Genomic DNA, 198,283 nt, shown 5'->3' with positions numbered 1-198,283 from the left:
GCCGGCGCCGTCACGGCCAGGCCCGCCTCCGTCCCCCCGGTCCGGGGGGGGGGGGGGGGGGGGGGGGGCGGGCCCCGCGGCGCCCCGGCGCCGGCGCGGGGGGGGCGCGCCGCGGGCGGGGGGGCCGCCCCCGGCCCCCCCCCCCCCCCCCCCCCCCCCCGCCCCCCCCCCCCCCCCGCGGCGGGCCCCCCCCCCCGCCCCCCGCGCGCCCCCCCCCCCCCGGCCGCCCCCCCCCCCCCCGCCCCCCGCCCCGCCCCCCCCCCCCCCCCCCCCCCCCCCCCCCCCCCGCCCGCCGCCACTCCTCCCACAGCTCCGGCCCCACCGCGAGGAACTCCGTGACGCCCAGCGCACCTCGGTGCACCCGCGCGTCGACGAGACGCGGGTCCTCGGCCTCGGCGAGGCGGGCCAGCTCGGCCCCGCTCCAGCGACAGGTCAGTTCGACCCTGGGCGCCCCGCTCAGGACACGGGCCGACGGCCCGTCCCCGAAGCGGTGCGCGTCGTACGCCTCGTCGCGCATGGTGGCCAGGACGAGCACGCCCTCGTGGACGCACTCCGCGAGCAGGCCCGCCGTCAGTCCGTGTGCGCCGAGGTGCCCTGCGAGGTCGTCCAACCAGACGACGTGGTGCCCGGAGCCGTCGCGGCCGCGCAGGGCGGCGGGCAGGCCGCGCAGGTCCGTGCCCGGCTGGGCGTTGTGGACGCGCTGACGCCGCCGCCCACCCGGCGCAAGGCCGCCCAGGCCGTCCGCGACTTGCCCGACAGCGGCTCCCCCGTGACCACCACCAGTCCGCCGGCGCCCAGCCGCTCCCCGACGATCCGGTCGAGTGCGGCGTCGGCGTCGCGGCGCACGTACGGCGGCAGGGGGGACTCGTCACCCAAGCGGCGGACGGGGCGGATGCCCAGGGAGAGCCGGCGGACCGCGCGCAGCCGGGGCCAGGTGTCGGCGGGGGCGACGGGGGTGGGGACGGATCCGTAGGTGTACTGGGCTCCGATCACGGGCGCGTGGAAGGTGCCGCGGCTCAGGTCGATGTGATCACCGGCGGGCCCGGCCACCCGTCCGGCCGCCGGCTCCCCCGACTCCCGCTCCATACCGGCCCCCCTGCGCGCCACCGTCGACTCAGGAACCCACCGTACTAACCCCCCACTCCCTCCACACCCCTGATCGCGTCCCGGTAGGCCCGGGCCGCCGCCCTGAGCGCCGCCTCCGGGTCCACGCCCTCCGACTCGGCCCGGGCCGCCAGCGCCAGCAGTTCGTAGCCGATGCCCTCGGCCGGGGGGAGGGGGACGTCGAGGCCCGCCGTGCGGACGCGTGAGCTGAGCTTCGCCGCCAGGGCCAGTCCCGGCTGGTGCAGGGGGATGCCGTCGGTCACGGACTCGCGCCGCTTCTCGGCCGCCTTGGTGCGCAGCCAGTGCTCCTTGACCTCCTCCGGCGTCGTCGCGGTCGCGTCGCCGAAGACGTGGGGGTGGCGGTGGATGAGCTTGGTGACGATCGTGCCCGCGACGTCGTCGACGGAGAAGGGGGACTCCTCGTCCTCCTCGGCGATACGGGCGTGGAAGACGACCTGGAGGAGGACGTCGCCCAGCTCCTCGCGGAGTTCGTCGCGGTCACCGTCCTCGATGGCCTCGACGAGTTCGTAGGCCTCCTCGATGCCGTACTTCGCCAGGCCCTGGTGGGTCTGCCGGGAGGACCAGGGGCACTCGGCGCGGATGCGGTCCATGACCTGGACGAGGTCGAGGAGGCGGGCACCGGGGAGGTCGTAGGAGGCGGGGAGCAGCTCGAGCTCCGGCATGGAGACGCGTCCGGAGCCCGCCAGGCGGGCGAGGCCGTCCGTCAGGGCCGGCTCGCCCTCGCCGGTCGCCACGACGACGACCGTGCGGCCACCGGCGCACGCGGCGACCAGGTCCTCGGCGGTCGGGGAGGCCTCCTCGACCCGTATGCCGGCCTCCCGCAGATACGGCAGCTGCGGGTGGGCGCCGTCCGCGCACAGCACGCGGTCGGCCGTGCGCAGGGCCTGCCAGGCGGGCCAGGACAGCAGGCCGGGGGCGACGCGGTGGCTGGTGGTGAGCAGGACTACTCGGCCGGGGGTGCTCTCCCGGAAGGCGTCCGCGGAGCTGCTGGTGGCGTTCACACCTCGAACGTAACCCACGCCGCCGACAGCCCGGCCGGTTGTCCACAGGCAGGCCCGGCCGGTTGTCCACAGGCAGGCCGGCGGGGCCGGCCGTCACGTCGTCTGCCGGCTCCCCGCCGCCGTCACGTCCCGTACCCACGGGGTCTTCGCGTCGACGCGGCTGACCTTCTGCACGTCCCAGTCGCCGTAGCGCGGGTTGAGGTCGACGTCGAGTTCCTGGGACGCCTTCGACAGGGCGTTCCAGAAGGCGGGCTGGCTGGTGTCGGTGCCGAGCTCGGAGGCGAGTTTCTGGGCCTCGAGCTGGAGGCGGAGGTTCTCGTCGAGGCGCTGCGGCGGGATGCCGTACTGCTGGAGCCAGGTCGTCTCCAGGCCCTTCGCGCCGCCCGCCTGCTGTTCCAGGCCGGCCCGCATCGCCTGGACCTCCTTGCGGCTGACGGTGACGCCGGCGTCCTCGGCGGCGCGGTGCAGCACCCGGTCGAGGACCATGCCGTGCAGGGTGTCGCGGGTGAGGGTGCCGGTCTGGGCGACGGCCTGTGCGTACTGCGCGTCGTCGGTGACCGCCGCGCGCTGGGCGGCACGGACCTCGTCGACCCGGTCCTCCAGTTGGGAGACGGTGATCCGCTGGCCGCCGACGACGGCCGCCGCGCCGGGATGCGCCTCGTTTCCGCAGGCGGTGAGGAGAGGGCCCGCCGCGACGATCGCGGCGGACAGCAGGAGCGCGGTACGACGACGGCGGCTGTGCAAGGAAGCCTCCCGAGGAGATTGTGCGACGGTGCACAAAGTCTTGCGGTGATCGATGGTAGGCAGTGGTACGGCTGTGGCCAACCCATTCGACCAACGATTCACCGGGAGTTGCGGCACCGCCGCGCCCTGGAGGACGGGTCCGCTCCTCCCGCCCCTCCCTCACCCGGCCCGGTTCAGCCGACGAGGGCGACCGGCGCGTCCCACGCGTTGCGGTCCACGGTGATCGTGTAGCCGCCGCGCGACTCCTTGCTGTTGACCATGTACTGGTGGCCGCGGCTGTGGTGCGTGTACTGGGTGGGGCCCCAGGGCCAGTCGGCGGTGGTGGTGTTCTGCCTGTCCCACAGCGCGTACCAGAGGTTGCCCGGCAGGTCCGTCTTGTCGGTCGCGTTGGCGATGGCCTTGGCGCTGGAGCTGCTGAAGCCGTAGAAGCCGGCGCGGTAGACCTTGGCGCGCAGCGTCTTGGTGAAGGCGCGCACGTACGTCAGCACGGCGTCGTTGCACGCCTTGTCGGTGATGTCGTACGGCTCCATGTCGAGGTAGACCGGGCTGCCGGGCTTCATGCCGAGCGCGGAGGCCTGGGCGACGGCGTCCGCCGCGTCCGTCGCGCCGAGCGAGGCGGCCGTGGAGGCGGTGAGCCGCTCGGGGTTGGAGCTGGTCTGGCAGGGCGGCTGGGCGCCGACGTAGACCGGGATGAGCTTCCAGCCGACCGAGCTGACCGACTTCACCCAGGACGCGGTGAGGTTGAGCTGGGAGCAGCCGCGGTTCTTGCCGCCGACGTAGACGGCGGCGGCACCGTAGAAGCCGGTGTTCCAGGCCCTCATCGCGGCGAGGGAGGGGGCGGCGCAGGTGTCGAAGGCGCGGCCGGTGAAGGTCTTCTGGGCGGGCCAGGTGGTGGCCGCCGTGGACTGCTGCGCCGCGATCCCGGCACCGGCGACGACGGCCGCCGCGGCCACGCCCCAGGTGATGTGTCTGCGCTTCCCGGACTGCCGGTGCTCGGCCATCCCCACCCCATCGTCGATGTTCACGGTTGTCGTCGGACCCCCGTGGTCGGAGGGCACCGTAGCCTGCGGCGGCCCCGTGATCGGGAAACACAGGCTCTTCACAGTGCCAAGATCGGCTCATGCCGCGGTCAAGAAGGGGAGGTCCGCCGCTGCGGGGACGTGCCCTACCCTTGCTCCCTGGCTACTTGGGGGGCGGTTATGACGACGATGACGACGGGCGCGGAGAAGCGGCTCGAGGGCGGCTGGTTCCAGCGGCTGGCCTGGGTGGTCCTGGCGTGGGGCTCGCTGGGCATGCTGGTGTGGGTGCCGTTCCTGTACGTGGCGATCCGGCGCGGCCGGGGCTCGGACTGGGGCGCCTTCGCGGCGTTCGCGCTGTACGAGGTCATCACGCTGCCGTGGGCGGTGGCGGACGAGACCGACGGTGACGCGTTCCTGGGCATCGCCGTGCTGGTGACGCTGGCGACGGCGACGTGGATGCTGCTGCTCGCGGTCTTCGACAAGCGGGTCCGGACGGCGCCGGCGATGGCGTACGGGACGGCCCCGGCCCCTCAGGGGCACCCCTACCAGCAGGGGTACCCGTACGGGAGGTGAGGGCGGCTCCCGCCACGTCCTCGTCGGTGTTCGGCGCGGGTGGGGACCCGGCTCAGAGAGGGTGTCTCATCCACACGTTGGGCTCGACGTACACCGCGTGGTCGCGCTCCGGTTCGCAGCGCACCGGCACCAGCGCGCCGGGCACCTCGACGTCCCCCCGCGTGTCGAAGGGCAGCCCCGTCCAGCGGCGCCACTCCGCCAGCGAGGCGGCCACCGTCATCGACGCCGGCGCCACCCGGTCGATGGTCGCCCCCGCCCGCGCGTGCACCCGCAGCCACGGGTCGTACGGCAGCCCGTCCTCCCGCACCCGGTGCGCGTACTCCTCGATGGGGGTGCGTGGTTCACGGTGCTTGGCGTTCGGGCGGACCGGGGCGACGACCTCGGTGAAGCCCCGCGCACGGGCGTTGTCCCGCATCGCCGTGAGCATCCTCCCGGACAGGCCGAGGCCCTGGACGCGCGGGGCCACCACGATGGAGACGGCGCTCACGGTGTCCGGCCGCACCCCGCGGCGCAGGTCGGCGAAGGCCCATACGAGGACCTGGTCCCAGCCTCGCGCGGGCAGCTCACCGCGGCCCTCGGCATGGAGGGCGAAGGGCACGCTGTAGGCGTGCGCGAGGACCTCGCCCCGCTCGTCCTGCGCGAACAGCACGTACTCCGGGAGCTCGACGGGGATCCGGCCGTAGTGGGCGTTGCCCACGGGATCCTGCGTGGTGAACTCCGGCCAGCTGTCCGGCATGTCGAGCACCGGCCCGAGCATCTCGGGCCGCTCGGCGAGAGAGAACACCTTCCCTTCCCTACGGTCCATACAGCCACCGTAGGCGGGGCGGCGGGACGGGAGGAAACGGTTTTGCGGTGCCTGCCCGCCTGTCTTCGTGCGCGCCGGCCCTTCGTGTTCGCCTGCCTTCGCGCTTGCCTGCCCGCCCGCCCGTCTTCGTGCCGGCCCGCCTGACCGAGCGCCGCGGGCCGCTCGTTCCTCGTCAGTCCGCGTGGAACCGTTCCGGTGCCTTCGTCGGGTTGCCGCCGGTGGGGAGCCTCTGGTCGGGGCAGCCGGAGAGGACCTTCTCCATCGCGGACTTCTCCGCCGCCGTGACCCACAGTTCGTACTTCTTCTTCACGGCGACCTGCGCCGCGACGTACGCGCACCGGTACGCCTTGTTGGGTGGCAGCCACGTCGCCGTGTCGCCGTCCCCCTTGGAGCGGTTGGTGCTCGCGTCCACGGCCAGCAGGTTGAGGGGGTCGTTGGCGAGGGCGATGCGCTTGCCGGCGTCCCAGTACTTGGCGCCCTTCTGCCAGGCGTCGGACAGGGCGACGACGTGGTCGATGTCGACCTGGCTGCTGCCGCGCCGGTAGGTCACCTCCTTGCCGGAGTACGGGTCCGACGCCAGCACGCCGTAGGAGACCTTGCAGGTCCCGTCGGTGAACCGCACCTTTTCCAAGTCGCGTTTGAGGATGTCGTCCCGGGTGCCGCAGTCGTTGGAGTCGGTGTCCGCCCAGGGGCTGCCGAACCTGTCGCGGTCGTATCCGGTCCTGGGGGCCCGGCCCTTCACCGGCAGCGACTCGGCGGCGGCGAGGGCCGCTCCCCCGCTCGCGGTCCGCCCCGGTCCGGCGGTTCCGGTGCCGTCGGTCTCGACGGTGCAGCCGGCCACGGCCCCCACCAGCACGACGGCGACCGCCGCCCCGCCCCTCAGACGCCTCATGCGCGCCCCTCCCCTTGCCCGACCGCTGCCGCCCTCACAGGGCGGCTTCCCCTGTCGGGCTCCGGTACACCGTAGGCGGGGGGCGCGCGGGGGGCGACGGGAGGTCCTGCAGCGGGCAACCGGCGGCCGGCCGCGGGCGGCTCCGCGTCGGCGACGCGTGGGCAACCGTCCGCGCGCGGATCCGCGTCCACGACACACCGCCGGTCGCCCCGCGGACGGTCCCGCGTCCACGACACACGGCCAACCGCCCGCGCGCGCCTTCGCGTTCACGCGGGCGGGGGCAAGGAGGCCACCGGCGGGCAAGGCCGGCCGGTGCCCCGCCGGAGCCGGCACCGCCCGGCTCCGGCGGCCGGTCCGGCTCCCTGGTCCTACGACCCCAGCACCGACGTCAGGAACTCGCCGACCCAGCCCAGCAGGTCCCGCCCGACCAACGGCTTGCCGCCGACCTTCGCGGTCTTCGGGCGGGGAACGAGGATCTGATGGGCGGCCGGCTTGATGACAGTGCCGGGGTAGAGCCGCTTCAGCCGCAGCTCCTGCGACTCGCGCAACTCGACCGGCGCGAAGCGGATGTTGGTGCCCTGCAGGACGATCTCGCCGACGCCGCAGGCGCGCGCGAGCATCCGCAGGCCGGCCACCAGCAGCAGGTTCTCCACCGGCTCGGGCAGCTTGCCGTAGCGGTCGACGAGCTCCTCGCGTACGGCCTTGACGTCCTCCTCGGAGTTGGCCGAGGCGATGGCGCGGTAGGCCTGCAGGCGCAGCCGCTCGCCGGGGGCGTAGTCGTGCGGGACGTGCGCGTCGACGGGCAGCTCGATCTTGACCTCGAGGGGCGGTTCCTCCTCGATCCCGCCGGTCTCCAGCTGGCGCCGGTAGTCGGCGACGGCCTCGCCGACCATGCGTACGTACAGGTCGAAGCCGACGCCCGCGATGTGGCCGGACTGCTCGCCGCCGAGCAGGTTGCCCGCGCCGCGGATCTCCAGGTCCTTCATCGCCACGTACATGCCCGCGCCCATCTCGGTGTGCTGGGCGATGGTGGCGAGACGCTCGTGGGCGGTCTCCGTCAGCGGCTTCTCCGGCGGGTACAGGAAGTACGCGTAGCCCCGCTCGCGGCCACGGCCGACGCGGCCGCGCAGCTGGTGCAGCTGGGAGAGGCCGAAGGTGTCGCCGCGCTCCACGACCAGGGTGTTGGCGTTGGAGATGTCGATGCCGGACTCGACGATGGTCGTCGAGACCAGCACGTCGAACCGCTTCTCCCAGAAGTCGACGACGACCTGCTCCAGCGCCGCCTCCGACATCTGGCCGTGGGCGGTCGCGATCCGCGCCTCGGGGACGATCTCCCGCAGGCGGGCCGCCGCGCGGTCGATCGACTCGACCCGGTTGTGGATGTAGAAGACCTGGCCCTCACGCAGCAGTTCGCGGCGGATGGCGGCGCCGATCTGCTTCTCCTCGTACGGGCCGACGAAGGTGAGCACCGGGTGGCGCTCCTCGGGCGGGGTGGTGATCGTCGACATCTCGCGGATGCCGGTGACCGCCATCTCCAGGGTGCGCGGGATCGGCGTGGCGGACATCGTCAGCACGTCGACGTTGGCGCGCAGCTTCTTCAGCTGCTCCTTGTGCTCGACGCCGAAGCGCTGCTCCTCGTCGACGATGACCAGGCCCAGGTCCTTGAACTTGGTCTCCGAGGAGAACAGGCGGTGGGTGCCGATGACGACGTCCACGGAGCCCTCGCGCAGGCCCTCCAGGACCGCCTTCGCCTCCGTGTCGGTCTGGAAGCGCGACAGGGCCCTCACGTTCACCGGGAACTGCGCGTACCGCTCGCTGAACGTGCCGAAGTGCTGCTGCACCAGCAGCGTGGTGGGCACCAGCACCGCGACCTGCTTGCCGTCCTGGACGGCCTTGAAGGCGGCGCGGACCGCGATCTCCGTCTTGCCGTAGCCCACGTCGCCGCAGATCAGCCGGTCCATGGGGACCGACTTCTCCATGTCGTCCTTGACCTCGGCGATGGTGGTGAGCTGGTCGGGGGTCTCCGCGTAGGGGAAGGCGTCCTCCAGCTCCCGCTGCCAGGGGGTGTCGGCGCCGAACGCGTGTCCGGGGGCCGCCATCCGGGCGCTGTACAGCTTGATCAGGTCGGCCGCGATCTCCTTGACGGCCTTCTTCGCGCGCGCCTTGGTCTTCGTCCAGTCCGCGCCGCCCAGCCGGTGCAGGGTGGGTGCCTCGCCGCCGACGTACTTGGTGATCTGCTCCAGCTGGTCGGTGGGGATGTAGAGGCGGTCGCCGGGCTGGCCGCGCTTGGCGGGCGCGTACTCCACGACGAGGTACTCGCGGGTGGCGCCCTGCACGGTCCGCTGCACCATCTCGATGTAGCGGCCCACGCCGTGCTGCTCGTGGACGATGTAGTCGCCCGCCTCCAGGGTGAGCGGGTCGATGGTCTTCCTGCGGCGCGCGGGCATGCGGGCGCCGTCCTTGCCGGCCGCCTTCTGCCCGGACAGGTCGGTCTCCGTCAGGACGGCGAGCTTGAGCGCCGGGTCGACGAAGCCGTAGTCGATCGAGCCGCAGGAGACGTGGACGATCGAGGGGGACAGCTCGGCCAGGTCGGCGTCCAGGCGGGCCGCGACGCCCTCGCCGCCCAGCACCTCGACGGTGCGGGCCGCCGTGCCGTGGCCCTCGGTGACGAAGACGACACGCCAGCCGTCGGCCAGCCAGCCCTTGGTGTCGGCGAGCGCCTTCGCCGTGTCGCCGCGGTACGTCTCGGGCGCGCGCATGCCGAGCTGGAGGGTGTCCGCCTCCAGTTCCAGGTCGGCGGCGAACGGCGACACCGACCACCACATCATGTCCAGCTCGCGGGCGCGGTCCCGCACGTCCGCGATGGACCACAGGGAGGCCGCGCCGACGTCGATGGGCGCCTCGCCGCCGCCCGCCGTGGCCGCCCAGGACGCCTGGAGGAACTCCTGGCTCGTGGCGACGAGGTCGGCGGCACGGGTGCGGACCCGTTCCGGATCGCAGACGACGGCCATCGCGCCCTTGGGCAGCACGTCGAGCAGCAGCTCCATGTCGTCCACCAGCACCGGTGCCAGCGACTCCATGCCCTCCACGGCGATGCCCTCGGCGATCCTCCCGAGCAGCTCGCCCAGTTCGGGGTGCTGCTCGGCGAGGTCACGCGCGCGTGCCCGGACGTCGTCCGTGAGGAGGAGTTCGCGGCAGGGGGGTGCCCACAGGCCGTGTTCGGCGACTTCGAGGGAGCGCTGGTCGGCGACCTTGAAGTAGCGGATCTCCTCGACGTCGTCGCCCCAGAACTCGATGCGCAGGGGGTGTTCCTCGGTGGGCGGGAACACGTCCAGGATGCCGCCGCGCACGGCGAACTCGCCGCGCTTCTCGACCAGTTCCACGCGCGCGTACGCGGCGGCGGCGAGGGCTTCGACGATCTCGTTCAGGTCGGCGGTCTGGCCGGATCGCAGGGCCACCGGCTCCAGGTCGCCGAGGCCCTTGACCTGCGGTTGCAGGACGGAGCGCACGGGGGCCACGACGACGGAGACCGGGCCGGTCTCGGGGTCGTCGGGGCTGGGGTGGGCCAGGCGGCGCAGGACCGCGAGACGGCGGCCGACGGTGTCACTGCGGGGGCTGAGGCGCTCGTGCGGGAGGGTCTCCCAGGAGGGGTACTCCACGACGCCGTCCGGGGGCAGCAGGGAGCGCAGGCCCGCGGCCAGGTCCTCGGCCTCGCGGCCGGTCGCCGTCACCGCCAGGACCGGGCGGCCGGTCCCGCGGGCCAGGGCGGCGATCGAGAAGGCGCGGGCCGCCGGGGGGCCGACCAGGTCGACGTGCATGCGGTTGCCGTCCGCGGCGGCCGGGATCGCTTCCGCGAGGGCGGTGTCCTTGACTACGGCGTCGAGCAGACCGTGCAGGCTCATGGAGGGGGTTTTCCGTCCGGGGGTCCGAGGGGGTGCGGGCTGGGGGGTTCGGGCTGTGGGGTGGGTGGGCAACGCGAAGGGCCCGACGCGTGTCACGGGCCGGGGGTGTCCAGGGTACGACGGGGCGGGGCGGTCTGCTGGGGGCTGTGGACAACGTGGGGTGTTCTCGTCCCCGGCGCCCCTTCCCGTCCCGAACCCGGGGCCCACCGCCCCGCCAACCCCCTGCCCCTCCCGAACTTGGGGGTTGCGCCCCCCGGACCCCCGCTGTCCCGTCCCGAACCTGAGGGCTGCGCCCCGGGCCCCCGCTGTCGGCCCTGAACGGGACCCCCGCTGTCGGCCATGAACGGGGCTCGTCCTCGAACGCCGGACGGGCTGCGACTGCCCGGGCTCACACGGAAGCCGGCGCCGAGGAGCCCCCCGTGGCTCCTCGGCGCCGGCTTGCCCGACCGGAGGTCAGTCCGTGGCGATCGCGTTCAGGACGTTCATCCGGCCCGCCCGGAACGCCGGCACCAGGGCCGCGAACAGGCCCACGAAGGCCGAGGCGATGAACACGCCCACGATCGTCGGCCAGGGGATGTCGAGGACCTTCAGTCCCTCCATGGCGAGGAGCTGCTGGGCGGTCGCACCCCAGCCCATGCCCAGGCCGAGGCCGAGGAGGGCGCCGAACAGGGCGATGACGACCGACTCCATGCGGATCATGCGGCGCAGCTGGCGGCGCGAGAGGCCGATGGCCCGCATCAGGCCGATCTCCCGGGTGCGCTCCACCACCGACAGGGCCAGGGTGTTCACCACGCCCAGGACCGCGACGATGATCGCGAGTGCCAGCAGGCCGTAGATGAGGTTGAGCATCTGGCCGATCTGGTCCTTCAGCGCCTGCTTGTAGTCGGTCTGGTCGCGGACGGTGTACTGCGGGTAGTCGTGCAGCGCGGACTTCAGCGACGTGTAGGCGGCGTCCTGCTGCCCCTCCTTCGCCGCGGCCAGCACCATCGCGTCCAGCGGCATCTTCTCCGCCGGCACGTACCTGGCGACGGTCGCGATCGACACGTACATCGCGCCCTTGTCGATGACCACGTCGTCGCTGGTGATGGCGCGGACGGTGAGGGAGGCCGTCCTGCCGTCCTTGAGGGCGACGTCGACCTTCGAGCCGACCTTCAGGCCGTGCTCCTTGGCGAAGCCCTCGAAGACGGACATCGAGTCGGGCCGGTAGGCGTCGGCCAGGTCGCCGGCGACCGTCTCGGTGCGCAGGTCCTTCACGTACGTGGCGTCGGTGGCGTTGAGCGTCTCGCCCTTGGACGTCTTGCCGTCGGGGGTGGTCAGGTCCGCGTCGAGGAGCTTGTACTCGGTGACCCGCTCCAGGCCCGGCGTCTTCTTCACCGCCTGGACGGCCTGCGGGGTCAGCGGCTGTCCGTTGTCGTTCTGCACGATGAAGTCGGTGCCGACGGACTTGTCGAGCTGGTCGGTCGCCGAGGCCACCATGGAGGAGCCGACCACCGACAGGCAGGCCACCAGGGCGAGGCCGATCATCAGGGCGGCACCCGTGGCGCCCGTACGGCGGGGGTTGCGCAGGGCGTTGCGCTCCGCCATCCGGCCGACCGGGCCGAAGGCCCGCAGCAGGACGGCGCCCAGGACGCGGACCACGCCGCCGGCGAGCACCGGGCCGATGACGACGAAGCCGATCAGGGTGAGCACCACGCCCAGGCCCAGCCAGAGGGAACCCTCGCTCGCCTTGTCGGCGGCGGTGGCCAGGTAGAGGCCGTAGACGCCGGCGGCGGTGAGGACCGAGCCGAGCAGGGCGCGGAGCCGGCCGGCCCTGGCGTCGGCGGGGGCCCCGGCATCGCGCAGGGCGGCCATCGGGGAGACCTTGCCGGCGCGGCGGGCGGGCAGGTAGGCGGCGAGGACGGTGACGACCACGCCGAGGACCATGCCGATCACCGGTGTCGTCCAGGCCACCGTGAGGTCGTCGGTGGAGAGCTTCATGCCGGTCATGCCCATGAGCTTCATCAGGCCGACGGCGATGCCGACGCCGGCGCCGATACCGAGGAGCGAGCCGACGACGCCGAGGAGCAGCGCCTCGGCCAGGACCGAGCGGTTGACCTGCCTGCGGCTGGAGCCGATGGCCCGCATCAGGCCGATCTCGCGGGTGCGCTGCGCGACCAGCATGGAGAAGGTGTTGATGATCAGGAAGATGCCGACGAGGAAGGCGATCCCGGCGAAGCCGAGCATCGCGTACTTCATCACGTTCAGGAACTCGCCGACCTCCTTCTGGTTGGCGTCGGCGGTCTCCTTGGCGGTCTGCACCTTGTAGTCACCGCCGAGGGCGGCCACGACGTTCTTCTTCAGCTGCGCTTCGCTCACCCCGGCCGCGGCCATGACGTTGACGTTCGTGTAGACGTCCGCCTCGCCGACCAGGGTCTGCTGCGCTGTCCGCGTGTCGAGGTAGAAGATGGCGGCGCCGGGGTTGGTGACCTGGAAGGCGGCGACGCCGGAGACCTTGGCGGTGTGCGTGCCGACCGCGCTGATCACGGAGATCTCGTCGCCGAGCTTCAGGTGGTGCTTGTCGGCGGTGTCCGCGTCGACCATGACCTGGTCGGCGTTCTTGGGCGCCGCGCCTTCGGTGATCTTCATGGTGCGGGCGTCGTTGGCGTTCCAGCTGCCGACGATGGTCGGGGCGCCGCTGGAGGGCGAGAGGTTGTCCTTGTCGGCGTCGACGACGGTCACCGAGGTCGAGAAGACGGTCCCCTCCGCCGACTTCACGCCGTCGGCCTCACGGACCGTGCCGAGCACACCGGCCGGCATGACCGGCGGCTTGCCGTTGCCGGAGGTGGTCTCCCCGGTGTCCGAGGCGCCCTTCGCGCTCACCGTCACATCGGAGGAGGTGGCCGCGAACAGCTTGTCGAAGGTGGTGTTCATCGTGTCGGTGAACACCAGCGTCCCGCAGACGAAGGCCACCGACAGCAGGACCGCCACGGCCGACAGGGCCATGCGTCCCTTGTGCGCGAAGAAGTTGCGCATCGACGTCTTCATGACGCTCATGACGTCCGCCCCCGCGCGTCGAAGTCCTTCATGCGGTCCAGGACGGTCTCGGCGGTCGGCTTGAACATCTCGTCGACGATCCGGCCGTCGGCGAGGTAGAGCACGCGGTCGGCGTAGGAGGCCGCCACCGGGTCGTGGGTGACCATGACGATCGTCTGGCCCAGCTCGTCCACGGAGCGGCGCAGGAAGCCCAGCACCTCGGCACCCGCGCGCGAGTCGAGGTTTCCGGTCGGCTCGTCACCGAAAATGATCTCGGGGCGGGCGGCGAGGGCGCGCGCCACGGCCACGCGCTGCTGCTGGCCGCCGGAGAGCTGAGTGGGGCGGTGCTTGAGCCGCCCGGCGAGCCCGACGGTCTCCACGACCCGGTCCAGCCACGCCTTGTCCGGCTTCCGTCCGGCGATGTCCATGGGCAGGGTGATGTTCTCGAGCGCGTTCAGCGTCGGCAGCAGGTTGAACGCCTGAAAGATGAAGCCGATCCGGTCCCGGCGCAGCTGGGTGAGCTTCTTGTCCTTCAGCCCGGTGATCTCGGTCTCGTCCAGGTAGATCTGCCCGGACGTGACGGTGTCGAGCCCGGCGAGGCAGTGCATCAGCGTGGACTTGCCGGACCCCGAGGGGCCCATGATCGCGGTGAACTGACCGCGGGCGATGTCCACGTCGACGTGGTCCAGGGCGACGACGCGGGTCTCCCCGGACCCGTACGCCTTGACGACCTGCCGCGCCCGCGCGGCAACGGCCGTACGCCCTCCAGTGCCCCCGTGCCTGGGAATGGTTACAGCCGAAGTCACGGTGATTCTCCTAAGTCGGTCAACAGTCGAGATGCACTCGTCCCTGGTGCGGGTGTGCCAAGTGCGGGTGGTTCCGTGCCGGTGTTCCTGGTGACGACGCTCAGTCTGTCGGCGGGACCAGGTCGGGCGCGCTGGTGCTCGGGCCCGTCTTGGCCGGGGGTTAACCCCACCCCCCGGCCGTGGGGTTGGCCGCCCCCCGACGGCATAAAGCCAGGCTAAGGACAGGACCGCGCCCGTCTCCTCCTCCGGCGGTACGAACCCTCCCCCCGCCGTAGTACGTAGGTACCCCTAGGGGCTGTCCACCGCCGGGGGGAGCGGGTCTCGGGGTCGGCTCGCCCCTCCCGCCCCTTCAGGCTCCACCCTGCCGCCGCGTCAGGGTCAAGTGGGAAGCTGTGCACGGCAGATAGCTGCAAGGGGCACGGGAACCGCGGGGAGGACCTCGGGTGGGCGACGCGCGACCGGCGACACGGCACACCGCACCGGGCACGGCCACCAGGAGGCGGGGGGCGGTCGTGGCCGCGCTCATGCTGTCCATGGCGCTGGCCGCCCTCGACTCCACCATCGTCTCCACGGCCGTCCCGCAGATCGTCGGCGACCTCGGCGGGTTCTCCGTCTTCTCCTGGCTGTTCTCCGGTTATCTGCTCGCCGTGACGGTCACCCTGCCCGTCTACGGCAAGCTCTCCGACACCTTCGGCCGCAAGCCGGTCCTGGTGGCCGGCACGGTCGTGTTCCTGCTCGGCTCGCTGCTGTGCGCCCTCGCCTGGAACATGGGCGCGCTGATCGCGTTCCGCATCGTGCAGGGCCTGGGCGGCGGGGCGCTGCAGGGCACCGTGCAGACGCTCGCCGCCGACCTCTACCCGCTGCGGGAGCGCCCGAAGATCCAGTCGAAGCTGTCGACGGTGTGGGCGGTGTCCGCGGTGGCGGGCCCGGGTGTGGGCGGTGTGCTGGCGGCGTACGCGGACTGGCGCTGGATCTTCCTGGTCAACCTGCCCATAGGGGCGGTGGCGCTGTGGCTGATCGTACGTCACCTGCACGAGCCGGAAAGGGAGTCGACGAAACGGGAGTCGGCGGAACGGGAGTCGGCCGGCGCGTCGCCGGCCCGCGCGGGTGCCGGTGTCGACTGGGCGGGCGCGCTGGCGGTGTTCGCGTGCGGTGGGGTGCTGCTGACCGCGCTGGTGCAGGGCGGGGTGGCCTGGCCGTGGCGGTCGGCGCCGTCGCTCGCCCTGTTCGCGGCGGGTCTCGCCCTGGCCGCCCTCGTCGTCGTCATCGAACGCCGGGCCGCGCAGCCCATCATCCCGGGCTGGGTCTGGCGGCGCCGTACGATCGCGGCGGTCAACCTCGCGCTGGGCGCGCTGGGGCTGGTGATGGTGGCCCCCACGGTGTTCCTGCCGACGTACGCGCAGGCGGTGCTGGGGCTGGATCCGGTGACCGCCGGGTTCGTCCTGTCGGTGTGGACGCTGAGCTGGCCGTTGTCGGCAGCCCTGAGTCAGCACGTCTACCGGCGCATCGGCTTCCGCGACACCGCGCTGCTCGGCATCGGCGCGGCCACGCTGGTGCTGCTGGCGTTCCCGTTCCTGCCGTATCCCGGGCAGGCCTGGCAACCGACGGTGCTGATGCTTGTGCTCGGCGCGACGCTGGGCCTGTTCCAGCTGCCGCTGCTCGTGGGCGTGCAGTCCACGGTGGGCTGGTCGGAGCGCGGCACCACGACGGCGTCCGTCCTCTTCTGCCGTCAGACGGGCCAGACGGTGGGCGCCTCCGTCTTCGGCGCCGTCGCCAACGGTGTCCTGGCCGCCCGCCTGGGCGGCGCGGGCGACCTCGACTCCGTCACCCGCGCCCTCGACGCCGGGCCGGCGCCCGAAGCGACCCGGCACGCCGTCGCGGACGCCGTGCACGCCGTCTACCTGGGCGCGTCCTGCGCCGCCGCGCTGGCCTTCCTGGTCCTGCTCTGCGTGGCCCCGCGCCGCTTCCCGGTACTGGGGAATCCGGACGACTGAGAAGGAACGGGGTCACGGACTCCGGGCACGGCAGGCGAGTGCGGCCAGGGTGGGTGCCACGAACGGGGTTACGGGTCTCAGGGCCGGTCAGCGAGCGGGGGGTACGGACTCGAGGCCGGTCAGGCGAACGGAAACCACGGACTCACGACCGAACAGGAGCAGGGGCAGGGGGCACGCCGAGACGGGGCGCGCAGGCGGGGGCGCGCGAAGACGGGGCACACGGGAACGGGGACGCGCGGTAACAAGGCGCACCGGCGGACTCGCCGCACAGCGGCGGGACACGAGGGTTAACGCGGGTAACAGCCCAGGTCAGTAACGGTTCCGCGCGGAAAGCGTGAACCGACCGATCAGTTCGGTGAAACCCTCGCGCAATGACGTACTCCCCGGTAACGTGCGTGGCTCGCACCCCCCACCTCCCTGCGGTCCGCCGCCATGGACCCGAGCCACGCAAGGAGCCGGGATGTTCCACGACCCGCCCCCGCCCCACCCGACGTACCCCTGGCAGCCGCCGCCCGCGGCGCCCGAGCCGGCCCGCCGGCCACCGTCCCCCCACCCGCCGTCGGGCCACCACAGCGACCTGCGGATCCTGCGCGGCGCCTACCGCCGCCAGCGACGCGTCGCCACGCTCACCGCGCTCGGCTACTTCGTCCTCTTCCTGGTGCTGTCCGCCTTCGCCCCGTCCCTGATGACCCACCGGGTCGCCGTCGGCCTCCCCGTCGGCCTGCTCCTCGCCCTGGTCCAACTCCCCGTCACCTGGCTGGCCATCACCTTGTACGAGCACACCGCCCGCCGCCATGTCGATCCGCTCGCCGGCCGCATCCGCAAGCAGTCCGAACTCGACGCCAGGCGCGCGGCCCGGCACGAGGGGGCGGCGCGATGACGACCGACACGATCGTGCGGGCGGCCGCACCCCTCACCGAACTCAGCGGCGACGCCCAGACGATGTCCCTCGTCGCGTTCACCGCGGCCGTCACCATCACCCTGCTGCTGTGTGTGATGACGGGCCCCGACCGCGACGACCTCGACGAGTTCTACACCGGCTACCGCTCCCTGTCGCCGCTGCGCAACGGTCTCGCCGTCGCCGGCGACTACATCTCCGCGGCCACCGTCCTGGGCACCGGCGGCGTGATCGCCCTGTACGGCCACGACGGCGTCGTCCTCGCCCTGAGCACGGCCCTGTCGCTGATGCTGCTGATGTTCCTGCTGGCCGAACCCCTGCGCAACGCGGGCCGGTTCACCATGGGCGACGCCCTCGCCCGGCGCATGCCCGGGCGCGCGGTGCGCATCACGTCGTGCGCGGTGACGATCGCCGCGCTCCTGCCGATGATGCTGGTCCAGCTCGCGGGCACCGGCCAGCTCCTGGCGTTCCTGCTGGGGTTCTCCGGTGACTCGCTCAAGACGGCCTGCATGGTCGGCATGGGCGTGCTGATGATCAGCTACGCGGCCATCGGCGGCATGAAGGGCACCGCCCTCATCCAGATTTTGAAGATCGTGATGCTGCTCGGCTCCGGCGCCGTCGTCGCCGTCCTGGTCCTGCACCGCTTCGACTGGAACCCGGGCGCCCTCTTCGACGCGGCGGCCGAGGGCAGCGGGGTCGGCGACGCCTTCCTCCACTCGGGCCTGCAGTTCTCCTCCGGTCCGTACCCCGGCCTCGACATGATCAGCTCCCAGCTCGCGGTGGTGCTCGGCGGCGCGTGCCTGCCGCACATCACCATGCGCATGTACACCGCGTCCTCCGCCCGCCAGGTGCGCCGCTCGATGTCCTGGGCGGTGTCGGGCGTGGCCCTGTTCGTGCTGGTGATGACGGTCGTCGGGTTCGGTGCCACGGCCCTGATCGGCCGCGCGGTGATCGCCGGGGCCGACCCGCAGGGCAACACCGCCTATCTGCTCGGCTCCCGGGCCGCGTTCGGCCCCGACATCTCCACGGCCGAGACGCTGCTGTTCACCACCGTCACGACGGCGGTCTTCCTCACCGTCCTGGCCTCGGTCGCCGGCATGATCCTCGCCTGCGCCAACTCCCTCGCCCACGACGTCTTCGCCACCCGCGCGCGCGAGACGTCCCCGCGCCGCGAGATGCTGCTGGCCCGCCTGTCCGCCCTGGCCGTCGGCGTCCCGACGATCCTGCTGGCCGTCCAGGTCCAGCACCGCAGCCTCCAGCCGCTGGTCACCCTCTCCTTCTGCCTCGGCGCCTCGGCACTGGCCCCCGCCCTCGTCTACAGCCTCTTCTGGCGTCGCTACACCCGAACGGGCCTGCTCAGCACCCTCATCGGCGGCACCCTGTCCGTGCTCCTGCTCATGCCGGGCACCAACCTGGTCTCCGGCTCGCCCGCCGCCGCGTTCCCCGACGCCGACTTCAACTGGTTCCCGTTCACCACCACCGGCCTCGTCACGATCCCCCTCGGATTCGCCCTCGGCTGGCTGGGGACGGTCGCCTCCGGCCGCCGCAAGGCGGAGGAACAACGGCGCCGGTACGAGGCGGTGGAGGGGTGGATCCTGGCGGGGGCGGTACGGAGGGAGAGCTGAGAAAAGGGACGGGGGGCGGTACGGAGGGAGAGCTCAGCAAGGGACCGGGCGGTACCGGGGGAGAGCTGAGGAGGGGGCGGGGCCGGCGCAAGGACGGTGACGCGTCGGAGCCGAGGACGCGGCGGCCCGCTACTCGACCACACGCCGCCCGGTGAGCGCGCTCAGGTTGCTGCGTACGGAGTCCATGTGCGCCTGCACCTGGTCCCACCGCTCGCCGTGCTCGCGCAGCACCCGCTCGGTCTCGCGCTCGACGCGGTCCTTGCGCAGACGGGCCTCGGCGAGGATCTCGGTGGCACGCGCGTTCGCCTCCTCCTGACGGCGGCGGGAGGCCTCCTCGGCCTCGGCGAACTCCCGCTGCGCCTCGGCGAGCGCCTCCTCGGCGCGGGCGACCGCCCGGGCGTGCTGCGCGTCGAAGGCGGCGGCCCGTTCGGCGGCCTCGCGCTCCTGCGCGGCCAGCCGCTCGGCGTACTCCTTCTTCGGTTCGACGAGCATGGCCGCGGTGCGCTGCCGCACCTCGCGCAGCGCCGTGAGCGCCTCGCCGCGGAACTCCTTCACCTTGCGCCGGGCACCGACCCGGATCCCGTGCGCCTCGGCACGCGCGGCCAGCAGCCGCAACCGGGTCTGCTCCTTGGCCTGCGCACGGAGGGCGTCCGCCTGTTCCTGCGCTCCCCGGCGCACGACAAGAGCGCACGCCTCGGCCTGCGCAACATGCTCCTGAGCTTCACGCCGGGCGTTCTCGACCACCTCCGCCGCCTCTTCCTGCACGAGCTGGAAGACGCTGCGCGCACGCTCCCCGAGGCTGTCGTACGTCTGCGGTGCGAGCCCGGTCATGGCCTCCCGCAGCCGCTCGGCCTCCACCATCATCTCCTTGACGAGCACGGTGAGCCGGGCGACCCGCTCCCAGGCCGCGTCGCGCTCGGCGGAGAGCGCGGAGGTGTACGCCTCGACTTCTTTGGGCCGGTAGCCGCGCCCGCGCACGGTCTCGAATCCCTGCGGTGACACCTTTGCGCTGCTCATCCTGCAACCCCTCTCCACCAGACAGACGCGAAATAATGATTTCCCGCATATCTTGATGTATCGGGCTTAACTGTTCATAACGCGACACTCCGGACAAAAAGCGCGGCAGTTCCGCACACAAAAGGGCCGGGCCCGGTCACACGACCGGGCCCGGCCCCCACCCCACGGCGTCAGCGACGCGGACGCCTCACAGCAGGCCGTCCCACATCTGCTCCAGCAGCACCGACCACCAGCTCTCCGGCGAACCGAGCGCCGCCGGGTCCAACGCGGCCAACTGCGCCTGGAAGTCGACCGTCCACCGGCCGGCCTGCTCCTGGTTCAGTCCGAACCTCAGCCGCCACATCCGCCCGAGCAGCGCCAGGCAGCGCGCGAACTCCGGCAGACCGGTGTTCACGAACTGCGGCGGCACGGACACACCACCCGGTCCCGCCTCGACCGGCACGGCGACGATGTTCGCCGACCCGTACTGCACACAGATCGCCTTGCCGAAGTCGCTGCCCATGACGAGGTACGAGCCCGCGTCCGGCGCCGGCTGCACACCCCGCTCGGCCGCCAGCTCCGCCAGCGTCGGCACCGGCCGCCCCGGCTGGGCCTGCGCCCAGAAGAACGGCCCCATGTCCATCGGCAGACCCGCCACCACCAGCGTGTGCGCCACGACCGGCGGCACACCCTGCCGGGACACCGCCGCCTGCTCGAACCGGAACAGGCCCGGCCCGAACGCCGCCGCCAGCTCCTGCCCGATCGCCTCCGGCGGAACCGGCGGCGCCGACTGCACCGGCGGCAACGGCGCCCGCACCGGCGCGGGGCGCGCCGGGCCGTCGGCGACCTGGTGCAACTCACCCTGGTGCGCCAGCAGTTGCTGCATCCCCTGCTGCCGGCTCGCGTGATCCGTGCCGTACGGCGCGATGCTCGTGATGCGCGCCTGCGGCCACTGCTCCCGGATCATCCGCGCACAGTAGGCACCCGGCAGCTCGCACGACTCCAGCTCGGTGTGCAGCTCCAGCACCTGGTCCGGCGGCACGTTCATCGCCCGCAGCTCGTGGAAGATCTGCCACTCCGGATGCGGCGTCCCCGGCGCCGACCGCCGGATCAGCTGCTGCTCCGAACCGTCCTGCGCGCGGTAGCGCAGGACCGCCTGGTAACCGGGGCCGACCGTCGGCTGCCCCTGCTGCGGATACCCGTACGCCTGCGGCTGCCCCGGGACGGGCGCGCCCGGCGGCGGCACCGCACCCGGAGGCATCCCGCCCGGGGGCATCCCTCCGGGCGGCATCCCACCCGGAGGCATCGGCTGCGGCGCGCCCGGAGGCATCCCCGGGGCTCCCGGAGGCATCCCAGGAACGCCCGGGGCGCGCGGCGGCGGGGGCGTGCCGGGGCCGGCCAGCATCGTGGCGGCGTGATGGACCCCACCCGGCGGCGTACCGGCGGGAGCGTGCGGCGGGGCGGGCGCGTTCGGCACACCCGGAGCACCGGGGGCACCCGGCACGCCAGGCGCGTGCGGCACACTTGGGGCGGCCGGCGGCTGCGGCGGCGCGCCGCCCCCCGGGCCCATCCGTCCGGGGTCGGCCAGCATGGTGGCGGCGTGGTGGACCCCACCCGGCGGCGTGCCACCGGGAGCGTTCGGCGGGGCGGGCGGGTTGGTCCCACCCGGAGCACCCGGAGCGCCGGGAGCACCCGGCCCCGCCAGGCCCTCGGGATCGAGCGCCGACACGAGTTGCGTGGGCACATAGCCGCCCGCCGGGATACCCGAGCCGGAGGGCGCGGACGGCGGCGGAGGCGTGGCACCCGGCCGCGCGCCCGGCGCACCCGGCGCACCCGGCGGAGGCGGCGGAGTCGCTCCACCACCCCGCGCACGACGCGGAGGCGGCGCCGCCTTGCTGGTCGCGGCGTCGGCGATGTCACCGGCGTTCGCCGCGAGCGGCCGCGCCGGGGCACCCGGAGCACCGGGCGCCGGGGCCTGCGGCGCGCCCGGCCCCTGCGGAGAGCCGTACGAGGACGCCCCGGGCGCGGGAGTGCCGTGCGGAGGCGGGGTGCCGTGCGGGCCGCCCGGGGGCGGAGTCCCCGGGCCACCCGGCGCACCGGGCCCCTGCGGGTAGCCGTAGGACGGCGCGGCCGGCGGAGGCGGCGGCGTGTGCCCCGGCGCACCCGCACCCTGCGAACCCGGCGCAGCACCCGGCGCGTTCGGGTCGGCGAGTGCCGGTGAGACCGCCGTCGGCGGCAGTTGACTGCCGCCCGCGATCAGAGCCGTCTTGGCGTCGGACGGGGCGGAGCGCGGCACGTCGTCGTCGGAGCCGCTCAACGGCGGCGCGAACACCGTCGCCGGCAGCGGCACCGAACGGTCCTCACCGGCATCGGCGTTGGTGTCCGTGCCCGCCCAGGGCGTGGCCCCGGCGGGCGTCACCGGAGCCGACGCACCCGCGCCCGCACCGTCCACAGGCACCCCGGCCTGCGTCCGAGGCAGCGAGGGATCAGGCGCCACGGAGCCGCCGACACCGGCCGGCCCACCGGAGGAAGCCGGACGGCCCCCCGGAACCGCGTCCGACACAGCACCCGAACCGGGCACGGCGTCCGACACAGCACCCGGACCCGACTCGGAACCCGCACCCGCCCCGGCCCCCGCGGCCGCCTCCTCCCCCCGCTGCTCCCCGATCCCCAACTTGTCCGCCGCCTCCTGCAACCACTCCGGCGGAGTCAACAGGAACGACGTCTGATTCAGATCCACCCGAGCCGCGGGCGCCGGCACGGGCTCCGCCGCCTCACCCTCCGGACGCCCGTACTCCTCCTCGTACCGCCGGATCACCTCACCCACCGGCAGCGAAGGCCACAACGAGACCTCCCCGCCGTCCCGGGCCAGCACCAGCCGCTGCGCACCCCCGTCCGAACGCGGCCCCTCCGCCCGGTCCTCCGCCCACACCACGAACCCGAGCCCGAACTCCCGCACCCGCACCTCACGATGCTGGTACGCCGGAACGTCCCCATTGATCCACTCTTCACCGCGCTCCTGCGCCTGCGCGAACGTCACCATCACCCGATCACTCCCCCACGCCCACGGACGACACGGACACAGCCCGCGCGAACCCACCGTCCACCATCAGATTCGCCACCGTCTCCAACTCCGGGGGCCGGCCCGCCAGACGCGACAGGAACACGTCGAAATCGTCACCGCACGGCAGCAACAAACGCTCCACCCGCTCCGCCGGCGACCACGCCGGATCCACGTCCCGCGCGTCGTCGTACGCACAGAACCACACCGAACCGAGCCGCTCGCCCTTCACCTTCACGGCCAGCAGACCCCCCTGCACGAACCCGACACCCAGATAGTCCTTGGTCAGATGGTCCCGCAGACACTTGTTCACGTACACCAGGTCGTTGACCGCCGCCTCGTCCCGCACCGTGAAGAACGGCTGGTCCACCAGCAGCCCCAACTCCGCGTCCAGCGCCGCGCCCACCGGCGCACACCCACCCGCCGCCTTCAAAAACGACCGGTACGCGCCCGGCAACCGGTACCCGAGATCCTCCTCCACCCCCTGCACCTGCGACTCCGTCACCGCCACACCCGACTTCGGCAACCCGAAATGCGCCGGACGCGTCTCCTGCAGCGGACGCGTCCCCCGCTTCGACTGATCCACCGCCGCCGTCGCGATCCCACCGTGATGCCGCAACAACGCCTTCACCTCGACCGGCACCAACTCCAGCCGCCGCGAACCCACCACGTGATGCCACGTCCAGCCGTGCGGAGTCGCCACCTGGCCCACCGTGTCCCACAACGCGTGCCCCGACGCCGCGAGCGCCGCGTTCGCCGACACATAGTCCGTCAGCCGCAACTCGTCGACACCGAAACCCTCCGGCGGCTCCGCGATCTCCGCCGCCGCCCGCGCGTACGGCGAGAAGTCGGGGTAACCCCGCTCGTCGACCCGTACCCCCCTCGGGTGACGCGCCGCCCGGACCGGATCCGGGAAATGCACGACCTGCCCGGCGTAGGCCGCGTTCGGCGGCGCGGCTTGCTGCCCGAGCCGACCTGTCGTCATGGCGGTTGCCCCCTGCGGCACTCTGTACGGACCCCGGCCACCGGCCCCGCTTCCGGTTCCGGCCACCACGTCCCGTATGCGACTGTCTCCAACGGTCTCCCACGCGCGTCAACCGCGCGCCAGGCGGTGCCGACAGCCTATGCGGTACGACGACACCGGTCACCGGCCCTCCACTTCGGTGACCAGCCGTCACCCCACCGTGACAGCCCGCCCCGACCCGGGCGTGTCGCACCGCCCCAGCTTCCGCACCCGCCACGCCGTTTGGCACCCTGTGACGGCCGGGGGATGCACGGAGGGGAAAGACGATCATGAACGCCACCCAAACGGGACCACACACCACCAGCCGCTCCGGCGACCCCCGCATCGGCTGGAGCCACGACGACACCCCCCACGCACCCACCCTCCGCCACCGCCGCGACGGCATCCTCCCCACCGTCGCCGCCGCCCTCTCCGTCCGCGGCGCCACCCTCACCGGCACCGCCGCCCGCGCCGACCAGCCCCCCACACTCCACCCCCTCGTCCAGGACTTCCTCGACACCCTCACCAGCGCCCAACGCGACCGCTTCACCGGCCGCTGCGCCGAAGCACTTCTGATCTCCCGCCACATCGCCGCCGTCGACGCCGCCCGCAGCAAACGCGCCGCCCGCAGACCCATGACCAACGGCGAAGCCCGCAAAGCCCTCAAACAGGCCAAACTCACCGCCCGACGCATCCGCGAGGACGGCGACCCCCTCCACGGCAGCTTCGCCGCCCCCTGCCGCGCCTGCACCGCCCTCAGCGCCCACTTCGGCGTCCGCATCGTCGACCCCACGGCGACAGACGGCTGAGCCGGCCCGCCCCAAGCCCCACCCAGACCCCCCACACCCACCCACAAGACGGCCCCCGCCGGCCCAAGACCTCGACGAACGAAGCGCAGATGCACCCCGACCGCACCTCCACCACCCGCTTCCCCGTACCCGTCGACGCCGCCCTGCGCGCCGCCGGCTGGCAACCCGGACGCTGGGACATCAAACAAGCCGAGATCTGGGCCGACACCCTGCGCGACCACACCTCCCCCGCCGGTCACCGACACGCCGTCTTCCCCGCCGCCGTCGAAGCCTGGGCCGAATTCGGCGGCCTGCGCATCACCCCCACCGGACCCGGCCGCCAGATCGCCCCCGTCGCCATCGAACTCGACCCCCTGCACGGCCTCCACATGGCCCGCACCCTCGGCGACCTCGGCCGCGCCCTCGACACCGACGTCAGCCCCCTCGGCGGCGAGACCGACAGCCAGGCCCTCCTCGCCATCGACGCCGCAGGCCGCGTCTACGCCCTCGACCACACCGGCGACTGGTACCTCGGCCCCGACATCGACCAAGCCCTCGGCGCCCTCGTCTCCGGCATCCAACCCGTCCGCCTCACCGCCGGCTGATCAGCGCCGGTCCGCCCCACCCCCGACTCAACACCGGCCGACCCCACCGCCGACCGAACCGGACCCGGGCCCCTACGCCGCCGGAATCACCGCCGACACCCGAAAACCACCCGCATCCGTCGGCCCCGACACGAACACCCCACCCAGAGCCACCACCCGCTCCTTCATCCCCAGCAACCCATTACCCCCCGACGGCAACCCGGCCGACGACGCCGACCCCACCTCCGGCGGCGGCTCGTTCTCCACCTGCATCGCGATCTCCGCCACCCGATGCGCCAACCGCACATGCGTCTTCGCCCCCGCCGCATGTTTGTGCACATTGGTCAACGCCTCCTGCACCACCCGGTACGCCGTCTGCTCGATCTCCGGCGCATACCCCCGCACCTCCCCCTCCACCGACAGATCCACCACCATCCCCGCAGCCGCCGACTGCCCGATCAACTCGTCCAACTCCGACAGACACGGCCCCTCACCCTCCTCCACGGCCCGCGCCACCACCTCCGTCACCGCCACCGACGACACCGACGCCCGCCGCTCACCGTCCCCACTCCGCAACACCCCCAACATCTCCCGCAGCTCCGTCAACGCCTGCCGCCCCATGTCCCCCACCAGCGCGGCATTCCTCACCGCCTTCTCCGGATCCTTCCGCGCCACCGCCTGCAACGCGGCCGCATGCACCACCATCAGGCTCACCCGGTGCGCCACCACGTCATGCATCTCCCGCGCGATCCGCGTCCGCTCCTCGTTACGCGCCCACTCGGCCCGCTCCTCCGCCCGCTCCGCCAACAGCTGCAACTCCCGCTCCAAGCTGTCGGCCCGCTCCCGCAGACTCTCCATGAGCCGCCGCCGCGCCCCCACATACAGCCCGAGCAGCACCGGCGGCGCCGTCAGCCCCAACGAGGTCGCGATCGACGCGAACGGCACGAACCAGTCCCCCAGATCCAGATCCCCCCGCACCATGTCCTGCCGCACCCGCACGAACGTCACGATCAACGTCCCCACCAGCTGCATCCCCGCCAGCGCCCCGATGATCCGGCGCGGCAACTCGGACGCCGCCAGCGTGTACAGCCCCACGATGCCCATGAGGAAACCCATCTGCGCCGGCGTGATCGCGATCGACACCAGCACCACGGCGACGGGCCACTGCCTGCGCACCACCAGCACCGACCCCGCGAGCAGCCCGAAGACCACCCCCGCCGGCACCGGAATCCCCGCGTCCCGCGCGAACGGAACCCCCTCCACCGCACACTCCGCGGCGGACACCACCGCGAGACTCCAGTCGAGCACCGCGCTGCGGCGCCTGCCCCACCACAACGGCCCTCCCCGAGCCGTCGCGTGCTCTTCCCCCGTCGTGGTCATGCCTCCAGCCTACGGGCGCCCGCCCCGGCTTTTCCGGCGAGTTTCCACGACCGGCCCACACCACACCCCGTAACCGAACAACACCGAAACCCACCGGTATCCCTCGAACTGCTGAACCAAGTCCGTTCGACTCCGGAGCCACCGATTCCGGCCGGACGGGATGCCCATGGCACATTCCCACGGCAAGTACGCCGACTTCGAGAGCCTCAGGAAACAGGCCATCGCCCTCAGGAGGGCCGGCCACAGCCTCCGACAGATCCGCGACGAGCTTCAGGTACACAACAAGGAGACCCTTCAGCGGCTCGTCGAGGGCGAGCCGCCCCCGGAATGGGCGAAGCGGCCACGAGCGAAGGACGAGCTGCGCGAGAGGGCACGGGAGCTGCGGCAGCAGGGCTGGACGTACAAGCAGATCCAGGCAGAGCTGGGATGCTCGAAGAGTTCGGTGTCGCTTTGGGTGCGTGACCTACCGGCGCCCGGACGGCCACGCTCCGATACGGGAACAGCACGACGCGACGTGCAGCGTGCAGTCGAGAGCCGCGACGCCACCCGAGCAACGATGCAAACCACCGCGGGCATCGAGGTGGGGCCCGTCAGCCCGCCCCAAGACCAACCGAACCAATGTCGGCGAGGGCTACTACGGTTGCCTCCGGGTCGCCATCCTCCGAAGCGCCGACCTACACCGTCGCATCGAAGGCTGGTGGTACGGCATAGTAGGGGCTGTCCGTCCGGATGATCTATCGAACCGGACATAAGGGCGATCCCGGGTCGTCTAAGGGCAGGACAAACGGTTTTGGTCCGTTGAATGAGGGTTCGAATCCTTCCCCGGGAGCCAGTGGGCGTGGGCCCTGACAGCAACGTCAGGGCCCGCTCTCATGTCCTCCAAGAAACGCCCCGGTATCCTTCGGGTGTCTCCACCCCTACACAGCCGAAGGGCAACTCCGTGAGCGCCATTCGCCCGGCAGCCGTCGTCGTTCTCGCAGCGGGTGAGGGCACCCGTATGAAGTCGGCCACACCCAAGGTCCTGCACGAGATCTGTGGCCGCAGTCTCGTGGGTCATGTGCTGGCGGCGGCCCGTGAGTTGGATCCCGAGAACCTGGTCGTCGTGGTCGGGCACGCACGGGAGCAGGTCACCGCGCACCTCACCGGGATCGACCCGGAGGTACGCACCGCCGTCCAGGCGGAGCAGAACGGCACCGGGCACGCCGTCCGGATGGGCTTGGAGCAGCTCGGGGGTGGGGTCGACGGCACGGTCGTGGTCGTCTGTGGTGACACTCCGCTGCTGACCGGTGCGACGCTCGCGCAGCTCGCCGCGACGCATCACGCCGATGGCAATGCGGTGACGGTGCTGACGGCGGAGGTGCCGGATGCGACGGGGTACGGGCGGATCGTGCGGGACGAGGTCTCGGGTGCGGTGACCGCGATCGTGGAGCACAAGGACGCGAGCGAGGTGCAGCGGGAGATCCGTGAGATCAATTCGGGTGTTTTCGCGTTCGACGGGCAGTTGCTGGCGCAGGCGCTGAAGCAGGTGCGTACGGACAACAGTCAGGGTGAGGAGTACCTGACGGATGTCCTGGGGATTCTGCGTGAGGCGGGTCATCGGGTGGGTGCGTCGGTGGCGGCGGATCATCGTGAGATCGCCGGGATCAACAATCGGGTGCAGTTGGCGGAGGCCCGTCGGATTCTGAACGAGCGGTTGTTGACCGCCGCGATGTTGTCGGGTGTGACGGTGGTGGATCCGGCCAGTACGTGGGTGGATGTCACGGTGACGTTCGAGCAGGATGCGGTGGTTCATCCGGGGACGCAGTTGCTCGGTGCGACGCATGTGGGTGAGGGGGCCGAGGTGGGTCCGAACAGTCGGCTGAGGGACACCGCTGTGGGGGCGGGGGCGCGGGTGGACAACACGGTGTCGGACGGTGCGCAGATCGGTCCGCAGGCGTCGGTCGGTCCGTACGCGTATCTGCGGCCGGGTACTCGTTTGGGCTTGAAGTCCAAGGTGGGTACGTATGTGGAGACGAAGAACGCGTCGATCGGTGAGGGTACGAAGGTGCCGCATCTGTCGTATGTGGGTGACGCGACGATCGGTGAGTACACGAACATCGGTGCTGCCAGTGTGTTCGTGAACTATGACGGGCAGGACAAGCACCACACGACGGTCGGGTCGCATTGTCGTACGGGTTCGGACAACATGTTTGTGGCTCCTGTCACGGTCGGGGACGGCGCGTACACCGCTGCGGGGTCTGTGATCACGAAGGATGTGCCGCCGGGTTCGTTGGCTGTGGCCCGTGGTCAGCAGCGGAATATCGAGGGTTGGGTGGCTCGTAAGCGTCCGGGCAGCGCGGCGGCGAAGGCGGCTGAGGCGGCCTCCCGGCAGGGTGGCGGCGAGGACTGACCGGAAACGGTCGCGTCGGACACGGCGTACCGTGATAGGTGCACACCCGCACCCCCACCAGCTGAGACGGCCCCGTCGCGCCCAGCGGCGAGGTCTTTGGACAGCCGGCTGAGACACCTCTGAGGAGACAGTGCTGTGACCGGGATCAAGACGACCGGCGAGAAGAAGTTGATGTTCTTCTCCGGCCGCGCCCACCCCGAGCTTGCCGAGGAGGTCGCCCACCAGCTGGGTGTCGGGGTCGTCCCGACGAAGGCCTTCGACTTCGCCAATGGTGAGATCTACGTCCGTTACCAGGAGTCGGCTCGTGGTGCGGACTGCTTCCTGATCCAGAGCCACACGGCTCCGATCAACAAGTGGATCATGGAGCAGTTGATCATGATCGATGCTCTGAAGCGGGCGTCCGCGCGGAGTATCACGGTGATCGTGCCGTTCTACGGTTATGCGCGGCAGGACAAGAAGCACCGTGGGCGTGAGCCGATTTCGGCGCGTCTGATCGCGGACATGATGAAGACGGCGGGTGCGGACCGGATCCTCACCGTCGATCTGCACACGGACCAGATCCAGGGTTTCTTCGACGGTCCGGTGGATCATCTGTTCGCGTTGCCGCTGTTGGCGGACTATGTGGGCAGCAAGGTGGACAGGACGAAGCTGACCGTGGTCTCGCCGGACGCGGGTCGTGTGCGGGTGGCGGACCGTTGGTGTGACCGTCTGGGTGCTCCGCTGGCGATCGTGCACAAGCGGCGTGACAAGGACGTGGCGAACCAGGTGACGGTCCACGAGGTCGTGGGTGAGGTCAAGGGCCGGGTGTGTGTCCTGGTCGACGACATGATCGACACGGGTGGCACGATCTGTGCGGCGGCGGACGCGTTGTTCGCGCATGGTGCGGAGGACGTCATCGTGACGGCGACGCACGGTGTGCTGTCCGGGCCGGCCGCTGATCGTCTGAAGAACTCGAAGGTGAGTGAGTTCGTGTTCACGAACACGTTGCCGACTCCGGGTGAGCTGGAGTTGGACAAGATCACGGTCCTGTCGATCGCGCCGACGATCGCGAGCGCTGTGCGTGAGGTGTTCGAGGACGGTTCGGTGACGAGCCTGTTCGACGAGCAGTAGGCCGTTCGGGCTTCTGGTTGATCGATTTTTCTGCGGCCTCCCTTGCCGAGTAGACTGGTTCAGTTGCTCGGCGAGGGAGGCCGTTCCCGTGTGGGTTCGGCGGTCCGTTATCGACGCGCTCTTCGTAGCAGGCCGTTCGTGGCCGGGTGACCACGTCCGTTCCGATTTTCTACGAGGAGTGATTCACATGTCCGAGGTGAAGCTCGCCGCTGAGACGCGCACCGAGTTCGGCAAGGGTGCCGCGCGTCGTATCCGCCGCGACAACAAGGTTCCGGGTGTTCTGTACGGTCACGGTTCCGACCCGCTGCACCTGACCCTGCCGGGCCACGAGCTGCTGCTGGCGCTGCGTACGCCGAACGTTCTGATCTCCCTGGACATCGACGGCAAGAGCACCGAGCTGGCGATCCCGAAGGCCGTGCAGCGCGACCCGCTGAAGGGTTTCCTGGAGCACGTCGACCTGCAGCTGGTGCAGCGCGGCGAGACGGTCACGGTCGAGATCCCGGTTCAGACCGAGGGTGAGCTGGCCGCGGGTGGCAACCTGCTCGAGCACGTCCTGAACGCGCTGCCGGTCGAGGCCGAGGCGACGCACATCCCGGAGGCCGTGACGGTGTCCGTGGAGGGTCTGTCGGCCGGTGCGTCGATCCACGCCAAGGACATCACCCTGCCGAAGGGTGTCACCCTGGCCGTCGACGAGGACGCGGTCGTTCTGCAGGTTCTGGCCGCGCAGGCGGAGGAGGCCCCGGAGGGCGGGGAGGCCGCCGGCGAAGAGGCCGCGGAGGCCTGATCCTCGGCTTCGTCGTTCGTTCGTCAGCCGCTGTTCCCGTGCGTTTCGTACGGGGCAGCGGCTGGCGCGTATCAAGGAGACACAGACGTGACGAGCGACCCGAATGCTCCCTGGCTGATCGTGGGGCTGGGTAATCCGGGGGCGGAGTACGCGATGAACCGGCACAACGTGGGGTTCATGGTGGCCGATCTGCTGGCCGAGCGGATCGGGGGCAGGTTCAAGCGGGCGGGCAGGGCGCAGGCGCAGGTGGTGGAGGGGCGGATCGGTCCGCCGGGGCCGGCGAACCGGCGGGTGGTTCTGGCGAAGCCGATGTCGTACATGAATCTGTCGGGTGGTCCGGTGAACGCGTTGCGGGACTTCTACAAGGTGCCGGTGGCGCAGGTGGTGGCGGTGCATGACGAGTTGGACATCGACTACGGGACGTTGCGGCTGAAGCTGGGGGGCGGGGACAACGGGCACAACGGGCTGAAGTCGATGACGAAGGCGTTCGGTGCGGACTATCACCGGGTGCGGTTCGGGATCGGGCGGCCGCCGGGGCGGATGCAGGTGGCGGACTTCGTGCTGAAGGACTTCTCGCCGGCGGAGCGCAAGGAGCTGGACTACTTCGTGGACCGGGCGGCGGACGCGGTGGAGTGCCTGGTGATCGACGGGTTGGAGCGGGCGCAGGGGACGTACAACTCCTGAGGCCGGGTGTCGGCCGGGGAAAAGGTGCGGAACTCCCGACTTGTCTCCCGCCGAGGTTGACGGGTCGTTCGGGCATGGCCAATGATCCCCGCCATGCCTGCCACAGCCGTGTCCTCCCGTCGGGCGTCGTCGCACAGGGCGTCGTCACGTAGAGGCCGGGGGTCCGTCCGTCCGGCCTCGGTCGCCGCGCTGCGGTATGGCCGGTTGGCGGCGATGGGTGTGGTCGCCGTGCTCATCCTGATCGCGGGGGTGTGGGGGTCCTGGGGGTCGGCGCAGCACGTGATGCTGACGAAGGGGCGGGAGCAGGGCACGGTCGAGGTGGCCGGGTGTGGGGCGGAGACGTGCTGGGGGCCGTACGCGCCGTTGTCGGCGGGGTCGACGGCGCGGGCGCGGGTGGTGATCGAGCGGTCGGTGGCGGTGCGGGCCGGGCAGACGTACACGGTGGTGGTGAAGCCGGACGGTGACGAGGTGGTGCGGTCGGGTCCGGCGGGGGTGTTGTACGCGTGGATCCCGATGGGTGGTGCGTTGTTGCTGGCGTCGGTGGTGGTGGCCGGCGGGTTGGGGCGTACGCGGTGGGGGTGGGTGTTGGCGGGGTCGGGCGTGGCGTTGTGGACGGCGGTGTTCGTGACGATCTGAGGGTGGGGCCGTTCTTCCCGGTGTGGAGTGTCGGTTCGTTGCCGGTTCGTGCCTTGACCGTGGGTCAGCGGCGGCTGGATGCTGAACCGCCCCCTCCACATCTTCCCCTTTCGTCACTCGAAGATGGACTGCCCCATGCGTACCTTCGCTCGCGCCGGTTTTTTCCTGGCCGTTTCCTCGGCCGTCGTCCTGCTGGCTCCTGCCGCCCATGCCACGGGTGATGACACGTACACCGTGGAGCTGCGGCAGGAGTTGCCGCGGACCGCGACCACTGATGACGGGGGTGCCCCGCGGGAGTCGCGGGAGGAGTGCCCCGGTGTCCCCGACGGCAAGGACGGCTGGCATTTCGTGGTGCCGGGGAAGGAGCCGGAGTTCGTGAAGCTGACGGTGACCTTCGAGCCGGGCGGGCAGCAGGTGCTGACGAGCTTCGGCCCGCCGAGCGACCAGCACGCGTATGTGTGGTCGCTGCCGGGGGCGGAGCTGACGTCGGCGGTCGCCGAGGTGCGCGGTGGTGAGCTGGAGCTGTTCAATCTCTCGCACACCTGCCCGGTGAGGAGCACGCCGAGCGGTTCCGCGGAGCCGTCGACGGGCACGAGCGCGGAGCCGTCGTCGAGCACGAGTGCCAGCACCGAGCCGTCCTCGGGCACGAGCGCGGAGCCGTCGACGGGTACGAGCACGAGCGCGGAGCCGTCGGCCGGTACGAGCACGGGGCCGGCCGAGTCGCCCGGCGAGGTGACGCCCGGTGACGGCGGTGCCGCCGCCCCGTCCGCGTCCACGGGGGCCGGCGGTGGTGATCTCGCCGAGACGGGCAACGGTGCCCCGGTGGGTGCGCTGTCCGCGGTGGCGGCGGTGCTGGTCGCCGCGGGCGGTTTCCTGGTGGTCCGCCGTCGCAGGGGTGCGCGTCAGGGCTGACGCACGTTCCGCGCGTCAGGGCCGACGTACGGAACGAGGGTGCCCCCGAGCCGGTACGGGCTCGGGGGCACCCTTGTGTGCGGCCGGCGGTCAGCCGGTGTTGCGCAGGCCCGCCGCCACGCCGTTGACGGTCAGGAGCAGGGCGCGGGCGAGGAGGGGGTCGGGTTCCTCGCCGGCGGCCGCGGCGTCACGCTGGCGCTTGAGCAGGGTGACCTGGAGGTAGGAGATGGGGTCCAGGTAGGCGTCGCGGATGGCGAAGGTCTGCTTGAGGACGGGCTGGGCGTCGAGCAGTTCGCGCTCGCCGGTGATCTTGAGGACTTCGGCGACGGTGAGCTCGTGTTCGGCCTGGATGCGCTCGAAGACGTGCTTGAGCTCGTCGGGGACGAGGGTGTCGACGTAGTGCCGGGCGATCCGAAGGTCGGTCTTGGCGAGGGTCATCTCGACGTTGGAGATGAAGTTGCGGAAGAAGTGCCACTGCTGGTGCATCTCGTCGAGGACCGTGTCGAGGCCGGCCTCGCGCAGCGCCTTGAGGCCGGAGCCGACGCCGAACCAGCCGGGGACGATCTGCCGGGACTGGGTCCAGCCGAAGACCCACGGGATGGCGCGCAGGCCGTCGAGCGAGACGCCGGAGCCGGGGCGGCGGGAGGGCCGGGAGCCCAGGTGCAGGTCGGCGAGCTGGTCCACCGGCGTCGACGCGAGGAAGTACGTCGGCAGGTCGGGGTCCTCGACGAGGCGGCGGTAGGCGGCGTGGGCGGCGTCGCTGACGACGTCCATGGCCGCGTCCCAGCGGGCGAGGGCCTCGTCGGACTGGCGGGGGGCGGTGTGCAGGGCGGAGGCCTGGAGGGTGGCCGCGACGGTCAGTTCCAGGTTCTCCCTGGCCAGCGACGGGATGAGGTACTTGTCGGAGATGACCTCGCCCTGTTCGGTGACCTTGATCTCGCCTTCGAGGGTGCCCCACGGCTGGGCGAGGATCGCGTCGTGGGAGGGGCCGCCGCCGCGGCCGACGGTGCCGCCGCGGCCGTGGAAGAGCCGGAGGCGGACGCCGTAGCGGTGGGCGACGTCGCGCAGGCGGCGCTGGGCGCGGTGGATCTCCCACTGGGAGGTGGTGATGCCGCCGAACTTGGAGGAGTCGGAGTAGCCGAGCATGACCTCCTGGACGTCGCCGCGCAGGGCGACGAGACGCCGGTAGGAGGGGTCGGAGAGCATGTCCTCCAGGATGGTGTCGGCGGCCTTGAGCTCGTCGGTGGTCTCCAGAAGCGGCACGATGCCGATCTTGGCCCAGCCGGCGTGCAGGTCGATCAGGCCGGCCTCGCGGGCGAGGACGGCGGCGGCGAAGACGTCGTCGGCGCCCTGGCACATGGAGATGATGTACGACTCGATGACCTCGGGTCCGAAGACCTCGAGGGCGCGCTTGACGGTGAGGAAGACGCCGAGGGTCTTCTCGCCGGCCGCGTCGACGGGCGCGGGGGTGGGCGCGAGGGGCCTTCTGGAGCGCAGTTCCTTGGCGAGCAGCTTCGTGCGGTACTCGCGGGGCATGTCCGCGTACCGCCAGGACTCCTCGCCGAGGCGGTCGAAGAGCTGGCCGAGGGCGTGGTGGTGGGCGTCGGCGTGTTCGCGGACGTCCATGGTGGCGAGCTGGAGGCCGAAGGCGGCCAGGGTGCGGATGGTGCGGTTCATGCGGCCGTCGGCGAAGAGGGCGCCGCGGTGCTCGCGCAGGGAGGTCTGGACGAGGGTGAGGTCCTGGAGGAGCTCGCTGGTGCCGAGGTAGTCGCGGCCGGGCTCGTGGGGGGTGCCCTTGGCGAGGCGCTGCTTGGTGTTCTCCAGCTTCTGCCGGATGCAGGTGGCCTTGAGGCGGTAGGGCTCCTCGGCGTTGAGCCGCTTGTAGCGGGGGCTGATCTCGGGCAGCCGCTCGAGGTCGGTCTGGAGGGATGCCAGGAGTTCCTCGGTGGCTCCGGTGTAGCGGATGGAGTTGGAGAGGAAGCCGCGCAGCTCGTCGATCGTCTCCAGGGCGTCGTTGATGCCGTGTTCGTGCTGGAGGATGAGGATGTCCCAGGTGACCTGGGGGGTGACGTTGGGGTTGCCGTCGCGGTCGCCGCCGATCCAGGTGCCGAACGTCAGGGGGCGGGTGTTGTCCGGGAGGGTGACGCCGACGCGCTCCAGTTCGGCGGTGAGGTCCTCCAGGACGTCACCGACGGCGTTCGCGTGGAGTTCGTCCAGGTAGTAGATGGCGTTGCGGGCTTCGTCGGCGGGCTCGGGGCGTACGACGCGCAGTTCGTCCGTCTGCCATACGAGGTCGATGTTCTCGGCCAGACGGGTGTCGTGGCGGCGGCGGTCGGACTCGATGACCGGGGTCTCCAGCAGCGCGGCGATGCGGCGGAGCTTGTTCAGTACCGACCGGCGTGCGGCCTCGGTGGGGTGGGCCGTGAAGACGGGGCGGACGTTGAGGTTGCGGACGGTCTCGCGGACGTGGTCGGGGTCGGCGTCCTTGAGCCGGTCGGCGGTGCGGGCCAGCAGGCCGCCCTCGGCGGCGCGCTTGGCGCGCAGTTCGCGGCCGCGGTGCACCTGCTCGGTGACGTTGGCCAGGTGGAAGTAGGTGGAGAAGGCGCGGACCAGCTTGGCCGCTGTCTCCAGTTCGATGCCGCGCAGCAGTTCGGCGGCTGCCTCTCCGTCCTCGCGGGTGAGGCGGCGGACCTTCTCGACCAGGTCCAGGAGCTCGGGGCCCTCCTGGCGGACGAGGGTCTCCCCGAGGAGGTCACCCAGTCGGCGGATGTCGGCGCGCAGCTCGGTGCTGGTCGTCGTCTGGTCGTCGGCACTGCTCACAGGTGCGGCTCCTTGCAGTGTTGAAGCTCGTCCGGGAGGGGAACTCGTCAGGCCGGACCTGGCGGCGGCTGCCGCATACGGGCCGGACCTGAGGGAAGAAATTCAGAGCGGACCGCGCTGTCCGACCGTCTCCAAGGATAGGTGTCCGTGTGGACGTGCAGACTTTCGGGCTCTTGCCGCCGGACAACGCGCTGCCATACTTACGACGCCGTAGGTTACGGAACCGTAGGAAACTGTCCGCGGTGACCGCCCCCAGGCTTCTTTCTCAACCCACGACCCCACAGGGGACGCGCATGACCACACGCTCCGACGTGATCGAAGACCCCTCGAAGGCGCCCGACGGCTCCTCCACACCCTCGGCCACCCTGGGTGGCGAGCAGAAGCGCTCGATCGAGCAGATCACGCTGCTGCTCTTCATCACCGTCCCGTTCCTCGCGCTCCTGGCGGCCGTGCCGCTGGCGTGGGGCTGGGGGGTGAGCTGGCTGGACCTCGGTCTGCTGGTCTTCTTCTACTTCCTCGGATGCCACGGCATCACCATCGGCTTCCACCGCTACTTCACGCACGGCTCCTTCAAGGCCAAGCGGCCCCTGCGGATCGCGCTCGCGATCATGGGGTCGATGGCCGTGGAGGGCCCGCTGGTGCGCTGGGTGGCCGACCACCGCAAGCACCACAGGTTCTCCGACGCCGAGGGCGACCCGCACTCGCCGTGGCGGTTCGGGGAGACGGTCCCGGCGCTGATAAAGGGCCTGTGGTGGGCCCACATCGGCTGGATGTTCGACGAGGAGCAGACGCCGCAGGACAAGTACGCGCCCGACCTGATCAAGGACAGGGCGATCCGGACGATCTCCCGCCAGTTCGTGCTGTGGACGATCGTGTCGCTGGGGCTGCCGGCGCTGATCGGCGGGCTCGTGACGATGTCCTGGTGGGGCGCGTTCACCGGGTTCTTCTGGGGCTCGCTGGTGCGGGTGGCGCTGCTGCACCACGTGACCTGGTCGATCAACTCGATCTGTCACGCGGTGGGCAAGCGCCCCTTCAAGTCGCGTGACCGCTCGGGCAACGTGTGGTGGCTGGCGATCCTGTCGTGCGGCGAGTCCTGGCACAACCTGCACCACGCCGACCCGACGTCCGCGCGGCACGGTGTGGAGCGCTGGCAGCTGGACTCCTCGGCACGGTTCATCCGTATCTTCGAGAAGTTCGGCTGGGCGTACGACGTGCGCTGGCCGTCACGCTCGCGTATCGATTCGCGCCGGAACGCGGGTGGGGACGACTCCCGGCGCCGGAAGGTGACCGCTGACGCGGCATGATGGACGGTGTGGCGACCGACTCCAGCAGTACCCCGAGCAATGACAAGCCGCGGCGAGCGCGTCGCACCCGGATGACCGGTGCCGAGCGCCGCCAGCAGCTGCTGGAGATCGGTCGCACGCTGTTCGCGGCGAAAGGATTCGAGGGCACGTCGGTGGAGGAGATCGCGGCGAAGGCCGGGGTGTCCAAGCCGGTGGTGTACGAGCACTTCGGCGGCAAGGAGGGCCTGTACGCGGTGGTGGTGGACCGGGAGATGCGGCGCCTGCTGGACATGGTGACCAGTTCCCTGACCGCCGGCCACCCGCGTGAGCTGTGCGAGCAGGCCGCGTTCGCCCTGCTGGACTACATCGAGGAGTACACGGACGGTTTCCGCATTCTCGTCCGTGACTCCCCCATCCCGCAGTCGACGGGTTCCTTCGCGTCCCTCATCTCCGACATCGCCACGCAGGTGGAGGACATCCTGGGCCGCGAGTTCAAGAGCCGTGGCTTCGATCCGAAGCTGGCGCCGCTGTACGCGCAGGCGCTGGTGGGGATGGTCGCGCTGACCGGGCAGTGGTGGCTGGACGTGCGCCGCCCGAAGAAGGCGGAGGTCGCGGCCCATCTGGTGAACCTGGCGTGGCACGGCCTGGACGGGCTGGAGCAGAAGCCGCGGCTGATCGGGCACCGCAAGAGCTGACGGGCGGGGGCCGCCGTTCGGGAGCCGACGCCTTCAGGCCCCCTTCACGGGCCGAGCCGAGGGGCACGGCACGGGACTGAGGGGGGCGGGCCGCCGTCCGACTGCCGACGGGCCCGGCCCGGGCGCGGTCCACGAGCCGTCCAGGAGCCGACATGCCGCGGGTCCCCGTTCACGGACGGGGACCCGCGGGGCTTACCCGCTCATCAATGCTTGAAGATGTCCTTCATCTTCTCCTTGGCCTGGCGTGCGTCGCCCTTCGACTGGCCGGCGCGCCCCTTGGTCTCCGTCCTCGCGTCTTTCCCCGCGCGGCCGAGGACCTCCTTGACCTTGCCCTTGATCTGTTCCGTCTTCGCCTTGGCCTTCTGCTCTCGTGCCACCGTCGATCACTCCAGTCAGGTCTGACTACGGTGTCGTCCCCCGGGTCACCTTCGCCGCGCCGCTCAAACACCGGCCACGGCTCCAGGAGCTCCAGCCGGTCGCCGACTGCCGGGGGCCTCGCCGCGGAGGGGGCGCAGCGGGTCTCGGCGCCGGGCGGGCGGCGAGCTGGACGTGGTCGGCGGCGGTGAGCGCGCTCAGGCCGTCTTCCGGGCCACCACGAACAGCCGGCGGAAGGGCAGGACCGTGCCGTGGTCGTGGCGTGGGTAGGCCTCCCGCAGCAGGTCGCGGTACTCGGTCACGAAGGCGTCGCGCGCGTCGGGGTCGTCGGCGAGGGCGTCGAGGGCGGGGCGCAGTCCGGTGCCCTTGACCCAGTCGAGGACGGGGTCGGCGCCCTGGAGGACGTGGTGGTACGTCGTCGTCCACACGTCGGTCTGGCAGCCGAGGCGGGCGAGCCGGTCGAGGTAGACGCCGGGGGCGTGGACGGAATCCTCGGGGCGCAGGACGTGACCGACGCGGCCCCTCCAGCGGGGTGTGTTGCCGAGGTCGCGCATGAGGGCGTGCAGGGGCGCGTCGATGTTGTGGGGGACCTGGAAGGCGAGGGTGCCGCCGGGGGCGAGGCCGTCGAGCCAGGCGGGGAAGGCGTCGAGGTGGCCGGGGACCCAGTGCAGGGCCGCGTTGGAGACGATCAGGTCGTACGTCTCGGTGGGCGCCCAGGTGGTGAGGTCGGCGTGGGCGAAGTCGAGGTGGGCGCCGGCGTACGCCCGGGCCCGGTCGAGCATCTCCTCGGAGTTGTCGTATCCGGTGATGCGGGCGGTGGGCCAGCGGTCGGCGAGGACGGTGGTGACGTTGCCGGGGCCGCAGCCGAGGTCGGCGATGCGGGGCGGGTCGCCGGGCAGGTCGGGGACGCGGGCGAGGAGGTCGGCGAAGGGGCGGGCGCGGTGGCCGGCGTGGCGCAGGTACTGGGCGGGGTCCCAGGTGGGGTTGGGCATCGGGCCTCCTCGGCGTGGCCGTGTGCGGCGGTTCCAGGGGTGCGTTGGTTCCAGGGTGCGGCGGCTCCAAGGTGCGGCGGCTCCAGGGTGACGGCACACATACCTTGACGTCAAGACACTCGACATCAAGAGACTTCACATCGACACAACCACTACACTGATCGTCATGGAGGACGAGGTCGATCGGCTGGTCGCAGCGTGGCGCCGGGAGCGCCCGGACCTCGACGTGGAGCCGCTGGAAGTGCTCAGCCGGGTGAGCAGACTGGCCCGGCATCTGGACCGTGCGCGCCGGCTGGCGTTCTCCGAGCACCAGCTGGAGCCCTGGGAGTTCGACGTCCTGACCGCGCTCAGGCGCGCCGGGTCGCCGTATCAGCTGTCGCCGGGCCAGCTGCTGACGCAGACCCTGGTCACCTCGGGCACGATGACGAACCGCATCGACCGGCTGGCGAAGAAGGGCCTGGTGGAGCGGCTGCCGGATCCGAGCGACCGGCGCGGGGTGCTGGTGCGCCTCACGGACGACGGCAAGGACCGCGCCGACCAGGCGCTCGCCGGGCTGCTCGACCAGGAGCGGGCGATCCTGGCCGAGCTGTCCCACGCCCAGCGCGGGGAACTGGCGGGACTGCTCCGGCAGTTGACCGCCCCGTTCGACAACATCCCCGGCTGAGGGCCTGCTCGGCGGGTCACGCGCCGGTCAGGCGCTGTTGGTCTCCTCCGGCCTGATCCGGCCGGCGGGCCCCAGGTCGACGGGTCCCACGCCCGCCCGGCGGGCCAGGGCGACGGCGGCCAGGGTGGAGTGGACGCCCAGCTTGCCGAGGACGTTCTGCATGTGGGTGCGGACGGTGTGCGGGGAGAGGAACAGCCGCTCGGCGACCGCCTTGCGCCCCAGGCCCGCGACCATGCAGCGCAGCACCTCCCGTTCCCTCGGCGTGAGGGACTCCACGAGCCGTTCACTCTCGGTGCGGTGCTTGCGTGCGGCCGTCAGCTCCTTGAGGACGCCCGTGAGCAGGGCGGGCGGCAGGTGCGTCTCCTCGCGCAGCACCCCGCGGACGACGGTGAGCAGCCGGGACAGCGAGCAGTCCTTGGCGACCCAGCCGGACGCCCCGGCCTGCAGGGCTAGGGCCGCGCGCCGCGGGTCGTCCTTCTCGGCGAGGACGACGACCCGGACGTGCGGATGGGCGCCGCGGACCCCGGTGACGAGGGATATCCCGTCGACGAGCCCGTCCTCGCCCACCTCCTGCACGGGCACCGCCGGCCGTACGCCCGGCAGATGGCCGCCCAGATCGGCGTCGACGAGCAGCACGTCGTACCGGCGTCCCTCGGCGGCCGCGCGCTCCAGGCAGCGCAGGGCCGCCGGGCCGCTGCCGGCCGCGGAGACGTCGACGTCGGGCTCGGCGGCCAGGGCGGCGGCGAGCGACTCGGCGAAGATACGGTGGTCGTCGACGACCAGGACTCGGATGCGAACCACGAAACCCCCTTCCCCAGGCTCCTTCACGGAGCAGGGGATACCCAGGTCCGGAGAACGACGACCGGCGCGGGCACGACGCCCGCGGGGTGGTGCGCATCGCACGGCCGCCGCCGTGCAGACATCGATACCCCCACCGCGGGCGTCGTACCCGACTGTCTCGCCCCCTGATCAGCACCGGCCCCCACCGGCGCTGTTCACAGGGTAGGGCTGTGGGCGGGGAGCGGAAGGCAATTTGCAGAACTGTCTGTCCAGCGCGTTTATGGTGAGCCGCATGTTTCGTCTTGAGACAGAAGTCGACAGGACCCGGCGCGAACTGCTCCGTTCACGGCTCCTCGACACCAACACGGCCGCCTCCCCCGTCCTGCGCGCGCTGCGCGGCACCCCCGCCGAACGCGAGGCCCCGCTGCACGTCTGGGCGACGGACAGCGCCGGCGACCTGGCCGGCGGCCTCGTCGGCCACACCTGGACCACCTGGCTGCACGTCACCTACCTCTGGGTCGACGAACGCCACCGCGGCTCGGGCCTCGGTACCCGCCTGCTGACCGAGGCGGAACGCCTCGCACGGGAGGAACGCGGCTGCCGCCGGGTGCGGCTGGAGACCTGGGACTTCCAGGCACCGGACTTCTACAGGAAGCTCGGGTACGAGGTGGTGTGCGTGATCGAGGACTATCCGCCGGGGCTCACGGAGTACACGCTGACGAAACGGCTGGACTGAGCCGCGCGGCCGACGACGCCCCGGCTCCCGCGCTCAGGTCCCCGGAGGGACCGGAGGCGGCGGTGGGGGCGACGGCGGGTGAGGCGGCCGGGGTGGCACCCTCGGCCGGGCCGGCCCCGCGACGGGCGGCGGCGGAGGCGGACCGTCGGGCACCCGGAACCGCGGCCGGGGCCCGGGCGGGGGCCCTGCCGGGGGCGGCGGAGCGGGCGGCGGGGGCGGCGCCTCCGCGATCTCCGGCAGCACCGGGCCGCCCGCACGCAGCCGCTCGATGGCCTGCTCGGCCCGGCGGCGGGCCTGGGGGGCGTCGTCGCGTTCACAGCGGATCCGGATGCCGGCGAGACCCAGGTTCTCGACGGCGAGCAGCCGGTAGCCGAGCTCGTGGATGATCGCTTCGATCCGCCGCCTGCGCGCCGCGTCGAGGCGGCCGGGCAGCAACTCCACCCGACCGCGGCCGTCGAAGTGCCTGACGATCTCCTCGTCTCTCACAGTCCGTCCCTACTCAGTCGTCCTCGTAGCGGGGCAGTTCTACGGGGAAACCGCGAGCTTCCTTGCATTCGGCCAGTTCGTAGCTGCGCTCGGTGATGCGGTAGGCGATGTCGGTCAGAGTCTGTCGCAGTGCCGTGCCGGTGGCCTCGGTGTCTCCGTCGACACCCACCTCGGTGATGACCGCGTAGGTCTCGGGGGCGTTGAAGTCGGCAGCGACGGGTGGGGCACACGGCACGTACACGCCCGCGACAGCGTTGCGGTCATCGAGTCGGGCCAGAGCCTCTATCCCGTCGACGGAGACACTGACAATCCGGTTTCGGTCCCCGCTTCCTCGATAACTTTCGAGCCATTTCTCCCTGGTGACGGGTTCGACATCGGCTCGACCCCACAGGGACGAATCGTTGCTCGTGTGGACGTAGCAGGAGAAACTGAAGCTTTCTCCAGCGCCTCGGCGATCGGAGCCGTCCTCCGCCGACCGGGCCTTCGGCAGCACCTGCGTCACCACACTGCGCTCAAGCGTTCCCTCGCACATCTTCTCCGGCAGCAGGTAGAGGCCTTTGATGAGGAAAAGCCAAGCAACGCTCCCCAGGACAAGCAGGACTGTGAGGCATAGCAGGAAGCCTTTCCCGCTTTCCCAAGTGGCAATTCTTTCTCGACTCCACGTCGACTTGTCCACTAGGGGCGCTCCTTCGTTCTGCTCAGCAGCTCGCCACTGGCGTCATAGCCCTCGTTCACAGCGTTACGGATGAGATCCTTGGTGCCCTGCTCGGGGAGGTCGAGGTGGTTCCGTTCGATGGTGTCACCAGCCGCCCACTGCGCCTGCTGACTCACCGAATCCCGTGAGTCGTAGAAGTCCTTGGCGCTGGAGTAGAGGGCCTCATCCCTGGCGCCCTCGAGTTTCTGCCCCTCGAGCACACGGTCCACGGCCAACCCGGCGACGGCTCCGAGAATTCCTCCACCCACGGCATCCACGGCCGGTCCTCCGTATGCCCCGGGGACCGACATATTGGCCAGACCGATAGCGATCCAGGTCTTGGCGAAATCGCCTTTCGCCTTGAGAGCGTCGTTGTAAGCCGTCTCACCCTTGACGGCTGCTCGCACTTCGTCATCCGCCAGGGAGTGAGCGACGATGCCCTCAATGGTCCCCGCGTTCTTGCCGATGTTCTCGATGACTTGTTTCTCTGAGCCGTCGAACAAGGAGGGGTCGGTGAGGTGTGTTTCCAGAAGCGTGCTGGTGTAGATGCTCTCTCCGAGGATGATCCCCGCCCTCCCGTCGGGATCGGTGGACACCGCGGAGAGAAACCTGACGACGTCCCGGACCTCTTCCAAGCCGTCGGGGGCTTCACTGTTCGTGAGGAAGACGGCCTCTGAGCCATGGCCGGCGAGCGTCTGGCTGATCTCCGGCATGTAGGAGGCCGCCATGTTGCCGAAGCTGTCCCCCAGCCCCTTGCTCACGAGGTCCGCGCCCCCATCGGGCTGCGCCACGGCCGCCATGATGTTGTTCATGATCCGCACTTGCGTCTCGCTGTGCGGCAGGGCCGGTCGGCTCGTGTCGCCCGCGGCCGCGCCGGTCGTGGCAGCCTCCAGTGCCCGCCCCAGCGACTCTCCCCGTTCCGTGTACACGGTCGTCCCGAGCATGTGGTCGAGGTCCGACTTGGACTCGAACGCGTTCGTCGCCGCCTCGGGGTTGTGGGAGAGTGCTTCGAACAGGCCCTCCAGGGGATCCCGGCCGTCACCGTCACCGAAGACAAGGTCGAGGCCGTCGTACCCCTTCCTCCACAGGTCGTCGGTGCCCGCGTCACCCGCAACCTTGTCCGCCTTGAACACCTTTTCCCGGTAGTCGTCCAGGAACTCGGTGTCGTATTGGCCCTGGCGCATCAGGCTGCTGATGACCTGGGAGCCGAGGGCTCCGGCGGGATTCGTCGAGTCGGCCGCGCGGAAATTCGTGTTGCGTTCCGCGATGAGGTCCTTCTTCCAGTCCTGCATGGCGTCGGAGTCGGAGAAGGAGGCCGTGGCCAGGGTCAGGCTCAGGTTCCTCTGGAGGCTCTCCAATGTGTCCAGTTCGGAGTCCCTGGCGCCGGCGTGGACGGAGGTCGTTTCGGTCCAGAACTGGAGCGTCCCCTTGGGCCCCAGCCTCGTCGCGAACTGCTCCGCGAACAGGGAGTCGCCGCTGTACTTCTCCATCGTGCGGTTGAAGTCGGCGATTTCCTCCAGGGACATGTCGGCCGGGTTCTTGGCCATCTTGGCCAGCTTCTCCGCCGCGGCGACGGCCTCGGCCGCGGAGTCCCGGTCGGAATAGGACGCGTTGGTGAAGCCGTACTTGGCCTGGTCGACGAGCAGCCGCAGGACCTTCGCCGCACTGTTGTCGCTCTCGGTGGCCTTGCTCAGAATGCCCTGGATCTCGTCCCGGAGGGTTTCAACCGCCTTCTGGTCCGTCGCGCCGGTCCTTCCGCTGGGGTCGGACGCCCAGTCGGGCCGAGTGCTCGCGGTGACAGTGAACGTGCCCTCGCCGGTGTCGATCACGGTGAGATTCTGCTGTGCACCCCGGGCGATGGCGTCGTTCAGTTGGGTGCGGTAGCCGATGAGCTCGCCACGGGTGTCGCTGAGGATCTTGGCGATGGAGCCGGCCTGGGCGTGCGCGTCGGCGAACTCGGCCGCGGTCTTGGTGATGAACTCCCGGCTGACGGTGGCGTTGACCCCTGCCCACTTGGCCTTGTCAGCCTTGGCCTTGAGGTTGTTCTCGGCGTCCTTCCGGAGTGTCGCGAGCTGCTCCGTCATCTGTTCCCAGTCGGTGACCGCTTCACCGAGCTTTGAGAAGTCGCCGTAGCGCAGTGCGTCGAGGTCCATCGGCGTCAGTGCCCGTTCCTGTCGTCGAAGCCCTCGTCGAGGGTGGCGATGCTGCTGACCACGCCGGCGATGTACGAGTCGTCAGCGGCGTGCTGGTTCTTGGTGAACCGCAGGTGGTTGGAGATGTGGGCGCAGGCGTCCAACAGGGTCTTCGTCTGTTCGCTCCAGCGCTCCGTCACATACTCCAGGGCGGCGCCGAGGGCAAATCCCTCGCCCTTGAGTCCGCCCGCGGCGGCCGAGGAGGCCACCCGCGCGTGTCCGCTGTAGGTCGTGAAGTCGTCGAAGAGATCATGGGCAGCCTTGCCCACCGCCACCAGGTCCTTCTGGCTGGCCACGAGGTCGCCCTGGGTACCGTCCCCGCCCTGGTCGGCCGGATACTGGTTGAGCTGCATCCGCGTGCCGTGCTGCTCGGCCGCCGAGGTTTTGAGCTCTTCCCATTCGGCCCATGCCATCGCGTGGCCCTCCCCCTGTCCGCTCTGAGCCGCTGACCGGATCGCCCGGCCGTTGCGCATGAGCGAACGCAACGACGCGGTGATCACCGGGTACATTATGGCCGCCTCGCCAAGTCCCCGAGGGTTAAAGGAACTTCGCAGGCCGACGACAGCGGCCCCGCACGCGTCGTTCACATGCGGGGCCGGTGTGCGCCGTTTCCGGCGACGGCTGACGTCAGTCCACCCGCCGTGCCCCCGCCGCGGGCACCGCCTCGAACACGCGCGGGGCCGTGAAGCCGGCGGTGGCGAAGGCTTCCGTGACCGCCTTGGTGATGGTGTCGACGTCGGTCGCCTCGGCGAGGACGATGGCGGAGCCGCCGAAGCCGCCGCCGGTCATCCGGGCGCCGAGGGCGCCGGAGGTGAGGGCGGTGTCCACGACGAGGTCCAGCTCGGGGCAGGAGACGCGGAAGTCGTCGCGGAGCGAGGCGTGGCCCTCGGTGAGGACCGGGCCGATGGCGCGGGTGTCGCCCGACTCCAGGAGGGAGACGACCCGCTCGACGCGCTCGTCCTCGGTCACCACGTGGCGGACCAGACGGCGGACCTCCTCCTCGTCGCCCAGGCGGGCCAGCGCCGCGTCGAGGTCGGCGTACGGGACGTCCCGCAGGGCGTCGACGCCCAGCAGGGCCGCGCCCTTCTCGCAGCCGGCGCGGCGTTTGCCGTACTCGCCGTCGCTGTGGGCGTGCTTGACCTGGGTGTCGACGACCAGGAGGCGCATGCCCTCCGCCGCCAGGTCGAGGGGGATCTGCTTCTGGGAGAGGTCGCGGGTGTCGAGGAACAGGGCGTGGCCGGCCTCGCAGCAGGCGGACGCGGTCTGGTCCATGATCCCGGTGGGGGCGCCGACGTAGACGTTCTCGGCGCGCTGGCACAGGCGGGCCAGCTGCCAGCGCTGGAGGCCGAGGTCGTACAGGTCGTTCAGGGCCAGCGCCACGACGACCTCCAGGGCCGCCGACGAGGACAGGCCCGCGCCGGAGGGGACCGTCGAGGTGAGGTGGATGTCGGCGCCGGTGACCGGGTGGCCGGCCTCGCGCAGCGCCCAGACCACCCCGGCCGGGTACGCCGTCCAGTCCCGGTCGGTCTCCGGGGCCAGCTCGTCCAGCCGCAGCTCGGTGACCCCGGCCTCGATGTCCGCCGAGTGCAGGCGCAGTACGCCGTCCTCGCGGCGGGACACCGCGGCGACCGCCATGTGCGGCAGCGCGAAGGGCATGACGAAGCCGTCGTTGTAGTCGGTGTGCTCACCGATGAGGTTGACGCGGCCGGGCGCCGCCCAGACGCCCTCGGGCTCGGCTCCGTACAGCTCGACGAAGGCGTCCCTGACCTGCTGCTGTGCCCCCACTTACCGCTCCTTTGCGATCTTCTGCGTGAACTCCCACGCGTCCGCGACGATACCCGCGAGGTCCGCGCGGGACGGGTTCCAGCCGAGCCGCTCGCGGGCGGTGGCCGCCGAGGCGACCAGGACCGCCGGGTCGCCGCCGCGGCGGGGGGCCACGACCTCGGGGATCGGGTGGCCGGTGACCGCGCGGACGGTCTCGATGACCTCGCGGACGGAGAAGCCGTTGCCGTTGCCGAGGTTGCAGATGAGGTGCTCGCCCGGGGTGGCGGCCTCGACGGCGAGCAGGTGGGCCTCGGCCAGGTCAGCGACGTGGATGTAGTCGCGGATGCAGGTGCCGTCCGGGGTCGGGTAGTCGTCGCCGAAGACGGAGATGGCGTCCCGGCTGCCCTGCGCGACCTGGAGGACGAGCGGGATGAGGTGCGACTCGGGGTCGTGGCGCTCGCCGTACGCGCCGTACGCGCCGGCCACGTTGAAGTAGCGCAGCGACACGGCGCCGAGCCCGTGGGCGGTGGCCTCACCGGTGATCATGTGGTCGACGGCGAGCTTGGAGGCGCCGTACGGGGAGGTGGGGGCGGTGGGGTCGGTCTCGGTGATCGGGGTGCTGACCGGCTCGCCGTAGGTCGCGGCCGTGGAGGAGAAGACGAGCCTGCGCACGCCCGCCTCGCGCATGGCGGCGAGCAGGGCCATGGTGCCGCCGACGTTGTTGTCCCAGTACTTCTCCGGCTTCACCACCGACTCGCCGACCTGCGAGAACGCGGCGAAGTGGAGGACGGCGTCGAAGGAGGGGTCGAGCCACTTGGCGGCGTCGCGGATGTCGCCCTCGATGAACGACGCTCCGGCCGGGACGCCCTCGCGGAAGCCGGTGGAGAGGTTGTCGAGGACGACGACCTCGTGACCCGCTTCCAGCAGGTGCTGGGCGACCACGCTGCCGACGTACCCCGCGCCACCGGTGACCAGATACTTGCCGCTCATGAACTCGCTACCTCTCGCAGTCGCTCGGCCGCGCGCTCCGGCGGCACGTCGTTGATGAACACGTTCATGCCGGATTCGGAACCCGCGAGGAACTTCAGCTTGCCGGACGTACGGCGGATGGTGAAAAGCTCGAGGTGCAGCGCGAAGTCGTCGCGGTTGACGCCCTCGAACTCCTCCAGCCCGCCGAACGGCGCCTGGTGCCAGGCGGAGATGTACGGCGTCGGAGGCTCGTTCTCCCCGAAGATCCGGTCGAAGCGCCTCAACAGTTCCAGATAGACCTTGGGGAACTCTGTGCGCGCCGCCTCGTCGAGGCCGAGCAGGTCGGGTACGCGGCGCTTGGGGTAGAGGTGCACCTCGTACGGCCAGTGCGCGGCGTACGGCACGAAGGCGACCCAGTGTTCACCCTCCAGGACGACCCGCTCGTCGCCGAGTTCGCGTTCCAGGACGGCGTCGAAGAGGTTGTCGCCGCCGGTGGCGTCCTTGTGGGCGGCGACGGAGCGCAGCATGAGGGCGGTGCGCGGGGTGGTGAACGGGTAGGCGTAGATCTGCCCGTGCGGGTGACCCAGCGTCACACCGATCTCGGCACCGCGGTTCTCGAAGCAGAACACCTGTTCCACGGAGGGCAGATGCGACAGCTCGGACGTCCGGTCCGTCCACGCGTCGAGCACCAGTCGCGCCTGCTCCTCGGTGAGGTCGGCGAAGGAGGCGTTGTGGTCGGAGGTGAAGCAGACCACCTCGCAGCGCCCGGAGTCGCCGGCCAGGGAGGGGAAGCGGTTCTCGAAGACGACGACGTCGTACGACGAGTCCGGGATCTCGCTGAGCCGGTCGCCCTGCGACGGGCACAGGGGGCACTCGTCGGCCGGCGGGTGGTAGGTGCGCCCCTGCCGGTGCGAGGCGATCGCGACGGAATCGCCGAGGAGCGGGTCGCGGCGTACCTCCGAAGTGGTGACGGTTCGGTCCAGGGGGCGCCGGTCCACCGCGTCGCGCAGCGAGTCGTCCTTCAGGTCGTAGTAGATCAGCTCACGACCGTCGGCCAGCCGGGTCGAAGTCTTCTTCACGCCGGACTCCCCATCCATACACCACTCAGAGCACTCAACAGAACCAAACACATCAAACCACAAACCCCCACGCCCGTCACGCTCACAATCAAACAAAGAACACCAAACGAAGCGAGCAGTGCATGCGAACCCCCACTTATCTCGCTGCGGAGCTACGGCTCCCCACGAACTGGCTCGACTACTCGATCCTCGGGATCTACTTCGTGGTCGTCCTCGGCATCGGCTTCGCCGCCCGTCGCTCGGTGAAGACCAGCCTCGACTTCTTCCTCTCGGGCCGCTCCCTGCCCGCCTGGATCACCGGCCTCGCGTTCATCTCGGCCAACCTGGCGGCCACGGAGATCCTGGGCATGGCCGCCAACAGCGCGCAGTACGGCGCGTACACCGTCCACTGGTACTGGATCGGCGCCATCCCCGCCATGGTCTTCCTCGGCCTGGTGATGATGCCGTTCTACTACGGCTCCAAGGTCCGCTCGGTCCCCGAGTTCCTGCTGCTGCGCTTCGACAGGGGAGCGCACCTGCTGAGTTCCCTGCTGTTCGCGTTCGCCGCCATCCTGATCTCCGGCGTGAACCTCTACGCGCTCGCGATCGTCGTCGAGGCCCTGCTGGGCTGGCCGCAGTGGGTGGCGATCGTGGTCGCGGGCTTCTTCGTCCTGGCGTACATCACGCTGGGCGGCCTGTCCTCCGCGATCTACAACGAGGTGCTCCAGTTCTTCGTGATCCTGGCGGCCCTGATCCCGCTGACGGTGCTGGGCCTGAAGTCGGTGGGCGGCTGGGACGGCCTGACGGACTCACTGACGAAGACCAAGGGGGCGGACTTCACCACGGCGTGGGGCGGCACCGGCATCGGCAGTGACAACCCGCTGGGCGCGAACTGGCTGACGATCGTCCTCGGCCTCGGTTTCGTGCTGTCCTTCGGCTACTGGACGACGAACTTCGCGGAGGTCCAGCGCGCCCTGTCCGCGAGGAACCTCTCCGCGGCCCAGCGCACCCCGCTGATCGCCGCGTTCCCGAAGATCTTCATCGTCTTCCTCGTGATGATCCCGGGTCTGGTGGCGGCGGTCCTGGTCCCGACCATCGGCACCGCGGACTCCGACCTGCAGTACAACGACGCCATCCCGTACCTGATGGAACAACTGCTGCCCAACGGCGTCCTGGGCATCGCGGTCACCGGTCTGCTCGCCGCCTTCATGGCCGGCATGGCGGCCAACGTCTCGTCCTTCAACACGGTGTTCACCAACGACATCTGGGCGAGGTACGTGGTGAAGGGCCGGGAGGACGGGTACTACGTCCGCTTCGGCCGCCTGATCACCGCGATCGGCGTGGTGGCGTCGATCGGCACGGCGTTCCTGGCCTCGTCGTTCTCGAACATCATGAGCTACCTCCAGACGCTGTTCTCCTTCTTCAACGTGCCGATGTTCGTCGTCTTCATCGTCGGCATGTTCTGGAAGCGGGCGTCGATGAAGTCGGGCTTCTGGGGCCTGCTGGCCGGCACGACGGCCGCGATGGTGAACTACTTCGTCCTCTACAAGCAGGACATCATCGGCATCCCCACCGACCAGGGCGCCAACTTCGTCTCGGCGATCGCGGGCTTCGTGGCGGGCGCGGTGGTCATGGTCGCGGTCTCCCTCTTCACCGCCCCCAAGCCGGCGGAGGAGCTCCAGGGCCTGGTCTACGGCACCGTCTCCCCCGGCATGGCCGAGCCGCCGGCGGCGGGCGACGACGCCTGGTACCGCAAGCCGGCCCTGCTGGGCTGGGGCGCGGTGATCCTGGCGGCCGCCTGCTACATCCCGTTCTCGTTCTGAGCCCGTCGACGCCGATCGCGGGAGGATGGAAACACCATGTCCGAGCAATTCGAACCCGACCACCGCGCCGAGGCAGCCGAGCGGCTGCGGCGGGCGGGCTACTCCGACGCCGACGTCCAGCGGGAAGTCACCGAGCTGGAGCACAAGTCCGCGACCGCGGCCCGCATCTTCGACCTGCGCCGCATCATCGGCGGCCTCTTCGTCGTCTACGGCGTCATCGTCACGATCGTCGGCCTGACGGACGGCGACGCGGCGATCGACAAGGCCCAGGGGATCAACATCAACCTGTGGACGGGTCTGGCGATGCTGCTGCTGGGGATCTTCTTCCTGGTGTGGCTGAAGCTGAGGCCGATGGCGCCGCCCGCGCTGCCGCTGCCGCCGGAGTCGGAGGCCCCGCGGAAGGAGTAGCCCCGCGTCAGGGGCGCGCGCGGGGCGTTGCGGCCCCTGGCGCACGCAGGACGGCCCCGGGATCCGACGCTTCGGATCCCGGGGCCGCTCCGCTCTCAGACCTACAGGGGCAGGAGCTCCAGGAGGCCGTCCGACGTCTGGTTCGTCTCCACACCGGAGAGAGCCCCGACGAGGCTGTCGTCCCCGTTGTTGCACACCTGCTGGATCACGGTCGTCTCCGAGACGTTGCCGAGCAGGGCGAGGTTCACGTCCGGGAGGCCGAGCAGGCCGTCGCCGCTCGTGGAGGCGCTGGCGTCAGCCGCCTGGACGCACTGCCTGTCCCCGTTCCCGTCCTTCTTGGCCGTGCCGTAGCCGTCGTCGGTGCCGTGGGCGGAGGCGACGCCCGCCGTGGCCAGGCCGAGGCTTCCGACCATGACGGCCACAAGAGCGGCCTTACGAAGGTTGCGCATTACATCCCCTTTTCTCTGGGCAGCCCGTTTCGTCGCGTTACGAAACGTTACGGTTACGCACCGTATGTAACGGTTATACCTTTTGAGCAGCGCCACGCCGAGTCGACGGCGGCAACTGCTGACACGTCACCCGAAGGGACTCAGGCGGTGCCGGTCCGGGCCTGGGCGAGGGCGGGGCGAGTGGCCTCGGCGGGCGTGCCCAGCTCACGCAGATACCAGGGGGTCGCTGTACACGTGCAGCAGGGTGGACGCGAGGAGGACGTCCGGGTCCAAGAGGGGGCCGTGCGGCATGGCGAGCCGGACGACCGGCTCGGGATCACCGCGGGTGATGAGGGGTCCGACGCCGACGGCGTCGTACACCCGGTCACCGATCATGGCGGGCTCGACGTCGAACGGGCCGGAGGAACAGTGCGTGGCGGCGCGACGAGGAGGCGCTGCCGCATGCCCTCGGCGTGCAGGAGCGAGGCGCCGTGGGAGTCCCCGGCCGGGGCCGCCGGGTTCTACGAGTCCGGCCCGGGGCCGCCGGGTTCTACGAGTCCGGTCCCGGGGCCATGTCCCGCGGGCCGTGCGGGAGTGGTCCCGCTCGGTCCAGGAGGCCCGTCCTCGCCGCCAGGGCCGCCGCTTCCAGGCGGGAGCCGACGCCGAGTTTCATCAGGACGCGTTGGACGTGGGTGCGGGCCGTGGACGGGGCGATGCCCATGCCGGCCGCGATCAGGCGGGTGTCCTGGCCGTCGGCGACGCGGACGAGGACCTCGACCTCGCGCGGGGTGAGCATCCGGAGCAGGCGCTGGCCCTCGTCGTCGGGCTGGGCGGCGGGGTTGAGGAGTTCGCTGAAGGCGCCCTGGAGGAGCTGCGGGGCGACCGCCGCCTCACCCGCCCGCGCCTTGATGATCGCCCGCTCGACGCCCTCGATGCGCTCGTCGTGCCGTACGTACCCGGAGGCGCCGGCCGCGAAGGCCGCCGCGATGCCGCGCGGGCTCGGGACCGGGCCGAGGACCAGGACGGCCACCTGCGGCCGTTCCCGCTTGATCCGGACCACGGGATCGAAGATGCCCGGCTCGGCCGGGGCCGCCGTCCCCAGCAGGCACACCTCCGGCGCCCGGGTGATCACGAGGTCCGCCGCGCCCGCGGCGGGCGCCGTCGCGGCGAGCACCCGGTGCCCCCGCAGTTTCAGCGCCGAGGCCAACGCCTCGGCGAGCAGTCGGTGGTCGTCGACCACCATGAGCCGCACTCCCATCGAGCAACCCCCCAGTCCCCCCATGGATGCCCACGCGGACGAACAGGCATCGCCGGACACAAGACCCAGACAGACAAAAGGTGCCCCCCGGCACCCCGTCCTTCATGCCCCCGGAAGCTACACGCTTGTTCGACGTTGCGCTCCCCCTACCGGCGAGAACTGCCCCGGATCACCGAAATTCCTCGTAGGCGGGGGTGCGGAGCGGTACGTGAACGGCCCCGCCCCTGAGCAGAGGCGGGGCCGTCGGCGGCACTGGTGGGATGATCAGCCGCTGGTGCCGAAGGCGAGTGCCAGGTACTCCTGGTCGCCCGAAGTGGAGTCGTCGGCGTACACCTCGGACATGTACAGGCGCCCCTGGGAGTAGAGGATCTCGGAGTACTCGGGGGACATGTTGGACTCCGCGTCCACCACCGACTCCGTGTCCGGGTTCTTCAGGAGCGTCGTCTGCTTGAACGAGCCACCGTGGATGCTGACGATCTGCCCGCCCTCGTCGTACGGCGCCGACTTGTACGCGATCACGTTGCTGCCGTCCATGCGCAGCGGAACGAGCTCGTAGCCGTCGCCGGCGTCGGCGCGCTGGCCGGTCTGCTTGCCCGTGGTCAGGTCGAAGGCGACGATCTCGTTGGTCTGGCTGTACTCGCCGGTGCCGTCGTGCTCCTCCGTCGGGATGTACAGCCGGTTCGCGCCGACCGCCAGACCCGAGCACTGCTCGATCTTGGTGATGCCGTCGCAGCGGGCCGCGAACTGCTTGCCGGGAGCGGAGATGCGGGTCTTGAGCTGGCCGGTCTTGTTGTCGATGGAGAAGAAGTCCGAGATGCCGCTGCCGTCCTGGGCGCTGTCGCCGACGTCGGCGGCCACGACCAGCGGGTCCGTCGACACGATGCTCGCGTACTCGATGCCGGTGGCCATCTTGTACTCGGAGAGCACCTTCCCGGAGGCCGGGTCGATGGTCTGGATCTGCAGCTGCCGCGCGTCGTAGTCCCCGCACTTGCGCACCGCGACCAGCTTGGCGCCACCGCCGTATCCGGCGTCGTAGCAGGTGTCGGCCGGCTTGGGCGCCCACAGCTGCTTGCCGCTGTCGATGTCGAAGGCCGCGCCGCCCTCGGTCGCGCCGAGGGCCACCGTGCGCGCGCTGACGGTGACGTTGTCGAAGGTGACCGGGTAGTCGCCCGACGAGACGGTCTTCGTCCACAGCTGCTTGCCCGCGGCGAGGTCGAGCGCCGCGACCTGCGTGCAGCCGGCCGAGGAGTCCTTCGCGGGCATCTTCGGCTGGAAGACGATCGCCGTCTTGTCGTCGTCGGTGGCGTACTCGCTGGCCGTGCAGACCGGGCCGGGCAGCTTGATCGTCCACAGCTTCGTGCCCTTGACCGGGTCGTAGCCGACGACCTCGGCGACGCCCGACTTCACGTACGCCTTCTCGGTCAGCCAGGAACCGGTCACGACGACGCTGTCGTCCTTGGCGACCGCGGGCGACGGGATCTGGAAGAGGACCTTGGCGTCGGGGTCGGCGGGCACCTTCTCGGTGCCGCCGGAGGACGTGCCGCCGGAGCCGCCCTTGTCGTCGCCCCCGCCGGTCGTGCCGCCGGAGCTCGCGGTGTCGTCCTTCTTGCCGCTGTCACCCGAGTTCGCGTACCAGACGCCGCCGCCGATGATCAGCGCGATCGCGACCACCGCGGCGACGATGATGGCGACCTGGGCGTTGATCCCGCGTCCGGCACCGGGCTGCCCGCCGGGCCGGGGGTGCATGGGCATGGTGGGCGGCTGGCCCGCGTAGCCACCCGGGTACCCCGGCTGACCGGGCTGGCCCGGGTAGCCGTAGCCGGGCTGCTGGCCGTACGGGGCCGGCTGACCGTACGCCGTCTGCTGGCCGTACGCGGGTTGCTGGCCGTACGCGGGCTGCTGGCCGTAGGGGTTCGGCCGGCCCGGCTGGGCCGGGTAGCCGTAGCCCGGGCCGGTGGGGGGCTGGGGCGGCTGGGCGGGCGGGGCCGCCTGCGGGTAGCCGTAGCCCGGCTGGGGCTGCGGGGGCTGGGGCGGGGTGGGGGCCGGGGGCCCCTGCGCGGGCTGTCCGGGCGCCGGGGGCTGACCTGGCTGGGCGGGCTGCGGGGGCTGTCCGGGCTGCGGGGGCTGAGCCGCCGCCTGGGCCTCCTGGGCTGCCTGGGCCTCCTGGGCCGCCTTCGCCGCCGCGAAGTTCTGGAGCACCCGGTCGGCGTTGGCCGCCTGGTGCGGCATGGGGCCGCTCGGCGACTTGCTGAGCTGCGGGCCCTCGGGCGGAGGCTGGGGCGCCGCGGGCGGGGCCGGCGGCGGGGACTGCGGGGCGCCGGGACCGCCCTGCGGCGGGGCGTCCTGGGGCTGCGCGTCCTGGGGAGCCGGAGCCGGAGCCGGCGGCTGCTGCTGCTGGGGTGCGCCGAAGGCGCCCTGCTGAGGCTGCTGCGGGGGCTGGTCCTGGGGTGTGCCCTGCGGGGGCTGGTTGGGCGGCGGAGGTGGCGGCTGGGTCATGGTGTGGGTACCTCGGGAGAACGCTCGGGAAGACGGGGCACGGGGCCGGGACGACAGGACCGGGGAGACCGGGAAGACCGGGAAGACCGGGGCGGCCCGGCGGCGGGGGTGTCGGCGTGAGCCGACGGTGCTGCCGCCGCCGCGGCCGCAACAGCCCGCCTCACTTGCCGTAGGCGAGCATCAGCTTCTCCTTCGTGTCGTCGTTGCCCGTCAGCCGGGTGGAGGAGAGGTAGAAGCGCCCGTCGGCCCAGGCGGTGTCCCGCGAGTAGAAGCCGTCCTCGAGGTCGATCGTGCTCTCGGGCAGCTGCAGCAGTGTCGTCGGCGTGTGCGCGGAACCGGCCGTCGGGATCGACACGACCCGGCCGGCCGCGTCGTACGACGGCTCGACGTACGCGACGAGGTTCCCGCCGTCCATCCGCACCGGCATCATCGACTCGTCCGCCGGGGACTTCACGCGCCACTTCTCCTTGCCGGTGGCGAGGTCGATCGCGACGATCTCGTTGGGGCCGCTGGTCGCCTCGGTCGGCAGGTACAGGGTGTTGGCGTCGGCGGCGGTGCCCTCACAGCCGGTCAGGTTGCGCTGCAGGACGGCCCAGCCGCACTCGGGCAGGAAGTCCTCGTCGAAGGCGACCTGCGAACGGAACGTGCCGTCCGCCTTGAACGCCGAGATGTTCCAGGCGTTCTCGTCCTTGTTGGTGCTGTAGATGACCAGCGGGTCGACGGAGTACGTGCGGGAGACCGTCCAGCCCTTGTCGAACCTCTGGGTCCACTTGACCTTGCCGGTCGCCGGGTCCAGCTCCTGGACCTCGTCGTGCTCGTCGGCGCCGGTCGCGTCGCAGGACGCCACCGAGATCAGCTTGGTGCCGCCCGCGAAGGCGGTGGGGAAGCAGGACTCACCGTACTTCTTCTTCTCCCACAGCGTCTTGCCGGTACGGACGTCGTACGCCGTGCCGGACTGCGAACGGCCCACCATCAGCGTGTTGCCCGCGAGCGACAGCTCGATGGTGATCGCACTGTCGAACAGCGCGCCGTCCGCGACGACCGCCTTCCAGCCCTGGGCACCGGTGTTGAGGTCGATCTGCTGGAGCTGGTTGCACTTGGCGCGGTCGCTGGTGCCGCTCATGTACGCCACGACGATCTTGTCGTCCGCCGTCTTCTGCGGGGTGACCGCGCATATCTTCTGCGGGAACGTGATGGTGTCCCAGGTCGGCTTGCCGTCACCGACGTTGTAGGCGACGACCTCCTTGTAGGCCGCCTTCACCGCCGTCTTGGAGGTGACCCACATGCCGGGGGCGTCGGCGCCGGAGGCGGGCGCGTCGGGCGCCTCCTTGTACCAGAGCACCTTGGCCTCGCCGGACTTGCGGCCCGCGTTGAAGTCCTCCGGATCCTCGCCGCCGTCGCCGTCGCCGTCACCGGGGTTGACCGGGCTTCCGCTCGCGGTCGCCTTCCCGTCGTCGCTCGGCCCGGCGACCGGCTTCTTGTTCTCGCCGTCGTCGCCGCCCGTGACCGCGAACACCGCCCCGCCGATCACCAGCAGCGCCGCGACCGCCGCGCCGACGACCAGGGCGGGCTTCCCCTTGAAGGGGCCGCGCGAGCCGGGCGGCGGGGTGCCGGGGGCTCCGGGGAACTGGGCTCCGGGCGGGGGCGGGTAGCCGTAACCGGGCTGCTGCCCGTAGGGCCCGGCGGGCTGGCCGTACGGTCCCGGCTGCTGCGGCCCGCCGTACGGGCCACCGGGCTGCTGCGGCTGACCGTACGGGCCACCGGGCTGCTGCGGCTGACCGTACGGACCCGGCGCGGCCGGGGCGCCGTAGGGGCCGGGCTGCGCGGGCGGTTGCTGCGGGTAGCCGTAACCGGGCTGCGGGGCCTGCGGCTGCTGGGCCGGCATCTGCGGTGCGCCGAAGCCGCCCTGGGCGGGCTGCGAAGGCGGTGGAGCCTGCGGCGGCTGGTCCTGGGGCTGTTGCTGCGGTGCTCCGAAACCGCCCTGCTGCGGCGGCTGGTTGGGCGGCTGAGCCATCAGCGTGTTCCCCCTCGTCACTGATTTTTAGCCACGCCCTGAGGTTCGTGACGGACCCAGAGTCGTATTCAAAAAAGTTGTCAGACGGCTCTTTCTATCACCCGGGACCGACAACACACCGGGCCGGATCCGCGCCTGTTCCCAAGGGCGCACCGCCCCGTGATGCCGTCGTTACGCGCCTTCACTCCCCCTTCACGCAGCGCACGCGCTGGTACCGCGCGCGGGGACGTGGGGGTGAGGGGCGGCGCGCGGGGAACGGTTCGCGCCGGATGTGGAGGGCGCGCGAGGTTCACTTCACGCCGGGCGGGCGGTGGCTGGTGTGCGGTGCCGAGTGCCGTGGAAAGCGGGCGCGCGGGACGGTCGCGCACGCCGTACCGTCACGGCGTGCGCGCCCCCGTTCGCGCCTCGTCGCTATCTGTCCCCCGTTCGCGCCTCGTCGCTATCTGTCCCCCGTTCGCGCCTCGTCGCTACGCGTCCTCCGCCAGCTCCAGCCAGCGCAGCTCCAGTTCCTCACGCTCGCCCGCCAGCTCGCGCAGTTCGGCGTCGAGCCGGGCGACCTTCTCGAAGTCGGTGGCGTTGTCGGCGATCTGGGTGTGCAGCTTGCTCTCCTTGTCGGAGATGCGGTCCAGCTGGCGCTCGATCTTCTGGAGTTCCTTCTTGGTGGCGCGCTGGTCGGCGGAGCTCTTCTCGGGGGCGGGCCTCTGGGCGGCCGGGACGGGGGCCGCGGCGGCGGCCGCCTCCTCCATCCGGTGGCGCCGCTCCAGGTACTCGTCGATGCCGCGCGGGAGCATGCGCAGGGTGGCGTCGCCGAGGAGGGCGTACACCTTGTCGGTGGTGCGCTCGACGAAGAAGCGGTCGTGGGAGATGACGATCATCGAGCCGGGCCAGCCGTCGAGGACGTCCTCGAGCTGGGTGAGGGTCTCGATGTCGAGGTCGTTGGTGGGCTCGTCGAGGAAGAGGACGTTGGGCTCGTCCATGAGGAGGCGCAGGAGCTGCAGGCGGCGGCGCTCACCACCCGACAGGTCCCCCACCGGCGTCCACTGCTTCTCCTTGCCGAAGCCGAACGTCTCGCACAGCTGCCCGGCGGTCATCTCGCGCCCCTTGCCGAGGTCGACGCGCTCCCGCACCCGCTGGACGGCTTCCAGGACCCGCCAGTCGGGGTCGAGTTCGGCGACCTCCTGGGAGAGGTAGGCGAGCTTGACGGTCCGGCCGACGGCGATCCGGCCGCCGGCCGGCTGGACCTCGCCCTGGGTGCGGGCGGCCTCGGCCATGGCGCGCAGCAGGGAGGTCTTGCCGGCGCCGTTCACGCCGACGAGGCCGATGCGGTCGCCGGGGCCGAGCTGCCAGGTGACGTGCTTGAGCAGCACCTTCGGGCCGGCCTGCACGGTGACGTCCTCGAGGTCGAAGACGGTCTTGCCGAGCCGGGAGGACGCGAACTTCATCAGCTCGCTGCTGTCCCGGGGCGGCGGCACGTCCGCGATGAGCTCGTTGGCGGCCTCGACGCGGAAGCGGGGCTTGGAGGTGCGCGCGGGGGCGCCCCGGCGGAGCCAGGCGAGTTCCTTGCGGACGAGGTTCTGCCGCTTGGTCTCCTCCGTGGCCGCGATGCGCTCGCGCTCGGCGCGGGCGAAGACGTAGTCGGAGTAGCCGCCCTCGTACTCGTGGACGACACCGCGCTGGACGTCCCACATGCGGGTGCAGACCTGGTCGAGAAACCAGCGGTCGTGGGTGACGCAGACGAGCGCGGACCGCCGCTCGCGCAGGTGCTGCGCGAGCCAGGCGATGCCCTCGACGTCGAGGTGGTTGGTGGGCTCGTCGAGGACGATCAGGTCCTGGTCCTCGATGAGCAGCTTGGCGAGCGCGATCCGGCGGCGCTCACCGCCGGAGAGGGGGCCGATGACGGTGTCGAGGCCCTGGGGGAAGCCGGGCAGGTCGAGACCGCCGAAGAGACCGGTGAGCACGTCCCTGATCTTGGCGTTGCCCGCCCACTCGTGGTCGGCGAGGTCGCGGATGACCTCGTGCCGGACGGTGGCCGTCGGGTCGAGGGAGTCGTGCTGGGTCAGCACGCCCAGTCGCAGGCCGCCGGAGTGGGTGACGCGCCCGGTGTCGGCCTCCTCCAGCTTGGCGAGCATCCGGATCAGCGTCGTCTTGCCGTCGCCGTTGCGGCCGACCACGCCGATGCGGTCCCCCTCGGAGACGCCGAGGGAGACGCCGTCGAGCAGGGCACGCGTGCCGTACACCTTGCTGACGTTCTCGACATTGACCAGGTTGACGGCCATTTTTCTCCTGCCCGGGGGGATCGGTCAGCCTCCCAGCGTAATGCGCGCGGGTCGGTGGCCGGTCCACCGCGGTCAGCCGAGCACGGTCGCCCCCCGCGCCGGCCCCGACGCGGTGCGCACGCTCCGGCAGGTGCCGGACGCGCGCAGCTCCTCGGCGACCCGCGCCGCGGAGGCGGTGTCGCGGGCGAGGAACGCGGTGGTGGGGCCCGATCCCGAGACGAGCGCGGCGAGCGCGCCCGCCGCGCGTCCGGCGGCGAGGGTGTCGGCGAGTTCGGAGAAGAGCGACAGGGCGGCGGGCTGGAGGTCGTTGTGGACGGTGGCGGCGAGCGCGTCGGGGTCCCCCTGGGCGAGGGCGTCGAGGAGGTGCTCGGAGGCGACGGGTCCGGGGACGTCGAGGCCCTCGGTGAGCCGGTCGAACTCCCGGAAGACGGCCGGTGTCGACAGCCCGCGCTCGGCCATCGCGAACACCCAGTGGAAGGTGCCGCCGACCTCCAGGGGGGTCAGCTTCTCGCCCCTCCCGGTGCCGAGCGCGGCGCCGCCGACCAGGCTGAAGGGGACGTCGCTGCCCAGTTCGGCGCAGATCTCCAGCAGTTCGTCGCGGGACGCGCGCGTGCCCCACAGCGCGTCGCAGGCGAGGAGCGCGGCGGCACCGTCCGCGCTGCCGCCCGCCATGCCTCCGGCGACGGGGATGTCCTTGGCGATGTGCAGATGCACGTCGGGGGTGCGGCCGTACCGCTCGGCGAGCGCGACGGCGGCCCGCGCGGCCAGGTTGGTCCGGTCCAGGGGGACCTGGCCGGCGTCCGGGCCCTCGCAGGTCACGCGCAGCTCGTCGGCCGGCTCCACCGTGACCTCGTCGTACAGGCCGACCGCGAGGAAGACGTTCGCCAGGTCGTGGAAGCCGTCGGGGCGGGCGGCGCCGACGGCGAGCTGGACGTTGACCTTGGCGGGCACGCGCACGGTGATGCTCACTCGGAATCCTTCCCCCGGTGCTCGGCGATGCGGGCGAACTCCTCGACGGTCAGCGACTCGCCGCGCGCCTGCGGGGACACGCCGGCCGCGACGAGGGCCGCCTCCGCGGCCGGGGCGGATCCCGCCCAGCCGGCGAGCGCGGCCCGCAGCGTCTTGCGGCGCTGGGCGAACGCCGCGTCGACGACCGCGAAGACCTCTCTCTTCGATGCGGTGGTCTTCACCGGCTCGGTCCGGCGGACCAGGGAGACCAGCCCGCTGTCGACGTTCGGCGCGGGCCAGAAGACGTTGCGTCCGATGGCGCCGGAGCGCTTGACCTCGGCGTACCAGTTGGCCTTGACGGACGGCACGCCGTAGACCTTCGAGCCGGGCGCGGCGGCGAGGCGGTCGGCGACCTCCGACTGGACCATGACGAGGGTGCGCTCGATGCTCGGGAAGGTGTCGAGCATGTGCAGCAGCACGGGAACGGCGACGTTGTACGGCAGGTTCGCCACCAGCGCGGTCGGGGCGGGGCCGGGCAGCTCGGTCACGTGCATCGCGTCGGAGTGCACCAGCGCGAACCGCTCCGCGCGCTCCGGCATCCGCGCCGCGATCGTCGCGGGCAGCGCGGCGGCCAGGACGGCGTCGATCTCGACGGCCGTGACCCGGTCGGCGACCTCCAGCAGCGCCAGCGTCAGGGAGCCGAGCCCCGGCCCGACCTCGACGACCACGTCGTCCGGGCGCACCTCCGCGGTACGGACGATACGGCGGACCGTGTTCGCGTCGATCACGAAGTTCTGACCGCGCTGCTTGGTGGGGCGCACACCGAGGGCTGCCGCCAGTTCGCGGATGTCGGCGGGGCCCAGGAGGGCGTCGGGGGTGGGGCTGCTCACGGGACAAGGGTACGGGCCTGCGGGTCGCCGGTTGCCCGGCCGGCTGCCGGGTGGGCTTGGCGGCTGCCGGGAGCCGTGAGTTTGCCTGCCCGGCGGCGGGTGAGGTTGCCGGGTGCCCGGCACCGGGGCCGGGCCGGCCCGGTTGCCCGGCGACGGTGCGTGGGAGTCTCAGGCACCCGGCGACCGTGCGTGGGGCCGGGTCGCGCAACCCGGTGTCGGCGGGTCGGCAGGGGTGGCGTCGGTCAGCTGTGCAGGTGGGTGCCGCAGTGGGGCCAAGGGGTGGCGCCTCGGCGTTTGTAGAGCTTCTTCGCCCGGAGGGTCTGTTCGGCCGCCGGGGCGTCCTGGGGGCGGCCGCTGCCGCCGAGGCTCTGCCAGGTGCGGGTGTCGAACTGGTACAGGCCGCCGTAGGTCCCCGACGGGTCCACCGCGTCGGGGCGGCCGCCGGACTCGCAGGCCGCGAGGCCCTGCCAGTTCAGGCCGTCGGACCCCCGCGCGGAGACCGGCCGCGGCTTGGTGCCCACCTTCACCACCTGCGCGCGCGGCTCGCGCACGATCTCGGTCCTGATCCGCTTCGGCCTCTGCCGGACGCCGTTGACGGTGCGCAGCAGGTACGTCTCCCGCCGCAGCCCCGGCTGCCCGGCCCGCTCCACCACTTCCGTGCCCTTGAACAGCGAGGGGTCCTCGGTCCGCCGCACCTCGAACGGGATCGCCTCCTCCCGCGCCTCCCGGGTGCCGGTGATCCGCAGCACGGTGACCGTCTGCCCGTCGCGCGGGAAGCTGCCCGGCGGGACGGAGGTGGTGTCCTGGCCGCGCAGGGTGATCCCGGCCTCCTCGACGGCCTCGCGCACGGTCGCCGCGTTGGTGCGGACGGTGCGGGCGCGGCCGTCGGCCATGATCGTCAGCGCGCGCTCGGTGCGCACGTCCAGCGCGAGCCCCGCCCGTCCGATGCGCCGGGAGCGCGAGGTGGAGAGATACGCGCCCTCGGCACGCACGCCCAGCTGTTCGAGCGCCTCCTCCACCGTGTGCGCCGTCGTCCACACCTCGCGCCGGTGACCGTCCAGGATGAGCCGCACGGGACGCCCGTACCGCACCGCGATCTCGTCGCCGCTGGCGAGCGCCGTGCCGGGGGCGGGCGCCACCACGTCGTGCGCCCCCACCCGCACGCCCTCCTCCGCGAGCAGCTCGGTCACGTCGTCGGCGAAGGTGTGCAGGGTGCGCGACCTGCCGTCGACGGTCAGTTCGACCGCCTTGTCCTGCGCGACGAACGCGGTGGTGCCGCCCGCCAGGAAGACGACGACCAGCGCCTGCGGGAGCAGCCGGCGGATGGCGGAGTCCGGGCGCTCGGCGGAGCGCGCCCTGCGCCGGCGCCCCGCCCGCCGCCCGGTCCCCGCGGGTGCGACGGGCGCGACGAGCGTCGGCGCGACCGGCGCGGGCGCCACGGGCGCGGGCGCGCCGGTACCGGGCGCGGCGTCCGTCCGACGCGACAGTGCCGGCTCGGGGGACTCGTACGAGGGCGGTGGGGACGGGCGCGGTGCGTACGGAGGCGTCTCGTACGGAGGCGCTCCGCACGGACGCGGCTCGTGCCCCGACGCCTCGTACGCGGGCCGGTACGTGTCGTCGTACGGCGTGGGTGCCGGGTACACCCCGTAGGTCAGCGTCTCGGCGCTGTGCAGATCGGGGGGCGGGTCGTACGCCGACGGCTCGGGGGCCGGATCCGCGCCGTACGGCTCGCCCGGGCCGTGCGGCTCGAACGTCTGGTACTGGGAGTTGCTCACGCCGACACGCTCCAGGGGCCGGAGGGGGTCCAGAGGGGTCCGGATCGGGCCCCCAGAACCTAGCGGAGCGATCGTCACTCTCCAAAGCGACGCGGCTACCCACAGTTGTGTTCGGGTGAGTCCCGTACCGGTCTGCGGTCGGCGTTCGGCACTCGTATGAGCCGTACGGGTCAGTAGTCGAAGGCGCGGGCCGTGTTGGCGGCGAGGGCGGTCGCCATGGCGTCCTCGTCGATGCCGCGGACGGCGGCCATGGCACGGACGGTGACCGGCACGAGGTACGGCGCGTTGGGCCGGCCGCGGTAGGGCGCCGGGGTCAGGAAGGGCGCGTCGGTCTCCACGAGGACCAGCTCCAGGGGGGCGACGGCGAGGGCGTCGCGCAGGTTCTGGGCGTTCTTGAAGGTGACGTTGCCGGCGAAGGACAGGAAGTATCCGGCGCGGGCGCAGATCTCCGCCATCTCGGCGTCGCCGGAGTAGCAGTGGAAGACGGTGCGCTCGGGGGCGCCCTCCTCCTTCAGGACGCGCAGGACGTCGGCATGGGCGTCGCGGTCGTGGATGACGAGGGCCTTGCCGCGCCGCTTGGCGATCTCGATGTGGGCGCGGAAGGAGCGCTCCTGCGCCTCCTTGCCCTCGGGGCCGGTGCGGAAGTAGTCCAGTCCCGTCTCGCCCACGCCCTTCACCTGGGGCAGCGCGGCCAGGCGGTCGATCTCGGCGAGCGCCTCGTCGAGCGCCGGCGCGCCTCCCGGCTCGCGCGCGCCCTGCCGGGACCAGCCGTCGGGGTCACCGTGCACGATGCGCGGGGCCTCGTTCGGGTGCAGGGCGACGGCGGCGTGGACGTTCGCGTGGGCGGCCGCCGTCTCGGCCGCCCACCGGGAGCCGCGGATGTCGCAGCCGACCTGGACGACGGTCGTCACCCCGACCGACGCGGCTTTCGCGAGGCCCTCCTCCACCGTGCCGGACTGCATGTCGAGGTGGGTGTGGGAGTCGGCGACCGGCACCCGGAGGGGGACCGGGAGCGGCGGCGCCGCGTTCTTGTCGGCGTTCGAAGGCATGCCCCGATCCTACGAAAGGGGCGGACCCGCGCCGGGCGCCGCCTGCCGGTCGCCGACCGGCTCAGCCCGCCTTGCGGTGGAAGGGGTGCAGGAGGTCGGACAGGTGCCAGTGGTGGGACTCCCGCGGCCGCTCACCGTGCCCGTCGGGTCCCTCGTTCCGCTCGGCGGCGGTCACCGGCGCCCGCGTCGGCCCGGCCGGCGGCGCCTGGCGCGGCCGGACCGCGCTGAGCACCGACGAGACCTGCCCCGCCCGCATGATGCGCACCAGGCGTCCGTCGCAGTTCTGGCAGCTCGGGTGGCTCAGCGGGGACGGCACGATCCGGCCGTCGGCCACGTAGACGACGAACTCGTGGCCGTCGGCGTCCGTGTGGTGCTCGATCTCGTACGACTGCTCCCAGCCGTGCCCGCAGCGCATGCAGGCGAAGGAGTACGACTCGTGCACGACGGGGATCGCCGCGGCGCGCAGGCCGGTGTGCCCTGTGATCTCGCTCATGCCGGCTCCTGATGTCCGCTGGACAGTCGCCCTCGGCGAGGGGGTTCCCCACCGTGAGGGCGAGGGACGGGTGCGTCCCCGCGTCCAGTGGACTGCGCCGCCGGGGCGAGCGCAGCCGACCTGTCGAGTGTTGGGCCCGATTTGGGCGTTCCTTGCCGCAGCGGTACGGGGGAGGGCAGCTGAGCTTTGCACTCGGGGACGGTTCTTTACCGCCCGGTGGGACAGCGCCCCGGGGGGCGCGGGGAACCGCGCGGCCGGTCACGGGCGGCCCGCGGCCCGCATCCCGCGTCAGCCCCCGGCGCTCTTCCGTACCCGGCGCCAGCCCGCGGCCGGCAGGGACGGCGGCCGGCCGGCCGCGCGGCGCCGCCGTCGCTGTTCGGCGTGGCGGCCGGCGCTCACCCCGCGGAGTGCTTCGCCGCGACCACCGCGTCGAACACCTCCCGCTTCGGCAGTCCGGCCTCCGCCGCCACCGCCGCGATCGCCTCCTTGCGACGCTCGCCGGCCTCCTCGCGCACCCGCACCCGCCGCACCAGTTCCTCCGCGCCGAGTTCCTCGGGCCCGCGCTCGGGCGCGCCGGAGACGACGACGGTGATCTCGCCGCGCACGCCCTGCGCCGCCCACTCGGCCAGCTCGGCCAGCGGACCGCGCCGGACCTCCTCGTACGTCTTCGTCAGCTCACGGCAGACGGCGGCCCGCCGCTCCCCGCCGAACACCTCGGCCATCGCGGCGAGGGTGTCGTCCAGCCGGTGCGGGGCCTCGAAGTAAACGAGGGTGCGCCGCTCCCGCTCGACCTCCCGCAGCCGCGACAGCCGCTCCCCCGCCTTCCGCGGCAGGAACCCCTCGAAGCAGAAGCGGTCGACGGGCAGCCCGGACAGGGCGAGGGCGGTGAGGACCGCGGACGGGCCGGGCACGGCGGTGACCCGGACGTCCTTCTCGACGGCCGCGGCGACCAGCCGGTACCCGGGGTCGGAGACGGACGGCATCCCCGCGTCGGTGACGAGCAGCACACGCGCCCCGCCGAGCAGCTCCTCGACCAGTTCGGGCGTACGGGCGGACTCGTTGCCCTCGAAGTACGACACCACGCGCCCCTTGGGCGTCACGCCCAGCGCCTGCGTCAGCCGGCGCAGCCGGCGGGTGTCCTCGGCGGCGACGACGTCGGCGGCGGCCAACTCCTCGGCGAGCCGGGGCGGGGCGTCCGCGATGTCCCCGATGGGGGTGCCTGCAAGGACCAGGGTTCCGGGTGCGACTGTCACGTTTCCAGTCTCGCAGGGGGTGAGGCACGGGAATCCCACAGAAGGGTTCCCTACGATGGCGCGGTGACCAGTACCGCGTCCTCCACGGACTCCACGGACTCCACGGACCACCGGCAGCAGGACCAGACGCCGCAGGACCAGCGGCCGTCGTGGCGGCAGCGGCTGCGCCGTTTCGGCTACACGGCGGAGCCGGCCCGCGACGTCCGGGAGCGGCTGGTGCCGCCGTTCGCCGAGCCGAGCCCGCGCCTGTGGCATGTGCTCGGCGTGCCGCCGACCCTGGCCGAGCGCCTCACCCGCTGGTCGGGCTGGGGCGGTCCGCTGCTGGTCACGCTGGTGGCGGGCGTGCTGCGGTTCTGGAACCTGGGCAGCCCGAAGGCGGTGATATTCGACGAGACGTACTACGCCAAGGACGCCTGGGCGCTGGTCCACCGCGGTTTCGAGGTCAACTGGGACAAGAACGCCAACGACCTCATCCTCTCCTCGGGTGGTCACGTCGCCATCCCGACGGACGCGGCGTACGTGGTGCACCCGCCGGTCGGCAAGTACGTCATCGGGCTGGGTGAGCTGCTCTTCGGGTTCGACCCGTTCGGCTGGCGGTTCATGACCGCCGTGCTCGGGACCCTGTCCGTGCTGATGCTGTGCCGCATCGGCCGCCGCCTCTTCCGCTCGACGTTCCTGGGGTGTCTCGCGGGCGCCCTGATGGCGGTCGACGGGCTGCACTTCGTGATGAGCCGCACCTCGCTGCTCGACGGGGTGCTGATGTTCTTCGTGCTGGCGACGTTCGGCTGTCTGGTGATCGACCGGGACAAGGCGCGGGAGCGGCTCGCCGCCGCGCTGCCGCCGGACGCGGACGGACGCCACCGCCCGGACGCGCACGTCGCCGAGACGACGCGCCTGGGGTGGCGCCCCTGGCGCTGGGCGGCCGGTGTGATGCTGGGCCTGGCCATCGGCACCAAGTGGAACGGCCTGTACATCATGGTCGCGTTCTGCCTGATGACGGTGGTGTGGGACGTCGCCTCGCGCCGGGTGGCCGGTGCCCGCCGCCCGTACCTGACGGTCCTCAGGCGCGACACGGGCCTGGCGTTCCTGGCCACCGTCCCGGTCGCGCTCGTCACCTACCTCGTGTCCTGGACCGGCTGGATCCTCTCCGCCGACGACGGCTCCGGCGGCTACTACCGCGACTGGGCGGCCACCGACGGCAGGGGCGGCAGCTGGACGTGGCTGTTCCCGGACTGGTGGCGCAGCCTGTGGCACTACGAGCACGAGGTGTACGAGTTCCACACCCACCTGACGTCTCCGCACACGTACCAGTCGAACCCGTGGAGCTGGATCGTCCTGGGCCGTCCGGTGTCGTACTTCTACGAGTCGCCGGCGCCCGGCCAGGACGGCTGTCCGGTGGACGCGGGCGAGAAGTGCGCGCGCGAGGTCCTGGCGATCGGTACGCCGGTGCTGTGGTGGGCGGCCTGTTTCGCGGTCCTGTTCGTGCTGTGGCGCTGGCTCTTCCGCCGCGACTGGCGCGCGGGCGCGATCGCCTGCGGCGTCGTGGCCGGCTACCTGCCGTGGTTCCTGTACCAGGAGCGCACGATCTTCCTGTTCTACGCGGTCGTCTTCCTGCCGTTCCTGTGTCTGGCGGTGGCGATGATGATCGGGGCGATCGTCGGGCGGCCGGGGTCGAGCGACACACGGCGGGTGGTCGGGGCGACGGGCGCGGGCGTGCTGGTGCTGCTGATCGCGTGGAACTTCATCTACTTCTGGCCGCTCTACACGGGCCAGGCGATCCCGATCGACTCCTGGCGTTCACGTATGTGGCTGGATACCTGGGTCTGAGTCAGCCCCCTGATCGCCCCTTTGTCCCCAGGATCCGATCTCCGTTCGGACAACTTCCGGAAACTCCCCCCACGGGAAACCCCGCCTCCGCATACAGTGCGAACATGACCGGCCTTTCTGAACACGTTCAGAAAACGCTCGGAGAGGCGCACGAGGCCCACGGGGAGAAACCCCGGGGGCCGACGGGGAGGAACGGGGAGGGTTCGGACCATGCGCAAGGGGGCCAAGGCGGCGATCGTCGGCTCGGTGTTCGCCGTGATGGTGGGCGGCGCCGGGTACGGCATGTACAACGTCGTGAACGCGCTGAACGGGGGCGGCGACGGGGCCGCGGGGACGAGCGGGCCGGCGACCGTGAAGAAGAGCGGGCCGCCGAGCGCGTCCGAGGTGAAGGACACCACCACCCGGTTCCTCGCGGCCTGGGCGAAGGGCGAGGCGGCGAAGGCGGCGGCGCTCACCAACAACGCGGAGAAGGCGGAGCCGCTGCTGACCTCGTACGGTCAGGCCGCGCACATCACCGGCGTGAAGATCACTCCGGGGGCGGCGGCCGGGGACACCGTGCCGTTCACCGTCCGGGCGACGGTGTCGTACGAGGGGAAGTCCAAGCCGCTGACGTACCGGAGCCGGTTGACGGTGGTGCGCGGGGTGACCACCGGGCGCGCGCTGGTGGACTGGCAGCCGTCGGTCGTCCATCCCCAGCTGAAGAGCATGGACGACACGCTCGTCACGGGCGAGTCGGCGGCGCCGGCGATCGAGGCCGTGGACCGCGACGGCAAGGTCCTGACGAAGGATAAGTACCCCTCGCTCGGGCCGGTCCTGGACGAACTGCGCGCCAAGTACGGCGACCGGGCGGGCGGCACCGCCGGCATCGAACTGGCGATCCGGCACGCCACCGCGGACGCCGGTGACACGCCGCTGCTGACCCTCGCCGAGGGCAAGCCGGGCAAGCTGCCCACCACGCTCAGCGCGGGAGTGCAGGCGGCCGCCGAGAAGGCCGTGCAGAAGTACGGCGAGTCCTCGGTGGTGGCCGTGCAGCCGAGCACCGGCGAGGTGCTGGCCGTCGCCAACCACCGCAACGACAACTGGAACGCCGCCTTCCTGGGGGAGGTGGCGCCCGGATCCACCATGAAGATCGTCAGTGCCGCCGCCCTCATCGACAACGGCCTCACCACGGCGAACGGGCCGGCGCCCTGTCCGCCGGAGGCCGTCTCGGAGAGCCAGACCTTCCACAACATCAAGGGCCTGGAGCCGAACGAGAACGCGACGCTCTCCGAGAGTTTCGCCCTCTCCTGCAACACGGCCTTCGTGAAGTTCGCCGACGAGGTCCAGGTCGACTCGCTCACCGACGAGGCGAGGGACCGGTTCGGCATAGGCCTGGACTGGAAGACCGGCATCCCCTCCTTCGACGGCTCCGTCCCGGCCTCCGGCGGCCCGGACACCGCGGCCAACCTGATCGGCCAGGGCCAGGTCCAGATGAACCCGCTGAACATGGCGTCGATCACCGCGACCGCGGTGACGGGCAGCTTCCGGCAGCCGGTGATCGTGCCGCTGAGCCTCGACGACCGGGAGCCGGCCCGCGCGCGGGGACTGTCCTCCAGCACGGTGCAGCAGTTGCGCTCGATGATGAACCGCACCGCGACCAGCGGCACCGCGGCCGACGTGATGGCCGGGCTGACCGGCCGGATCGGCGCGAAGACGGGCTCCGCGGAGGTCGACGGCAACGCGACCTCCGACAGCTGGTTCACCGGCTACCGCAACGACGTCGCGGCCGCGGCCCTGGTCCAGGGGGGCGGGCACGGCGTCGACGCGGCCGGCCCGATCGTCGCGGGCGTGCTACGGGCCGGCGGTTGATCCCTCACGGTGAGAAACAGCTCCCAGGCGGGTGGCTGACGTCACACGTGACGTCACTCCACAGGAGGGGACTCTAGGCTGGTCGCCGTCGTTGGGGTCGATGAGGGCAACGGCAACCAGCGGGGACGGTGGGGCGAGGTGTCCCCGGGGATCGCGGAGGAACGCAGGCAGTGGGCAAGAGAAGGCGCGTCGCCGAGCGACGGAACAAGCGGCCCGCGGTGGTCGCCGGCATGATCGCCGTCGTCGTCGGCGGCGCCGGCCTCGGCGCCTACGCGCTGTACGGCGGCGGGGCCGCGGCCGAGGACGGCTCGGCCACCGCCGAGAGGAAGCCGGCAGTGAGAACCGGCCCGCTGTCGGCCACCGAGGTCACCACCGCGGCCCGCGCCTTCCTCACCGCCTGGCAGCAGGGCAGGGTCGCTCAGGCGGCCGCCGCCACCGACGACCCCACGGCCGCCACCGCCCTGCTCACCGGCTACACCAAGGACGCCCGCATCACCGGCGTGACCCTCACCGCCGGCACGCGCGCGGGGGACAAGGTCCCGTTCTCCGTGAAGGGCACGGTCACCTACAGGAAGACCGCCGCGCCGCTGACGTACAACAGCGCGCTGACCGTCGTACGGCGCGCGAAGGACGGCAAGCCGCTGGTGGACTGGCACGCGTCCGTGGTCCACCCCGACCTCGCCGACGGGGACACCCTGGTGACCGGCGAGTCCGGCACCCCGCCGGTCAAGGCGCTCGACAAGGACGGCGGCGAGCTGACCGCCAAGAAGTACCCGTCGCTGGCCACCGTGCTGGACGGGCTGCGCGAGAGGTACGGCAAGAAGGCCGGCGGCACGGCCGGCGTCGAACTGCGCGTGGTGCGCGGCAAGGCGTCCCAGGCGAAGAAGTCCTCCGACAAGACGCTCCTGGAGCTCAGCAAGGGCACACCGGGCACCGTGAGGACGACGCTGAGCGCGGCCCTGCAGGCCGAGGCGGAGCGGCAGGTGGCGAGCCGCTCGCGCGCCTCGGTGGTCCTCATGCGGGCCTCGACGGGCGAGATCCTCGCGGTGGCCAACAGCAACCACGGCTTCAACACGGCCTTCCAGGGCTCCCTGGCGCCCGGCTCCACGATGAAGGTCATCACGTCCTCGCTGCTGATCGAGAAGGGCCTGGCGTCGGCGGACAAGGCGCATCCGTGCCCGAAGTACTTCCCGTACGGCGGCTGGAAGTTCCAGAACGACGACGAGTTCGAGATCGAGAACGGCACCTTCAAGGCGAGCTTCGCCCGCTCCTGCAACACCGCCTTCATCAGCCAGGCCGGCAAGCTGGACAACGACAGCCTCACCAAGCAGGCGCAGCAGGTCTTCGGCCTGTCGCTGAACAACTGGTCGGTCGGGGTGCCGACCTTCGACGGCTCGGTGCCGGTGCAGTCGGCGGCCCAGATGGCCGCGTCGCTGATCGGGCAGGGCGGGGTGCGGATGAACCCGCTGAACATGGCGTCGGTCTCGGCGACGGTGAAGTCGGGCTCCTTCCACCAGCCGTACCTGGTCGACCCGTCGGTCGACGACCGCACGCTCGCCACCGCCGCGCGCACCATGTCGTCGTCGACGCTGTCACAGCTGCGGGAGCTGATGAACTACACCGCCGCCTACGGCACGGCCGCCGAGGCGATGTCCGGGCTCGGCCCCGACTACGGCGCGAAGACCGGCTCGGCCGAGGTGGACGGCCAGGAGAAGCCCAACGGCTGGTTCACCGCCTACCGCGGCGACCTCGCGGCGGCGGGCGTCGTCCAGGCGGCCGGCCACGGCGGTGACACGGCCGGGCCGATCGTGGCGGCGCTGCTCGAGGCGGCCGGCTGAGCGGCCGTCAGTGCATGACGTGGGAGACGGGCTGCGCCGCCGCCGTGTAGGTACGGCGCAGGAAGCGCATGAGCGTCTTGGACTCGAACTGCACCACCGAGACGCCCTGCGCGGAGTGGAACTCGACGATGACCTGCACGCGCCCGCACGGCCAGACGCGCACCGCCCCGCTGCCGACGGGGGAGCGCAGGCCCTGTTCGAGCAGGGCGCGGGCGATGGTCCTCTCGCGCCGGCCGGGCAGGCCGACCCGGACCGAGCGGGGGTCGTCCTCGGGGTCGTAGCGCAGGACGACGGGGACGGCCGCCTGCTCCTCCGCGACGAGGTCGGCGTCGGTGACGATGTGGGCTCGCGCGTACTGCTCGACTACGGACATCGACCGACCCCTTCACACTGGGTGACCTGTGCGGAAGTTGTGCGTCCACCCCCTTCCAATGTCGCACATTTTCCCGGAGCCGCTTCCTGGGGCCGGTTTATCTCACATGTGCGATATACGGACGCAACACAAGAGGCAATCGCTCTTGCAACCAGTTCGCATTAAGCCACTATCATCGAACGGTGCACGTACCTGACGGATTCATCGACGCCCCCACCTCCGCCCTGACCGGAGTCGTCGCCGCGGGCGCCGTCGCCGTGAGCCTGCGCGGCGCGCGCCGCGAACTCGACGAGCGGACGGCGCCGTTGGCAGGCCTGGTGGCCGCCTTCATCTTCGCCGTGCAGATGCTGAACTTCCCGGTGGCCGCGGGGACCAGCGGGCATCTGCTCGGCGGCGCGCTCGCCGCGATACTCGTGGGCCCCTTCACCGGAGTCCTGTGCGTGTCCGTGGTCCTGCTGATGCAGGGCATCCTCTTCGCCGACGGAGGGCTGACCGCGCTCGGCGTGAACATCACCGACATGGCGGTCGTGACGACGGTGGTGGCCTACGCCGTCTTCCGCGGGCTGGTGAAGGTGCTGCCGCGCGGCCGCCGGTCCGTCACCGCCGCCTCCTTCGTCGCCGCGCTGCTGTCCGTGCCGGCGGCGGCCCTCGCCTTCACGCTGCTGTACTGGATCGGCGGCACCACCGACGTCTCGATCGGCAAGGTGGCCACCGCCATGGTCGGCGTGCACGTGCTGATCGGCATCGGCGAGGCCGCGATCACGGCGCTGACCGTGGGCGCCGTCGTCGCCGTACGGCCGGATCTGGTGTACGGGGCGCGGGGGCTGCAGCAGAAGCTGCGGTTGCGGGTGAACGGCGAACTCGTGGACGTGCCCGCGGCCGAGGGGGCGCGCACGGCGCCCGTCGCGGCGCGCACCTCGCGGCGCGCCCTGTGGGTGACCGGCCTGGTCACCTCCCTCGCCCTGGCCGGCTTCGTCAGCTTCTACGCCTCCGCGGACCCGGACGGTCTGGAGAAGGTCGCGGCCGACCAGGGCATCGACCGGAAGACCGAGGAGCACGCCACCGCCGACTCCCCGCTCGCCGACTACGGAGTCAAGGACGTCGAGGACGCCCGCCTGTCCGGGGGGCTGGCGGGCGTCATCGGCGTCGGGGTGACCGTCGTCGCGGGCAGCACCGTCTTCTGGGTGGTGCGCCGGCGCCGCACCGCGGACGTGTCGCCGTCCGCGGTGGAGAACGTCTGAGATGGGCGCCGGGCACGCGCACAAGCTGTACCGGCACGGGCACTCGTCGGTGCACACCCTGCCGCCGCACACCAAGCTCGCCGCCACGTTCGCCTTCGTGGTGGTCGTGGTGTCGACGCCGCGGGAGGCCATGTGGGCGTTCGGCCTGTACGCGGCCCTGCTCGCCGTCGTCGCGCTCCGCTCGCGCGTGCCGGCCGGTTTCCTGCTGAAGCGGCTGCTGATCGAGGTGCCGTTCGTCGCGTTCGCGGTGCTCATGCCGTTCGTGGCGGAGGGCGAGCGGGTGGACGTCCTGGGGATGTCGCTCAGCGTCAGCGGGTTGTGGGGCGCCTGGAACGTGCTCGCCAAGGGCACCCTCGGCGTCGCCGCGTCGGTGCTGCTGGCCGCCACCACCGAACTGCGCGAACTCCTCCTCGGTCTGCAACGGCTCCGGCTCCCGCCGCTGCTCGTGCAGATCGCCTCCTTCATGATCCGCTACGGCGACGTCATCACGGACGAGATGCGGCGCATGCGGATCGCGCGCGAGTCGCGCGGGTTCGAGGCGCGGGGCGTGCGGCACTGGGGAGTGCTCGCGAAGTCCGCGGGCGCCCTCTTCATCCGTTCCTACGAGCGCGGGGAACGGGTGCACCTGGCGATGATCAGCCGCGGGTACGCCGGGAGCATGCCGGTGATCGACGAGGTCACCGCCTCGCGCGCGCAGTGGTCGTACGCGCTGACCCTGCCGTTGGCCGCGCTGGTCGTGTGCGTGTTGGGATGGACCCTGTGACCGATGTGACCGCCTCCCTGGAAGTGGCCGGACTGGCCTTCGCGTACCCCGACGGCCATCAGGCGCTGTTCGGGGTGGACCTCTCGATCGCTCGCGGGGAGCGGGTGGCGCTGCTCGGGCCGAACGGCGCCGGCAAGACCACCCTCGTGCTGCACCTCAACGGCATCCTCACCGGCGGCGCCGGCACGGTGACGGTCGCCGGGCTGCCCGTGGACAGGCGGCACATGGCCGAGATCCGGCGCAAGGTCGGCATCGTCTTCCAGGACCCTGACGACCAGTTGTTCATGCCGACGGTCCGGGAGGACGTCGCGTTCGGGCCGGCGGCGGCCGGGCTGAAGGGCGCCGACCTGGAGGAGCGCGTGGACCGCGCGCTGGAGCGGGTCGGCATGGCGGCGTTCAAGGACCGCCCGCCGCACCACCTCTCCTTCGGCCAGCGCCGCCGGGTCGCCGTCGCGACCGTGCTGGCGATGGAGCCGGAGATCCTCGTCCTGGACGAGCCCTCCTCCAACCTCGACCCCGCCTCGCGCCGCGAACTCGCCGACATCCTGCGCTCGTTGGACGTCACCGTGCTGATGGTCACGCACGACCTGCCGTACGCGCTCGAACTGTGCCCGCGCTCCCTCATCCTGAGCGAGGGCGTGATCGCGGCGGACGGCCCGACCGGTGCGCTGCTCTCCGACGAGGAGCTGATGCGCGCCCACCGGCTGGAGCTGCCCTTCGGGTTCGACCCGCGGTCCGTGACAATGGGCGCGTGACGAACCAGGAGACCGAGGGCTCGCTGCTCCTCGACGACCAGCTGTGCTTCGCGCTGTACGCGGCACAGCGCGCGGTGACGTCCGCCTACCGCCCGCTCCTCGACGAGCTCGGCCTCACCTACCCGCAGTACCTCGTGCTGCTCGTCCTGTGGGAGCGCGGCGAGACCACGGTCAAGGAACTGGCCACCGCGCTCCGGCTCGACTACGGGACGGTGTCGCCGCTGCTGAAGCGGCTGGAGAGCGCGGGGTTCGTACGCCGGGAGCGCGCGGCGCACGACGAGCGCTCGGTGCTGGTCACCTGCTCCGGGCGCGGGGAGGAACTGCGCGAGCGCGCGGCGCGCGTGCCGGGCGCCCTGCTCGCGGCGACGGGACTGCGGGGGGCGGACCTCTCCCGTCTGCGCGAGGAGCTGTGGCGGCTCGCGCAGCGGGCGGAGGCCGCCGCGGACCGCACCCGCTGATCCCGGGGCATCCACCGCGGACCGCACCCGCCCGTCGCGAGCCCACCACCGCGAACCGCACCCGCCGATCCGGGTCACCCACCAGGACCGCACACGCCGGTCCCGGGTTACCCGCGGTTGCCACCCCCTGGCCGCCGCTCCTTACCTACCAGCCAGTACCTTGTGCGCGATGCATTTGTGCGCACCTGTTTCCGGGGGAGGCCGGCCATGACTGACGGCACCGCAGTCGACACCCGTCCGACGAAGATCATGTACGTGGCCGAAGCCACCGCCCACGGCGGCCGCGAGGGCTACGTCACCAGCCAGGACGGGCAGCTCGACCTGAAGGTGGCGATGCCGCCGGAGCTCGGCGGGGACGGCAACGGCACCAACCCGGAGCAGCTCTTCGCGGCCGGCTACAGCTCCTGCTTCCACAACGCGCTGATCCTGGTGGGCAACCGGGCGGGATACGACCTCACCGGCTCCACCGTCGCCGCGAAGGTCGGGATCGGCCCGAACACGTCCCAGGGCTACGGCCTGGCGGTCGCGCTCAGCGTGTCGCTGCCGGTCCTCGACGCCGCTCTCGCCGCCCAGCTGGTGGACGCGGCGCACGAGGTCTGCCCGTACTCCAACGCGACGCGCGGCAACATCGACGTAACGATTCTTCTCGGCTAGCGGGGCACAGGAATCGCAGGACCTCGGCGGGTGTTCCCCCCGAGGTCGAAGGCGAGTCGAGAGGACGTGCGGGCGTGGACGTGAACGGTGCGGTGGCCGAGGGCTTCGAGCCGGTCCGGGAGGCGTTCGTACGGAACTTCCAGGCGCTCGGGGACCGGGGCGCGGCGGTGGCCGTCTACCGGGACGGGCGCCGGGTCGTCGACCTGTGGGGCGGCAGCCGGGACGTGGACGGCACGGCGCCCTGGGAGCGGGGCACCGCGCAGGTCGTGCGCTCGGCCACCAAGGGCGTCGCCGCCGCCGTACTCCTGCTGCTGTGGCAGCGCGGGGAGCTGGACCTGGACGCGCCCGTGGGGGCGTACTGGCCGCAGTACAAGGCGGCCGGCAAGGAGCGGACCCTCGTGCGGGACCTGCTGGCGCACCGGGCGGGCGTGCCCGTGCTCGACCGGCCGCTGACGCCCGCCGAGGCCGCCGATCCCGACCTGGGCGCGGCGGCGGTCGCGGCACAGGCGCCGGTGTGGGAGCCGGGGACCGACCACGGCTACCACGCGCAGACGTACAGCTGGCTGACGGGCGAGCTGGTGCGCCGCGTGACCGGGCGGTCGATCGGCGAGTGGATCGCCGGCGAGATCGCCGGACCGGTCGGCGCGGACCTCTGGCTCGGGCTTCCGGCGGAGCATGCCGCGCGCGTGGGGCGGGTCGGGCAGACCGAGGCGCCCGCGCGGGCCGGCGGGCTGAGGACCCGCCCCAAGCGGGCCGTCGCCGACGCCTACGCCGACCCCGGCTCCCTCACCCGCCGTGCCTTCGCCGCCATCACGCCGATGCCCGACGAGAACGACCCCGCCTACCGGGCCGCCGCCCTGCCCGCGTCCAACGGCATCGCCACGGCGGACGGCCTGGCCCGCTTCTACGCCTCGCTGACCGGCGAGGTGGAGGGCGGCGGGGCACGGTTGTTCCGCCCGGAGACGCTGGCGGCGGCGCGTGGGGAGAGGTCGGCGGGCGCGGACCGGGTGCTGGTGGTGAACACGCGCTTCGGCCTCGGCTACATGCTGCACGGCGCCGCCTCCCCGCTCCTGTCCCCCACCTCCTTCGGCCACCCCGGCCGCGGCGGCGCCCTCGGCTTCGCCGACCCCGAGTCGGGCATCGCCTTCGGGTACGTCACCAACGGCTTCCGGTCGAGCGTGACGGCGGACGCGCGGGCGCAGGCGCTGGTCCGGGCGGTGCGGACGGCGATCACGGCGGCCTGAGGCGTCCGCCGGGCGCCCGGGGCCCGCCGAGTCGCCCGAGTCACTCAGTCGCTGGATCCGCCGTATGCGCGGGCGCGCGGGCTTTGCGGGGTTCGCTGAATTGGCCGGGGGCGTCGCACAGGCCTCGGCCCGACGCGTCGCGCGAGCGGAACGGCGGTCGTGGGCCGAGCCGCCGCAACGGCCCGGCCCACGACCAGGACCACCCCTCGGACATCGACCCGCCCAGACACGGGACCGCCTCGACGCGGGACCGTCTCGGACGCGGGACCGTCTCGGACGCGGGACCGTCTCGGACGCGGGACCGTCTCGGACGCGGGACCGTCTAGACGTGGATGGGGTGCGACGTGCGCCCCGACGCCTCGTCGATCTCCGTGTGGGCCTTGGTGAGGAGCTGCATGGCCAGTTCGTTCAGGGCGCGGGCGCCCGCTATCTCCTCACCGACCCGGGGCTGGTTGGGGTCGACGCGGTGGCGGCTGGCGTGCCCGTTGGCCCTGACCTCGCTCCCGTCGGGCAGCCGTACCATCGCGACCGCGCGCGTGTGCTGGTCGTCCTCCTGGAACTCCAGCTCGACGTGCCATCCCACAGCGGTTTTCATGCCGATCACCTCCGGAACATCTGCTTCCAGGGTGCTCCTCCCGGCGGGCGGGCGCACCCACGCGGGTCAGGACAACAGGGTCGCGTCCTGCGGTACGGCGATGTCGAACTCCTCCTCCAGGACGCGGCGGGCCTCCGCCTCCTCGGTCAGTTCGCGCTCGGTGACGGTGCCGTCGGCGTGGGTCTCGGTGAGGTGGGCGCCGTTGAGGAGGAGATGGCGGTCGGGGGTGACGCGCTGGGCGTAGGGGCGGCGGCTGAAGGGGGAGCGGGGGTTGGTGGCGATGTGCCAGTTGATCACCTCGAAGTCGGCGTGTTCGAAGGGTTCGAGGGTGAAGGCGTACTGGGGCTGCCAGGAACCGGGCTCCTGCTCGGGGACCTGCCCGGTGCTCGGCTCCTGCTCCCCTGTCTCCTGCTCCCCCCGCTCCTTCTCCGCCCCGTACGTCTCCAGGACCCACAGCTCCAAGGGGCCGGGATGCGGGGCGTGGACGAGGCGGTGGCGGCGGCCCTCGCCGGTGAACTCGGCGCCCGTGGTCAGCGGGACCGGCTCGCGCAGAGCGCCGGGGGCGCCGAAGCCGACGTCGGCGAGGTGGGGCCGCGGGTCCCCGGGGACCTCGACGACCAGCGCCATGTGGGTGCGCGGCCGGTCCTCGAACCGTTCCGCGCCGACGACCACCCGCGCCCCCAGCCGCGTCACCCGGAAGCCCAGCGCCTCCAGCACGCCCGCGAACAGGGTGTTGTGCTCGTAGCAGTAGCCGCCGCGCCGGCCGCGGACCAGCTTGGCCATCAGGTCGGCCGGGGCGAGGGAGGGGACGGTGCCGCGTACGGGGTCGAGGTTCTCGAAGGGGATCGAGCGGATGTGGGCGGCGTGCACACCCCGCAGCGTCTCCAGGTCGGCGCGCCGCCCGCCCTCCCGGCCGATGCGGCGGAAGTAGGCGTCAAGGTCGTCGGGGCTGAACCGCACTGTCTCAGGCATGAGTTCACCGTAGTCACGGGTGCGCGGGGGTGTCGTCGGGCGGCGGACCGGGCGGGGCTGGGGCCCTGGTCGTAGGTCTCCGAGCGGCTGACTCGAGACGGACCCGGCCGACCGCCGTCGCCACCGGACCCCTCCGGCCGGGATATCGGTTGTGCCCGCCGCGGTGGGCCACTACCGTCGGCCGGGTGACTGCCGGGTCGGCCATGGGCCATGCACGAGTGGGGCTCCCGGCCTCGGCGTGAGCGCGAGGCGGGCGAGGGCCCCGCCGTATCTCCGTGTCTTTCCTCCTCCTCTTCCCAGAACAGAGCACCGAGACCCGGAGAACCTGACTCACCCATGTCTGTCGAGCAGAACACCCCCATCGCACAGCTGAACCACACCGCCGTCTACGCCAGCGACCGCCGCCTGTCGGCCGAGTTCCTCGCCGCGATCCTCGGGCTGCCGGTCGGCGCGCCCTTCGGGCCGTTCCTGCCCGTGGACCTCGGCAACGGCGTCACGCTCGACTTCTACGAGAAGCGCGACGAGCCGATCCAGCCCCAGCACTACGCCTTCCTCGTGCCGGACGAGCAGTTCGACGCGATGATCGACCGTCTGGAGGCCGTCGGGGTCACGTACTACGCGGACCCGCGGCACGCCGAACCGGGCCGGATCAACCGGCTGTTCGGCGGCCGGGGCGCGTACTTCGACGACCCGGACGGCCACAACATGGAGATCATGACGCGGCCGTACGCGCGGCCGTAGGCGTCAGCCGGCGTGCAGCATCAGCCCGATGCCGAGGACGAGGAGTCCGGCGGCGGCGATGCGGGGCGCGCCGAAGCGTTCCTTGAAGAAGACGGCTCCGATCGCCGCGCCGACGATGACCGACGATTCGCGCAGTGCGGCGATCGGGGCCAGTTCGGCGCGGGTCTGGGCCCACAGGACGAGGGCGTAGGCGGTGACGGACAGGGCGGCGCCGAGCAGGCCGAGGGCGGCGAACGGCCGGAGCGTGGCGAGGGTTTCGCCGCGCCGGCGGGTGAGGACGTACGCCGGGAGGACGGTGCCCTGGACGGCCATCAGCCAGGCGATGTAGCCGAGGGAGGATCCGGAGGCGCGGACGCCGAGGCCGTCCACGACCGTGTACGCGGCGATGGTCAGTCCGGTCGCGAGCGCCGCGCCGATGGCCCCCCAGGCGGGCCGGTGCCCGCGCAGCCCCCACAGGGCGACGCCGGTCAGGCCCGCACAGGACAGCGCGACACCGGCGGCCGCCCAGCCGTCCGGCACCTCGTGGGCGAAGACCGCGGCGAGGACCGTGACGACGAGCGGCGCGGAGCCGCGCGCGATCGGGTACGCCTGGCCGAAGTCGCCCAGCCGGAACGACCGCATCAACAACGCGTAATACGCGATGTGGATCGCCGCGGACGACAGCAGGTACGGCCACGCCGCCCCCGCCGGGAACGCCGTGAACGGGATCATCGCGAGGCCGATGAGCAGGCCGCCGCCCGAGATGAGCGCGAAACCGGTGAGCTTGTCGGTGATGCGGTGGGCGATCGCGTTCCACGCGGCGTGCGTGACGGCGGCCAGCAGGACGGCGGCGGTGACCAGCGGCGTCACGCGGTGCGCTCGCGCACGTCCACGAGGGTGGCGCCGGCGTGGTCGACCAGTTCCCCGGGTGCCATGGGGAAGACGGTGTGCGGGGTCCCCGCGGCGGCCCACACCACGTCGTGCGCGAGCAGCCCGCGGTCGGCGAGGACGCGGGTGCGGGTCCGGTGTCCGAAGGGCGGCACGCCCCCGATCGCGTACCCGGTCGTCTCCCGTACGACACCGGCGTCGGCCCTCGTCACCTTCCCGGCGGCGATCTCCCGGCGCACCAGCTCGACGTCGACCCTGGACGCCCCGTCCATCAGCACCAGCACCGGCACCCCGTCCGCCGCGAAGACCAGCGACTTGCAGATCTGGCTCAGCTCGCACCCGATCGCGGCGGCGGCCTCGGCGGCGGTGCGCGTGGCGTCGGGGAAACGGCGGATACGGGTGTGCAGGTCACCGAGGCCGAGGGCATCCAGGGCGTCGGCGAAACGGGGATGGGCTCCGGTCGTCGTCATGACGGCACGGTAGCGGTGGGTGTAGAGGGCAGGCGACTGGATTGCCGGTCCCTCAGCCGACGTCGCACCACGTCCAGACGGCCAGCGCGGTCGGCACCGGGAAGGCCGGCACGGCCAGCACGAGCAGGCGGACGGCCGGGGAGAGACGGCGTACGCCGGGCGCGTGGGCGAGGGCGATCAGCACGGCCATGGCGCCCACGACGACCAGGGCGTACCGCAGCACGAACCCCCCGACCGGCACGCCCTCCGCCAGACCCCAGACGGCCACCATCCCCACGAGGACCGTCAGCCAGGCCAGCGACACGAGGGTCAGTGCCCACAGCACGCCCGCGGCGACGGCGGCCGCGGCGCGCCCGCGGCCGCCGGGGCGGCCCGTCGGCTGCCAGGCGCCGTACAGGGTGGCGTAGGTCTGCGGGTTCATCGTCGGTCCGTTCCTTCCGTGCGGGATCAGCCCGATCCTCGCGGGAGGGACACGAACACGGCATGAGCCCCGGTACTCAGAGTCCCCGTCCGGCACACCTAGGCACAGGTGCCGCCGTCGTGGGCGGCGGCGTCGCGTTCGGCGGTGGTGAGGTAGGCGTGCAGGGAGCGGCGGGAGCGCTGGAGGGTGTCGATCCGCCGGTCGAGGCCGTCGAGGCGGGAACGCAGGAGGGCGAGGACTTCGGGGCAGGGCTCGAGGTCGGGGCCGGCTCCGGTGGCGCAGGGCAGGACGTGGGCGATCTCCTGGGTGGACAGCCCGGCGTCCAGCAGCTTGCGGATCTGGGTCACGACCAGGACGGCGTCGTCGGCGTAGTCGCGGTAGCCGCCGAGTGTGCGGGCGGGCCGGAGTAATCCCTGGGTCTCGTAGTACCGCAGCAGATGGGCGGCGACTCCGGTCCGCCGGCTCAGTTCACCGATCAGCACGAGCGGTCCTCCTTGACCTTCATACCGGTGTGAATGCCGAAGATGCTGTCATGACCGACGCACGGTTCGACCCCCGTACGCTGCTCGCGGAAAGCCGCCTGGGCGTCCTCGCCACGCTCAGGGCGGACGGCCGCCCGCAGCTCTCGCCCGTCATGCCGCACTACGACCGCGAGGCCGGCGTCATCCGCGTCTCGACGACCGACGGCACCGCCAAGACGGCCAACCTGCGCCGCGATCCGCGTGCCGCCCTGGAGGTGACCAGCGCCGACGGCATGGCCTGGGCCACCGCCGAGGGCCTCGCGCGGCTCACCGGGCCGGGCACGGACCCGGACGGGCCCGAGGTCGAGGCGTTGGTCGCGTACTACCGGGCCGCCGCCGGGGAGCACCCGGACTGGGACGAGTACCGGTCGGTGATGGTCTCCGACCGCAGGGTGCTCATCACGCTCACCGTCGACCACGTGTACGGCGCGGACCTGCGCTGACCGGCGCGGCGGCACCCGGGGACCGCTCACGCGTCGAAGGGCGCCTGCGCCTGAGGCCGCCGGCCGGGCGGACAGCGGTGACGTGGCGGTGATCGGGCGGTTCCGCGCGCCAGCCGCCCGCCGGCGGACGGACGGCGCGCCCGGCCCTGGAGGGAGGGGCCGGACGCGCCGCCGTCTCTGCGAGTCCGCTGGTGCTGTCCGCGGCCGTCACCGGCCTGCGGGGTGGAGCGTCAGTGGCGGTCGCCACCGTGGTGACGGTCACCGCCGTGGTGACGGTCACCGCCGTCGCGGTGGTCCCAGCCGCCGTGGTGGTGTCCGCCGTGGCGGCGGTTGCCCCAGGAGTACTCGTCGACGAGCCGGTCGCGGTCGTTGCGCAGGGTTGCGGTGTCGGAGCCGTTGTCCCAGATGTGGCGGCTGCGGTCCTGGAACAGGTCGGTGCGGGTGTCGCGGCCCTCGCCGGTGTGGATGCGGACGGTGGCGCGGGCGGCGAGGCGGTAGTGGTCGAAGGTGTACGTCTCGCCGTCCTCGTCCGACAGCGTCCAGCCGTCGAGGTTGACCGAGTGGCGGCTGGTGTTGGTGAGCTCCACCCACTCCTTGTTCAGGGAGCGGTTGGAGCGGGTGTCGCGGCCCGGTGCGTCGTACTGCACGGCGCTGATCTCCACCTTCGGCCGGTCCGCACGCGGGTGGCCGGCGGCGGACGCCGGCAGCGCCGCCGCCCCGATCAGGGCGGCGGCCGCGAGCGTGGCGGCGGCCAGGCGACGGGCGGAAACAGTGGAAACGGACACAAGGTCTCCTTGGATGGTGCGAGCCACGGCCGTCGTTCGGCCGCGGGACCCACACCTGACCACCGGACACGCGCCGTCCGCCCGGTTGACGCCCTGCGTTACCAATCCTCCACATATCGGTGACAGTCGCCTTCAATGTCCATCTATGTGGTGAATGCTCCGAACCGGGCCGCCACCCCGCCATCTCGCCCCGGCGCCACCCGGCCCTCACCCGAAAGTGCGTCACAACGGAAGAAGCCGGTGAGGGCGCCCCGTCCCACGGAGCCCTCACCGGCGGTCCCTCAGGTCACCGGGCGCCTCACGCCCGGGCCGGCTCCCGGTCCCCGTCCTGGTCGTAAGCGCGCAGGCCCTCGCCCTCGACGTCCACGTCGGGCAGGGCGCGGTCCAGCCACCTCGGCAGCCACCAGGCCTTCTTGCCGAGCAGCGCCAGGACGGCCGGGACGATCGCCATGCGGACGACGAAGGCGTCGAAGAAGACGGCGATCGCGAGGCCGAAGCCGATCATCTTGACCATCGACTCGCTCGAGCCGATGAAGCCGGCGAACACCGCCATCATGATCACCGCGGCGGCCGTGACGACCCGCGCGCCGTGCTTGAAGCCGGTCACGACGGCCTGGCCGGGGCTCTCGCCGTGGACGTACGCCTCGCGCATCCGGGTCACGAGGAAGACCTCGTAGTCCATCGCGAGGCCGAAGACCACGCCGACCATGAAGATCGGCATCATCGACATGACCGGGCCGGTCTCCTCCACGCCCATCAGGCCGGACAGCCATCCCCACTGGAAGACCGCGACGACCGCGCCCAGGGCCGCCATCACGCTCAGCAGGAAGCCGAGGGCCGCCTTCAGCGGGACGAGGATCGAGCGGAACACCACGATCAGCAGCAGGAAGGCCAGGCCCACGACGAGGACCAGGTACGGGACCAGCGCGTCGTTGAGCTTCTGCGACACGTCGATGTTCATCGCCGTCGAGCCCGTGACCAGCACCTCGGCGCCGGTGTCGGACGTGATCTCGGTGCCCTTGTCGCGGATCGCGTGGACCAGGTCCTCGGTCGTGACGGAGGACGGCTTGGAGTCGGGGACGACGGTGATCGTCGCGGTGTCGCCGGCCTTGTTGGGGGCCGCCGGGGTGACCGTGACGACGTCCTTCAGACCCTTGATCTCGTCGCCCACCTCGGTGAACGCGGCCTGCGGGTCGTCGCTGCCCTGCCCGTCGACCACGATCATCAACGGGCCGTTGAAGCCGGGGCCGAAGCCCTCCGAGAGGAGGTCGTAGGCGCGGCGCTGGGTGGTGGAGGTCGGCTGGGAGCCGTCGTCGGGCAGGCCCAGTTCCAGCGACGACGCCGGGACGGCGGCCGCGCCCAGACCGATCACGCCCAGGAGGAGGACGGCGACCGGGCGGCGGACGACGAAGCTCGCCCAGCGCGTGCCCAGGTTCGGCTTGGCGGCCTTCTCGGCGGAGCCGGCACGGCCGCCGCCGAACAGCCTGCCCTTCTCGCCCGCCGGACGCACCGTGCGGCCCGCGTAGCCGAGGAGGGCGGGGATCATGGTGAGGGCGATCAGGACCGCTATCGCCACCGTGCCGGCGGCCGCGACGCCCATCTTCGTCAGCATCGGGATGTTGACGACGGAGAGGCCAACGAGGGCGATGACGACCGTCAGGCCGGCGAAGACGACCGCGGAGCCGGCGGTGCCCACGGCGCGGCCGGCCGCCTCCTCGCGGGCGCGGCCCTCGGCGAGTTCGGCGCGGTAGCGGGAGACGATGAACAGGGCGTAGTCGATGCCGACCGCCAGGCCGATCATCGTGGCGAGGGTGGAGGTGGTGGAGCCGAGGTCCAGCGGGTTCGCCAGGGCCGTGATCGCGGAGACACCGATGCCCACGCCGATGAGGGCCGTCAGCAGCGGCATGCCCGCCGCGATGAGCGAGCCGAAGGTGATGACGAGGACGACCGCGGCGACCGCGATGCCGATGATCTCCGTGGCGCCCGTCTCGGGGGTCGTCTGGAGGGCGTCACCGCCGATCTCCACGGTCAGTCCGGCCCCCTGCGCCTCCTTCGCGGCCTCCGTCAGCGCCTCGCGCGAGGACTCCTCCAGCTCCATGCCGGAGACCTCGTACTTCACGGAGGCGTACGCGACGGTGCCGTCCTTGCTGACGGCCCGGCCCTGGTAGGGGTCGGTGACGGAGGCGACCTCGGAGCCGTCGGCGAGCTCCCCGACCGTCTTCTCGACGGTGGCCCTGTGGGCGGCGTCCGTCATCTTCTCGCCGGCGGGCGCCTTGAAGACGACACGCGCGGTGGCGCCGTCGGCGCTCATGCCGGGGAAGCGCTGTTCCAGCAGGTCGAAGGCCTTCTGCGCTTCCGTCCCCGGAATGGAGAAGGAGGTGGTGCCGGCGGCGGGCGCGGAGGCGGCGCCGACGCCCGCGAGCGTCAGCAGCGCCACCCATATCAGGGCGACGACGTGGCGTCGCCGGAAGGCGAACCGGCCGAGTTTGTAGAGGAACGTGGCCACGGAGGCGTACTCCCGGTCAGTCGTGGGGTGTTCAGGGCAGGGGTGACCAACCCGGCGGGGAGGCAGGGGTGATCGGCCCGACGACGTGAGCGGTGACGTCAGGACGGGGGGACCGCGGGGACGGTCGGAGGGGATGGACCGCGGGGACGGTCGCAGGACGTGGACCGCGGGGACGGTCAGGACGTGGGGACGCCCAGGGCGGGGAGGACCACGGCGTCGGCGTACGAACGCAGGAACTCCTGCGTGGGCGGCAGCTCGTCGATGATGGTGCGGGTCGCGAACGCGCCGACCATCATGTGCACGACGTACTGGAGCGCCGGGCAGTCGGCCCGGACCTCGCCGCGGTCGACCGCGCGCTGCATGACCCGCTGGAACTCGGCCATCTCCGGTTCGACGAGCAGCTCCCTGAACGCCCGCATCAGGTCGGGGTTCGAGTGGGTCGCCATCGCCAGCGCCCGCATCAGGTCGGCGTTCCGCTCCATGGCGCAGTCGTCCTCGCGCGCCAGGAGGGCGTGGAGGTCGCCCCGGAGGGATCCGGTGTCCACGTCGGCCGTGCCGCCGGGCTTGTTGTGCCGCATGGCCTTCACGACCAGCTCGGCCTTGCCGCCCCACTGGCGGTAGAGCGTCGCCTTGCTGGATCTCGTGCGGGCGGCCACGGCGTCCATGGTGAGGGCGTCGTAGCCGACCTCACGGAGCAGGTCGAGCACGGCCGCGTAGAGCTCGGCCTCGCGCTCGGGGGTGATCCGACTGCGACGCGCCGTAGCGACCTCGGTCATTCCGCTCACCTTCCCGCTCCGAACGGCTCTGGTTCGTACGTGACGAATGTAGCGCACCCACCATCGAAACGAAACGGTTTCGTTCGTGTCGTGGGTCACGTCGCCTCACCCCGCTCCGAAACGCGGTGATAAGTACGAGTTGCCCGGCCCCCAGGACAGGAAAAGCATGGGGACGTGACCTATCTGCGCCTGCCGCACCTCAGCGGTGACCTGTTGTGCTTCGTGGCCGAGGACGACCTCTGGCTGGCCCCCCTCGACGGACCCGACGGACCGGGCCGCGCCTGGCGGCTCACCGTCGACCGCACCAAGGCCGGCCATCCCCGCTTCTCGCCCGACGGCCGCCATGTCGCGTACACGAGCTGGCGCAGTCTCGTCCCGGAGATCCACCTGGTGCCGGTGGACGGCGGGCCGGGGCGGCGGCTCACGTACTGGGGCAGCCCGGACACCCAGGTGTGCGGGTGGACGCCCCCCGACCAGGACGGCCACTCCGACATCCTCGCCGTCGCCTCGCACGGCGAGCCCTTCTCCCACTTCACCTGGGCCTACAAGCTCTCCCCCGACGGCGACCCCGGCCGCAAACTCCCCTGGGGACCCGTCACCGACCTCCAGGTCGCCGACCTCGGGGGTGAGCGGCGAACCCTCCTGCTCACCGGCACCCCGCCGCACGAACCGGCCGCCTGGAAGCGCTACCGGGGCGGCGCCACGGGCCGGCTCTGGCTGCACGGACAGCGGCTGCTCGCGGGACTCGACGGCCATCTGCACTCCCCGATGTTCGTCGGCGGACGCATCGCGTTCCTCTCCGACCACGAGGGCGTCGGCAACCTCTACTCCTGCGCCCACGACGGCTCCGACCTGCGCCGGCACACCGACCACGACGCCTTCTACGCCCGGCACGCCTCCAGTGACGGCACCCGGGTGGTGTACCAGTGCGCCGGGGACCTGTGGATCGTCGACGACCTGTCCGCCGGTTCCGAGCCCCGCCGGCTCGACGTACGGCTGAGCGGGCCGCGCGCCGGGCGGCGGCCGTACCAGATCCCGGCCGCCCAGCACGTGGACGGCATCTCGGTGGACGAGACCGGGCGGGCCAGCGCGGTCGTCGTACGCGGCAGCCTGTACTGGCTGACCCACCGGGACGGGCCCGCGCGGACCATCACCGACACGCCCGGGGTACGGGTCCGGCTCCCCGAGATGCTCGGCTCGGGCGGGCAGGTCGCCTACGTGACGGACGCGGACGGCGAGGACGCCGTCGAGATCGCCTCCCTGCCGCGCGCGACCGGGGACCGCGCGCCCCGGCGACTGGCGTCCGGGGGGCTCGGGCGGGTGCTGGAGCTGGTCTCCGACCCGGACGGCGGGCGGCTCGCCATCGCCTCGCACGACGGGCGCCTGCTGCTCCTCACGGTGTCCGGCGACACGATCACCGCCGAGGACCTTGCGGACTCCGAGGGCGCCGAGGCGGGCGCCGGGCACTCGGAGGGCGCCGAGGCGGGCGCCGGGAGCGCCGGTGCTTCGCAGGCGGGCCCCGAGGGTGAGGTGACCGAGCTGATCCGGTCGGTCAACGGGCCGGTGCGGGACCTGGCGTTCTCGCCGGACGGGGCCTGGCTGACCTGGTCGCATCCGGGCATCGGGCGGTCGCTGCGGCAGATCAAGATGGCCCGCATCTCCGGCACCGGGAAGGGGGAGCGGCTGATCGTCGACGTGACCAACGGCCGGTTCGAGGACGAGAACCCCGTCTTCACCCGGGACGGCCGCTATCTCGCCTTCCTCTCCTGGCGCGGCTTCGACCCCGTCTACGACGTGCACACCGGCGACCTGTCCTTCCCGCTGGGCTGCCGGCCGTATCTGGTGCCCCTGTCCTCCGCGACCCCCTCCCCCTTCGCGCTGAACCCGGAGGGGCGCCCGGCCGCCGGAGGGCTGGATCCGCTGGAGGACGACGAGGGCGCGGACGGGACGGTGACCGTCGAGGTCGAGGGGCTGGAGAGCCGGGTGACACCGTTCCCGGTGGCCGCCTCCAAGTACTCGGCGCTGTTCCCGGTGGCGGGCGGCGGCCTCGTGTGGCTGCGCTGGCCGATCTCGGGCGCGCTGGGCGAGACCTTCGTCAACCCGGACGACACCAGCGGGCGGCCGACGCTGGAGTACTTCAACATCAGCAAGGCGAAGAAGTCCGAACTGGTCGGACACCTGGACTGGTTCGCGGTCAGCGGGGACGGCACCCGGCTGGTCGTGGTCGACGAGGGGGAACTGCGCGCGGTGCCCTCCACGGAGTCCGGCGACCTCGACTCGACCGTCTGGATCGACGTACGCCGCATCATGCACGAGGTCGACCCCGGCGCCGAGTGGCGGCAGGCGTACGCGGAGGCCGGGCGGCTGATCCGCGCCTACTTCTGGGACCCGGGGATGTGCGGCATCGACTGGGACGCGGTGCTGGAGCAGTACCGGCCCCTGGTCGAACGCGTCGCCTCGCCCGACGAGTTCGCGGACCTGCTGCGCGAGGTGCTGGGCGAGCTGGGCACCTCGCACGCCTACGTCGGTGCCGCCCGGCGCAACGAGGGACCGCCGCACTACCAGCGCCGGCAGGGCCTGCTCGGCGCCAACTTCGTACGCCGGGACGGGGGGTGGGCGGTCAAGCGGATCCTGCCCGGTGACTCCTCGGACTCCAAGGCGCGTTCGCCGCTGGCCGGCACCGGCATCCGGGCGGGCGCGGTGCTCACCCACGTCGACGGGCGGCCGGTGGATCCGGTCGCCGGACCGTACCCGCTCCTGGCGCAGGCGGGCGGGACGACCGTCGAGCTCACCTTCGCGCCGGCGGACGGCGAGACCGGTCACGCGCGCCGGGTTGCCGTGGTCCCCCTCATCGACGAGCGACCGCTGCGCTACCAGGACTGGGTGGCCAAACGGCGGGAGGTGGTGCGGGAGTTGAGCGGCGGACAGTGCGGCTATCTGCACATCCCCGACATGGGCGGCTCCGGCTGGGCCCAGTTCAACCGCGACCTGCGCATGGAGATGTCACGGCCCGCGCTGATCGTGGACGTGCGCGGCAACGCGGGCGGACACATCAGCGAACTGGTCGTCGAGAAGCTGACGCGCACCATCCTCGGCTGGGACCTGACACGGGACGCCCAGCCGGTGTCGTACGCCTCGAACGCGCCCCGCGGCCCGGTGGTCGCGCTCGCCGACGAGGCCACCTCCTCCGACGGCGACATGATCACCGCGGCCTTCAAGCTGCTGAAGCTCGGTCCGGTCGTCGGGCAGCGGACCTGGGGCGGCGTCGTCGGCATGACCGGACGGCACCAGCTCGGCGACGGCACGGTCATCACCGTGCCGATGAACGCGGCCTGGTTCGACGCCTACGGCTGGTCCGTCGAGAACCACGGCGTCGCCCCCGACCTGGAGGCGTTGCGCACCCCGCTGGACTGGGCGGAGGGCCGGCACGCCCAACTCGACGACGCGGTACGGCTGGCGCTGGACCTCCTGGAGACCAACCCGCCCGCCTCTCCCCCGGACCACTCGGACATCCCGGACCGCTCCCGCCCGAAGCTGCCTCCGCGCCGCTGAGAGAGGGTGGGCCGACGCCCGCCGGGGCGCGGGGCCTCGCGCGCACGGCCGGCACGACCAGCGGCAGCGGCAGCGGCAACGGCAACGCACCGGAGACCACGAACGCAGGGTGCCCTCCCGAGAGATCGGAAGGGCACCCCACATCATCGGCTGGCTAGACCGGCGGCACGCTAGACGTCGTAGTCCGCGTCGAGCCGGTCCTGCTCCTCACGCTCGCGCTGGGTGCGCTCGCGCTCGGGGATGTCCTCGTCCCGCTCGCGACGGCCGCGGCCACGCTGCTGCGTCTGCTCCTTGGCCTGTTCCATCTTCTGCTTGGCCTGGTCCTGCCACTGCTCGGCCTGGTCCTGGAACTTGTCCTTCATACCCATGTGGGTTCACTCCCGTAGAGGGTGAGGGGAACGGCCCTTGGTCGGGCCTCGACCAGATTCACACGGGGGGACGGAGCGCGCATTTCGATCAACTACGCTGCGTAGCACGGGCCTCCTCGTCAGCCGCCCCACCTGCGCCGACGAGCCCCGTCCGCATTCCCTGCGTCCTGGGCGCGAACCGCCTCATCTCCCGTTGTCCGACCGTGCCGATGAGCGCGGGCAGGTATCCGCGCACGCCCTGCATGCCGCGCAGCCACCACTGCCCGTACACATGGGAGGCCCGCCGCTCGATCCCGGCGACGAGCCGGTCCACGGCCGGACCCAGCGGATAGGTCTTGTTGGAAGGCCACGGCAGCCGCTGCCGCAACTCCCGCATCACGGCGTCCTGGTCGGCGCCGCGCACCATGTCGGTGTCGGTCCAGGACAGGTAACCGACGCCCACGCGCACGCCCTTGTAGCCGACCTCGGCGCGCAGGCTGTGCGCGTACGCCTCCACGCCCGACTTGGAGGCGCAGTACGCGGTCATCATCGGCGCCGGGGTGATCGCGGCGAGCGAGGCGATCTGGAGCAGATAGCCGCGGCTCTCCATCAGCAGCGGCAGGAAGGCGCGGCCGGTGACGGCCGAGCCGATGAGGTTGACCTCGATGACGCGGCGCCAGGACTCCGGGTCGGAGTCGACGAAGGGTCCGCCGGTGGCCACGCCGGCGTTGGCGACCACGACGTCCACCTTCCCGAAGCGTTCCTTCACCTCCCCCGCGACCCGGCTCATCGCCTCGTGGTCGGTGACGTCGGCGTGCCAGTGGGCGCTGTCGCCGTGCAGCCGCTCCGCGACCTGCTTGAGCGCGTCCGGCTCCAGGCCGACCAGCGCGATCCGCGCGCCGCGCGCGGAGAGCTTGCGGGCCAGGAGTTCGCCGACGCCGCGTGCCGCGCCGGTGACGACCACGACCTGTCCTTCGAGACTGACCCTGCTCATGCGCCCTCCTTGAGCTGCGGTGCGTGGGTGGTGGCGAGTTCACGGATCTTCCCGGTCACCAGGTCCGGTGCCTCGACCGGGGTCATGTGGCCGAGCCCGGGCAGTTCGGTCAGGCCGACGCAGTCCGGGAGCGCGGCGGCGATCCGGCGGGCGTGCACCGGCGGGGTCAGACGGTCGGCCGTGCCCACGATCACCGCCGTCGGCACCCTCAACTCCCGTACGGCGTGGTCGAGGTCGAGCAGGTGCAGCACGTTCGACCAGGCGTGGCGGACCCCGCGCGGGCAGGCGTGCACGATCCGGGCGCACGCGTCGACCATGTGCGGGGCCGAACCGGCGCCCATGGTGGCGTACTTGAGGATCCGGCGGGCGAGGGGGGTGACCGGTCCGAGCGGCGCCCTCGACCCGAGGACGTGCCGGGTCAGCCGGGTCCGCAGCCGACCCGGGCGCAGCGGCAGCACGGTCGACTCGGCCACCAGCTGCGAACTGCCCGTGCTGCACAGCAGGACGGCCGCCGCGTGCGCGCGGAAGGCGGGGCGGGCGGCGGCCGCCATGATCGTCATGCCGCCCATGGAGTGTCCCGCTATGACCGCCTTCTCGCCGGGCGCGAGGGTGGCGCGGAGCACGGCTTCTAGGTCGTCGGCGAGTACGTCGGTGCTGCACGCCGGGCTCGCCGGGGTCCGGCCGTGGCCGCGCTGGTCGTAGGCGATGACCCGGTGGTCGACGGCCAGGTCGCGTATCTGGGCCGCCCAGAACGCCGTCGAGCAGGTCCAGCCGTGGGAGAGGACGACGGCGGGGGCGGTGTCGGGGCCGTGCACCTCGACGTGGAGGGGGGCGCCGTCGGCGGAGACGGCGGTGAGGGTGCGGGGTGACGCGGGGGCGGGGGTGACGCTCACGCGGGAGCCTCCGTCCTCGTGCCGGCCTTCGTCGCCGGCCGGGCGGGCGCGGGAGCGCGCAGGACCTCGTACTCGGCGAGGTCCACCCCCCGGGTCGCGCGGCGGAACTCGCTCGTCGTGCCCGGCCAGATGGTGGTGTTGCGGCCGCTCGCGTCGAGGTACCAGCTGGTGCAGCCGCCGGTGTTCCACACGGTGCGCTTCATACGGTCCTGGACGCGCCGGTTCCAGGCGTGCACGGCGCCGGGGCGGGCGTCCAGGGCGGCGCGGCCGCCGAGCACGTCCAGCTGACGGAGGTAGTCGGCCATGTAGTTCAGCTGGGACTCGATCATCAGGATCATCGAGGAGTTCCCCAGGCCGGTGTTGGGCCCGATGATCGTCATCCAGTTGGGGAAGCCGGCCGCGGAGGCGCCGCGCAGGGCCTCCATGCCGTCCTTCCAGGACTCGGCGAGGGTGCGCCCGTCGGCGCCGACGACCCGCTCGGCGATCGGCATGTCGGTGACGTGGAATCCGGTGCCGAAGACGATCGCGTCGACCTCGGCCTCACTGCCGTCGGCGGCGAACAGCGTGTTCCCGCGGATCTCGCGCAGCCCGCTCGCGACGACGTCCACGTTGGGGCGGGCGAGCGCCGGATAGTACTCACTCGACAGCAGGATCCGCTTGCAGCCGATGCGGTAGTCCGGGGTGAGCTTGGCGCGCAGGGCCGGGTCCTTGATGGCGCGGGCCATGTTGCGCCTGGCGAGCTGCTCGACGAAGCCGAGTTCGTTCGGGTGCTTGGTGAAGGCCTGCACCTGGAGTTCGCGGATGCCCCACAGGAGGCCGCGGCGGAGCCGGCCGGTGAAGGGCAGCCGCTGGTGCACCCAGCGCTCGGCACCGCTGATGGCCCGGTCGATGCGGGGCATCACCCACGGCGGGGTGCGCTGGAAGAGGGTGAGACGGCCGACCTTCGGTTGGATGGCGGGCACGATCTGGATGGCCGAGGCGCCCGTGCCGACCATGGCGACGCGCTTGCCGGTGAGGTCGTAGTCGTGGTCCCAGCGGGCCGAGTGGAAGACCTTGCCGGGGAAGGAGTCCAGGCCGGGGATGTCCGGGATCTTCGGGTCGGACAGCGGCCCGGTGGCGGAGACGACGACGTCCGCGCAGAGGGCTCCGCTCGCGGTCTCGATGTCCCACCGCAGCTGCTCCGCGTTCCAGGTCATCCGTTTGACCTCGGAGTCGAAGCGCAGGTGGGGCCGGAGGCCGAAGGTGTCCGTGACGCGCTCCAGGTAGGCGCGGATGTGCTCCTGCCCGGAGAAGGTGCGCGGCCAGTCCGGGTTGGGCGCGAAGGAGAAGGAGTAGAGGTGGGAGGGCACGTCGCAGGCGCAGCCCGGGTAGCTGTTGTCCCGCCAGGTGCCGCCGACGCTGCCGGCGCGTTCGAGGACGACGAAGTCGGTGATCCCCTCACGCCGCAGCCGTACGGCCGCCCCGAGCCCACCGAAACCCGACCCGATCACCGCCACCCGCACGTGTTCGTGCTCGCGCTCGGTCATCCGACGCCTCCCTGCTTCGCCACACTGCGAATCTGTCGATGCTTGTTGCCGATGCTGCGACCATGCCAGTGAACACTGGCACGATCGAGAGGTTAGAGCAGCTCCGTACCGATGGGTAGGGGCCGGGCGCAGGAAAGTTACCGCGGGTACGACATAGGCTTCCGGAGTGGCGGACACACGGGAATACCGGACGGAGGAGCTGGCCAGGGAGGCCGGCATCACGGTGCGCACCCTGCGCTTCTACCGTGAACGGGGGCTGCTCGCGCCACCCCGCCGCGAGGGCCGCATCGCCTGGTACGACGACCACCACCTGGCCCGCCTGCGCACGATCGCGGCGCTGCTGGAGCGCGGCCACACCCTGAACGGCATCGCCGAACTCGCCGAGGCCTTCGACCACGGACGCGACGTCGCCGACCTGCTGGGCGTCGGCACCCCCACCGAGGAGGAGCCGGTCCGCCTCACCCCCGAGGAACTCGCCGCCCGCTTCGAGGGCCAGGTCACCCCCGAGAACCTCGCCGCCGCCCTCGACCTCGGCTATCTGGGCACCGACGGCGACGAGATCGTCCACATCAGCCGGCGCCTGCTGGACGTCTCCACCGCCCTGGTCCGCGAGGGCATCCCCCTCGCCGAGGTCCTGGCGGCGGGCGCCCGCGTCCGCGAACACGCCGACAACCTCGCCGAACTCTTCGCCGACCTGGTCCTGCGCCACGCCTCCGAGGAGGACCTGCCCCGCCTGCGCCCGCTGGCCAGGAGCGTGGTGGAGGCGGAGTTCTCCCTGGCGCTGGACCGGCGGCTCAGGACGGGGAGCTGAAGGTCTGGAGGTCGTAGACCACCGTCACCGGCGCGTGGTCCGACCAGCGCTCGCCGTGCGTGGCCGCCCGTTCCACATACCCCTTGACGGCCCTGGCGGCGAGGCCGGGGGTGGAGACGTGCAGGTCGATCCTCCACCCCGAGTCGTTGTCGAAGGCCCGCCCCCGGTACGACCACCAGGTGTACGGCCCCGTCACGTCCGGGTGCAGCGCGCGGACCACGTCCACGTAACCGCCGGCCTCCGGCGCGAACACCTGGGTCAGCCACTCCCGTTCCTCCGGCAGGAAGCCCGAGTTCTTGGTGTTGGAGCGCCAGTTCTTCAGGTCGGCCTGCTGGTGGGCGATGTTCCAGTCACCGGTGACCAGGACCTCACGGCCGTCGGCTGCGGCGCGTTCGCGCAGGTCCTTGAGGTAGGCGAGGAACTCGCCCATGAAGCGGGCCTTCTCGTCCTGGCGGTCGGTGCCGACCTCGCCGGAGGGGAGGTAGAGGGAGGCGACCGTGACGCCGGGGAGGTCGGCCTCGACGTAGCGGCCACTGGTGTCGAACTCCGAGGAGCCGAAGCCGATGCGCACGGCGTCGGGTTCGCGGCGGGTGTAGAGGGAGACGCCGGCGCGGCCCTTGGCGGCGGCGGGCGCGTGCGTGACGTACCAGCCCTCGGGGGCGCGGACCTCCTCGGGCAGTTGCTGCGGTTCGGCGCGCACCTCCTGCAGGCACAGCACGTCGGCGGAGGTCTCGGCCAGCCACTCCACGAAGCCCTTCTTCGCGGCGGCACGCAGCCCATTCACGTTCACGGAGGTCACGGTCAGCACCCGGGCACGATACCTGCACACTGGACGAAGTCCAGATTTCGCCGTCGCCCGACTATCTGCATGGATGTACCTTGACCCGCATGAATATACGTCGCGTTTCCTTCGACCACCCCGACGCCGTCAAGCTGAACGACGAGGTCCAGGCGGAGTACCACGAGCGCTACGGCGACGGCGGTGACGCCACGGTCCTGGAGCCGGCCGACTTCGCCCCGCCACGAGGCGTGTACCTCATCGCCTACGACGAGCTGGAGCGGCCCGTGGCCACCGGTGGCTGGCGCAGCCAGGACGAGAACGGCGAGGGGAACCAGGACGGGGACGCCGAGCTCAAGCGGATGTTCGTGATCAAGGAGATGCGCGGGCTGGGACTGGCCCGCCGGATCCTGGCCGCCCTGGAGGATGACGCGCGGGCGGCGGGCCGCCGGCGGATGGTGCTGGAGACCGGCACCGAGCAGCCGGAGGCCATCGCCCTGTACACGTCCAGCGGATACGAGCCGTGCGCCAAGTTCGGCTACTACCGCTTCCACGAGTCCAGTCGGTGCTACGCCAAGCCGCTCGCGCAGTCACCCAACCCCTGAGGTCCCCCGGGGCAGGTCCGGCATCGTGGACACGCTGCCGACGTGTTCGCCCACACCCGCCTCGCAGACGACCAGCGCCCTGGCCGGCGGGCCGGCGGACCTCCCCACCGCGACCAGCGCCGGCACCTCCCGTTCGCGCGGGGTGAGACGGACAGCGGTGGCGGCGGCGCAGCAACTGCCGTACGGCCTCCGGGTCGACGGGCGTGCCGCCCGCCGCCACCTCGGTGAGCGCGTCCACGAACTCCTCGACGGCCGGCCCGGGTGACCTGCCGCGCCGCAGGACGTACGTCAGAGCGCCCATGCCGCTCAGCACGGCGGTGGCGCCGCCGGCGCCGGTCCTGGTACGGCCGTTGGCGCCCCGGGCCCCGGGCACGACCGGGCCGCCGGTGCGGGCCGAAGCGGTCGCCCGGGTCCGGCGCGCGGCGGCGCGTCCTCGCCACCGTGATCCTCGCGGGCTCCCCGCTCGCCGCCACGGCCACCCTGAACGAGGCGCGGGCGGCGGGGTGAGGAAACCGGACCCGGACGGACTCCGCCGACCGCTCCGGACGGAACTCCCCTGCGCGCGGCGGCACTCGACGAGCTGCGGCAGGTACCGGGGGCCGTCATGCCGGCCTCCTCCGCGACCGCCGCGCATCCATCCCCGGGAGGACGGCGTGGCACTGGTGCGGTTCGAGGCGCGGGCGGCGCATCCGGCACTGCCCGCCGGGACCGTACGGCTGCCGACGGCGTCCGCACCGAGCCGACCCGCCGGAACCGCGGCCTCACGACGCCAGGTGCCCAACGCATGGCAAGGGGCCCGTTCCTGATATCAGGAACGGGCCCCTGTGCTGCGTGGACCTGAGGGGATTTGAACCCCTGGCCCCCTCGATGCGAACGAGGTGCGCTACCGGACTGCGCCACAGGCCCTTGCAACGAGTGAAACTCTAGCACCCCCATCGGGCTGCTTGGAAATCCGTTCCCCGGGCTCCCACCAGGGCCCCGGCCGGCGCGGGACCGCTCACTCGTTGGCGGCCCGCGGACGCTCCCCGTCCTCGTACTGGTCGAACAACGGGGTACGGCCCCGCTCCCGGGACCGCCGGGCCGACGCGGCGCGGCGGGCGTCACTGCGCTCGTCGCCCTCGGCCCCGGTCGCCTCGCCCGGCTCCTCGCCCGCCCCGCCGGTGCCGGCGTCGCCGTCCCGGTCCCGGGCGCCGTCCGTCGTCTCCTGCTCCGGGGCGACCGAGCTCGACCGGGCCGAGCTCCAGGTGTCGGGCGCGCCGAGGTCCACATCGGCCGTGGCCCGGGGTGCGACCGGCGCGGTGACGTACGTCGGCAGCGGCACCGGCACCGGGTCCCAGCTCTCACCGTGTCCCGGACGCCGCTGCCGCTCGCGCTGCTGGTCGATCCACTCCGCGTGGTCGGTCTGCTCGACGAGCGCCCTGCGGTCCGCGGCGAGGGCCAGCAGACCGGGGTCGGTCTCCGGTTCGGGGCTCTCGTGCGGCTCCTCTGCGCCGGCGTCGGGGCCGCCGTCGGCCGACGACGACGCCGAGGCCCGCCGACGCGGTTGGCGCTCCCGCAGCCGCTGCGCGGCGACCTCGGCGCGTCTGCGGTCCATCTGGTAGGCGAAGCGGCGGCGCTCCTGGGAGCGCAGGTACGCGATGTACGCGCTGAGCAGGACGGCGGGCACACCGGGCGCCCACAGGAACGCGAGCCCACCGACGGCGGCGACGATCGCGCCCAGCGTGAACGCGAGGAACAGCATCACGGTGGTGCGCCTGCGGCGCGCGAGCACCTTCGTGCGCCGGGCGCGCGCGGCGGCCGCCTGCTCGGAGGCGGCGATGGACGCGGGCGTGGCGGCGGGGGCGGGAGTGGGGACGGCGGACGTGCGCCGCGCGTCGGGCACGCGCGGGTGCGCCGACGGGCCCGCCGATGCGTGCGCGGGCTGGGGCGCCTGATCGCGCACCGGCCTGCCGCCCTGCTCCCGCGCGCCCCTGGCCGCCTGTTCGCGCTCCGGATCACGCGCCGCCTCCGGGCGCTCCGGTTCGCGTTCCTCTTCGTGCTCCCGGACCGTCGCCTTGGCGTGCGGATGGTCCGGGGGCATGGCGAAGGCCCGGACGTCCACCGATGCGGTGACGGCGTCCGGGGCGCCGGCGTCGGGCTCCCCCTCCTCGGCGGAGCGCGCCCGCAGGTCCTTGGCGTACCGGCGCTCCATCCCCGCCCGTCCGGACAGCAACCGGATGGCGGTGCTGAAGCGTTCCGTCGGACGGGCCTCGTTCAGCTCGTCCTGCCTACGGAGCCACATCGGCACCAAGTAGGCGGCCCAGGCCCCGACAATGACTGCGTAGATGAGGCCGCTGCTGCTCACAACTCACACGGTAGAGGGGTTTGCGTGAGGCCATCCGCCAATTGGGCCGGTGTGTCGCACGATCTGGCTGATATTTCGAGCTTTTTTTGTGACCGACGCGATCAGCAGGTCACGTAAGTCACGAATTCACGGCCTTCGGAAGGCACCGGACAGTCATCACCCGATCATTTCGAACACTTATTCAATTTCCAGGCCGGTTTCCGGGCCGGTGGGATTCCTCCGGGGTGTTCTGCGGGTCACGCGGCCCGCCGCGAGCCCGCGTCCGCCGCCAGCGGCTCAGCAGGCCCTCGGGCACTTCCTCCGCGGTGAGCGCGAAGACGAGGTGGTCGCGCCAGGCTCCGTCGATGTGGAGATAACGCGGCCGCATCCCCTCCTCACGGAATCCGAGTTTCTCCACGACCCGGCGGCTGGGCCCGTTCTCGGGCCGAATGCAGACCTCGATGCGGTGCAGCCCGACGGTCCGGAAACAGTGGTCGACGACGAGCGCCACGGCCGTCGGCATCACTCCGCGGCCGGCCACCGCCTCGTCCACCCAGTAGCCGACGTGCCCCGAGCACATGGACCCCCAGGTGATCCCGGCGACCGTCACCTGCCCGACGAGCCGCCCCTGGTACTCGATGACGAACGGCAGCATCCGCCCCGCGTTCGCCTCGGAGCGCAAGTGCCGGACCATCTGGCGGTAGGTCGGCCGGTGCGCGATCGGCCCGCTCGGCGCGGGCGGCGGGATCGTCGCCTCCCAGGGACGCAGCCAGTCCCGGTTGCGCCGGTTCACCTCGCGCCACGCCCGCTGGTCGCGCAGCTTTATCGGCCGCAGGACGACATCGCCCTCCGCGAGTTCCACCGGCCAGGACGGGCTGTTCAGCTCGCACCCCCCGTACTGGCACCGGGTCTGGGGTGGTCGCCGCCGCGCAGCTGGTCGACGGCGTGCACCAGCAGGGGTTCCAGGACGGCCAGGCCGTCCTTCACCCCGCCGGCGGAGCCCGGCAGATTGACGATCAGCGTCCCCCGCGCCACTCCGGCCAGGCCCCGGGAGAGCGCCGCGGTCGGCACCTTCTCGCGGCCGAAGGCCCGGACGGCCTCCGCGATGCCCGGCACCTCGTACTCGATCACCGCGCGGGTCGCCTCGGGCGTGCGGTCGGTGGGCGAGATCCCGGTGCCGCCGGTGGTGACGACGACGTCGTAGCCGGCGTCCACGGCGGCGCGCAGGGCGGCCTCGACGGGATCACCGTCCGGGACGATCTGCGGGCCGTCGACCGCGAACCCGAACCCTCTGAGGCCGTCGGCGACCAGCGGGCCGCCCTTGTCCTCGTAGATCCCGGCGGCGGCCCGGTTGGACGCGGTGACGACCAGCGCGCTGTACGGCGCGAGCAGCGCCCCGCCGATCGACGCGTCACGTGTCATGCCCGGCTCCAGTCGCCCGACTTGCCGCCCGTCTTCTCCTCGACCCGCACGTCCGTGATGACCGCCTTCTTGTCGACCGCCTTCACCATGTCGATCACGGTGAGCGCGGCGACGGAGACCGCGGTGAGGGCCTCCATCTCGACGCCCGTGCGGTCCGTCGTCTTCACGGTGGCGCTGATCTCCACGGCGTCGTCCGCGACCGACAGGTCCAGTTTCACACCGGAGACCGCCAGGGGGTGACACAGCGGGATGAGGTCCGGGGTGCGTTTGGCGCCCATGATGCCCGCGATCCGTGCGGTGGCCAGCGCGTCGCCCTTGGGGACTCCCTCGCCACGCAGCAGCTCGACCACGCGGGGCGAGACGAGGACGCGTCCACTCGCACGCGCGGTGCGCGCGGTCACGTCCTTGCCGGATACGTCGACCATACGGGCGGCGCCCGCGTCGTCGATGTGCGTCAGTCGGTCCTGCGTACTCATGCTCGTGTGCCGCTCCCGGTCCGGGCCCGCGCGGTGCGGCGCACGGGCCTGTTGTGCGCGACACGGTACCCCCAAGTCGGGGCGCCGGGCGGACCCGGATCGGCCTGCGGACGGGCTCGCGCGCGGACTCAGCCGAGCAGGACGACCTCGACCTCGGTGCCCGGCTCGACGGACTCCACGTCCTCGGGGACGACGATCAGCGCGTCGGCGTGCGCGAGGGCGGCGATCAGGTGCGAGCCGGCGCCGCCGACCGGGCGCACGGTGCCCTCGGCGTACGCGGCGCGCAGGAACTGCCGGCGCCCCTTCGGCGAGGTCAACGCCTTGTCCGCGGTCAGCGTCGCGCGCGTGGTGGGCCGGTGGACGTCCTCGAGGCCCATCAGGGTGCGGATCGCGGGCCGCACGAACAGCTCGAAGGAGACGTACGACGACACCGGGTTGCCGGGCAGGGCCAGCAGGGGGGTGTGGTCGGGGCCGATGGAGCCGAAGCCCTGGGGTTTGCCCGGCTGCATGGCGATCCGGCGGAACTCGACCCCGCTGCCCGCCTCGTCCTCGTCCCCGACGTGCGACAACGCCTCCTTGACGACGTCGTACGCCCCGACGCTGACGCCGCCCGTGGTGACGACCAGGTCGGCGCGGACGAGCTGGTCCTCGATGGTGGAGCGGAGGGTCTCGGCGTCGTCGGCGACCGCGCCGACCCGGTAGGCGATGGCTCCGGCGTCCCGCGCGGCCGCGGTGAGGGCGAAGCTGTTGGAGTCGTAGATCTGGCCGCCGCCCAGCTCGTTGCCGGGCTGGACGAGCTCGCTGCCGGTGGACAGGACGACCACCCGCGGACGCGGATGTACCCGGACCGTGCCGCGTCCGATCGCGGCGAGCAGGGCGATCTGCGGCGCACCGAGGACCGTCCCCGCCTCGAGGGCGCGGTCGCCGGCCTTCACGTCGCTGCCCTTCGCGCGTACGTGCGCGCGTGCCTCGGCGGGCCGGTGCACGCGCACGTGCCCCGTGGACTGCTCCGGGGCGAGGCTGCGGGCGCGCATCGCGTCGACCGGTCCCTCGCCGAGCCCTCCGTCGGTCCACTCCACGGGGACGACGGCCTCGGCGCCCGGCGGCAGCGGGGCGCCGGTCATGATGCGGGCGGCCTGTCCCGGCCCCACCTGGAGCAGGTCGGCGGCCTGTCCGGCCGCCACGTCCCCGACGACCTCCAGGACCGCCGGGAACTCCTCGCTCGCGCCCGCGACATCCGCGACCCGCACCGCGTACCCGTCCATGGAGCTGTTGTCGAACGGCGGCAGCGAGACCGGCACCGTGACGTCCTCGACCAGGACGCAGCCCTGGGCGTCGGGCAGTTGCAGCTCGATGGGTTCCAGGGGGCGGACGGTGGCGAGGATGTCCTCCAGGTGCTCCTCCACCGACCAGAGGTGGTCCTGGTCGGCGGGGCGGGGCGCGGCGGTGCTCAAAGTTGCTGCATCTCCTCGGTGACGTAACTGCGGAGCCAGGACCGGAAGTCCGGACCCAGATCTTCACGTTCGCACGCGAGTCTGACAATGGCACGCAGATAGTCGCCTCGGTCGCCGGTGTCATAGCGGCGGCCCTTGAAGACGACGCCGTGCACCGGGCCGCCGACCTTCTCGTCCTGCGCGAGCTGCTGGAGGGCATCGGTGAGCTGGATCTCGCCGCCCCGGCCCGGCTCGGTCTGGCGCAGCACGCCGAAGACGCTGGGGTCGAGGACGTAGCGTCCGATGATGGCGTAGCTCGACGGGGCGTCCGCCGGGTCCGGCTTCTCCACCAGGCCGGTCACCTGGACCACGTCACTGTCCGCGGTGCCCTCGACGGCCGCGCAGCCGTAGAGGTGGATCTGCTCGGGGGCGACCTCCATGAGCGCGACGACGCTGCCGCCGTGCTGCTCCTGGACCTCGATCATCCGCCGCAGCAGCGGGTCGCGCGGGTCGATCAGGTCGTCGCCCAGCAGGACGGCGAACGGCTCCTGCCCGACGTGCGGGGCCGCGCACAGGACGGCGTGGCCGAGGCCCTTGGGGTCGCCCTGTCGCACGTAGTGCATGGTCGCGAGGTCGCTGGACTGCTGGACCTTGGCGAGCCGCTGGGCGTCGCCCTTCTTCTGCAGTGCCGACTCGAGCTCGTAGTTGCGGTCGAAGTGGTCCTCGAGGGGACGCTTGTTGCGGCCCGTGACCATGAGGACGTCGTCGAGACCCGCGGAGACGGCCTCCTCGACCACGTACTGGATCGCGGGCTTGTCCACGACCGGCAGCATCTCCTTGGGAGTGGCCTTGGTCGCCGGCAGGAACCGGGTGCCGAGGCCGGCCGCTGGGATGACAGCCTTGCTGATCCTGGGGTGCGACTGAGTCATGTCGGCAACCTTATCCGGTGGGTTTGTGAGGAATCTGTAGCTCCGGTTAATTCGTGATCATATGAACGTATTGGAATAGTGCGGGGAGCGACACATGAGCCACCTCAAAGGCGGACCAGAGCCTGACAAACATATGTTGCGGCGAGAGCTCCTCGCGGTGAGAAACAGGTTGACGACGGATGACGTGCGCGAGGCGGCCACCGCCCTGGCACAGCACGCCCTGGAACTGCCGGAGTTGGCCGGCGCGCGGACAGTCGCGGCATACGTCTCGGTGGGGAGTGAGCCCGGGACGCTCGCGCTGCTGGACGCGCTGCGCGAGCGGGGTGCGCGCGTCCTGCTCCCCGCGCTGCTGCCCGACAACGATCTCGACTGGGGCGCCTACGCCGGTGAGGGCTCCCTCGCGCGGATCCAACACGCCGGGCGGATGGCCCTCTTCGAGCCCGTGGGCGAGCGTCTGGGCCCCGACGCCGTGACGGACTCCGACGTGGTCCTGCTGCCGGGCCTCGCGGTCGACAGGCGCGGCATGCGTCTCGGGCGCGGCGGCGGCTCGTACGACCGTGTCCTTGCGCGGCTGGAACGCGCCGGCGCGCGCCCCACCCTGGTGGTGCTGCTGTACGACGCCGAGATCGTCGGGCGGGTCCCGCGGGAGGCGCACGACCGGCCGGTGCACGCGGTGGTGACGCCGTCGGGGGTGCGCCGCTTCACCTGACCGGCGGAGCGGGCCTCATGCGAAGGGGGCCCTCCACGCGCGCGTGGAGGGCCCCCTTCGCATGACTCACGGCTTGAGCACGAGCGTGTCGCTGGTGCTCTTGTCGACCGCCTTCCGCGAGAAGGACCAGTCGATCAGCTCGCCCTTGGCCCACTTTTCCGTCTGATCGGTGTAGTGGGCGCTGAAGGCGTGCCCGGAGGCACCGGTGAGGTTGATCCACTTCGACTTGTCGAGGTCGTCGAGGTTGACGACCATCCGCATCGACGGCACCCACACGACGTCGTAGCCGCCGGCCGCGTTCCAGCCGGTCGCGCTGACCGCCGCCTCACCGCCGCCGAGCTTCCAGGGGCCGCGGTTGAGGAGGTACTGGAGGAAGCCGGGGCCGCTGGTGCCCAGGGTCTGGTTCTTCAGGAACAGGCGGTGCAGCCGGCCCCAGCTCCAGGTGTCGATGTCCTTGCCGAGCTTGGCGGTCAGCTCCCAGCGCGCGTCGATCATGGCGCGCTCGAACAGCTTGTCGCGGTTGTGGGCGGCGCCGGGGCGGGTGCCCCTCTCGGGCGTCGTCCACCAGTCGCTGTCCGGCTTCTCCATGAGGTTGCGCACGACCTCGAACCAGCGGTCGCCACCGTCCGGCTGCGCCTGGTCGGCGTCGCGCTGGCCGCACTCGCGGACCTTGCCGGTGTCGTCGACGGGTCCGGTGCTGTTGACCGGGTCGACCCACAGGCACTGGCCCTTGACCCGCAGTTCCTTGGGCAGCTTGTTGCCGAAGGCCAGCTTGAGGATGTTGCGCCACACCGCGTTGAAGTAGGCGGCCGCGGCCGAGTCGGCGTCCTGGGTGTAGTCCCAGCCGCGCAGCAGGTCCTGCGCCTCGCGCACGTCCGGGTCGTCCAGGTTCAGCGCCAGCAGCTTGGGCACGAGCAGCCGTGCGATCTGGCTGTCGCTGTCGAGCTGCATCTGGCGCATGTCGTCGGTGGAGATCTTGCCGCCGCCCTTGATCTTCAGCTTGATCAGGTCGGTGATGCGCTGGCTGCGGGTGCCGTAGCCCCAGTCCGTGGTGAGCGTGTACGGGTAGTCGTCCGGGTCGACCACGGCCTGGTTGGCGGTGACGATGTAGCCGCGCTCCGGGTCGTACTCGTAGGGCAGCTCGTCGAAGTCGATGTAGCCGGTCCACGCGTACTTCGACAGCCAGCCCGGCGCCGGGACCGAGCCGTCGAGGCCCTTCGCGCGCGTGGGGATCTTCCCGGGCAGCTGGTAGCCGATGTGGTTCTCGGTGTCCGCGTAGACCAGGTTCTGCGAGGGCACGTCGAAGAGCTCGGCCGCGGCCCGGAAGTCGTCCCAGTCGGCCGCCCTGTTCATGGCGAAGACGGCGTCCATGGTGGTGCCGGGCTCCAGCGCGGTCCACTTCAGCGCGACGGCGTAGCCGTCACCGCGGTCGGGGGCGGGCTCCTCGACGGTCGCCTTCTTGCCGACCTTCACCAGTTCGTCGTCGCGGTCGGACAGCAGGGGCATCCCGTCGGCGGTCTGCCGGACGACGATCTTCTTGGCCGCGCCGCCGGCGACCTTGATGGTCTCCTCGCGCGTGGTGAAGGGCCGCACCTTGTCGTCGTACACGTAGCCGTCGCCGGAGAGCTTCTCCAGGTACAGGTCGGTGACGTCGACGCCGGAGTTGGTCATGCCCCAGGAGATCTTCTGGTTGTGGCCGATTATGACGCCGGGCATGCCGGCGAAGGTGTAGCCCGAGACGTCGTACTGGCACTTGCTGGAGACCGTGCGGCAGTGCAGGCCCATCTGGTACCAGACGGACGGCAGCGAGGCCGACAGGTGCGGGTCGTTGGCCAGCAGCGGCTTGCCGGTGATCGTGTGGCCGCCGGCGACGACCCAGGAGTTGGAGCCGATGCCGTTGCCGTTCACGCCGACGGCCGTGGGCAGGTCGTCCAGGACGTCGTAGAGGCCCGAGAGCTGGCTCTGCAGGGCCGAGCCGTCGGCGTCCGTGGAGGTGCCGGTGCCGTCCTCGGTGTCGCCCGTGGAGGTGCCGGTGCCGTCCTCGGAGGTGCCGGTGCCGTCCTCCGCGCCGCCCGTGGAGGTGTCGCCCGAGTCGCCCGAGTCACCGCTCTGCTCGAACGCCTCGGTGATCTCGTCGTACCGGCCGTCCTGGACGATCGGCTGGTTGCGGTCGTACGGGTACGCGGGGTAGAGCTCCTTGATCTGCTGCGGGCCGAGGCGGCTGGTCATCAGGGCCCGGTCGATCTCGTCCTGCATGTTGCCGCGCAGGTCCCAGGCCATCGCCTTCAGCCACGAGACCGAGTCGACCGGAGTCCACTGGGCGGGCTTGTAGTCGTTGGTGAAGCCGAGGGCCGCGTACTCCAGGGAGATGTCCTCGGCGCCCTTGCCCGCGAGGTAGGCGTTGACTCCCTTGGCGTACGCCTGGAGGTACTTCTTCGTCGCGGGAGACAGCTTGGTTTCGTACTCCTGCTCGGCGACGCGGTCCCAGCCCAGGGTGCGCAGGAACTCGTCGTTGTCGACCTGGCTCTTGCCGAACATCTCCGACAGGCGCCCGGAGGTCATGTGCCGGCGCACGTCCATCTCGTAGAACCGGTCCTGCGCCTGGACGTAGCCCTGCGCCATGAACAGGTCCTCGTCGGAGGAGGCGTAGATCTGCGGGATGCCGTAGCCGTCCCGCTTCACGTCGACCGGCCCGGACAGGCCGTCCAGCGTGATCGAACCCTTGGTCTGCGGGAAGGAGGCGCGGACGGTGCTGATGGTCCAGTAGCCGCCGTAGGCGATGCCACCGATGATGGCCAGCACCAGTACGAGCACGATCAGACGGGCTTTGCGCCCCTTCTTCCTGCCGGACTTGCCGGGCTTGTCACCCGTTGTGGCGGTGGTGTTGGGGGGCATCGCTGTCCTTGCTGTCCTAACGCGAGCGGCAGGCGGTCCTGGAGTGCTGGAGCAACCATAGGCGCAGGGGTCCGCGGCACTTGACGCGGAGTCGGCAATCAGCACGGAAGAACGTTCGATCATGCCCCGGCGAACGTCAAGAAATCGTCAAGAGTTAGGTAAGGTAACGAAGTAGTTGGGTGCGGGACGCGCCGCTTCGTGTCCCATGTACCCGTGCACCCGCGCGCGCGGAGCGTGCGCCAGGAAAGGGAACGGCCGCTGACTGTCCACCATCTCAACCAGCTTCTGCTCGTCTGCTCGCTCGTCCTGCTCGTCGCCGTCGCAGCGGTCCGGATCTCCTCGCGCAGCGGGCTCCCCAGCCTGCTCGTGTACCTGGGCATCGGCGTCCTCATGGGCCAGGACGGCATCGGCGACATCCACTTCGACAACGCCGAACTGACCCAGGTCATCGGATACGCGGCCCTGGTCGTGATCCTGGCCGAGGGCGGCCTGGGCACGAAGTGGAAGGAGATCAGACCGGCCCTCCCGGCCGCCTCCCTGCTGGCGCTGGCCGGGGTCGCGGTGAGCGTCGGGGTCACCGCGGCGGGCGCGCACTACCTGGTCGGGCTGGAGTGGCGGCAGGCGCTCATCGTCGGCGCGGTGGTGTCCTCGACGGACGCGGCGGCGGTCTTCTCCGTCCTGCGCAAGATCCCCCTCCCCTCGCGCGTGATGGGCACCCTGGAGGCCGAGTCCGGCTTCAACGACGCACCCGTGGTCATCCTGGTCGTCTCCTTCTCCGCCATGGGTCCCGTCGAGCACTGGTACGTGCTGCTGGGCGAGATCGCGCTGGAGCTGGCCATCGGCGCCGCCGTCGGGCTCGCGGTGGGCTGGCTGGGCTCCTGGGGTCTGCGCCACGTCGCGCTGCCCGCCTCCGGCCTCTACCCCATCGCCGTCATGGCGATCGCGGTCACGGCGTACGCGGCGGGCGCGATGGCGCACGGCAGCGGCTTCCTGGCCGTCTACCTGGCGTCCATGGTCATGGGCAACGCCAAGCTGCCGCACTGGCCCGCCACGCGCGGGTTCGCCGACGGGCTCGGCTGGATCGCCCAGATCGGCATGTTCGTCCTGCTCGGCCTGCTGGTCACCCCGCACGAACTGGCCGACGACGTGTGGCCCGCGCTCGTCATCGGACTCGTGCTGACCATGGTGGCGCGCCCGCTCAGCGTCGTGCTCTGCCTGACGCCGTTCCGGGTGCCGTGGCAGGAGCAGACCCTGATGTCCTGGGCCGGGCTGCGCGGCGCCGTGCCCATCATCCTGGCCACGATCCCCATGGTGGAGGGCGTCGAGGCCAGCCGCCGCATCTTCAACATCGTCTTCATCCTGGTCGTCGCCTACACCCTGATCCAGGGACCGACGCTGCCCTGGCTGGCCCGCAAGCTCCACCTGGGCGAGGACGCCGAGGCCGCCGACCTCGGTATCGAGTCGGCACCCCTGGAGCGGCTGCGCGGACACCTGCTGTCGGTCACGATCCCCGAGAACTCGAAGATGCACGGCGTCGAGGTGCACGAGTTGCGCCTGCCCGCCGGCGCCGCCGTCACCCTCGTCGTGCGCGAGGGCACCTCGTTCGTGCCGCTGCCCACGACGGTGCTGCGGCGCGGCGACGAACTCCTCGTCGTCGCCACCGACCCGGTCCGTGACGCGGCCGAACGCCGGCTGCGCGCCGTCGGACGCGGCGGCAAGCTGGCCGGCTGGCTGGGCATGAACGGCCACGGGCGTTGAGCGCATGGGCGTTAAGTACATGTTTCCTATCGTTCACACGGCCTTCATTCACAGGCGGCCGGCATTGTGGTGCTCGTTTTCACAGGCACAGCGGGTGGTGATCCCTGTACGATGAAGGCGCACGTTGATCGAACCAACTCTGCCTGACGCAGAGCTGGCGCGACCGTATGGCGGCCGCGACGCCCCCCTCAGTGGGCGCCGGTATCTACCGCAGTACGCGCAAGAGGACAGCTCTCGGCGCCCCCGGACGACGCACCAAGGGGCCGCGCTACCAGGCGGCGGAAAGGCACGGGCCGTGGCGTCCACGGTCACCTCCGAGCCGACGCAGGACTCGTCGGCATCCTCCCGCCCGGGATACGGGCAACTGCTGCGCACCCGGGGCGCGTGGACGTTCCTGCTGCCCGGCTTCGCCGCGCGCCAGCCGTTCGCGATGCTCACCCTCTCGATCGTGCTGCTCGTGCAGCACACCACCGGCTCCTACGGAGCGGCCGGCGCCGCCGCGGCCGTCACCGGCGTCTCCATGGCGCTGTGCGCGCCCTACAGCGGACGCCTCGCGGACCGCTACGGGCAGCGCGCGGTGCTGGTCCCCGGCGTGCTCCTGCACGCGCTGTCGGGCCTCACCCTGACGGCGCTCGCGCTGGCCGACGCCCCACTGTGGGCGCTGTTCGCGGCGGCCGTGCCCACCGGCGCCTCGGTGCCGCAGATCGGGCCGATGGTGCGCGCCCGCTGGGGCGTGGCCCTCAAGGGCTCGCCCCTGATGACCACCGCGGCGGCCTTCGAGTCCGTCACCGACGAGCTGACCTTCGTCGTGGGCCCGCTGCTGGCGACCGCCCTGTGCACCACCGTGAACCCGGCCGCCGGCCTGGTGACCGAGGCCTCGCTGACCCTGCTCGGTGGCCTGCTGTTCGCGGCGCAGAAGAGCACTCAGCCCTCGGTCGCCGCCGACGGGCACGCGCGCGTACGGCACGCCTCGGCCCTGCGCGTGCCCGGCGTGCGCGTGCTGATCGTGACGTTCCTGGGCATCGGTTCCGTCTTCGGCGGCATGCAGGTGTCGCTGGCCGCGTTCACCGAGTCGATCGGCGAGCCGGGCCTGAACGGCGTCCTGTACGGGACCTTCGCCGCGGGCAACATGGTCTCCGGCCTGGTCTGCGGCGCCATCGCATGGAAGGCGGCCCCGCAGCACCGCCTCGTCGTCGGGTACGCCGCGCTGGCGCTCACGGCCTCCGGACTGTGGGCCGCCCACTCGGTGCCCGTCCTGGCCGGTCTCGGCCTGCTGGTCGGCATGTGCATCGCACCCGCGCTGATCACCGGCTACACGCTGGTCGACAGCCTGGTCCCGGCCGGGGCGCGCACCGAGGCGTTCACCTGGCTGACCGGCGCGGTGGCACTCGGCCAGGCGGCGGCCGTCACGGTCGCCGGACAGCTGGAGGACCGCTTCTGGGGCGGCGCCGGGTTCCTGGTGCCGATGGGCGGCACGATGCTGGCCCTGGCGACCCTGCTGGCGCTCCGTTCACGGCTGGCGACGCGGCCCCGGGGCCGTACGGTCGCACGTGGCGTCGGTCACCGCGTGCCGGTGGCAGTGGACTGACGCTCCGGAATACGTCAGTATGGATCGTCGTTAGCACTCATTGAGTGAGAGTGCCAGGAGGAAGACAGTGCCGACCTACCAGTACCAGTGCACCGAGTGCGGCGAGGGCCTCGAGGCGGTGCAGAAGTTCACCGACGACGCCCTGACCGAGTGCCCCAGCTGCGGTGGCCGCCTCAAGAAGGTGTTCTCCGCGGTCGGCATCGTCTTCAAGGGTTCCGGCTTCTACCGCAACGACAGCCGCGGCTCCTCGTCGAGCAGCTCGCCGGCGTCGTCGTCGACGTCCTCGTCGACCTCCGGCTCGTCGACCTCCGGCTCGTCGACCTCCTCGGACAAGAAGTCGTCGAGCTCCAGCACCTCCGCCGGCACCTCCGCCGCGTAAGGCCTTCACCCGGGACCCTGGCGTCGTACGACGTCGGGGTCTTCGGCGTCTGCGTGTCGCTGGGTGCTCGGCGTTCGCGTAGGGTCGGCGTTCGCGTGGGGTCGGCGGTTCGCGCGGGGCCCGTCGGGATCTGCCGCGTGCTCGGCGTTCGCGCCTGTGCCGGGGCCGTGTCCTGGGCGTTCGCGAGGGCGGGACCGGGCGTGTTCGATTCCGGCTACTGTGCTGGGCATGGCGAACGCAGAGATCGGCGTAATCGGCGGCTCGGGCTTCTACTCGTTCCTCGACGACGTGACCGAGATCCAGGTGGACACCCCGTACGGACCGCCCAGCGACTCCCTCTTCCTCGGCGAGATCGCCGGCCGGCGGGTCGCCTTCCTGCCCCGGCACGGACGCGGCCACCATCTGCCGCCCCACCGCATCAACTACCGGGCCAACCTCTGGGCCCTGCGCTCGGTCGGGGTGCGCCAGGTCCTCGGCCCGTGCGCGGTGGGCGGCCTGCGCCCCGAATACGGGCCCGGCACACTGCTCGTGCCGGATCAACTGGTCGACCGGACGAAGTCACGGATCGGCACGTACTTCGACGGGCTGCCGCTGCCCGACGGTTCGTTGCCCAACGTGGTGCACGTGTCGCTGGCCGACCCCTACTGCCCCGCCGGACGCTCGGCGGCGCTGAAGGCGGCGCGCGGCCGGGACTGGGAGCCTGTGGACGGCGGGACGCTGGTCGTGATCGAGGGGCCGCGGTTCTCGACCCGCGCGGAATCGCTGTGGCACCAGGCGCAGGGCTGGTCGGTGGTGGGCATGACCGGCCACCCGGAGGCGGCGCTCGCCCGTGAACTCGAGCTCTGCTACACGTCGTTGACGCTGGTCACCGACCTGGACGCGGGCGCCGAGACCGGCGAGGGCGTCTCGCACGAGGAGGTGCTGCGGGTGTTCGCGGCCAACGTCGACCGGATGCGGGGCGTGCTGTTCGACGCGGTGGCCGCACTGCCGGCGGCGGACGAACGGGACTGCCTGTGCATGAACGCGCTGGGCGGGATGGATCCGGGGTTCGTCCTGCCGTAGGGGGTTCTGGGGTTCTGGGGTTCTGGGAGTCCTGGGATTCTGGGAGTTCCAGGGCTCTGGGAGTTCCAGGGCTCTGGGAGTTCCAGGGCTCTGGGAGTTCCAGGGCTCTGGGAGTTATGCGGTTCTTGGAGTTCCACGGCTCTGGGAGTCCTGCGGTTCTGGAGGTCTGAGAGGTCCGGGGTTCTGGGAGGTCCGGGCTTCTGGGGTTCTGGGAGGTCCGGGGTTCCGAGGGTGGAACTCATCGTTCGGGTGAGGGAGTTTTCCACAACCTGTTGGTAGTCCACCTGCCCCTGCGGGCGGCGGCGAGAAGGCTCATCGTGGCTTGGCAAGCCGATCTCTCGTCGCAAGCCGTTCCCTCGTCGCAGGTGGTGACTCCGTGCTCCCTCACTCCCCTTCCCCGGCCTCTCCCCCTCTTTCCGCCTCTCGCCCCGCCCCTCCCTCCGTCTTCCCGTCCGCCCCGCGTCCGCCGGGCGCGGACGTTCCGGCCACGTGCGAGGTGCCGCCGTTCGCTCCCGTGCGCGTACGCGGCGGTCGGTACGGCCTGCGGCGGCTCGTCCGCAGCCGCAGGCGCGCCCTGGCACTCGGCCTCGCCGTCACCGCCGCCGCGCTGGTGGCGGCGTGCCCGGGGGACGCCGACCGGGCCCGTGGGCATCCCGGCGGGGACGCCGCATCCCGGGCACGGTCGTCGACGGGCGATCCCGTACGCCGGCGCCCCGGCGTCGAGACCGTCGAGGCGCCGGTGCGGATCGCCGACGCGGCCACGGTACGGCTCTTGCGCCCCGGTGACCGGGTCGACGTCATCGCCGCCGAGCAGACGGCCACGGGCGGCGAGGCACGTGTCGTCGCGCGCCGGGCACTGGTGACGAAGGTGCCGGAACCGCTGGACGGGCCGCTCGCGGCGATCGCCGGGGACAGCACGGACGCCCTGGCCGGTGCGGTGGACGGCGGTGCGCTGGTCGTGCTCTCGGTACCCCGGCCGACCGCCGCGCGCCTGGCGGGTGCCGGCGCGACGGCTCGTCTGGCGGTGACCCTATGGTGAGCGTCGTTGTCCGCTTCCTGCGCGGGGTGCTGCCACGTTCCTGGTTCGTGCCGTCGACCCGGTCGTCCCGGTCCCGCCCTGACGCAGGGTGCGGAACTGTCCGTTCCACGACCTGTGCATGCGAGGAGTGTCCCCGAGGTGAGCGTGAACAAGAAGGAACCGAGCGTCCTGCAAGGCTTCAAGGCCTTCCTGATGCGCGGGAACGTCGTCGATCTGGCAGTGGCGGTGGTGATCGGCGCGGCCTTCACGAACATCGTCAACTCGGTGGTGAAGGGCATCATCAACCCGCTGGTCGGCGCCTTCGGCACCAAGAACCTGGACAGCTACAGCTCCTGCCTCAAGGGTCCCTGCACCGGCACGGGCGACACGGCGACGGGTGTCCGGATCCTGTGGGGCTCCGTCCTGGGCGCCACGCTCACCTTCGTGATCACCGCGGCGGTGGTCTACTTCCTGATGGTGCTGCCCATGGCGAAGTACCTGGCGAGGCAGGAGGAGCGCAGGAAGGCGCGGGAGGGCACGCACGAGGTCATGGAGGTGACCGAGCTGGAGGTGCTCGAGGAGATCCGCGACGCGCTGGTCGCGCAGCGGAGCGCGGGGCACGACCAGCGGTAGCGGACCGTCTCCGGGCCACTCCTGCGTGCGGTGGGCCGCCGGGCCCCGCCGGGTCGAGCCCGACGGGTTCAGAGGTGGTGGGGCGGCTTCTCGTCGAGGAAGCGCTTGAGGTCGGCCGCGCTGTCGCCGCCGGCCACCGGCCGATCGCCCCACCCACGGTCCGTGTCGTCCGAGGACTGCTGGTCCAGCGGGTCGTCGAAGATCAGCGCGGCCTTCGGCTCACGCGGCTCGGGGGCGGAGGGGGTGCTCATGCCTCCAGCGTACGGCCCCCGGGGGCACAGCCCCGGGGGGCACAGTGCTGGGGCCGACCCGGACGGGACCCGCCCGGTCGCCGAGTCGGTCCCGCGGTCGCGACCGCCGGGACGACGCTGACAGCGCGCGGCCGCACGCAGCGGAGCCCCGGGCTTCGGGCGCGGTGGTGCGACACCGCTGACCGCGGGGCGCGCTGGGCGAGACTGGCTGCCATGACAGTTGACGCTCTGACGGACGTCTCCGGTGTGCGGGTGGGCCATGCCACGCGCGTCGGCGACGGTTGGCTCACCGGCACCACGGTCGTCCTCGCGCCGGAGGGCGGTGCGGTCGCCGCCGTGGACGTGCGGGGCGGCGGGCCCGGTACGAAGGAGACCGATGCCCTCGATCCGCGCAACGTGGTGCAGCGGATCGACGCGATCGTGCTGACCGGCGGCAGCGCCTACGGGCTCGACGCGGCGTCCGGGGTGATGGCCTGGCTGGAGGAGCGGGGCCGGGGGGTGCCGGTCGGCCCCGAACCGGCGCACGTCGTGCCGGTGGTGCCCGCCGCCTGCGTCTTCGACCTGGGCCGCGGCGGCGACTTCCGGGCCCGCCCGGACGCGGCGACCGGCCGGACGGCGGTCGAGGCGGCCGCGGCGAGCGAGCCCGGCGCGCGCGTGCCGGAGGGCTGCGTGGGCGCCGGGACGGGCGCCGCGGTGGGGGCGATGAAGGGCGGGGTCGGCACCGCCGCCACCGTGCTCGACTCGGGAATCACGGTGGCCGCGCTGGTCGTGGCCAACGCCGTGGGTTCGGTGACGGATCCCGGGACGGGGGTGCTGTACGGGGAGCTGTTCCAGGGACGTGTGGAGTACCCGGAGGCGCGCGTGCACGACGCCGCGCGCCGGCGTCTGGCGGAGAGCGCCGCGCAGAGCGCGCCCGCTCCTCTCAACACGACGCTCGCGGTGGTGGCCACCGACGCGGATCTGACGAAGGCGCAGGCGCAGAAGCTGGCGGGCACCGCGCACGACGGGATCGCCCGCGCGGTGCGGCCGGTGCATCTGCTCCACGACGGGGACACGGTGTTCGCGCTGGCGACGGGCGCGCGCCCGCTCACCCCAGAGCACCCCCTGGCGCTGAACGACGTCCTCGCGGCGGGCGCGGACCTGGTGACCCGCGCGATCGTCCGGGCCGTGCGCGCCGCGGAGTCGGTGGCAGGGGTGGGCGGAGTGTGGCCGTCGTACACGGAGTTGTACGGCGGGAGGCAGCGGGCGTGAGCGGCCGACGGCCGGTCGGGCGTCGGCCGCGAGCGGCCAACGCCCTGGCTGGCGTGGGTGATTGTCCCGGTTCTGTCACGTGATGGTGTCCAGGGCGGACGGAGGGAACCTCCCCGGCCGCCGGATCCCTCCTTCCCACGTACGGGGGCTTCTCCCCACGTACGGGAGCTTCCGCCCGTACAGGGAGCTTCGCCACGTACCGGATCGGACCACGCACCTCACACGAAGCTGGAGCAGCCCGTGACAACGGCGGACACAACAGCGCGGCGCGCACTGGGGGCCTGTGCCGTCCTGGTGGCCGGCGCCATGACCCTGACCGCCTGCGGCGGCAGCGCCAACGCCAGGAACGAGGACGGCAAGGACGGCGGGAAGGCCGCCGGGACGTCCACCGCGAAGATCGCGATCTCGGCCGAGAACGGCTCGACGGGCGCGTCGATCAACACGACCGGCGTGAAGGTGAGCGGCGGCCGGCTCACCGACGTGAGGATGACGGTGGCGGGGACCGGGCAGGCCGTGGCGGGATCACTGTCGGCCGACGGCGGCAGCTGGAAGCCGAAGGAGCAGTTGGAGCGGGGGACGAAGTACGAGATATCGGCGACGGCGAAGGGCGCCGACGGCCGGACGACCGCCGCGAACTCCGTCTTCACCACGGTCACCTCGGCCAACAGCTTCATCGGCACGTACACGCCGGACAACGGCACCACGGTCGGCGTCGGGATGCCGGTGTCGTTCACCTTCGACAAGGCGATCAGCGACCGCAAGGCCGTGCAGTCGCACATCACGGTCACCTCCAGCAGCGGCCAGCGGGTGGTCGGGCACTGGTTCGGCTCGCAGCGGCTCGACTTCCGGCCCGAGGAGTACTGGAAGGCCGGCTCCAAGGTCACGATGAAGATCGACCTGGACGGCGTGGAGGGCGCGAACGGCGTCCACGGCGTACAGAAGAAGACGGTGACCTTCACGGTCGGACGCTCACAGGTGTCCACGGTCGACGTCGGCACGCAGACCATGACGGTGGTGCGGGACGGCAGGACGCTGAGGACGGTTCCGATCTCGTCGGGCAGCGCCCAGCACACCACGTACAACGGGCAGATGGTGATCTCGGAGAAGTTCACCCAGACCCGCATGAACAGCCGGACGGTCGGCCTGGGCGGGGAGTACGACATCCCGGACGTGCCGCACGCGATGCGCCTGACGACGTCCGGCACCTTCGTCCACGGCAACTACTGGTACGACCAGGGCAATCCGCCGTTCGGACGGGAGGGGACCAGCCACGGGTGTGTCGGGCTCGCGGACGTGCGGGGCGCACAGGGCGACACCCCCGCCAAGTGGTTCTACGACAACTCGCTCATCGGCGACGTGTTGATCGTCAAGAACTCCCCCGACAAGACGGTGGCTCCGGACAACGGGCTGAACGGATGGAACATGGCGTGGAGCGAGTGGACCGCCGGGAGTGCCGGCTGACGGGGCGATCGGCACGTACCGGGGCGGGGCGGCGCTCGCCGACGGGGGCGGGGCGGATCCGGCCGTTTCGGCGGGAGACGCCGCTGACCGGCGGTTTCCGCAGGATCATCGGGCCGTGCGGGAACATCTCGCGCGGCCCCCGCGTTTTCCCGGCGTACGTTTTCTCGGTTCCCGGACATGATGTCCGACCGAGGGGCTACGGTATGCACCCACAAGGTGACATGCAGCAACGCCGGGAGAAACCTTGAGCGTTCCGTACGAGACGGCAGCGCACGAACCAGCCGAGTCGCCCGAGACTCCGGAGGAGCACCTCGCGCGGCTCCTCGGTCGCGCCCTGAACTCGTTCGAGCTGCCCGACGACACGATAAGGCGGCTCGACTGCGCCCTCGCGCACGACAGCTCACTGCACTCCGCGCACCACAGCGCGGGACTGCACCGCGAGACGTACCGGCACACCTGGCTGCTGGCCGACGGCTCCGCGCTCACCCTGTGGGAGCTCGTCCACAACCCCGAGCCGGGCAGCGAGCCGCAGCACGAGGTGTACGTCGACGAGGAGGAGCTGCGCGCCGCCACGGCCCGGCTGCCGCTGCCGCCGGACACACCCGACTTCGAGCTGCCGGTGTTCGCGCAGCTGTCGCCGATCGCCGCGCCACGGCATGTGTACGTGCCGGACGACTCGGCGGACCACGCCCGCCGGCTGCTGCGCCGCGCGGAGAACCCCGACCGGCCCGGCGCCGACACGGCCGCCCTGCTGAGGACGGCGTTCGCGCATCAGATCACGCAGGCCTTCGGGCGGCCGTGCCGCGCGGGGCGCATCGGTCTGGGCTTCGCGCTCTACGAGCACGCGTTCCTGCTCCGCGACGGCCAGGAGATCTCCCTGTGGGAGGTCGAGCACACGGCGACGCCCGACGGACGGCACATGTGCGAGGTGTACCCGTCGGAGGCCGCGGCCCGGGAGGCGATGGAGCGGCGGGCGGCCCAGGTGTCCTGACCGACGCCGCGATGTCGTCGGCGGACGCGGAGACGCCGTCGGCGGGCGGGCGCCCGACGTTCGTCGATGCCCGACGGGCGGGCGCCCGACGCCTGTTCGCCGAGGGCGGGCGGGCGCTCGACGTCCGTTCAGTGTCGCTCAGCGTCCGCCGGCGAGTCGGCGTACGAGGCATGCGAAGGCGGCCTGCTCCGCCGGCGTCAGACGGACGTCCTCCGGGTGCGGTCCGGCCCGGCGCTGGCGCGGGACGGCGGGAAGGGCACCGCGCGGGGCCCGGAAGGAGCCGGAACGGGAGCCCCGCGACGCGCATCCCGCCCTGAATCCCTGCGCCCCGGCGCCGCGACGGCTACGGCGCCGGACCTGGACCACGCCGACCAGTGAGGCGGCGCAGGCCAGGGCGAGGACGGTCGCGCCCGCCAGCCGGGGGATCGAGAGATGCTCAGCCATGCGGACCAGTAGACCTCACGGTCCGGGCCTTTGACCCGGACCGTGATGTACGTCGCATGCACCCCAAGTCCAGTGAATCCCCCTGAAAAAGACGAGGGAACGGCGGGGGAACGGCGAGGAGGGACGGGGGAAAGGCAAGGGAGAGGGTGGGAAGAGGGGTGACGGACGGAAACGGGTGAGCGGCCGGTCGCCGTCCCCGTTCCGTGGGGAGGTGACCGGCCGCTCCGGCCGGAACCGTTCGTTACGCCGCCACCGGCTGCTTCCGCTCGGCCGCCGTGGCGGCCGCGCCGCTCCCCGTCCCCGGGGCCGTGGTGCCGACGGCCGGCTTGCGCAGGCCCTTGAGGACGACGACCAGGGCCGTCGTGACGCACACGCCCGCCGCGATGGCGACCAGGTACAGGAACGCGTTGCCGATCAGCGGGACCACGAAGATGCCGCCGTGCGGGGCGCGCAGGGTGGCGCCGAAGGCCATCGACAGGGCACCGGTGACCGCGCCGCCCACCATCGAGGAGGGAATCACGCGCAGCGGGTCGGCCGCGGCGAACGGGATCGCGCCCTCGGAGATGAAGGAGGCGCCCAGAACCCAGGCGGCCTTGCCGTTCTCGCGCTCGGTCTGGGTGAAGAGCTTGCCGCGCACGGTGGTGGCCAGGGCCATCGCCAGCGGCGGGACCATGCCGGCCGCCATCACCGCGGCCATGATCTTCATCGCGGAGTCGCTCGGGGTGGCGACCGCGATGCCCGCCGTGGCGAAGGTGTACGCGACCTTGTTGACGGGGCCGCCGAGGTCGAAGCACATCATCAGGCCGAGCAGGGCGCCGAGGAGGACGGCGTTGGTGCCGGTGAGTCCGTTCAGTCCGTCGGTGAGGGCCTTCTGGACCTCGGCGATGGGCTTGCCGATCACGACGAACATCAGGAACCCGACGATCGCCGAGGAGACCAGCGGGATCACCACCACCGGCATGATGCCGCGCAGGGCCACCGGGATGTTGACCTTCTGGATCGCCATCACCACGCCACCGGCGATCAGACCGGCCGCCAGGCCGCCGAGGAAGCCCGCGTTGATGGTGACGGAGATGGCGCCGCCGACGAAGCCCGGAACGAGACCGGGCCGGTCCGCCATGCCGTACGCGATGTAACCGGCCAGCACCGGGACGAGGAAGCCGAAGGAGACGACGCCGATCTGGAAGAGCAGCGCGGCCCAGCTGTCGGCCTGGGTCCACACGAAGTGCTCCATGACCGACGGCGCCTTGTTGATCTCGTAGCCGCCGAGCGCGAAGCCGAGGGCGATGAGCAGACCGCCCGCGGCGACGAAGGGAACCATGTAGCTGACGCCGGACATCAGCCACTTGCGCAGCTTGGTGCCGTAGCCCTCGCCGGATTCGCCGGCGCGTTCGACCGGGGTGCCCGGCGCGGATCCGGCGGTGACCTCACCGCGCTCGGCCCTGCCGCGCACCTCGGCGATCAGTTCGGCGGGACGGTTGATGCCCGCCTTCACGCCGACGTCGACGGTGGGCTTGCCGGCGAAGCGGTCCTTGTCGCGGACGGGGACGTCATGCGCGAAGATCACGCCGTCCGCCGCGGCGATGACGGCCGGGTCGAGCCGGGTAAAGCCGGCCGAGCCCTGCGTCTCGACGACCACTTCGACGCCCGCCTCGCGGCCGGCGTTCTCCAGGGACTCGGCCGCCATGTAGGTGTGGGCGATGCCGGTCGGGCAGGAGGTGACGGCGACGATACGGAACGGTCGCTCGCCGGAGCCGGCGGTGGCGCCCGCGGCCGGCGCGGACGTCGTGTCTGCCGCCGTGGCGTCGGAGGAGGCCGCCCCCGACGCCACGACGGTGTCTTCGGTGGCGCTCGCGGCGGCCTTCGCGCCGTCGGAAGCGCCGCTCGGGCTCCCGGAGGCGCCGCTCGCGCTCTCGGAAGCACCCTGCGCGCCCTGCGCGTCCTCGCCGGGCGTCTCGTCGCCGCGGATCAGCGCCGCCGCGGCCCCCGCGTCCCGCACCGACCGCAGCGCGGAGGTGAAGTCGGCGTTCATCAGCTGGCGGGCCAGCGACGACAGGATCGTGAGGTGGGCGTCGTCGGCGCCGGCGGGAGCGGCGATCAGGAAGATCAGGTCGGCGGGGCCGTCCGCGGCGCCGAAGTCGATGCCGGCGGCGCTGCGCCCGAAGGCGAGCGTCGGCTCGGTGACGTGGGCGCTGCGGCAGTGCGGGATGCCGATGCCGCCGTCGAGGCCGGTCGGCATCTGCGCCTCGCGGGCCGCCACGTCGGCGAGGAAGCCCTCCAGGTCGGTCACCCGGCCCTGGGCCACCATGCGCTCGGCGAGGGATCGCGCCGCCGCTTCCTTGGTCTCGGCGGACAGGTCGAGGTCGACCAGATCCGCGGTGATCATGTCACTCATCGCGGGCTCCTTCGCACGCGTATCGCCCGGAGTGTGAGGTGGGCGGGGGAGGGGACGGGGGTGCAGTGGGGGGGTGCCGGGAAGGCACGGGCGGCGGAGGCGGAGCCGGGGAGACCCCGCCTCCGTGGGTCGCAAGGGCGGCTCAGGTTGCCCTGCCGACCGTCCTGCGCGGCGAGTAACGGGGAGTCTCGCCGCTCACGGTCCGGTGCGGTGGCCGACGGCGCGGCGGTGGCCGGTGAGCCGGGGGCCGCTGGGATGCGGGCCGGGGAGGCGGGCGGGCCGGGGAGTGCCGGGAGCGTCATGACACCGGCTCCTTCAGTTCGCGGTTCACCGGCACCTGGTCCGTGACCGAGACCGCCGACGGGTCCAGGTCGGCCGGGGTCGGCATCACGCTGCCGGGCAGCTGGACGGCGGCCGCGCCGTGCGCGACGGCGGAGGCGAGCGCCTGCGGACCGCTGCCGCCGGCGATGAGGAACCCCGCGAGGGAGGAGTCGCCCGCTCCCACGTTGCTGCGGACGACGTCGACGCGCGCGGAGGCGAACCAGGTGCCCGCGTCGTCCACCAGGAGCTGTCCGTCGGCGCCCAGGCTCGCGAGCACGGCGCGGGCGCCCATCTCGCGCAGTTCCTCGGCCGCCTTCACCGCGTCGCCCACGGTCGCCAGGGGGCGGCCGACGGCCTCAGCGAGTTCCTCGGCGTTCGGCTTCACCACATCGGGCCGTTCGCGCAGTGCTTCGAGCAGCGCACGCCCCGAGGTGTCCAGCGCGATCCGTACGCCCCCGGCGTGCGCCCGCGCGACCACATCGGCGTACCAGGACGGCGCCAGTCCTCGGGGCAGGCTGCCGCAGCACGCGATCCAGTCAGCGCCCCGCGACTGCTCGCGCACCGTCTCGAGCAGCAGCTCCTGCTCGGCGCCCGTCAGTTCGGGGCCCGGCGCGTTGATCTTCGTGAGCACCCCGTCGGATTCCGCGAGCGCGATGTTGGAGCGGGTGGCTCCGGCGACCGGGACCGGCGCGACCTCGATGCCCTGCGCGTCGAGCAGGTCGGCGACGAGCGCGCCGGGCGCACCCCCGAGGGGCAGGACGGCGACCGTGCGCCGTCCGGCGGCCGTGACGGCGCGCGAGACGTTGACGCCCTTGCCACCGGGGTCCATGCGCTCGGTCTCGGCGCGGATGACCTCGCCGCGCTTCAGCGCCTGGACCTCGTAGGTGCGGTCCAGGGACGGGTTGGGGGTGACGGTGAGGATCATGCGCGCACTACTTCCGTGCCGCCGCGCTCGATGGCGGCGGCGTCGTCGGGGCTCAGCCCGCTGTCGGTGATCAGCAGGTCCACGTCGCTCAGGTCACCGAAGCGGGCGAAGTGCTCCTGGCCGTGCTTGGAGGAGTCGGCGAGCAGCACGACGCGGCGGGCGGCGGCGATCGCCGCGCGCTTGACCGCGGCCTCGGCGAGGTCGGGGGTGGTCAGACCGTGTTCGGCGGAGAAACCGTTGGCGGCGACGAAGAGGACGTCGGCGCGGATCTCGCCGTAGGCGCGCAGCGCCCAGGCGTCCACGGCGGCGCGCGTACGGTGGCGTACCCGCCCCCCGACGAGGTGGAGCTGCATGCCGGGGTGGTCCGCGAGGCGGGCCGCGATGGGCAGGGAGTGCGTGACGGCGGTGAGCGAGACCTCCAGCGGGAGGGCGGCGGCCATGCGGGCGACCGTCGTACCGGCGTCGAGGATCATCGTGCCCTCGGTCGGCACCTCGCTGAGGGCCGCCTTGGCGATGCGGTCCTTCTCGTCGGCGGAGGTGCTCTCACGCTCCGCGAGGTCCGGCTCGAAGTCGAGGCGTCCGACCGGTATGGCACCGCCGTGCACGCGGCGGACGAGGCCGGCGCGATCGAGGGCCTTCAGGTCGCGCCGGATGGTCTCGGCCGTCACCTGGAACTCCTCGGCCAGCGACACGACGTCCACCCGGCCGCCGTCACGGGCGAGCCGCAGGATCTCCTGCTGCCGCTCCGGTGCGTACATTCCGTTTGCCTCCGACCCATGCCCGAACTTGTGGTTTCGCCTCGGAGACTACGCCCGGATGTCCGGAAAGTAAACGGGTTCGGGTGCGATCCGGGCATGAACGGACTTCCGCTCTTCTTGTCCGGACACGGACGCCAGGGCGGGGAGGGGGCACGGGACACGGGGAGGCCCGGGACGCGCGGGATATGGGGGGCGCGGGGCGCACGGGGCACGGCGAAGGGCCCGGCACCAGTCGGTGCCGGGCCCTTCGTCGGGGGCGCCTGTCAGGGGCTGCGACGGCCGACAGCCGACCGGCCCTGGCCGCTGGTGGGGCACGGCGCCATGGCCGCCGACTGGGGACGGTAGCCATGACCAGGCCAGGGGACGGTAGCCACGGCCACTGGCCGGGGGACGGTGGCCCCGGCGGGCGACTGCCGACCCGTGGCGGCCGCCCGTCACCCCGTCACCCCGTCAACCCACCAGCTCCGGTTCCCGCTCCCGCGCCGGGAGCTCCTCCTCCGCCCCCTCCACATGCTGGGCCGGCCGCTTCGGCAGGGCGAACATCAGCAGGAAGATCGCGCCCATCACCGCGGCCACCCACCCGAGCGCGTACTGGAAGGCCTCCGCGAACTCGGGGCCCACCTGGGCCGGCGTCAACCGGTCACCGACGCGCCCGAAGAAGACGACGGAGACCAGCCCGAGGCCGAGCGCGTTGCCCATCTGCTGCACGGTGTTGATGAGCCCGGACGCCGAACCGGCGTGCGCGCGCGGCACCTCCGACAGCACCGCGTCCGTCAGCGGGGCGACGATCAGGCCCATCCCGACGCCCATCACGACCAGTGGCAGCGCCATCTGCCAGGGGGCGATGCCGAGGCCGTACCGCTCGGCCTCCCAGATGTAGAGCAGGACGCCGACGGCCATGGCCAGGGCGCCGGCCTGGAGCACCTTGCGTCCGAAGCGCGGCACCAGCTTCTGCACCGACAGCCCGGCGGCCGTCGAGACGGCGAGGGAGAACGGGATGCCGGTCAGCCCGGCACGCAGCGCGCTCCACCCGAGGCCGTCCTGCATGTACATGGTCCAGACCAGGAAGAAGATGCCCAGGCCGATGCCGAAGACCGTCTGCACCGCGATGCCGGCCGCGAAGCTCTTCACCCGGAAGAGGGAGAGCTCGATCAGCGGCGAACCGTCCCGCGCACCCTTGCGCCGCTCGTACGCGACGAGCGCTCCGAAGACACCGAACGCGCCGGCCATCGAGACGTACCCCCACAGCGGCCAGCCCAGCTCGCGGCCGCGGGTGAGCGGGTAGAGCAGCATCAGCAGGCCCAGCGTCACGAGCGCGACGCCGATGATGTCCAGCTTGAGCGCCTTCGGCGCGCGGGACTCCGTGATGTAGCGGCTGCCGAGGATGAGACCCGCGATCCCGACGGGCAGGTTGATGAGGAAGATGGACCGCCATTCCAGCCCGAACAGGTTCCACTCCGTCAGCAGCGCGCCGAGCAGCGGCCCGGAGACGGCGCCCAGCCCCACGATCGCGCCGAAGAGACCGAACACCTTCCCCCGTTCGTGCGCCGGGAAGGTGGCGTGCACGATCGACAGCACCTGCGGCACCATCAGCGCCGCCATGCCGCCCTGAAGGATGCGCGAGGCGACCAGCATCTCCGGGTTGGCGGCGAAACCGCACAGCGCGGAGGCGAGGGTGAAGCCGCCGATGCCGACGAGGAACAGCCGCTTGCGCCCGTGGATGTCGCCGAGGCGGCCACCGGTGATGAGCCCCGCGGCGAAGGCGAGGGCGTAGCCTGCGGTGATCCACTGGATCTGGCTGAAGGAGGCGCCCGCGTCCTGCCGGATGGACGGGATGGCGATGTTCACGATCGTGACGTCGACGAGGTCCATGAAGGCCGCGGTCATCACGATCGCGAGGGCGAACCAGCGGCGGCGGTCACCACCCTTCCCACCTGGAGCGGTCTGCAGATTCTCACCCGCTGTGGCCCCGGAATCGGGCGCGGTGGTCCCGGAATCGGGCCTTGACGAGGGCGAAGGCGTGGTCTCGGTGGAGGTCATGACCGGTACGTTAGGAGTGCACTAGGTCAGATCATGTCCTAATCGTCGGGCATCCTCGGAGGCATGACGACGGACACTCCGGCACGGCTGCTGCAACTCCTCTCCCTCCTCCAGACGCCCCGCGAGTGGCCCGGCGGCGAACTCGCCGACCGGCTCGGGGTGTCCCGCCGTACGGTCCGGCGGGACATCGACCGACTGCGCGAACTGGGGTATCCCGTCCAGGCGAGCAAGGGCTCGGACGGCGGCTACCGGCTGGTCGCGGGCAAGGCCATGCCGCCGCTCGTCCTCGACGACGAGGAGGCGGTGGCGATCGCGGTCGGGCTGCGCGCGGGTGCCGGGCACGCGGTGGAAGGCGTGGACGAGGCCTCCGTGCGCGCGCTGGCGAAACTGGAGCAGGTGCTGCCCTCCCGGCTGCGCCACCGCCTCTCCACCCTCCAGGCCGCCACCACTCCGCTGACCAGCGGAGACGGGGCGCGCATCGCGCCCGAGACGCTGACCGTCATGGCGTCCACGGTGGCCGGGCAGGAGCGGCTGCGGTTCGCCTACCGGGCGAAGGACGGCACGGAGTCACGACGGCTGACCGAGCCGTACCGGCTGGTGTCGACGGGACGCCGGTGGTACCTCGTCGCCTACGACCTCGAACGGGAGGACTGGCGGACCTTCCGCGTCGACCGGGTACGCGACCCGTTCGCCACCGGAGCCCGCTTCACCCCGCGCGAGGTGCCGCAGGGCGACGCGGCGGAGTACCTGCGGAAGTCCATCCAACGACAGCAGGAGACGTACGAGTTCGAGGTCACCTTCGCCGCGTCGGCGGAGTTCGTGGCGGGACGGTTCCCGGCGTTCTTCGGGCGGCCGGTGGAGGCGGAGGGCGGCGCGGCCGGGTGCTCCCTGCGCGGGGTCACCGGCGATCCGGTGGAGTGGCTGGCGGTGCGGCTGGCGATGGTGGGGTGCGAGTTCACCGTCCAGGGTCCGGGGGAGCTGGTCGAGTACGTACGCCAGTTGGGTGGCCGCCTGACCAGGGCCGCGGGTGCCGGTGACGCCGGCTGAGCGCTCCGGACAAGAGAGGATTCCGATCAGCTCGCGGCGTCCGGTGCGTGCGATCACAAGGCGCCGGAAGGTCCTTGTAGCGGAGCTACCAGGACCTTTCGGCAACGCGGCGAGCGCGCGTGCCAGGCGTCGCGAGCCGGGCTCCCCTTCTGTCCGGAGCGCTAAGCGCCTTCCCGCTCCTCCTCCGCCCACGCGAGCCCGCGCAGCCGCTCGAGATTGCGCAGCGCCAGCTCGGCCGGCCCCTCGGGGCCGTGCGGCGGGCTGTTCGTCATGGCCCAGCTCTCCACGGCCACTCTGACGGCGGCACTCGCGACCGCCGCCGTGAAACGCGCGCGGGGAGTCAGGGCCGTCGTGGGGGTGGGGGTGGGAGTCGCTGTCGGGGTGGCCGTGGACGGGGGCGCGGCCGCGTGAGCCGTCGGCTCGGCAACGTTGTCGGGCGTCGGCGCCGGCCGTTCGCCCCGGCCCGAGAGGATCTCCGCGACGGTCCCCTCCGACGCGTGACAGACCTCGGCCCAGATCTTGTGCAGGGCCGGGTTGCTCATCGCCAGGCGGATCAGGGTGCGGGCCCACTCCCAGGAAGCGCCGGAGACCGCCGCGCCGGGCCTCAGGGTGTGCCGTACGGCGTGCTCCAGCGCGTCCGGCACCGGCAGTTCCGCCGGGGCGTCGCGTACCGCCTCCGCCCAGCGCTGGGCACCCGCCGCGTAGAGAGGGGCGACGGCCTCCTCCTTGGTGGCGAAGTACCGGTAGAAGGTGCGCGGGGCGACGCCGGCGGCCTGAGCGATGTCCTCCGCGCGGGTGGCCCTCGGGCCACGGCTCACGAAGAGGCGGGCCGCCGCCCGGGCGATCTCCATCCTGGTCGCCGCCTTGCGCCGCTCGGTCAGCGAGCCCGGGGCCGGCGGGGCGGAGGAGGCGGCAGGGGCCGCCGAAGCGGCCGGTTGTCCTGGGGTGGGCGGCGGAGCGGGGGTGGAGCTGGTCACTTCGGCAGGCTATGCCCATGTGGCACAATCTGCCATCCGGGCGGGCCACCCCGGGGTTCAGGTACGGGGTGCCCCGCCCCCTCGGCATGCGCCGCGCCGCGCGCCCCAGCACGCGCCCGCCCCGACGGCCCGGCCCGTCGGCCACGCAGGGTCCCGCTCCCCCGCCGAGCACGGCGGGGCCACGCGCCCCGCGGCGACGAGAGGGTGCGCCGGCACCGCCGCCCCCTCACCCGCCGCGCCGCCGCCCCCACAGAACGAGCCGGGCCCCGGCGCCTGGGGGGAGAGGCGCCGAAGCCCGGCTCGGGAGAGTCCCGGCGCCGGGGGGAGTGCGTCGGGACGTGGCCTGTGGGTGGATCAAGGTGGATCGAGCGGTTCCTGAGCGGGTCGGAGGGTTACCGGACCAGAGCTCTCGCGAGGGCTTCGGGGTTCGGCACGCCCGAACTCCCGTGCCCTGAAGGTTTGTTCCCCGGCTCCCGCCGGTTAAGCGGCGTTGTACCGCCATGTTTGCGCCGACTTCCGCCACCCCGCGTACGCCGGTGGCATGGGCCGCGACGGCACCATGCCACCACCGGACCGACCCGGCGCCACCTCGCGGAGCTAGGCCGCCGCCTCGAACCCGGTGTCCCGGGCCAGCTTCTTCAGCTCCAGCAACGCGTGCTTCTCGATCTGCCGGATCCGCTCACGGGTGAGGCCGTGTTCCTTGCCGACCTCGGTCAGCGTGCGCTCCCGGCCGTCCTCGATGCCGTACCGCATCTTGATGATGGAGGCGGTGCGCGGGTCGAGGCGGTCGATCAGGCCGTCCAGTTCCTCGCTGCGCAGCAGCGTGAGGACGGACTGCTCCGGGGAGACCGCGGAGGTGTCCTCGAGCAGGTCGCCGAACTGGGTCTCGCCCTCGTCGTCGACCGACATGTTCAGGGAGACCGGGTCGCGGGCCCAGTCGAGCACGTCGATGACGCGCTCCGGCGTGGATCCGAGCTCGGCGGCGATCTCGGCGGGCTCCGGCTCGCGGCCGTGCTCCCGGTTGAACTCGCGCTGGACGCGGCGGATACGGCCGAGCTCCTCCACGAGGTGGACGGGCAGCCGGATCGTGCGCGACTGGTCCGCTATCGAGCGGGTGATCGCCTGGCGGATCCACCACGTGGCGTACGTGGAGAACTTGAAACCCTTGCGGTAGTCGAACTTCTCCACCGCGCGGACCAGGCCGGCGTTGCCCTCCTGGATCAGGTCCAGCAGGGGCAGTCCGCTGCGCGGGTAGCGGCGGGCGACGGCCACGACCAGGCGGAGGTTGGAACGGATGAAGACGTCCTTGGCGCGCTCTCCCTCGGCGACGATCGCCTTCAGCTCCTCACGGGAGGCGTCCGCCTTGGACTCCTCGTATCCGTCGAGGACCTGCTGCGCGAACACACCCGCCTCGATGATCTGCGACAGCTCGACTTCCTTTGCGGCGTCGAGGAGCGGAGTGCGCGCGATCTCGTCGAGGTACATGCCGACCAGATCGCGGTCGGCGATCTCGCCGCCGTGGACGCGAGCGCTGCTTGCCGCGTCGGCCGTCTCGCCGGTGGCGGACTGACGACGGGCGACGGCACGGGTTGCCATGCGAGCTCCCTTGCGATGGTGGGGTCAGCGGGTGGTCCGTGGACACCGGGCCACTTCTCGGGTCCTCCCGGGGGACTCTCACCGGGACTCTCCTCGGGTGCCCTGCATCCGATGGAAACAACGACTGGAATCAGGACAGAATTCCCAACCCGCCCCTCATTTTTTCTGATCTTGCAGTACCCTGTCCGGCCACACGAGGAGGAGCCATGCCGTCGAAGCCCGCAGAGGTGCAGGTCAGGCCAGGAGTCGAGGGTGACCTCGAAGCCCTCACGGACCTCTACAACCACTACGTGCGTGAGACGCCCATCACATTCGACACCGCGGTCTTCACTCCGGAAGAGCGCCGCCCTTGGCTGCTCTCCCACCCTGAAGACGGGCCGTACCGGCTGATGGTTGCCGCGGAGAACGGCCTGCGGGGGAACTCACAGCGGATTCTGGGGTACGCCACATCCAGCCCTTACCGGCCGAAGGCCGCCTACTCGACCTCCGTGGAGGTGACCGTCTACGTCGCTCCGGACGCCGGCCGCCGCGGCATCGGCACACTCCTGTACACGTCCCTCCTCGCGGCCCTCGCCGACGAGGACCTGCACCGCGCGTACGCGGGCATCGCCCAGCCCAACGAGGCGTCCGTACGGCTGCACGAACGCTTCGGTTTCCGCCACATCGGCACGTACGGCGAGGTCGGCCGCAAGTTCGGCAGGTACTGGGACGTGGCGTGGTACGAGAAGGAGCTGTGAGGCCGGTCGCACGAGCGCCTCGCGGCCCCCTCCCGGAGCGGCACCCTGGCCACCCCGGCCCACTTCCCGCTCAGCCGAACTGCACCGACCGCTTGGCCATTCCCATCCAGAACCCGTCGATCACCGACTTCTGCGCGTCCAGCTCGCCGGAGACCTCCGCCGCCCCCATGGTCACGAACAGCGGCGCGAAGTGCTCGGTGCGCGGGTGGGCGTACCGGCCGGCCGGGGCCTTGCGCAGGAAGTCCAGCAGGGCGTCCCAGTCCCGGGTCTCCAGGGCGCGGCGGCCCCAGTCGTCGAACTCGGACGACCAGGTCGGCACTCCCCCGCCGGTGTGGCGCAGGGCGGCCAGGTTGTGGGTGAAGAAGCCGGAGCCGACGATCAGTACGCCCTCGTCGCGCAGCGGGGCGAGCCTGCGGCCGATCTCCATCAGCCTCACCGGGTCGAGGGTGGGCATCGAGATCTGCAGGACGGGGATGTCCGCGGCCGGGAACATCTCGACGAGCGGCACGTAGGCGCCGTGGTCGAGGCCGCGGTCGGGGATGTCCTGCACAGGCGTACCGGGGGCGCGCAGCAGTTTGCGTACGGACTCGGCGAGCGCGGGCGCGCCGGGGGCCTCGTACGTCACGCGGTAGTAGTGCTCGGGGAAGCCCCAGAAGTCGTGGACCAGGGGGACCGTCTCGACCGCGCCGAGGGCGAGCGGGGCCTCCTCCCAGTGGGCGGAGACGATGAGAATCGCCTGGGGGCGGGGCAGGTCGGCGGACCACGCGGCGAGCTGGCCGGGCCAGACGGGGTCGTCCGCGAGGGGCGGGGCGCCGTGACTGAGGTAGAGGGCGGGCATGCGCTCCTGGGGGACGGCACGCTCAGGGGTGGCGGCGGACATGGCGGTGACTCCCTCCGAGGGTTTCCGGGACAGGTCCTCGCAGCCTCTCGGCTTCCCTCTTGCTTACGCCTGTTGCTTGAATCCTAAATCTCCTACCGCCCATAACTGTAAGCGCCACTTGTTTAAATTTCAAGGATAAGCGCCGTAGAGTGGAGTACATGAAGAAGGCAGCCGCATCCGCCGACGAGCCCCAGTGGCTCACCGCAGAGGAGCAGCGCATCTGGCGCTCCTACCTGCACGCCACCTATCTCCTCGAGGACCACATGGACCGCCAGCTCCAACGGGACGCCGGCATGCCCCACGTCTATTACGGCCTCCTCGTCAAGCTGGCCGAAGCCCCTCACCGGCGGCTGCGCATGACCGAACTGGCCATGCACGCCAAGATCACCCGCTCCCGCCTCTCCCACGCCGTCGCCCGCCTGGAGAAGAACGGCTGGGTACGGCGGGAGGACTGCCCCTCCGACAAGCGGGGCCAGTTCGCGGTACTGACCGACCAGGGCCTGGGCGTCCTCAAGAGCGCCGCTCCGGGCCACGTGGCCGCCGTACGCAACGCGCTCTTCGACCGGCTCACCCCGGAACAGCAGAAGTCCCTCGGCGAGATCATGGAGATCGTCGCCGAGGGACTTCAGCCGAACGAAGCGGGTGCCGACCTGCCCTGGCTGCGCTAGGGCAGGTCATACCTCAGGACCAAGAGCACTACGGGGGTCACAGGAACTACGGGCCGCGAGAACTACGGGAGCCGCGAGAACTACCGGCCCGGAGAACCAGGGGATCCGCGAGAACTAGGGGCCCCGAGAACTACGGCAGGCTCGTTGAGCTCAGTTGGCCCGGTGGGCCCGGTGGGCCAAGCGGTATCGATGGGCCCGGTGGGTGCGGTGAGCCAGGCGGTCCGGTGGGCCCGGTGGGTGCGGTCGGCCAGTTGACCTCAGTGAGCCACCACCGGCACGGGCATCGCGTCCTCGGCGTTCTCGCCGTCCCCGGTGCCCGAACCGCCGATCGCGCTCATGTCCGGCTTGCCGGCGTTGACGAGCGTCAGGGCGATTCCGGCGGCGACGACCAGGATGCCGACGGCGAACCAGATGGCGCTGGTGTAACCCTGCACCATGCCCTCCAGCTGGACCAGCCGCTGCTGCGACGGGGAGGTCGCGGAGGCGAGGTGGTCCGTGATGTAGGACGTGGTCGCGGACGCGGCGACGGTGTTCAGCAGGGCGGTGCCGATCGCGCCACCCACCTGCTGCGAGGTGTTCACCATCGCGGAGGCGACACCGGCGTCCCGCGGCTCGACGCCCTGCGTGGACAGGGACATGGCCGGCATGAACGCCGTACCCATGCCCAGACCGAGCAGCAGCATCGCCGGCAGCAGCAGGGCCGTGTATGAGGAGTCGATCTCCATGCGGGTCAGCAGCAGCATGCCGAGCGCGGCGACCAGGAAGCCGGGGCCCATCAGCAGGCGCGGCGCGACCCGGGTCATCAGGCGGGTGCCGATCTGGGTGGAGCCCGTGATCATGCCCGCGATCATGGGCAGGAAGGCGAAGCCGGTCTTGACCGGCGAGTAGCCCTTCACGATCTGCAGGTAGTAGGTCAGGAAGAGGAACAGGCCGAACATCGCGATGATCGCCAGGCCGAGGGAGAGGTAGACACCGCCGCGGTTGCGCTCGGTGAGCACGCGCAGGGGCAGCAGCGGGGCCTTGACCCTCGCCTCGACCACCACGAAGGCGGCGAGCAGTACGCCGGACGCGACGAACATGCCGATGGTCACGGAGTCGCCCCAGCCCTCGGACTCGGCGCGCGTGAAGCCGTAGACCAGGGCGACGAGGCCAAGGGTGGACAGGATGACGCCCGGGATGTCGAGGGCGGAGCGGTTGCGCCCGCCCTCCGGCTCACGGATGACGAAGTAGGCACCGGCCGCGGCGACGATGGCGAAGGGGATGTTGACGAAGAACGTCCAGCGCCAGTCGAGGTACTCGGTGAGGAACCCGCCGAGGATCAGACCGACGGCACCGCCACCACCGGCGATGGCGCCGTAGATGCCGAACGCCTTGGCGCGCTCCTTGGCGTCCGTGAACATCACGGCGAGCAGCGAGAGCGCGGCGGGGGCCAGGAGGGCACCGAACACACCCTGCAGGGCGCGGGCGCCGAACATCATCGCCTCGTTGGTGGCCGCGCCGCCCAGCGCGGAGGCCACGGCGAAGCCGGCCAGGCCGACGACGAAGGCGCGCTTGCGGCCCCACAGGTCGGCGATCCGGCCGCCGAAGAGGAGGAGCCCGCCGAAGGCGAGCGCGTACGCCGTGACGACCCACTGACGGTTGCCGTCGGAGATGCCCAGGTCCTGCTGGGCGGAGGGCAGGGCGATGTTCACGATGGTCGCGTCGAGGACGACCATCAGCTGGGCGAGCGCGATGAAGACGAGCGCTTTCCAGCGACCCGGGTCGGCCTGGGGGGCGCCAAGCGCCTTGGTGGCTGTTTCAGACATGGAGGTACCCACTTCGGGACTTCGTGACGGAAAAAGTGAGACGTGCTGGGAAGATCAGGAAAAACGGAACGGAATGCGAAGAACGCCGAAAAACAGTGACAAGCACGGTGACGATCTACGAAGAGCTACCCATAGCTGCGAATGGCCAGGAAAGTAGCTGAACGTAATGAAAACGGTCGACGGGCTGGGCGAGGCCGCAGAGGCGCGCACGGCCGGGAAAGAGGGACGGCTTGCCCACGGCGACGGCCGCACCGCGGATGCGGAACCGGTCGCCGGGGAACCGAAGGGCTGGGGTGGCTCGGATTCGCTCAGGCCTGGCGCAGTTCCTCCATGGTCACGGCCGCCCCCGGCAGGACGGATCGGGCGGGGGCCCGCAGTCCGTCCAGGAACAGCTGGAGATGGCGGTGGACGAAGCGGTCCGCGTTCAGGCAGGCGGTGCCCGCCGGGGGGCGGCTGAGCTGGGCGACGGCGACCATCAGGTCACCGAAGCCGACGTCGTCGCGGAGCTGCCCCGCGCGCCGGGCGCGTTCCATGACCTCCTCGACGAGCCGCTCGGCGCGCACCCGGGCGGCCTCGAGGTCGGGGTGGTTCGCGTCGAACGTGCTGGTGACCATCGGGCACAACGCGCCGATACGTTCGTCGGCGGCGACGTGCACGAAGCGCTCCAGCGCGCCGAAGGCGTCGCCCGTCTGCGCGAGCGCCTGCCGGGCCGCCTCGGCCGTCCGGTCCATGACGGAACAGACGACCTCACGGACCAGCGCGTCCCGGTCCGGGAAGTTGCGGTACACCGTGGCGTTGCCGACGCCGGCCCGGCGGGCGATGTCGTCGAGCGGCACGTCGGGGCCCAGCTCGACGAACATCTCGCGGGCGGCGGTGACGATCCGCTCCCGGTTGCGCAGGGCGTCGGCGCGCGGCCGGGTCGCCTTGCGCTGCGCGGAAGCTGTGGCCTGCACGGCGTCCTCCTCGTGACGGTGAAGCGGGACGGGCACCGACGCGACACGGCGATCGCGCCACGGCGATGTCGATGCGGCGATGCGGCATTACGGGTGTTACCGGTGTTACGGGTGTTACGGGTGTTCGCCCTGCGGCGTTACGGATGAGCGACCGATCCGGGGAAGCGCTCCCCGTTTCAGTCGGACACCTGACTAAACGGGGAGACGATCCCCGGTTATTTCCCGCCGACCGATTCTTTTGATGTGACCTGAGCCACACACGCCCTCGAGTCCGCCTCTCCCACCTCTACGCACGAGTAATCCCCGATCGGCCTCCTCAGCGCGCGCCTCCGCTGCCTCCGACGGAGGGTGACCACAAGGGTGCAGCCGGTGACGGTGGCTGCCTGGAGCGAGAGGTTCCTGCATGCAGCCGCAGCCTGAGCGCCCCCGGGGAGCCCACCAGGGCACGCCCGGGGAGCCGCTCCGCCGTCGGATATGCCCGCGCCGCGTGGCCGCCTTCGCGTCCGTGACCGCCCTGACCCTCGCGGTCAGCACCTCGGCCGGCTCCGGACGACTCGGCCCGCACCCGACGACGCCGGCCGGCGCGGGACCGATCTCGCTGGCCCGCTCCGCCGCCCTCGCCCCCTGCATGATCAACGGCAGCCCCACCGTCCACATGTCCGAGGGCGTCCCGACGCCCGGCGGCTACTCACGCTCCACGGGCACCGTCCGCGCCTTGACCCTCATGATCGACTTCTCTGACGCACCCGGCAGGGGCACCGCGCTGGACCGTTTCCGCGAGTTCTTCCCCCAGACCCGGCAGTGGTTCCGCACCGCCTCCTACGGCCGCCTCGACTACCGCCCGGAAACCCCGATCCGCCACTGGCTGCGCATGCCCAAGCCGTTCAAGGCGTACGGCATAGAGCGCGGCGCGCCCTTCGACCCCGGCTACCGGGAACTCGTCCAGGACATCGTGGCCGCCGCCGACCCGACCGTCGACTTCCGGGCGTACGACCTCCTGAACGTGCTGGTCACCCCGAACGCCGGGCCCTCCGCGCTGGACACCGTCCTGTCGGTGACGTTCGCCGGCAACCCCGAGGCGCCGGTGGCCGACGGTGTCGCCGTCGCGAACGCGTCCTTCGTCTACTCCCGCCAGGACGACGGCTCCGGCTCCTACGCCGAGACCGGCTACCGCGTCCTGCCGCACGAGAACGGCCACGTCTTCGGCCTGCCCGACCTCTACACCCAGGAGGGCGGAGGCGCGGTCGGCCACTGGGACATCATGAGCGAGGACTGGGGCGCCAACAACGACCTGCTCGGCTGGCACAAGTGGAAGCTGGGCTGGCTGGACGCCGACCAGATCAACTGCGTGGCCGCCCGCGGCACCTCGGAGTACGCCCTCACCCCCCTCTTCCGTCCGGGCGGCCCGAAACTGGTCTTCGTCCCACTCGACCGCCGCACCGGCTACGCCGTGGAACTGCGCACCCGCGGCGGCAACGACGAGGCGGTCTGCCGCCCCGGCATCCTCATCTACAAGGTCGACGCGAACATCGACACCGGCATGGGCCCGGTGAACGTCTTCGACTCCCAGCGCGACAGCGGCGGCTGCACCCGCAGCCCCAACGTCCACGCCGAACTCTCCGACGCGCCCTTCGTACCGGGCGAGACCTTCAAGGACCCGAAGCGGAGGGTGCGGATCTCGGTGACGGCGGCGGACCTGGAGGGGAAGTACCGGGTGCGGGTGACGCGGGGGTGAGTGTCCTGCGGACCGGGGCGGCGGGGCCACAGGGGCCGGCGCCCTCGACTCGGATTGGCGCCACAGAAGTCGGCGCCCTCGACTCGGATTGGCGCCCGCGACTCGGACCGGCGGGGCTGGATGACTACCGTCGTCTCCGCGGCCGTGGACCGATCTGTGACTACGGTAAGCCTGCCGCGACCGCCGTACGGAGAGCCGATGCCCGCGAAGACGACGCCGACCACGCCACCCGCCCGGGACACGCCCGACGCGCCGGAGACGTCCGACCTGCCGGGGACGCCCGTCCCGTCGCCCGTCCCGGAGGAGGCGGTCACGCCGCTGATCCGCGGGATCGCCGTGCTGACGGAGCTGACGGCGGCGGGCGGCACCATGAGCCTGAGTGGCCTGGAACGCGCCACCGGCCTGGCCCGCTCCACGGTCGACCGCATCGCCGCCACCCTGGCCCGCATGGGCTACGTGCGCCTCGACGGCCGCGACGCCGTACTGGCACCGCCCGTGATGGAACTCGGCAACGCCTACCTGGCCGCCCTGCGCCTGCCCGCCCTGCTGTCGGAGCGGGCGGACGCCCTGGCCGACGACCTGGACGAGTCCGTCTCCCTCGCGGTCGCCGACCGCGAGGGCATCCGCTTCATCCACCAGGCGACCCGCCGCCGCGCCATGTCCCTGAGCTTCCGCATCGGCGACCTGCTCCCCGCCGAACGCACCGCGCCGGGCGCCCTGTTCGCGACGGAGTGGACGGACACCGACTGGCGCCACTGGCACATCCGCCGCGCGAAGGACCCCGAGGGCCACGGCTTCCCGGCCGTCCCGCCCCGCCGGCAGCCCGCGTCACCCGAGGACTTCACCCGGCGGACGGCGCAGGCCGAGGCGGAGGGCTGGGCGCTGGACGACCAGCTGATCGAACCCGGCCTGGTGGCGGTCTCGGCCCCGGTCCGCGACCCGCTCACCTCCCGCATCGCGTGCGTGGCGAGCGTCGTGAGCCACACCAGCCGCCACACGGCGGCGGACCTGCGGACGACCCTGCTGCCCCGGCTGCGGGCGGCGGTGGCGGCGATGGAGGAGGACCTCCGCCAGGCCCCACCCCCCGAGCCGGGCCCGCCCCCCACCGGCCTCGCGATCTGGACCGGCGCCTCCAAGCAGGAACTGGGGCGGGAGTTCGTCGAGTCCCTCGCCCGCGGCCTCACCGTCCTCACGGCGTTCGGCGAGGGCCGCTCGGCCCTCACCCTCAGCGAGGTGGCGAAGGCGACGGGCCTGGCGCGAGCGACGACCCGCCGGGCCCTGATCACTTACGACCACCTGGGCCTGGTCACCCCGACCCCCGACCGCGCCTTCACCCTCACCCCCCGAGTCCTCTCCCTCGGATTCCCGCCCCTCTCCCGCACCTCCCTCCCCCGCATCGCGACCCCCCACCTGACCGCCCTCACCACCCTCCTCCACGAGTCGACCTCCCTGGCGGTCCTCACCGCCTCAGGCACCGACATCCACCACACCACCCGCGCCACCGCCCCCCACGTCATGAGCGCGGACCTGCCCCTGAACACCCCCCTGCCGGCAGGCGCCACATCGGCGGGGAGGGTGCTGCTGGCAGGGGCAGCCCGGCAAGCGGGGCGGTCCGAGACCTCCCTCACGGAGGTCCGCGCCCAGGGCTACGCCCTGATGGACGAGGAACTCGAGGAGGGCCTGCGCACGATCGCGGTCCCCGTCCGCGACCGCACCGGGCGCACGGTCGCCGCCCTCACCGCGGCGACCCACGCTGCCCGCCGCACCCGCGAGGAATGCGTCCACGACATCCTCCCCACCCTGACCACCACGGCCTCCCACATCGAGACCGACCTCCACGTGGCCTCCCGCTTCACCCGGGTCCCTCTGACCTGACCCCCACACCCCGCCGATCAAATCCGGTACGCTGACGCCTGTGGCCCGCGCGGCCACGATCACGCCTTCGTAGCTCAGGGGATAGAGCACCGCTCTCCTAAAGCGGGTGTCGCAGGTTCGAATCCTGCCGGGGGCACCAGGGAAAACGGCCCGGACCGACCATGGTCCGGGCCGTTTTGACGGCACCATTTGACGGCAGTCGCCTCTCAGGCTGCCGGAAGGCGACGCTTGAGCAGCCGATCCATGTGGCTGATCGCCTCCCGCTGCGTGTCGTGAACGACGTGCGTGTACACGTCCATCGTGATGCTGATCTGGCTGTGACCCAAGATCTCCATGATGACCCGTGGCGCCACGCCGGCCGCCGTCAGCAGCGTTGCGCAGCCGTGCCGTGCGTCGTGCAGCCGGACCACCCGCAGCCCTGCATCGGCCGCGACCCGCGTGAAGGACCGGTAGACGTTGCGCGGCTCGACCGGCCGGCCGTTCCGCGTGGCGAAGACGTAGCCGGTAACTGACCAGACGACGCCCGTGCGAGCGAACGCCTCGCGCTGCCTCAGTCGGTGCCAGCGCAGCGGCGCAATGCACAGCGCGGGCATCGGCACCACGCGGCTGCGGCGGCTCTTGGGGTCGTCGTCGTACAGGGTGCCCCTACGGCGCTGGGTCTGCTGCCGGACGTGCAGGACGCGGTTGTCCAGGTCCACGTCGGACCAGCGCAGGCCCACCAGCTCGCCGCGCCGCAGGCCCATGGCAACGGCCAGCACGAACGCGGCGTACAGCGGGTCTCGGCGCGCAGCCTCCAGGAAGGACAGCGTCTCTTCCAGGGTCCACGGCCGGATCTCCCGCTGCTTGACGCGCGGCGGCTCGACCAGCGACGCGACATTCCGAGTGATCAGTTCTTCTCGCACCGCCGCCGTGAGTGCCGTACGCAGCACTCGGTGCGCTTCCTTGGCTGTCGCGGCCGTGTGGGTGTTCTGCATGCGAGTGATGAAGCGGCGTACGTCGGCGACGCTCAAGGTCTCCAGCCGTTTCGTGCCCAGCACGGGGACCAGGTAGAGGCGCACATGAGTTTCGTACTTGTCGTAGGTGCTGAGCTTGCGGCGCGGCTCGATGTAGTGCTCTAGCCAGTACGGCAGCCACTCGGAGAGCTTGGCGGACCGTGTCGGCGTCGGGATGCCCTGGCGGTCGCGGCGCACCAGCTCCTGACGCTTGGTGTCGCACTCCTCCCACGTGTTCCCGTACACCGTCTTGCGCTTGCGGGTGCCGTCGGGTTGAGGGACGTACACGCGTGCCTCGTAGCGGCCGTCCTTGCGCTGCCAGATGCTTCCAGCGCCGTTGGGGTTCCTTTTACGGGAGGCCATCAGGCTGCGTTCTCCTCGATTCGTTCCTGCATGAAGGCGCGCACGCTGTCGGGAGACACGCGGCGTGCGCGCCCGATGGTGAAGCTCGCCAACTGACGTGAGCGGATGAGGTCGTAGACCTTGCTGCGGCTCAGGCGCAGCGCGGTCATGACCTCAGGGACGGTGAAGGCTTCGGGCGTCTCAGGCACGGCGGTGCGCACGTCGAACCTCCGGATCTCGGGCGGGGCTCGTACGGCCCCCTTCTGGGAAGTCCGCTACATCCGCTACAGCGCTACATCGCAGGTCAGCAGGGGTGTTCTTGTAGCGGAGGGGTGGCGTGTAGCGGCTACGCATGCGCTACGGGGTTGTGGGCGTAGCCGCTACACGCTTCGGTGCCGCTACAGATTCAGGGGCTCTGAGCTGGGCTGTAGCGGTGTAGCGGATGTAGCGGAGTCCTGAGAGGGGGGCGGGCAGTAGCGCGCCCATGCGTCCGCCAGATCCTCGGCGTGGAAGCCCTTGAGGACTCCGCCTGCGGTGCGGATGTTGCGCGACCGGACGGGGGTGTTGTCGGCGGTCATGTACTCGCCGAGCATCCGGGCAAGGCGCCGGTTGTCGAGCGGCTTGCCGTCGAGGTCGGCCCACGGGGCGTCGTCGAGGGCGTTGAGTCGGTCGAGGATGGCGATGGTGGGCAGCTTGTCCACGCCGATCAGGACGTGGTCGCGGAGGTCGGTCAACAGCCGGATACCGAGGCTGTGTTTGTCGGTGGTCTGCGCGGCCCTGACGAGCGTCACGCACGCTGCGCGTGCCCGCTCGGGCCACTGGCCGCCGACAGCGTCCGCGATGGCCAGCAGCGGCTCCCACACGTCGGCGGGGCGGTCGGTGACCCCGTCGGGCATCTCCGGCCAGGCGCCGAGCACGAAGCCGCGTGCCTGCGCCGCCCATTCGGCAAGCCGGTCACGCAGCTTGTGCCCTTCCGCCTCGTGGAGGCGGGCGCGGAAGGGTTCCACGCGTTCGTTACGAGCCCGTCGGCGCATGCGGATGACGATGGAGCGGGTCAGGATCGTGTCGGGCAGCGAGCCGAGACCGGCGACCGCGACCGCGCAGTACGAGGGGAACGCCTGCACAGTCTGGTTGCCGCCGTCCCCGATGCACCGGTAGGTCACGCCAGTACGGCGGTGCCCGGCGTTCAGGAAGCCACGCAGGTCCTCGTTGTCCCCGGCCTTGGGACCGAAGATGGTGTCGATCTCGTCGAACAGGATCGTGGGCCGCCCGTCCACCCCGGACACGGCCCGGAAGAGCGCGGCGGCGGACGCGTTGACCGCGACCATCGGGTGCGGCACGAGCGTTTCCACGATCTCCAGCGCACGGGACTTCCCCGACCCCGGTTCCGGGGACAGGAAGGCCAGGCGGGGGGTGGAGTCGAAGCAGTCGAGCAGATGGGCGTGCGCGTCCCACAGGGCGACCGCGACGTACGCGGCCTCGGTGGGGAAGACGTTGAAGCGGCGGTGGAAGGCTTCCACCTCGTCGAGCAGCGTGGCGCCGTCGATGGGGTCGGTCATGCGGCGGCCCTTCCTTCCTGGGAGGCACGCAGGGGGCACACGGTGCGGTGGGCGGTGTGGTCGTCGATCAGGGGGAGCACGCGCGGCTTGCCGATCGCCGAGCGGTCGCGTCCGCACGCGCACCACGAGGTGGCGGTGGGAACGGCGCCACTCGGGGCGACGATGTGCAGCCACGCGATGGGGCGGCGGCCGTCGTCGCCGTGCGGGTCAGAACCGAGAGCAGTTCGGACGCCCTGACGGGCGGCGCCTTTCGGCTCGCCTACGGCCGCAGCGTCCACAGACTGTGGAGCGACGTGCAGCCTGTTGGGGGTGTTGGTGAGGCAATCCAGGGCGGGGGGAGTCGGTGCCGTCATGCCGCCTGCCTCGGGGTGGCGTGGGCGATGACCCAGTCCAGTGCGCTGCGGATCGTGGTGCGGCACTCGGACGGCGGCAGGCCGGTAGCCTCCCCCGCCCCCTGGATTGCCTGCTCCACCACATGCCGGGGGATGTCGCCCCACGCCACGAACCGCCCCACCTTGCAGGTGCTCTTGTGCAGGGTGTTGTTGCGGCCGTGCGGTCCGCCCTCGGTCGCGGCGGCGATGACGGCGCACTCGCGCTCCAGCGCCACGCGTGCGGCGCGGGTGCCGTCGTGGACCCGCACGGGCACCGGAGCGGGCCTGTCCGGCTCCACGAGCAACGTAGCCAGCCAGGCGGGCAGTTCGGCTACCGGCGCTTCGTGGGCGACCTCGTACGCGCCGTCGGGGGTGGTGCTGCCGGGGGCGACGACGTAACCGCCCCACGCGCGGGTGTCGATGTGCGGTCCGAGCCGGTCGACGCTGCACTTCAGCCGTACCCCGGTGGGGGCGGTGAAGTAGAGGTGTTCACCGCGCGCGGTCCGCACCCGGTAGGTCTCGGGCAGTGCCTGCCCGGCGCGCTCGCAGAGCGCTTGCAACGAAGTGGCGCCGTCAGGCGCTCCTTCTGGCTCTTCCGCCTTGACCGGGTCCAAGTCGATGACGAGCAGTCCGGCTGGGCCGGTCGCGATGCCGACGTTGTAGGGCCGGTGCGCCCATGCGGCGTGGATCAGGTCGGGGTCGGTGGTTGCTCGCTCTTCCGGGGTGCGGTGGCCGTCGGCGCAGCGTCCGGTGCCGGGGCAGGCGCGTTCGGCGTGCCCGGCGGGGCGCTTGCTGCCGGGGTGGAGCGGGATGACGGGCCAGCCGCGTTCGGCCGCCGTGAGGGCGGACGCGAGCAGCGGCAGGCACTCCAAGGATGCGCTCGGGATGCCGTCCAGCGGTAACGGCCGGTGGCCATCTCGCCGGATGTCGGTGGGTTGGGTCATGCTGGGAGGCCTCCACAGGTCTGTTGAAGGGCTGGTGGAAGGCGGCGGCCCCGGTTCTGGTCGGATGGGGGCCGCCGTCGTCTTGTGTGGTGGGTCAGGCGGCGGCGGACTCGTCGCCGGGCGTGGCGGTCAGTCGGCCGTCCAGGGTGCGGACGACGGTGCCGCCAGTCGTGAGTTCCTTCACGGCCTTGGACACGGCGCTCTTGGACAGGCCCGTGATGGTGACCAGGTCCTTCTGGCGGACGGGTTCGTCTGCGGTCTCGATGGCCTTGAGGACGCGGGCGACGGAGCCGTCCGTGGCCGGTGCCGCTTCGGTCGCGGTGTCCTTGACGAGGGTGAGCGTGGGGGTGCCCGCGGCTTCCACCGTGGGGGCCACGGTGCGGGACCAGGGGGTGCGCTCGGGCAGGGCGATGACGACGCTCTTGTCCATGTAGCGGACCTGGACGGGGTCGGGCTTGCGCTTGCCGTCCCGGATCAGCGCCACACCGGGGACGGGGAGTTCGTCGGCGTTCCAGCCCTTGGCCTGCGCGTCCTCACCCAGCACCACGCGCGCTTCGGCCGGCGTGCGGACCGCGAGGCAGATGGAGACGCCGATCTGCGGGGCGATCTGCTTGGGGATGCCGTCGCCGATGGTGGGCTTCTGCGTCATCCACCACAGGTCGATGCACGCCGCGCGGCCCATGCGGGCGATGGACTCCAGGCCCGGCAGGGCGGAGCGGTTGACGGTGCGGGTCTTGCCCTCGCCGGTCTCGGTCTCGCACGGGACCTTGTCGGCGGCCGTCATGACCTCGGCGCCCTCGTCGACGACGACCGTGATGCGCGGCCGATCCGGGGTGGGAGTCCAGGTGTCCTGTCCCTTGGGCAAGATGCTGAGCCGCTCCAGCATCTCCGTCTCCAGCTCGTCGACCACGTCGACGACTTCGCGCGGGGTGGAGGCGACGCGGGCCCGGTGGTCCCACAGCCGGCCTTCCACGCGCTTGAGGTCGATGATGACGAGCGCGTTCGTGGCGCCCTCGGACGCGTCGAACAGCAGCGGCCGGGACGCCACCGACTTGCCCGCACCCGAGCGTCCGGCGATCAGCAGCCGTTCTCCGAGCGGCACGGTGACCTGCTCGCCGGTGACGGTGTCGATGCCGAGCGAGCGTCGCTCGGGCGTCCACTTCAGGTCGTCGCCGTCGGCCGCGCTGCGGGTGCGCAGGATGAGTTCGGCCCAGCCTCCTTGCTTGCCCGCCTTGATCTGCATGCGCAGGCTCGTGCGCGCGCCGAGCAGGGCGCGGATGTGGTCCTCGGCCGTGCGGAGCTTGGTCGCCGTCCATGTGCCGTCGAGGCGGACGGCGCACGCGATCCCGGCTTCGGTCAGCGTGGGCCGGCCGGTCAGCGTGCCTGCCAGGCCGCGCTGTTCGGCGTGCTCCTTCCAGTGCTGCGGCTGAAGGCGCTTCAGCAGCGCCGACTCCTCGGCGGTGGGCTTCAGGCCGGTGGTGTCGCGCTCGCGCACGGCCACCCACACCATGAACGCGGTGACGGCGGCGACGACGGCGACGGCCGACCACACCCACACGCGGGCGGAGACCTGCGGCAGCCACACGTATCCGGCGACCCCGAGCGCGGTGGCGGTCTTGGTGGCGAACAGCCACATGGGGTCGGGCACGCGTCGCTTGGCGGTGCGCAGTTCGCGTTCGGCGCGGTGGCGGATGGGGGTGACGCCCTCGGGGTCGATGGCGCGCGCGGTGGCCAGCGCACGGCGGGCGTCTCGTACGAGGGGCTTGCGTTCGGCGCGCAGGGCGCGGCGGCGCTCGGCTTCCTTGCGCCAGTGATCGGCCGTCCAGCGGGCGGCGGTTGCGGCGTACTGACGGTGGGTGCGCCAGACTTGTCCGTGACTCACGGGTGTCCTCTTCTCAAGGATGGTGGGTCGGTGGTGACGGGCCATGCGACGGCCCGTCACCACACGCGGGTGTTACGCGGAGTGAGCGTGTTTCCGGTTTCCTGGTTTCCGAGGCGGCCCCTACGCGTGCGCGCGCGAGGACGGAAACTTCCGTCACCCAGCGTCGCTACGGGGCCTGTGGCGGCCGAACAGCCGTCCGGGGGTCAAACCCCACCCGGAAGGGGGCTCAGACGCCCTCACGGGCGCCTACGGCCTCGGGCTATTTCAGCGGCTATTGCGGCCGCGCCTGCCGCCGCTCTTGCCGCCCTCGGTGACGGTGCGGACCACCGTGACCACGGCCCAGCCCAGCACGAGCGCGATGAACGCGAGCATGGCCAGGTTCGCGGCGACAGCCGTGAGCGCGCCGACGAGGAGCGGGCCGAAGTAGACGCCGGCCGCGACCGCCCCGGCACCGACACCGGAGCCGAGCGCGACGCGCTGCACCGTGCGGTCAGGCGGCGCCTGGTGGATGTGCACCACCTGCGGCCCGGCGCTCTGCTGTGCGGGCAGGTTGGCGGGGTCGGCGTAGACGTGGCTTCCGTCCGGGAGCTGAACGACGGTCAGCGGGCGGTGTTCGGGGAGCTGTTCCATGACGCACCCTCCGGGGCGTTGTCGGGGAAAGCGCAGGTCGACCACATGCCGAGCGACGGCGGGATGACGTATCCCGCGTCGCGGCGGCAGGCGGGGCAGATGCGGCGGGCGGCGTTGGCCTTGGCCAGAGCCGCCCACCGGGCCGGGGTCATCGGACGCACCGGCTTCGCGCGGTCGATGCGGTAGAGGTAGGCGACCAGCGGGCCGCGCCGTCGGCGCGGCCGTTCGAGCTGCGCCGCCACCCCCTGGCCACCCGGGCGCAGGCCCAGGGCGCGGAGCTGGCGGTAGGTGGCGTAGCCGTCCGGGGCGAGCCGCCACCGGTAGACGGGCAGGGCGCCCATCAGGCGACCTGGAGACCGCGTTCGGCGCGCAGCGTGTCGCGCAGGCTGCGAGCGTTCGCCGGCGAGGTGCGGACCGCAAGGCGGATGCCCTCGGCGGTCAGCTTGGCGTCCGGCCAATCCGCCGTGGCCTTCCGTGCCTCGTCCAGCAGCTCATCCGGGGTGCGCTTCGGGCGCGGGGTACGGGCGACCTCGGGCACACGGCCCGTGGCCCGACGCGGGCGAGTCGACTCGGCGGCCACCGTGCGCCGCTCGATCGGCTCCGGGGTCGGCTGCTCGATCGCTCCGACCGGCTTGGCCGGGATGTTCGACTTCAGGAAGCCGACTGCCACCGCTCGGGGCAGCGGCTTCACGTTCGGCGTGATCGGCGCCGGGGTCGATACCACCAGGTCAGAACTAGACCGATTCCTCTCGGTTACGGTCGATTCCTCCGCATTCACGGTCGGTGCCGCGATCGGGGCGGGGCGATGGTGCAGCACCTTCGCCACGAGGTCGGAGCCGAAGTAGATCGACCCGACCGGCAGCGAGGTGGCGAGCAGCACGAGCGCCCAGTTCGCCGGGTCCCAGTCGGCCAGTCGCCCCCAGTCGACCGAGCGGCCGTGCAGCTCCGGGACGAGGCCGTGCACGTAGTTCAGCACGAGCGAGGCGATCGTGTAGGCGGCCAGCACCCGCAGTGCGAACGTGCGGTCCCGTCCGGCGAGCACGAGCGTGGCGATCAGGGCCAGGGCCATGAGGCCGTCGACGACGAACGGGTACAGCGTCGCGGCCGTGCTGTCGGCACCGATGGCGCCCGCGATGTCGCGCAGCGCGTTCCAGGACACCCGGAAGGCCATCGCGACCACGACGACCAGCGCCAGCACGAGCGCGGCGCGGCCCTTGCGGTGCAGGTTCATGCGGCGCCGCCCGCCTGTCCGGCCAGGCCGTTGACGTGGTCGCGGTGCGCGGCGAGCACGCGCCGGCGGGCCCGGCGGATGCGCCGCTCGTCCAGCTCGCACGGCGTGCGGTCGATGACGATGATCTGCGCGTCGAGCAACTCGATCTCAGCGCGGATGACGGGCATCTCCGTGTCGATGGCGTCCAGCTCCGCGTCCGTCGGCTCCATCCACGGCTCGAACGCGGTAACAGCGTCCTGAACAGTCACGATGTGGTCCATGGGTCGTGTTCTCCCTAGCAGGTGGCAACGGCCCGAACCGCGCCCCCGGTGTTCGCGCACCGGGGGCGCTTGCCGTTGGGGTCGGAGAGTCCGGCTCCCCTCGGCGCTGCTCGTACAAGACGAGCAGCGGAGGCAACCGGCCGCAGCACAGGTCAGCCGCACTGCGGAGAAGTTGAGGTCGCGCTGTACCGCGCGCAGGGGCAGAACCTGCGCGCGCCCGCCCGCTTGCTCGCGGAGGTGGGGCGGGATCCCCTCGGCACGCTGTTGAGTTCTCAAGGCACAGGCGCTCACTTCGTACTCACCCCGCTGGGCTTTCCTCCGGGCACATCCCTAGGGTTCCCTAGGGTTCCCTGCGGTGTCAAGCAGTAAGCTAGGGAACCGCAGGGAACCGCTGATGAGGGAGCTGACGACATGGCCGGTCAGGCCGACAATCGGGCGCCGTACGCGAAGATTGCCGCCCACTACACGGAGCTGATCGAGTCCGGTCAGCTACCGCCGGGATCACTCCTGCCGAGCATCAAGAACCTCTCGGAAGAGTGGGGGGTGAGCACCGCCACCGCTGAGAAGGCACTGCGCAAGCTGCGGAATGAGGGCCTGGTCAGGGGCATTCATGGGATCGGGACGGAAGTTCTGGACCGCCCGGCTCCCATGTCCTCGGGATCTCAGCGACAGGACCGGGGCCGCCGTACCGGCTCAAGCTGGGGCTCCGGGGAAAGGTCCGACTCACACGAGGCCGCTGTAGTGCCTGCCCCTCCAGACGTGGCACAGGCGCTAGGCATCGAGCAGCGTTCCGACGTGATCCGCCGGCGCCGGGTGTACAGGGACCGACACGGCATCGTCGCGCACAGCACGTCGTGGATTCCGGCTCAGTACGGGAAGCTCATCCCGCAGTTGGCGGTGAGCGAGCGACTGGCAGGTGGTACATCGCTCCAGCTCATCGCCGAAGCGACGGGCCTACCGATCACTCATCGGATCGACACCGCCTCAGCGCGCCTGCTGACTGCAGATGATGCACGGCTCTTGGATCTGGACCCCCAGAATCCGCCGACGGAACCCGTGGTCGTGATGACGGCCAAGTTCATCGACAGCGAGGGCAACGTCGTGGAGTACGGCGTGGACCTCGGAGGCCCCGGTCGTACCTGGCGAACGGAATCTGAGGTGTCCCAGTGACAACCATCGACGACACGCTTCTGAGCGTGCTCGAAGACCGCATGGGCACTCTCCTCACTGCTCGCCGTACTGGACGACTCTCCCCCGAAGCCAAAGCAGAGATCTCGGTGATCTCTCAGACCCTGACGAAGCCGATGCCCACACACCCTCCGTTCTGCGTCCTCATGGCCGGCCTCCCCGGCTCCGGCAAGACCACCCTTTCCCGAGCGCTCACCGATCGCAGCTTCGTACGCTTGTGCCCAGACGAAGAGATGTATCGGCGCCACGGGGTGTACGGCGTGGACTTCCCCAGGGGCACCTTCCCGACCCTGGAGCGCCCGGTCCTTGAAGACGTGGCGGTCGAACTGCGGCAGCTACTTCAGTCAGGCCACGACGTTGTAGTCGACCACGGCTTCTGGACACCCGATGACCGCGCCCGGTGGCGAGCCATCGCTAGGAATGCCGGTGCAACCCCCGTCCTCGTGTATCTCGAAGCGAGTCACGACGAACTTTGGGCAAGGATCAGCAAGCGCAACGAAGCCCACGCACACGATCCCAACTCGATCTACTTCTCCGAGAGTGATCTGCGTCGATACCGAACGCGCTTCGTCCCTCCGCAGTCTGACGAACCGCATCTCACGTACAACGGCGATCCTGCGGATGTAATTGCAGCTCTAGGTAACGGCCGCCCTTGAGTTCGGGCCGCCTGATGTGCATTTCAACCGTATAGATCTTCTACATGCTCCCATCCGAAGCCCCCTTCAGGGTCTACCCGGAGCGTCCCCAGAGAGGCTGATTCAACTCCGTCCTCCCAATTCGACGTGTAGGCGAGCAACACGGGCTTGAAGGGAGGTCTCGGAGGCATCAGCCCAGGGATGTCCAATGGGGGTTGTTCGGCGTCGCTCAATGACCGCCTGAGCCAACTAGCTACAGCCTTGTGAATAGAGCCGTCGCTATTTAGGTAGCCCAGCGCGTGATCGAGAGACGCTTGATGTGTCGAGTACCTCAGCGGAACTAGTACGCAGTTACCTACTACCGGATATGTTCCTTGCTTCATGTGTGCCGTGGTGCCACCGAACTCTTCCGCGACTTCAATAAGCGTTCTCAGAAGCGCCATATGCATAGCTCTGCCGTAATGCACAGCTTTGCCCGTAGTCAATTCGACCGACCGTTTGGCCATTTCGTGTGCATGTGAGAGGCATCGCGGAAGGGTCGCGATCAACGACCTGGGAAGCCATTCGGCCGGGCCGACATATTCGTTGGTAGCCAGGTCACTGACGGATCGCTGATCCACCTTCAACCCGTAAACACGGTCAGCCTGAGTGAGGAGCTGGCTGGGGGTGAGCATAAACAGCTCTACTCCCGCACGCCGCCTTAGCTCGACTCGCAGCTCAGTCCTGGGCCGAGCAGGCCCCTGGCCGTGAGAAGACACCCACCAGTCTTCCTTCACGTCTCCGGTGACCAGGAGAACGTCCTTTTGACGCCGACTGGCCTCCTCTAGCAGTTGAGCCCACACCAAGTAATCGCCCGCTGCCCGGTCTGACTCTTTGGCGATGTCCTCATATCCGGGAGGAATCTTTTCGTCAGCTCGCCTCGCGGCTTCTCTGACGGCGACTTCATATTCCTCTCGGGAAAACGGATCCCCAATCCTGCCATCCAGGAGTGGTTCCAGTTCGAGCAGAATAGGATCGGTCTGCGTTGACGCAGTCCCCTCTAGGGCGTCTTTCCTCGCTTGCTCCTCGATGAACCGCTTCAAGGCCGCCAACGTGTGAGCTATCGAATCCCTGGCTTCATCAACTTTGTGGTTGGCTTCACTATCGTTGACTAGGTGCACGTCCTTCAGCCAGCGGTCCAAGGCGTCTTTGGTGGATCGTGCTGCTTTATCTAGAGCCGAACAGGCATCTCGCGCCTTGGCTTTGTGGTGGCCGCGCACAGAAGGGAGATCCCGATTGCGCCAAAACTCCGTGATGACTTGATGCGGAATCCAGATTTGTTCTTTCAGTTGACGCAAGACCGCAAAAGTGTCTTTTCGGGTGCGCTCGTTGGAGCGGTAGAGGTTGATTAGGACGTTCGTGTCGAGGACGATGACGCCAGACCTGAAGAGCCGCTCATAATCGGATTGCGAAGGTGTGCGGTAGGCGTCGTCACAGTCGTAGATACCGCGTGCTGACGTGCCGTCGGATACCGCTCCCGGTTCCGCTTCCTTCGTCACTGATCCCCCTGCCTGACGTTCCGAGCGGAGTGATCAGTCTTCCATGAGACCGTCAGCATCGACAGCCAGATGACGGTGACGCTCTCCCGTCAGCGACCAGCGCGCATCGACCGCTCGGATGTCGGCGACCACCGACGGCAGTCGTTGACGGCAACACCGGTGGACTGCGTCATACGCCAAGGCACTGTCACGCACTACGTGGGCTGGGAAGGCTGGTTCTGCTCGTGGACGGGTCGACGGCAGAAAGACCTCCTAAAGCGGGTGTCGCAGGTTCGAATCCTGCCGGGGGCACCAGCTCAGAGGCCCGTCACCTCCGAAATTTCGGAGGTGACGGGCCTTTGACATCCACGGCTGACATCAACGAGGGCGGTCACTGTCGACCGGGGCGTCTCCTGAGCAGCCGGTCCATGTGGCTCATGGCTTCGCGCTGGGTGTCCTGGACGACGTGCGTGTACACGTCCATGGTGATGCTGATCTGTGAGTGGCCAAGGATCTCCATCACGACGCGGGGCGCGACTCCGGCCGCCGTGAGGAGGGTCGCAGTTCCGTGGCGAGCATCGTGCAGCCGGATCACCCGGAGGCCAGCGGACTCGGCGACGCGGGTGAAGGAGCGGTAGAGGTTGCGCGGCTCGACCGGGCGGCCGGTCCGAGTGGTGAAGACGTACGCCGACTCCTGCCACCCCTCCCCCGCCTTCGCACGGGCAGCCGCCTGCCGCATACGGTGCCAGCGCAGGGGCGCGATGCAGAGAGCGGGCAGCGGGACCGCACGGCGACGACGGCTCTTCGGGTCGTCGTCGTAGAGGACGCCACGGCGACGCTGCATCTGCTGGCGGACGTAGAGGACGCGGTTGTCGAGGTCGAGGTCAGACCAGCGAAGGCCGACGATCTCACCCCGGCGGAGGCCCATGGCGATGGCGAGCACGAAGGCCGCGTAGAGCGGATCCTTGCGGGAGGCCGCGAGGAAGTCGAGCGTCTCGTCGAGGGTCCAGGGCTTCAGCTCGCGGTTGTCGGTGCGGGGCGGCTCGACGAGCTTGGCCACGTTCCGTGTGATGAGTTCCTCGCGGCAGGCGGACGACAGCGCCGACCGCAGAACTCGGTGCGACTCCTTGGCGGTTGCGGCAGTGGTCTCCTTCTCCAGGCGGACCAGGAACCTGCGCACGTCGGCGAGCTTCCGCCGGGGCTTGATGACGTTGTCCAGCCAGTACGGCAGCCACTCGGAGAGCTTGGCGGACGTGGTGGGCACAGGAACGCCCTGGTCCACCTTGTCGAGCAGCTCACGGCGCTTGGCGTCGCACTCCGCCCACGTCTTGCCGTAGGCGAACTTGCGAGCACGGGTGCCGTCCGGCTGGAGCACGTAGACCGCTTGGTGATGGTGCCCGCCCCGTTGGGGTTGCGCTTGCGTTGCTGGGCCATCAGGCGGCCGCCTCCAGTTCGTTGGTGATGTAGTCGCGGACAGCCCACGCCGGGATGCGGCGGCACCGGCCGATGGTGAGCGAGGGCAGGCGCCGGGAGCGGATGAGGTCGTAGACCGTGGAGCGGCCGAGCTTGAGTCGGGCCATGACGTCGGGGACCGTCAGCAGTTCTTCGTCAGCCACGGGTGGGCTCTCCTTCGGTTCCGGGGGCGGGTTCGAGGGATGCGGCGAGCCAGGCTTCGGCGTTGGAGAGGCCGGTTCCGGCGAAGACCCAGTGGGCGAGGACGTAGGTCGTCTCGGGTCCGGTGTCGACGGTGGCGGCTTGGGCTCCTCGCCATTCGGCGCGGGCGTCGCGGAGGGCGCCGAGGGTGGTGGAGTAGCGGCGGGACTTGGTGGAGAAGTGGCCGCGGAAGCCGAGCATGTGAGCCCAAGCGCGCAGGCGGAGGTGTTCCAGGTCCTTGCGAGCGCCGAGGGCCCAGGCGGTTCGGATGAGGCGGCGGGCGTGTTCGCTGATGTCGAGCTGGGCGAGCTCGGCGGCGAACTTCAGGGGGCGGTCGAGCGCGCCCGTCGCGGTCTCTGCGCCTTTGGTTGCGTACTTGGCGATGTAGGCGGCGACGGCCCGTTCGGTCAGTTCCTGGCCTCCGCTGAAGTCGGCGGATCGGATGGTGCGGACGTCGAGTTGGCGGCCGAAGGTGAAGGTGTGGGTGCGTCCGTCGATGGTCGGGCCGTCTACGCGGGCCATGGCTGCGGCGGTGCGTATGGCGTCGGTGAGGAGTTCGGCGGTGGCCCAGGACGGGGGCGGGGAGTCGCCGCCGGTGGGGCCGTCGAGGCGTATGACGGCGTGGAAGTGGACCGCGCCGCGCTTCTGGTACTCGGCGACTGTGGCGAAGGAGACGCGGGCGTGGTCGCGGAGGCTGCGCTGAGACAGGCCCGCGCGCTTGGCGACCTCACGGCGCAGGTAGATGGAGAAGCGCCGCCAGAGGGCACCGGCGTGCGCGTTCCACAGCACGGCCGCTTCGTAGTCGTACGTGTCCGGGTCCAGCGCGGTGCCGAGGTCGGTGTCGTCCTGGTCGTGGTGGGTGCCGCAGCGGCAGGGGCGGCCGTCGGTGCGACGGTTGTGGACCGGGCCGAAGCCGGGGGCGGTAAGGGTGGCGAAGACGCGCGGGTGGGCGGCGACGTGTTCGGGGGTGCCTTTGCCGCCGCGCAGTCCGGCGGTGATCAGTTGGAAGGTGTCTCGCCGGTAGACCTCGGCACAGGCCGCGCAGCGGGTGGTGCGGCGGTTGTTGCAGCGGACGAGGAGTTGGCCGGCCGGGAGGGTGGTGGAGTCGAGGTGCTGGAGGACGCGGCCGATTTCGCCGGTCGTGGTGTCGATGTCGTACTCGGTGCGGTGGCCGTCGAGGCGGATGGGGTTGGTGCAACCGCCGAGTCCGGAGAGCTGCCGGAGGATACCGGGCAGGGTGCCGTGTGCGGCGAGGTTGGCAAGTTCCGGGAGCGGGGGCGGGGTGGTGCGGGTGAAGATGGCTGTTCTCCTTCTGACTGGCTCGGTCAGGAGTGATGGGCCGCTGGGGCGGCGGATGCTTGGCCGTGTCGCGCCGCCCCAGCGGTGAGCAGGCTGTGATCAGCGGCGGTGCTGGTCGCGGAGCAGGGAGCGCAGGACCACGGCGGCGACCGCCACCGAGATGGCCGTGACGGCGACGGCCGCCAGGAGCGCGGTGAGGACGACGCCGCCCACGAGGACGGCCGCAACCGTCTTCTGATCGACGGAGATCGACGGGAGCGAGCGCCGGGTAGGGGCCGGGTCGGCCGGGGTGTGGGTGTGGGCGGGCGGCGGGGTGGGGGCGTCGGGGTACTTGGGCAGGAACACGGTCGAGGTCTCCTTATCTACTCGTCTAGGCATGTGAGCCGTTTATGACGTCCACGCCGGAACGGGTGCCGGACTCGATGGCGGGGGCGAGGAACGTGTGCGAGAGCCAGAAGCCGAAGAGGGCGATCAGGACGACGATCCAGACGCGGACGCCGACGAACTTGACCGCTCCCCAGGCGAAGAAGCCGAGGACGACGACGAGCGGCAGGCTGACGGTCACGGGATGGGGGTCCTTTCAGCGGATGGGGCAGCGGTGGGTGCGGGCGGCGAGTTCGGCGGCGGCGCGGCTGTCGTAGTCGGCGGAGAAGTTGCAGCGCGGGGCGGTGCAGGCGGCGGTGTGTTTCTCGCGGCCCCGGTTGTCGTGGGCGGTGCCGACCTGGACGGGGCCGATGCGGGTGACGTTGCGGAAGCGGCGGTGGGCGCTCACGCGGGTTTCCTTTCAGAGGTGGGCGGCGATGGCGTCGGCCATCGGGGCCGGGACGCCGAGGCGCGCGCGGAGGGTGGGCGTGTCGATGGGGGCACCGGTGCGGGTGTGGTGCTCGTCGGCGACTTTGCGGGCGTGGTTGATCAGGGCGGCGGGGATCGGCACGGGCGGGGGTTCCAGCGGTGGCTCGATGGAGGTTGGGGTGGGCGCTTCGAGGGCGGTTTCGGGCTCGTCCTCCTGGTCCTCGATGACCTCGACGTCGTCGGCCGTCTTGGGCGGTGAGTGGGCGAGGAGGGTTCCGCCGAGGAAGGCGACTGCGGGCCAGCCCGCGACGAGGATGCGCAGCCAGGCCGGGACGTTGCCGAGGTCGAGCAGGCCGGCGGTTGCGACGTTGGCGCCGAGGGACGCGGCGAGGGCGATGACGAACCAGCACCAGGCGGCCGTCTTGGCGTTGCCGGTACGCAGTCGGCGCCAGGCGGCGACGAGCAGCAGGTCAACCGAGACGGGGTAGGCCCACGCCTTCCAGCCGTCCTGTCCGGCCGCCACGGCGACGTCGTGGAGGTGGGCGAAGGACAGTGCGGCGGCGATGAGGGCTTGGACGAGCACCGCGTCAACGCGGGCCAGGTGGGCGCGCACGGTGCGGCTCCTTCCGGGTCCGGGCATGGGAGGGGTAGGGACGTGGCGCGAGGCGGTCACGCCGATCGGGCGTGGGAGTGGGCGAGGGTCAGTCGGTCACGGGGTGCGGTTGAACGGCCGGACTGGGAGCCTCGACGGGCCGGACGGGCATGTCGGGCCTGAACCGCTTGAGGGCAGGCACGTCGGGCACCATGTGCGCCGACTCGCGGCACACGTCAGCGGCGGCGCCCAGGGACAGATATGGCGTTCGGATGCGGGACCAGCCACCGGAGGTGTCGCCCGCGACGGCCAGGCCGGGCCGGTCGGGAGCGATGGCGCATGCGGCGTGGACCGCTTCGGGGGCGATGTCGCCGAGGGCCATCTTGGCGGAGGCTTCGTCGTTGACGCGGTGGCAGACGCGGCCGGTCAGTTGAGCGCGCAGCATGGTGGCGCCCTTGCCGAGTTCGGCGCCGAAGCGCTGGCCGCAGACTTCCAGGTAGATGCCGGCGGCGCGGCCGAGCTGGGCGAGGCGGATGAGCTGGGTGACCATCTCGTCGCGGCGTTCCTCGTCCTTCTTCGTGGCGGTGAGGAATAGTTCGGCCACCTCGTCGACGAACAGCACGACGGGCACCGGTCGTTCGCTCTCGGGCAGGCCCCAGATGTCGGAGGTGATCTCCTCGTCGGGGATGTCGGGGGCGATGCCCTGCCGGGCCTTGATCAGGTCGTATCGGTCCTCCATTTCCTTGACGAGTACGGGCAGCAGCTCGGCGGCTTCCTCCTGGTCGGTGGCGAACGCGGACAGGCGCGAGGCGAACGGCGCCAGCTCGACGCCTCGTTTGCAGTCGATGCCGACGAGCGCAACCGCCTGGCGGGCGAGGCCGGAGATGAGGTGGCGCACGTACATGGACTTGCCCGACAGCGTCGCGCCGAGGGTGAGTTGGTGAGGAACGGCGCGGTAGTCCCGCAGGAAGGGAGTGGCATCCTCGCGGAGGGCCACCGGCACCGTGAGGAACGGGCTGTCGAGCCTGCGGGGCATCCGCACCTGCCGCAGGACGTCATAGCCGACGAGCCGCAGCTCGACCACACCCGGCTTGACCGTCGTGACGTACACGGCGTGAACACCCCAAGCGTGCCGCAGCCGTTCGGCCGAGGCAGCGACGTCCGCCGGTTCCTGGCCCGGGGCGAGCCGGAGACGAAGCCGTAGCCCGGTCGAGGTGGGCCGGATGACGCCACGGCGCGGAGGCACGGGCCGCACCTCACGGCGGGTGGTGGCCTTGACGGCGAGGACCCGCAGCCGGGACGGCGCCACGGTCAGGCCACATGCTTCCATGACCGACCCGTAGGAGGTCATCAGCCGGAGCGTGGATACCGGCAGGCCAACTGCGGACCAGTAGACCGCCGGATGGTTGGCCCGGGCGTAGGCGGCCCCGCCACCGAGTGCGGCGACAGGACCACCCACCTCCACAAGCGTTGCGAGGTCGCTCATCAGGCAGCGGCCCCGGTAGTGGCCGGGAAGGCGGCCGGGGTCACGGCGGCGGCGCGGTAGGCGATGCCGTGGCGCTGCTGGCCGTTGAACACGGACTCCCACAGCCGGGCGATGAGCCCCGGCAGCGAGACCGGTGCCCCGAGGGCCAGCCCTTCCGAGACTCCGCTCCCGGGGACGGTGACCTTGATGAGCTAGGACTCGCCTTCCTCGATGAAGACGACGCCGATGGTCATCAGCGCCTCGCCGCTGTTGGCGTCCTTGGCGATCTCGCCGGTCTGCCGGTCGCGGACCTTGAGCTCAGGGGCCTCCGTCAGGAGGATCGTCGCGGCCGAGGTCTCAACACGGATGGTGCGCAAGGAACTTTTCTATCTACTCGTCTATACAAGATGCGATCTGCGAACCCGAGGGCACGGCGATCACCTTGCCACACAACTTGCCCACTCGTGTATACGAGTATGCCTGTTGAGGTGTACGAGTCCTGAGAAGCACCCCCACGCACCACCTCTGACCTGCGGTCAGGTCGCCGGAAGCTGATACGACAGCACGTAGGCGTCAGCCGCCATCACTGTGTCGCAGACCTCGACGGCCCGCCCCTCGGTGTCGTACGCGGTCCGGATCAGGTGAATAACGGGCACGCCGGAGGCCAGCCGCAGCGTCTTCACCTCTGCGGGCGAGGGCATCCGGGCGCAGATCTCTTCCTCGAAGCGGCCGAGGTGATGGCCCAGCTCTTCGAGGCGGGCGTAGATGCCACCGGGGCCGGGGTTGGGCTCGGCGATAGGGGTCCCCCGGGCGATGTCGAGAGGCAAGTAGGAGGTGGCGAACTCGACGGGCCGCCCGTCGAGGAGATACCGGCGCCGACGAGCCAGCACCCGCCGCACGGACCCGAGACGGGTGGAGACGTCCTGACTGGCCTTCTCTTCCTTGACCTCAAGGCTGTCGACCTGCGGATGACTGCCGGCCGCGTCCGCCTCCACGATGAACGCGGACTTGCCCTGCTCCCGATGCCGCCGGGCGAACCGGTCGGAGGCGAGCCGACGCACGGGCGGCCGGGGCCGCACGAAGACGCCCTTGCCGTGCTCGGCGTGGACCAGGCCCTCACCCTGAAGGATGGAAAACGAGTTTCGAACGGTCATCCGGGAAACCCCGTAATGATCGACAAGCTCAGCCTCCGAGGGCAGCTTTTCGCCCTCTCTGAACCGCCCACGGTCAATGGCCTCGCGCAGTTGATCAGCGATCTGACGGAAGACCGCACGATCACTCGTGGGGTCCAGGTCGCCGAGGAGGCCGGAAGGAAGAATGGGCACGTGTGTACTCCTTTAGGTATCTAGACGAGTGAGCGAGTCTTGTTGCTACGGTGGAGAGCCTAGCCATCCGAGAGGGCTGAGGAACGTGAGCATGGAACGCCCGCACTCCGTGAGCGTCGCCGGGGTCGTCGTCGACGACCAGGGCAGGGCCCTCCTGATCCAGCGACGCGACAACGGTCACTGGGAACCCCCGGGTGGCGTCCTGGAGCGCGAGGAAACTATCCCCGAGGCACTGCAACGAGAAGTCCTCGAAGAAACCGGCATCAAGATCGCGCTTCCCGCGACCCTCACCGGCGTCTACAAGAACATGACGGGCCTCATCGTCTCTCTGGTCTTCCGCTGCGAGGCCGCCGACGGCACCCCGAGCACCGGTGACGAGACCCGCGCCCTGCGCTGGGCAAACCGTGAAGAGGTCTCCGAGCTCGCCGACGAGGCATACGCGATCCGCGTCCTTGACGCACTCGACGCGATGTCCCCGCCAGCCATACGCGCCCACGACGGCGTGAAACTCGTCTAGCCCAAACCCGCTGCACATGGCGGCCTACCAGCATGAAGAAACTTGTATGCACGAGTATACGAGTACAGCCCGGGTGTGGGGGCTTTCTTGCCCAGGTTTCCCGGAAGAGGTCAGCAGAGCCCGCCGCTGGACATGGGACATCCTGCGCGGCTCACCCCTCGCCGAGGACGCCGAACTGATCGTGAGCGAGCTCAGCGCGAACGCGATCCTCCACACAGCCAGCGGCCACACATCCGGCAGCTTCCACCTGGCCCTGGCCGTGTCCCCACAGGTCGTAGCCCTGTCCGTCACGGACGACGGAAACGCCGGCACCGCCCCCAAGATCGAGCACCAGGACCAGGACGCCGAGCACGGCCGGGGCCTTGCCATGGTCAACGCGATCGCCCACCGAATCGTCGTCCGCAACACTGACGGCGGCCGCACGGTCACCGCGGAACTCTTCACGACCCCACGCCCAGGAGGACACCTGTGCTGAGGGACAAGCCGCAGTGGGGCTACTGGTGCGAGTGCTGGACCGAGGACCTCACCGAGGAGACGGGGCCAGCGCTGCGAGCATCCCTCGACGCGTACTCGGCACCACAGGCCGACCGATGGGTAGCGGTGGCCCTGCGCACCATCTCACCGGCACTGGACCCCGACGCATCGCAAGAGGCGTGGGAGTGGTTGTACGACGGCCGCATCGAAACACGACGAGCCCTCCTACTTGCCGAGCCCTGCACGGTGACCATCACCCAGGCCGACACACGCATCACCTGGACCATCCGACCGGCACCCTCCCTACCACTCGCACACCGTCAGGCCGCCAACCTCCCCGGCTGCGCATACGACTTCAAGCCCCGCCCGACCTACTGAGTTACAACTTTCTTTACGGGTTCAAGTGCGGCTCGCTCCGCTCCCCGCGCGCGACCCGGCCCCCGGCCGGGCCTGCGCTCATGTCTCCGCCCCGCTCCAGCCCGGCCGGCGCCCGTGCCGCGCTCAGCGCAAATCAGCCGCCTGACGCCAGAGAAGGGGTACGTCGTGGCTGGGGCGGTCGGCTCCGCGGCTTTACGGAGCCACTTTGGCGCGAGCCTCGCAGATCATGGCCCCAACGTCGTGCTTTACCGGGCAGGTCCACAGACCGTCCGACGCGCCGCAAGCTTACGGGGCCATGATCACTCGCCCCATGGCGGCTCCCGCCCAGAGCCGTTACACCGCCCCTGGAGGTACCGACAGGAACGATCTCGACACCAGGATCCGCTCCGATCCTCGACTGACCCGCCACTCGCTGTCTGCCAGGGGACCTCGAAGTTGCCATAACGGTCAGTGCGGGGCAGTACGATCCCTCGTGTGATTACAGGCGAGCTGAAGAGCAAGGTTGACCGCGTCTGGGACGCGTTCTGGTCGGGCGGGATCTCCAACCCGCTAGAAGTGATGGAGCAGATCACCTACCTACTCTTCATCCGGCGTCTGGACGAACTGCAGACGGTCAGGGACAAGATGGCCCGGCGCGGCATCCCGGACACCAATCCCTTCTTCGACCCTGATCAGCAGGACCTGCGCTGGCAGAATCTCAAGGACACCGAGCCAGCGAAGATGTACGAGACGGTCGCCGAGAAGGTCTTCCCGTATCTGCGCGCGCTGGGCGGCGAGGGCTCCACGTACTCGCACCACATGAAGGACGCCCGCTTCACGATCCCGACGCCAAACCTGCTGTCCAAGGTCGTCCTCCTCCTGGAGGGCATCCCGATGCAGGACAAGGACACCAAGGGTGACCTGTACGAGTACATGCTCGGAAAGATCGCTTCAGCGGGACAGAACGGGCAATTCCGTACGCCTCGGCACATCATTCAGTTGATGGTCGAGATGACCGAGCCGAACCCGCGTGACGAGATCTGCGACCCCGCCTGCGGTACGGCCGGCTTCCTAGTTGCCGCGTCCGAGTACGTACAGCGCGTCCATAAGGACGATCTGGTCGAAGCCGACAACCAGAATCACTTCAACAACAGCATGTTTCACGGGTTCGATTTCGATTCGACCATGCTCCGCATCGGCTCGATGAACATGCTCCAGCACGATGTCGCGAGCCCTGACATCCGCTACCGCGACTCCCTCTCGCAAAGCGCGGGCGAGGAAACCGACCGCTACTCCCTGATCCTCGCGAACCCGCCCTTTGCTGGCAGCCTCGACTACGAGACGACTTCTTCGGACCTGCTGAAGGTCGTCAAGACCAAGAAGACCGAACTCCTCTTCCTTGCTCTCTTCCTCAAGTTGCTCAAGCCCGGCGGCCGGGCCGCGGTGATCGTCCCCGACGGCGTTCTCTTCGGCTCGACAAAGGCGCATCAGGAACTGCGTCGCATGCTGGTCGAGGACCAGAAGCTCGACGCAGTGGTGAAGCTGCCGTCTGGCGTCTTCAAGCCATACGCCGGCGTCTCCACCGCCATCCTCTTCTTCACGAAGACGGACTCCGGTGGCACGGACGATGTCTGGTTCTATGACGTCCAAGCGGACGGCTTCAGCCTGGACGACAAGCGCACACCACTGTTGCCCGAGGATCATCTGGGTGCACGCGCCACCGGCCTAACAACTGAGGAACACACCAGGAACAACCTCCCGGACGTTCTTGCCCGCTGGAAGCGTCGCACCACCGATGAACGCTCTCGAACCCGTACAGAACAGAGCTTCTGTGTGCCGAAGTCCGACGTCGCTGCCCAGGGCTACAACTTGTCGATGAACCGCTACAAAGAGATCGTTCACGAGGAGATGGCCTCTCGGTCGCCGTTGGGGATCCTGGACGACCTAGAGCAGTTGAATAAGGAGATAGAAGCGGGCACGGCGAAGCTGAGGGAGATGCTGGCATGACGTCCTGGAAGCGCGTCAGCTTGGGGGACGTCTGCCGAATCCAGGCCGGCGGAACTCCGAAACGCTCCGTTCCGGAGTACTTCAACGGGTCAATTCCCTGGGTGAAGATCGGCGACATGCTCCAAGGTGAGATCGTCGACACTGAGGAGAAGATCAGCGACAGGGCCGTACACGAGAGCGCCGCAAAGATTTTCCCCGCGGGGACTGTCCTGATCTCCATCTTCGCCACCATCGGCAGAACAGCCACTTTGGGTGTTGAGGCTGCGACGAACCAGGCCATTGCCGGAGTGATCCCCAAGAATCCGACGAGACTCTCGCCCCTCTATCTGCGGCGCTACCTCGACAGTGTGGTCGCCGAGCTGAAACGCAAAGCGAGCGGCGTAGCACAGGTGAACATCAACTCAGGGATCCTCAAGGCACTTGAGATCCCCTTGCCCTCCATGGCAGAACAGAAGCGCATCGCTGCCGTTCTGGATCAGGTGGACAGCCTGCGCGCTAAGCGCCTGAAGGCCATCGCCCTCCTCGACGAACTCACCCGGTCCACGTTCCTCGACATGTTCGGCGACCCGTCGCACAACCCACGGAAATGGAGACAGGAGAAGATCGGATCGCTCCTCCTCGTCAAACCCGGCTATGGGACGATGATTCCGGCGACCGAACAAAAAAGTGGTCACCTGTGCATCCGCGTGGCCAATATCCAGAACTGGTCCCTGGATCTCTCCAGCCGAAAGTACGTCACCCTGCCGCCCGACGATGGCGAGCGACACGAAGTCGCAACGGGGGATCTCCTGATGGCGCGCGCTATTGCCACACAGGAACATCTCGGAAAGGCTATCGTCGCCGAGCCAGGAAACGAGAAGTGGGCCTTCGACTCTCATATCCTACGTCTTCGGTTCAATCCAATGAAGGCGAATCCGTACTACGTACAGGCCCTGCTGGCGACTCCCGGAGGTCGGTCGGTCTTCCTCGGAGCCACCCGCCGTTCGTCGGTTCAGTACAACATCAATTCCAAGGAGATCTCGGCGTTGGAGATCCCCGTGCCGCCGATCGCGGAGCAGGAGAAATTCCGCGCGGCGCTGACCGGAGTGGACAGGGCGCGGAAGACCCACTACACCCATCTCGGCGTCCTTGACGAGCTCTTCGCCTCCCTACAGCAGCGCGCCTTCTCCGGCACTCTCTGGGATTACGAAGCCGCCGCGTAGAGCCTGACAGGCCCGCGCGTTGCTGCACCAAACATCACCTGGTCGCCGACCGTCGCTGTAACCACCCGGCAACCAGACAGCGTCCGATTAGCTGTCACTTGGCGTCACACAGGCCACTACGTGCGTAGCCGTGATGGATACGCACGCATCTCAGGAGGAAGGGACACAGCTCAGTCATGGCTATAGAGGGGCACGGGAACGGCCAAGAACAGGACAACAGCCACGACGAGCGGAACACCCAGGAAGCCCGGGATATTGCCGCCACCCACAAGATCGGGCAGTTGCAAAGCAACTTCCACTTCCTCCGCGCTGAGTGGCCCGCTCTCTACGACGAAGCCCTCCGCGCCGAGCGGCTCGCCCACGCAGACCCCCGTACCTCCTGCTTCTACGCCCGCCGTGTCCTCGAACTCGCCGTGCACTGGATGTACGAGAGGGACTCCGCCCTGCGCCCTCCGTACCAGAACGACCTGAGCGCCATGCTGCACGAGCCGAGCATGCGGAACCTGGTCGGGCCGACGCTCAGCGCGAAAATGGACCTCATCCGGCGCCAGGGCAACCACGCCGTGCACCGCCCGGCCCCCGTCCAGGCCAAGGACGCGGTGCGGACGGTAGCCGAGCTGTTCCACGTCTTCTACTGGTTCGCCCGCACCTACGCGCCCGACCCGGCCACCGCTCCCGCCCCCGGTGTCCAGTTCGACAGCCAGCGCATTCCGCGCCCCGTGCCCGCCGAGGTTAAGCTGCGTCGCCAGGCCGAGCTGAAGAAGCAGGCCGAGGAGGATCAGGCCCGCTGGGACGCCCAGGCCAAGGAGCTGGCCGAGGAGCGCGCGAAGGGCGCGCAGCTCGCCTCCGAGGTGGCCGAGCTGCGCGCCCGGATCACCGGGCTCCGTAAGGCCAACGAGGCCCGTCCCGACACCCACGACTACGACGAGGCCGCCACCCGCGACCTGTTCATCGACCTCCTCCTCAAGGAGGCGGGCTGGGACCTCATCGAGGAGCGCGATCGCGAGTTTCCGGTCGACGGCGAGCCCGGGGTGATCAGTAAGTCCGGCAAGGGCTACGTGGACTACGTCCTGTGGGGCGACGACGACCTACCCCTCGCCGTCGTCGAGGCCAAGCGCACCCGGGTCGACGCCCGTGCCGGCCGCCAGCAGGCCGAGCTCTACGCCAACGCACTCGAAGCCAAGTACAACCAGCGGCCGGTGATCTTCTACACAAACGGCTACGAGACCTACCTGTGGGACGAAGGCAACGGCTACCCGCCCCGCAGGATCCAGGGCTTCCGCACCAAGGACGAGCTGCACTGGATGATCCGCCAGCGAGCCGGCCGACTCGCCCTGAAGTCCTCCAACGTCAACCAGGGCATCGCGGGCCGCCCTTACCAGCTCCAGGCCATCCAGCGCGTCAGCGAGAGCTTCGAGAAGGAGAAACGCCGCCGCGCCCTGCTCGTCATGGCCACTGGCACCGGCAAGACCCGTACCACGGTGGCCTTCGCCGAGCTGCTGCAGCGGGCGGGCTGGGCGCGCCGCATCCTCTTCCTGGCCGACCGCCAGGCCCTCGTCAACCAGGCGGTGCGCGCGTTCAAGGAGCATCTGCCGAACAGCGTGACGGTCAACCTCCTCACCGAGAAGAAGACCGACGCCCACGTCTACGTCTCGACGTACCCGACGATGATGAACCTGGTCAACGAGATCACGGAGGACGGCCACCGCCGCTTCGGGCCGGGCTTCTTCGACCTGGTGGTCATCGACGAGGCCCACCGCTCGGTCTATGACAAGTACGGCGAGCTCTTCGAGTACTTCGACAGCCTCCTGCTGGGGCTGACGGCCACACCCAAGGACGACGTCGACCACAACACGTACCAGCTGTTCCAGTTGGAGGACGGCGTCCCCACCGACTCCTACAGCCTGGACCAGGCGGCCACGGACGGCTTCCTGGTGAAGCCGAACGTCGTCGACGTCCCCTTCGACTCCCTCCGGCGGGGCTTTCGCTACGACGACCTCACCGAGGAGCAGAAGGAGGCCTGGGACAACCTGGAGTGGACCGAGGACGGGCAAGTGCCCGACGCGGTCTCCGCGGACGAGATCAACCGCTTCCTGTTCAACGCCCCGACCGTCGACAAGGCGCTCGAGGTCCTGATGCGGCACGGCCTGCGCGTCGAGGGCGGGGACCGGCTCGGCAAGACCATCGTCTTCGCCAAGAACAACAAGCACGCCCTGTTCATCGAGGAGCGCTTCAACTTCCACTACCCGCAGGGCGCCGGAAAGGACGCCCGGGTCATCACCTACCAGGAGAAGAACCCCCAGCAGCTCATTGACGACTTCTCCGACCCGGCCAAGGCACCGGACATCGCCATCTCGGTCGACATGCTGGACACCGGCATCGACGTGCCCGAGGTGCTGAATCTCGTACTGTTTAAGCCGGTGTACTCGCGGACCAAGTTCTGGCAGATGATCGGCCGCGGCACCCGCCTGCGCCCGGACATCTACGGGCCCGGCCGCGACAAGGACGGCTTCAACGTCTTCGACCTCTGCGGCAACGCGGAGTTCTTCAACCAGGAACTCGACCGCGCCCCCGCCCGACAGGCCCCGACGCTCACCGAGAAGCTGCTGCAGCGCCAGCTCGACCTCATCCGGACGCTGGACCGCCGCCAGGTTCCCGATCCGGCCCAGGACGGCGGTCCGGACGCCATCGACACCGAGGCGTCACTGCGCTGGGCGGCCGCGCACCGTCTCCATCAGACCGTGCGGGGCATGAACCTTGACAACTTTCTCGTGCGGCCGCACCGCCGTCATGTCGAGGTGTTCGGCGGTGACTTCGCCGCTTGGCATCGCATAGACGACGACGCGGCCCACGCGCTGAGTGAGAACGTCCTCGGTCTGCCATCCGACTACTGGCCCGAGGGCGAGGACAAGGGCGAGGAGGCCAAGCGGTTCGACCTCATCGCCTACCGTCTCCAGCTCGCGGCCCTGGAGGGCGGATCCGACTACACGCGTCTGCGCGGCCAGGTCCAAGAACTAGCGGAGGACCTCCTCGGCAAGACGAACATCCCCGTCGTCCGGGACCAAGCCGCTCTGCTGGAGGCCGTCACCGACGACTCGTGGTGGCAGAACGTCACCGTTCCGATGCTGGAACACGTGCGGCGCCGGGTGCGCGGCCTGGCCCATCTGGTCGACGCTCCGGCCGCCCGGAAGATCGTCTACACGAACATAGCGGAAGACCACGGAGACCTCACGGAGATCGAGCTCAAGGGTCTGCCCGTCGGCACGGACGAGGAGCGCTTCAAGCAGAAGGCGCGTGCCTACCTCCAGAGCCACCGCGAGCAGGAGGCAGTTCGCAAGCTCCGCGAGAACGAGCAGGTCACGGCCGATGACCTGGCCACCCTGGAGGAGGTCTTCCTCACCGAGGGGGTCGCCTCCGCCGAGGACCTGGAGCAGAAGCGCGCGGCCGACGGCGGTCTCGGAGTGTTTCTGCGCCGCATCGGTGGCCTGGACCAGAAGGCGGCGCAGGAGGCCTTCTCCGGCTTTATCGCCGACCATGATCTCTCCGCCGACCAGATCGACCTCGTCGGGCTCATGGTCCGGTACGTGGCGGCGAACGGCCTCATCGGCATCCGTGACCTGTACGAGAACAGCCTTTTCAGCAGCCGCGGAGTCATTGACAACCACTTCACCGACGACGAGATTGACGCCTTGGAGGTCGTCTTCCGCACGCTGCGCTGCCGGGCGATCCCGGAGGCGGACCTCGCTGCCTAGGAGCATGTTTCCTCGCCCCTGGGGCCGGCAGTGCCAGCTCCAGGGCAAGGACCCCATGCGGTGTCCAGTGCGGCCCGTTACTTCGCAGCCTCGCACTACCCGCGGGCTCATGTGAGTGTCTAACTGCGTGACGACGCCGACGAACAACGGTGGACGCTCACGCACGCCCACGGACCATCCCAGCAGCTCGGAACTACGCCATCCAAGGCGCAGCCCCCACCCAAGTTGCTCCGGGACGAAGAGGTCATCACCCAAGGTCTCACCACCACGCTTCCGCCAGCGCGGCTCGCTCTGATCGACGACATCGCGGCGTGGCTGAGGCCAGTGGGGGTGCGTCGAGGCACACACGTGCGCGGTCGGTCGGCGCACCCGCCATCGTGGCTGGCTGTCGTCGGCTGAGGCTCAGACACTCAGGGGCCCAGCTCTGCCAAGGCATGTTCGAGGTTAAGGGACCGTGCCACTCACGTGCCAGATCATGCGGGGAAGCAGGGGGAACAGCGGGAACTTGCCCTGAGTGCAACCAGGACTCCAACGGCACTCCGCCGCAGGTCAGCACGGCAACCACCGCCAAGAAGCCCAAGCTTCCCAAGCTGATGTCCTGCCGTCGGCCTTGCCTGTCGTCGAAGTGGCCTGATCAGCTGTGCCTATGGCAACCGACCCCAGCGAGTACGAGAAAGCTATGCCGGCCGTGGCCGCCAACCTTGCCAAGCTGGAACGAGCAGTCGACCGGACCCGCGCTTCTCACTCCGGACAGCCCTACGCCGAAGTCCACCGGGCCCTCGTCGAGGCACTGGAGCATGAAGGCGCTCAACACGTCGTCCCTCAGGTCGTCGAGGAACTGACGCGCCAGATCTCCGAGGCCCCGGCGAGCCCGCTCCCTGACATCCACACCTGACATCAACGTCGGGAGACAACAACGGTTCTCGGCGAACCGCGATGACTCGGCCTCCCGAGCGTGGAGGGCCGGTTGGGCCAGCTTGATCGAACTCCTAAAGCGGGTGTCGCAGGTTCGAATCCTGCCGGGGGCACAGAGAAAGGGCCAGCTCAGGAGGGTTTACTCCCAGGCTGGCCCTTCAACGTGTTCGGGGTCGTGCCACACACGCGCCACCAATGCCACGCGGATGCCACCGCTCCCAGCCGGAGGCCGTTCCCCCGCCTCGCGGTTCATGGCCCCCAGGCGATCTGCGATGACCCGGTCCCGGTCACTGGTCAAGTGCTGGTGGACCAGCGGCCCGGGAACTGCTGTGGCCGATCCGCGTCATCAGCTCTCGCGTGCCGGCCCCACCGTCAAGATCACTCGCTTCAGAACTGCTCGACATCGCGTGCTCATCACTCACCCATGTCCGCCTCACGGCCTTCTACGTCCCGGCCCTCATCTGCTGCCGACGCATCCGCCCTATAAGCCCTCATCACGCGGTGCCATGCCGCAAACACATCCGGGAGCTGGTCACGCAATCCCCGGACAACAAACAACAGGGTGGTCACCACGCCGGAAGCAGCCAGCAAAGAGAGAATGATCTGAGAATCCACCCGTTCGACACCTTCTGATCAGCGGTCGAACTCGGGTAACTCAGGTCGTGCAAGAAAGAGTTGTCAGGTGGCGTGCCCAATGGGCGCCACTGGCGAATGGCGGAGACAGGAGTCCGGGTCGTGGTTCACGGATCATCCAGTTCCAATGCGACATGTCGGCTCGCACCGGAATGGCCTGCTACTCGTACGCTATCAGCAACAGTCACCCACAGAGCGAATCATCGAATTGAGCTGACACCCATATTGGGCTTTGTGATAGAGGCCCACCGGACAAGCTCCACCCATCGACAAGCACTCTCCCGGGCCGTCTCGGGACCGGGAGAGTGCTTGTTTGTGACCAGCTCTGACAACTGGTCTCTGCTTGGCCGCAGTTCAGCGCGTTAGCCGCGAACTCAGTCGCAGGTCGGTGCCGCTGGATTTCAGTTGCGGATACGAGGGACTTCGTGAGTTCTACGGCCGCCAGTACTTCGGGCGTACGGCGTGGTGGTGGTCGCTCAGGCGGGACGGTACGGTCGCCGCGTTGTCGGCCAGGGCGGCGACCACCGGCCCCGCTTTCGCCCGCGAGAGGGCCTGCCGAACGCTACTGGTCGGGCGGCAGCGGCTCCGCCGAGAGGACGGAACCACTGCTCAGCCCAGCGACCCTCCAGCCGAGAGTCGTGCCACTCGCGTGCCAGATCCTGGAGGGACTCACGGGGGACAGCGGGGAATCGGTCGCAGCTCTCCAAGGGTTGAAGCACCAGTCCGACGCAGGTCAGTGAGGTAGTCGCCACCAAAAAACCCAAGCTTCCCAAGCTGAGGTCCCCGATACGTCGGCGCAGCCGACACTCGTATAGTCGCTGCATGGTGACTGCGACTGTCCGTGAGTGGTACGACGAGGAAGGGTGGGGGGTACTCGACTCCCCCGAGACACCCGGCGGTTGTTGGGGCCACTACGCCGACATCCAGACGAAGGGCTTCCATACGCTGTCGCCGGGGCAACGTGTAGATCTCCAATGGGAAGCCCCTGGCTTCAAGCAGGACGGCTACGACTACCGGGCAGTGAAGATAGTGCCTCGGCCGGCCTGACATCCACATCTGACATCAACAACGGCAGACAGCAGCAGCTACGAGCGGCCCTCGACGGCCATGCCTTCCAGGCATTCGAAGCTCCTGAAGCCCCGTTGATCCAACTCCTGAAGCGGGTGCCGCAGGTTCGAATCCTGCCGGGGGCACAGGTAGAGGGCCAGCTCAGGAGGTTTTCCTCCCCGGCTGGCCCTTCGTGGACCCACGGTGACATCGCCGCCACGACTGTTTTCAAGATCGTCGCGCTGTCCGCGCCCACACGCCTCAGTGTCGTCGACCACAGGCCGACGGCTCTCCAGGGTCCTGGACAGAAGCCCCGCGAGGGGGCTGGCCTCGCCATGGCCCACGCACAGCCCGCAGACCACACTTAGACCCGTGACGATCAATGATGGCAGCGGGGCAAGCGACCCCTGGACGCTCCTTCTGGCGACGGACTGGAGCAGCGTCGAACACTGTTGCCCTAGCGGCTCAGCCCCCGCGACCCCCGTGATTCTGGCAGGGCTGCTGGACGACGACGAGGATGTTCAGCGGGCCGCCGTACGCGACCTCGGTCAGCTCGTTACCCATGGGAACAGCATCTACGGCTCCACCGCGCCGGCCGCTCGCTTCGTTATCGCCATCCTTGGCCACTCCCGAACGATGACCTCGGGTGTCTATTTCCACGACGAGCGTCGCCGGCCCATGCGTGCAGCACTCCTGCAATGGCTCGGTGACCTCGCCGATGACGCGACGTACGACGAAGACGGCCCGGGAGAGCCTGACGATGTCGCCGCGGTTCGTGCCATCCTCCCGCTGATCTACCAGGCGGCGACGTCGTATCTTGTTGATGCGGACCCCCTGATCCGGGAAGCCGCGGTGCACGCAGCTGCGATGACGCTCGCCGCACCTGAGCTGGCTGTCCACATCCCGGAGTTCGTGCCGCTGGTGCACAGCACGCTGAGCACCAGCCAGTACCGGGGTTACCGATACATCGCCAAATGGTGCCTGGTGACCTGGGGTGCAGAGCCCGGCCCCCTGCCCGACCCACGGATCACGGGTCCCGATCCGATGGACCGCCCCTGGGCGGACGGATACTCCGACGACCCGCCGTTCTGAAGGGAGTGCCCGACGCACCAGGCACCACCCGGCAGTTCCGCCGAACTGGTTCCTCTCCGTTCGCAAGCTGGCACCTGGGCCGTGCCACTCTCGCGCCATAACGGACGGGGACTCACGGGGAATCGGGGTCCGCGGACGGAACTCGCCGGAGTCTGACCTGGACAGGGAGGCCGCCCTTCGTCCTGTCCGGCGCCGTGCCCCACACGTGCCTCTACGTGGAGGAATCCAGGTCCGGATCGGGCATGGCCGCCGGCACGAAGAGGCTCAGCCGGAAGGTGGTCGGTTGCGTCAGGCGCCCACAGAGCGTGTCCACCCGCACCGCCGTCCAGTCGATCCGCGTGTCCGACGCTCGGAGACGCCGCATATGAGCGCGCCATTCCGACTCGTCCCGGGTTTCGAAGAGCACCTCCCAGCGGCCCGCGGCGGGCGCGAAACGAGCAGCGGCCCGCTGTGCCTCGTCCTGCCTCTGGCGTTTTCTTTTGCGCTGCCCTGGCATCGGCCCAGCATCGCCAGCTTCCGTGATCACAGCAAGGCCATTACCTACACCTGAGACGGTCCGTGCCCGCATGGCGATGCGCGGCAGGGGAGGCGAAGATGGGATGAGCCGGACAGGAGCCGCCGGATCAGCGGACACGGCGTCGCCTTCAGCGCGGGCGAGGCGGCCATCCGTTCAGGGCGCGCTCGATGGCGAGCCGACCGGGCAGCGGGGTGGCAGCAGCCCGGTGACCGGCACACGCAGGGAGGGCTCCGGAATCCGCGCGGGACATCAAGGCATGTCCCGCGGGTGCAGGTAGGAACACAGGTGGTCGCTCATGTGCCGATGGCTCGCTTACTCGGGAACACCCCTGCTGCTCGACACCATCCTCTACAAACCGGCCCACTCGCTGATCGATCAGAGCCTCCACTCCAGGCTGGGCGTCGAGACGACGAACGGCGACGGTTTCGGCGTCGGGTGGTACCCGCAGGAAGGCGAGAGCATCGACACCCCGGCCCTGCTCAGGGACATCGGCCCCGCCTGGAACAACCGCAACCTGCGGGAGGTCGCGGATCATGTCCGGTCCCCGTTGTTCTTCGCCCACATACGGGCGTCGACCGGAACGGCGGTACAGCAGACGAACTGCCACCCGTTCCGGCACGGCCGTTGGATGTGGATGCACAACGGTGCCATCACCGGCTTCCACCTCATGCGCCGCGAGCTGTCCCTGCTCGTCGCCCCTGAGCTGTACTCCGACATCGAAGGCACGACGGACTCGGAGATGATGTTCTACCTGGCGGTGACCTTCGGCCTGGATGAGGATCCGCCGGGCGCCGTGGCGCGGATGGTGGGAGTGGTGGAGCGCAGCGGCCGCGACCACGGTGTGCAGTACCCGCTCCAGATGACGATCGCCGTGACCGACGGCGCCCGCGTATGGGCCTTCCGGTACTCGAGCCAGGGCGCTTCCCGGTCGTTGTTCTACAGCACCCGCGTGGACGCACTGCGCAAGCTGCACCCCGACGTGGCGTTCCTGCGGGAAGTGTCCGACGAGACCCGCCTCATCGTGTCCGAGCCCCTCGGTGATCTGCCGGGTGCCTGGAACGAGGTGCCCGAGAGCAGCTACGGCGTCGTACATGGCGGAGCCGACGAGTTGCGTCCCTTCGTCCCGGAACCGGCGTGACACGTCAGCGGATCGCGGGCTGGATCGCGGACCAGGTCACGTCGGCAGTCGGCAGTCGTCGGTCGCCGTGAGCGTCGGCAGTCGGCAGTCGCCCTGAGCGTCGGCAGTCGGCAGTCGCCCTGAGCGTCGGCAGTCGGCAGTCGCCCTGAGCGTCGGCAGTCGGCAGTCGCCCTGAGCGCGTCGGCAGTCGTCGGTCGCCGTGAGCGGTCGTATTCGGTTGCGCGCCGAACGGGGCGTGATGGTCAGCCCGAGCACAGCCACTACCGCGCCCGCCACGGCGCCCGCCGCCGGCCCGCCCCGGCGCGGCTCAGGGCTTCCTCGTGACGGACCGCTTCGTGCCTTTGCTGCGGCCGGTGCCCGTACCGCTGCGCCCTGGCTTCGCGGGCACGCTCTTGCGCGGGGTGGCCTCCTCCTTGTCCTTGTCCGTGGCCGTGCGCGATGGCGCTGTCCGGGTCGGTGCGGTCGGCCACCTGAACTCGATCTCCAGCTCGATCTCCCCCTCACCGATCTCGACCTCCATCTCGCCACGAAGGTCGTCGGGGATGCGCAGGCTCAGCGTTCCGGGGTCGAGTTCCAGTTCGGCCTCCCCACCCTCCCTCAGCGCCGCTGCGAGTGCCGTGAGCTGGTCAGCCGCCTCGAGGCGTGACAGCGAGCGCTTCTGCTCGAACTTGAGGTCCTTCATGGGTGTCTCCGATCCGGAGACGGCCTTCGTCGCGGGCCGCGGCCCGGGGCCATCCCCTGCTTCATGGCTCCGACGGACCGGGAGCGGTGCACAGGGCCCGGACCACGAAGGCGTCGATCGCGACACGGCCGGTCCGGCCGGCGCCACGCCGGTGGCCCTGGCGCAGGTGACGCCCTGGAACGGGGCGGCACCGGCGAGGGCGAGGACCACGCCCGTGATCCAGTGGATCCAGCCTCAGGTGACTGGCCATCGCCGGCTCCTTCGTGTCGAACGGCTCCGCACCACCGCCCGTGCACGTTCGGCCGGTCGGGTTACCTCCAATCTCGTCCTCCCGGGTTCGCCGCGCACGTCGGGTTGCCCGACGGGCGGTTCCCCAATGCGCGGAGCGCACGCCGTCTGCGCAGGTCAGGGTGATGCCGTCGGGCTTACCGGCAATTGACCGATCGTGGCGGCCGGGCTTCAGCGCCTGCCGACGACATCCCTTACGGCCGTCCGCAGGTCGGCGCCGACGAACCACGCCGGGAAACAGCTGAGCAAGCCGCGCCGTTGCCGCCGGAACAGGCGGGACCTGTCGGCTCGGCCCACGGGCACCGTCACCCCCGGGGTGATCGGGGCCTCCGTCAGGCCGGGACCCCCGGGCTTCCCGCCCGCCGCCCTGGCGCGGCGGACCATGGGCGCGCCCTGCGCGAGGCCCGGAGGGGTTCTACGGTGGGGTGGAGGCCCCCACTCGCGGAGCTCGGTGCTTTCCGCCGCACACCTCCTCGGGCTCGAAACTCACCAGGAGGGCATACGACATGTCCACCGCATCCGACACCCCTGTCCTGGACACCCTCGCCGCCATGACGGTCGACTCGATCGAGCGATGCGGGCTGGCCCCGGACATGCTCATCCTCACGCGCATCGCGGCGCTCGCCGCCTCCAACGCCCCGCCCCTCTCCTACGCGGCCCATATCGACCCCGCCATCAGGACCGGCCTGACCGCCGGACAACTGCGGGACGTCCTGGTCGCCATCGCCCCCATCGTGGGCACCGCCCGCGTCATGACGGCGGCGGGCAACATCGCCACGGCGTTCGGCATCGCCGTCGCCGATGCCGAGATCGAGGCCCAGGGCTGAGAGCAGCCGCCCGCCCGGCATCGGTGATCCGCGCGGCCGGCATCGGACAGAAGGCCGGGGAGCTGCCCGCCTTGTCCGACATGCCCTGTGCCGGGAGTCCCCATGGCCGCAGGACCAGGCAGGAGCGTCTTTGATGTCCCAGAACGCGACCACGGCCATGCGCGTGGCACCCCACACCCCGCCCGAGGACCGCGCGGCTCTCGGCAAGGAGGCGCGACGCCGCTCGCCGCGGTCGGGGCACGCCGTGTACAGGCCGTCTCCCGGCCGGCCGGACCCGCTGGCGATCCTGGAGGCACAGTCCGCGGCACGGGTGCCCGAACTCGTCCCGATCCGCTACGCCCGGATGATGGAATCCCCGTTCCGCTTCTACCGGGGCGCCGCCGCGATCATGGCGTCCGACCTGGCCGACAGCCCGCGCTCGGGGTTCACGGCCCAACTGTGCGGGGACGCGCACCTGCTGAACTTCCGTCTGCTCGCCTCGCCGGAGCGGCAGTTGGTGTTCGACATCAACGACTTCGACGAGACACTGCCGGGGCCCTGGGAGTGGGACGTCAAGCGGCTGTCGGCGAGTCTCGTCATCGCGGGCCGGGCGAACGGCTTCGACGACGCCGAACGCGCCCGCATCGTGAGCGCCACGGTCCGTTCGTACCGCGAGGCGATGATCCGGTTCGCGGGCACGGGCAACCTCGACGTCTGGTACGCGAGGATCGACGCGGACCTCCTCGAGTCCCTGGTCGCCGGCCGGCTCCACGGAACGAAGCGCGGTCAGAGGAACCTGGCCCGCGCCATGGCCAAGGCCCGCACCCGCGACAGCCTCCAGGCCTTCGGCCAGCTCACCGAGACGGTCGACGGCCGGCCCAGGATCGCGGCGGACCCCCCGCTGCTCGTCCCGGCCGGGGACCTGTTGCCGGACGTCGAGCGCAGCGCGCTGGAGCACCGGTTCCGCGGTCTGATCGAGCGGTACGGCCGCACGCTCGCCTCCGACCGGCGCACGCTCCTGGCGGACTACCGTCTGGCCGACGTCGCCCGCAAGGTGGTCGGCGTCGGCAGCGTCGGAACCCGATGCTGGATCTTTCTCCTGCTCGGCCGGGACGACCGCGACCCGCTCTTCCTCCAGGCCAAGGAAGCCGACGCCTCCGTGCTCGCCGCACACCTCGGCACCAGCCGCTACCTCAATCAGGGCGAGCGGGTCGTCTCGGGCCAGCGGTTGATGCAGGCCGCGAGCGACATCTTCCTCGGCTGGGAGCGGGTGGACGGGATCGACGGCAGGCAGCGCGACTTCTACGTCCGCCAGCTGCTCGACTGGAAGGGCATCGCCGTGCCGGAGCGGATGCGGCCGAAGGACATGCAGGCGTTCGGCGAACTGTGCGGGGTCACGCTGGCGCGTGCGCACGCGCGGTCCGGCGACCGCATCGCGATCGCCGCGTACCTGGGCGGCGGCGACGCGTTCGACCGCGCACTCGCCGCATTCGCCGAGGCGTACGCCGACCAGAACGAGCGTGACCACCAGGCCCTGGTCGACGCGGTGCGCGCGGGCCGGCTGCCCGCGGAGGAGCTGCCGGCGGCCTGACCGGGAGAGGACACCCGGCCCGCCCCGCACGCGTAGGGGCCTTCCGCTGCTCCGGCGAGGGCCGCTCGCGGTCGTCGTACTCGCGCACCAAGGTGGACGCCCTGTGCGCGCTCCGCCCGGATGCCGCGTACCTGCGGGGCATCTCCGACGCGACCCGCCTCGGCGTGTCCGAACCGCTGGGCGCCCTTCCCGGCGTCTGGACCGAGGTGCCGGAGAGCGGATACGGCGAGGCAGGAGGCGTAGGGGCTGGTGAACGGGCCGGTGGCCCGGTGTGCCGCGCGCCCGGGCGGGGGGACTGGGATGCTGGGGGAGGGAGCGCCCCGTGACGTGACCCTGACGGACAGGGGTGATGAGCGCCGTGGCCGAGACCTACGAGACCGCACGAGGACCGACCGTTCCGACCGTTCCGACCGTTCCGGCCGTTCCGTGCGCCGATCCCCGGGGAGACCCGTTCCTGCGCACCCGGTTCGCCCTCCCGGCGAGGCCCGCCACGTTCCTGCGGCGGCAGCGGCTCGTCGACCACCTCGACCAGGCTCGTGGGACGCCGTTGACACTGGTCAACGGCGCGGCCGGGGCCGGCAAAACCCTGCTCGCCGCGGACTGGGCCGCCGGACTGCGGCCGCCGGTCGCCTGGCTCACCGTCGAAGCGGGGGACCGCCGTCCCGGGGTGTTCTGGGCATACGTCCTCCAGGCACTGCACGCCTGCGGTGCACCGGCATCCGACGCGGTCGGGGCCCCCGCGGACGCGACCGAGGTCGACCAAAGGCTGCTGGCGACGCTCGCCGCCGAGCTGAACGAGCGCGACCGGCCCGTGGTCCTCGTGCTCGACGAGTACGACCGGGTGACCGCTCCGGAGGTCACCGACCAGCTGGAGTTCGTCCTGCACCACGCCGGGCGGGGCCTGCGCCTCGTCCTCGTCACCCGCACCGAACCGCTGCTGCCGCTGCACCGCTACCGGGCGGCCGGTGAGCTGACGGAGATCCGCGCGGCCGAGCTGGCCTTCACGCCGGAAGAGGCCGTCGCACTCCTCGAGCTGCACGGTCTGAGCCTTCCGGTCCCGGCCGCAGGCGCCCTGGTGGACCGCACCCGGGGCTGGGCCGCCGGCTTGCGCCTGTCCGCCCTCGCCGCTCTGGAGAGCGCCGACCCGGAGCGCTACCTGAAGGAGTTCGAGGCGGACCGCAGTACGGTCGCGGACTTCCTGCTGGCCGAGGTCCTCAAGGGACAGCCGGAGGCCACACAGGGCCTCCTGCTGCGTGTCAGCGTCCTGGAGCGTTTCTGTCCCGGTCTGGCCAACGCGCTGACCCTCCGGACCGATGCCGAGCCCATCCTCGCCGGGCTGCACCGCGACAACGCGTTCGTCGAGCACCTCGGGCACTCGTGGTACCAGCTCCACCCGCTGTTCGGGGAGATACTCCGGGCCCACCTGCGCGAGCGCCTCCCCGGCCTGGAGCCGGAGCTCCACCGGCGGGCCGCGCGGTGGCTGCGTCGTTCCGGATTCCTGCCGGAGACCCTCGCCCACGGCGCCGCCGCGGGCGACTGGGATTTCGCCGCCGGCGCCCTCGTCGACGACCTGGCGATCGGACAGTTCTTCACCGGCCTGCGCTCGGACGACCTGACCGAGTTGTTCTCCCCCATGGGGCCCGAGGCGAGGAGTCCGGCGGCGGACCTCGTGCGCGCGGCCCGCGACCTGTCCCGGTACGACCTCGACCGCGGACTGACCCGCCTGCGCCACGCCGAGGAGCATCTGGCCGACGACGCGCCGGCGGCCGCCCGGCTGAGCTGTGCGCTGCTCGAGGCACTGGCCGCCCGGCTGACCGGATGTCCCCCACGGGCCGAGAAGGCCGCCCGAAAGGCCGATGAACTGCGGCAGGCGGTTCCGGCCCACCTCCTGGACGAGCATCCCGAACTCACTGCTCTCCTGCTGACCCACCTGGGTTCGGCCCGCCTGTGGGTCGGGCGTTTCGAGGACGCGCGCGCTGCCCTGACCGCGGCGGCCGGCGCTCCCGGCGGGGCCGCCACCGTGCTGCCCCGCGAGGACTCGATGGAGCACCTGGCCCTGCTCGACTATCTGAACGGCTGGCTCGGCCGGGCGGAGCGCAAGGCCCTGGCGGCGGTGCCCGAGGGGGAGCGGGCCGGCTTTCCCCAGCCGTCCGGCTCCGGCATCGGGCAGCTGGTCCTGGCCGCCGTGGCCGTCGAACGCCATGAGCTGGGCCGGGCCCAGGCCCTGCTCGACGGGACGGCCCGGCTCCCCTCGGGAACGCGTGATCCGGTGATGGCGGCGGGACGAGCGCTCGCCTCAGCTCGCCTCCTGCTGGTCAGGGGCAAGACGCGAGCCGCCGTCGAGGCGGCGGACCCGGCCGTCGCCGCCGCCGTGGCCTCACCCTGGGTGGCCGGCCATGAAGCGCTCGTCGCCTCCGCCGCCCACCTGGCCGAAGGACAGCCGGACGAAGCCGCCGAGGCGCTCCGGGGCGTGTCCGGCGACCAGCCGGCGTGTGCCGTGGAGGCCGCGGCGATCCAGGTTGCCGCGGGCCGTGCCGGGGCGGCCATCGACCTGCTCGACAGCATCCCCACCGGGAACCGGGCCGGGCCGGCGGTGACCGTGAGGGCAGCGCTGGTGAGGGCTCGGGCGGCGGAGGGGGCGGGAGACACCGCCGCCGCCCGCAGGCTCGTGGCGCATGCGCTCCTCGAAGCCCGGCGGGAGCGGCTGCGCCGTCCGTTCCTCGACGCGGGGGCGTGGATCCGGCCCTTCCTGGCCGCGCCCGCGCTCCACGAGCTGGCAGCGGGCTGGCTCACGCCCGGCCTGCCGCGACACGGTGAGCGACCTCGGCCGGAGCCGCTGTCCCCGCCGCTCGTCGCGGTGGAGCTGAGCGGACGCGAGCGCGACGTCCTGGAGCGGCTGGCCCGGATGATGTCGACGGAGGAGGTCGCAGCCGACCTCTACGTGTCGGTGAACACGGTGAAGACCCACCTCAAGAGCGTCTACCGGAAGCTGGCGGTGAACCGGCGGGGCGACGCGGTGCGCCGCGCGCGCGACCTCGGGCTGCTGTGAACACGCGCGGGTGAGAGGGCTCGGCGCCCGTGCTCCCCACCGGCCGGACGTCACGGGGGCGCTGCCCTTCCCCCGTGGCGGGTGAGGCACGCGGCGCGTACTTCGGATGCGATGGGCGGGAGCGGCGGGGCGTGTGCGGCCACGGCCCGGCCGACTCCGCCGACGTACCGGCCGACTTGGCGAGGTGGACAGCGTGAAGCACTGGCGGGCTCTGGTCGTCCTCGGTACGGCCCAGTTCCTCATGGTCCTGGACACCTCGGTGATGAACGTGTCCATCAGTCAGCTGGTCGAGGACTTCGACACGGAGGTCACCGCCATCCAGGCCGTCATCACGCTGTACGCGCTGGTGATGGCGGCGTTCATGATCATCGGCGGCAGGTTCGGGGACATCCTGGGGCGTCGCCGTATGTTCCTCCTGGGGTTGGTCGTCTACGGCGTGGGGTCGGCCCTGACCGCCGCCGCACCCACCCTGTGGGTCCTCACGCTGGGCTGGTCCGTCATCGAGGGGCTGGGAGCCGCCATGGTGCTGCCGGCCATGGCCGCCCTCGTCGCGGAGTCGTACCGCGGGAAGGACCGGGCCACCGCCTACGCGGTCATCGGCGGGCTCGCCGGCGCCGGGATCGCGGTCGGCCCGCTGCTGGGCGGCTGGGTGACGACGTACCTCACCTGGCGGCTGGTCTTCGCCGGCGAGGTCGTGGTCGTCGTGGCCGTCCTGCTGTGCCGCCGGATGATCGCGGAGTCCCCCCGGACCGGCCCGCGCCCCCGGCTGGACACCGTCGGTGCCGCGCTCTCGGCGGCCGGACTGGGACTGGGCGTGCTCGGGGTGCTGCAGAGCAGCACCTGGGGATGGGTGCAGCCCCGCAACCCTCCCTTCACCGTCCTGGGCTTCGCCCCGACGCTGTTCGTCATCGGCATGGGGGTGGCCGTCCTGGCCGTCTTCCGGTGGTGGGAGCGGCGGCGGGCCCACCAGGGGACCGACCCCCTCGTCCACCTGTCCCTGCTGGGCAGGCCCGTGCTGCGGTCCGGTCTGATGACGCTGCTGAGCCAGAACCTCATCCTGCTGGGGCTGTTCTTCACCATCCCGCTGTACTTGCAGGTGGTTCAGGGGTTCGACGCCTTCGAGACGGGGCTGCGCCTGCTGCCGGTGTCCGTCACCATGCTCGTGACCTCGCTGTGCGGGTCCTCGCTGGGTCGGGTGATGGGGCCGCGCCGGGTGGTCCGGCTGGCCCTGGTGACCCTGGCGGCGGCCATCGTGTGGCTGCTGGCCACCATCGACCCGGTCATCGACGACGCGCAGTTCGCCGGAGCCATGGCCCTGCTGGGCGTGGGCGTCGGCCTGCTCGCCTCGCAGCTGGGCAACGTCGTCCAGTCCGGCGTCGGGGAGGAGGAACGCAGTGAGGCCGGAGGGCTCCAGTTCACGGCACAGAACCTGGGTTCGGCGCTGGGCACCGCGCTCATCGGGTCGATCCTCATCGGCGCGCTGGCCCACGCCTTCACCACGCAGGTGGACGACAACCCGCGGCTGTCGCAGGAGACCCGTGGGCAGGTCGGTGTCGCTCTCCAGGCCGGGGTCTCCTTCGTCTCCACCGACCAGGTGCGCTCGGCGGCCGAGCGCGCCGGGCTGCCGCCGTCCGAGGCCGAGGCCGTCGCGGACTCCTACGCCTCCGCGCAGCTGGACGGCCTGAAGGCGGCGATCCTGGCCACCGGCGGCATCGCCCTCGCCAGTTTCCTGGTCACTCCGCACCTGCCGACCGGCCGGGACGGCCGTCCGCGGCTGCCGGACGCCGATGCTCCGGCCGGAGTGACCGGATCGAAGCGCTGAGTGCGGAGGGAGTCACCGGTGTTCAGGACCCGGCCCAGGACCGGACCGGCCACGGCCCGCGGGAAGCGCCGTGCCGAGCGGCGGGGCCGCGCGGACTACACGGGCGGCGTCTACGGATCCATGCTCGCGGCCTCCGTGGTGATCGGCGCGGGCTCTCTGGGCTCGTTCCCCCGCGCCGAGCTGGTGCTGCTGCTGTTGCTCACCGGCGTGGTGTTCTGGATCGCGCACGTGCACGCCCATCTGTTCGGGGCGCGTCTGGCGCAGCGGACTCCGGACCGCCGGGTGGTGCTGGAGGTGTGCCGTGACGAGTGGCCGATCGTGAAGGCCGCCGTCCCGCCGGCCGCCGCGGTGGCCGTCAGCCCGCTCCTGGGCCTGGACGTGCGGGGTGCCCTCTGGCTGGCCCTCTCCGTCGCCGTGGCCGGGCAGGTCGGCTGGTCCGTGGCCGCGGCACGCCGCGCCGGTGCGTCCCGGCGGCTCGTGGCCGTCACCGCGTCGGTCAACCTGGTGCTCGGTCTGCTGATCATCTCCTTCAAGATCGTCCTCACGCATTGAGGAGGCGTTGGTCCACGGGGTCCGTCACCGGGCCACGGGTCACCTCCACCGGGTGAGGCACGACGGAGCGCGGAAGCGCACGATCGCAGGGAGGGGCGCCGTCCGCCTGTTCCAGGCGGTACACCCGTCCTGGGCAGTACCCCTGTCCCAGGCCCAGTCCATCTGCCCCAGGCAGTCCACCTGTCCCGGGCAGTCCACGGGAGGACAGCTCGTGCGCTACGAGATCCGAGTCGAGGGACACCTGTCGGAAACGCTGGCCAAAGCCTTCCCGGAGCTGGGCCACGTCGTGATGTCCGGCCAGACCGTCCTGTTCGGCCCCGTCGTGGACGAAGCACACCTGTACGGGCTGCTGGCACGCTGCCAGTCACTGGGACTGCGTGTCGTGGAGATGCGGCAGCTGCCGGAGTGACGGGGCCGGGACCGGGACCGGGCGGTGTGCGGTGCCGGGCGGCCGGGTGCGGTGCCGGGCGGCCTCGCGTGCTGACGGGCGGGAGCCTCAGCGCCGTTCCGCCCTGATCGGCGGTGCGAGCCCTTCGAGTCCCCCAACCGGCGCACGGGAAGAAGTCCCGGCCCGCGCGTTCCTGCCCTACGCCGCTCACTCGGCCGGTGACCGGGAGGCGGTGAAGGCGCCGGCTACGGTCAGGGTCCGGTCTCCCGGTCCGTCGTCCCGGCATCGGCATCGCTACCGGCTCCGCTACCGGTTCCGGTCCCGGTTCCGGTTCCAGCACCGGTACCGGAACCGGAACCCGGCTGAGCCTGCGGCCCAAGGCGCTGCTGCCGGCGCATCCCCGCCTCGACCGCGCTCGCCAGCACCCGCGCGGCGACGCCCACGAGCAGCAGTCCTCCCGCCATCTGCACCATCGTCAGCACGCGCCCGGTCTGGGAGCGTGCCGTGATGTCCCCGAAGCCGACGGTGCTGAATGTGGTCAGCGTGAAGTACAAGGCGTCCGTCTTGGTCAGCGGCTCGCTGAAGGAGCCGGGGGCGGAGCGGTCCAGCAGGTAGTAGGCGCCGGCGAAGAGGACCAGGAACAGCGCCAGCGTGGCGGCCAGGGCCTCGACGGCCTTCAGGCGCGGGTGGGGTGAGCGCACGATGGCCCGCACCTCCCACCCGAACATCAGCAGCACCGCCACCAGGCCGCCTACGAGCAGCGCCGACGCACCAGCCGTACGGCGCTCGGTCAGGGGCAGCAGGTAGTAGGCGAGGACGAGGCCGACGGCGATGAACACGGCGCGGGCGACGGCGACGGCCACCGCCCACCGGCGGGAGCGGGGCCGCCGGAGCGTGTCCGGACCGGGCCGGTCGCGGTGTGTCCGGGCCGTGTTCGGATCGCTCATCTCGTATCTCTTCACTCCGTCCGGCCGGAAGGCCGAGGGGCAGGACGCCGGAGATCCCACCTCACCGCGGCGACGGCGTCGGCGGATCACCCGTGGCGGGTGACCCGGCCCCCGGCGACAGGCGTAACCCTGGAGCGGACGTGTCCTCGCCCCCCGCCCCCTCACACACCGCCCCGTCGGCGGGCCCGGGAAAACGACCGCTCGATCACGCGAGGAGGAGCCATGACCATGCCGCGTGGTCCGGCATCACGCACCGGACCCGAACACGAGCCCGACGGGGCGGCCCCCGGTCCGACGGGCGACCCCGCGCAGGCACTGGGGCGGCTCGGCCGTTCATGGACCTGGCTGCTGGGCTCGGCCGTCACGACGGTGGTGCTGGGCGTCCTGGTACTGGTCTGGCCGGAGGCCACCCTGCACGTCCTGGCGGTCCTCGTCGGCCTGCACCTGCTGGTGGCCGGGGCGTTCCGGTTCGTGGACGTCTTCGCGCGAGCGGGGCACGAACGGCTTCCGGGGCTGCTCCTGGCCGTGGTGTACGTCCTCGCCGGGGTGCTGTGCCTGCGGAACCCGCTGCAGACGATCACCGCCCTCTCACTGATCGTCGGGGTCGTCTGGCTGGTGTCCGGCATCCTCACCCTCTACACGGCCCTTGCCGCCGAGGACCTGCCGCACCGTGGCGTCGTCCTGGGTGCCGCGGTGCTCGGCATCGTCGCGGGGATCGTGGTGCTCGCGTTGCCGGCCGAGTCGGCCCGCGCCCTGACCCGGCTGCTCGGCCTGTGGCTCGTCCTGCTCGGTCTCGGCGAGGCGGTGGTCGCCCTCGCGTGGCGGGCCGCGCTCCGCAAGACGCACCCCACGGAGCCGCGGGCCTCCACCGAGACGGCCTGACACCGCGTCCGCCGCTCCGGCGGACGCGGCGGACACACCTGACCCTGTGGTCGCCTCCCCCACCGTCGTCCCGAGCGGCGACCGTCACGGCCGGAGCGGCGCAGAAGGAGAGGAGCACCCATGAACCCGGCCGCGACACCGGATGCGCCGGACTCCGGCGGAACCTCGCCCCAGGAACACGTCATGACCGCCGAGGAGCGAGCGGAGTACGAGCGACTGCGCCGTCACGCGGCGATGCGCCACCGGCGGGTACGCCAGGCCGGCTCCTCGGTCCTCCTCCTGCTGGCCCTGCTCCTCGCCCCCCTGGCCGTGGTCGCGGCCTGGGTCCAGGACACGGTCTCCGACACCGACAGGTACGTGGAGACCGTCGCGCCGCTGGCGTCCGAACCGCCCGTGCAGGAGGTCGTGATCAACCGGCTCACGGACCGCGTGGTGGCCAACGTGGACGTCGCGGCGGTGACGGCCTCGCTCACCAAGGCCCTCCAGGACGCCGGCGCGCCACCCCGCGTCCTGGAGGGGGCCGAGTCCCTCGAGGGGCCGCTGCGCAACGCGGTCAGGACCGTCGTGGACCGCATTGTGACCCGCGTGATCACCAGCGACGCCTTCCAGCAGGTGTGGGAGGGCGCCAACCGGCGGTCGCACGCCGCGGTGGTGAACATGCTCACGGGTGCCAGGGAGGGTGCCGTGCGCGCCGAGGGCGACACCGTCCAACTGGACGTGGGAGCGGTCGTCGACGAGGTACGGGAGCGGCTCGTCGACGCGGGCTTCGACAAGGCGGCCGCCATCCCGGACACCGACCGGACGATCACGCTGTTCCAGAGCGAGGAACTGGGCAAGGCGCAGGACACCATGCGGCTGCTGGACATCCTCGGCACCTGGCTGCCCGTCCTGACCGTCGTGCTCGCCGCGCTCGCCGTGTGGACCGCTCCGTCCCATCGGGTGATGCTGCTGGTCACCGCGGCGGGTGTCGGCGTGATGATGGTGGTGCTGCTCGTCGCGCTGGCCGTGGTCCGACGGGTGTATCTGGACTCGGTCCCGCCCACGGCGCTGCCCACCGACGCGGCCGCGGCGATCTTCGACACGTTCGTCCGGTTCCTGCGCGACAGCACGCGCACCCTGCTGGTCGTCTCGGTGATCACGGCACTGGCCGCGTACCTGTACGGTCCCGGGCGCCCCGCCCGCGCCGTCCGCACGACGGCGGTACGGAGCACGACGGCCGCCGGCCGGGGGCTGCGCAGCGCCGGGGTGCACACCGGGTCCACCGGACGCCGACTGGCGGACCACCGGGCATGGACCACCGGCGGCGTCATCGCGGCCGGAGCGCTGGCCTTGGTGCTCTGGAACCACCCCACGGTCGCAGCGGTGGCGCTCGTTCTGGGCATCGTTCTGGCCGTCCTGGTCGTGGTGGCGGTCCTCGCGGCCGCCGCGGGCCCGACCGCCGGGCACGAGGACCGGGCGGCGGCCCCGTGAGCCGGGGCGGGAATCCGGCCCCGCCCCGGCGTCCGGCAGGCGCCCGGCGGTGGAGCGGGGACAGTCGCCGTCCCCCGCCGAACGCGGGCAGAAGCCCGGTCCTGCCGCGCGGGAGCGCGTCCGTCGGGTGCCGGGGCCGCCCGCAGGTTCACCCGCGTCGGGTGAGGCCGTCCGGCCCTGACCGCCCCCACGCTGAAGACAGCACCCAACGGCGGCCGGGCGAGCGCCCGGAACGGAGAAGAGACATGAGCGCGCAGACGTACCTGGCGTACGACTATCCCCTGCTGAGCGTCTTCTGGAGCATGCTCTTGTTCTTCCTGGGGGTGTTGTGGTTCGTCCTGCTCTTCCGCATCGTCGTCGACATCTTCCGCGATGACGTGCTGAGCGGGTGGGCGAAAGCCGGCTGGCTGGTGTTCACCATCCTGCTGCCCTTCCTGGGTGTCTTCGTCTACGTGATCGCCCGCGGCAAGGACATGGGCCGCCGGGAGATAGCGCAGGCCCGAGCCCAGCAGGAAGCCTTCGACGCGCACATCAGGGAGGCCGCGGGCGGCCCGGGCCGGCCCAGCAGCGCCGACGAACTCAGCAAGCTGTCCGAGATCCGCGCCCGCGGCGACATCACGGACGAGGAGTTCCGCCGGGCGAAGGAACTGGTCCTGACCGGCCACGGCTCGGCGGAGCACGCCGGCTCCACCGCCCGTACGCCCCGTCGCTGAGCATCCGCACACCACGAATCGAGGCGCAAGATGACCGCGGCACACACCCCGGCACAGACGGCGAAGCAGGAATGGGCAACCGGCCTGACGGCCTTCGCGGCAGTGATGCTCTTCCTCGCCGGCCTGCTCGACATCTTCCGGGGCATCATGGCCATCGCCGAGGACGACGTCTTCATCACGACGCGCGACTACGTGTTCGCTTTCGACCTGAGCGGCTGGGGCTGGATCCACCTCGCTCTGGGCGCGGTCGCCGTGATCGTCAGCATCGGGCTGCTCCGGACCGCGGTGTGGGCGCGCGTCGCCGGCGTGGCCATAGCCGGACTCGTCATCATCGCCAACTTCCTCTCCCTGCCGTACTACCCGGTGTGGTCGGTCGTGATGATCGCGCTCTCGGGCTTCATCGTCTGGGCCCTGTGCGTGGTTCCGCGCGGCAACCTCTTCGACCTGTCCGAGGAGCGCCCGCTGCCCGATGAGCGCCCACCGAACAGGGTGTGAGGCGCAAGCGTGAGGCGGAGGAGTGCGGCGGAAGAAGGGCCGGCAGGTGGGATCACACGGCGGCGGGAACGCGAGGGGATCGGGCGAGGCAGGGACCGCCACGGTGTCCCAGGGCAGTGCGGGACTGGCGCGCCTCGCCGTGCTCGCCCTGCTGGGCAGCATCCTGGTGCCGCTCGTCGCCGCCGGTCTGCGGAGCGTGCTGTGGGCGCTGGCCGGCATCGCCGGCCTGGCGCTCGCCGCCGTCGGTGTGTGGTGGACCCTGGCCCACACCGGTGCGCTCCGTGCCCTCGGGGCGGCGCTGTCGGTGATCGCGCCGGTCGCTGTCCTCGCCCTGTACGCCACGTACGGCATGCTGGGGCCGGCCGTGCTGTCCCTGGGCCTGTGGCTGCTGGCCGTCACGGCGGCACGCACGGCCCTGGCACCTGGTCGCACCGCTTCCGGACAGGCTGTCGTCGAGGCGCCCCACGCCCCCTGGGTCCTGATGAATCCGCGCTCCGGCGGCGGCAAGGTGGATCGTTTCGGCCTGGTGGAGAAGGCCCGGGCCGCAGGCTGCCGGGTGGCCCTGCTCGACGCGGGCCAGGATGTCGCCGGGCTGGCCCGGCAGGCCGTCGCCGACGGAGCCGACCTGCTGGCGGTGGCGGGCGGCGACGGCACCCAGGCGCTGGTGGCCGAGGTCGCGGCGCGCCACGACCTGCCGTTCGTGGTGATTCCCGCCGGTACCCGCAACCACTTCGCCCTCGATCTCGGCCTCGACCGTGACGATCCGGCGGCCGCCCTGGAAGCCCTGACCCACGGCGTCGAACTCCGCATCGACCTCGGGTACGCCGCGGACCGGGTCTTCGTCAACAACGCCTCGTTCGGCACGTACGCGTACGTCGTCACCGACCCCGCCTACCGGGACGCCAAGGCCCGCACGACCCTGCGCACCCTCCCCGGCCTCCTCACCGGCGAGGACGCGCCCAGACTGCGGACGCGGGCCGACCGGACGTACGTCGATGGACTTCAGGCGCTGCTCGTCAGCAACAATCCCTACGGGCGGGCCGTCGACGCGGCCCATCCAGGGCGCAGGAGGCGGCTGGACTCGGGACTCCTCGGGGTGGTGTGCGTGCGGGTCGGCAACACCGCTCAGGCGGCGCGCGTGGTGCGCGGTCCGCGCTCCGGGGGGCTCATCCGGCTGAACGCCGCGGAGGTCGTCGTCGAAGCCGACACGGACACCCTCCCGGCCGGCATCGACGGAGAACACGTCGTCCTGCCGTCCCCCGTCGTGTGCCGCAGCGCGCCCGGGGCACTCCGGGTCCGCGTGCCGCGCCGCCGCCCCGGTGCGCCTCGGGCGGGCGGGGCGGCGGCCGACTGGCCGCGCGTGACACGGCTGGCGCTGGGCCGCCCGTTCACGGGCCGGGGACAGCACGAACTCCGCAAAGGTCACCGGTTCACCGCACCGCCGTCACCGCCCGGTGGAGTCCCAGGAAGTTCCTGACCGAACTCGACAAAGAGATACCGGCCGGCCTTGCGGCCCACCTGGTCCTGGACGGCTACGTCGCCCCCCGGCCCGCCCCGGTCCGTCACCGCCCGGCGCCCTCCGCGTCGTGCCTCCGTCGTAAAGTCCTGACGCGTGCGCGGACGACGACTTGGCAATCGGTACGAACTGGTCGAGCTCTTGGGCTCCGGCGGCATGGGGGAGGTCTGGCGGGCCAGGGACCGGGAGTTGGGCCGTGACGTGGCGGTCAAGATTCTTCTCGCGGGGCGGGCCGAGGGCGTGGACCGGGAGGAGTCGCTGGCTCGCTTTCGGCGCGAGGCGCGGGTCGCCGCCGCGCTGGACAGCCCGCACATCGTCGCCGTGCACGATCACGGGACGGACGGCGGGAGTCCGTACCTCGTGATGGCGCTCGTCGAGGGGCGGACGCTGGAGCAGGTCCTCCGGGAGAGCGGACGGGTGGCCGTCGCCGACGCGCTGCGGTGGATGGCGGACGTGTGCCGGGGCCTGGACGCCGCGCACAGGGCCGGCATCGTCCACCGTGACATCAAGCCGGCCAACATCATGGTCACCGGCGAGGGCGCCGCCAAGATCGTCGACTTCGGCATCGCCAGGTTCACCGAGTTCCGGGCCGACGACCCGCACGTGACGCAGACCGGGCGGCTGCCCTTCGGGAGCGTTCAGTACCTGGCGCCCGAGCGCTTCCGCCAGCGCCGGGGGGACGGCCGTACCGATCTCTACGCCGTGGGCTGCGTCCTCTACGAACTCCTCGTCGGCAGGCCCCCGTTCGTCGGAGACGCGGCCGGCGTGATGTACAACCACCTGCACGACGAGCCCCTGCGGCCCAGTCGGGCCCGTGCCGAACTCACGCCTGACGTCGACCGGTTGATCCTCGACCTCATGGCCAAGGACCCGGACGACCGGCCCCGCGACGCGAAGGCCGCGCTCACCCGGATCGAGGCGGTGGCTCAGGCACTCGCTCCGGCGCCCGTGGCGGAGACGGAGCCGACTCCTGCGCCCGCACCGGAGACGGACCCGGCTCCTGCCCACGGATTGGAGACGGACCCGGCTCCTGCGCCCGGACCGGAGGCGGGACCTGTTCCCGTGGCGCCCGCGGATGGCGTACCGGAATCCGGCCCCGAGGACGCCAAGCCGCCCGCCGCCCCACGGCCGGTGTCCCGGGCCGTCCTCTCCGAACAGACCTCGGCGCAGTCACCCTGGATTCCCTCCTCCCCGTCCCCCTCCGCTCCGCGACGCACCCGCCGCACCCCTCTCCTCGCCGCCGTCGCCGCTCTGCTCGCCCTCGGCATCCCGGCCGGCATAGGCCTGAGCCTGGCGTCCTCGGACGGCGCCGACGACGGGGGTCAGGCCAAGGCTCCGGCCACCGACAAGACCTCCGCGGCTCCGACGTCGTACACGCTCGGTGTGGCGTACCACTGGGGAGACGACGAGGACGGGCAGGATCCCCGGATCACCACGCAGGTCGTCAAGGCCGCGCTGAAGGAGGCCGAACGCAGGGCGGGGCGGAAGATCCCGGTGAACGTCGTGTCGGTGCAGGACTACGGACAGACGCCCGCGGAGGAACTGCTGGAGCAGCACCCGGGAATGATCGCCCTCGTCGGCGCGATCGACGACTTCTCGGACATCGAGACCGACTGGGCCGATGACATGGCTGTGGTCGACACCTGCGAGGGCGGTGGCGGACCGGACGGGGAGTACGCCCTTCCCGCGACGGAGTTCGAGGTCGGGCGGCAGGCGGCCCGTTACCTCGCGGGGGCGTACGGCGTCAGCAAGGTCGTGGAGACGTCGAAGAGTTACTGGGACACGGACACCGACGAGGACACCTTTGGACACGGTCTGCGCAAAGCCGGCCTCACCGCGCTGCCACTGCCCTCGCAGAAGGGCACCGACGACCTGACGGCGAGCCGGATCACAGCGGACCTGGACACCGCGCGGCCGGACGCCGTGACCGTGTCCGACCTGCGGAGCGGCGAAGAGGCCGTCGTCCCGACCGTGCGGAAACGCGGCACGCTGATCGCCGTCCACGCGCGCTACGCCTCGGCCTGCGACACCGGCGACGACTTCGAGATGTTCGCCGGGCAGGACGAACAACTCCCCGACGGCAGCCTTCGCTTCCGCACCTTCCACGACGAGCGGCAGAAGCCCGACTGCACGGAGTTCCCCCAGCTGTGCACGGCTTCGGCCGACCTGAGGAAACTGCTCGGCTACCGCGGCGCGGCCGAGCTGTACGACGGCACGCTCGCGATCGCCGCGGGCCTCGACCGGGTGTTGGGTGACGGAGTACGACCGGCCGCCGACAGCCTCCGTCCACAGCTGCGGGCCGCGCTCGGCACGGTGGTGAGCGACGGGCTCCTCGGGCGCTACTCCTTCACGGGGCACCAGGCGCAGAGCCGTCCGGTGTGGGTCGACCGCCTGGTCGACGGCAGGTGGAAGCAGCTGGGAACGGTCCAGCGCCTCACGGGCGAGGTGACGAACGGGACCGGATGACGGTGTGGGTCGGTGGGTGGTGAGGGCCTGCGACGGAAAGCGGGTGTCGCGGGTTCGGATCCTGCCGGGAGCGCGGAGAGCAGGCCGGCTCAGGAGGGTGCTCCCCCTGAGCGGAACCTTCTTGGGTGCGGGGTCGTGCCCCACGCGTGGCCCACCGAGTCCCCTGCTGTGAACGCAGGTGGACGACGGCGCACCCCGTTCGGCTTCACGTGGTCAGCTGGGGGCATGGAGACCATCATCGCCAGCGCCATAGCCGTCCTGGGGACGCTGCTCGGCTCGGGAATCACTCTGGCGTTCCAACAGCGCACCACCGACAGGAGCCATGAACTCACCCGCCGCGAGAAGCTCCGGCAGGAACGGCTCGATGCCTACTCCACCTACGCCGGAGCGTTGATCAACTACCGCCGCTGCCTGATTCACCTCTGGTTCTGTGAGCACCAGCAGCCACCGCCGGAGGACCCGGACACGGTACGCATCCGCGCCTACGACCTGCGCTCCGAGGCTCAAGAGGCCCTCTTCAGGGTGCAGATGCTCACGGACGCCGAGACGCTGAGCCGGACCGCGGAGGACGTACTCGCTGACATCACCACGCTGCCCAAGGCCGGCAGCAGAGCCGCGTTCGACGATCTCAGAGTGCGGACCCGTGACGCCATCAGCCGGTTTGTCGGCATGGGCAAGCAATACCTCTGAGGCGCTTGGTCGACAGCGTCCACCACGCCGTGCTCGGGCATCGCCCGGCCGCACCGGCTGACCATCGCCGTGCGACCGAGGAACAAGTCGGTCAGCAGCATGGCCGGCCACATCATGTACGACCAGCCCTGAAAATCGGCGTCCCGCCACGTCGCTCACCGCCCCGCCCCGGCCCCCCGCGCGATAATCGGGGCATGACCTCACCGTCCTCCGTGTCCGAGTCGCGGCGCGCGCCGTACGCCCGGCGGCTGCCCCGGGAGCCCGGCGGGCTGCGCGGGCCCGGGTGGGGGACGTTTCGCCTGGTCCTGCGTCAGCTGTCGTCCGCTGCCCGGGGCGTCGCGTGAATCGGCCTGATCCGCACCGGCGCCTGCTGGCCGACCTCCTCGACGTGGGCGCCTACTACCCGCTCGCGCTCGCCGGCAGCTACGCCGTTCAGGCGCACGGTCTGGTGGAGCGCGTCAGCCAGGACGTGGACGTGGCCACCGAGAACCCGGCCGACATGGAGGACATCGCCGCCACCGTCCGAGCCGGACTGGAGGCACGCGGTTGGCTCGTCCGGTCGTCGGGGACCGACCCGCTGTCCGCCCGGCTGTTCGTCACCGACCCGGCCACCCGTGAGGAGTGCGAGGTCAACGTCGTCAAAGAGGTGCTCTGGCGCCCACCGGTCCCCACGGAACTGGGTCTGGCCCTCTCCCTCGAGGACGTCGTCGGCACCAAGGTCCGCGCACTGGCCGACCGTGGCCTCGCCCGTGACCTCGTCGACGTACACGCCGCCTCCGAACACTGGAGCCACCCCGAGCTCGAGGAGCTGGGCCGGCGCCACGCCCCCGACACCTTCGACCTCACCGACGTCCAGGCCCGCCTGGTCGGCACCGACTACATCGACGACAGGGAGTTCGCCGCGTACGGACTCGACGACCCGGCCATCGCCGACCTGCGCCGGTGGGCGCAGGAGTGGGCGGACGACATCGCGGAGCGGCTCCTCGAATCGTCCGTCCCGGAAGAGGCTGCGGAAGAGGTTCCGGAAGAGGAGTGACGCCCCCGGCAACCGTCACGGGTCCGGCCGTCGCGCGGGTCCGGTCGTCGCATGGAGCAGACCGGCGCGCCCGCACCGCCCCGAGTCAGCCCTGCTCCGCCGGGCGGGAGAGCTTCGGCGGCGTGCCCGTGCCCGGGCGCGAGGGGCGGCGCACCGCCGCCAGGACGAAGGTGATGCTGATCAGCAGTGACCAGGCACCGAACTTGTCCACGCCGACCGGCTGCCAGCCGTCGAGCTGGTACGGGTAGCGCCACGCGCCGAGGTAGGTGGCGAGGTTCTCCGCCACCCACAGGAAGAAACCGATCAGGACGAACGACAACGCCAGCGGCATCCGTCGGCGAACGCCTCGGACCGTGTACCGCACCCAGGTGCCCGCGGTGACCGCCAGGAGCGCTGCGGCGAGCGGCCAGCGTGCGTCGGGCAGCCAGTGGTGGCTGAAGAAGTTGACGTAGACGGCCGCGGCCACCAGCGCCGTCGCCCTCGGGCGGTAGCGGACGAGCTCCAGGTCGAACAGGTGCCAGGCACGGCAGACATAGCTGCCGACGGCCGCGTAGAGGAAACCTCCGTACAGGGGGACGCCCGCGAACTTCAGTACGGCCGGCTCCGGGTAGCTCCATGAGCCGAGTGACACCTTCACCAGCTCGAAGGCCAGGCCGATGACGTGACAGGCGGCGATGACGGCGATGTCCCGTCCGTCCTCCCAGCCCCGCATCCAGAACAGCAGCGTGAGGAGCACGCCGTACGCGAGGAGCAGGTCGTAGCGGGCCACGGGGAGATGGGGTGGCAGCACCGTGGACGCCGCCACCCCGGACAGCAGGGCGATGGCGAACGCGCAGGCCCGGGTCTGCGTCCAGGCGAAGTCGAGCAGCTGGCGAACCGGTGAGGGCAACGAGGTGAGGGCGCTTGAAGTGAACATGGTGTCGGAGAGGACGGCCCTGCCGCCCCTCCGGGTTGCGCCGAGGCCGCACCACGGGCCGGCCCGGCACGTCAGCCGGCTGCCCCCTACGCCTCGCGGACTACGGGTCCCTCCCCCGCGGCTAGGCTTCCCGCATGGGTAAAGCCGCAGGTGAGCAGATAGGTGTCGGGCCCGCCCTGGTGCGGTCGGCGTTCCTGGTGAACGCCGTGTACGCCGAGTCGAGCCGGGCCCACGGCATCACCCCTCAGCAGGGACAGCTGCTCTGCGCCCTCATGCGGCAGCCCTACGGGATGAGTGAGCTCGGGGAGGTGCTGGGGCTCGCCAAGTCGAGCCTGACCGGGCTGGTGGACCGGACGGTGCGGCGCGGGCTGGTGCGGCGCGAGGCCGACCCGCGCGACGGGCGGGCGGTACGCGTAGGGCTCACCGACGAGGGGGCCCGGCTGGCCCACGGGTTCCACGACGAGACCTGCCGACGGGTCGAGTCCCTGCCGTCCGGACTCAGCGGGACCGAGCGCGACCGGCTGGCCGCGCTGCTCGCCCGCGTCGTCCTCGACAACAAGGTGCCCGAGGTGTTCACAAACCCCGAGGCCGACGCGTAGTTGTCGCCCCGTAGAGGTCACCTCGTAGGCATCCCCCGTACAGGTCACGCCGTGAGCGTCACCCCGTGGCCCTCACCGGCCGGGGATCCCTTCGCTCGCCCCAAGGGCGGCGTCCGAGCGTGGCCAGGGTCAGGGTGACCGCCACCGACGCGAGCGCCATCACCGTCATCGCCGTCGCCGGCGAGGTGAGTTGGGCCGCCGCGCCCGCCAGGGCCGCGCTCACGCCCTGCATGGTGAGCATGCCGGCGGAGTGCAGACCCAGGGCGTGGCCGCTGAGTTCGGACGGGGTGAGGGCCATCAGCCGTTCCTGCTGCACCAGGGTCGCGCCGAAGCCGACGGAGGCCACGGCGGCGCAGAACGCGGCGAACGGCAGGGCCGGGCGCAGGGCGAAGAAGACGTACGGGGTGGCGAGCAGCAGCAGGAGAGGGGTGGCCGCACGGGTACGGACGGCGGGCGGGAGCAGGCGGCCGACGGTGAGATCACCGACCAGCATGCCCAGGGCCGCGCACGCGAACAGGGTGCCCGCGGCGGCGGGATCGTACGGCACGAAGAGGGCCTCGCAGCCGACGACCAGACCGTTGGGGAGCCAGAGGCCCAGGTAGACCAGGCGGCGGGGGCGGGAGGACCAGAGCAGGGCGTTGGTGCGCCAGGTCTCGGCGACCGAGGGGCGGCCGGTGGTGCGGGGCGGGCGGGGGGTCAGACCCAGGCGGGCGATGGCGGCGGCGGTCGCGTGGAGGAGGGCGGCCAGGAGGAGGACTCGGTGCGGGGAGAGGGCGGTGACCAGGGCGCCGCCGGTGGCGTAGCCGGCGATCTGCATGAGACCGCTCATCATGTTGAAGACCGAACGGCCGGGCAGGTAGTCGCCCTTGGGCAGGATCTCGTTGAGCAGACCCCAGCGGACACCGCCGCCGAGGGCCGCCACCAGGCCCTGGGCGAGGACGACGGCGAAGACCGCGACGAGAGGCAGGCCGGGGACGGCGAGGACGGCGGTGACGGTGGCGAAGGCGAGGGAGAGACCGGCGAGAGCCGTCCTCGGGGGGAGCCGGTCGGCACCGGAGAGGAAGAAGGTCGCCCCCAGGACCTGGGCGAGGGACGGGCCGAACATGCTGACCGCCGAGAGGAGCGGGGAGTCCGTCGCGCGGTAGACCAGGGTGCCGAGGGCGAGGCCGGCGGCCGTCTGGGCGGCGGTGTGGGCGGCGGAGGAGAGGAGGAGGGGAGTGAACTCCGATACGCGCAGGAGCTGTCGGTAGCCGGTCATCCCCGGAGTCTCGGCCGGGCCCCGGAGCGGCGGTTATTGTTTCGCCGGTACGCGAAAGGTCGTAGGGCTGTCGGGGGTGTGCGGATTCTCCGGTCGTACGGGTGTACGGGTGCTACGAGACCTACGGGTCTACGGGGCCTACGGGTCCTACGGGTCCTAGGAAACCCACGAAACCTACGGGTCCTACAGGTCTACGGGTTGGTCGTCGAGTCGTCGCCTCGTACGGGTCGTACGGGTCGTACGGGTCGTAGGGGGGTGTCGCGGGTGGGGTGGTGGCAGGTGAACGCCGACACCCTGGCGGGGAGCCGGTTCGTGATCTCGCCGTTCGCCGAGACCTTCGCGAGTCTGAAGCTGCTGCACGCGGGGGTGGCCGCGCATCCCGGGGAGGGGGCCTGGCTGCGGGCGCATCTGCCCGGTTACCGGGAACGGCTGGCCGCCGACCCGGTGACCGCGTCGCTCGTACGGGCCGGGCTCGGGCGGAGCTGGATCGCTGACTTCCTGACGCCCACCCCCCGGGACGGGGAGAGCGTCGAGGAGACCCTCGCCCGGGTGCGCGCGGCCCGTCCCGCCGACACCCACGCGCATCTGCGGATGTCGCTCGCCGGGGCGTTGCCGGCGGTTCTGCAGCGGGACGATCTGGGTGCGCGGGCGGCGGGACTCCTGGAGTACGTGTGGGAGGCGGCCGTACGGCCGGACTGGGAACGGCGGCGGCGGGTGCTGGATGCCGACGTGGTCGCGCGGACCGCGCGGGTGAGCCGGGGCGGATGGGCGGCCGTACTGGACTCGCTGCGGCCGGGGACGCGGTGGCTGGGAGAGAGTCGGTTCCAGATCAATCTGCACGAGTACCCGCCTCGGGAGATCTCCGGGGCGGAGCTGCTGTTCGTGCCGGTCACGCCGCGGACCGGGTGGGTCTCGTGGGAGGGGCGGGAGCGGTACGCGGTGGTGTACCCGTGTACCGGGGCGCTGGCCGGGGACCACCGGGAGCGGGCGGCGCCGGCGGCGCTCGGGGCGCTGCTGGGGGCCGGCCGGGCCACGGTGCTGGTCCTGCTGGACAGCCCGCTGAGCACGACCCAGCTGGTCGCCCTGACCGGGCAGGGGCTGGGGTCCGTGGGGCGGCATCTGCGGGTGCTGTCGGAGGCGGGGCTGGTGGAGCGGCGCAGGGCCGGGCGGTCGGTGCTGTATTCGCGGACGGGGGCGGGGGACGTGGTGGTGGAGGCGAGCGGGGGCACCGTGGGCTGAGGCCTGCGGGCCGGTCGCGGCCGGGGTGGGTCGCGCCCGCGAGCGGCGGCTCGGGCTAGCATCCCCGGCATGACTACAGATGCCGGTGCTTCTCCCCTCGACGTCGAGATCGGTGCCCTCAAGGGTGGTTCCGCGGAGCTTTCCCAGTACGCGGGACAGGTCGTCCTCATCGTGAACGTGGCCTCCAAGTGTGGGCTGACGCCGCAGTACTCGGGGCTGGAGCGGCTCCAGGAGCGGTTTGCCGGGAAGGGGTTCACCGTGCTCGGCGTGCCCTGCAACCAGTTCCTGGGGCAGGAGCCGGGCAGCGCCGAGGAGATCGCGGAGTTCTGCTCGGCGACGTACGGCGTGACCTTCCCGCTGACCGAGAAGGTGGAGGTGAACGGGGAGGGCCGGCATCCGCTGTACGAGCGGCTCGTCGGCGTCGCCGACGGCGAGGGGCACAGCGGGGACATCCGGTGGAACTTCGAGAAGTTCCTGATCGGGCGGGACGGGACCGTCGTCGCGCGGTTCTCGCCACAGACCGAGCCCGAGTCGGCCGAGGTCGTCGCCGCCGTCGAGGCCCAGCTGGGCTGACCGCTTGACCTTGCCCCTGGGGCAGGCCGGAGCGTGCTCGTCGTCGGGCGGAGAAGGCCGCCCGGTGACGGAGGACGACGTGGTGGACGTACGGGACGACGAACTGCTCACCATCGGCGCGTTCGCGGCGCGGGCCCGCCTGTCGGCCAAGGCACTGCGGCTGTACGACCGGCTGGGGCTGCTGGCCCCGGCGCACGTCGACGAGGCCAGCGGGTACCGGTACTACCGCGCCGGGCAGGTGGAGCGGGCGCGGCTCGTGGCCATGCTGCGCCGGCTGGACATGCCGCTCGCGGGGATCGCCGAGGTGGTCGGCGCGGCGGACGGCAGCGAGGCCGCCGGCCTGCTCGCCGCCTACTGGGCGGACGTCGAGGCACGGTTCGCGGCCCAGCGGACACTCGCCGCCTACCTCCGTGGACGACTGTCGGGGAGGAGCTCCGAGATGTACGGCACGTTCGAGGTCGAGATGGTCGACGTACCCGCGCAGGTGGTGATCACCGAGAGGCGGCACACGCTGGCGGACGAACTGCCCGCCTGGATCGGCGCGTCCCTGGGCCGGCTGCAGGAGGGGGCGGCGGCCTGCGGCGGTGTCACCGGAGCGCCGTTCGTCGTGTACCACTCCGAGGTGTCCATGGAGAGCGACGGGCCCGCCGAGTCGTGCGTGCCGGTCGCCGACGAGGCGGCGGCACGGGCGTGGGCGGCGGCGCAGGGCCGGGGGCGGGACGTCTCGGTCCGGGTGGAGCCGGCCAGGCGGCTCGCCCGCACGCGGATCACCAAGGCACAGGTCGCCCATCCGCAGATCCTGGCCGCGTTCGAGGCGGTGGAGGCGTGGATGAAGCGGGAGGGCCTGGAGTACGACGGCCCGTGCCGGGAGATCTACTTCGCCGACTGGGACACGGCGGGTCCGACGGACCCGGTGTGCGACGTGGCGTTCCCCGTGCGGTGATCAGGTAGCGCGGGGTAACCAGCCGAGCCCCCTCGGCAAGGACGGCGAGCTCGTCGAGAGGGCTCTTTCGGTGGTGCGAGTGAAGTCGTCAGCCGCGGCACGGGGCGAGGATCGAAGGATCCTCGCCCTACGCCTTGACCGAGGCGACGAAGAGGTTCCACGCGTCGGCGGGGAAGTCCAGCACGGGCCCGTCCTGGACCTTGGAGTCCCGTACGGCCATGGCCGCGACGACCGGCGACTTGACCTCGACGCACGCGCCGTTGCCGGTCGAGTAGGAGGACTTGGTCCACGTGTCCGTGTTGCCCTGACGGATTGCCATTTTTGCTCCGGATTGCCAGTGTGATGAATTGCTGTCGCCGTACGCGGGGCGCGACTGCGGGCCCACGGCACGGTTTCCGCCAACGGTGTTTCTCGATGGCGTGATCGACGCTACTCGCCAACATCGGCTTACGAAGAGACTATTCACTCGACTGGATGGCATATTCCAGGCGGGTCTTCCATCCCGGGCGGGTGAAGGTGTACGGTGCGGCACCCTCCCGCCCAGGGGGCGCCGGAGGCCCGGACTAGCGGGCGTACTCCTTGGCGATGTCGGCGATGAACTGGCGGGACTGGTCCACGTTCAGCGCCTGCGCCCGCAGGTGTTCGTACATCACGCTGTACTTCTGGACGTCGTTCGGCTTCTCCAGGTAGAGGTCGCTGGTGACGCCCTCGATGTAGACGACGCTGGAGTCGGACGCGTCGGGGAACTCCAGGATCGCGTACTGGCCGTTCAGTCCCGGGTGCGCGCCCATCTCGAAGGGGATCACCTGCACGGTGACGTGCGGAAGCTGGGACTGCTCGACGAGGTGCTCCAACTGGTCCCGCATCAGCGACCGGTTGCCCACGACCCGGCGCAGGGCCGCCTCGTCCATCACCGTCCACAGGCGCAGCGGGTTCTCCTCGGCGCTGATTCGTTCCTGCCGACGCATGCGCACCTGGACGCGCTTCTCGATCTCGGTGGGCGCGGTCTCCGGCAGCGCTCCCGAGATGAGCGTCTCGGCGTACTGACGGGTCTGCAACAGGCCGGGCACGACTTGCGGGTCGTACACGCGCAGGCTCGCCGCGTCGGTCTCCAGGCCGATGTAGACGCTGTAGGGGACGTCCCCGAAGGCGTGCCACCAGCCCTGCTGGCGGGAGTCCTTGGCCATCTGCATCAGCGACTCGACGATCCGCTGGTCCTCGACCTCGTAGACCCCGCACAGATCGCGCACGTCGCGCTGGCTGATGCTGCGGCGGCCGTTCTCCAGGCGGCTGATCTTCGACTGGGACACGAGCAGGCGGTCGGCGACCTGTTCGGCCGTCATGCCCTTGTCCTCGCGGAGCTTGCGCAACTCCTGGCCCAGCCGGCGCCGCCGGACGGTGGGATTGACATTGGACGCCACGGGACGTGCACCTCCGGCTGCGTGCCTGCAACTAACACTTTGCGTATCTGCTGTTGAGCAGACTGCCACCAAGGTGCTTACTACCGCTGGAAAACGGTGGATATGCGGCCGGTACAGGCCAGTCAGGCGTTTCTATCAGCCGCCCCCCGGACATGCGTCCGCGCGGGGCGGTGGCGCGGCGTGTCCCCCGGGGGACGTACTGCTTCACCACCCCGCGCGGGCCGCGGCGGCTCCCGAACGGGTCCAAGGGGTGTGCGGGTGCTACGGGTCGTACGGGGGCGTAAGGGACGGCCTGTGGGCCGCGTCCCTTACGGGTCTTACGGGTCGTACGGGTGGTACAGATCCTGCGGACCGTGCGGGTCTTACGGGTCGTGCGGGTCGTACAGGCCCTGTGGACCGTACGGGTCGTACGGGTCTTACCGGTCGTACGGGCTGTCCGAGCCGTACGGGCTGTTCGGGTGCGTCGTGGGACTGCGGCTCAGTGGGCCACGACGCGTGCCATCGAGCCTCGGTGCGGCTGCGCCGGAACGCCACGGGCGGGTTCCGGAGCGGGCCTGGCTCCCGGTCCGGCCTGGCGGCCGGCCTGGGCCGGGCTGCGGCGCGGCTGGACGACGGCGCCGTTCTGAACGTCCATCACGGCGTGCGCCACGAGCCCGCCCATGGGGTCGTGCCGGATCAGGTCCCGCAACCGGGACCGGGACGAGCGTCCCTCGTTCCCCGGGTACAGGTGCTTGCCGAGGCCGACCGCGTGCGCCAGTGCGGCGAGCGCCGCGGTCCGCGGGTCCGGCGGTACGCCGGTGCGGATCGCGGAATCCAGTCGGGCCCTGATCTCCCGGCTGATGTCGGTGTCCGTCGCCTGGTAGCGAGTCGTCGGCAGCACTCCGCACATCTGGCCCGCCACGGCATGCACCATGCCGCACCGCTCCAGATGCGAGAGGTAGGTCTGGCGGAGCCCGAGACGCGGCCCGCCGATCCAGTGGACGGCCCGAACCGGAGCGCCACGCCTTCGCAGCAACTCCAACGCGCAGTCCAGTGTCGGATCTCCAGTCGGCCGTGGGGACACCACGGCGATACGATCCCCGTCTGGGGCTATCCGTCCGGCCAGCGCCAGCTCCACTAGCTGTGCTCCGGCCAGACCAAGGTCGAGCGACTGCGGCTGTGCAGTGGTACCCGTGGCCGGGTCCAGTGCCAGCAACAGAAGCTCCTCCGGAAGTGTTCTGCGGCTCCTGCCCATCCATGCCTCCCCGCGTGGATGAATGACAGGGTGACCCCTCTCACATTCATCTGTCGAGGGTGCGTGACCGGTTCGTAGTGGAACCAGTAGGTATGTCGTTCTCGTCTACCGCAGGAGCCAAGCCCGCTACACAGGACACTGGTACATGGTTCGGACAGCGTCGACGGCGGTGTCCCGGGCGGCGGTTCATGGTTCGGCAGGCGCGCGGTGGGCGTGCGGCACATGAAGGAGGCATCGGTGGCGGGCGAGTCCCCCGACAGGTCGAAGCAGCGCGAGTCGTCGGCAGAACCGACGTCGGGGAGCGCGGGCACGGTTCCCGAGGCACGGGATCCTCGGGTCACGGTGGCGCGGGAGAGCGAGGCGTCGGCTTCGACGCGCGGTGGGGTGGATACGGCGACTCGGGTGTTCTCCGTGCGCGATCTGAAGACCGGGGACCCGGCCGAGGACGCCGAGGACTCCGACGAGGGCGAGCGTGAGAAGTCCGCGGGGCCCGAGGAGGGCGAGGAGTCCGGGGAGCCCGGGGAGGCCGCCCAGGGCGCCTCTGAGGCCGTTGACGACTCCCCCGCCCCCGATGGCGCGCAGGGCCCCCAGAAGGGCGCCGACGCCTCCGGGAGCGGGGACGAGCGGCCGCGGGCGGCTGTGGCCCAGTGGGTGACCTCGGCGGACGAGAAGGCCGCCCGGGAACCCGGGGAGCCCGGGGAGTCCGAGAAGGCCGGTGACGCGGCCGCGAAGGCGTCGGCCGGGACCGAGGGCACGGCACAGGCGAAGGCCGGCGAGGACTCCGGCGCCGAGGGCGCCGGCGACGGCGGCACCGGGCCGGTCGACGCCCCGGGCACCGAGCCCGAGGGCGAGACCGAGCCCTCCTCGAAGCCCGCGCCGAAGTGGGCGGTGGACTCCGACGAGGACGCCGACCGCGAGGACGGCCGTCAGGCCGACCGCGAGGACAACCGCGAGGACGACGCGCCGGAGTCCGACAAGCCCTCCCCCGAGGACGCCAAGGGCGACAAGGACGACAAGGACGACAAGGACGCGGAAGCCGCCCCGGCGGCCGAGCCCCGGAGCGATTCCCCCGTCGACCAGCCCACCGCCGTCTTCAAGGCCGTGCGCCCCGCCAAGCCCGCCGTCGACCAGCCGACGACCATGCTGAAGCTGGGTGGCGCCGCCAAGGCGGCCTCCCCGGCGACGGACGACAAGGGCGACAAGGCCGACACGGACGCGAAGGCCGACGACAAGGCGGACAAGGGCTCCACGGCCGACGCCAAGGACGACAAGGACGCCGGAAAGCCCACGTCGGAGGGTGAGGCCGAGCGGACCAGTAAGTTCGTCGCGCTCAAGCCTCTGGACGACCCCGCCACCCGTAAGCCGAAGCCGTCGGAGCCCGCGCGGCCGGCCGGCCCGGCTGCCGCCCCGGCCGAAGCCACCGCCGTCGTCCCGCAGATCGGGCCCGAGCGGACCACCCAGCAGCCGCTGCCGCCGAAGCCGCCGCTGGACCTGCTGGCCGAGCTGACGAACACCCCGCCGCCTCCGCCGACTCCGCTGCGCACGCTGGCCCGCCGGGTCAAGATCTGGACGCCGCTGGTCATCCTGATGGTGATCGTCTTTGCGATCGTGCAGGCCGTACGGCCGTTGCCGGCGACCGCGCTGACGCTCACCGCGAAGGACTCGTACACCTTCGAGGGCGGCAAGCTGTCGCTGCCGTGGCCGGAGGAGGGCCAGGGCGCGATGGACGTCAACGGCATCGGCACGATGGACCGCTTCGGCGAGCAGAAGCCGGTCGCCATCGGATCCGTCGCCAAGGCGATGACGGCGTACGTCGTGCTGAAGGACCACGCGCTGAAGTCGGGCGAGGAGGGGCCGAGCGTCCCCGTCGACGCCACCGCCGAGAAGGAGGGCGGCTACGACCAGCAGGGCGAGTCGACGCTCAACACCGTCAAGGCGGGCGACAAGCTCACCCTGCGTCAGGCCCTGTCGGCGATCATGATCCCGTCGGCGAACAACATCGCCCGGCTGCTGGCCCGCTGGGACGCGGGCACCGAGGCGGAGTTCATCAAGAAGATGAACGACGCCGCCGAGGACCTCGGGATGAAGAACACGACGTACACCGACGCCTCCGGGCTGAAGGAGACCACCGTCTCCACCGCCGAGGACCAGGTGAAGCTGGGCAACGAGCTGGTGAAGATCCCCGCGCTGGTGGAGATCACCAAGCTGCCGGAGTGGACGGACCCGTCCGGTCAGAAGTGGCGCAACTACAACACGCTCGTCCCCTACAACAACGCCATCGGCATCAAGACCGGCTCCACCACCAAGGCCGGCGGCAACCTGCTGTTCGCCGCCACCAAGGAGGTCGGCGGCGAGACCGTGACCGTGGTCGGGGCGATCCTCGGCCAGCACAAGTCGCCGATCATCGACACGGTCAACGCGGTCAGCAAGATCGCGCTGCTCGCCGCCCAGGACGGGCTGGTCTCGGAGAAGATCCTCAAGCGGGGTGACGTCGTCGGGTACGTGGACGACAAGATGGGCCACCACACCCCGGTCGTGGTCACGAAGGACGTCACGGCGGTCGGCTGGGCCGGGCTGACGACGAAGCTGTCGTTCGCCTCCGGGGAGGTTCCGCACACGGCGAAGGCGGGCACCCAGGTGGGGACGCTCACCGTCGGCGACGGCTCCGGCGGCGCGGTCGAGGTGCCGGTCGCCCTTCAGGAGGACCTGGTCGAGCCGGGCCTCTCGGACAAGCTGACGCGCATCGGCTGAGCCGCCCGCCGTGGACGACCCTCACGCACCCCGCCAGGGCAGCCGCCCGGCGGGGTGCGTGCTAGCGTCACGAAACGGGACAGGTCGGCGGCCGCGACGACGTGGCCGTGAAGCGGACGCGAACGGGGCGCGGCCGGGAAAAGAAGACGGGACACGGGGAGTGCCTTCAGGTGGCCACTGCGGAGCCGACACGCGCCGACGACACCGGTCAGGGCCCGGACACCGGCCCGCGGGTACGTCTGCCCGCACCTCAGTCGGGCGGCCATGACCACGCCGGCGACCGCCACCACGGCGACCCCGCCGGCGACCCTGGCGGCGACCGCGCCGAGGGCCCCGAGGGCCACGACCGCGGTCCTGACGCGGGCGGGCGGGAAGCCGTCGCCGTGCGGGAGCCGACGGACCCGGCGGCCCCGGCGGACCGGGCGGACCGGGCGGGCACGGTCTCCCCGGCCACCCCGGAGTCCCGCGTGAGAGCCGTCGCCGGGCAGGTGGGCGGATGGCTGCGGCGCCATCTCGTGCTCTCGGTCACGGCTCTGTCCGGCGTGCTGCACCTCGTCTGGTTCTTCACCTTCGCGAACAGCGGCGGGGACCTGGCGGCGCAGGACGCGTGGGCCGAGTTCGTCGGCCGGCACCCCGACTCCGCGTACAACCTCGCCTGGTACGGCGGGATGCACCCGGTGTCGTACAGCGTGGTGTCGCCGTACCTGATGTCCGTGCTCGGTGTCCGTACGACGATGATGATCGCCGGGACGCTCTCGGCGGGGCTGCTGACGCTGATCCTGCTGCGCTGCCGGCCGGTGCGGAACCCGGTGTGGCCGGCGCTGGCGGGGGTCTTCGCGCTGCTGTGCAACGCGGCCTCGGGGCGGGTGACGTTCGGGCTGGGCAACATGTTCGCGCTGGGCGCGGTCGCCGTGGTGTTCTGCTGGCCGCACCGCTGGCGCTACAAG

The 198,283-nt window shown here is 71.3% G+C and carries 177 protein-coding genes, 3 tRNA genes and 3 pseudogenes (1 of these 183 running past the window's edge); 83 read left to right on the top strand and 100 right to left on the bottom strand.

Going from position 1 to position 198,283, the window contains the following annotated elements; translation table 11 throughout:
* Positions 1-570: 570 nt before the first annotated feature.
* The 4 genes from ACIBBD_RS26340 to ACIBBD_RS26325 form a co-directional block, all read right to left on the bottom strand.
* The gene (locus ACIBBD_RS26340; RefSeq protein WP_399422015.1) at positions 571-1,086 is read right to left on the bottom strand and encodes a hypothetical protein; all 516 of its coding nucleotides are present in this window, start codon (positions 1,084-1,086) and stop codon (positions 571-573) included.
* A 44-nt stretch (positions 1,087-1,130) separates the two neighbouring features.
* Positions 1,131-2,126, bottom strand: coding sequence for a nucleoside triphosphate pyrophosphohydrolase (locus ACIBBD_RS26335; RefSeq protein WP_399422014.1), 996 nt, complete (start codon positions 2,124-2,126; stop codon positions 1,131-1,133).
* A gap of 93 nt (positions 2,127-2,219) precedes the next feature.
* Positions 2,220-2,870, bottom strand: coding sequence for a SurA N-terminal domain-containing protein (locus ACIBBD_RS26330; RefSeq protein ID WP_399422013.1), 651 nt, complete (start codon positions 2,868-2,870; stop codon positions 2,220-2,222).
* Between the two features lie 173 nt (positions 2,871-3,043).
* Positions 3,044-3,871: a glycoside hydrolase domain-containing protein gene (locus ACIBBD_RS26325; protein WP_399422020.1), complete on the bottom strand. Its 828-nt coding sequence runs from the start codon at positions 3,869-3,871 to the stop codon at positions 3,044-3,046.
* Positions 3,872-4,069: 198 nt separating this feature from the next.
* Here ACIBBD_RS26325 and ACIBBD_RS26320 point away from each other — a divergent pair, with 198 nt between their 5' ends.
* The gene (locus ACIBBD_RS26320; protein WP_399422011.1) at positions 4,070-4,462 is read left to right on the top strand and encodes a hypothetical protein; all 393 of its coding nucleotides are present in this window, start codon (positions 4,070-4,072) and stop codon (positions 4,460-4,462) included.
* 52 nt (positions 4,463-4,514) lie between these two features.
* Here ACIBBD_RS26320 and ACIBBD_RS26315 read toward each other — a convergent pair whose 3' ends face one another.
* From ACIBBD_RS26315 to ACIBBD_RS26295, 5 genes are all read right to left on the bottom strand, one after another.
* Positions 4,515-5,267, bottom strand: coding sequence for an N-acetyltransferase (locus ACIBBD_RS26315; protein WP_399422010.1), 753 nt, complete (start codon positions 5,265-5,267; stop codon positions 4,515-4,517).
* 172 nt (positions 5,268-5,439) lie between these two features.
* Complete coding sequence (locus tag ACIBBD_RS26310; RefSeq protein WP_399422009.1) at positions 5,440-6,159, bottom strand: HNH endonuclease family protein; 720 nt, start codon at positions 6,157-6,159, stop codon at positions 5,440-5,442.
* A 368-nt stretch (positions 6,160-6,527) separates the two neighbouring features.
* A complete protein-coding gene (gene mfd / locus ACIBBD_RS26305) occupies positions 6,528-10,061 on the bottom strand; it encodes a transcription-repair coupling factor (RefSeq protein ID WP_399422007.1) in 3,534 nt (1,177 codons plus the stop codon).
* A 453-nt stretch (positions 10,062-10,514) separates the two neighbouring features.
* Positions 10,515-13,094, bottom strand: coding sequence for an ABC transporter permease (locus ACIBBD_RS26300; RefSeq protein WP_399422006.1), 2,580 nt, complete (start codon positions 13,092-13,094; stop codon positions 10,515-10,517).
* Complete coding sequence (locus tag ACIBBD_RS26295; protein ID WP_399422005.1) at positions 13,091-13,879, bottom strand: ABC transporter ATP-binding protein; 789 nt, start codon at positions 13,877-13,879, stop codon at positions 13,091-13,093. Before ACIBBD_RS26295 ends, ACIBBD_RS26300 begins: the two co-directional genes overlap by 4 nt.
* A gap of 443 nt (positions 13,880-14,322) precedes the next feature.
* Between ACIBBD_RS26295 and ACIBBD_RS26290 the strand changes: the two genes are divergently transcribed.
* The 3 genes from ACIBBD_RS26290 to ACIBBD_RS26280 all read left to right on the top strand — a co-directional run bounded on the left by ACIBBD_RS26290 (position 14,323) and on the right by ACIBBD_RS26280 (position 18,396).
* The gene (locus ACIBBD_RS26290) at positions 14,323-15,873 is read left to right on the top strand and encodes an MFS transporter (protein ID WP_399422004.1); all 1,551 of its coding nucleotides are present in this window, start codon (positions 14,323-14,325) and stop codon (positions 15,871-15,873) included.
* A 460-nt stretch (positions 15,874-16,333) separates the two neighbouring features.
* Positions 16,334-16,753: a DUF485 domain-containing protein gene (locus ACIBBD_RS26285; protein WP_399422003.1), complete on the top strand. Its 420-nt coding sequence runs from the start codon at positions 16,334-16,336 to the stop codon at positions 16,751-16,753.
* Positions 16,750-18,396 carry a cation acetate symporter gene (locus ACIBBD_RS26280; RefSeq protein WP_399422001.1) on the top strand — a complete coding sequence of 549 codons (1,647 nt, stop codon included), beginning with the start codon at positions 16,750-16,752 and terminating at the stop codon, positions 18,394-18,396. Before ACIBBD_RS26285 ends, ACIBBD_RS26280 begins: the two co-directional genes overlap by 4 nt.
* 129 nt (positions 18,397-18,525) lie before the next feature.
* On the opposite strand, the gene ACIBBD_RS26275 is transcribed toward ACIBBD_RS26280, so the two are convergent.
* The 3 genes from ACIBBD_RS26275 to ACIBBD_RS26265 form a co-directional block, all read right to left on the bottom strand.
* Positions 18,526-19,413, bottom strand: coding sequence for a cellulose-binding protein (locus tag ACIBBD_RS26275; RefSeq protein WP_399422000.1), 888 nt, complete (start codon positions 19,411-19,413; stop codon positions 18,526-18,528).
* A 187-nt stretch (positions 19,414-19,600) separates the two neighbouring features.
* A complete protein-coding gene (locus ACIBBD_RS26270) occupies positions 19,601-22,435 on the bottom strand; it encodes an SUKH-4 family immunity protein (RefSeq protein ID WP_399421999.1) in 2,835 nt (944 codons plus the stop codon).
* Positions 22,436-22,442: 7 nt separating this feature from the next.
* Positions 22,443-23,438, bottom strand: coding sequence for an SMI1/KNR4 family protein (locus ACIBBD_RS26265; RefSeq protein ID WP_399421998.1), 996 nt, complete (start codon positions 23,436-23,438; stop codon positions 22,443-22,445).
* A 308-nt stretch (positions 23,439-23,746) separates the two neighbouring features.
* On the opposite strand from ACIBBD_RS26265, the gene ACIBBD_RS26260 reads away from it, so the two are divergent.
* Positions 23,747-24,265, top strand: coding sequence for a YwqJ-related putative deaminase (locus ACIBBD_RS26260; protein ID WP_399421997.1), 519 nt, complete (start codon positions 23,747-23,749; stop codon positions 24,263-24,265).
* An 89-nt stretch (positions 24,266-24,354) separates the two neighbouring features.
* Positions 24,355-24,849, top strand: coding sequence for an SUKH-3 domain-containing protein (locus ACIBBD_RS26255; RefSeq protein WP_399421996.1), 495 nt, complete (start codon positions 24,355-24,357; stop codon positions 24,847-24,849).
* Positions 24,850-24,921: 72 nt separating this feature from the next.
* Here the strand turns inward: ACIBBD_RS26255 and ACIBBD_RS26250 are convergent, their stop codons facing one another.
* Complete coding sequence (locus ACIBBD_RS26250) at positions 24,922-26,208, bottom strand: sensor histidine kinase (protein ID WP_399421995.1); 1,287 nt, start codon at positions 26,206-26,208, stop codon at positions 24,922-24,924.
* A gap of 160 nt (positions 26,209-26,368) precedes the next feature.
* Between ACIBBD_RS26250 and ACIBBD_RS26245 the strand changes: the two genes are divergently transcribed.
* The 8 genes from ACIBBD_RS26245 (at position 26,369) to ACIBBD_RS26210 (ending at position 32,723) form a co-directional block, all read left to right on the top strand.
* Positions 26,369-26,941 carry a helix-turn-helix domain-containing protein gene (locus tag ACIBBD_RS26245; protein WP_399421994.1) on the top strand — a complete coding sequence of 191 codons (573 nt, stop codon included), beginning with the start codon at positions 26,369-26,371 and terminating at the stop codon, positions 26,939-26,941.
* Between the two features lie 25 nt (positions 26,942-26,966).
* Positions 26,967-27,040: transfer RNA gene (locus ACIBBD_RS26240), tRNA-Gln, on the top strand.
* A gap of 108 nt (positions 27,041-27,148) precedes the next feature.
* Entirely contained in the window at positions 27,149-28,597 is a 1,449-nt protein-coding gene (gene glmU, locus ACIBBD_RS26235; protein WP_399421993.1) for a bifunctional UDP-N-acetylglucosamine diphosphorylase/glucosamine-1-phosphate N-acetyltransferase GlmU, read from the top strand.
* A 135-nt stretch (positions 28,598-28,732) separates the two neighbouring features.
* Complete coding sequence (locus ACIBBD_RS26230; RefSeq protein ID WP_356685889.1) at positions 28,733-29,707, top strand: ribose-phosphate diphosphokinase; 975 nt, start codon at positions 28,733-28,735, stop codon at positions 29,705-29,707.
* Between the two features lie 187 nt (positions 29,708-29,894).
* Positions 29,895-30,491, top strand: coding sequence for a 50S ribosomal protein L25/general stress protein Ctc (locus tag ACIBBD_RS26225; RefSeq protein ID WP_399421992.1), 597 nt, complete (start codon positions 29,895-29,897; stop codon positions 30,489-30,491).
* An 87-nt stretch (positions 30,492-30,578) separates the two neighbouring features.
* A complete protein-coding gene (pth, locus tag ACIBBD_RS26220) occupies positions 30,579-31,175 on the top strand; it encodes an aminoacyl-tRNA hydrolase (protein WP_399421990.1) in 597 nt (198 codons plus the stop codon).
* Positions 31,176-31,256: 81 nt separating this feature from the next.
* Positions 31,257-31,811 (top strand): hypothetical protein, encoded by a 555-nt coding sequence (locus ACIBBD_RS26215; RefSeq protein ID WP_399421989.1) that lies wholly within the window; start codon positions 31,257-31,259, stop codon positions 31,809-31,811.
* A 135-nt stretch (positions 31,812-31,946) separates the two neighbouring features.
* Positions 31,947-32,723, top strand: a complete 777-nt coding sequence (locus ACIBBD_RS26210) for an LPXTG cell wall anchor domain-containing protein (RefSeq protein WP_399421988.1) — start codon at positions 31,947-31,949, stop codon at positions 32,721-32,723.
* A 90-nt stretch (positions 32,724-32,813) separates the two neighbouring features.
* Here the strand turns inward: ACIBBD_RS26210 and ppc are convergent, their stop codons facing one another.
* Complete coding sequence (gene ppc, locus ACIBBD_RS26205; protein ID WP_399421987.1) at positions 32,814-35,543, bottom strand: phosphoenolpyruvate carboxylase; 2,730 nt, start codon at positions 35,541-35,543, stop codon at positions 32,814-32,816.
* A gap of 293 nt (positions 35,544-35,836) precedes the next feature.
* Here ppc and ACIBBD_RS26200 point away from each other — a divergent pair, with 293 nt between their 5' ends.
* Positions 35,837-36,847: an acyl-CoA desaturase gene (locus tag ACIBBD_RS26200; RefSeq protein WP_399421986.1), complete on the top strand. Its 1,011-nt coding sequence runs from the start codon at positions 35,837-35,839 to the stop codon at positions 36,845-36,847.
* Positions 36,844-37,521, top strand: a complete 678-nt coding sequence (locus ACIBBD_RS26195; protein ID WP_399421985.1) for a TetR family transcriptional regulator — start codon at positions 36,844-36,846, stop codon at positions 37,519-37,521. The genes ACIBBD_RS26200 and ACIBBD_RS26195 overlap by 4 nt, the downstream gene beginning before the upstream one ends.
* Positions 37,522-37,724: 203 nt before the next feature.
* On the opposite strand, the gene ACIBBD_RS26190 is transcribed toward ACIBBD_RS26195, so the two are convergent.
* Together ACIBBD_RS26190 and ACIBBD_RS26185 are read right to left on the bottom strand one after the other, a co-directional pair.
* Positions 37,725-37,898 carry a CsbD family protein gene (locus tag ACIBBD_RS26190; protein WP_399421984.1) on the bottom strand — a complete coding sequence of 58 codons (174 nt, stop codon included), beginning with the start codon at positions 37,896-37,898 and terminating at the stop codon, positions 37,725-37,727.
* A 195-nt stretch (positions 37,899-38,093) separates the two neighbouring features.
* Entirely contained in the window at positions 38,094-38,888 is a 795-nt protein-coding gene (locus tag ACIBBD_RS26185) for a trans-aconitate 2-methyltransferase (RefSeq protein ID WP_399421983.1), read from the bottom strand.
* 166 nt (positions 38,889-39,054) lie between these two features.
* Here ACIBBD_RS26185 and ACIBBD_RS26180 point away from each other — a divergent pair, with 166 nt between their 5' ends.
* Positions 39,055-39,552, top strand: a complete 498-nt coding sequence (locus ACIBBD_RS26180; RefSeq protein ID WP_399421981.1) for a MarR family winged helix-turn-helix transcriptional regulator — start codon at positions 39,055-39,057, stop codon at positions 39,550-39,552.
* Between the two features lie 27 nt (positions 39,553-39,579).
* Here ACIBBD_RS26180 and ACIBBD_RS26175 read toward each other — a convergent pair whose 3' ends face one another.
* Positions 39,580-40,353 (bottom strand): LuxR C-terminal-related transcriptional regulator, encoded by a 774-nt coding sequence (locus tag ACIBBD_RS26175; protein WP_399421980.1) that lies wholly within the window; start codon positions 40,351-40,353, stop codon positions 39,580-39,582.
* 259 nt (positions 40,354-40,612) lie between these two features.
* Here ACIBBD_RS26175 and ACIBBD_RS26170 point away from each other — a divergent pair, with 259 nt between their 5' ends.
* Positions 40,613-41,068, top strand: a complete 456-nt coding sequence (locus ACIBBD_RS26170; protein ID WP_399421979.1) for a GNAT family N-acetyltransferase — start codon at positions 40,613-40,615, stop codon at positions 41,066-41,068.
* A 33-nt stretch (positions 41,069-41,101) separates the two neighbouring features.
* Here ACIBBD_RS26170 and ACIBBD_RS26165 read toward each other — a convergent pair whose 3' ends face one another.
* The 7 genes from ACIBBD_RS26165 to galT all read right to left on the bottom strand — a co-directional run bounded on the left by ACIBBD_RS26165 (position 41,102) and on the right by galT (position 48,252).
* Positions 41,102-41,554 carry a hypothetical protein gene (locus ACIBBD_RS26165; RefSeq protein WP_399421978.1) on the bottom strand — a complete coding sequence of 151 codons (453 nt, stop codon included), beginning with the start codon at positions 41,552-41,554 and terminating at the stop codon, positions 41,102-41,104.
* Between the two features lie 13 nt (positions 41,555-41,567).
* Positions 41,568-42,230, bottom strand: coding sequence for a hypothetical protein (locus ACIBBD_RS26160; RefSeq protein ID WP_399421977.1), 663 nt, complete (start codon positions 42,228-42,230; stop codon positions 41,568-41,570).
* Positions 42,230-44,401 (bottom strand): hypothetical protein, encoded by a 2,172-nt coding sequence (locus ACIBBD_RS26155; RefSeq protein ID WP_399421976.1) that lies wholly within the window; start codon positions 44,399-44,401, stop codon positions 42,230-42,232. Before ACIBBD_RS26155 ends, ACIBBD_RS26160 begins: the two co-directional genes overlap by 1 nt.
* A 5-nt stretch (positions 44,402-44,406) precedes the next feature.
* Positions 44,407-44,853, bottom strand: coding sequence for a hypothetical protein (locus tag ACIBBD_RS26150; RefSeq protein ID WP_399421975.1), 447 nt, complete (start codon positions 44,851-44,853; stop codon positions 44,407-44,409).
* Between the two features lie 214 nt (positions 44,854-45,067).
* On the bottom strand, positions 45,068-46,225 hold the full coding sequence (gene galK / locus ACIBBD_RS26145; RefSeq protein ID WP_399421974.1) for a galactokinase: 1,158 nt from the start codon (positions 46,223-46,225) through the stop codon (positions 45,068-45,070).
* Positions 46,226-47,194 carry a UDP-glucose 4-epimerase GalE gene (gene galE / locus ACIBBD_RS26140; RefSeq protein ID WP_399421973.1) on the bottom strand — a complete coding sequence of 323 codons (969 nt, stop codon included), beginning with the start codon at positions 47,192-47,194 and terminating at the stop codon, positions 46,226-46,228.
* The gene (gene galT / locus ACIBBD_RS26135) at positions 47,191-48,252 is read right to left on the bottom strand and encodes a galactose-1-phosphate uridylyltransferase (RefSeq protein ID WP_399421972.1); all 1,062 of its coding nucleotides are present in this window, start codon (positions 48,250-48,252) and stop codon (positions 47,191-47,193) included. The genes galE and galT overlap by 4 nt, the downstream gene beginning before the upstream one ends.
* A gap of 122 nt (positions 48,253-48,374) precedes the next feature.
* On the opposite strand from galT, the gene ACIBBD_RS26130 reads away from it, so the two are divergent.
* Positions 48,375-50,054: a sodium:solute symporter family protein gene (locus tag ACIBBD_RS26130; protein WP_399421971.1), complete on the top strand. Its 1,680-nt coding sequence runs from the start codon at positions 48,375-48,377 to the stop codon at positions 50,052-50,054.
* Positions 50,055-50,090: 36 nt separating this feature from the next.
* On the top strand, positions 50,091-50,462 hold the full coding sequence (locus ACIBBD_RS26125; protein WP_399421970.1) for a hypothetical protein: 372 nt from the start codon (positions 50,091-50,093) through the stop codon (positions 50,460-50,462).
* Positions 50,463-50,563: 101 nt separating this feature from the next.
* On the opposite strand, the gene ACIBBD_RS26120 is transcribed toward ACIBBD_RS26125, so the two are convergent.
* The 12 genes from ACIBBD_RS26120 to rsmI all read right to left on the bottom strand — a co-directional run bounded on the left by ACIBBD_RS26120 (position 50,564) and on the right by rsmI (position 65,342).
* Positions 50,564-50,911, bottom strand: a complete 348-nt coding sequence (locus ACIBBD_RS26120; protein ID WP_399421969.1) for a hypothetical protein — start codon at positions 50,909-50,911, stop codon at positions 50,564-50,566.
* 204 nt (positions 50,912-51,115) lie between these two features.
* On the bottom strand, positions 51,116-51,286 hold the full coding sequence (locus tag ACIBBD_RS26115; RefSeq protein ID WP_399421968.1) for a hypothetical protein: 171 nt from the start codon (positions 51,284-51,286) through the stop codon (positions 51,116-51,118).
* 154 nt (positions 51,287-51,440) lie between these two features.
* On the bottom strand, positions 51,441-52,148 hold the full coding sequence (locus tag ACIBBD_RS26110; protein WP_399421967.1) for a LuxR C-terminal-related transcriptional regulator: 708 nt from the start codon (positions 52,146-52,148) through the stop codon (positions 51,441-51,443).
* A gap of 264 nt (positions 52,149-52,412) precedes the next feature.
* Positions 52,413-54,644: a PQQ-binding-like beta-propeller repeat protein gene (locus ACIBBD_RS26105; protein ID WP_399421966.1), complete on the bottom strand. Its 2,232-nt coding sequence runs from the start codon at positions 54,642-54,644 to the stop codon at positions 52,413-52,415.
* Positions 54,645-54,804: 160 nt separating this feature from the next.
* Positions 54,805-56,658, bottom strand: a complete 1,854-nt coding sequence (locus tag ACIBBD_RS26100; protein ID WP_399421965.1) for a PQQ-binding-like beta-propeller repeat protein — start codon at positions 56,656-56,658, stop codon at positions 54,805-54,807.
* A gap of 467 nt (positions 56,659-57,125) precedes the next feature.
* Positions 57,126-58,934 (bottom strand): ABC-F family ATP-binding cassette domain-containing protein, encoded by a 1,809-nt coding sequence (locus ACIBBD_RS26095; RefSeq protein WP_399421964.1) that lies wholly within the window; start codon positions 58,932-58,934, stop codon positions 57,126-57,128.
* Positions 58,935-59,006: 72 nt separating this feature from the next.
* The gene (locus tag ACIBBD_RS26090) at positions 59,007-59,903 is read right to left on the bottom strand and encodes a 4-(cytidine 5'-diphospho)-2-C-methyl-D-erythritol kinase (protein WP_399421963.1); all 897 of its coding nucleotides are present in this window, start codon (positions 59,901-59,903) and stop codon (positions 59,007-59,009) included.
* The gene (rsmA, locus tag ACIBBD_RS26085) at positions 59,900-60,772 is read right to left on the bottom strand and encodes a 16S rRNA (adenine(1518)-N(6)/adenine(1519)-N(6))-dimethyltransferase RsmA (RefSeq protein WP_399421962.1); all 873 of its coding nucleotides are present in this window, start codon (positions 60,770-60,772) and stop codon (positions 59,900-59,902) included. The genes ACIBBD_RS26090 and rsmA overlap by 4 nt, the downstream gene beginning before the upstream one ends.
* Before the next feature lie 242 nt (positions 60,773-61,014).
* Positions 61,015-62,547: a ubiquitin-like domain-containing protein gene (locus tag ACIBBD_RS26080; protein ID WP_399421961.1), complete on the bottom strand. Its 1,533-nt coding sequence runs from the start codon at positions 62,545-62,547 to the stop codon at positions 61,015-61,017.
* A 170-nt stretch (positions 62,548-62,717) separates the two neighbouring features.
* Complete coding sequence (locus ACIBBD_RS26075) at positions 62,718-63,596, bottom strand: TatD family hydrolase (protein WP_399421960.1); 879 nt, start codon at positions 63,594-63,596, stop codon at positions 62,718-62,720.
* A gap of 61 nt (positions 63,597-63,657) precedes the next feature.
* On the bottom strand, positions 63,658-64,089 hold the full coding sequence (locus ACIBBD_RS26070) for a hypothetical protein (protein WP_399421959.1): 432 nt from the start codon (positions 64,087-64,089) through the stop codon (positions 63,658-63,660).
* 395 nt (positions 64,090-64,484) lie between these two features.
* The gene (rsmI, locus tag ACIBBD_RS26065; RefSeq protein ID WP_399421958.1) at positions 64,485-65,342 is read right to left on the bottom strand and encodes a 16S rRNA (cytidine(1402)-2'-O)-methyltransferase; all 858 of its coding nucleotides are present in this window, start codon (positions 65,340-65,342) and stop codon (positions 64,485-64,487) included.
* A gap of 63 nt (positions 65,343-65,405) precedes the next feature.
* On the opposite strand from rsmI, the gene ACIBBD_RS26060 reads away from it, so the two are divergent.
* The 3 genes from ACIBBD_RS26060 (at position 65,406) to ACIBBD_RS26050 (ending at position 70,855) form a co-directional block, all read left to right on the top strand.
* Entirely contained in the window at positions 65,406-67,169 is a 1,764-nt protein-coding gene (locus tag ACIBBD_RS26060) for a dolichyl-phosphate-mannose--protein mannosyltransferase (protein WP_399421957.1), read from the top strand.
* A 210-nt stretch (positions 67,170-67,379) separates the two neighbouring features.
* Entirely contained in the window at positions 67,380-69,017 is a 1,638-nt protein-coding gene (locus tag ACIBBD_RS26055; protein ID WP_399421956.1) for a penicillin-binding transpeptidase domain-containing protein, read from the top strand.
* 170 nt (positions 69,018-69,187) lie between these two features.
* Positions 69,188-70,855 carry a penicillin-binding transpeptidase domain-containing protein gene (locus tag ACIBBD_RS26050; RefSeq protein ID WP_399421955.1) on the top strand — a complete coding sequence of 556 codons (1,668 nt, stop codon included), beginning with the start codon at positions 69,188-69,190 and terminating at the stop codon, positions 70,853-70,855.
* Between the two features lie 7 nt (positions 70,856-70,862).
* Here the strand turns inward: ACIBBD_RS26050 and ACIBBD_RS26045 are convergent, their stop codons facing one another.
* Positions 70,863-71,228: an SsgA family sporulation/cell division regulator gene (locus tag ACIBBD_RS26045; protein ID WP_399421954.1), complete on the bottom strand. Its 366-nt coding sequence runs from the start codon at positions 71,226-71,228 to the stop codon at positions 70,863-70,865.
* A gap of 182 nt (positions 71,229-71,410) precedes the next feature.
* Here ACIBBD_RS26045 and ACIBBD_RS26040 point away from each other — a divergent pair, with 182 nt between their 5' ends.
* The 6 genes from ACIBBD_RS26040 to ACIBBD_RS26015 all read left to right on the top strand — a co-directional run bounded on the left by ACIBBD_RS26040 (position 71,411) and on the right by ACIBBD_RS26015 (position 76,343).
* On the top strand, positions 71,411-72,469 hold the full coding sequence (locus ACIBBD_RS26040) for an energy-coupling factor ABC transporter permease (RefSeq protein WP_399421953.1): 1,059 nt from the start codon (positions 71,411-71,413) through the stop codon (positions 72,467-72,469).
* 1 nt (position 72,470) lies between these two features.
* Positions 72,471-73,232, top strand: coding sequence for a cobalt ECF transporter T component CbiQ (cbiQ, locus tag ACIBBD_RS26035; protein ID WP_399421952.1), 762 nt, complete (start codon positions 72,471-72,473; stop codon positions 73,230-73,232).
* Complete coding sequence (locus ACIBBD_RS26030) at positions 73,220-73,987, top strand: energy-coupling factor ABC transporter ATP-binding protein (RefSeq protein ID WP_399421951.1); 768 nt, start codon at positions 73,220-73,222, stop codon at positions 73,985-73,987. The genes cbiQ and ACIBBD_RS26030 overlap by 13 nt, the downstream gene beginning before the upstream one ends.
* On the top strand, positions 73,984-74,445 hold the full coding sequence (locus ACIBBD_RS26025) for a MarR family winged helix-turn-helix transcriptional regulator (RefSeq protein WP_399421950.1): 462 nt from the start codon (positions 73,984-73,986) through the stop codon (positions 74,443-74,445). The genes ACIBBD_RS26030 and ACIBBD_RS26025 overlap by 4 nt, the downstream gene beginning before the upstream one ends.
* A gap of 207 nt (positions 74,446-74,652) precedes the next feature.
* On the top strand, positions 74,653-75,099 hold the full coding sequence (locus ACIBBD_RS26020; protein WP_399421949.1) for an organic hydroperoxide resistance protein: 447 nt from the start codon (positions 74,653-74,655) through the stop codon (positions 75,097-75,099).
* Positions 75,100-75,173: 74 nt separating this feature from the next.
* The gene (locus ACIBBD_RS26015; RefSeq protein WP_399421948.1) at positions 75,174-76,343 is read left to right on the top strand and encodes a serine hydrolase domain-containing protein; all 1,170 of its coding nucleotides are present in this window, start codon (positions 75,174-75,176) and stop codon (positions 76,341-76,343) included.
* Between the two features lie 322 nt (positions 76,344-76,665).
* On the opposite strand, the gene ACIBBD_RS26010 is transcribed toward ACIBBD_RS26015, so the two are convergent.
* Together ACIBBD_RS26010 and ACIBBD_RS26005 are read right to left on the bottom strand one after the other, a co-directional pair.
* Complete coding sequence (locus ACIBBD_RS26010; RefSeq protein WP_399421947.1) at positions 76,666-76,938, bottom strand: DUF1876 domain-containing protein; 273 nt, start codon at positions 76,936-76,938, stop codon at positions 76,666-76,668.
* Between the two features lie 66 nt (positions 76,939-77,004).
* The gene (locus ACIBBD_RS26005; protein WP_399421946.1) at positions 77,005-77,910 is read right to left on the bottom strand and encodes an arylamine N-acetyltransferase; all 906 of its coding nucleotides are present in this window, start codon (positions 77,908-77,910) and stop codon (positions 77,005-77,007) included.
* A gap of 336 nt (positions 77,911-78,246) precedes the next feature.
* On the opposite strand from ACIBBD_RS26005, the gene ACIBBD_RS26000 reads away from it, so the two are divergent.
* Entirely contained in the window at positions 78,247-78,651 is a 405-nt protein-coding gene (locus ACIBBD_RS26000; protein WP_399421945.1) for a VOC family protein, read from the top strand.
* Positions 78,652-78,654: 3 nt separating this feature from the next.
* On the opposite strand, the gene ACIBBD_RS25995 is transcribed toward ACIBBD_RS26000, so the two are convergent.
* From ACIBBD_RS25995 to ACIBBD_RS25980, 4 genes are all read right to left on the bottom strand, one after another.
* A complete protein-coding gene (locus ACIBBD_RS25995; RefSeq protein ID WP_399421944.1) occupies positions 78,655-79,500 on the bottom strand; it encodes an EamA family transporter in 846 nt (281 codons plus the stop codon).
* Positions 79,497-79,988, bottom strand: a complete 492-nt coding sequence (locus ACIBBD_RS25990) for a YbaK/EbsC family protein (RefSeq protein ID WP_399421943.1) — start codon at positions 79,986-79,988, stop codon at positions 79,497-79,499. The genes ACIBBD_RS25995 and ACIBBD_RS25990 overlap by 4 nt, the downstream gene beginning before the upstream one ends.
* A 52-nt stretch (positions 79,989-80,040) precedes the next feature.
* Positions 80,041-80,409, bottom strand: coding sequence for a hypothetical protein (locus tag ACIBBD_RS25985; protein WP_399421942.1), 369 nt, complete (start codon positions 80,407-80,409; stop codon positions 80,041-80,043).
* 98 nt (positions 80,410-80,507) lie between these two features.
* The gene (locus ACIBBD_RS25980; protein WP_399421941.1) at positions 80,508-80,891 is read right to left on the bottom strand and encodes a MerR family transcriptional regulator; all 384 of its coding nucleotides are present in this window, start codon (positions 80,889-80,891) and stop codon (positions 80,508-80,510) included.
* Between the two features lie 50 nt (positions 80,892-80,941).
* On the opposite strand from ACIBBD_RS25980, the gene ACIBBD_RS25975 reads away from it, so the two are divergent.
* Positions 80,942-81,373: a PPOX class F420-dependent oxidoreductase gene (locus tag ACIBBD_RS25975; RefSeq protein ID WP_399421940.1), complete on the top strand. Its 432-nt coding sequence runs from the start codon at positions 80,942-80,944 to the stop codon at positions 81,371-81,373.
* Positions 81,374-81,603: 230 nt separating this feature from the next.
* Here the strand turns inward: ACIBBD_RS25975 and ACIBBD_RS25970 are convergent, their stop codons facing one another.
* The 3 genes from ACIBBD_RS25970 to ACIBBD_RS25960 form a co-directional block, all read right to left on the bottom strand.
* Complete coding sequence (locus ACIBBD_RS25970) at positions 81,604-82,158, bottom strand: lamin tail domain-containing protein (protein ID WP_399421938.1); 555 nt, start codon at positions 82,156-82,158, stop codon at positions 81,604-81,606.
* Between the two features lie 298 nt (positions 82,159-82,456).
* A complete protein-coding gene (locus tag ACIBBD_RS25965; protein ID WP_399421937.1) occupies positions 82,457-84,664 on the bottom strand; it encodes an MMPL family transporter in 2,208 nt (735 codons plus the stop codon).
* A 176-nt stretch (positions 84,665-84,840) separates the two neighbouring features.
* Positions 84,841-85,440 (bottom strand): TetR/AcrR family transcriptional regulator, encoded by a 600-nt coding sequence (locus ACIBBD_RS25960; protein ID WP_399421936.1) that lies wholly within the window; start codon positions 85,438-85,440, stop codon positions 84,841-84,843.
* 174 nt (positions 85,441-85,614) lie between these two features.
* Between ACIBBD_RS25960 and ACIBBD_RS25955 the strand changes: the two genes are divergently transcribed.
* Positions 85,615-88,992, top strand: coding sequence for a S41 family peptidase (locus ACIBBD_RS25955; protein ID WP_399421935.1), 3,378 nt, complete (start codon positions 85,615-85,617; stop codon positions 88,990-88,992).
* Positions 88,993-89,162: 170 nt separating this feature from the next.
* On the opposite strand, the gene ACIBBD_RS25950 is transcribed toward ACIBBD_RS25955, so the two are convergent.
* The 4 genes from ACIBBD_RS25950 to ACIBBD_RS25935 form a co-directional block, all read right to left on the bottom strand.
* Positions 89,163-89,360, bottom strand: a complete 198-nt coding sequence (locus ACIBBD_RS25950; RefSeq protein WP_399421934.1) for a hypothetical protein — start codon at positions 89,358-89,360, stop codon at positions 89,163-89,165.
* 88 nt (positions 89,361-89,448) lie between these two features.
* Entirely contained in the window at positions 89,449-90,333 is an 885-nt protein-coding gene (locus tag ACIBBD_RS25945; protein WP_399421933.1) for an SDR family oxidoreductase, read from the bottom strand.
* Positions 90,330-91,226: an alpha/beta fold hydrolase gene (locus ACIBBD_RS25940; protein ID WP_399421932.1), complete on the bottom strand. Its 897-nt coding sequence runs from the start codon at positions 91,224-91,226 to the stop codon at positions 90,330-90,332. Before ACIBBD_RS25940 ends, ACIBBD_RS25945 begins: the two co-directional genes overlap by 4 nt.
* Positions 91,223-92,752 (bottom strand): flavin-containing monooxygenase, encoded by a 1,530-nt coding sequence (locus ACIBBD_RS25935; RefSeq protein ID WP_399421931.1) that lies wholly within the window; start codon positions 92,750-92,752, stop codon positions 91,223-91,225. The genes ACIBBD_RS25940 and ACIBBD_RS25935 overlap by 4 nt, the downstream gene beginning before the upstream one ends.
* Positions 92,753-92,918: 166 nt before the next feature.
* On the opposite strand from ACIBBD_RS25935, the gene ACIBBD_RS25930 reads away from it, so the two are divergent.
* Positions 92,919-93,563, top strand: coding sequence for a MerR family transcriptional regulator (locus ACIBBD_RS25930; protein ID WP_399421930.1), 645 nt, complete (start codon positions 92,919-92,921; stop codon positions 93,561-93,563).
* On the opposite strand, the gene ACIBBD_RS25925 is transcribed toward ACIBBD_RS25930, so the two are convergent.
* Complete coding sequence (locus tag ACIBBD_RS25925) at positions 93,547-94,371, bottom strand: exodeoxyribonuclease III (protein WP_399421929.1); 825 nt, start codon at positions 94,369-94,371, stop codon at positions 93,547-93,549. The two genes, ACIBBD_RS25930 and ACIBBD_RS25925, sit on opposite strands and share 17 nt — an antisense overlap.
* Positions 94,372-94,451: 80 nt before the next feature.
* Between ACIBBD_RS25925 and ACIBBD_RS25920 the strand changes: the two genes are divergently transcribed.
* The gene (locus ACIBBD_RS25920; protein ID WP_399421928.1) at positions 94,452-94,946 is read left to right on the top strand and encodes a GNAT family N-acetyltransferase; all 495 of its coding nucleotides are present in this window, start codon (positions 94,452-94,454) and stop codon (positions 94,944-94,946) included.
* Here ACIBBD_RS25920 and ACIBBD_RS25915 read toward each other — a convergent pair.
* From ACIBBD_RS25915 to galU, 8 genes and pseudogenes are all read right to left on the bottom strand, one after another.
* Positions 94,932-95,196 (bottom strand): annotated as a pseudogene (locus tag ACIBBD_RS25915) (DNA-binding response regulator); the annotation flags it as partial. The gene ACIBBD_RS25920 and the pseudogene ACIBBD_RS25915 overlap by 15 nt on opposite strands.
* A 582-nt stretch (positions 95,197-95,778) precedes the next feature.
* Positions 95,779-95,852: transfer RNA gene (locus tag ACIBBD_RS25910), tRNA-Ala, on the bottom strand.
* Positions 95,853-95,943: 91 nt separating this feature from the next.
* Positions 95,944-97,290 (bottom strand): gephyrin-like molybdotransferase receptor GlpR, encoded by a 1,347-nt coding sequence (glpR, locus tag ACIBBD_RS25905; protein WP_399421927.1) that lies wholly within the window; start codon positions 97,288-97,290, stop codon positions 95,944-95,946.
* A 181-nt stretch (positions 97,291-97,471) separates the two neighbouring features.
* The gene (locus ACIBBD_RS25900; RefSeq protein ID WP_399421926.1) at positions 97,472-98,131 is read right to left on the bottom strand and encodes a GNAT family N-acetyltransferase; all 660 of its coding nucleotides are present in this window, start codon (positions 98,129-98,131) and stop codon (positions 97,472-97,474) included.
* Positions 98,132-98,148: 17 nt separating this feature from the next.
* A complete protein-coding gene (locus ACIBBD_RS25895; RefSeq protein WP_399421925.1) occupies positions 98,149-98,691 on the bottom strand; it encodes a molybdenum cofactor biosynthesis protein B in 543 nt (180 codons plus the stop codon).
* Complete coding sequence (gene moaC, locus ACIBBD_RS25890) at positions 98,688-99,167, bottom strand: cyclic pyranopterin monophosphate synthase MoaC (RefSeq protein WP_399421924.1); 480 nt, start codon at positions 99,165-99,167, stop codon at positions 98,688-98,690. The genes ACIBBD_RS25895 and moaC overlap by 4 nt, the downstream gene beginning before the upstream one ends.
* Before the next feature lie 128 nt (positions 99,168-99,295).
* Entirely contained in the window at positions 99,296-100,621 is a 1,326-nt protein-coding gene (gene glp, locus ACIBBD_RS25885) for a gephyrin-like molybdotransferase Glp (RefSeq protein WP_399421923.1), read from the bottom strand.
* On the bottom strand, positions 100,618-101,529 hold the full coding sequence (gene galU, locus ACIBBD_RS25880) for a UTP--glucose-1-phosphate uridylyltransferase GalU (RefSeq protein ID WP_399421922.1): 912 nt from the start codon (positions 101,527-101,529) through the stop codon (positions 100,618-100,620). Before galU ends, glp begins: the two co-directional genes overlap by 4 nt.
* 94 nt (positions 101,530-101,623) lie before the next feature.
* Between galU and ACIBBD_RS25875 the strand changes: the two genes are divergently transcribed.
* Positions 101,624-102,238 (top strand): 5-formyltetrahydrofolate cyclo-ligase, encoded by a 615-nt coding sequence (locus ACIBBD_RS25875; RefSeq protein ID WP_399421921.1) that lies wholly within the window; start codon positions 101,624-101,626, stop codon positions 102,236-102,238.
* A gap of 66 nt (positions 102,239-102,304) precedes the next feature.
* Here ACIBBD_RS25875 and ACIBBD_RS25870 read toward each other — a convergent pair whose 3' ends face one another.
* Entirely contained in the window at positions 102,305-105,133 is a 2,829-nt protein-coding gene (locus tag ACIBBD_RS25870) for a penicillin acylase family protein (RefSeq protein WP_399421920.1), read from the bottom strand.
* A 198-nt stretch (positions 105,134-105,331) separates the two neighbouring features.
* Here ACIBBD_RS25870 and ACIBBD_RS25865 point away from each other — a divergent pair, with 198 nt between their 5' ends.
* The 6 genes from ACIBBD_RS25865 (at position 105,332) to mscL (ending at position 111,571) form a co-directional block, all read left to right on the top strand.
* Positions 105,332-106,891, top strand: coding sequence for a potassium/proton antiporter (locus tag ACIBBD_RS25865; protein ID WP_399421919.1), 1,560 nt, complete (start codon positions 105,332-105,334; stop codon positions 106,889-106,891).
* A gap of 295 nt (positions 106,892-107,186) precedes the next feature.
* Complete coding sequence (locus ACIBBD_RS25860; protein ID WP_399421918.1) at positions 107,187-108,479, top strand: MFS transporter; 1,293 nt, start codon at positions 107,187-107,189, stop codon at positions 108,477-108,479.
* Positions 108,480-108,546: 67 nt separating this feature from the next.
* On the top strand, positions 108,547-108,858 hold the full coding sequence (locus tag ACIBBD_RS25855; RefSeq protein WP_399421917.1) for an FmdB family zinc ribbon protein: 312 nt from the start codon (positions 108,547-108,549) through the stop codon (positions 108,856-108,858).
* 228 nt (positions 108,859-109,086) lie between these two features.
* Entirely contained in the window at positions 109,087-109,920 is an 834-nt protein-coding gene (locus ACIBBD_RS25850) for an S-methyl-5'-thioadenosine phosphorylase (RefSeq protein WP_399421916.1), read from the top strand.
* A 376-nt stretch (positions 109,921-110,296) separates the two neighbouring features.
* Positions 110,297-110,959, top strand: a complete 663-nt coding sequence (locus ACIBBD_RS25845) for a hypothetical protein (protein WP_399421915.1) — start codon at positions 110,297-110,299, stop codon at positions 110,957-110,959.
* Positions 110,960-111,103: 144 nt separating this feature from the next.
* Positions 111,104-111,571, top strand: a complete 468-nt coding sequence (gene mscL / locus ACIBBD_RS25840; RefSeq protein ID WP_399422019.1) for a large conductance mechanosensitive channel protein MscL — start codon at positions 111,104-111,106, stop codon at positions 111,569-111,571.
* Positions 111,572-111,639: 68 nt separating this feature from the next.
* On the opposite strand, the gene ACIBBD_RS25835 is transcribed toward mscL, so the two are convergent.
* Entirely contained in the window at positions 111,640-111,822 is a 183-nt protein-coding gene (locus ACIBBD_RS25835; RefSeq protein ID WP_399421914.1) for a hypothetical protein, read from the bottom strand.
* Positions 111,823-112,035: 213 nt separating this feature from the next.
* Here ACIBBD_RS25835 and ACIBBD_RS25830 point away from each other — a divergent pair, with 213 nt between their 5' ends.
* The 3 genes from ACIBBD_RS25830 to ACIBBD_RS25820 all read left to right on the top strand — a co-directional run bounded on the left by ACIBBD_RS25830 (position 112,036) and on the right by ACIBBD_RS25820 (position 115,525).
* Positions 112,036-113,073, top strand: coding sequence for a P1 family peptidase (locus ACIBBD_RS25830; protein WP_399421913.1), 1,038 nt, complete (start codon positions 112,036-112,038; stop codon positions 113,071-113,073).
* A 306-nt stretch (positions 113,074-113,379) separates the two neighbouring features.
* Positions 113,380-114,534 (top strand): Ig-like domain-containing protein, encoded by a 1,155-nt coding sequence (locus tag ACIBBD_RS25825; protein WP_399421912.1) that lies wholly within the window; start codon positions 113,380-113,382, stop codon positions 114,532-114,534.
* A 244-nt stretch (positions 114,535-114,778) separates the two neighbouring features.
* Positions 114,779-115,525, top strand: a complete 747-nt coding sequence (locus ACIBBD_RS25820; protein ID WP_399421911.1) for a DUF6227 family protein — start codon at positions 114,779-114,781, stop codon at positions 115,523-115,525.
* Between the two features lie 138 nt (positions 115,526-115,663).
* Here the strand turns inward: ACIBBD_RS25820 and ACIBBD_RS25815 are convergent, their stop codons facing one another.
* The 5 genes from ACIBBD_RS25815 to ACIBBD_RS25795 form a co-directional block, all read right to left on the bottom strand.
* A complete protein-coding gene (locus ACIBBD_RS25815; protein WP_399421910.1) occupies positions 115,664-115,969 on the bottom strand; it encodes a hypothetical protein in 306 nt (101 codons plus the stop codon).
* Between the two features lie 241 nt (positions 115,970-116,210).
* Positions 116,211-118,364 (bottom strand): fructose-specific PTS transporter subunit EIIC, encoded by a 2,154-nt coding sequence (locus ACIBBD_RS25810; protein WP_399421909.1) that lies wholly within the window; start codon positions 118,362-118,364, stop codon positions 116,211-116,213.
* Between the two features lie 298 nt (positions 118,365-118,662).
* Complete coding sequence (gene pfkB, locus ACIBBD_RS25805) at positions 118,663-119,610, bottom strand: 1-phosphofructokinase (protein ID WP_399421908.1); 948 nt, start codon at positions 119,608-119,610, stop codon at positions 118,663-118,665.
* A complete protein-coding gene (locus ACIBBD_RS25800) occupies positions 119,607-120,368 on the bottom strand; it encodes a DeoR/GlpR family DNA-binding transcription regulator (RefSeq protein WP_399421907.1) in 762 nt (253 codons plus the stop codon). The genes pfkB and ACIBBD_RS25800 overlap by 4 nt, the downstream gene beginning before the upstream one ends.
* A gap of 450 nt (positions 120,369-120,818) precedes the next feature.
* Entirely contained in the window at positions 120,819-122,408 is a 1,590-nt protein-coding gene (locus tag ACIBBD_RS25795) for an MFS transporter (protein WP_399421906.1), read from the bottom strand.
* A gap of 63 nt (positions 122,409-122,471) precedes the next feature.
* Between ACIBBD_RS25795 and ACIBBD_RS25790 the strand changes: the two genes are divergently transcribed.
* Positions 122,472-123,455, top strand: coding sequence for a helix-turn-helix transcriptional regulator (locus ACIBBD_RS25790; RefSeq protein WP_399421905.1), 984 nt, complete (start codon positions 122,472-122,474; stop codon positions 123,453-123,455).
* Positions 123,456-123,616: 161 nt separating this feature from the next.
* On the opposite strand, the gene ACIBBD_RS25785 is transcribed toward ACIBBD_RS25790, so the two are convergent.
* Both ACIBBD_RS25785 and ACIBBD_RS25780 read right to left on the bottom strand, forming a co-directional pair.
* Positions 123,617-124,432, bottom strand: coding sequence for a TetR/AcrR family transcriptional regulator (locus tag ACIBBD_RS25785; protein ID WP_399421903.1), 816 nt, complete (start codon positions 124,430-124,432; stop codon positions 123,617-123,619).
* A 597-nt stretch (positions 124,433-125,029) separates the two neighbouring features.
* Complete coding sequence (locus ACIBBD_RS25780) at positions 125,030-126,028, bottom strand: RNA polymerase sigma factor RpoD/SigA (RefSeq protein WP_399421902.1); 999 nt, start codon at positions 126,026-126,028, stop codon at positions 125,030-125,032.
* Between the two features lie 206 nt (positions 126,029-126,234).
* Here ACIBBD_RS25780 and ACIBBD_RS25775 point away from each other — a divergent pair, with 206 nt between their 5' ends.
* Positions 126,235-126,765 carry a GNAT family N-acetyltransferase gene (locus ACIBBD_RS25775; protein WP_399421901.1) on the top strand — a complete coding sequence of 177 codons (531 nt, stop codon included), beginning with the start codon at positions 126,235-126,237 and terminating at the stop codon, positions 126,763-126,765.
* Between the two features lie 70 nt (positions 126,766-126,835).
* Here ACIBBD_RS25775 and ACIBBD_RS25770 read toward each other — a convergent pair whose 3' ends face one another.
* Complete coding sequence (locus ACIBBD_RS25770; protein ID WP_399421900.1) at positions 126,836-127,645, bottom strand: dioxygenase; 810 nt, start codon at positions 127,643-127,645, stop codon at positions 126,836-126,838.
* Between the two features lie 158 nt (positions 127,646-127,803).
* Between ACIBBD_RS25770 and ACIBBD_RS25765 the strand changes: the two genes are divergently transcribed.
* On the top strand, positions 127,804-128,313 hold the full coding sequence (locus ACIBBD_RS25765; protein WP_399421898.1) for a MarR family winged helix-turn-helix transcriptional regulator: 510 nt from the start codon (positions 127,804-127,806) through the stop codon (positions 128,311-128,313).
* A gap of 257 nt (positions 128,314-128,570) precedes the next feature.
* Here ACIBBD_RS25765 and ACIBBD_RS25760 read toward each other — a convergent pair whose 3' ends face one another.
* The gene (locus tag ACIBBD_RS25760) at positions 128,571-130,118 is read right to left on the bottom strand and encodes an MFS transporter (RefSeq protein WP_399421897.1); all 1,548 of its coding nucleotides are present in this window, start codon (positions 130,116-130,118) and stop codon (positions 128,571-128,573) included.
* Positions 130,119-130,426: 308 nt separating this feature from the next.
* Entirely contained in the window at positions 130,427-131,071 is a 645-nt protein-coding gene (locus ACIBBD_RS25755; RefSeq protein ID WP_399421896.1) for a TetR/AcrR family transcriptional regulator, read from the bottom strand.
* Between the two features lie 403 nt (positions 131,072-131,474).
* Between ACIBBD_RS25755 and ACIBBD_RS25750 the strand changes: the two genes are divergently transcribed.
* The 3 genes from ACIBBD_RS25750 to ACIBBD_RS25740 all read left to right on the top strand — a co-directional run bounded on the left by ACIBBD_RS25750 (position 131,475) and on the right by ACIBBD_RS25740 (position 134,820).
* The gene (locus ACIBBD_RS25750; protein ID WP_399421895.1) at positions 131,475-132,806 is read left to right on the top strand and encodes a M6 family metalloprotease domain-containing protein; all 1,332 of its coding nucleotides are present in this window, start codon (positions 131,475-131,477) and stop codon (positions 132,804-132,806) included.
* A 198-nt stretch (positions 132,807-133,004) separates the two neighbouring features.
* A complete protein-coding gene (locus ACIBBD_RS25745; protein WP_399421894.1) occupies positions 133,005-134,681 on the top strand; it encodes an IclR family transcriptional regulator C-terminal domain-containing protein in 1,677 nt (558 codons plus the stop codon).
* Between the two features lie 63 nt (positions 134,682-134,744).
* A tRNA-Arg gene (locus tag ACIBBD_RS25740) sits at positions 134,745-134,820 on the top strand.
* Between the two features lie 67 nt (positions 134,821-134,887).
* Here the strand turns inward: ACIBBD_RS25740 and ACIBBD_RS25735 are convergent.
* From ACIBBD_RS25735 to ACIBBD_RS25695, 9 genes are all read right to left on the bottom strand, one after another.
* Entirely contained in the window at positions 134,888-136,036 is a 1,149-nt protein-coding gene (locus tag ACIBBD_RS25735) for a tyrosine-type recombinase/integrase (RefSeq protein WP_399421893.1), read from the bottom strand.
* Complete coding sequence (locus ACIBBD_RS25730; RefSeq protein WP_030650313.1) at positions 136,036-136,236, bottom strand: helix-turn-helix domain-containing protein; 201 nt, start codon at positions 136,234-136,236, stop codon at positions 136,036-136,038. Before ACIBBD_RS25730 ends, ACIBBD_RS25735 begins: the two co-directional genes overlap by 1 nt.
* 177 nt (positions 136,237-136,413) lie before the next feature.
* Positions 136,414-137,574: a DUF3631 domain-containing protein gene (locus ACIBBD_RS25725; RefSeq protein ID WP_399421892.1), complete on the bottom strand. Its 1,161-nt coding sequence runs from the start codon at positions 137,572-137,574 to the stop codon at positions 136,414-136,416.
* Between the two features lie 349 nt (positions 137,575-137,923).
* A complete protein-coding gene (locus ACIBBD_RS25720; protein ID WP_399421891.1) occupies positions 137,924-138,889 on the bottom strand; it encodes a bifunctional DNA primase/polymerase in 966 nt (321 codons plus the stop codon).
* A 94-nt stretch (positions 138,890-138,983) separates the two neighbouring features.
* Positions 138,984-140,771: a MarR family transcriptional regulator gene (locus tag ACIBBD_RS25715; RefSeq protein WP_399421890.1), complete on the bottom strand. Its 1,788-nt coding sequence runs from the start codon at positions 140,769-140,771 to the stop codon at positions 138,984-138,986.
* 264 nt (positions 140,772-141,035) lie between these two features.
* Complete coding sequence (locus ACIBBD_RS25710) at positions 141,036-141,401, bottom strand: DUF6251 family protein (RefSeq protein ID WP_399421889.1); 366 nt, start codon at positions 141,399-141,401, stop codon at positions 141,036-141,038.
* Entirely contained in the window at positions 141,371-141,742 is a 372-nt protein-coding gene (locus ACIBBD_RS25705) for an RRQRL motif-containing zinc-binding protein (RefSeq protein ID WP_399421888.1), read from the bottom strand. Before ACIBBD_RS25705 ends, ACIBBD_RS25710 begins: the two co-directional genes overlap by 31 nt.
* A complete protein-coding gene (locus ACIBBD_RS25700; protein WP_399421887.1) occupies positions 141,742-142,632 on the bottom strand; it encodes a DUF2637 domain-containing protein in 891 nt (296 codons plus the stop codon). The genes ACIBBD_RS25705 and ACIBBD_RS25700 overlap by 1 nt, the downstream gene beginning before the upstream one ends.
* The gene (locus tag ACIBBD_RS25695) at positions 142,629-142,892 is read right to left on the bottom strand and encodes a DUF6284 family protein (protein WP_399421886.1); all 264 of its coding nucleotides are present in this window, start codon (positions 142,890-142,892) and stop codon (positions 142,629-142,631) included. The genes ACIBBD_RS25700 and ACIBBD_RS25695 overlap by 4 nt, the downstream gene beginning before the upstream one ends.
* A 411-nt stretch (positions 142,893-143,303) precedes the next feature.
* Here ACIBBD_RS25695 and ACIBBD_RS25690 point away from each other — a divergent pair, with 411 nt between their 5' ends.
* Together ACIBBD_RS25690 and ACIBBD_RS25685 are read left to right on the top strand one after the other, a co-directional pair.
* Positions 143,304-144,062: a GntR family transcriptional regulator gene (locus tag ACIBBD_RS25690; protein ID WP_399421885.1), complete on the top strand. Its 759-nt coding sequence runs from the start codon at positions 143,304-143,306 to the stop codon at positions 144,060-144,062.
* On the top strand, positions 144,059-144,736 hold the full coding sequence (locus ACIBBD_RS25685) for an AAA family ATPase (protein WP_399421884.1): 678 nt from the start codon (positions 144,059-144,061) through the stop codon (positions 144,734-144,736). Before ACIBBD_RS25690 ends, ACIBBD_RS25685 begins: the two co-directional genes overlap by 4 nt.
* A 23-nt stretch (positions 144,737-144,759) precedes the next feature.
* Here the strand turns inward: ACIBBD_RS25685 and ACIBBD_RS25680 are convergent, their stop codons facing one another.
* The 11 genes and pseudogenes from ACIBBD_RS25680 to ACIBBD_RS25630 all read right to left on the bottom strand — a co-directional run bounded on the left by ACIBBD_RS25680 (position 144,760) and on the right by ACIBBD_RS25630 (position 153,358).
* A complete protein-coding gene (locus ACIBBD_RS25680; RefSeq protein WP_399421883.1) occupies positions 144,760-146,253 on the bottom strand; it encodes a PIN-like domain-containing protein in 1,494 nt (497 codons plus the stop codon).
* 370 nt (positions 146,254-146,623) lie between these two features.
* Positions 146,624-147,666 (bottom strand): annotated as a pseudogene (locus ACIBBD_RS25675) (tyrosine-type recombinase/integrase).
* A complete protein-coding gene (locus ACIBBD_RS25670; protein WP_399421882.1) occupies positions 147,666-147,848 on the bottom strand; it encodes a helix-turn-helix domain-containing protein in 183 nt (60 codons plus the stop codon). The pseudogene ACIBBD_RS25675 and the gene ACIBBD_RS25670 overlap by 1 nt, the downstream one beginning before the upstream one ends.
* Positions 147,841-149,121: a replication initiator gene (locus ACIBBD_RS25665; RefSeq protein WP_399422018.1), complete on the bottom strand. Its 1,281-nt coding sequence runs from the start codon at positions 149,119-149,121 to the stop codon at positions 147,841-147,843. Before ACIBBD_RS25665 ends, ACIBBD_RS25670 begins: the two co-directional genes overlap by 8 nt.
* A gap of 162 nt (positions 149,122-149,283) precedes the next feature.
* Positions 149,284-149,529, bottom strand: a complete 246-nt coding sequence (locus ACIBBD_RS25660; RefSeq protein ID WP_399421881.1) for a SpdD protein — start codon at positions 149,527-149,529, stop codon at positions 149,284-149,286.
* Positions 149,530-149,554: 25 nt separating this feature from the next.
* Complete coding sequence (locus tag ACIBBD_RS25655) at positions 149,555-149,749, bottom strand: hypothetical protein (RefSeq protein ID WP_399421880.1); 195 nt, start codon at positions 149,747-149,749, stop codon at positions 149,555-149,557.
* Positions 149,750-149,764: 15 nt separating this feature from the next.
* Positions 149,765-149,956, bottom strand: a complete 192-nt coding sequence (locus ACIBBD_RS25650; protein ID WP_399421879.1) for a mobile element transfer protein — start codon at positions 149,954-149,956, stop codon at positions 149,765-149,767.
* A gap of 12 nt (positions 149,957-149,968) precedes the next feature.
* Complete coding sequence (locus ACIBBD_RS25645; protein WP_399421878.1) at positions 149,969-150,616, bottom strand: DUF2637 domain-containing protein; 648 nt, start codon at positions 150,614-150,616, stop codon at positions 149,969-149,971.
* 61 nt (positions 150,617-150,677) lie between these two features.
* A complete protein-coding gene (locus tag ACIBBD_RS25640) occupies positions 150,678-152,054 on the bottom strand; it encodes an FtsK/SpoIIIE domain-containing protein (protein WP_399421877.1) in 1,377 nt (458 codons plus the stop codon).
* Positions 152,054-152,410, bottom strand: a pseudogene (locus ACIBBD_RS25635) (hypothetical protein). Before ACIBBD_RS25635 ends, ACIBBD_RS25640 begins: the two are co-directional and overlap by 1 nt.
* A 159-nt stretch (positions 152,411-152,569) precedes the next feature.
* Positions 152,570-153,358 (bottom strand): GntR family transcriptional regulator, encoded by a 789-nt coding sequence (locus tag ACIBBD_RS25630; protein WP_399421876.1) that lies wholly within the window; start codon positions 153,356-153,358, stop codon positions 152,570-152,572.
* A 109-nt stretch (positions 153,359-153,467) separates the two neighbouring features.
* Here ACIBBD_RS25630 and ACIBBD_RS25625 point away from each other — a divergent pair, with 109 nt between their 5' ends.
* From ACIBBD_RS25625 to ACIBBD_RS25595, 7 genes are all read left to right on the top strand, one after another.
* On the top strand, positions 153,468-153,875 hold the full coding sequence (locus ACIBBD_RS25625) for an NUDIX hydrolase (protein ID WP_399422017.1): 408 nt from the start codon (positions 153,468-153,470) through the stop codon (positions 153,873-153,875).
* A 46-nt stretch (positions 153,876-153,921) separates the two neighbouring features.
* Positions 153,922-154,350, top strand: coding sequence for an ATP-binding protein (locus ACIBBD_RS25620; protein WP_399421875.1), 429 nt, complete (start codon positions 153,922-153,924; stop codon positions 154,348-154,350).
* Entirely contained in the window at positions 154,344-154,727 is a 384-nt protein-coding gene (locus ACIBBD_RS25615; RefSeq protein ID WP_399421874.1) for a hypothetical protein, read from the top strand. Before ACIBBD_RS25620 ends, ACIBBD_RS25615 begins: the two co-directional genes overlap by 7 nt.
* A 474-nt stretch (positions 154,728-155,201) precedes the next feature.
* Positions 155,202-156,713, top strand: a complete 1,512-nt coding sequence (locus tag ACIBBD_RS25610) for an N-6 DNA methylase (RefSeq protein ID WP_399421873.1) — start codon at positions 155,202-155,204, stop codon at positions 156,711-156,713.
* On the top strand, positions 156,710-157,915 hold the full coding sequence (locus ACIBBD_RS25605) for a restriction endonuclease subunit S (protein ID WP_399421872.1): 1,206 nt from the start codon (positions 156,710-156,712) through the stop codon (positions 157,913-157,915). The genes ACIBBD_RS25610 and ACIBBD_RS25605 overlap by 4 nt, the downstream gene beginning before the upstream one ends.
* A gap of 176 nt (positions 157,916-158,091) precedes the next feature.
* Positions 158,092-161,667, top strand: coding sequence for a DEAD/DEAH box helicase family protein (locus ACIBBD_RS25600; protein WP_399421870.1), 3,576 nt, complete (start codon positions 158,092-158,094; stop codon positions 161,665-161,667).
* A 646-nt stretch (positions 161,668-162,313) separates the two neighbouring features.
* On the top strand, positions 162,314-162,562 hold the full coding sequence (locus ACIBBD_RS25595; protein ID WP_399421869.1) for a hypothetical protein: 249 nt from the start codon (positions 162,314-162,316) through the stop codon (positions 162,560-162,562).
* 434 nt (positions 162,563-162,996) lie between these two features.
* On the opposite strand, the gene ACIBBD_RS25590 is transcribed toward ACIBBD_RS25595, so the two are convergent.
* On the bottom strand, positions 162,997-163,197 hold the full coding sequence (locus ACIBBD_RS25590) for a hypothetical protein (RefSeq protein ID WP_399421868.1): 201 nt from the start codon (positions 163,195-163,197) through the stop codon (positions 162,997-162,999).
* Positions 163,198-164,037: 840 nt separating this feature from the next.
* Here ACIBBD_RS25590 and ACIBBD_RS25585 point away from each other — a divergent pair.
* Both ACIBBD_RS25585 and ACIBBD_RS25580 read left to right on the top strand, forming a co-directional pair.
* Complete coding sequence (locus tag ACIBBD_RS25585; protein WP_390846988.1) at positions 164,038-164,262, top strand: cold shock domain-containing protein; 225 nt, start codon at positions 164,038-164,040, stop codon at positions 164,260-164,262.
* 372 nt (positions 164,263-164,634) lie between these two features.
* Positions 164,635-165,354, top strand: a complete 720-nt coding sequence (locus tag ACIBBD_RS25580) for a hypothetical protein (protein ID WP_399421867.1) — start codon at positions 164,635-164,637, stop codon at positions 165,352-165,354.
* A gap of 211 nt (positions 165,355-165,565) precedes the next feature.
* Here the strand turns inward: ACIBBD_RS25580 and ACIBBD_RS25575 are convergent, their stop codons facing one another.
* Positions 165,566-165,850 (bottom strand): hypothetical protein, encoded by a 285-nt coding sequence (locus tag ACIBBD_RS25575; RefSeq protein WP_399421866.1) that lies wholly within the window; start codon positions 165,848-165,850, stop codon positions 165,566-165,568.
* A 316-nt stretch (positions 165,851-166,166) separates the two neighbouring features.
* On the opposite strand from ACIBBD_RS25575, the gene ACIBBD_RS25570 reads away from it, so the two are divergent.
* On the top strand, positions 166,167-167,009 hold the full coding sequence (locus ACIBBD_RS25570; protein ID WP_399421865.1) for a class II glutamine amidotransferase: 843 nt from the start codon (positions 166,167-166,169) through the stop codon (positions 167,007-167,009).
* A 307-nt stretch (positions 167,010-167,316) separates the two neighbouring features.
* Here the strand turns inward: ACIBBD_RS25570 and ACIBBD_RS25565 are convergent, their stop codons facing one another.
* Positions 167,317-167,691, bottom strand: coding sequence for an amphi-Trp domain-containing protein (locus ACIBBD_RS25565; RefSeq protein ID WP_399421864.1), 375 nt, complete (start codon positions 167,689-167,691; stop codon positions 167,317-167,319).
* A gap of 794 nt (positions 167,692-168,485) precedes the next feature.
* On the opposite strand from ACIBBD_RS25565, the gene ACIBBD_RS25560 reads away from it, so the two are divergent.
* From ACIBBD_RS25560 to ACIBBD_RS25535, 6 genes are all read left to right on the top strand, one after another.
* Entirely contained in the window at positions 168,486-168,806 is a 321-nt protein-coding gene (locus ACIBBD_RS25560; protein WP_399421863.1) for a carboxymuconolactone decarboxylase, read from the top strand.
* A 133-nt stretch (positions 168,807-168,939) separates the two neighbouring features.
* Positions 168,940-170,376 (top strand): DUF2252 domain-containing protein, encoded by a 1,437-nt coding sequence (locus ACIBBD_RS25555; RefSeq protein WP_399421862.1) that lies wholly within the window; start codon positions 168,940-168,942, stop codon positions 170,374-170,376.
* A 349-nt stretch (positions 170,377-170,725) separates the two neighbouring features.
* Positions 170,726-173,425, top strand: a complete 2,700-nt coding sequence (locus ACIBBD_RS25550) for a LuxR C-terminal-related transcriptional regulator (protein WP_399421861.1) — start codon at positions 170,726-170,728, stop codon at positions 173,423-173,425.
* 193 nt (positions 173,426-173,618) lie between these two features.
* Positions 173,619-175,247, top strand: coding sequence for an MFS transporter (locus tag ACIBBD_RS25545; RefSeq protein ID WP_399421860.1), 1,629 nt, complete (start codon positions 173,619-173,621; stop codon positions 175,245-175,247).
* A gap of 18 nt (positions 175,248-175,265) precedes the next feature.
* Entirely contained in the window at positions 175,266-175,799 is a 534-nt protein-coding gene (locus tag ACIBBD_RS25540) for a hypothetical protein (RefSeq protein WP_399421859.1), read from the top strand.
* A 211-nt stretch (positions 175,800-176,010) separates the two neighbouring features.
* Positions 176,011-176,208, top strand: a complete 198-nt coding sequence (locus ACIBBD_RS25535; RefSeq protein WP_030039028.1) for a hypothetical protein — start codon at positions 176,011-176,013, stop codon at positions 176,206-176,208.
* A 230-nt stretch (positions 176,209-176,438) separates the two neighbouring features.
* On the opposite strand, the gene ACIBBD_RS25530 is transcribed toward ACIBBD_RS25535, so the two are convergent.
* The gene (locus ACIBBD_RS25530) at positions 176,439-177,134 is read right to left on the bottom strand and encodes a potassium channel family protein (RefSeq protein ID WP_399421858.1); all 696 of its coding nucleotides are present in this window, start codon (positions 177,132-177,134) and stop codon (positions 176,439-176,441) included.
* A 222-nt stretch (positions 177,135-177,356) separates the two neighbouring features.
* Between ACIBBD_RS25530 and ACIBBD_RS25525 the strand changes: the two genes are divergently transcribed.
* The 9 genes from ACIBBD_RS25525 (at position 177,357) to ACIBBD_RS25485 (ending at position 186,402) form a co-directional block, all read left to right on the top strand.
* Positions 177,357-178,016 carry an HdeD family acid-resistance protein gene (locus ACIBBD_RS25525; protein ID WP_399421857.1) on the top strand — a complete coding sequence of 220 codons (660 nt, stop codon included), beginning with the start codon at positions 177,357-177,359 and terminating at the stop codon, positions 178,014-178,016.
* A 120-nt stretch (positions 178,017-178,136) separates the two neighbouring features.
* Entirely contained in the window at positions 178,137-179,486 is a 1,350-nt protein-coding gene (locus ACIBBD_RS25520) for a hypothetical protein (protein WP_399421856.1), read from the top strand.
* Positions 179,487-179,731: 245 nt separating this feature from the next.
* Positions 179,732-180,199, top strand: coding sequence for an SHOCT domain-containing protein (locus ACIBBD_RS25515; RefSeq protein WP_399421855.1), 468 nt, complete (start codon positions 179,732-179,734; stop codon positions 180,197-180,199).
* Positions 180,200-180,229: 30 nt separating this feature from the next.
* Positions 180,230-180,694 carry a hypothetical protein gene (locus tag ACIBBD_RS25510; protein ID WP_399421853.1) on the top strand — a complete coding sequence of 155 codons (465 nt, stop codon included), beginning with the start codon at positions 180,230-180,232 and terminating at the stop codon, positions 180,692-180,694.
* A 103-nt stretch (positions 180,695-180,797) separates the two neighbouring features.
* Positions 180,798-182,171: a diacylglycerol/lipid kinase family protein gene (locus tag ACIBBD_RS25505; protein ID WP_399421852.1), complete on the top strand. Its 1,374-nt coding sequence runs from the start codon at positions 180,798-180,800 to the stop codon at positions 182,169-182,171.
* A gap of 135 nt (positions 182,172-182,306) precedes the next feature.
* Positions 182,307-184,676: a protein kinase gene (locus ACIBBD_RS25500; protein WP_399421851.1), complete on the top strand. Its 2,370-nt coding sequence runs from the start codon at positions 182,307-182,309 to the stop codon at positions 184,674-184,676.
* A gap of 225 nt (positions 184,677-184,901) precedes the next feature.
* A complete protein-coding gene (locus tag ACIBBD_RS25495) occupies positions 184,902-185,366 on the top strand; it encodes a hypothetical protein (protein WP_399421850.1) in 465 nt (154 codons plus the stop codon).
* A gap of 194 nt (positions 185,367-185,560) precedes the next feature.
* On the top strand, positions 185,561-185,710 hold the full coding sequence (locus ACIBBD_RS25490) for a hypothetical protein (protein ID WP_399421849.1): 150 nt from the start codon (positions 185,561-185,563) through the stop codon (positions 185,708-185,710).
* Positions 185,707-186,402: a nucleotidyl transferase AbiEii/AbiGii toxin family protein gene (locus tag ACIBBD_RS25485; RefSeq protein ID WP_399421848.1), complete on the top strand. Its 696-nt coding sequence runs from the start codon at positions 185,707-185,709 to the stop codon at positions 186,400-186,402. Before ACIBBD_RS25490 ends, ACIBBD_RS25485 begins: the two co-directional genes overlap by 4 nt.
* Before the next feature lie 85 nt (positions 186,403-186,487).
* Here the strand turns inward: ACIBBD_RS25485 and ACIBBD_RS25480 are convergent, their stop codons facing one another.
* A complete protein-coding gene (locus tag ACIBBD_RS25480) occupies positions 186,488-187,318 on the bottom strand; it encodes a DUF817 domain-containing protein (protein ID WP_399421847.1) in 831 nt (276 codons plus the stop codon).
* Between the two features lie 134 nt (positions 187,319-187,452).
* Here ACIBBD_RS25480 and ACIBBD_RS25475 point away from each other — a divergent pair, with 134 nt between their 5' ends.
* Positions 187,453-187,917: a MarR family winged helix-turn-helix transcriptional regulator gene (locus ACIBBD_RS25475; protein ID WP_399421846.1), complete on the top strand. Its 465-nt coding sequence runs from the start codon at positions 187,453-187,455 to the stop codon at positions 187,915-187,917.
* A 58-nt stretch (positions 187,918-187,975) separates the two neighbouring features.
* Here ACIBBD_RS25475 and ACIBBD_RS25470 read toward each other — a convergent pair whose 3' ends face one another.
* On the bottom strand, positions 187,976-189,175 hold the full coding sequence (locus tag ACIBBD_RS25470; protein WP_399421844.1) for an MFS transporter: 1,200 nt from the start codon (positions 189,173-189,175) through the stop codon (positions 187,976-187,978).
* 264 nt (positions 189,176-189,439) lie between these two features.
* Here ACIBBD_RS25470 and ACIBBD_RS25465 point away from each other — a divergent pair, with 264 nt between their 5' ends.
* The 3 genes from ACIBBD_RS25465 to ACIBBD_RS25455 all read left to right on the top strand — a co-directional run bounded on the left by ACIBBD_RS25465 (position 189,440) and on the right by ACIBBD_RS25455 (position 191,930).
* Entirely contained in the window at positions 189,440-190,414 is a 975-nt protein-coding gene (locus tag ACIBBD_RS25465) for a winged helix-turn-helix domain-containing protein (RefSeq protein WP_399421843.1), read from the top strand.
* A gap of 69 nt (positions 190,415-190,483) precedes the next feature.
* Entirely contained in the window at positions 190,484-190,987 is a 504-nt protein-coding gene (locus ACIBBD_RS25460; protein WP_399421842.1) for a glutathione peroxidase, read from the top strand.
* 64 nt (positions 190,988-191,051) lie between these two features.
* Complete coding sequence (locus ACIBBD_RS25455) at positions 191,052-191,930, top strand: MerR family transcriptional regulator (RefSeq protein WP_399421841.1); 879 nt, start codon at positions 191,052-191,054, stop codon at positions 191,928-191,930.
* A gap of 127 nt (positions 191,931-192,057) precedes the next feature.
* On the opposite strand, the gene ACIBBD_RS25450 is transcribed toward ACIBBD_RS25455, so the two are convergent.
* The 3 genes from ACIBBD_RS25450 to ACIBBD_RS25440 all read right to left on the bottom strand — a co-directional run bounded on the left by ACIBBD_RS25450 (position 192,058) and on the right by ACIBBD_RS25440 (position 194,585).
* A complete protein-coding gene (locus ACIBBD_RS25450) occupies positions 192,058-192,249 on the bottom strand; it encodes a DUF397 domain-containing protein (protein WP_399421840.1) in 192 nt (63 codons plus the stop codon).
* Between the two features lie 244 nt (positions 192,250-192,493).
* Complete coding sequence (locus ACIBBD_RS25445) at positions 192,494-193,351, bottom strand: helix-turn-helix domain-containing protein (protein WP_399421839.1); 858 nt, start codon at positions 193,349-193,351, stop codon at positions 192,494-192,496.
* 478 nt (positions 193,352-193,829) lie between these two features.
* A complete protein-coding gene (locus ACIBBD_RS25440) occupies positions 193,830-194,585 on the bottom strand; it encodes a GPP34 family phosphoprotein (RefSeq protein WP_399421838.1) in 756 nt (251 codons plus the stop codon).
* Positions 194,586-194,996: 411 nt separating this feature from the next.
* Between ACIBBD_RS25440 and ACIBBD_RS25435 the strand changes: the two genes are divergently transcribed.
* A complete protein-coding gene (locus ACIBBD_RS25435; RefSeq protein ID WP_399421837.1) occupies positions 194,997-197,336 on the top strand; it encodes a D-alanyl-D-alanine carboxypeptidase in 2,340 nt (779 codons plus the stop codon).
* 170 nt (positions 197,337-197,506) lie between these two features.
* On the top strand, positions 197,507-198,283 hold the 5' portion of the coding sequence (locus tag ACIBBD_RS25430; RefSeq protein ID WP_399421836.1) for an MFS transporter. 1,248 nt of this gene lie beyond the right edge of the window; the window shows 777 of its 2,025 coding nt (coding positions 1-777); the start codon lies at positions 197,507-197,509; the stop codon falls past the right edge of the window.

The sequence above is a fragment of the Streptomyces sp. NPDC051315 genome, assembly GCF_044455165.1.
Lineage (GTDB): Bacteria > Actinomycetota > Actinomycetes > Streptomycetales > Streptomycetaceae > Streptomyces.
The sequence above is the reverse complement of the archived record's forward strand: the minus strand, read 5'-3'. Positions and strand labels throughout refer to the sequence as shown.

Excerpts from the sequence above, each read along its gene's own strand:
- ACIBBD_RS26340 (WP_399422015.1), bottom strand. The coding sequence starts at position 1,086 with ATGGAGCGGGAGTCGGGGGAGCCGGCGGCCGGACGGGTGGCCGGGCCC.
- ACIBBD_RS26325 (WP_399422020.1), bottom strand. The coding sequence starts at position 3,871 with ATGGCCGAGCACCGGCAGTCCGGGAAGCGCAGACACATCACCTGGGGC.
- ACIBBD_RS26320 (WP_399422011.1), top strand. The coding sequence starts at position 4,070 with ATGACGACGATGACGACGGGCGCGGAGAAGCGGCTCGAGGGCGGCTGG.
- ACIBBD_RS26315 (WP_399422010.1), bottom strand. The coding sequence starts at position 5,267 with ATGGACCGTAGGGAAGGGAAGGTGTTCTCTCTCGCCGAGCGGCCCGAG.
- ACIBBD_RS26310 (WP_399422009.1), bottom strand. The coding sequence starts at position 6,159 with ATGAGGCGTCTGAGGGGCGGGGCGGCGGTCGCCGTCGTGCTGGTGGGG.
- mfd (WP_399422007.1), bottom strand. The coding sequence starts at position 10,061 with ATGAGCCTGCACGGTCTGCTCGACGCCGTAGTCAAGGACACCGCCCTC.
- ACIBBD_RS26300 (WP_399422006.1), bottom strand. The coding sequence starts at position 13,094 with ATGAGCGTCATGAAGACGTCGATGCGCAACTTCTTCGCGCACAAGGGA.
- ACIBBD_RS26285 (WP_399422003.1), top strand. The coding sequence starts at position 16,334 with ATGTTCCACGACCCGCCCCCGCCCCACCCGACGTACCCCTGGCAGCCG.
- ACIBBD_RS26280 (WP_399422001.1), top strand. The coding sequence starts at position 16,750 with ATGACGACCGACACGATCGTGCGGGCGGCCGCACCCCTCACCGAACTC.
- ACIBBD_RS26275 (WP_399422000.1), bottom strand. The coding sequence starts at position 19,413 with ATGAGCAGCGCAAAGGTGTCACCGCAGGGATTCGAGACCGTGCGCGGG.
- ACIBBD_RS26270 (WP_399421999.1), bottom strand. The coding sequence starts at position 22,435 with ATGGTGACGTTCGCGCAGGCGCAGGAGCGCGGTGAAGAGTGGATCAAT.
- ACIBBD_RS26265 (WP_399421998.1), bottom strand. The coding sequence starts at position 23,438 with ATGACGACAGGTCGGCTCGGGCAGCAAGCCGCGCCGCCGAACGCGGCC.
- ACIBBD_RS26260 (WP_399421997.1), top strand. The coding sequence starts at position 23,747 with ATGAACGCCACCCAAACGGGACCACACACCACCAGCCGCTCCGGCGAC.
- ACIBBD_RS26255 (WP_399421996.1), top strand. The coding sequence starts at position 24,355 with ATGCACCCCGACCGCACCTCCACCACCCGCTTCCCCGTACCCGTCGAC.
- ACIBBD_RS26250 (WP_399421995.1), bottom strand. The coding sequence starts at position 26,208 with ATGACCACGACGGGGGAAGAGCACGCGACGGCTCGGGGAGGGCCGTTG.
- ACIBBD_RS26245 (WP_399421994.1), top strand. The coding sequence starts at position 26,369 with ATGCCCATGGCACATTCCCACGGCAAGTACGCCGACTTCGAGAGCCTC.
- ACIBBD_RS26225 (WP_399421992.1), top strand. The coding sequence starts at position 29,895 with ATGTCCGAGGTGAAGCTCGCCGCTGAGACGCGCACCGAGTTCGGCAAG.
- ACIBBD_RS26215 (WP_399421989.1), top strand. The coding sequence starts at position 31,257 with ATGATCCCCGCCATGCCTGCCACAGCCGTGTCCTCCCGTCGGGCGTCG.
- ACIBBD_RS26210 (WP_399421988.1), top strand. The coding sequence starts at position 31,947 with ATGCGTACCTTCGCTCGCGCCGGTTTTTTCCTGGCCGTTTCCTCGGCC.
- ACIBBD_RS26200 (WP_399421986.1), top strand. The coding sequence starts at position 35,837 with ATGACCACACGCTCCGACGTGATCGAAGACCCCTCGAAGGCGCCCGAC.
- ACIBBD_RS26195 (WP_399421985.1), top strand. The coding sequence starts at position 36,844 with ATGATGGACGGTGTGGCGACCGACTCCAGCAGTACCCCGAGCAATGAC.
- ACIBBD_RS26185 (WP_399421983.1), bottom strand. The coding sequence starts at position 38,888 with ATGCCCAACCCCACCTGGGACCCCGCCCAGTACCTGCGCCACGCCGGC.
- ACIBBD_RS26180 (WP_399421981.1), top strand. The coding sequence starts at position 39,055 with ATGGAGGACGAGGTCGATCGGCTGGTCGCAGCGTGGCGCCGGGAGCGC.
- ACIBBD_RS26170 (WP_399421979.1), top strand. The coding sequence starts at position 40,613 with ATGGTGAGCCGCATGTTTCGTCTTGAGACAGAAGTCGACAGGACCCGG.
- ACIBBD_RS26155 (WP_399421976.1), bottom strand. The coding sequence starts at position 44,401 with ATGGACCTCGACGCACTGCGCTACGGCGACTTCTCAAAGCTCGGTGAA.
- ACIBBD_RS26150 (WP_399421975.1), bottom strand. The coding sequence starts at position 44,853 with ATGGCATGGGCCGAATGGGAAGAGCTCAAAACCTCGGCGGCCGAGCAG.
- galE (WP_399421973.1), bottom strand. The coding sequence starts at position 47,194 with ATGAGCGGCAAGTATCTGGTCACCGGTGGCGCGGGGTACGTCGGCAGC.
- ACIBBD_RS26130 (WP_399421971.1), top strand. The coding sequence starts at position 48,375 with ATGCGAACCCCCACTTATCTCGCTGCGGAGCTACGGCTCCCCACGAAC.
- ACIBBD_RS26125 (WP_399421970.1), top strand. The coding sequence starts at position 50,091 with ATGTCCGAGCAATTCGAACCCGACCACCGCGCCGAGGCAGCCGAGCGG.
- ACIBBD_RS26120 (WP_399421969.1), bottom strand. The coding sequence starts at position 50,911 with ATGCGCAACCTTCGTAAGGCCGCTCTTGTGGCCGTCATGGTCGGAAGC.
- ACIBBD_RS26115 (WP_399421968.1), bottom strand. The coding sequence starts at position 51,286 with ATGATCGGTGACCGGGTGTACGACGCCGTCGGCGTCGGACCCCTCATC.
- ACIBBD_RS26110 (WP_399421967.1), bottom strand. The coding sequence starts at position 52,148 with ATGGGAGTGCGGCTCATGGTGGTCGACGACCACCGACTGCTCGCCGAG.
- ACIBBD_RS26105 (WP_399421966.1), bottom strand. The coding sequence starts at position 54,644 with ATGACCCAGCCGCCACCTCCGCCGCCCAACCAGCCCCCGCAGGGCACA.
- ACIBBD_RS26100 (WP_399421965.1), bottom strand. The coding sequence starts at position 56,658 with ATGGCTCAGCCGCCCAACCAGCCGCCGCAGCAGGGCGGTTTCGGAGCA.
- ACIBBD_RS26095 (WP_399421964.1), bottom strand. The coding sequence starts at position 58,934 with ATGGCCGTCAACCTGGTCAATGTCGAGAACGTCAGCAAGGTGTACGGC.
- ACIBBD_RS26075 (WP_399421960.1), bottom strand. The coding sequence starts at position 63,596 with ATGCCTTCGAACGCCGACAAGAACGCGGCGCCGCCGCTCCCGGTCCCC.
- ACIBBD_RS26070 (WP_399421959.1), bottom strand. The coding sequence starts at position 64,089 with ATGAGCGAGATCACAGGGCACACCGGCCTGCGCGCCGCGGCGATCCCC.
- ACIBBD_RS26055 (WP_399421956.1), top strand. The coding sequence starts at position 67,380 with ATGCGCAAGGGGGCCAAGGCGGCGATCGTCGGCTCGGTGTTCGCCGTG.
- ACIBBD_RS26045 (WP_399421954.1), bottom strand. The coding sequence starts at position 71,228 with ATGTCCGTAGTCGAGCAGTACGCGCGAGCCCACATCGTCACCGACGCC.
- cbiQ (WP_399421952.1), top strand. The coding sequence starts at position 72,471 with ATGGGCGCCGGGCACGCGCACAAGCTGTACCGGCACGGGCACTCGTCG.
- ACIBBD_RS26030 (WP_399421951.1), top strand. The coding sequence starts at position 73,220 with ATGGACCCTGTGACCGATGTGACCGCCTCCCTGGAAGTGGCCGGACTG.
- ACIBBD_RS26020 (WP_399421949.1), top strand. The coding sequence starts at position 74,653 with ATGACTGACGGCACCGCAGTCGACACCCGTCCGACGAAGATCATGTAC.
- ACIBBD_RS26010 (WP_399421947.1), bottom strand. The coding sequence starts at position 76,938 with ATGAAAACCGCTGTGGGATGGCACGTCGAGCTGGAGTTCCAGGAGGAC.
- ACIBBD_RS26005 (WP_399421946.1), bottom strand. The coding sequence starts at position 77,910 with ATGCCTGAGACAGTGCGGTTCAGCCCCGACGACCTTGACGCCTACTTC.
- ACIBBD_RS26000 (WP_399421945.1), top strand. The coding sequence starts at position 78,247 with ATGTCTGTCGAGCAGAACACCCCCATCGCACAGCTGAACCACACCGCC.
- ACIBBD_RS25990 (WP_399421943.1), bottom strand. The coding sequence starts at position 79,988 with ATGACGACGACCGGAGCCCATCCCCGTTTCGCCGACGCCCTGGATGCC.
- ACIBBD_RS25985 (WP_399421942.1), bottom strand. The coding sequence starts at position 80,409 with ATGAACCCGCAGACCTACGCCACCCTGTACGGCGCCTGGCAGCCGACG.
- ACIBBD_RS25975 (WP_399421940.1), top strand. The coding sequence starts at position 80,942 with ATGACCGACGCACGGTTCGACCCCCGTACGCTGCTCGCGGAAAGCCGC.
- ACIBBD_RS25960 (WP_399421936.1), bottom strand. The coding sequence starts at position 85,440 with ATGACCGAGGTCGCTACGGCGCGTCGCAGTCGGATCACCCCCGAGCGC.
- ACIBBD_RS25950 (WP_399421934.1), bottom strand. The coding sequence starts at position 89,360 with ATGGGTATGAAGGACAAGTTCCAGGACCAGGCCGAGCAGTGGCAGGAC.
- ACIBBD_RS25945 (WP_399421933.1), bottom strand. The coding sequence starts at position 90,333 with ATGAGCAGGGTCAGTCTCGAAGGACAGGTCGTGGTCGTCACCGGCGCG.
- ACIBBD_RS25935 (WP_399421931.1), bottom strand. The coding sequence starts at position 92,752 with ATGACCGAGCGCGAGCACGAACACGTGCGGGTGGCGGTGATCGGGTCG.
- ACIBBD_RS25920 (WP_399421928.1), top strand. The coding sequence starts at position 94,452 with ATGAATATACGTCGCGTTTCCTTCGACCACCCCGACGCCGTCAAGCTG.
- ACIBBD_RS25895 (WP_399421925.1), bottom strand. The coding sequence starts at position 98,691 with ATGACACGTGACGCGTCGATCGGCGGGGCGCTGCTCGCGCCGTACAGC.
- moaC (WP_399421924.1), bottom strand. The coding sequence starts at position 99,167 with ATGAGTACGCAGGACCGACTGACGCACATCGACGACGCGGGCGCCGCC.
- galU (WP_399421922.1), bottom strand. The coding sequence starts at position 101,529 with ATGACTCAGTCGCACCCCAGGATCAGCAAGGCTGTCATCCCAGCGGCC.
- ACIBBD_RS25875 (WP_399421921.1), top strand. The coding sequence starts at position 101,624 with ATGAGCCACCTCAAAGGCGGACCAGAGCCTGACAAACATATGTTGCGG.
- ACIBBD_RS25870 (WP_399421920.1), bottom strand. The coding sequence starts at position 105,133 with ATGCCCCCCAACACCACCGCCACAACGGGTGACAAGCCCGGCAAGTCC.
- ACIBBD_RS25850 (WP_399421916.1), top strand. The coding sequence starts at position 109,087 with ATGGCGAACGCAGAGATCGGCGTAATCGGCGGCTCGGGCTTCTACTCG.
- ACIBBD_RS25835 (WP_399421914.1), bottom strand. The coding sequence starts at position 111,822 with ATGAGCACCCCCTCCGCCCCCGAGCCGCGTGAGCCGAAGGCCGCGCTG.
- ACIBBD_RS25830 (WP_399421913.1), top strand. The coding sequence starts at position 112,036 with ATGACAGTTGACGCTCTGACGGACGTCTCCGGTGTGCGGGTGGGCCAT.
- ACIBBD_RS25825 (WP_399421912.1), top strand. The coding sequence starts at position 113,380 with ATGACCCTGACCGCCTGCGGCGGCAGCGCCAACGCCAGGAACGAGGAC.
- ACIBBD_RS25815 (WP_399421910.1), bottom strand. The coding sequence starts at position 115,969 with ATGGCTGAGCATCTCTCGATCCCCCGGCTGGCGGGCGCGACCGTCCTC.
- ACIBBD_RS25810 (WP_399421909.1), bottom strand. The coding sequence starts at position 118,364 with ATGAGTGACATGATCACCGCGGATCTGGTCGACCTCGACCTGTCCGCC.
- pfkB (WP_399421908.1), bottom strand. The coding sequence starts at position 119,610 with ATGATCCTCACCGTCACCCCCAACCCGTCCCTGGACCGCACCTACGAG.
- ACIBBD_RS25800 (WP_399421907.1), bottom strand. The coding sequence starts at position 120,368 with ATGTACGCACCGGAGCGGCAGCAGGAGATCCTGCGGCTCGCCCGTGAC.
- ACIBBD_RS25795 (WP_399421906.1), bottom strand. The coding sequence starts at position 122,408 with ATGACCTCCACCGAGACCACGCCTTCGCCCTCGTCAAGGCCCGATTCC.
- ACIBBD_RS25790 (WP_399421905.1), top strand. The coding sequence starts at position 122,472 with ATGACGACGGACACTCCGGCACGGCTGCTGCAACTCCTCTCCCTCCTC.
- ACIBBD_RS25780 (WP_399421902.1), bottom strand. The coding sequence starts at position 126,028 with ATGGCAACCCGTGCCGTCGCCCGTCGTCAGTCCGCCACCGGCGAGACG.
- ACIBBD_RS25775 (WP_399421901.1), top strand. The coding sequence starts at position 126,235 with ATGCCGTCGAAGCCCGCAGAGGTGCAGGTCAGGCCAGGAGTCGAGGGT.
- ACIBBD_RS25770 (WP_399421900.1), bottom strand. The coding sequence starts at position 127,645 with ATGTCCGCCGCCACCCCTGAGCGTGCCGTCCCCCAGGAGCGCATGCCC.
- ACIBBD_RS25765 (WP_399421898.1), top strand. The coding sequence starts at position 127,804 with ATGAAGAAGGCAGCCGCATCCGCCGACGAGCCCCAGTGGCTCACCGCA.
- ACIBBD_RS25760 (WP_399421897.1), bottom strand. The coding sequence starts at position 130,118 with ATGTCTGAAACAGCCACCAAGGCGCTTGGCGCCCCCCAGGCCGACCCG.
- ACIBBD_RS25750 (WP_399421895.1), top strand. The coding sequence starts at position 131,475 with ATGCAGCCGCAGCCTGAGCGCCCCCGGGGAGCCCACCAGGGCACGCCC.
- ACIBBD_RS25745 (WP_399421894.1), top strand. The coding sequence starts at position 133,005 with ATGCCCGCGAAGACGACGCCGACCACGCCACCCGCCCGGGACACGCCC.
- ACIBBD_RS25735 (WP_399421893.1), bottom strand. The coding sequence starts at position 136,036 with ATGGCCTCCCGTAAAAGGAACCCCAACGGCGCTGGAAGCATCTGGCAG.
- ACIBBD_RS25725 (WP_399421892.1), bottom strand. The coding sequence starts at position 137,574 with ATGACCGACCCCATCGACGGCGCCACGCTGCTCGACGAGGTGGAAGCC.
- ACIBBD_RS25720 (WP_399421891.1), bottom strand. The coding sequence starts at position 138,889 with ATGACCCAACCCACCGACATCCGGCGAGATGGCCACCGGCCGTTACCG.
- ACIBBD_RS25710 (WP_399421889.1), bottom strand. The coding sequence starts at position 141,401 with ATGGAACAGCTCCCCGAACACCGCCCGCTGACCGTCGTTCAGCTCCCG.
- ACIBBD_RS25705 (WP_399421888.1), bottom strand. The coding sequence starts at position 141,742 with ATGGGCGCCCTGCCCGTCTACCGGTGGCGGCTCGCCCCGGACGGCTAC.
- ACIBBD_RS25700 (WP_399421887.1), bottom strand. The coding sequence starts at position 142,632 with ATGAACCTGCACCGCAAGGGCCGCGCCGCGCTCGTGCTGGCGCTGGTC.
- ACIBBD_RS25695 (WP_399421886.1), bottom strand. The coding sequence starts at position 142,892 with ATGGACCACATCGTGACTGTTCAGGACGCTGTTACCGCGTTCGAGCCG.
- ACIBBD_RS25690 (WP_399421885.1), top strand. The coding sequence starts at position 143,304 with ATGGCCGGTCAGGCCGACAATCGGGCGCCGTACGCGAAGATTGCCGCC.
- ACIBBD_RS25645 (WP_399421878.1), bottom strand. The coding sequence starts at position 150,616 with ATGCCCGGACCCGGAAGGAGCCGCACCGTGCGCGCCCACCTGGCCCGC.
- ACIBBD_RS25640 (WP_399421877.1), bottom strand. The coding sequence starts at position 152,054 with ATGAGCGACCTCGCAACGCTTGTGGAGGTGGGTGGTCCTGTCGCCGCA.
- ACIBBD_RS25620 (WP_399421875.1), top strand. The coding sequence starts at position 153,922 with ATGCACGAGTATACGAGTACAGCCCGGGTGTGGGGGCTTTCTTGCCCA.
- ACIBBD_RS25605 (WP_399421872.1), top strand. The coding sequence starts at position 156,710 with ATGACGTCCTGGAAGCGCGTCAGCTTGGGGGACGTCTGCCGAATCCAG.
- ACIBBD_RS25600 (WP_399421870.1), top strand. The coding sequence starts at position 158,092 with ATGGCTATAGAGGGGCACGGGAACGGCCAAGAACAGGACAACAGCCAC.
- ACIBBD_RS25595 (WP_399421869.1), top strand. The coding sequence starts at position 162,314 with ATGGCAACCGACCCCAGCGAGTACGAGAAAGCTATGCCGGCCGTGGCC.
- ACIBBD_RS25585 (WP_390846988.1), top strand. The coding sequence starts at position 164,038 with ATGGTGACTGCGACTGTCCGTGAGTGGTACGACGAGGAAGGGTGGGGG.
- ACIBBD_RS25575 (WP_399421866.1), bottom strand. The coding sequence starts at position 165,850 with ATGCCAGGGCAGCGCAAAAGAAAACGCCAGAGGCAGGACGAGGCACAG.
- ACIBBD_RS25570 (WP_399421865.1), top strand. The coding sequence starts at position 166,167 with ATGTGCCGATGGCTCGCTTACTCGGGAACACCCCTGCTGCTCGACACC.
- ACIBBD_RS25565 (WP_399421864.1), bottom strand. The coding sequence starts at position 167,691 with ATGAAGGACCTCAAGTTCGAGCAGAAGCGCTCGCTGTCACGCCTCGAG.
- ACIBBD_RS25560 (WP_399421863.1), top strand. The coding sequence starts at position 168,486 with ATGTCCACCGCATCCGACACCCCTGTCCTGGACACCCTCGCCGCCATG.
- ACIBBD_RS25555 (WP_399421862.1), top strand. The coding sequence starts at position 168,940 with ATGTCCCAGAACGCGACCACGGCCATGCGCGTGGCACCCCACACCCCG.
- ACIBBD_RS25550 (WP_399421861.1), top strand. The coding sequence starts at position 170,726 with ATGAGCGCCGTGGCCGAGACCTACGAGACCGCACGAGGACCGACCGTT.
- ACIBBD_RS25530 (WP_399421858.1), bottom strand. The coding sequence starts at position 177,134 with ATGAGCGATCCGAACACGGCCCGGACACACCGCGACCGGCCCGGTCCG.
- ACIBBD_RS25525 (WP_399421857.1), top strand. The coding sequence starts at position 177,357 with ATGACCATGCCGCGTGGTCCGGCATCACGCACCGGACCCGAACACGAG.
- ACIBBD_RS25520 (WP_399421856.1), top strand. The coding sequence starts at position 178,137 with ATGAACCCGGCCGCGACACCGGATGCGCCGGACTCCGGCGGAACCTCG.
- ACIBBD_RS25515 (WP_399421855.1), top strand. The coding sequence starts at position 179,732 with ATGAGCGCGCAGACGTACCTGGCGTACGACTATCCCCTGCTGAGCGTC.
- ACIBBD_RS25510 (WP_399421853.1), top strand. The coding sequence starts at position 180,230 with ATGACCGCGGCACACACCCCGGCACAGACGGCGAAGCAGGAATGGGCA.
- ACIBBD_RS25495 (WP_399421850.1), top strand. The coding sequence starts at position 184,902 with ATGGAGACCATCATCGCCAGCGCCATAGCCGTCCTGGGGACGCTGCTC.
- ACIBBD_RS25490 (WP_399421849.1), top strand. The coding sequence starts at position 185,561 with ATGACCTCACCGTCCTCCGTGTCCGAGTCGCGGCGCGCGCCGTACGCC.
- ACIBBD_RS25480 (WP_399421847.1), bottom strand. The coding sequence starts at position 187,318 with ATGTTCACTTCAAGCGCCCTCACCTCGTTGCCCTCACCGGTTCGCCAG.
- ACIBBD_RS25475 (WP_399421846.1), top strand. The coding sequence starts at position 187,453 with ATGGGTAAAGCCGCAGGTGAGCAGATAGGTGTCGGGCCCGCCCTGGTG.
- ACIBBD_RS25470 (WP_399421844.1), bottom strand. The coding sequence starts at position 189,175 with ATGACCGGCTACCGACAGCTCCTGCGCGTATCGGAGTTCACTCCCCTC.
- ACIBBD_RS25460 (WP_399421842.1), top strand. The coding sequence starts at position 190,484 with ATGACTACAGATGCCGGTGCTTCTCCCCTCGACGTCGAGATCGGTGCC.
- ACIBBD_RS25450 (WP_399421840.1), bottom strand. The coding sequence starts at position 192,249 with ATGGCAATCCGTCAGGGCAACACGGACACGTGGACCAAGTCCTCCTAC.
- ACIBBD_RS25440 (WP_399421838.1), bottom strand. The coding sequence starts at position 194,585 with ATGGGCAGGAGCCGCAGAACACTTCCGGAGGAGCTTCTGTTGCTGGCA.